Here is a 230686-nt window from a genome sequence, read left to right as displayed (position 1 = left end):
ACGACGTCCGCGCAGCCGACCGGCACCGTCAGCACGACGACCGACGCCGCCGCGCTGGCCGCGATCGACACGTCCGGCTACCTGCTGCCGCAAGTGAAGGTGCCGGGCCGCCGCGGCCGCAAGCCGAGCGAATTCGTGCCGGAGAACGACGAGATCGCGGCGCTGAACGCCGTCGAGCGCGCCGAGCTGAAGGCTGCGTCGAAACTGCGTGAGCGCAAGGCCAAGGGCAGCGCCAACCTGTTCGGCGCCGCGGAAGGCTTTTCGGCCGAGGAGCTGGAAAAGCGCCGCCAGCAGCTGAAGAACCTGATCAACATGGGCAAGGAGCGCGGCTACCTGACCCACGCGGAGATCAACGACCAGCTGCCGGAAAACATCATCGATCCGGAAGCGATCGAAGGCATCATCGCGACGTTCAACGACATGGGCATCGCGGTCTACGAGCGCGCGCCGGAAGCGGAAATGATGCTGCTGTCGGACGCCGTCGTCACGCCGACCTCCGAAGACGAAGTGGAAGCGGCCGCCGCGACCGCGTTGTCGACCGTCGACTCCGACTTCGGCCGCACGACCGATCCGGTCCGCATGTACATGCGCGAGATGGGCGCCGTGTCGCTGCTGACGCGCGAAGGCGAGATCGCCATCGCCAAGCGCATCGAGGATGGCCTGAAGGACATGGTGCAGGCGATCTCCGCGTGCCCGGTGACGATTTCCGAGATCATCGCGCTGTCGCACAAGATCGCCAAGGACGAGCTGAAGATCGATGACGTCGTGGACGGCCTGATCGACCACAACGAAGGCGCCCCCGCCACCGCGCCGGTGACCAGCGCGAGCGACGAGGACGAGGACGAGGAAGACGACGACGTCGAGGAAGAGGAAGACGAGGGCGGTGCCGGCGGCAGCGCCGCGGCGGGCTACTCGGCCGAACAGCTGGCCGCGCTGAAGAAGGGCGCGCTGGACAAGTTCTCCCTCATCGAGAAGCAGTTCGACAAGATGGGTCACGCGTTCAAGACGCAGGGCTACGGCTCGCCGGCCTACACGGCCGCGCAGGAAGTGATCTCGTCGGAACTGCTGGGCATCCGCTTCACGGCGAAAGTCGTGGAAAAGCTGTGCGACACGCTGCGCCACCAGATGGACGAGGTGCGCTCGATCGAACGCGCCGTGCTGGACATCTGCGTGAACCGCTGCGGCATGCCGCGCGCCCACTTCATCAAGGTCTTCCCGGGCAACGAGACGGACCTGGAATGGGTGCAGCGCGAAGTCGATTGCGCGTATCCGTACAGCGCCGTGTTGAAACGCAACGCCCCGGCGATCCTGGAACTGCAGCAGCGCATGATCGACCTGCAGGCGCGCGTGGCGCTGCCGCTGGCGGACCTGCGCACCATCAACCGCCAGATGGCGGCCGGCGAAAAGCGCGCCCGCACCGCGAAGCGCGAAATGACCGTGGCCAACCTGCGTCTCGTGATCTCGATCGCGAAGAAGTACATCAACCGCGGCCTGCAGTTCCTCGACCTGATCCAGGAAGGCAACATCGGCCTGCTGAAGGCGGTCGACAAGTTCGAGTACCGCCGCGGCTATAAATTCTCGACGTATGCGACGTGGTGGATCCGCCAGGCGATCACGCGTTCGATCGCCGACATGGCCCGCACGATCCGCGTGCCGGTGCACATGATCGAGACGATCAACAAGATGAACCGCATCTCGCGCCAGATCATGCAGGAAACGGGCACCGAGCCGGACATGGCGACCTTGGCGACGAAGATGGAAATGCCGGAATCGAAGGTCCGCGAGATCATGAAGATCGCGAAGGAACCGATCTCGATGGAAACCCCGATGGGCGAGGACGGCGATTCGCAGCTGGGTGACTTCATCGAGGACAACGCGACCCTGGCCCCGCTGGACGCCGCGATGCACGCGTCGATGCGCAACGTGATCAAGGAAGTGCTGGACTCGCTGACCCCGCGCGAAGCGAAGGTACTGCGCATGCGCTACGGCGTCGAGATGTCGAACGACCACACGCTGGAAGAAGTGGGCAAGCAGTTCGACGTGACCCGCGAGCGTATCCGCCAGATCGAAGCGAAGGCGATGAGCAAGCTGCGCCAGCCGTCGCGCTCGGACAAGCTCAAGACGTTCCTGCAGAACCAGTAAGCGTTACGCGAGTCCCGAACAGCCGCGCCGCCCGTCCGGGCCGCGCGGCTTTTTTATTGCGCGGGCAGAAGTCCTGTGAGGAAAGCCTGCACCGGGCGGGACGCCTTCGCGGCCTCGGAGCAGACCAGGCCGAATTCGCGGTGTACTGGCGGCGTCAGCTGCATGACGCGCAGCCCGCGCCGGTCTTCAGGCAACGTCGATTCGGGCACGAGGGCGACGCCCATGCCTTCGCGCACCAGCATGCAGGCGCTGGCCCAGTCGCGCACGGTCACGCGGATGTCCGGCAGGCGCAGGCCCGCCCGTTCCACGAGACGCTGGCCGTGCACGGCGCAGCCGCCCGTGGCGAGGATGAACGGCTGCGCGGCCATTTCGCCGAGCGTGACGCCGGCCGCGCTGGCGCGGCGGCCCAGGGGATGACTGGAAGGCAGCACCGCCACCCACGCGTCGCGTCCCAGCAGCGCTGCCGCGCGTCCCGGGGCGGGATTCAGCACCACCCCCAATTCCACCGTGCCGGCGGCCAGCCACGCTTCCACCTCCTCGTCCGTGCCTTCGAGCGCCACCAGTGCAATGCCGGGATGGCGGCGCTGGAAATCCCGCAGCAGGCCAGGCAACAGCGTCGAGATCACCGATGGGAAACTGGCCAGGCGGATACGGCCCCCATTGAGGCCCCGGCTGTCATCGGCCAGCGCGCGAATCGCGTCGAGACGTTCCACCATCGCACGGGCCTGCTCCACGACCTGCTCGCCCAGCGCCGTGATGCCGATGTGCCGCCGCTCGCGCGTGAACACCTTGAATCCCAGCGACGTTTCCAGTTGCGCGATGGCCTGGCTGGCACCGGACTGCGTAATGCCCACGCGCTCGGCGCCGCGCGACATGTTGCCGGCATCGGCGACGGCGACCAGCAGGCGCCAATGCAAGAGGTTCATCATGGGAATCAGTAGCTCAGCTAATACGTGGAAAATCAGACATTAATTTTACGGGCTAATGGGCCACGAGGATACTGCTCGACCGTGTCCAACGTTCCGAGGAGTTTCATGAAGCTGTACTACGCCCCCCATACCTGTTCACTGTCTCCCCATATCGTGTTGCGCGAACTCGGCCTGCCGTTCGATCTCGTCAAGGTCGACAACCGGACCAGGCTCACCGCGGACGGCCGCGATTTCCGTACCATCAATCCGAAGGGCTATGTGGCCGCGCTCGAACTGGACGACGGCCAGGTGCTGACCGAAGGTCCGGCCATCGTCCAGTACCTGGCCGACCTCGACCCGGAAAGCGGACTGGCGCCGCGCGCCGGCACCTGGGAGCGGGTGCGGCTCCAGGAGTGGCTGAACTTCGTCGCCACGGAGATCCATGCCGGTTCGGCCCCGTTGTTCAACACGGCACTTCCCGAAGAGGCCCTGGCCTGCTTCCGCGCCAGGCTGTCCAGCCGATTCGATTTCTTGCAAGACGTCCTGGGCCGCCAGGACTATCTGGCGGGCGCGTCTTTCAGCGTCGCCGACGCCTACCTCTTCACCGTGCTGGGCTGGTGCAGGTTCTTTTCCATCGATCTCGGCCACTGGCCCGCCTTGCAGGCCTATGTGCGGCGGATCGGCGCGCGGCCCGCCGTGCTGGCGTCGTTACACGCCGAAACCGCGACGTGATCAGCCTGGCGCCGTGCCGCTGGTCGAGGCGAGGAGCTTGGCAAGGAGGGTTGAAAGCTGCGCCTGCTCCTTCTCCGTCAACCCGCTGACGACGGCCTGCTGGTTGGCGACATGCGCGACGACGGCCTCGTCGATGAGGGCGAGTCCCGTGGCGGAGAGCGCCACCAGGGTGCCCCGGCCATCCCTTGGGTTGGGCTGGCGTTGCACGAGCCCGGCCTTTTCCAGCCGGTCGATGCGATTCGTCATGCTTCCAGAGGAGATCATGGCGGCTTCGTAGAGGTCGGTCGGCGTCAGCGCATAGGGCGTGCCGCTGCGCCGCAGCGTTGCCAGCACGTCGAATTCGCCCGGCTGCAGGCCGAAGCGCGCGAATAGCGGATTGAGGTGGTCGCGCATGATCACCACGCCCGCTTCGCCAAGTCGCCCCAACAGGATCATGGGCCCGACGTCGAGGTCCGGGCGTTCGCGCGCCCATTGAGTCGCTGCTTTTTGTGCTCTATCCATGTTTGCAAGTATCTTGATGTAGAGATAAAATATCTTCACATCAAATTATATGGAATGCCCGTCGCGCAGCCAAGCGTCGAACGGTTCCAGGAACTCGACATGTCAAAATCACTCGGCGCATATGCCTTTCCAGCAGCGGTCGTGCTCGTTGGAATCAACCTCCGTCCCACGATGGCGACGATCGGGCCCCTGCTCGACGTGATCCAGCGCGAGACGGGGCTGAGCGATACCGGGGCCAGCCTGCTGACCACGCTGCCGGTCGCATTGATGGGCGTGTGCATGCTGGGCGCCTCCCGCCTGCAAGCCGCACTCGGCGCGCGCCGGGGCATCGCGTCCGGCGTGCTGCTCATCGTACTGACCTGCCTGGGACGCTGGGCGTGGAGCGGCCCCACCGCATTGCTCGCGACGGCGATCGCAGGCGGCATCGGCATCGCGATGGTCCAGGCGTTGATGCCGATGGCGATCCGGCACCGCGCGGGAGGGCACACGGCAACGGTGATGGGTATCTATTCGACGGCGATCATGGGCGGGGCGATGATCTCCAGCGCGGCCAGTCCATGGCTGGCGCAAGGCATGACCTGGACCGCGGCCCTGGGCGTGTGGGTGTTCCCCGCCCTGGTGGGACTGGCGGCCTGGTGCCTGGCCACGTCGCAACCCGATGCGCTGCCGGTGCACGCGGCACGGCGCCCGGTCCATCGCAAGAGGCGCGGCTGGCTCCTGCTGGGTTTTTTCGGCCTGGGCACCGGCGCCTATACCCTGGTATTGGCGTGGCTGCCGCCGTTTTACACGCAGCTCGGCTGGTCGCCGGAAGCGGCGGGGGCGTTGCTCGGCGCCCTGACATGCGCGGAAGTGGCGGCGGGGATCGCCGTGTCCGCCGTGGTTGGCCGGACGCCCGACCGGCGTGTGGTGCTGCTCCTGGCGATCGGCGCGCTCCTCGCGGGGATGCTCGGCTTTTCCCTCGCCCCGGCCGCTCTCGCATGGCCGGCGGCCCTGCTGGCCGGGCTCGGTATCGGTGCGCTGTTCCCCCTGTCGCTCATCGTCGCGATGGACCACGGCGATAACCCGGCGGATGCCGGTGCGATCGTGGGTTTCGTCCAGGGCGGCGGCTACCTGCTGGCGGCGATCCTGCCGCTCGCCGCCGGACTGCTGCGCGAGCACCTCTCGAATCTCGCACCGGCATGGTGGTTGATGGCCGCGCTCTGCCTCGTACTGGCGCTCATCGCCATGTCGTTACGCCCCGGCCATCGCATTTCCTTGCAGGGCTGATACACGGCGTTCGGCATGCCGGTCCGACAAGCTTTGTGGTGCCGCCCCGACATAAGTTATCAAACGAAAAATGGTTCTATCGAGAAATTCACAATCTGTCTGGTATTGACGAGCCAGCTTGCGGATACTTGGCACATCGACTGTTCCACATATCCACATGGCTCGCTTTTCTTTCCTTTTGTTGGCCGCCGCCTGCGGCCTGCCGCTGGCCGCATCGGCCGGCGCTGACGACACGATTTCCACCGACCGTCCCGACTTCGTCGAATCCAGCCAGGTTGTCGGCAAAGGCCGCCTGCAGCTGGAAACGAGCCTGCAGTGGGAGCGCGACCGCGCCGGCGGCGTGACCGCGCGCACGCTGACCACGCCGACCCTGCTGCGCATCGGCCTGGGTGAGACGACGGAGCTGCGCTTCGAGACGGACGGCCGCACCGTCGCACACGCGGGCGGCGCGACGACGGCCGGCTACGCCGACACGTCCGTCGGCATCAAATGGCATACGGCCGACCAGGACGGCGCCGCGCCGTCGCTGGGCTGGCTGCTGCATGCGGACCTGCCCGGCGGCAGCAAGGCCCTGCGGGGTTCCGGCGTGCGCCCGTCGCTGCGTGTCGCCGCCGAGTGGGAGCTGGCCAATGGCGTCGGGATCGGCATCATGCCCGGCGTCGGCACCGACAACGACGAGCGCGGCGCCCGCCGCGGCTACGGCATCCTGGCCGCCACGGTCGGCCGCGACATCACGGAACGCGTGCACGGCTTCGTCGAACTGGCCGCGCCGCGCATCGCGCGCGCCAACCGCGGCGGCACGCAGGCCGTCTTCGACACCGGCGTGACATGGCTGCTCACGAACGACATTCAACTGGACGCCGCGCTGAGCCGCGGCCTGAACCGCCGCACGGCGGACCTGGGCATCGGCCTGGGCCTGTCGGTGCGCCGATAACGGAAGGAATTCCCATGCTGAACCGCTTCACCATCCGCCAGCGCATGCTGGCCTGGAACGTCACCGCCATCGCCTTCGTCGTCATGGTCGGCGGCATCGGCGAACTGGCCGTCGGCCAGCTCGACGGCGCCATGGACGCCATCACCGGCAACGGCAGCGCCATCCGCCACCAGATGCAGGCCGACCAGGCGCACGACGCCCTCCGGGCCGACGTGCTGGCCGCGCTGCTGGCGGGCGATGCCGACACGGCCGCGCGCGACGCCGCCCGGCGCGAAGCCGCCGAACACAAGGCGCTGTTCCGCGAGATGATGGCGAACCTCGACAGGCAGGTGAAGGATCCCGCGATCCGTGCGGCCATCGACAAGGTCAAGCCGGACGTCGACGCTTACCTGCGCGGCGTCGACGCTATCCTGAAGGTGTCCGATCCGGCCGCCGCGCGCGCCGCGTATCCGGCGTTCATGGACCGCTTCCACGTACTCGAAAAAAGCATGGAGGCGCTGTCCGGACATATCGAAGCCGCGTCGGACGACACCCGCGCCGCCGGCGACGCGACGGTGCGGCGCGCGCGCGTGCAAGTGGTCGTGATGGCGCTACTGGCCGCGCTGACGACGTTCGTGGCGGGCGTGCTGCTCGTACGCTCGATCAGCCGTCCGCTCGACGCCGCGATCGACCTCGCCGACCGCATCGCGGCCGGCCGCCTCGACACCGACCTCGCGTGCGGCGAAGGCGACCGCAGCGAGACGGGGCGCCTGAACCGCGCGCTGGGCGCGATGCAGGCCAGCCTGCGCCGCATCGTCGGCGACGTACGCGGCGGCACCGAGGCCATCGCGACCAGCACGGCGCAGATCGCGGGCGGCAATGCCGACCTGTCGCGCCGCACGGAAGCGCAGGCCGGGGCGCTGGAACAGACGGTGACGTCGATCGAACAGCTGACGGCGACCGTGCGCCAGAACGCCGAGCACGCTCGCCAGGCGGACAGCCTCGCGCAATCGGCATCCGGCATCGCCCAGCGCGGCGGCGCCGTCGTGGGCCAGGTGGTCGACACGATGGGTGCGATCGACACGTCCGCGCGCCGCATCGTCGACATCATCGGCGTCATCGAAGGGATCGCGTTCCAGACCAACATCCTCGCGCTGAATGCGGCGGTGGAAGCGGCCCGCGCGGGCGAGCAGGGACGGGGATTCGCCGTCGTCGCGGGCGAGGTGCGCACCCTGGCCCAGCGCGCCAATGCGGCGGCGCACGAGATCAAGGGCCTCATCGACGATTCCGTGGCCCGGGTCGATGCCGGCACGCGCCTCGTCGCGGAAGCGGGTGCCACGATGCGCGACGTCGTCGACAGCGTGGGCCGCGTGACCGCGATCATGGGCGAGATCAGCATCGCCAGCGGCGAGCAGGAGCAAGGCATCGGCCAGGTCAACCGCGCCATCGGCGCGATCGACGACGCCACGCAGCAGAACGCGGCGCTGGTGGAAGAAGCGACGGCCGCGGCGAGCGCGATGCAGGAACAGGCGGAGCAGCTGCAGCGGCTCGTGGCCAGTTTCGTGCTCGCCGCGCCGCCCGCCGCCGCGCCGCGCGCCCCGCAGCCGCCGGTCGGGGCCGCGCGCCTGGCGCTGCAATGATTACGATGTAGACAGGTTGGGCCACGCCGGCCCGGCCTTGGCATACTGTCGGTATGCAAACTTCGATCCGCTCCGCTTCCCTGGCCTGCCTGCTGGCAGGCGTCCTGTCCGTCCCGGCCGCCCGTGCGGACGACGACACCATCAACCCCGACCGTCCCAACGTCGCCAACTCGAGCCAGGTGGTGGGCAGCCACCGCGTCCAGCTCGAGACGGGCGTCCAATGGGACCGCCAGCGCGACCCGGAGGCGCACGTGCGCACGCTCACGACGCCGACCCTGCTGCGCATCGGCGTGGCCGACGCGCTCGAACTGCGCGTGGAGACGGACGGGCGCACGATCGAGCACGCGAGCGACCCCGCGTCGGGCGCGCACACGGTCAGTGCCGGCTGGGCCGACCTGTCCGCCGGCGTGAAATGGCATGTCGCCGACCAGGACGGCATGCGGCCATCCGTCGGGATGATCGCCGAGGTGGCGCTGCCCACGGGCAGTGCGGCGCTGCGCGGCAGCGGGTTCCGGCCGTCCATCGAGCTACCGGTGGAGTGGGATCTCGGGCACGACTGGTCGCTGGGCGTGATGCCGGGCGTGGTGCGCGACAGCGATGTTACGTACGGCGTGTTCGCGGCGTCGGTCGGGAAGGCGTTCAGCGAGCGGCTGCACGGCTTCGCGGAAGTGGCCGCGCCGCAGATCGGGCACGGGACGCAGGCGATCGTCGACACGGGCGTGTCGTGGCTCGTGAACAGGGATTGCCAGATCGACGCGATGGTGGTGCATGGGGTGAATCGCCAGACGCCGGGGCTGAGCCTGGCGTTTGGGATCTCCATACGGCGCTGATCCCCACGCGCCGGCCCGCGCGTTCAAGACACGGACACGACCAGCTTGCCGGAGGCGGTGCCGTCGGCGATGGCGCGATGCGCGTCGGCCACGTTGGCGAGCGTGTATTCGGTCGGGGCGATGCGAACCTGGACTTTGCCCGCTTCCACCAGCCGGGTCGCTTCACGCATGATGGCACCGTGCGCGGCACGGCGCTTGCCGGTGATAAGGGGCAGCAGCGTGAAGACGCCCGAGTACGTGGCGGCCCGGAAGGACAGCGGCGCCAGCGCATGGGTGCCCCAGCCGAGGGCGCTGACGACGTGGCCCCCGTACAGGCGGGCCGCGCGGAACGAGGCGTCGAGGGTAGGGCCGCCGACCGTGTCGTAGACGATGTCGAAGCCTTCGCCGTCCGTGTACTGCGCGACGTAATCGTCCACGGGGCTCGCGCGGTAGTCGATCGCGGTCGCGCCGTACCCTTCGATGGTCTCGCGCTGGCTTGCCGAGCCGGTCGCGTAGACCTCGGCGCCGAATGCCCGGGCGATCTGGACGGCGATGTGGCCGACACCTCCCGCGCCGCCGTGGACCAGCACTTTCATGCCGGCGCCGATGTTGGCGCGGTCGACGAGGCCTTCCCAGGCGGTGATGAACACCAGCGGCAGCGCGGCGGCTTCGCGCATCGAGATGTTCCGGGGTTTGTGTGCCAGCAGGTTTGCATCGACCGCAGCGTATTGCGCCAGGGAGCCTTGCACGCCTGCGATGCCGCCCGTCATGCCGTAGACCTCGTCGCCCGGACGGAAGCCTTCAACGCCGGAACCGACGGCTTCCACGACGCCGGCCATGTCGATGCCGAGGACCGCCGGCAGGGCGGTGCGCGCGTGGTCCGCCTTGCCGGCCACGATCTTGGTGTCGAGCGGATTCACGCCGCTCGCCGCGACACGGACCAGGACCTGGCCGGGACCGGCGACCGGACGGGCGACGTCGCGCAGCACGAGGGGTTCGTTGTACGCGGTCAGGACAACGGCTTGCATGGTGGTCGGGTTGCTCATGATATTTCCTTTCGGGCGGTTGTGGTTGGCACCACCTTCGATCGCAGCGCCAGTGAACCTAGTGTAGGAAAAAAGCGCAGCCGGAAAAATGGCACGGCCGCCAATGCAGAATTTCGGATTCGTGGATAATCGGATTGCCACTGTTACAATACCCGCCTGTCACTCATGCCGGGACGAGGAAGCATGGACCGTCTGGATGCATTGAAAGTCTTCTGTTGCGTCGTGGAAGCTGGAGCGTTCAGCCGTGCGGCCGACCGGCTGGGGATTTCCACGTCTTCGGTGACGAACCAGGTGGCGTCGCTCGAGAGCCATTTTCGGGTGAAGCTGCTGAACCGCACGACGCGCCGCATGTCCCTCACCGACGAGGGTCGCCAGTGCTACGACAACGCGGTTCGGCTGCTGGGCGACATGGATGAACTCGAAGGTGCGCTGCGGCAGTCGAATGCGATGCCCAGCGGCGTCCTGCGGGTCGACATGCCGGGCATCATCTGCGACCTGATTGTCGCGCCGGTGCTGCCGCTGTTCTTCCGCGAGTATCCGGATATCACGGTCCGGATGACGGCCAACGACCGGTTCGTCGACATGGTCGAGGAGGGAATCGACGTCCTCGTGCGGATCGGGAACCTTCCCGATACCCACCTCGTCGCGCAAACCCTGGCGACAACCCGTTATGTCTGCTGTGCCGCACCGGATTATCTGGCGCAACGCGGCACGCCGCAGTCGCCCGACGATCTCACGACATTCGACTGCCTGAACTTCGTTTATCCGAAATCGCGCCGCATCCGCCCGTGGTTCTTCGAACGGGATGGGCAGCCCGCGCCGCTCGCGCTGCGCGGTGTCTTCGGCACGGATCACGTCGAAACGCTGGTTGCGGCCGCGGTGGCCGGCGGCGGCATCATCCAGGTCTTGTCGTTGTCCGTGCAGGACAAGATAGCAAGAGGTGTTCTCGTTCCCGTCCTGGCGGATTACGCCGCCGCCGGGCCGGACGTCTCGGTGCTGTTCCAGCAACAGCACCTGCGTGCGGCGAAGGTCAAGGCGTTCGTCGACTTCCTGCGCGAGACGTTCAGGCGGCGGGAGCCCGACGGTTCGGGGTGAACCGCCAGGCGATGGGCGGGCGGATCGTCAGCCCGTGTTGCGCAACCCCGCCGCAACGCCATTGATCGACAGGTGAATCCCGCGATGCACCCGCTCATCGACCTTCTCCTCGGCCGACAGCGCCCGATGCCTTTGGATCAGCTCGACCTGCAGGTGATTGAGCGGATCGAGATATGCAAACCGGTTCTGGATCGACCGCGCCAGCAGCGGGTTGTTCACGAGGCGTTCCTCCGTGCCCGTGACGAGCGTGAGGCAGTGCAGCGTCTCCGCATACTCGGCCGCGATGCGCTTGAAGATGCGCTCGCGCAGATCGGCATCCGGCACCAGTTCCGCGTAGCGCGACGCGATGGCGAGGTCGGTCTTGGCCAGCACCATGTCCATGTTCGACAGCAGCGTCGCGAAGAACGGCCAGTGCTGCGCCATCTCGCGCAGCAGCGCCAGGCGCTGGTCGCGGTCGCCTTCCGCGAGCCAGCCGGAGACGGCCGCGCCGAAGCCGAACCAGCCCGGCAGCAGCAGGCGGCACTGGCCCCACGAGAAGCCCCAGGGGATCGCGCGCAGGTCTTCGATGCGACGCGTCGACTTGCGTGACGCGGGGCGCGAGCCGAGGTTCAGTTCCGCGATCTCCGCGATCGGCGTCGCGGCGAAGAAATAGTCCGTGAAGCCCGGCGTCTCGTACACGAGGTCGCGGTAGGCCTTGTACGCGCGCTGCGACAGCTCGGCCATCACGGGCTCGAAGCGGGACAGGCGCTCGATCTGTTCGCGGTCCGCGTCGTGCGGCATCAGGCCCGCTTCCAGCGTCGCGGCGACCAGCAGTTCGAGGTTGCGGCGGCCGATTTCCGGATTGCTGAACTTCGACGAGATGATCTCGCCCTGTTCCGTCAGGCGGATCTGGCCGTTGACGGTGCCCGGCGGCTGCGCGAGGATGGCCTCGTAGCTCGGACCGCCGCCGCGGCCCACCGTGCCGCCGCGGCCGTGGAACAGGCGCAGCTTGACGTTCGCGTCCGCGAACACCTTCACCAGCTTTAGCTCCGCCTGGTACAGCTCCCAGTTCGATGTCAGGAAGCCGCCGTCCTTGTTCGAGTCCGAATAGCCCAGCATGACTTCCTGCAGGCGGCCCTGGTGCTCGATCACGTCGGCCACGATCGGCAGCGCCATCCACGTGCCCATGATCTCGGCCGCGCGCTGCAGGTCGGGGATGGTTTCGAACAGCGGGATCACCATCGCGTCGCTCTTCTTCTCGCTGGGGCGGAACAGCCCCGTTTCCTTTTGCAGCAGCAGGACTTCGAGCAGGTCGGACACTTCTTCCGTGTGCGAGATGATGTAGTTGCGGATCGCGCGCGTGCCGTAGCGCTTGCGGATCTCGCGCGCCATGCGCAGGATCTGCAGTTCGGAATTCGTGATGTCCGAATAGCTTTCGTACGGCGTGTACAGCAGGCGTGGCTGCGCCAGTTCGTCCAGCAGCAGTCTGACTTTCGCGTCCTCGGACAGCGCGGCGTAATCGCCTTCCACGCCCGCGCGCGCGAACAGCTCGGCCAGCACTTTCTCGTGTACGTCGGAGCTCTGGCGCATGTCGAGCGAGGCGAGGTGGAAGCCGAAGATGCGCGCCGCGCGTACGAGGCCGTTCAGGCGCGGCACCGCGAGGATGGCGCCGTGGTTCTCGTTCAGCGAATCGGCGAGCACCTGCAGCTCCGCGCGGAACTCCGATGCATCGCGGTACGCATCCGCATGGCCCACTTCCTTGCGCAGGATGTTGGTGGCGCCCAGTTCGCGCGCCGTCGACGCGAGGCGGGCGTAGACGCCGATCAGCGCGCGGCGGTAAGGCTCGTCGCTGCGGTGCGGGGAGTGGTCCGGCGACGCATCGGCCAGCGCCAGCAGCGCGGGGCTCGCGGACACGAGCAGCGTGGACGGCGACAGTTCCGCGCCCAGCGCGTGCACTTCGTCGAGATAGAAATCGAAGATGGTCGTCGAGTGGCGCACGAGCGCGCGCTGCATCGTGGCGGCGTTGACGTTCGGGTTGCCGTCGCGGTCGCCGCCGATCCAGCTGCCCATCTGCATGTACGCTGCGTCGTCCAGGCCATCGGCCGCGGATCCGTACTGCGCCGCGATCTCTTCCTCGACGTCGTCGTACACGGCCGGCAGCTCGCGCAGGAATGTCGTCCGGTAGTAGGACAGGGCGTTCTCGATCTCGTCCGCCACCGTCAGTTTTTCGTAGCGCAGCATGCGGGTCTGCCACAAGGTCGCGATGCGGGCCTGCAGCAGTTGCAGGTTGCGCGCGCGTTCCTTCGGCGTCAGCGGCAGGTCGCGCTCGGCCAGCAGGCGGGCGATGTCGTGCTCGGCGTCGAGCGTCGACTTGCGCTGGACTTCGGTCGGGTGCGCCGTCAGCACGGGGGCGATCAGCGCTTCGCGCAGGAAGCCTTCGACGGTGTCCTGCGCGACGCCCGCATCCTTCAGGCGGGTGAGGGCGTAGGCGACGCTGGACGGCTGCGGCTTCGAGCCGGCCAGCAGGTGGGCGCGGCGGCGGCGGATGTGGTGCTGGTCTTCCGCGATGTTGGCCAGGTGCGAGAAGTACGAGAAGGCGCGCACGACGGAGTTCGTCTCTTCGCGCGACAGTTTCGCCAGCAGCGTCTTGAGTTCGGTGCCGGCCTGCTCGTCGTCTTCGCGGCGGAAGCGCACGGCGGTCTGGCGGATCGTTTCGACGACGTCGAACACGGCTTCGCCTTCCTGGTCGCGCAGCACGTCGCCGAGGAGGCGGCCGAGCAGGCGGATGTCTTCTTTCAGCGGCGCGTCCTTGTCGACGTTGCCGGGCGGTTGGGGGGAGAGTGCAGCGGGATTGTCCATATCGACCATGGTTGAATTGTTGAAACTGCAGAGACAACGAATCGGTATTACCAAAGGTCCTGCGGGGCGCGCTGGCGGTTTGCCATGGCCTGCGGGTAGGCCCATGCTAGAATTTGTGATCTCAGGTATGGGCTTAACCGGCGCTGCCCGATCCGGGCGCAACGACAGTGAAAGAAACCGTTTTGAACTCCAACGACACGACGCAGCATGTTCCCGCGCAACTGATTATCGCATCGCGCGAAAGCCGGCTGGCCATGTGGCAGGCCACGCATGTGCGCGACCGGCTCGCAGCATTATATCCGCAGTGCCAAATCGACATTCTCGGCATGACCACGCGCGGCGACCAGATTCTCGACAAGACGCTGTCCAAGGTCGGCGGCAAGGGTTTGTTCGTGAAGGAGCTCGAAGTGGCGATGGCCGACGGCCGCGCCCACCTGGCCGTGCACTCCCTCAAGGACGTGCCGATGGAATTGCCGGAAGGCTTTGAACTGGCCGCCATCCTCGAACGCGAAGACCCGCGCGACGCCTTCGTCTCCAACGATTTCGACAGCCTGGCCGCGTTGCCGGCGGGCAGCATCGTCGGCACGAGCAGCCTGCGCCGCCAGGCCCTGATCGCCGCGCGCTATCCGCAGCTCGTGATCAAGCCGCTGCGCGGCAACCTCGACACCCGCCTGGGCAAGCTCGACCGTGGCGACTACGCCGCGATCATCCTCGCCGCCGCCGGCCTCAAGCGCCTGGGCCTCACGCGCCGCATCCGTGCCTACCTCGAGCCGGAAGAGAGCCTGCCGGCCGCAGGGCAGGGCGCGATGGCGATCGAGATCCTGTCGGGCAATGCCGCCGGCTTCGACGTACGCGCACTGCTGGCGCCGCTGAACCACACGCACACGGCGCAGGCCGTGCAGGCCGAACGTAAAGTGTCGCAAGTGTTCGGCGGCAGCTGCCAGATCCCGCTGGCGGCGCATGCGACCGTCGACGGCGACACGCTGCACCTGCGCGCCATGGTCGCCACGCCGGACGGCCGCCGCAGCGCGTTCGCGGACGCCAGCGGCCCGGCCGCGTTGCCGGAAGCGGTGGGCGAGCAGGTGGCGCAGAAGCTGGCCGCGCAGGATGCCGCCGGGATCCTGGCCGAATGCAAGGCGACCGCCGCGGGCGATGCCTGACGCGGTCGTCATCACCCGTCCGCGCCAGCAGGCCGAGCCGCTGGCCCGCGCGGTGGCGGCGCTCGGCCGCACACCGCTGATTTTGCCATTGCTGGACATTTCCCCGTTGCTAGATGCCGCCCCGCTGCGCGCCGCGCTCGCCCGGCTGCGCGAGTATGCGCTGGTCGCGTTCGTGTCGCCGAATGCCGTCGACGCCGCGTTTGCCCATCTCGACGCGTGGCCGGCCGAGGTGGCGCTCGCCGTCGTGGGCGAGGGCAGCCGGGCCGCGCTGGCCCGCCACGGCATCGCCGGCGATGGTTACCGCGTCCATGTCCCGCTCGACCCGGCCCGCAGCGATTCCGAACACCTGCTGCAGGCACTCGACCTGGCCGCGCTGGCGGGCCGCAAGGTGCTCGTCGTGCGCGGCGAGACGGGCCGCGAAGTGTTGCCGGACGCCTTGCGCGCGGCCGGCATCGAGGTCGAGACCGTTGCCGCCTACCGCCGTGCCGTCCCGAACCTGACGCCGGACCTGGCCGCGTCGCTGCGCGCCTTGCTGGCAGGCCCGAACGACTGGATAATCACGAGCTCGGAAGCCCTGCGCGGGCTGGCCGGCCTCGTCGAGCAGCTTGACGGCGGAGCAAGTGTGGCAAATCTGCAACGGCAGCACTTGATCGTTCCGCATGCCCGCATCGCGGAAACGGCCTCTGCACTGGGTTTCACCACTGTGACGCTCACGGGGTCGGGCGACGAGCGGCTGCTTGCCGCGTTACAATCACGAGCATGAACGAATTGCCCAACAATCCAGAAAAACCAAACATGGGCGGTCCGGTCGTTCCGCCGGAAAGCTATGTGACGCCGGCGCCGGCGGGCCCCGGCGAGCCGCGTGTTCCCGAGGGTACCAGGGTCGGCGGGCTGCTGCAGAAGCCGCAGAACGTCGCCATCCTCGCGCTGGCCATCCTGCTTGCCCTCCAGACGTATTCCACGCACAGCCGTTTCAACAAGCTGCGCGAGGATGTCGCGCGCACGCTGCAAAAGGACAATGCCTCGAACGCCGAGACGGCGCAGGCCGTGCGCGAGATCCAGGAGGCGGCCAAGGAATTGCAGGTGAAGGTCGGCGTGCTGGAAAACCGTCAGACCGAAGCGCAGAGCCAGCAGGCCGCGCTCGAGCAGATGTACCAGGACATTTCGAAGAACCGCGACGAATGGGCGCTGTCCGAGATCGAGCAGGTGCTGTCCACCGCGAGCCAGCAGTTGCAGCTGGCCGGCAACGTGCAGGGCGCGCTGATCGCGCTGCAGAACGCCGACCGGTCCCTGTCGCGCTCCGACAAGCCGCAATTCATCACGATCCGCCGCGCCATCGCGCGCGACATCGAAAAGCTGAAGGCGCTGCCGTCCGTCGACCAGCCCGGCATCGCGCTGCGCCTCGACAACGTCATTTCGCAGATCGACAACCTGCCGCTGCTGTCCGACGAAAAGCCGGCCGAGCCGATCGCGCCGTCGCGCGTGAACGCGTCTGCGGTGGCCGGCAAGGCCGCGGCACCGGCCGACCGGACGCTGGCCCAGCGCATGACCGAAACGTGGCGCAACTGGAGCCACGAGATGTGGGACGACATCCGCCAGCTGATCCGCGTGCGCACGGTCGACAACCCGGATGCGCTGATGCTGTCGCCGAGCGAATCGTATTTCGTGCGCGAGAACCTCAAGCTGCGTCTGCTGAACGCGCGCCTGGCGCTGCTGTCGCGCAACGAAGGCACGTTCCGCGACGACATCAATTCCGCACAGCAGCAGCTCGTGAAGTATTTCGACACGAAGGCACGCTCGACGCAGGCCGCGCAGGCCCTGCTGCGCCAGGTGCAGGCCAACAACGTCACCATCGACGTGCCCGACTTGTCGGAGAGCCTGAACGCCGTGCGCAATTACAAATCGAAGCCGTGAAGCGCGGGGCCTGAACGATGCGTTTATTACTCTGGTTAGTCGCCTTGATGGCTGCGGCGATCGGCATTGCCGTGACCGCGCGTTTCAATCCCGGCAACGTCGTCTTTTTCTATCCGCCGCACCGGATCGACCTGTCGCTGAACCTGTTCGTCGTGCTGGCGTTCCTGTTGTTCCTCGTGCTGTACGGCCTCGTCCGCGCCGTGCGGGCCACGCTGGGCATGCCCGAGCGCGTGGCCCAGTACCGCTACCGCAAGCGTGAACGCGAAGCGAACCGCGGCCTGCGCGAAGCGTTGAAAGCCCTGTTCGAAGGCCGCTTCGGCCATGCCGAGAAGGCCGCCATGCGCGCCGCCGACCTGCCCGAGAACGCCGGCCTTGCCGCGCTGATCGGCGCCCGGGCCGCGCACCGCATGCGCGAACCGGCGCGCCGCGACGCCTGGCTCGCAGGCATCGTGCACGACCAGTCCCTCAAGACGGCGCGCCTGATGACGGTCACGGAACTGCTCGTCGACGACCACAAGCCGGAAGGCGCGCTGGAAGCCGTCGCGGAACTGAACGCCAGCGGCCAGCGCCATATCCACGCGCTGCAATGGGCCATGAAGGCCAACCAGCAGGCGCGCAACTGGCCCGAGGTGCTGCGTCTGGTGCGCATCCTCGACAAGCGCAACGCCTTGCACCCCGCGCTGTCCGCGCGCCTGCGCGAGTTGGCGTACGACGCGCTGCTGTCCGAAGGCGGCCACGACGCCGAGTCGATCCGCCGCGTGTGGGCCGGCGTCCCGGCCGGCGACCGGGTGAAACCGACCATCGCGGCGCGTGCCGCGGCAGCGCTGAATGCGCGCGGTCTGCACGACGACGCCCGCGGCATCGTCGAGGATGCCCTGAAAGCCGGCTGGGACGAGCGCGTCGTGCGCGCCTACCGCGAGGCGGCCGGTCCGGAAGGGTCGGCCACGCTGCTGGCGCAGATCGAGAATTGCGAAACCTGGCTGCGTGCCCATCCGAACGATCCGGAACTGGAACTGACGTTGGGTTCCCTGTGCCTGCGCCAGAAACTGTGGGGCAAGGCCCAGCGCTACCTGGAGCAGGCGTTGTCCGACGCCACCGAGCCGCACATGGTGCGCGAAGCCCACCTGAAACTGGCACAGCTGCACGAGGCGCTGGGCCAGCGTGAAGAGGCGGACAGGCATTACCGGTCGTGCGCGCTGGCGACGGTGCTGTGACCGTCACGCGCGGCGTGCGTCCCGCTTGCCGCGCACGATGATCACGGCCATGTGGCCCGGCGTGCCGATGCTGTTCGCGACCGGGACGGCCGGCGTTGCCCGGGCATCCGGCAGGCGGTCGATGACGATCGATCCGGCGCCGGCGATGGCCAGCGCCGTGATGAAGATGGCTTCCATGTGTTTCTGGATGTTCATGTCGTTCCCCTCGGATTGGTGACGCGGGCGGCTGCCCGCCGACGGCTATCCAGCAGGAGGCGTGCCACCCTGCGATCGGGGGATTCCCGTGGCAAAAGAGGCCTGCCCGGTCGGGATCCCGCCAACACCGTGTTTCCGGGTGTGGGGGCCGGACCAACAGACTGCCTGTTGCGGCGGGCATTTCGGTGCTTACGCGACCTTGTGCGGCGCACAAGCCCGAGGCGATTCGTTATAATCGACCTTTTATTGTTTCTCCAGCAACCAAGGACTATCCATGAGCCTGAATAACGTCAACGCCGGCCGCGATGTGCCGAACGACTTCAACGTCGTCATCGAAATCCCGATGAACGCCGACCCGATCAAGTACGAAGTGGACAAGGAATCCGGCGCGATCTTCGTCGACCGCTTCATGGGTACCGCGATGCACTACCCGTGCAACTATGGTTACATCCCGAACACGATCGCCGACGACGGCGACCCGTGCGACGTGCTGGTCATCACCCCGTTCGCGCTGATCCCGGGCGTCGTCGTGCGTTGCCGCGCACTGGGCGTGCTGAAGATGACCGACGAAGCCGGCGGCGACTCGAAGATCCTGGCCGTGCCGGTCGAAAAAATCCTGCCGATCTACTCGCACCTGCAAAAGGTCGAAGACGTCCAGGAACTGACCCTGCGCCAGATCCAGCACTTCTTCGAGCACTACAAGGACCTGGAAAAGGGCAAGTGGGTCAAGGTCGAAGGCTGGGAAGGCCCGGACGCGGCCAAGGAAGAGATCCTCGCCGGCGTGAAGAACCACGAGTCGAAGGGCGCATAACTTCCGCACTTCGGTCGCAGGGGCCGCCACCTTCGGGTGAGCGGCCCTTTGTCGTTTACGTCACCACCGTCACCACCGTCACCACCCGATGTCGCGCAGCAGCGGGTAGGTCAGGTCGCGCGGCGGCGTCACCTCGTGCGTCAGGTCCGTGTTGATCGCCGGTTCCATCAACTGGTTTGGCTTGGCCTCCGTCGTGTAGTGCGACACGGTCGAGCCCGGCGAGTACGTGGTCGGCGTGTACATGAGGATGCGGCCCGCGCTGTCCGTGCCGGCCAGGCGCGTCGTGTCGAGTCCCAGACCGGCCACGACGCCCGACTGCGTGCGCGAGCGGCGCTCCAAAGCTGCCTTCAGCCTGATGCCGTCGGCCTGCGTGATGCGCACGGACGGGATCGTGATGCTGGCGTCGTTGCCGCTCATGCCGCCGACGTCGCCCGGCTGGTTGTCCGCCACGACCATGCCCAGCGCGCCCGCCGCCTGCACGTTGCGGGCCTTGGTGACGAAGTCGCACGTGCCGCGGTCCACGAGGGCGATGTTGCCGCGCACGGCGAGGCTGTTCACCGCATTCAGCGGATCGCAGGCGAGGCCCGTGCCGGTGGGCTGGTCGACGACGGGCATCAGCTGGCCGGCGACGGGCGGATTCGACAGCGGCGGGCCGAACGACGCATCGCCCACCGTGTAGTTGCCCCCGGCGGCACCCGCGGCGGCGCCGCTGACGGCCAGGTTCGAGACCGGATCCAGCACCTGCGGCACGGCGGCCGTCACGATCGGCCCGTTCCAGGACAGTCCGCGCCACGACACGGCCGACTCGGCGCGTTCGGCGTCCGTCATTTCCACCCACAGCTTGCCCGTGCGGTTGTTCAGCAGGTAGTAATCCCAGATCGACGGGATGCCCTGGATCTCGGCGCCCGTCTCGTCGTCGGTGAACGTCTGGAAGCCGAGACCGTGCGCGAATTCGTGCAGCAGCACCGTGACGAGGTCGATCTGGCTGCCGAACTGGTCGTCGAGGCCGAGGTAGAAGCCGGAGCCGGGCAGGCAGTCGGGGAACAGGCCGAGGCGCGCGTTGAAGCGGGCGATGATGTGCGGCTCGCCCGGCGTCGCGACGTCCTGGCCCGCCAGCTTGCTGGCCAGGGCGCTCGGGTACCACGTCGACGTGCGCGGCGCGCCCGGGAAGTCGGACCAGACCTCGTTGGCGCCGGCCGCGCCGAGGACGGCACTCGTGGCCGTGCACGACAGCGGCACGAACGACGCGCCGATGCGGATCGGCACGCTGCTCGTGAGCGTCGCGCCCCAGATGTCGGCCGCGCGCCGGAACGCGTTCAGGCGCTGCTCGCCGAGCGTCGTGCCGGTGTTGCCGCCGACGGGCGCGACCGGGGTGGGGTCGTTGAAGCCGACGCCGGGCGCGTTCAGGTTGACGATCACGATGGTGGCCGCGGCCCGGGCCGGGGCGGCCGCGCCGACGGTGAACGCACAGGCGGCGGCGACGCCGGCGAGGGCGCCCAGGACCCGTTGCAGGCGCGACGATTCAACGGCTTTCATGCTTCGACTCCCCGTGGTTGTGGTCCGGGTTGTGGTCCGGTGTCTGGCCCTGCACGCATTCGCCGGTCAGCTTGCCGTCGGGACCGCGCGTGACGACTTCGTAGACCATGCTTTTCTCGCCGAGGCGCACGCCGCGCGAGCCGTCGCGGCGGCTCATCGTGCCCTGCGTGCGGGGTGCGGCGAGGCCGGCGGTGGCCGGCGCTTTGGCGCGCAGTTCCTTCAGCTCGTCGGCCGTCGGCGCGCGCAACTGGCCGGTCTGCGGATCGCGCACGACGACCATGCCTTCCTGGCCCGCGGCCCTGGCGTGCATCGAAAAGGCGGCCAGCACGCACAGGGCGGCCAGCGTGCCGATGGTGAGCAGTTTTTCCTTGGACATGGCTTCCTCCGGTTTAAAGGCGTGACTGGCGGCGCAGCAGGGTGATCATGCCCAGGCCCAGCGCCAGCATCATCCAGTGCGCGGGCTCGGGCACCGCCGTCACTACCGAGACCGTATCGAGGCCGACATAGTTCAGGGTATCGGCCGGTCCCAGGTAGCGGAATGCGAAGCGGCCGTTGCCGCTGTTCGTGATGGTCGCCGTGAACTGCTGCCAGTCCGTCGGGTAGCCGGCCGTGCCGCCGATCGTCGTCAGCAGCGTCGTGAAGTCGGCCATGTCGGTACCGGTGCCCGCCGCGTAGCGCACTTCGAGCAGGTCGTTGAAGCCGGGCAGGGCATCGTGCCGCGTGTAAAAGCTCAGCACCGTGGTGCCGGACAGGTCGAGCACCGGCGTGATCAGCCAGTTGTCGACGCTGCCGCTGCCGTTCGCGGCGCTGAGGAAGTTGGCGGCCGCGTAGGCATCGGGCGCACCCGACTGGGCCGGGAATAGCGCCGGATTGCCCTGGAACCAGGCGTCGCCGGCGGGCACGCTGTGGTTGACCTGGGCCCATCCGGAGAGGCCCGCCACATCGTCGAATCCTTCGCTGAGCACTTCGACCCCGGCAGCCCGCGCGGTCGTCGCGCCCAATGCGGCCAGCGACAGCGCGGCTGTCGCGAACAAGGTTCTTACGGGTTTCATGGACGCCCTTTCATGAACTATGAATGGGCCCATCTTATGAGTCGGATGATAACGACCCTTGATTTTCAGCTAACGAACAGGCTGGACAAAACGGGGGTATCGATGGGCGGGCCGCGATGGGCCGCGCGACGGGACCGGAGGGCAAGCTGCCCTCCGGCGGATGACATCAGCGTGCGAAGCGGCGCATCCGCAGCTTGCCGACGATGCCGATCGGGAAGAAGTAGATGGAGAGGATGAACAGCACACCGAGCCACAGCATCCAGCGGTCCGGATGCAGCGCGGCGGCCAGCAGCGGGACGCCGGACAGCATCTCGGAGGCCTGGCCCATCAGGGTCTTGAGATAGTTCTGCGCGAGGATGAACAGCGTGGCGCCCACGACCGCGCCATACATCGTGCCCATGCCGCCGATGACGACGATGAGCAGGATGTCCGTCATCACTTCGAAGCCGAGGCTCGTCTTGGGCCCCACGTAGCGCAGCCACAAGGCCATCAGCGCACCGGCCAGCGCGGCCACGACGGCGCCCAGCACGTTGGCCCAGATGCGGTAGACGACGGTGCGGTAGCCGAGCGCCTCGGCGCGGAACTCGTTCTCGCGGATCGCCTGCAGCACGCGGCCGAACGGCGAGTTCACGATCCGCAGCAGGAACAGGAACAGCACGAGGCAGCCCGCGAACACGACGTAATAGGTGATCAGCTTGCCGTCGACGCTGCGCCCGAACACCTCGTTCTCCATCAGCGTGAAGCCCGGCGACAGGACTTCCGGCACGCTGAACGTGCGGCCGTCCTCGCCGCCGGTGAAGTCGGACAGCTGCGACGCGAGCACGGAGAACGACGACGCGACGGCCAGGGTGATCATCGCGTAGAAGATGGCGCGCACGCGCAGGGCGAACAGGCCGATGACGAAGGCCAGGACGACGGTCAGCGCCAGCGCCGCGACAATGCCCGTGACGATGGCGCTCCACGTCGGCTCGTCCACGCGGGCCAGCGCAATGCCGACGCCGTACGCGCCGATGCCGTAGAACATCGTGTGGGCGAACGAGACGATGCCGGTATAGCCGAGCAGCAGGTCGTACGACGCGACGAGCACGATGTAGACGCAGATCGTGGCCGCCGTGTTCAGCGGGCGCGCGCCGGAAAAGAGGAACGGCGCGAACAGCAGGCCGAGCAGGATGACGACGAGGAGGGCGGTCAACGCGCGGCTGCGCGGCAGGTCGCCGGAGAGAAGCTGGGTCAGCATGTCAATGACGTCCTTTCGAGTACAGGCCGGCCGGGCGCCACAGGAGGACGGCGATCATCAGCGCGATGTTCGAGACGAGCGCCACCTTCGGCGCGAGAAAGCCGGCGTAGTTGGCGACGAGCGCGATCAGCAGGGAGCCGATGAAGCAGCCGCCGACGGACCCCAGGCCGCCGATGATGATGACGATGAACGTCAGCACCATGATCTCGCTGCCCATGTGCGCCACGAGCGTTTCCTTGTACAGGCCCCACATGACGCCGCCGAGGCCCGCCAGCGCGGAGCCGGCCGCGAACACGCCGACGAACAGGCGGCGAATGCGGTAGCCCAGCGCCTCGACCATCTCGCCATTCTCGACGCCGGCACGGATCAAGAGGCCGATCTTGGTGCGGTTCAGGGTGACGAACATCGCGGCGAACACGACGAGGCCGACGACGACCGCCAGCAGCCGGTATTTCTCGATGGCGGCCTCGCCCAGGAACACGGCGCCGCGCAACGCGGCCGGCAGCGGCAGGGCGATCTGTTCGGAGCCCCAGATCACGTTGATGAGTTGTTCGGACACGATCATGCCGCCCATCGTGATCAGGATCTGCTTCAAATGCTGGCCGTAGACGGGCATGATGACAATCCGTTCGAACGCCCAGCCGAGCAGCGCCGTCACGACCATCGCGAGCAGCACGGCGAGGCCCAGCACGCCGAGGTTGGCGAGCAGGGAATCCATCTCGAGCCAGCCGCGCATCGGCAGCAGCACGAACGTCGCGGTGAACGCGCCGACGGAGACGAAGGCGCCATGGCCGAAGTTCAGCACGCTCATCAGGCCGAACACCAGCGTGAGGCCGCTGGCCATGATGAAGATCATCATGCCCATCGCGAGCCCGGCCACCGTCAGGGTGATCCAGGTCGGCAGGCTCATGAAGGGCAGCGCCGCCAGCACGACGGCCGGCACGAGCAGCAGCGGGGCGATGTCGCGCCGCGCCGCCGGCAACGGCGCATCCGCCTGGGCAATTGGGAGGGTTGCACTCATCGTTGTCTCATTCATTGATGGGAGTCGAGCGACAGGCCCAGCAGGCGCTGCTGCAGGGCGTCGTCGTGCGCCAGGTCGTGCATCAGGCCCGCGTGGACGACGCGGCCGTCGTCCATCACGCTCACGCTGTCGCCCAGGGTGCGCACGAAGTTGAAATTCTGTTCGACGAGCAGGATGGTCGTGCTCGTGTCCTTGAGGTCGCGGAACGCCGCCATCAGGCTTTGCACGATGGCGGGGGCGAGGCCCTTGGTCGGCTCGTCCACGAGCAGCAGCTTCTTCGGCTCGACGATCGCGCGGGCGATGGCCACCATCTGCTTCTGGCCGCCCGACAGATTGCCCGCCGGGTAGTTCCAGAACTTTTTCAGCGCGGGGAAGAAGCCGCAGATCCAGTCCACGCGCGCCGCGTCCAGCGGGCCGTTGCGCGCGGCGAGATATAAATTTTCGCGCACCGTCAGTTCGGAAAACACGGCCATGCTTTCCGGGACGTAGGCGATGCCGGCGCGGGCGATGTCCGGTGTGGACAGCTTCGTGATGTCGCGGCCGTCGAACGTGATCGTCCCGCGGCTGGCCTTCCACAGGCCCATGATGGTGCGCAGGGTGGTCGTCTTGCCGGCGCCGTTGCGGCCGAGCAGCACGGCCAGGCCGCCGCGCGGGACGACGAGGTCGACGCCCTGCAGGATGTGGTACTGGCCGATGTGGGTGTGGACGCCGGACAGCGTGAGGATGGGTTCGGTCATGGGCAGTGTCGTTCTCAGCGTGTCATGCGGGTTCGGGGGTGCCAAGATAGGCCTCCTGCACGATTTTCGATTGCATCACCTCGGCCGGCTGGCCGTCCGCCACGAGCGTGCCGTTGTGCAGCACGACGATGCGGTCGGCAAGTTGTCGCACGACGTCCATCTTGTGCTCGACGAGCAGGACGGTCCGGTTGCGCTCGGCCTTGACCTGGTGGATCAGGTCGAGCACGACCGGCACCTCGTCCACGCTCATGCCGGCCGTGGGTTCGTCGAACATCAGGATGGATGGTTCCAGCGCGAGCAGGATCGCCACCTCCAGCTTGCGCTGGTCGCCGTGCGACAGCGTGCCGACGAGAGAGGCGCGCTTGCCGCTCATCGACACGCGTTCGAGGTAGTGTTCGGTGCGCTGGATGACTTCCTTGTGGCCGAACCACAGCGACAGCATGCTCATGCCGATGCCGGCGCGGCTTTGCACGGCCAGCCGCACGTTCTCCAGCACCGTCAAATGCGGGAACAGGTTCGTCAGCTGGAACGCGCGGCCCACGCCCAGGCGCGTGCGGCGCGCGGGGCCGAGCCGCGTGACGTCCTGGCCGCCCACGAACACGCTGCCGGACGTCGCCGGCAGCTGGCCCGACACGAGGTTGAAGTACGTCGTCTTGCCGGCGCCGTTCGGGCCCACGATCACGGTCAGCGTGCCTGGGTAGAACTCGGCCGTCACCGCGTTGACGGCCACGTGGCCGCCGAAGCGGATGGTCAAATCGCGCGTGGCGAGCGAAGGCGCGGTCATGTCAGCGTTTGTTCCGCACGGGCAGCGGCAGCTCGCTGGCCGGGATTTCGCGTACCAGTTCCAGCAGGTCCCATTCGTTCTTCTGGTCCTTCTTGATGCGGAAGTGGTACATCGGCTGCAGCGCCTGGTGGTCTTCCTTGCGGAACGTCATCAATCCCTTCGGCGTCTCGAACGACATGCCTTCCATCGCCGCCGCCATCTGGTCGCCGTTCCCGGACGGGACTTTCTGCAGCGCCGCGACGACGGCCGCCGCCGCCGCCATGCCGCCCGCCGTGAACATGTCGGGCGGAGCCTTGTAGCGCTTCGTGTGCTCGGCCACGAGCCAGTCGTTCATCTTGTTCTTCGGGAAGCCGTAGTAGTAATTGATGGTGCCTTCCGTGCCGGCGTAGGCCTTCCACGTCTTCATCACGGGCAGGATGTTGCCGCCCGGGGCCAGCGAGATGCCGTAGCGTTCCGGCTTCATGTCCGCGATCTTGTTCATCGGGTTCGGACCGGCCCAGACGATCGCCAGCACGCGCGGCTGCGGCTTGTCCTTCAGCGCGTCGAACAGGCGCTGCGTGGGCGCGGTAAAGTCCGTCGCGGCGGCCGGCGCGTATTCCTCGTGCACGACGTTCGCCTTGCTGCCCGTGGCGGCCAGCGCTTCCTTGCCGGCCTTGATGGCGTCGCGGCCGAACGCGTAATCCTGCGCGAGGAACGCGACGCTGCCGTTCTTCAGCGTCGACGCGGCGGCCAGCGCGTCCTGCATCGAATTGCGCGCGGTGCGGAAGATGTACTTGTTCCACTTGGCGCCCGTGATCTCGTCGGCCACGGCCGGTTCGACGATCAGCACCTTCCTGTACTCCTTCGCGACGGGCAGCATCGCGAGCGCGGCGCCGGACGACGTGGTGCCGACGGCGATGTCGGCCTTGTCGTCGCCATAGGCTTCCGCCAGCAGGGTGCGCGAGAGGTCGGGCTTGCCCTGGTCGTCCTTGACGATGACCTTCAGCTTGCGGCCGTTGATTTCCATCTTGCCGCCCGTGAGGTATTCGAGGCCCAGCATGAAACCGGTCTCCGTTTCCTTGGCATAGGATTCCAGCTGGCCCGTCTTGCCGGCGATGAGGGCGACTTTCAGGTCGGGGGCGGCCAGCGCGGCGCCGGTCGCCGTCAGGGCGAAGGCGGCGAACAGGGCCAGGGGAAGGGGTTTAATGTGTTTCATGTCGTCTCCTTGATTGTTAGGGCACGTTCGCCAGGAACTTGAGGATCGCGTCCAGCGCGACCGGTTCCGTCAGCATCGGCGCATGGCCCACGTTCGGGACTTCGACGCAGGTCATGTCTGGCGCCGCGCGCCGCATCCACGCGGCCTGGCGTTCTTCGAGCAGGTCCGACAGCGTGCCGCGCACGAGCAATACGGGACGTTCCTGCGTGAGCTTGCGGAACGCCATCCGCAGCGGCAGCGACGTCGGCCTGAGTTTACCGGTTTGCAGCGCGATCGCAATATTCGGGTCGTAGCGTGGGGCCAGCCGGCCGGCGGCGTCCGGGGCGAAGGCGCGGCGCGCCCATTTGTCCCAGTCGGCATCGACGTTGTCCGGGAAGGCGCACGCGTTGATGTCGCGGACGTAGCCGGCGGCGGCGGCCCACGAATCCACGGCGGCCGTCCGGCCCGTGTAGCCTGCGATGCGCGCGAGGCCTTTTTCCGAGATCACGGGGCCGATGTCGTTGATCACCGCGGCGGCGATCAGGTCGATGTGCTTCGCGGCCAGGGTCATCGTGATCAGGCCGCCCATCGACGTGCCGACGAACACGGCGCGCGGGATGTGCAGGTCCGCCATGAACCGGGCGACGTCCCCGGCGTACACGCCCGGCGTGTAGTTGTCGGGATTCGGATCGCGCTGCGACTCGCCGCGGCCGCGCACGTCGAGCGCCAGCACGCGCCGGCCCTGGCGGGCCACGATCGGCGCGAACTCGTCGAAGTCGGATGCGTTGCGCGTCAGTCCGTGGATGCAGATCACGGGCAGGCGCCCCGTCGCGCCGGCGTCCGCGGGGTAGTCCCGCGCATGCAGCGCGAGGCCGTCGTTGCTCGTATAGCGGATGGAGGTGTAGTTGGCCACGCTGGCGATATCCTGTCGTTCGATGTTCGGTAGTGCGGCGGATGCCGGTGTGGGGCGCGGGGCCGGGCGAACCGGCCACGCGGTGGGGCGGGTCAGAAGCGGTACTCGATCGTCCCCTGCACGGTGCGCGGCGCACCGTAGAAGGCCGTCAGCGTGCCTTCGTTGCCCAACGTCGGGAACAGATAGCCCGCCGTCTTGTAGTGCACGTCCGACAGGTTCTTGCCGTGCAGGCCGGCGCGGATCTTGCCATCGGCGCGCGTCCAGACGATGCTGGCGTCGTACAGCTTGTACGCGTCCTGGTCGATGACGGACGGTGTCTCGAACTGGTACGTCTGGCCGCGGTACGACGCGCTGCCGATCAGCGACAGGCGGCCGTCGTAGCCCGCCAGCGGCATCGGCACGTCGTAGGTGGCGCGCAGGTTCGCCGAGTTGCGCGGCGTGTTCTGGAAGTGGCGCTGGTCGGCCACGTTCACGCCCGCCACGATGTACTCGTTGTACTTGGCGTCGATGTAGCTGTACATGCCGGACAGCGAGAATTCCTTCGTCAGGTGGGCCACGGCCTCGAATTCGAAGCCCTTGATCTTGGCCTTGCCCGCATTGGTCGTGAGGCCCGCGAAGCTGTCGTCCTTGCCGTCGCCGTTCGTGTCGATGGCCACCGAGCCCGGGATCTGCACGTCCTTGTAGTCGCTGTAGAACACGGCCGTGTTGGTCGTGATGCGGCCGCCGTTGAACGAGGATTTCAGGCCCAGTTCATAGGTGCCGATCGTCTCGGGCTTGTAGCCGGCCCGGGCCTGCGCCAGCGAGATCTTCGTGCCGACCACGTTCGTGCGCGGATCGAAGCCGCCGCCCTTGAAGCCCTTCGAATACGACGCGTACACGTTCTGCGACGGCGTCGCCTTCCAGCCCAGGGCGATGCGCGGCGTGAACTTCTTGTCCTCGCGCGACAGGTCGCGCAGGTCGGTGTCGGTGCGGAACAGCAGTGCGCCCGGGTTGCCCATTTCCGGCGTGCCTTTCAGGCCCAGGTAGATCTGGCGGTAGATGTCGGCGTCGCGCTTGTCCACCGTGTAGCGGCCGCCCAGCGACAACTGCAGCGCGTCGGTCAGGTTGTAGCTGCCGTCGGCGTATGCGGCCCAGGCCTTCGTGTCGATGCTGCCGCTCGTGAAGGTGCTGGTCGGGACGGCGCCCGCGAGGATCGTGTCGAACTTGTTGTAGGCGTTCGCGTCGATGTAGTAGACGCCGGCCGTGCCCTGGATCTTCGGACCGGTATAGGTCAGGTTGAATTCCTGGCTGAACTGGCGGTTCGTGTACAGCGCCGGCACTTCCATGTCGATGACGGGCAGCGAATCGAAGTCGATCGGCGCCCACGATTTGTCCTGGCGCTGCGCGGTGATCGACTTGAACGTCAGCTCGGGCGACACGTTCCACTCGACGGTGGCGGCGACGCCGTGCTGGCGCACCGACTGCTTGTGGCCGAGGGCCGTCAGCATCTCCGCATTCGAGTCGTACACGTTCGACAGGATCGGCGCGCCGCTCGTGCGGCCGGCAATGAGGCGGTGGCCGTTCTTCGGATGCGAGTCGTCCTGCGTGATGTCGCCGGCGAGGCGGATGAACAGGTCGGGCGTCGGCGTCCATTCGGCCGACAGGCGCGCGGCCTTCAGGTCCTTGTCGTAGTTCGGCGAGCCGTCGAACAGGTTCGTGCCGTAGCCGCCGTGCTTGAATCGTGCGACCGTGCCGCCCACGCGCAGCTGCTCGTTGACGGGCGTGCTGGCCGTGATGACCGCGTCGCGTTCCTGGTAGTTGCCCAGGGTGCCGCGCAGGCGCACGTCCGTCCGCGGGGCCAGCTTGCGGGTGACGTACTTGACGGCGCCGCCGATGGTGTTGCGGCCGTACAGCGTGCCCTGCGGGCCGCGCAGCACCTCGATGCGCTCGACGTCGTAGATGTCGGCCACGGCGCCCTGCGGACGGGCGAGATACACGTCGTCCAGGTAGATGCCGACGCCGGATTCGAAGCCGGCCAGCGGGTCGGCCTGGCCCACGCCCCGGATGAACGCGGTGAGGGTCGAGTTGGTGGCGCGCGACGCCTTCAGGGTGGTGTTCGGCAGCGCCGTCGCCAGGGCGACGACGTCCGGGACGGCCTGCTTGGAGAGCTGGTCGGCGCTGAACGCAGTGACGGACACCGGGACATCCTGCAGCGTTTCCTCGCGCCGGCGTGCGGTGACGACGACTTTCTCGATCGTGCCTTCCGGTGCAGTGACGACACTGCCGGCGGCACCGCTGGCGGCACCCGACTCCTGGGCGTGCGCGGCGCCGGCGGCACCGCCGGACAGGACGAGCAGGGCGGCAGCCGAGCGCTGGATCAGCTGCTGTTTTTTCTTGCTAAGACGCATTGAGGTCTCCTGATTTTGTTGTGGTGTCATGCGTTCAGTCTTCGCATGCATCACAGTGTGCCTCGGATGAATTTGGCTGAAAAGACAACGCCGCGCCCACAGGGTGTGCATTTATGCACAACGCCGTGGGACGTCCCGCGAGGGGCGGCGCCAGAGGGCGCGGCGTGTCGCGACGTCCGGAAAGCGGGTTTGCTGTGCATACGCAAGTGCTGTTCCGAAAACGTTGCAGCGGCAATGTGCACTGGTGCACAATATGTCACCTTGATATCAAACAACGGTTCCCGAAAAAGCCGCAGCGAATGGCGATCCCATGCGTGACGGATCGAGGAACGGGGAGACAGACATGCACAGCCTGCCGGAATGGACGGACTTGCGGTTTTTCCTGGAGCTGGCGCGCGCCGGCACCCTGTCCGGGGCGTCGCGCCGCCTGGACGTGGAGCACACGACGGTGGCGCGCCGCATCGACCGCCTCGAGCAGCAGCTGGGCACGACCCTGTTCGACCGCTCGCGCGAGGGCTACGAGCTGACGGAGATGGGCCAGGCCCTGCTGCCGCACGCCGAGGCGATGGAGGGCGCGGCGCTCGCGGCCACCGAGCAGCTGGGCGGCGCGGAGGTGGCGGCGGCCGGCGTCGTGCGGCTGGGCGTGCCGGAGGTGTTCGGCACGCGGGTCGTCGCGCCGTTGCTCGTGAAGCTGTTCGAAGATCACCCCGACCTGTCGATCGACCTGCTGGCGCTGCCGCGCTTCGCCAACCTCGCCAACCGCGAGGCCGACCTCGGCGTCATGCTCGACCCGCCGTCGACGGGGCGCTACATGGTCACGCGGCTCGCCTCCTTCCGATTTTATTTGTACGCGGCGCCGACCTACCTGGCGAAGCACCCGCCGATCCGCACGCACGCGGACCTGGAACGCCACGATTTCGTCGACTATGTGCAGGACCGCCTCGCGAGCCGCGAGCTGTCGTACCTGAACGAGCTCGGATTCACGCCGCGCCGCCGGCTGTGCTGCTCGGGCATGACGGCCCAGATCGAGGCCGCGTCGCTGGGCATGGGCCTCATGATGGCGCCGCCGTACGCCGTGCCGGACGACGGCCGCCTCGTGCCCGTGCTGCCGGGCTTTTATGCCGAGCGCTCGTTCTGGCTCGCGGCGCCGACGGACCTGTACCGGCTGCGCCGCGTGAAAGTCGTGTGGGACCTGCTGCGCGACCTGGCCGACAACAATCCGAAGCTGTGGTGGCATAACGGCGACATGGGGAAGGCGGCATGATCCGTGACTACGTCGAGGCCGACCGCGCCGCCGTCAACGCCGTCGCGCTGGCCGCGTTCGCGCAGTATGCGGGCGATTACGAGGACTGGCCCACGTTCAGCGCGGGCATAGCCCGGATGGCCGACCTGGCCGCGGACGGCGACCTGCTCGTGGCGGAGCGCGGCGGCGTTGTCGCGGGGGCCGTCGTGCACGTGGGGCCGGGACGGCCGCGCAGCGCGATCTATCCGGACGACTGGTCGGTGATCCGCATGCTGGTCGTCGATCCGGCGGCGCGCGGCGGCGGCATCGGCCGCGCGCTCGTCGCGGCCACGCTCGAACGGGCGCGGCGTGCGGGGGCGCCGGCCGTCGGGCTGCACACGAGTCCCATCATGGCGACGGCGCTGCGGCTGTACGAATCCATCGGCTTCGTGCGCGAGCACGACCTGCCGCCGATCCGCGGCGTGCCGTACGCGCGTTATATGCTGCCCGCGGCCGATATCGATGCGGCGCTGGTGAAGCTGGGCATGGCGTCAGGAACGCCAGTCGCAGCATAAAAACGTCGTTCCCGCGAAGGCGGGAACCCAAGGTTCGCCTGCTTCGCGATAGCGCGTGCAGATCGGGTCCCCGCCTGCGCGGGGACGGCGGTTCATGTGTCGCGGGCCTGGTTCCCCGGGTGCAGCAGCACCGGAATCGACTTCGACGTCGGCGTGCCCGCGCCCACGGCCACGCTGTCCAGCGGGACGAGCGGATTCGTCTCCGGATAATAGGCGCCGACGCAGCCGCGCGGGATGTCGTATTCGACGAGCAGGAAGCCGTCCGCGCGGCGTTCGATGCCGTCGTCCCACACGCTCGTGATGTCGACCTTGTCGCCCGCCTTCAGGCCGAGCATCGCAAGATCGTCGCGATGGATGAACACGACGCGGCGCATGCCGAACACGCCGCGGTAGCGGTCGTCCAGGCCGTAGATGGTCGTGTTGTACTGGTCGTGCGAGCGGGTCGTCATCATGGTCAGCAGGCGCTCGCCGTGGATGGCGCGGGCGCGGTGGATCGCCGTGTCGCGGTCGATCGCGTTGACGACGAACTGCGCCCGCGCGCTCGGCGTCGCCCACGTGCGCTCGCGCGACGCCACGCGCAGGTGGAAGCCGCCCGGCCTGGCCACGCGGGCGTTGTAGTCGTAGAAGTCGTCGAACACCTTCTCGATGTCGTCGCGGATCAGCGCATAGTTCGCGGCGCGCGCCAGCCAGTCCACCTTGCCGCTTCCCAGCGTGGCGTGGGCCATGCGCGCGACGATGGCGATTTCGGACAGCAGGTTGGTCGACGCGGGGCGGTTGATGCCGTACGAGATGTGCACCATGCTCATCGAGTCTTCCACCGTCACGCCCTGCGCGACGCCGTCCTGCAGGTCGATCTCCGTGCGGCCCAGCGTGGGCAGGATCAGCGCGTCGCGGCCGTGCACGAGGTGGCTGCGGTTCAGCTTCGTCGACACCTGCACCGTCAGCGCGCACTGGCGCAGGCCGGCCCACGTGAGCGGGGTGTCGGGCGTGGCGGCCGCGAAGTTGCCGCCCAGGCCGACGAACACGTTCACGCGGCCGTCCACCATGCCGCGGATCGTGGCCACGACGTCGAGCCCGTGGTGGCGCGGCGGCGCGAAGTCGAACACCTGGCCCAGGCGGTCGAGGAAGGCGGGCGTGGGGCGTTCCTCGATGCCGACCGTGCGGTCGCCCTGCACGTTCGAGTGGCCGCGCACGGGACACAGGCCGGCGCCGCGGCGGCCGATCTGCCCGCGCATCATCATCAGGTTCGACAGCATCTGCACGGCCGCCACCGATTGCCTATGCTGGGTCAGGCCCATGCCCATGCCCCAGCATGCGATCACGCGTTCGGCGCTCGCGTACAGGCGCGCCAGGCGTTCGATCTCGGCGCGCGGCACGCCCGATTCCTCCAGCAGCATGCCCCAGTCCTCGGCGCGCAGGTCGGCCGCGAACGCGGCGAAGCCGGTCGTGTGGGCGTCGATGAATGCCGTGTCGAGCACGCGCGGATTGCCCGCGGCCTGGGCCTCGTCGTCCAGTTCCAGCACGCGCCTGGCCACGGCCTTGATGAGGGCCAGGTCGCCGGACACACGCGGGCGCACGAACATGGAACTGATCGGCGTGCTGGCATTGGTGAGCATCTCGGCCGGGCTTTGCGGATCCTGGAAGCGCTCCAGGCCGCGTTCCTTCAGCGGGTTGATCGACACGATGGCGGCGCCCCGTTTCGCGCATTCGCGCAGGAGGCCCATCATGCGCGGGTGGTTCGTGGCCGGGTTCTGGCCGAAGATCAGGATGGCGTCGGCCTCGTCGAAATCGTCCAGCGTGACGGTGCCCTTGCCGATGCCGACCGTGCCGGGCAGGCCGCGGCTCGTCGCCTCGTGGCACATGTTGGAACAGTCGGGGAAGTTGTTGGTGCCGACCATGCGCGCGAACAGCTGGTACAGGAACGCGGCTTCGTTGCTGGCGCGGCCGGACGTGTAGAACGCCGCGCGGTCGGGGTCGTCCAGCGCGTTCAGGTGGCGCGCGATGAGGGCGAACGCATCGTCCCACGCGATGGGGACGTACTTGTCGGTGGCGCGGTCGTACGCCATCGGGTCGGTCAGGCGGCCGTGCCGTTCCAGTTCGTAGTCGCTTTGCGCCATCAGTTCCGTCACCGTGTGCCGTGCGAAGAACTCGGGCGGCACGCGCTTGCTCGTCGCTTCCGCCGCCACGGCCTTGACGCCGTTCTCGCAGAATTCGAACGTGGACGTATGGACGCGGTCGGGCCACGCGCAGCCGGGGCAGTCGAAGCCGTCCGGCTGGTTCTGCGCGAGCAGCGTCCCGATGCTGTTCCTGCCCACGCGTTCGCGGACCAGGTTCAGCGCCACGTATTTCAGCGCGCCCCAGCCGCCGGCGGGGTTGGAGTACGGGGCGATGCGCCCTCCGGTGTCGTTCTCGGCCATGCTTGCCTCTCTTTTTGCGATGGCAACAGTGTCATGGATGAGCCTCCCACTGTGCAGATACAGTTGCGCAGATGACGATGGAGTACAGTTGGCCCGGCGGTGCTGCAACTGTACCGCTGCGCTATACTCGTCCGCATGAAGCTCTACGAGTCCCTCGCCGCCGAAGTCGAAGGCCAGGTCGCGCGCGGCGTGCTGCTGGAAGGGGAGCGGCTGCCCTCCGTGCGCCAGGCCAGCCAGCGCCGCAAGCTGAGCATCAGCACGGTGCTGCGCGCGTACTCGCTGCTGGAGAGCAGGGGCGTCATCGAGAGCCGGCCGCAATCCGGCTTCTTCGTGCGCGCCCGGCAGCGCGTCACGCCTCGTTCCGCCGAGCCGGCGCCCGCCCTGACGTTGTCGTCGGAAGTGGACGTGAGCCGGCTCGTGCTGTCCACGTTGCGCACGATCCGCACGCAGGGCGCCGCGCCGCTCGGTTCGCCGTACCCGGATCCCGCCGCCTTCCCGGCGGCGCGCATCAGCCGGTACGCCAACGCGATCGCGCGCAGCCGCCCCGTCAGCGTGCTGGACGACCTGCCGCCGGGGAATCCGCAACTGATCCGCCAGATCGCGCGCCGCTACATGGAGCACGGGGTCGCCGTCGATCCGGCCGAGATCATCGTCACCGTCGGCGCCACCGAAGCGATCAACCTGTGCCTGCAGGCCGTCGCCGGGCCGGGCGATACCGTCGCCGTCGAGTCGCCGACGTTCTACGCGATGCTGCACGCGATCGAGCGCATGGGCATGCGCGCGCTCGAGGTGCCGACGGACCGGCACACCGGTATCGATGTCGACGCGCTGCGCACGATCCTGGCCAGCCAGCGCGTGGCCGCGGTGATGGTGATGCCGAACTTCCAGAATCCCCTCGGCTTCCTCATGCCGGACGGGCGCAAGCGCGAACTCGTGGCGCTGCTCGCGGAGCACGGCATCCCCGCGATCGAGAACTGCGTCTACGACGAGCTGTATTACGGCGACAGCCACCCGTGCCCCCTCAAGACATGGGACACGCGCGGCCTCGTGCTGCACTGCGCGTCGTTCTCGAAGAGCCTGACGTCGAACTACCGCATCGGCTGGGCGCTGGCGGGACGCTACGCGGCCCAGGTGGAAAAGCTGAAATTCCTGAACACGCTCAGCACGCCGTCGCTGCCGCAGCTGGCGATCGCGGACTACCTGCAGCACGACGGCTTCGACCGCCACCTGCGCCAGGTGCGCAAGGGGTATGCGCAGCGCGCGCGGATGATGGCGGCCGCCGTGCTGCGCTTCTTCCCGGCCGGCACCCGCGTCTCGGAACCGCAGGGCGGCTACGTGCTGTGGGTGGAACTGGCGGGCGGCGTCGATGCGATGCGGCTGTACGCCCGCGCCCTCGAGCACGGGATCACGGTCGGCCCCGGCCACATGTTTTCGGCGCGCGGCAGCTGGACGCACTGCATCCGCCTCAACTACAGCTACCCGTGGACCCAGGCGACCGAGGCAGCGTTGAAGACGCTGGGCCGGCTGGTCGCGGAACTGGCGTGAGCGGGTATAATCCGCTCCGTTTGGTGCCCGCGCGTGCGTTCCGCATGCGCAGTTAAACGGGAAACACATGGCGGACGATTCCGTGTCCGCCAGGGTGTGCTGCCCCCGCAACGGTAAGCAAGCGCCGTCTTTCGACGGCAGGCCGGTCCTCGAACCACTGTGCGCAGCCGCGCATGGGAAGGTGGGCCGGTCCGCCTTGCCAGCCCGGATACCGGCCAGACAGGTGGCGGACCTTTACGAAGGACCGCCGTTCCAGTCGCGCCCACGGGGAAGTGGGCGGATTGCCTGCCATCGTGATTGCCATGCCTGAACCGACCTTTGACGGCGCCGTGCGCGCCGTCGAAACCATGCTGTATTCCGTTTCCACCGTCCTGTACCTGCCCGTCCTCGTGGCCATCGCCGCGCTGCTGCTGTACATGCTGGCCTGCCTCGGCGCCTTCCTCGGCGAATGGCGCGAGCGCCGGCGCGGCGCGCGCCTGCTCGTCGACGGCGCCCGCGCCGCGATCGACACCTGCGTGCGCGACTCCGCCGCGCCGCTCGACGCCCACCTCGAACGCATCGTGCAAAGCGCCGAGGGCGCCGGCCTGCGCCGCCTCGATGCCGTGCGCTTCGTCGTGCGGGTCGGTCCCGCGCTGGGCCTGATGGGCACCCTGATCCCGATGGGCATCGCGCTCGCGGGCCTCGCCCACGGCGACCTGCCGCACATGGCGCAGAACATGATGACGGCGTTCACCGCGACGGTCGTCGGCCTCGCGTGCAGCGTGCTGGCCTACGTGCTGGCGCTCGTGCGCGAACACTGGCTGCGCGCCGACATGCTGGACGTCGCCTTCGCGGCCGAGCAGGCGCTGGCCAACGTTCCGGCTTTGCGCGCGATTCGCGCGTGAGGCCGGCATGCGCTACCTGAAACAACGCCGCGGCGCGTACGCCGCGCATGGCGAGGATCCGCTCGCCGGTGTCGCCAACCTGTTCGACGCCAGCATCGTGTTCATCGTCGCGATGATGCTCGCGCTGTTCTCGGCCTGGAACATGCTCGATCTGCTCGACCCGTCGTCCGAAGTCACGATCGCCAAGAAGGGCGCGGACGGCAAGGTCGAGGTCATGACGAAGAAGGGCGCCGAAATCAAGGTCACGCGCGTGTCCGACAAGCCGCTGTCCGGCGCCGGCAAGCGCCTCGGTACCGCGTACCAGCTGCCGGACGGGAAGGTCGTGTATGTGCCCGAATAAGTTCATCCGACTCGTATTCCTGCTGGCCGCGCTGGCGTTGGGCCCGGCCGCCCATGCCGCGCCGCGCACGCTCGCGCTGCTGCTGGGCGACGTGGAATCGCGCCCCGCCGTGCTGGCCGTGCGCGCGCTGAAAAGCGATCTCGCCGCTGCCGACGTCGCCGTGCGCATCATCCCGTCCAGCGGCATGACCCCGGCCGACCACGCGGCGCTGGCCGGCGCCGACGCCGCCGTCGTCAACGTCAAGGGCAGCCAGCTGCTGCAGCTCGTGCAGCCCGACCTCGAGACGCTGCGGCGCCGCGCGCGGCCCGTGTACGCCGTCGGCGCACAGCCGGACGATGCGCAGCGCGACCTCGGCATCCGCGTGGACGCGGCCATCCTCGCCTTCCACCGCGAGGGCGGCATCGAGAACATGGAAGGCTTGCTGCGGCGCGTGCTGGTGACGGGCTTCGGCGCCCGCGTCGACGTGCCGCCGCTGCGCACGATGCCGGAGGCCGGCCTGTACGACGTCGACGCGCGCCGCGGTGCCGCGTCGTTCGACGACTACGTCGCGCACTACGCGCACCACCGGCCGGGCGCGCCGTGGATCGGCGTGATGTTCTACCGTGCGAGCCTTGTGGCCGGCCAGACCCTGCCGCTGGCGGCGATCGTGCATGCGCTGGAAGGCGCCGGCTATAACGTGCTGCCCGCGTACGGCTACCCGTACGACGTGCCGTTGAAACTGTTCCTTGACGCGGACGGCAACAGCCGCATCGACCTGCTCGTGGCGCTCGGCATGAAGGTCGGCGGCACGGCGGTGACGGGCGCGCTGCTGGACCGGATCGGCGTCCCGGCCATCAACGCCATCACGTTGAGCCAGCACGGCGCGGCGCAGTGGGAAGACTCGAAGGTCGGGCTGGACCTGATGGAGCGCACGTGGCAGATGGCCGGCGCGGAGGTCGCGGGCCTCGTGCAGCCCACCGTCGTCGCGAGCCGCGAAAAAGTCGTCGATGCCGCGACCGGACTCGCGTACGTGGAAGAGCAGCCGATTCCCGAGCGGGTGGCGCGCCTGCGCGCCCGCGTGGACGCCTGGCTCGCGCTGCGCCGCACGCCCAACGCGGACAAGCACGTGGCCATCGTCTACTTCAATTATCCGCACGGCTCGGAGACCATCGGCGCCGCGTACCTGAACGTGCTGCCGGACAGCCTGTGGCAGATCACCGAGCGCCTGCGCGCCGTCGGCTACGCGGCCGATCGGCGGTATCCAGCCACGCCGGCCGCGCTGCAGCGCGAGGTCCAGCAGTGGGGCAATTATCCCGGCAAGACGGGGGCAGATTACCTCGCTGGCCTCGCGCGGCTGGCCGCCAGCGGCGAAGCACTGCTCGTGCCGCTGGCGGATTACCGGCGCTGGTACGACGCGCTGCCCGCCAAGCTGCGCGCGGCCGTCGAGGGCGCGTGGGGCCCGCCGGAGAAATCGCCCGTGCTGTGGAAGGATGCGCGCGGCGTGCCGCATTTCGTGTTCCCGGCGCGCCGCTACGGCAATTTGCTGCTGGCGCCGCAGCCGGGCCGCGCATGGGAACAGAACCTGGCCAAGCTGCACAACGACGTCACGCTGCCGCCGGGCCACGAATACATCGCGTTCTACCTGTGGCTGCAGAATGGCTTCCACGCGAACGCCGTCGTCCACATGGGCACGCACGGCACGCAGGAATGGCTGACCGGGAAGGAGGCGGGCCTGTCCGCCAGCGATCCGACCGAAGCGCTGATCGGCGCCATGCCGAACATCTATCCGTACGTGATGGACGACGTGGGCGAGGGCATCCAGGCCAAGCGGCGCGGCATGGCGACGATCGTCGACCATATGACGCCGCCGTTCGATGCGGCCGGGCTGAATCCCGACCTGCGCGAGCTGGGCGCGCTGCTGAACGACTATCGCGTCGCGGAGCAGAAGAGTCCCATGCTCGTGAAGGCGCACCTGACGGCGCTGAACGCGCTGGCGAAAAAGGCGGGCGTGCTGAAGGACATGGGCAAGACGGCGCTGTCCACCGAGGCCGACATGGAAGCGCTGGAGGAATACCTCGACGACACGGGCAGCAAACTGACGCCGTTCGGCCTGCACACGTTCGGCGTGGCGCCCGCGCCTGACCTGCGCGCCGCCACGGCGCGCGCCGTGGTGAGTCTCGAACCGCATCTCGACGACGCCGGCAAGGCGGCCCGCGCCGCGCAGCTGGAGCGGGACATCGACGCGAGCGCCGCGGCGGAACTGGCGCGCCTGGTCGATGCGCTGGACGGGAAGTTCATCCCGACGGGTCCCAGCGCGGACCTCGTGCGCAACCCGGGCGCGCTGCCCACGGGCCGCAATTTCTTCGGCCTCGACCCGGCGCGCATCCCGGGCCGAGCCGTCTACGAGCAGGGCCGGCAGCTGGCCACCAAGCTCGTCGAGGATTATCGGCGCCGCCACGGCGACTACCCGGACAAGCTGACGATGAACCTGTGGGGCGTGGAGACGCAGCGCCACGAAGGCGTGATGGAAGCGCAGGCGATGGCGCTGATGGGCGTGCGTCCGACGTGGGACGAGCGCGGGCGCGTGACCGGCGTCGAGGCGATCCCGCGCCGCGAACTGGGGCGGCCGCGCGTGGATGTGACGATGGTGTCGTCGGGCCTGTTTCGCGACCTGTTCGGCAACGTGCTGAAACTGCTCGACCAGGCCGCGCAAACGGCGCGCGCGCAGAAGGATGACGAGGACCCGGGCGGCAACGTGCTGGCCGCGCACGCGCGGGCGATGGCGGCGAAGCTGCGGCAGGACGGCGTGCCCGCGGACGAGGCGGAGCGTCTTTCCGGCGTGCGCATCTTCGGCCTGCCGTCCGGCGCGTACGGCACCAACATCGAAAAGCTGCTGCCGCTGTCGAACGTGTGGCAGGACGAACGCCAGGTCGCGGACGTGTTCATCAACCGCATGAGCCACCCGTTCGGCAACGGCTACTGGGGCGACGACGACGGCGATGCGGGACGGCGCCGCGACGTGTTCCGGCTCGCGCTGTCCGGCAGCCGCATCGCGCTGCACAGCCGGTCGAGCAACCTGTTCGCCACGCTCGACAACGACGACTTCTTCCAGTACCTGGGCGGCACGGCGCTGGCGATCCGCAGCGTCGACGGCAGGACGCCCGAGGTGCTCGTGAGCGATCTGTCGAACCCGCGCCGCGCGGGCCACAAGACCCTGAACCAGTACATGGGCCAGGAGATGCAGAGCCGCTACCTGAACCCGCGCTGGGCCGACAAGATGCTGGCCGAGGGCTATTCCGGCGCGCGCTTCATCAACCGCGTCGTCGACTACCTGTGGGCGTGGCAGGTGACGGTGCCGGAAGCCGTCGACGGCGGCACGTGGCAGCGCATGTACGACACGTATGTGGCCGACCGCCACGGCCTCGCCGTGCGCGAGCGCATCGCGCGGGCGGGCAATTTGCGCGCGTGGCAGGCCGTCACGGACCGCATGCTGTCCGCGATCGAGAAGGGCTACTGGAAGCCGGACGACGCGACGCGGCGCCGGCTGCTGGCCGAGAATGCGCGCGCGGTCGCGGAAAGCGGCGCGGCGTGCGGCGCGGATTCGTGCAGCCGCGCGACGTTGACGCTGCAGCCGCTGCTGGCGGGACGGGCGCCGGGCGGGAGCGGGGCGGCGCGTGGTGCGCCCGCCGCACCGGCCGCGGCGGCGCCAGCTTCACCGGCCACGGCGCCGCAACCGGCGGCGGCGGGCAAGGTATCCGGCTTCGAAATGGAAAGCGTCAAGAGCATGACGCCCGTGCAGAAGACGGTCGGCGCGCTGGTCGTGCTGGCGCTGGCGGTGATCGTGATCGGCGGCGGCTACGCGTGGCGCCGCCGCCGTGGCGTGATCACCTTCGGAACGGGTTCCGGTCGTTGAGTTCATCGATGTAATCGTCGATGCCGCCGGCCTCCCGTTCCAGGAAGCGCGCGACGGCGTCAAGGAACGATGGATGTGCGAGCCAGTGCGCGGACCACGTCCGCGTCGGCAGGAACCCGCGCGCCATCTTGTGCTCGCCCTGCGCGCCGCCTTCGAACACCTGGATGCCCTGTTCGATGCAGAATTCCAGCGGCTGGTAATAGGCCGTCTCGAAGTGCAGGCAGGGCACGTGTTCCAGCGCCCCCCAGTAGCGGCCGTACAGGGTGGTCTTGTCGTGCACGACGAGCGACGCCGCGATCGGGTGGCCGTCCCGCGCCGCGATCACGAGCAGCAGGTTGTCCGGCATCGTCTTGCCGATGCGGCGGAAGAAGTCCAGGTTCAAATAGGGCTTCGAGAAGTGTTCCGAATAGGTGTTGCGGTAGCAGCGCGCGAAGAAACGCCATTCCTCGTCCGTGATGTCCGGACCGCGCACGCGGCGCAACGTCACGCCGGCCTCGCGCACTTTTCTCCGCTCGGCGCGGATGTTCTTGCGCTTCTTCTGCTCGAGCGTCGCGAGGAACTCGTCGAACGTGGCGTAGCCCGCATTCATCCAGTGGAACTGCACGCCGCTGCGCAACAGGAAGCCGGCATCGGCGAGCTGCTTCGCCTGCTCGTCCGGCGGGAACAGCACGTGCGTGGACGACACGTCCGTCGCCTTTTGCGTTTTCACGAGCACGTCGACGAGCGCCGCCCGCGCGTCCGCGTCGCGCGCGAGCAGGCGCGGGCCGCTGACGGGCGTGAACGGGATCGCGGACAGCAGCTTCGGGTAATAGTCGAGCCCATGCTCCTGGTAGGCGTTGGCCCAGGCCCAGTCGAACACGTATTCGCCGTACGAATGGCCTTTCACGTACAGGGGCAGGGCGGCGGCCAGGCGCGCATCCTTGTCATACAGGGCAATGTATTGCGGCTGCCAGCCCGTCTCCGGCGTGGCGCTGCCGGATTCGTGCAGGGCGTGCAGGAAGGCAAAGGACAGGAAGGGGTTCGGGGCCTGCTGCCGGGCCACGAGGGCATCCCAGTCCGCCTGCCCGATCTCGGACAGAGAAGAAACGATATGCGTGCGATAATTCAAGATGACTTCCGTGAGCTGTTGAGACCTATGGATAAGCGATTCTTCAACCTGTACTCCCATGATTTCGCGCGCGTCGCCGTCGCCAGCCCGCGCTGCAAGGTGGCGGACCCCGCATTCAATGCGCAGGAAACGATCCGCCTTGCGCGTGAAGCCGCCGAGCATGGCGCCGTGCTGGCCGCCTTCCCCGAACTGGGGCTGTCGGCCTACACATGCGACGATCTGTTCCACCAGCGCGCGCTGCTCGACGCCGTGCTGGACGCGCTGGCCGAGGTGGTCGCGGCCTCAAGCACGCTCCCGCTGGCCGTCGTCGTCGGCGCGCCGCTGCGCGTCAACCACGTGCTGTTCAACTGTGCCGTGGTCGTCGCCGGTGGCCGCATCCTGGGTGTGGTCCCGAAAAGCTACCTGCCCAATTATGGCGAATTTTATGAAAGTCGGCAGTTCAGTCCCGCCGACAACGCGGCCGTCGACCGGATCACCTTGCTGGGCCAGGACGTGCCGTTCGGTCCCGAACAGATCTTCGAGCTCGAGAACCAGCCGCTGTTCCGCTTCCACGTCGAGATCTGCGAAGACGTGTGGGTGCCGGTCCCGCCGTCCTCGTACGCCGCGCTGGCCGGCGCGACGGTGCTGGTGAACCTGTCGGCGTCGAACGTCGTCGTCGGGAAGAGCGGCTACCGGCACCAGCTGGTGTCGCAGCAGTCCGCGCGCTGCCTCGCGGCGTACCTGTACACGTCGGCGGGCCGCGGCGAATCGACGACGGACATGGCGTGGGACGGCCAGTCGCTGATCTACGAAAAGGGCGACAAGCTGGCCGAGTCCGAGCGCTTCCTGGCCGACTCGCACATCATCTTCGGCGACGTCGACCTGGAACGCCTGTCGGTCGACCGCATGCACACGACGACGTTCGCGCAATCCGTGCGCCGCCATGCGCATGAGGTCGAAAAATTCCGCGTGCAGACCTTCGCCGTGCCGCTGCCGCTCGGGAAAGACCTGCCGCTGGCGCGCCTCGTCGAGCGCTTCCCGTACGTACCGGCCGACGGCCGCCGCCGCGACGAGCGCTGCACGGAGGTCTACAACATCCAGGTGCAGGCGCTCGTGCAGCGGCTGCAGTCGTCCGGGCACCAGAAGGTCGTCATCGGCATCTCCGGCGGCCTGGACTCCACGCACGCGCTGCTCGTCTGCGCCAAGGCGCTGGACAAGCTGGGGCTCCCCCGCACGAACATCCTCGCGTACACGATGCCGGGCTTCGCGACGAGCGAGCGCACGCTGCGCCAGGCGCGCGAACTGATGCGCGTCGTCGGCTGCACGGCGCACGAGATCGACATCCGCCCGAGCTGCATCCAGATGCTGAAGGACCTCGGCCATCCGTATGCGGAAGGCGCCGAGCAGTACGACGTCACGTTCGAGAACGTGCAGGCGGGCGAGCGCACCAGCCACCTGTTCCGCCTCGCGAACCACCACCACGCGATCGTGATCGGCACGGGCGATTTGTCCGAACTGGCGCTGGGCTGGTGCACGTATGGCGTGGGCGACCACATGTCGCACTACAACGTCAACGCGAGCGTGCCGAAGACGCTCATTTCCCACCTCGTGCGCTGGGTCGCGGACACGAGGCAGATCGGCGACACGGGCTCCGACGTCCTGATCAACGTGCTGGAGACGGAAATCTCGCCGGAGCTGGTCCCGGGCAAGGTGGGGGAGGCGAACAAGCCGGCGCAGGTGACGGAAGATTTCATCGGGCCGTACGAGCTGCAGGACTTCAACCTGTACTACACTTTGCGCTACGGCTTCGGGCCGGCGAAAGTGGCGTTCCTGTCGTGGAGCGCGTGGCGCGACCGGACGATGGGCCCGTGGCCGGAGGGCGGCAGCCCGGCGCGCAACCAGTACGACCTCGCGGCGATCAAGAAAAACCTCGGCATCTTCCTGTGGCGCTTCTTCAAGACGAGCCAGTTCAAGCGCTCGTGCGTGCCGAACGGGCCGAAGGTCGGCAACGGCGGCTCGCTGTCCCCGCGCGGCGACTGGCGCGCGCCGAGCGACTCGGAAGCGACCGTGTGGATGGACCAGCTGGCGAGGATTCCGGACTGACGGGCGCCATGCGATAATCCCGGGAAATTCTTAGGAGATGAAGATGAAACAGATTACCTGCGTGATCAAGCCGTTCAAACTGGACGAAGTGCGCGAAGCGCTGGCCGAAGTGAACGTCACCGGCCTTACCGTCACGGAAGTGAAGGGCTTCGGCCGCCAGAAGGGCCACACGGAACTGTACCGCGGCGCCGAATACGTGGTCGATTTCCTGCCCAAGGTGAAGATCGAAGTGGTGGTCGACGATGCGCTGACCGAGCAGGTCGTGGATGCGATCATCAAGGCGGCGCGGACCGGCAAGATCGGCGACGGCAAGATCTTCGTGCAGGAAGTGGAGCAGGTGATTCGTATCCGTACGGGCGAGACGGGACCGGACGCCGTATAACGTCGTCCCCGCGAAGGCGGGGACCCATACTGAGGCTCCGGTAATTGGCACAGTGACGCCGCGTTGACCTGATTCTGAGAGTCAGCATGGATTCCCGCCTTCGCGGGAATGACGGTGTTCATGTGTTACGTGGCCTTACCGCCCCACCCGCACATCGAACCTCCACGCCACCAGCCGGAACACGACGATGAACATCGCGCTGGACCACAGCGCGAAATCGTGCGGAAAGCCGTTCATCCCCAGCAGCAGGAACATCCAGTTGCCGAGGAATGCGCAGATCGCGTAGGGCTTGCCGTCCCTGAACACCATCGGCACTTCGTTGCAGACGATGTCGCGCATCACGCCGCCGAAGATCCCCGTGATCACGCCCATCATCGAGGCGATGAACAGTGGCATGTGCGCGTCCAGCGCGGACGACACGCCCGCCACCGAAAACAGCCCCAGGCCGACCGCGTCGGCGATGACGATCAGCCGTTCCGACACGATCTGGCGCAGCGTGCGGATCAGCGGCGTCGCGACGAGGGCCAGCACGAAGATCAGGATCGCGTACTCCTGGTGGATCACCCAGAACAGCGGCCGTTTATCGAGCAGGATGTCGCGCAGGGTGCCGCCGCCGAATGCGGCGATGAAGGCCACCGTGAACACCCCCACCACGTCCATGCGCTTTCTCCGCGCCTCGATGAATCCCGAGAATGCGCCCACCAGGATCGCAACGATTTCAATGACGGTGATGAGGTGCATGCGGGGGGCGATCGTCTCCATGTTGCTAGACTAGCATGCCGGCCCCGGCGGTGTCAGTGTGCGTTCGGTGCCAGCGGCAGGCGGACGGCGAAGATCACCTTGCCGTTCTCGTGGCGATAGTCGATCTCGCCCTCGTGCTCGCGCACGATCTGCTGGGCGATGTACAGGCCGAGCCCCATGCCCGTGCGGTTGCGCGGATTGTTCAGCGAGCTGCGCTTGAACGGGTTGAACAGCGCGGCCTCGGTCTCCGCCGGGATCGGCGCGCCCGCGTTCGCGATTTCCAGCACAGCGAGACCGTCCCGCGGCACGAGGCGGATCGTGATCGGCTGGTTCGGCTCGCCGTGGTGGCGGGCATTGGACAGCAGGTTCGACACCACCTGGCCGAGCCGGCCGCCATCCGCCAGCACGAACGCCGGCCCGACGGTGTGCAAATCGTAGACGATGGTCGGATAGGCGAGGCGCGCTTCCTCGACCATGTCCTCGAGGAGGGCCGCCAGGTCGACGGGCTGCAGGTCGATGCCGAGCGAGAGGCCGCGGTCGATGCGGCTCATGTCCAGCACCTGGCCGATCATGCGCTGCATGCGGTTGCTGGACGACTGGATGCGCTTGCCCAGGGTGCCCTTGTTGCCGGCGCCGTCCGTGCGCTCGAGGACCATGCCCGCCATGTTGATCGAGTTGAGCGGGTCGCGCAGGTCGTGGCCCAGCATGGCGAGCAGTTGCGCGCGCGTGGATTCGGTCTGGGCGCGGCGCGCGTTCGACACGCGCGCCAGTTCGCCCAGCATCATGCGCGCATGCGTGAGGATGCCGTCTTCCCACGGGTGGGCGAGGCCGCGCACCGTCTCGTGCCACGCCTCGAACGAACCGCGCGGCGTCAGGCGCTCGCCCAGCGGGCCGGCCTGGGTCTTGTCCGGCTTGCCGCCCCAGGCCACTTCCTCGATCTGTTCCGTGCGCAGCAGCACGCACCAGCCGCCGCTGGGCGGGTCGAACGGCAGGCCCAGCATGCCGACCCATTTGCCGAGCCGGGCCTGGATCGCGTCCGGCCACTCCTTCACGGATGTCCGGGTGACGACGTCGTGCGGCTCGGCCGGCAGCGACGCGACGATGGCGTCGCCCAGCGCCTGGTCGACGCCGCGGCACACGACGCGCCCGTACTGGCTCACGACGAGCGCCTGCGCATGCGTGGATTCCAGCAGGCCGTCGCCATGCTCGACGAGCGCTTCGAGCGGGTCGTCTTCCAGCAGCAGCGATTCGACGAGGCTCGTGCGCACCTTGGCCGCGTGCTCGACCAGTTCCGCGTCGTCGCGCGCCTCGATGCCCTGCACGGTCGAGGCGATCACCTGCGCGAGCACGTCGGCCGCCATCCGCACGGAGTAGGGCACGCGCTTCGGCGCCATGTGGTGGCACGCGATCAGGCCCCACAGGCGGCCATGAATGACGATCGAGACGCTCATCGACGCGCCCACGCCCATGTTCTGCAGGTACTCCACGTGGACCGGCGACACGCTGCGCAGCACCGCGAAGCTCAGGTCGAGCGGCGCGCTGCCTTCCGCGCCGAGCAGCGGCACGGCGTGGTAGCCGACGTCGGCGATCATGCGCAGGGTGTTCAGCACGTACAGACGGCGCGCCTGCGGCGGGATGTCGCCGGCCGGGTAGCGCTGGCCGAGATAGGGCACGAGGTCGTCGCGGCGTGCCTCGGCCACCACATCGCCCGAATCGTCGCTGCGGAAGCGGTAGGCCATCACGCGGTCGAAGCCCGTGAATTCGCGGATCTGGCGCACGGTGGCCTCCAGCAGGCCGTCGATGCTGCGCTGGCGGCGCAGGCGGTCGATCGACGAGTGCGCCTTGATCGCGAACTGGGCCACTTCCTCCATGCTGGCCTCGCGCGTCTCGAATTCGACGAGCACGCGGTGCATGTGCCCGTGCACGACGCAGTCGTATTCGCGTCCGCCGATGGACAGGGCCGCCACCGTGGCCGGCGCGTCGCCGTCCTCCATCGTGGCCAGGCATTCCTGGATGAGTTCAGTCACCGCCTCCGGCAGCCCGAGCTTGCCGAAGGGTTGTCCCAGCGCGGGCTCGTTGTCCATGACGGTGGCGATGTTGGTGCTCCAGCCTTCGACGAGCCCGGCGTCCGACAGGAAGAGCAGGGCGCCATGCGGCTGGATGAAGCCGGGGATATGGATCGGTTCGTCCGCACAGTTCTGCAGGTCGACCCGCTGGGGCGCTGCCATCGGCACCGGGCTACTGGACTTCACTCGCTCATCCTTATGCTGGCAGCACCACCTCGGCACTACGTCGTAGGCATCTTACCCGTTTCGTCAATTCGGTGCGTATTTTTGACAATAAAACATGCCAATATGGCCATGTTTTAACGGATTTATTCTACGACTTGAAAGTGGGAAAGCGTGCTCAATCGAGCAGTGCGGGGCGCAGGAGGACGATCAATGCGCCATTGCCCCCGTCGGCCCGGTTCGCGACGCAGAACGCGACCACGTCGCCCGTCTGCACGAGCCAGCTGTGGACCATCCCGCGCAGGACCGGTTCGCCGCCGGCCGAACCATAGCCCACGCCGTGGATGATGCGCACGCAGCGGATGCCGCGCCTGGTGGATTTGCGGAGATAGGCGTCGACGTGGCGGCGCGCCAGGTCGCGTGTGAGGCCGTGCAGGTCCAGCTCGTCCTCGACGGGCCAGTGGCGCTTGCGCAGCTTTTTCACCACGTCCGGGCCGACGCCCGGCGCCGACCAGCTGAGGGACGGATCTTCGTCGAGCAGGCCGTCCACGTCGAACTGGTCGGACAGCATCGACTCGCGCAGCACGGCGGCCGTTTCTTCTTCCAGGGTGCGGGGACGCGTGGGCAGGGGCTGGCCGCGCGTTTCGAATTCGTGCATCGGGCGCCACACGTAGCGGTCCGACTCGGGCATCTTGACGACGTCCGTGACGGCCGTGCGGAATTCGACGGCGTGCTCGCGCGCGATGCGCTCGCGCTTTTCCCGCTCGGCCTTTTCGATGGCGCGCAGCCTTTCGTCTTCCTTGAGCTTGTCGCGCAGGGATTTCAGTTCAGCGAAGTCCTTCATCGCCATAAAACCTCATCTAGATTCGCCGGGTTGCCCCCGGCAACCCGGCGTTACTCCAGGGCTTCAAGGTAACGCTGGGCATCCAGCGCGGCCATGCAGCCCGAACCCGACGACGTGATCGCCTGGCGGTACACGTGGTCCTGCACGTCGCCGGCCGCGAACACGCCCGGGACGTTGGTCGCGGTGGCCATGCCTTCGCTGCCGCCGCGGGTCTTGATATAGCCGTTGTGCATGTCGATCTGGCCTTCGAAGATGCCCGTGTTCGGCTTGTGGCCGATCGCCACGAACAGGCCGTGCACCTTGAGCTCCTTGGTCGAACCGCCGTCCGTCGATTTCAGCTGCAGGCCGGTCACACCGCTCTGGTCGCCCTTGACCTCGTCCAGCGTCTGGTTCAGTTCCAGCACGATCTTGCCTTCTGCGACCTTGGCCATGAGGCGGTCGACCAGGATCGGCTCGGCGCGGAACTTGTCGCGGCGGTGGATCAGCGTGACCTTCGTCGCGATGTTCGACAGGTACAGCGCTTCCTCGACCGCGGTGTTGCCGCCGCCGATCACCGCCACTTCCTGGTTGCGGTAGAAGAAGCCGTCGCACGTGGCGCAGGCGGACACGCCCTTGCCCATGAATTCCTGTTCGCTGGGCAGGCCGAGGTATTGCGCGGAGGCGCCGGTCGCGATGATCAGCGCGTCGCACGTGAACTCGTGCGAGTCGCCCACCAGGCGGATCGGCTTCTCGTTCAGGTAGGTCGTGTGGATATGGTCGAACACGATCTCGGTATTGAAGCGCTCGGCGTGCTGCAGCAGGCGCTGCATCAGTTCCGGACCTTGCACGCCCAGCGGGTCGCCCGGCCAGTTCTCGACGTCGGTCGTCGTCATCAGTTGACCACCCTGCTCGACACCGGTCACCAGCATCGGACTGAGATTGGCGCGCGCGGCGTACACGGCAGCGCTGTAACCGGCTGGGCCGGAACCGAGGATCAGGACTTTGGCATGTTTGCGAGTGGTCATGTGTGAACTTCTTCTATTGGATGATGCCCGGAAAGTGGGGCCGGGCAGTGCGGGAATCAAGAGGCGTCGAACCCGGGATTATAGTCGATGATGCAAACAAGCATGAATCGTGGGGCCAACGCGGCGCTATATCGCTTAGAATGTTCATCTTCGGGGAATTGTTACCCGGCAGTACCGTTTCACACCGCAATGAGCAAGAATAGTCCATCGACAAGCACGACCTATACTCACAAGCCGCGACCGCCCCGCCAGCCGCTGCCGAACCGGCTCGTGCGGCTGTTGTCGGAGGCGCGCTGGCTGGCCACGGCCGTCGCGTTGTTGTATTTCGTCCTCATTTTGCTCAGCTATAACAAGGCCGATCCGGGCTGGTCGCACGAGAACGCGGTCGCCCACGTCGCCAACCTGGGCGGCCGCGCCGGCGCCTGGATGGCCGACTTATTGTTATTCATCTTCGGCTTTTCCGCCTGGTGGCTGTGCGTCTGCTTTACGCGCGCCGTGTGGAAGGGCTATCGGCGGCTGCACACGCGGTTCATCGTCCAGGAAGCGGAGCAGGAGCCCGAGCACCAGGGCGAGACCCTGATCCGCTGGATCGGTTTCGTGCTGATGTTCGCCGGCAGCGTGGGATTGGAATACCTGCGCATGTGGTCGCTGAAAGTCGAGTTGCCGCGCGCGGCCGGCGGCGTGCTCGGCCAACTGATCGGCCATTCCGCCCACACCGCGTTCGGCTTCACGGGCGCGACCTTGCTCCTGCTGCTGCTGTTCGGCCTCGGTTTTTCCTGGTATTTCCAGGTGTCGTGGCTGGCCGTCGCCGAGCGCATCGGCGAATCCGTCGAGACGACGTGGGACTGGTTCCGCCTGCGCTACGAAGACCGCGAAGACCGCCGCTACGGCGAAGTGGCGGCGCACAAGCGCGACGAGGTCGTCGTGCACGAGCGCGCCAAGTACGTGGAAAAACATGCCGGTTCGCCGGTCCGCATCGAGACGCCGCGCGACGACGAGTTCGACGATCCACAGGACGCCGCGCCGCCGGCGCCGGGCTTCCTCGCGAAGATGAAGGCGAAGGTGAAGGCGCGCGGCGACGCGAAGCTGGCACGCGCCCGCGCCGAGCCGCAGATCGACGATGCGGAGGCGCCGCCGGCGGCAGGCGCGTTCGAACCGTCGTTCGACGAGCCGGATGACGCGCCCGTCGCGCCGCGCGCACCCGCGAAGCCGACCGCGCCGCTGCCGCCGGCATCCGCGCCGAATCCGTCGCCGATCAAGATCGAACCGGCGATGACGAGCGTGCCGCGTTCCGAGCGCGCCGAAAAGGAACGCCAGTCGCACCTGTTCGAGGTCCATGGCGACAGCACGCTGCCGCCGCTGGCGCTGCTGGACGAGGCGCCGCCCGTCCAGGAATCCGTCGCCGTCGACACGCTGGAATTCACGAGCCGCCTGATCGAGAAGAAGCTGTCCGACTTCGGCGTCGAGGCGAAGGTCGTGGCCGCGTATCCGGGCCCGGTCGTCACCCGCTACGAAATCGAGCCGGCGACGGGCGTGAAGGGCAGCCAGATCGTCAACCTGGCGCGCGACCTGGCGCGTTCGCTGTCGCTGACGTCGATCCGCGTCGTCGAGACGATCCCCGGCAAGAACTACATGGCGCTCGAGCTGCCGAATCCGAAGCGCCAGATCGTGCGCCTGACGGAAATCCTCGGCTCGAAAGTCTATGGCGACAGCGCATCCAGCCTGACGGTCGCGCTGGGCAAGGACATCGCCGGCAAGCCGGTCGTCGCCGACCTCGCGAAGATGCCGCACCTGCTGGTGGCGGGTACGACCGGTTCCGGTAAATCCGTCGGCATCAACGCGACGATCCTGTCGCTGCTCTATAAAGCCGATCCGGCCGACGTGCGCCTGATCCTGATCGACCCGAAGATGCTGGAGATGTCGGTGTACGAAGGTATTCCGCACCTGCTGGCGCCGGTCGTGACGGACATGCGCCAGGCCGGCCACGCGCTGAACTGGGCCGTGAACGAGATGGAGCGGCGCTATAAACTGATGTCGAAGCTGGGCGTGCGCAACCTGGCCGGCTACAACGGCAAGATCGCGGAAGCGGCCAAGCGCGAGGAACACATCCCGAATCCGTTCTCGCTGACGCCGGACGCACCGGAACCGCTGGATAAACTGCCGACGATCGTCATCATCATCGACGAGCTCGCCGACCTGATGATGGTGGTCGGCAAGAAGGTCGAGGAGCTGATTGCCCGTATCGCCCAGAAGGCGCGCGCGGCCGGCATCCACTTGATTCTCGCGACGCAGCGCCCGTCCGTGGACGTCATCACGGGCCTGATCAAGGCGAACATCCCGACGCGTATCGCGTTCCAGGTGTCGTCCAAGATCGACTCGCGCACCATCCTCGACCAGATGGGCGCGGAGACGCTGCTGGGCATGGGCGACATGCTGTACATGCCGCCGGGCACGGGCCTGCCGATCCGCGTGCACGGCGCCTTTGTCTCGGACGACGAAGTGCATCGAGTTGTAAAACATCTCCAGTCCACGGGCGAACCGAATTACATTGAGGGCATCCTCGAAGGCGGCGTGGCTGAGGATGGCGGCGGCGCCGACGGCGTGCCGGCCGGCGAAGGCGGCGGCGAGTCCGACGCGATGTACGACCAGGCCGTGGCCGTGGTGCTGAAGAACCGCCGCGCGTCGATCTCGCTGGTGCAGCGCCACCTGCGCATCGGCTACAACCGCGCCGCGCGCCTGCTCGAGCAGATGGAGCAAAGCGGCATCGTGTCGCCGATGCAATCGAACGGCAACCGGGACATCCTGGTGCCGGCAACGAACGCGGAATGAGAATGCTGAAAACTACACTGATTGCTACGACCTTTTTGATCGCGGGCGCGGCCCACGCCGCTGCCCTGGACCAGTTCAAATCCTTCGTCGCCGGCACCAGGTCCGCCCGCGGCGAATTCACGCAGACGCAGGTCCTGAAGACCAAGACCGGCAAGGTCTCGAGCGGCACCTTCGTGTTCGCGCGCCCCGGCAAATTCATCTGGACGTACCAGAAGCCGTACGAGCAACTGCTGCAGGCCGACGGCGAGACGCTGTACCTGTACGACAAGGACCTGAACCAGGTCACGACGCGCAAGCTGGGCGGCGCGCTGGGCAGTTCGCCGGCCGCGATCCTGTTCGGCAGCAACGACCTGGAAAAGAATTTTACGCTGGCCGAAGCGGGCACGCACGACGGCCTGGAATGGCTGAACGCGACGCCGAAGTCGAAGGACACGACGTTCGAACAGATCGGCATCGGCCTCAAGGACGGCTTCCCGCAGGCGATGGAGTTGAAGGACAATTTCGGCCAGACGGTGATGCTGAAATTCACGAACGTCCAGCGCAACCCGGCGCTCGGCGCGCAGGCGTTCAAGTTCGACGTGCCGAAAGGCGCGGAGGTCGTTAATCAATAGACCCCTTGCAGTAAGCCGCTTGCGCTTTCGACGCGCCGGCCATACATAGGCAATATGAACAAGAATAACGCAGCCCATGGATGACCTTTTCAAGACCGAACCCGCCGCCCCGCTGGCGGAAAGCCTGCGCCCGAAGACGATTGCCGAGGTGATCGGCCAGAGCCATTTGCTGGGCGAGGGCAAGCCATTGAATCTCGTGTTCAAGTCGGGGCGTCCGCATTCGATGATCCTGTGGGGCCCGCCGGGCGTCGGCAAGACCACGCTGGCGCGCCTCACGGCGAACGCGTTCGACTGCGAATTCATCGCGCTGTCCGCGGTGCTGTCGGGCGTGAAGGACATCCGCGCCGCCATCGAACAGGCCGAGCACTACCTGGCGTCCGGCCACCACACGATCCTGTTCATCGACGAGATCCACCGCTTCAACAAGTCGCAGCAGGACGCGCTGCTGCCGTTCGTCGAATCCGGCCTCGTCACGCTGATCGGCGCGACGACGGAAAACCCGTCGTTCGAAGTCAACTCGGCACTGCTGTCGCGCTCGCAGGTGTACGTGCTGAAGGCGCTGAATGACGACGAGATGCGCCAGTTGCTGGAACGTGCGCGCCAACAGGGCGGCCTGGCGCACCTGCAGTTCGACGATGTCGCCGTCCAGACGCTGATCGGCTACGCGGACGGCGACGCCCGCCGCTTCCTGAACCTGCTGGAGCAGACGAAGACGTCGGCCGACACGGCGCAGACGGCGCACATCACGCGCGAATTCGTCGAGAACGCGCTCACCTTGAACGCGCGCCGCTTCGACAAGGGCGGCGACAATTTCTACGACCAGATCTCGGCCCTGCACAAATCCGTGCGCGGTTCGCATCCGGACGCCGCGCTGTACTGGCTGTGCCGCATGCTGGACGGCGGCGCCGATCCGAAATACCTGGGGCGGCGCATCGTCCGGATGGCGTGGGAAGACATCGGCATCGCCGACCCGCGCGCGATCCAGCTCGCCAACGATGCGGTCGAGACGTTCGAGCGCCTCGGGTCGCCGGAGGGCGAGCTCGCGCTGGGCCAGGCCGTCATCTACCTCGCCATCGCCGCCAAGAGCAATGCCGGCTACAACGCGTTCAATGCGGCGATGGCGTTCGTGCGGAAAGATAAATCGCGCGAGGTCCCGGTCCATTTGCGCAATGCGCCGACCAAGCTCATGAAGGAACTTGGCTACGGCCACGACTACCGCTACGCCCACGACGAACCGCATGCGTATGCGGCCGGCGAGACGTATTTGCCGGATGGTATGCCGGAGCCGGGCTGGTACCAGCCGGTGCCGCGCGGGATCGAGGCGAAGATCGCGGAAAAGCTGGCCTGGCTGCGCAGCCTGGACGACGACGCCCGCGCCGGCTGATTACAACCCGCGCCGCGGCTGGCCGCCCGTGCCGCCATCGTCGCGCGCGCCGCGCCGGCGCAGCACCGTCAACTGGCCGTCCGGCTCCAGCCAGGCGCGCCGGACCTGGGCGATGTCCTCGACTTCGTGCTCGTGCAGCATCGCCCGCAAGTCCTCATCGCTGATCAGCTCGCGGCGCAGGGCGGCATCCTGTTTCACCCCGTCCTTGATGATGCAGATCGGCGGCGCCAGGGCGAAACGGCGGAACCGGGGAAAGCGGAAACTCAGCCAGTTCAGGCCATAGCTCCAGCCGATGATGGTGCCGATCAGCAGGAAACCGTCGACGATGGAGGGGCGACATCCATGGTCATCCTCCTCGGCCTTGGAGTGCCGGATCGGCCAAAAGATCGGCGCGCGGATGAGGACATGCGCCGCCTACGACTTGGTACAATTGCGGTTTCGATATCCCACCCTGCAGATTCCCGACAATGATAGACATCCAACTCCTCCGCAAAGACATCGACAACGTCGCCGCGCGCCTCGCGAGCCGCAAGTACCAGCTCGACGTCGCCGGATTCAACGCCCTCGAAGCCGAGCGCAAGGCGATCCAGACGCGTACCGAGGAATTGCAGGGCAAGCGCAACTCGCTGTCCAAGCAGATCGGCATGCTGAAAGGCAAGGGCGAGGACACGAGCGCCGTGATGGCGGAAGTGGCCGGCATCGGCGACGAGCTGAAGGCCAACGAGACGCTGCTTTCCCAGGTGCAGGACAAGCTGGCCCAGTTCATGGCCGCGATCCCGAACCTGCCGCACCCGTCCACGCCGGTGGGCCAGGACGAGTCGGGCAACGTGGAAGTGCGCAAGGTGGGCGCGCCGCGCGCTTTCGATTTCGAAGTGAAGGACCACGTCGACGTCGGCAGCCCGCTGGGCCTCGATTTCGACACCGCGACCAAGCTGACGGGCTCGCGTTTCGCCGTGATGAAAGGCGGCATCGCCCGCCTGCACCGCGCGCTGGCGCAATACATGCTGGACACGCACACGGGCCAGCACGGCTACACCGAGTGCTACACCCCGTACATGGTCAACGCGGATTCGCTGCGCGGCACGGGCCAGCTGCCGAAGTTCGAGGAAGACCTGTTCGCCGTGAAAAAGGGCGGCGCGGAAGGCGAGGGCGAGAATTTCTACCTGATCCCGACGTCGGAAGTGTCGCTGACCAACATGGTGCGCGACGAGATCGTCGCGCTTGACACCCTGCCGATCAAGATCACGGCCCACACCCCGTGCTTCCGCTCGGAAGCGGGCAGCTACGGCCGCGACACCCGCGGCATGATCCGCCAGCACCAGTTCGACAAGGTCGAGCTCGTGCAAATCGCGCATCCGGAACAGTCGTACGACGCGCTGGAAGAGATGGTGGGCCAGGCCGAGACGATCCTGAAGAACCTGGGCCTGCCGTACCGCGTGATGCAGCTCTGCACGGGCGACATGGGCTTTTCCGCCGCGAAAACCTATGACCTGGAAGTGTGGCTGCCGGCGCAGAACACGTACCGCGAGATCTCGTCGCTGTCGAACTGCGAAGATTTCCAGGCCCGCAATATGCAGGCACGCTTCCGCAACGCCAAGGGCAAGCCGGAGCTGCTGCACACGCTGAACGGTTCGGGCCTGGCCGTGGGCCGTACGCTCGTCGCCGTGCTGGAGAATTACCAGCAGGCGGACGGCAGCGTCGTCGTGCCGGACGTGCTGCGTCCGTACATGGGCGGGCTGGAGCGGCTGGTTCCGGCGGCGTAATCAAATAGCCCTTCCGTTTTCGCGGGAGGCCGTCTATAATGCGGCCTCACGCGCACAAGCGACCGGTTACCAGGAGAGGTGGCAGAGTGGTCGAATGTACCTGACTCGAAATCAGGCGTACGGGTGACCGTACCGTGGGTTCGAATCCCACCCTCTCCGCCAGAACAAACAAGGCCCCACCGGGGCCTTTTTTGTTTTGGCGGAGAGAGCAGGGCGCCTGCGCGCCCTGCGCGGTGGGATTCGAAGGGCTGGGCTTGCGAGCCGGATTGAGCTGCGCTCAATCCTCTTCGAATCGCCCATCTGCCGTCCGCAACGCGGACGGCCCCGCGCGCCGAGGGCGCGCGCTGCAAAGCCTGCAAAGCCCGCGCCGCTAACACAGCCTCCAAAAATCCTTCAACAATCTGCATATTGCTAGCAATTTTCCGCCAATAGCTATCCGTAAGGAATAAGACTTTTCTACCCTGCAGGTTTATCAGAAATACCTGGAGGAGATCCATGAAAGCCTTGTCCACGCTGTCTGCCGCATTGCTCGCGGCGTTGCTCGCCGGTTGCGGCGGTGGCGGCGGTTCCGCATCGCCGGCGACCGCACCGGTTGCCGTCACACCAGCACCCGCTCCTGCACCGGCGCCCGCACCCGCGCCCGCGCCCGCACCCGCACCCACGCCCACGCCCGCACCGTCCGCAGGCACATACCCAAGCTACAACACGAATCCCCTCCCGGCCGACATGTCGGGCATGTCGCACGACGCCCGGCAGATCGCGGCATCGGTCCGCATCGGTTTCAACATCGGCAACACGATGGAAGCCATCGGCGGCGAAACGGCCTGGGGCAATCCGCTGATCACGAATGAGCTCATCCAGACCGTCAAGAAAGCCGGCTTCAACGCGATCCGCCTGCCCGTGGCGTGGGACCAGTACGCGGACCAGAAGACGGGCCAGATCAGCGCCACCTGGCTCGCCCGCGTGAAACAGGTTGTTCAGTATTGTGTCGACAACGATATGTACGTTCTGGTCAACATCCACTGGGACGGCGGCTGGCTGGAAAAGAACATCACGCCCGAAAAGAAGGATGCCGTGAATGCCAAGCAGAAGGCATATTGGGAACAGATCGCGACCACGCTGCGCGATTTCGACGACCACGTGATGTTCGCCAGCGCCAACGAACCGGCGACGGGCAACGAGCAGAATACCGACGTGCCGACGCTGAAAGCGGCGGTGGCCGTCCTGCAGAGCTATCACCAGACCTTCGTCGACGCCGTGCGCTCCACCGGCGGCCGCAACGCCTACCGCGTGCTGGTCGTGCAGGCCCCAGAGACGAATATCGACCTGCTGGTGAAATACATGCCGACGCTGCCGGCCGACAAGGTGGCTGGCCGGATGATGGCCGAGATCCACTTCTATGCGCCATTCAATTTCGCGCTGATGAACAAGGATGAATCCTGGGGCAAACAGGCTTATTACTGGGGCGCGGGCAACCACTCGACGACGGATACCGACCGCAATCCGACGTGGGGCGAGGAAGACTACGTCGATGCGCAATTCGCCAGCCTGAAGACGGCATTCGTCGACAAGGGCATTCCGGTCCTGCTCGGCGAATTCGCCGCCCAGCGTCGCACGAACCTGACGGGCGACTCGCTGGCGCTGCATCTCAAGTCGCGCAACTACTACCACACCTACGTCGTCAAGACGGCCCGCGCCAACGGCGTGCTGCCGTTCTTCTGGGACGTTGGCGCACCGGACGACCAGTCGGGCAGCATCTTCGACCGCCGCACGTACCAGGTGCGCGGCCAGGCGACACTGGATGCGTTGATGGCGGGCCTCGCACCCTGATTGCGCTAGACTGGCGGTCATGAAAACCGCCATCTTCAGCACCCGCCCGTACGACAAGTCGATGCTGTCGGACGCCAACCGGGAAGCCGGCCACGACCTGCGCTTCCTGGAAGACCGCCTGACGCCGACGACGGTCGCGCTCGCCGCTGGCTGCGCGGCCGTCTGCGTCTTCGTCAACGACGCGGTCGACGCAGAGGTTCTCGCGCTGCTCGCCCGGCAGGGCACGCGCCTGGTGGCGACGCGCTCCACCGGCTACAACCACATCGACGTCCCCGCGGCGGAACGGCTCGGCATCGCCGTCGTGCGCGTGACCGACTATTCGCCGCATTCGGTGGCGGAATTCGCGGTGGGCCTGCTGCTGGCCGTGAACCGCAAGATCGCCCGCGCGAGCGCCCGCACGCGCGACGGCAACTTCGACCTGCACGGCCTGATGGGCTTCGATTTGCACGGCAAGACCGTGGGGGTGATCGGTACGGGCAAGATCGGCACGATCTTCGCCCGCATCATGAGCGGCTTCGGCTGCACGGTGGTCGGCCATGACCGCTACCCGTCGCCCGCGTTCGAGGCGCTGGGCGGGCGCTACGCCACCATCGACGAGCTGCTGGACTGCAGCGACGTCGTCTCGCTGCATTGCCCGCTGACGGAAGAGACGCGCCACATCGTGAACGCGGCATCGCTGGCGCGGGCGAAGCGGGGCGGCATCCTCGTGAACACGAGCCGCGGCGGGCTGGTCGACACGGAGGCCGCGATTGCCGCGCTGAAGACGGGGCAGCTGGGCGGTCTCGCGATCGACGTGTACGAGCAGGAAGCGAGCCTGTTCTTCCAGGATCTGTCGTCGACGATCATCACCGACGACGTGATCCAGCGGCTGGTGTCGTTTCCGAACGTGATCGTCACCGGGCACCAGGCGTTTTTCACGGTGGAGGCGATCGGGCAGATCATGCGGACGACCATCGAGAGTTTGACGGCGTTCGAGCAGGGGAGGGAGCTGGTCAACCTCGTTCGTGAGTAAGGAGCGGAACTGCGCGCTTTGCAGCGCGCGCCCCCGGCGCGCGGGGCCGTCCGCGTTGCGGGCGGCAGATGGGCGATTCGGAGTGGGCTGGGCTTGCAAGCCCAGCCCTTCGAATCCCACCGCGCAAGACGCGCAGGCGCCTTGCTCTCTCCGCCAAAACAAAAAAGGCCCCGATGGGGCCTTGTTTGTTCTGGCGGAGAGGGTGGGATTCGAACCCACGGTACGGTCACCCGTACGCCTGATTTCGAGTCAGGTACATTCGACCACTCTGCCACCTCTCCTGGTAACTTTTATCATGCGGTCGTTTCGCGTGAGGCCGAATTATAGACGGTGGGTAAGAGAATCGCAAGCGTCGCCTGTGTGTCTTGCAAATCCACCCCCCACAGGGAGGGACTACCCCCCGATAACCCGATCGGAGTATTGTCCGCTCACCCCATCCGCGTAACACTTCCCCTATCGAAATTTAACCTTTCACCGATTGGAGAAGTCAATGCCCGCCATCCGCCTCGTCGTCACCGGCTACGGAGCCGTCTCCGCATTAGGAGAAAGCGTCCCGGACATCTGGAACGCGATCATGAATTACCGCGTCGGTTACCAACTGACCGAATTCCCCGACCCCAAGATCCACGCCCGCTACTTCAGCTTCATGGAAGACAGGCGCCAGCGCTACGCCGGCTTCCCGAAAGCCGTGCTGAAAATGCTGCCGACGTTCGCGAAGAACGCCCTGGTCGCCTCGCGCGAAGCGCTGCAGATGGCCTTCGGCAGCGCCGACGATGTGCAGCAGTTCGTGAAGTCCCCGTTCGACGTCGGCGCCATCATCGGCACGGGCTGGGGCGGCATGGACTCGGTCAACGACAACAACAACGATTACCGCGAGAGCGGCCTGTCGTCGTCGTTCGCCACCCTGATGTCCATGCACAGCATCGCCACGGCCGCCGTCGCGCTGAACTGGAACCTGCGCGGCTACCAGAACACGCCGGTCGCCGCCTGCGCGACGGGCACCATCGCCATCGGCGACGCGTATCAAGTCATCAAGTCCGGCCGCGCGAAGGTGATGCTCGCCGGCGGCAGCGAATCGCTGAAGGAGACGTTCAACGTCTGGTCGATCGACGTCATCCAGGCGCTGAGCAAGGAACAGCACGACGTGCGCCGCGCCTGCTGCCCGTTCAGTGCGCGCCGCAGCGGCTTCGTGCTGGCCGAAGGCGCGGCCGTGCTGTGCCTGGAAGAGCGCGAGCATGCGCTGGCGCGCGGCGCCACGATCCTCGGCGAGATCACGGGCTACGGCAATTACTCGGACGCGTACGACATGACGGCGCCCGCCGACGACCTGCGTGCGCGCCACATGGCGGTCGTGCAGGCCGTCGGCCAGGCACCGCAGCGCATTGGCTACATCAACCTGCACGGCACGTCCACGCCGATCAACGACGTCAACGAGACGAACACGATCAAGTCGGCGTTCGGCGACGGCGCGGCCGGCATCCCGATGTCGAGCACCAAGTCGTACACGGGCCACCTGATCGGCGCGGCCGGTGCGCTGGAGACGATCTTCTGCCTGAAGACGCTGGAGACGGGCATCATCCCCGCCACGATCCACATGGACGAAGCGGATCCCGCGTGCGACCTCGATTACACGCCGAACGAACACCGGCAGGTGGAACGGATCGACGCGGCCCTCAACGTCAGCTTCGGCTTCGGCGGTGCCAACAGCGCCCTCGTCGTCGAACGCGCGTAAGGAGAGGGCAATGCAGACCGCACAACGCCTGGCCGCCGCGCCGGCGCCGCTGACGCTGTCGTTCGACATGCCCGCGGTGGAGCAGTGGGCGCAGTTTTCCAGCGACCGCAATCCGATCCACTTCGACCGCGCGCACGCCAGGGCGGCCGGCCTCGATGCGCTGATCGTCCACGGCATGCTCGCGATGATGCCGATGAAGGAAGCCGCGGCGCAGGCCGTCGCGCCGGACGGCTGGATGAAGTTCCGCACGCTGCTGCGCAACCCCATCGCGCACGACCGCGACGTCGTTTTCACGACCAGGCCGGCGGCGGGCGGCATCGCGTTCCGGCTCCACGGGATGGACGGAAAAGCCGCGGCCGGCAAGCTCGAACACTTCCGCGGCACGTATGGCCGCGCGGGCGACCCGTCGGGCCAGCTGCAGGGCGATACGCCGCGCGGCAAGCCGCTGGAACGCGCCCATCTCGACCGCTTCTTCGCCACGTACCCGCACGTGCGCGAGCGCTGGATCGCGCTTGACGCCGTCGTGTTTTCCGAATTCATGCGCTCGCGGCTGCACGTCCTCGAACGCCTGGCGCACGCCCACATGCTGCGCCTGTCCGGCGGCACGCCGGCGTCGCGGGTCGTCGTGCAATCGAGCCACACGGTCACGTTCGACGCGGCGTTCTTCGAGGCGCCGCACGATGCGGACCAGTGGAAACAACTGACTCATGCCTTGCTCACGCCCGAATTGCTCGCCAGCGGCAATCAGGTCGGCGGCGTCGTCGCGCTGCCGGTCCTGTGTGCGGGCCGTCTCGTCATGCTGGTGGAAGTCGGCCTGGTCGCCAGGTTCGACACCGATATCCCTAACTAATCAACGGAGGTAACAAATGAATGTAGCCGAATTCCTGCAGGATGCGATCGTGGAACTGAAGGACGTCGACGAGTCGGCGCTCGTCCCGGCGCTGACGTTCGAGGAACTGGAACTGGACAGCCTGGATTACGTGGAAATCCAGCTGCGCATCAAGAAAAAATTCAAGGTCGAGATCACGCCGGACCTGTTCGCAGCGGGCCAGTTGAAGAACCTGGGCGACCTGTACGCCTACATCGAGGCGAACCAGCCGCAGGCGGCGGTGGCGTGATGACCGGCCAACCGCCCATCATCCCGCTCAGCCCGCGCGGCCGGCTCGGCGTGGAGACCCTGATCGAAAAGTCGCATGCGGCGCCCATGGACCTGAACCAGGTCGTGCCGTGGCGGATGGGTGTCGATCGCCAGGGCGTGCCCAAGAGGATGGAGCACTGCTGGATCTACGGCACGCCGTGGTTCGATGCGCTGACGGACGCGCAGCGCCACGAGGTGCTGTGGCTGGAAAACGCGCGCGACGTGTCGATGTTCATCCTGCTCGAACAGACGCTGCCGCCCCTGTACATGGGCTACCTGAATGCCCACGCGGATGCGCTGGCGCCGGACGTGCGCGAATACCTGATGATCTTCTCGAAAGAGGAAATCATGCACACGCTGATGTTCCGGCGCTATATGAAGGTGGCGCGGCTGCCCCTGTTCGGCGCACCGGACGGCCTGCACGAGATGCTGACCGTGCAGCTCCCGAAGATGCATCCGGTGGCCGGCATCATCGCGACCTTGCTGCTCGAATGGGTGGCCGAGCTGTCGGCGATGTTCGTGTCGCAGGACGACGTCGTCGAGCCGCTGACGCGCGAGATGTTCTACCAGCACCACCTGGAGGAGGCGCGCCACATCGCGTTCGGCCGTTGGGTCGGCGAGTCGTTCTTCGAGCATGCGCCGGACGAACAGGCGACGCAGATGCGCCAGATGATGCGCGGCCTGATGGCGCGGCTCGTCCCGCAGTTCACGTACAACCCGGAGATCGCGCGCCACACGTCGTTCGCGTTTCCGATCGCCTGCGGCGACCAGGCCGCGATCGACGCCGTGCGCTACTCGGAACGGAGCCTGGCGCTCAACGACAAGCGCTTCGCGCCGCTGTACGCCTGGCTGCGCAAGGTGGGAGTCTCGTGATGGACGCCGGCAGCCGTTGGGACGCGATCTGCGTCGGCGCCGGCATCACCAGCCTCGCGTTCGGCGCGCAGGTGGTGAAGCGGCATCCCGGCGCGCGCCTCCTCGTCATCGACAAGCACGGCGTGCCGGGCGGGTATGCGACCGTGTTCCGGCGCCCGAAGGCGGGCGCCGCCTTCGACTGCAGCCTGCACAAGCTGAGCGGCATGGGGGAGGGCGGCAATTTGCGCCGGATCTTCGCCGACCTCGGGCTCGACGGGGAACTGGGCCTGAAGGTGCCGGCCGATTATTTCGAGGCCTGCCTGCCCGGCGGGTCCATCCGCTTCGGCAACGGCGTCGACGCCTTCCGCCAGGCGTTGCAGGACCGCTTCCCGCACGAGCGCGCGGGGCTGGACCGCTTCTTCGACGAGGTGGCCATCCACGGCCACAACGGCTACCACCAGTTCCAGATGATGGACGGAACCTTCGAGCCGGACTTCGCGCAGCTGCGCTACGCCCACAGGCATTTGAAGCACGTGACGGTGGCGCAGGCGCTGGCCGAACGCATCAACGATCCGTGGCTGCGTGAGATCCTCGCCGCCACCGGCATCTACGTGGGCGGCTTCGCGGAAGACCTGGGCTATCTGTACTTCCTGCACGTGGTGTACGCGACGCTCACGCAGGGCAATGCCTATGTCGAGGGCGCGTCGCAGCGATTGTCGGACGTGCTCGCGGGCCGCATCGTCGCGGCCGGCGGCCAGGTGCTGCTGGGGACCGCGGTCCGCAAGATCATCAGCGACGACGCCGGCAAGGTGCGCGGCGTGACAACGGCGAAAGGCGATTTCTACGCGGACCGCGTGTACCTGAACGCGGCGCCGCACTACGCGCTGCGCACCCTGTTCGACGAGCAGCCGGCGTTGGCCCCCGTACGGCGCAAGCTGGACAACCTGAAGCCGTCGCGCTCGACGACGACCGTGTACCTGACGACGGACGCGGCGCCGGCGGACCTGGGCCTGTCCAGCACGGAGACGATGGTGTTCGCGTGCGGCGCCGACGCGAGCCGCGCCGCGCGAACGGCCTGCGACGGCGACGCCGCGTGCGAGCGGGCCTACTGGCGCGACAGCGTCATGGAGGTCACGAACTACCACGCGCTCGATCCGGACGGCGGGCGCATCGTCTGCCTCAACGTGCTGGATGCGATGGCGCACTGGCCGGAGCGCCGCTCGCCCGCGTACAAGCTGAAGAAGGCGCGCGCGCTGAACGTGCTGCTCGAGCGGTTGTATGCCGCGAAACCGGGCTTGCGCGGGCATGTCGTGTACACGGAAGTGTCGACGCCGCGCACGTACGAGCGTTTTACCAACAACACGGACGGCGCCGGGTATGGCGCGATGGTGGGGACGGACTTGTCCGGCCACGTATTCCACCACGCGTTCCCGATCGCGGGCGTCCATTTTCTCAGCGCCTGGGTCGCCGGCCCCAGTTACGAGGCGGCGTTCGGGTATGCCGAGATGAAGGCGAAACAATGGGCAGCTTAGTCGCTCGTGTATCGGGAGGCGTCCTGATGCGCACGTTGTTCAAGCCCGTCTTCGGCTGGCGCGGCGACGGCCTCGCGGGCCTCGAACCGTTCGTCCACACGAGCACGGACGGCAGCTGGCTGGCCGGCGCGGTGTATGTCAGCCGGCGCGTCCCGGCACGGGGCGTCGTCCTGCTGTGCCACCCGTTCCTCAAGTACGGCATGCACTGGTTCTTCAACCATGGCTACCACGCGTGGCTGGCCGACGCGGGCTACCACGTCGTCGGTTTCGACTTCAAGGGCTTCGGCCGCAGTACGGTGGACGGCGTGTCGTTCGCGGAAGACGTCGTCGCGCTGGGCGAATGGACGCACGACGCCTGGCCGGGCCTCCCCGTGCACGTGCTGGGCGCGTCGTTCGGCGCCTTCCACGCGCTGCACGCCATCGCGACGGGCCGCACGGCGTTCGCGTCGGTGCTGTGCGACAGCGTGCCGGCCACGGTCGCGCGCTTCTTCGGCGGCGGCGTGACGGGTGCCGTACTGCGCGGCATGAGCACGAGCCGCTGGGCCGATGCGACGGGCACGCGTCCCATCTTCCGCTCGCTGCCGCTGCCGCACGACTTGCCGCGCCTGTTCCTGTTCGGCGGGGACGATCCGTTCATCACGCAAGCCGAGGTGGCCCATCTGCGCGACCTCTGCGGCGCGAGCAGCGTGCGCGTGTATCCGGACTGCGGCCACCTGGACGCGCGCAAGGCATTCCCTGGCGCCTACCGCGGCGCCATCCTCGATTTTCTCGATCATTCAACTTCAGGCAAGGACTATCATTCATGGATCCGAACGCAGTAAAGAAGCAGTGGGTACTGGTCACGGGCGGCACGCGCGGCATCGGCCGCGGTCTCGTCGCCGCCTTCTGCGCGGCCGGCTACGACGTCGTGTTCACCTACCAGCGCTCGCACGAGGCGGCCGCGGAACTCGTGCGCGAGATGGCGGACGCCGGCGCGCACGCGGCGGGTCACTGCTGCGACAGCGCGGACCAGGAAGCCGTCAACGCGCTGGCGCGCGGGCTGCTCGTGGAGCGGGGCGCGCCGCATGCCGTCGTCAACAACGTCGGCATCACGCGCGACGCGGTCCTGATGCGCATGAGTCGCGCACAGTGGACGGACGTCGTCAACGCCAACCTGAACGCCTCGTTCTACGTCACCCGCGCCTTCGCGCATGCGATGGTGGAAGAGGGCGACGGCGTGATCCTGCAGATGTCGTCCGTGTCCGGCTTCAAGGGCAACGTCGGGCAGACGAATTACTCGGCCACCAAGGCCGCGATGATCGGCATGACCCGCTCGCTCGCGCTGGAACTGGGCCGCTTCAACGTGCGCGTGAACGCCATCGCGCCCGGCTTCATCACGACCGAGATGACGGCGGAGATCCCCGAAGCGAAGCTGAAGTCCCTCGGCGCCGGCATCCCGCTGCGCCGTTTCGGCACGGTGCGCGAAGTGGCGTCGCTCGCGACCTACCTGGCCTCGACCGATGCCGCCTATATCACGGGCCAGACGTTCGTCATCGACGGCGGCCTCACCGCGTGAACGGGAGGCAGCGTGACGTATGTCGTGACCGAACCCTGCATCGGCTGCAAGCACACGGACTGCATCCAGGTGTGCCCGGTGGACTGTTTCCATGAAGGCGCCAACTTCCTCGCCATCGACCCGGAACGCTGCGTCGATTGCGGGTTGTGCGAAGTGGAGTGTCCCGTCGGGGCCATCGTGGCGGAAAGCGAGCTGGCGCCGGACCAGCTCCACTGGCTGGCGCTGAACGACGATCTGGCGCGGCGCTGGCCACCCATCACGCAGCGCAAGCCGGCACTGCCCGACGCCGCCGACTGGGCCGCGCGCACGGACAAGCTGGCGGCGCTCATGCGCTGATGCCGATTTCCCCCCACGGATGTGGCATGCGCGCCGGATCGCGCTGGCGCATCCTTGCGCCCATGAACTCACCCATCGAACATCGCATCCTCGCCCTGTTCTCCGCCTGCCAGGGCATCGCCTCGCGCAGGGGCTTCATGGACGACGTGTATCCGCTGCTGCAACGGATATTGCCGCACGAGCGCTTCGTGTGCGGCATCGCAACGGTCGCCCCGGTGGCCGTGCTGGACGTCGTCGATGCCGGCTTTCCCAGTGAGTTCGTCGACGGCATCGTCGACGGGCGCGGCCGCATCGCGAGTCCCGTGATCCGCCGCTGGCTGATGGATGACGCGCCCGTCTATTTCGACGAGGCCGCGCGCGCCGCATTCGTCGGGCCGGAAGATGCCGCGTGGCTCGCGTCGTTCCGCCGGCACGACATGCGCAACATGATGGCCCACGGCGTCAAGGACCTGCACGGCGGCGCGACCAGTTACTTTTGCTTCGCGGGCGTGGCGGACGGCGGGGAAGAAAAGATGCGGCTGCTCCAGCTCATCGTGCCGCACCTGCACGCCGCGCTGCGCACGCACTACCGGCTCAAGGTCCGCGCGCAGGAGGTCGAGCTGTCGTCGCGCGAGCGCGAAGTCCTGCAACTGGTCTGCGTCGGCAAGACCAACGAGGCGATCGGCACCATCCTCGGCATCAGCCCGTGGACGGTCAAGGTCCATGTGCGCAACTTCATGGCCAAGCTGAACGTCTCGACGCGCGGCCACGCGGCCGCGATGGCGATGAAAAACGGCCTGGTGACGATCTAGCAGGCTGCCCGTCGTTCCCGCGGAGGCGGGAACCTAATTTTGCATGCGCTACGACAATGCGTGCGACTTGGGTCCCCGCCAAGGGGGACGCCTAGTCCGGGGACGACGAGTATTCATGATAGTTCACGCAGTCGGCCCCGCACGATGCCGGCCAGCGTCTGCGCTGCGAACACCGCGATGACAAGCGTGGCGATGCCGAGGATGAGCAATGCAATGCCATCCATCACCGGGCTGTCTGCCACCGCCGCGTAACGCAGCGCGGTCACGGCCGCCGCGGCGAGCGGGAAGCTGGCGGCCCACCACGCGACGCGGAACGGCGAGCAGGCCGGCAGGTGCACGAGGCGCGCCAGCAGCACCGGCAGCAGGAACAGCATGATCATGACGAGACCTTGCGCGAACGCGTCGACGTGGCCGAACGTGGTCGTGTAGGCCGAGTAGCCCACCGCGAACGGCGCCAGCAGGATCAGCAGCGACGGCTGCAGCGCGGGCGGCAGCGGGTCTTCCGTGATGAGGCGCGATAGCAGCATCGCCAGCAGCGGCAGCGCGAAGAACAGGCCGACGGCGAGGCCGAACACCATCACGCCATGCAGGCCGTCCCAGCGCAGCACGGGCGCGGCCAGCGGGATGTCGAGCATGCCCACGACCGGCACGATCCACGCCGGCGCCACCTGGGCCGGGGTATGGCGCACGGACAGCCAGCGGGTGACGATGGCCCACGCGAACACGGTCATCCCGACGGCGCCCAGCACCCAAGCGAGGCGGGCCAAGCCCAGGCTGACGTCGGCCAGCAGGAACGGCAGCAGCAGGAGGCTGATGAGGGGCGTGCCGAACAGATTGCCCCCGACCGGATGGGAGAACTCGGCGCGCACCGTGGACCAGCCGGCGGCGGCCTTGATGCCGTAGGCGATGGCCAGCACGGCGAAGGTGACGATGGCGAGGGCGCCAATGGCCTGGCCGACGACGGCCGGCGCGCCGTACGCCTGGTGCGCGACGCGCCAGGCGACGGCCAGGCCGGTGAGACCCATCACGGCGCCGAACAGGCCGACGGGCAGGTACGAGAGGGTGGTCGATGCCGCGGGGGCGGCGACGGCGGGACGTGCGGCTTCCATGATCGTCTCCTTGTAAGGGCGCTGCATGGAAGCCATTCTGGGGGCGCGGCGCGCGGGCGGCCATGCCCGGATGCGGCAGCGTTTTGCCCGATCGTCTCGACCGTGCAGGACCTTACCCGCGGCGGATGGCGTGCAGCCACACGGCCGCGATGCGCTCCACCTGTTCGTAGCCTTCGCAGCCGAGCTGGCCGCCGAAGACGTCGGGATCGAGTTCCTCGTACGACCAACCGTCCGTGTCGGCATCGAGGCGTTCGCGGATGGCGGCGAGGAACGGGTCGGCACCGTCGACGATGGCCACGCCCGTGTACAGCAGCAGGCTGCCGCCGGGATGCAGCCGGTCCAGCGCCGCGTTCACGATGCGGATCGACAGTTCGGCGCCGTGCGTGCCGCCGCCGTGGCGGTACGTCAGCTCGTCCGGGTCGAGGATGTACGGCGGGTTCGACATGATGAGATCGAAGCCGCCTTCGATCCCGTCGAGCAGGTCGCTGCGGCAGGGCACGACGTTATGCGCCCCGTTCAGGCCCGCGTTGACCTCCGCGAGCGCCAGCGCGGCCGGGTTGATGTCGGCCGCGTAGACGGTGGCGTCGGGACAGCGCAGCGCCAGTTCGATCGCGCCCGGACCGGCGCCGGCCCCGATGTCGACGGCGCGCCGCACCGCACGGCGCAAGCCCCCGGGCGCACCGAGGACGCGCTTGAGGGCGCTCGTGTAGCGGTACGTGTCGGGACCGAAGAACACGGCGTCCTCGTCGGAGGTGGGCCAGGCCGAATGAAAGTACAGGTGGTCGCCGATGGTCGAGGCGCGCACGCCGGCACGCCAGCCGTCCGCGCCCTCCGGGACCGCCAGGCCGGCCGCGCGCAGCTGGCCGGCCATGGGCTCGGGCAGCACGTCCGCGCGGTATGGCCGGCTCCAGCCGAACACGCCGCGCAGGTCGTGCGCCCAAGCATTTTCCGGACGATTGTTGACCCGGCGGTGCGTGGCGGGGGTGACGGTCACGAAACGGTAGCCCGTGGCCTGTAGACTGCGGCCGAGCGCGGCCAGCGCGTCGTGGTGGGCGAAGGTGGGGGCGGTCGGGGTCATGCGCGCAAGCATGCGCGTCGCCCGCGCGCGCGTCCGTACGGGAGCGCACGGAGACGTGGACAGGCTGTCATCCACCCCGGGTCTGCCATATGGCATGATGCGGCTTATGTGAAAGTTCGAACAGATGCGGCCGCGCGCCGTATGCACAATGGACGGGCTGATGCAGGACGCGTGGCCCTACAGACGAGGATGACCATGAAGACGACGCCGGACGTAACCCTTCGCGAGCGACTGGAGCGTGAAGTCCAACGGGAACGCCACGAACGCGTGCTGCACGACGAAGAACGCGCCGGCCTGGCGGTGGACGACGAGTTCCGCCTCAAGGATGCGCGCGAAAACATGGGGTCGGTGAAGATCAGGCGTGCCAGGGAACGCTGACGGTCCTCCGGCTCGACAACAGGCAAGGAGAACATCATGCGTTGGGAAGGCGACAGGCAAAGCGACAACATCGAGGACCGCCGCGGCGGTGGGGGCGGCGGCGGATTCGGCATCGGCGGCGGGACCGTCGGCATCGGCACGATCGTCGTGGCGCTGATCGGTTCGTGGTTCTTCGGCGTGTCGCCGTCCACGATCCTGAGCCTGCTGTCGGGCGGCTCGCCGGCCCAGGTCCAGCAGGCGCCGGCGCATCCGCCCGCGAACGACCGCGAGACGCAGTTCGTGCGCACCGTGCTCGGCTACACCGAAGACACGTGGACGCAGATCTTCCGCGCCAACGGCGCAACGTATTCGCCGCCGCATCTCGTGCTGTACTCGGGCCGCACGCCGACCGGCGGCTGCGGCACGGGCCAGTCCGCCGTCGGGCCGTTCTATTGCCCGGCCGACCGCAAGGTCTACATCGACCTGACGTTCTTCCGCATGATGCAGCAGCGCTTCAAGGTGGGCGGCGAATTCACGCAGGCGTACGTGATCGCGCACGAGGTCGGCCACCACGTGCAGAACCTGCTGGGCATCTCGGGCAAGGTCGACAGCGCGCGCCAGCACCTGTCGGAACGGGAAGCCAACGCCGCGTCCGTGCGGCTGGAACTGCAGGCCGACTGCTTCGCGGGCGTGTGGGCCTACCACACCAACCAGGCCAAGCAGATCATCGAACAGGGCGACATCGAGTCCGCGCTGAACGCGGCGAGCGCCATCGGCGACGACGCGCTGCAGCGCCAGTCGCGCGGCGAGGTCGTGCCGGATTCGTTCACGCACGGCACGTCGGCGCAGCGCGTGCGCTGGTTCAAGCGCGGCCTGGAGACGGGCTCCGTCGAGCAGTGCAATACGTTCGAGGCGCGCCAGCTTTAAACGTTCACCACTTGCGTCCGAATCGTCGTTCCCGGCATTGCCGGAAACGACTTCCCGCGCAGGCGGGAATCCAAGTTCTCATGCGTCGCCGAGCTGCGTGCAAACTGGATCCCCGCCTTCGCGGGGACGACGGTTGTGCGGCTATTTCCTTTTAAAAACAAAGCCCTACGGCTCTTCAAAAAAAGCGTTCCGAAACCCGTGTTCGTTTCCGTGCGCCTATCGCCTTTCTTAGCGTTTTGACATACCTTGTTGTCAAGCGCTCGTCCGTTACGGCGGGCCGTCATCCATGAGGAGGAATTATGCTGGCAATGAATTACCGGGGACCGTATCGCGTCCGCGCCGATTACAAGCCCGATCCCGTCATCGAACACCCGGGCGACGCCATCGTGCGCGTGCTGCGCTCCTGCATCTGCGGGTCCGACCTGCACCTTTACCACGGCATGGTGCCCGACACGCGCGTGGGCCATACGTTCGGCCATGAATTCGTCGGCGAAGTCGTGGACGTGGGCCGCGACGTGCAGACGCTGAAGGCCGGCGACCGGGTCCTGGTGCCGTTCAACCTGTTCTGCGGGTCTTGTTTCTTCTGCCAGCGCGAACTCTTCGGCAATTGCCACAACACGAATCCGGAAGCGACGGCCGTCGGCGGCATCTACGGTTATTCGCACACGGCGGGCGGCTACGACGGCGGCCAGGCCGAGTACGTGCGCGTGCCGATGGCCGACGTGGGCCCGTATCCGATCCCCGACGACCTGCACCTGGACGACGCCGTGCTGCTGACCGACGCCCTCCCGACGGGCTACCAGGCCGCCGAGATGGGCGACATCCAGGAAGGCGACACGGTGGTCGTCTTCGGCGCCGGCCCGGTCGGCATCTTCGCCGCGAAAGCCGCATGGCTGATGGGCGCGGGCAGGGTGATCGTCGTGGACGAGGTCGAGTACCGCCTGGAATTCGTCAAGCGCTTTGCCCAATGCGAGGTCGTGAACTTCCGCGAAGTGAACGACATGGCGGAACACATCAAGAAGATGACCGACTGGATGGGCGCGGACGTCACCATCGATTGCGTGGGCGGCGATGCGGCCGGTTCCATCGCGCAGACGTTGACGGGCCGCCTGATGAAGATGCAGGCCGGCGCCTCGACCGTGCTGCACTGGGCCATCAACAGCGTGCGCAAGGGCGGCAACGTGTCGATCGTGGGCGTGTATGGCCCGACGTTCAACGCGGTCCCTATCGGCAACGTGGTGAACAAGGGCCTGACGATCCGCGCCAACCAGGCCAGCGTGAAACGCCACCTGCCGCGCCTGATCGAACACATCCGCGAAGGCCGCCTGAATCCGAAGGAAATCATCACGCACCGGGTGCCGCTGGAAGAGGTGGCGGACGCGTACCACATCTTCTCGAGCAAGCTCGACAACTGCATCAAGCCCGTCCTGATCCCGCCGTCCGCGCGCGAGGTCCAGGCCGTGAAGGCCACCGCTTTGCATTGAGGAGACGTCATGGAACACAATCATCACCACGATCATCCGCACCACGACGACGCGGGCCACGTGCATGCGCATCCGCTGCAGGGCGACATGGCCGACGGCCCGCGTCGCCCGAGCCGCGAGGAGTTGTCGCACATCGAAGGCTGGGGCGCCGACCTCGACCGCAAGAACCGCCCGGCCGTGCCGATGGAGCGCATGCCCGCGCGCTTCATCCACCCGCACGAGGGCAAGCTGCCGCAGCAGCCGGAAGACGTCGAGGTCCTCGTGTCGACCGAACGGCCCGGCATTACGCCGATCTTCGGCACCGCGCAGCCGCCGAAAGGCCTGTCCGGCATGATGCGCCGCCTCGCGTTCAAATGGTCGGAAAACGACCTGCGCCATTGGCTCCTGCTGCTCGCGGCGGACCGCGTGAACGTCGTCGAGGGCATCGGCGAGGACCTCGCCCACGGCAAGGTGCCGAACGTGCTGGGCGAAATGGGCATCAAGGCCGAGTGGGAGCACAACCGGGCCGGCCTCGTGAAGAAGGCGGTGCTGGCCGGTGCCGTCGTCGGCACGGCCGTGTACCTGATGCGCCGGCGCGAGCGCTGAGCGTCCCGTGAGGTGCGCCTGGGCGCACCATCATCCGCACCTTTTCATCCGCCTCACGGCAGCCGCAAGGCGCCGTGGGGCTCTTTGCGCTTGAGCAAATTCCTTTAAGCGAGCTCGGCCACACTGCATCGGTGTGCCCGCTCAATGAAAGGAAATCTCATGAACAAGCGCAAGATGTTGCTGGCGTCGTTCGGCGCCCTGTCACTGGCGGTCGTCGTGCCCGCGGGCGCGGCCGGCCCCGGCACGATGAGCCCGGCGGTTGCCGCGTCCCCGCAGCTGGACGCGGCATTGCTGGCCCAGCTGGACGCGCGCCGCGCCGCGCGCGGGCAGGATGCGCGCCACGGTTATGCGATCGTCGCGCGGCATCCCGGCACGCAGGGCACGCAGGTCGCGCGCGTGGCCCACACGTACAAGAACGTGCGCATCTTCGGCTTCGAATCCGTGCTTGTCCTGGATGCCAACGGCAAGATCCTGTCCGAATCGGATTCCGAGCAGCGCGCCAACTTCGTGAAGGCCGACACCGCCGGGCCGGGTTCGGATTTCAGCGTCGTGCCGGCGATCTCGTCGAAGGCCGCGATCGATGCGGCGCTGGCTTCGCTGGGCGCCTCGGCGCGCCACGAGACGCCGCCCAGCGCGGAGCTGATCATCTGGCCCGCGATGCGCACGGAACGCGTGCCGGACGCGCGCGACAAGCAGGAACAGGAGCTCAACGCGCTCGACGTGCAGGAAGTCGTCGATCACTACGAACTCGCCTACCTCGTGCACACGCGCATGGTCGCCGGCGACAAGCCCGTGTACCACGACACCATCGTGAGCGCGCGCGACGGCGCCATCCTCGCCCAGTGGAACATGCTGCAGACGGTGGTCGGCGTGGGCCACAGCCAGTACAACGGCGATGTGCCCGTCAACACGACGCTCGCCGAGGGCAAGTACAGGATGATCGACGACACCCGCGGCACGGGCGGCACGTTCGGCGCGATGGCGATCACCAACGCGAACCATGGCACGAGCGCGGGCAGCGTCTACGTCAATGATACGAACACATGGGGCGACGGCAAGCAGTACGTGAACGGCGGCTCGACGACGAACGCGAACGGCCAGACGGCCGCCGTGAACGCGATGTGGGGCCTGATGAACACGTACGACACGATGAAGAACGTGTTCAACTGGTTGTCGCTGGACGGGCACAATACGGCCACGTACATCGCGGCACACGTCAACACCGCGTACGACAACGCGTATTACAGCGACACGTGCCGCTGCATGTTCATCGGCGACGGCTCCAGCTTCAACAGCCTGGGCTCGATCGACGTGATCGGCCACGAGATGGGCCATGGCGTGACGGCCGCCACGTCGAACCTGACGTATGCGGGAGAATCGGGCGGACTGAACGAATCGTCGTCGGACATCAACGGCGAGGCCGTCGAAGCGTATGCGCGCGGGGGCGGCAAGGGCGACACCGTCCCGCTCACGGGCAACGACTGGGTGCTGGGCAAGGAGATCAGCAAGTCGGGCACGCCGCTGCGCTGGATGTACCGCCCCAGCAAGGACGGCAGCAGCCCGGACGCCTGGAGCAGCTCGATCAAGCGCCTTGACGTGCACTACAGCAGCGGCCCGAACAACCGCATGTTCTACTTCCTCGCGCAAGGCTCCAGCGCGGACAAGGCCGGCGATTATTACAGCAAATACCTCGTCAAGACGCCGGCCGCGATGACGGGCATCGGGCTCGACAAGGCCTACCGGATCTGGTTCAAGGCGAACACGACCAAGTTCACGTCGAGCACCAATTACGCGGATGCGCGCGCCAAGATGATCGAGGCTGCAGGCGAGCTGTACGGCAAGAGCAGCCGCGAGCTGATTGCCGTGCAGCGGGCGTATGCCGCGATCAACGTGGGCGCGGACGTGGATGAGCCGCCGGGGCAGTAAAGACGCACCTCGTCAGGCGGCTTCCAGGACAATGGCCGCGGCCTGGAAGTCGCCGACGAGGTTGGGCTGGATCCCTTGTCCCATCCAGTATGCGCCGCTCGCCTGTTTCGGTGTGCGCGGCGCCACGCCCCCTGCAATGGTGCGCAGCGCATACGTCTTCCGTGGATCGAGTCCGCGCAACTGGATATGGGGTGCCGGATTGCGCATGCCGCCGGAATGCAGGAAGGCGAAGAGGACGGCCTGATTGCCGTCCTGTGCGACCGACAGCGTCGCCGACCGTGCCGAGCCGCCCTGCGGCGAGATCAAGCGGTACAAATTGCCTTGTTGGACGGTCACCCGAATACGCTTGTACTCGGCGATAAGGCGCTTCGCTTGCGTGAAGTCGTTCGCGCTCCAGTGGTTCAGGTTCGCGCCGATCCCGAGCGCGCCCTGCATGGACGACAGGAACCGGTATTCCAGCGAGGTGGCGCGCTTGTTGACCCAGTTGGGCGAGTCGGTGACCCAGGCCATCATGATCGCCGGCGCATAGGCCTGGCTGAAGCCATCCTGTATCAACAGCCTGTCGTACGGATCGGTGTTATCCGACACCCAGACCTCGTCGGTCAGGGCCATGATGCCGAGATCGACACGGCCGCCGCCGCTGGCGCACGATTCGATCTCGACCTTCGGGTGGCGCCGGCGCAGTTCGCCGAGCAGCTTGTAGAGATTGTCCACGTACGTCACGTACAGGCGTTGCTGGTCCGCGGGCGGCACCTGCGGCCAGCCCGGTTCGGACCAGGCGCGGTTATGGTCCCACTTCAGAAACGCGATGTTGTTCGCGCCGAGCAGCCTGTCCAATACCGTTAGAAGGTGGTCGTACACGTCCTTGCGCGCCAGGTTGAGCACCAGCTGGTCGCGGGCTTCGGAGCGCGTGCGTCCCGGAAAGTGGATGACCCAATCGGGGTGGGCCCGGTACAAATCGCTGTCCGGATTGACCATCTCCGGTTCGACCCACAGCCCGAATTCCATGTCCAGGTCGTTGACGCGTTTGATCAGTGGCGTCAGCCCGCTCGGGAATTTCTTGGTGTTGACGACCCAGTCGCCCAGCCCCGCTTTCGAACTGTTGCGCGCGCCGAACCAGCCGTCGTCGACGACGAAGCGTTCGATGCCGAGGCCGGCGGCCTTCTCCGCGAGCGCCATCTGGCCCGCTTCGTCGACGGCGAACTCGGTCGCCTCCCACGAATTGTAGAGAACGGGCCGCGGACGGAGCGCCGGCGCGCCCGGCAGGATGCGCGTGCGCTGGTAGCGATGGAACAGGCGCGACGCGCCGCCGAACCCTTCGCCGGAATACCCGGCATGGAACACGGGCGAGGAGAGGCGTTCGCCGGGCTTGAGCCGATAGGCGAAATCGAAGGGGTTGTAGCCGGCCGTCATGCGGACGCCGCCAAGCGCATCCATGTCGACACCGATGCGCCACGCGCCGCTCCAGCCCAGTGCGCCGAACCACACGGGACCGGACTCCTCTTCGGTCATGGCCCGGCTCAGCGCGATCCACGGGTTGGCCTGGTGCGACGTCACGCCCTTGCGGCTCTCGATCACCGTCGCGCCGGGACCGACCGGGCGGGTTTGCAGCGCGAACTCGCCGGCCCAGCGTCCGGTCAGGTACGACAGCCGGTAATCGTCGGCGTACGGCAGGTTGATGCTGGCCGCGGCCATCTGGTCGACCTGGATCCAGCCGTTCGTCCGGTTCTCGACCACGGCACTGCGCGTCAGGATCCCGGTTGCGGCTTCCATCGCATAGGCGAGCGTGACGTGGACGGCGCGACTGACGTCCTTGAGCCTGACCAGGATGCGGTCGCCGTCGAGCTGGTGGCCCACGTAGCGCAGGTCCAGGTCGCGCACGCCGTCGGGAAAGGTGACCTTCAGGGCCGGCTCCACCGTCAGGCCCGCGCCGAAGCCGGGATACTCGAACGGCGTGACGGTGATCGACGTTTCGTTGCTGGAGTTCTCGGCGACCGGTGCCGGCGCCGGCAGCGGATCGTCCGGGGACAGTGCGCTGCCCCAGTACATGGTCTGCAGGCGGCCATCCGGGTTGACGCCGAACGCGTAGGTGACGGCGCCGCCGTCGAGCCGGAAGACGCGCGCCGCGTCGTCGATGGTGGGACGCGCCCGGGCGGCATTGCCCATGGTCAGTCCGGCAAGTCCGCCCAGCATGCCCATGCATACGGTGCGACGGCGTCGATCGATGTTCTTCATAGTCCCCTCAGGCAGCGATTTTGTTCATATTATCGCAATGGCTGAGGAGTAGCCGAGCAGAAACTTCAGGGCTGCAGCAACGGATACGGATTCACCGGCGTCCCTTTCCACCACTGCTTCTCGGGCGTCAGTTCGAACACGGCGAAGTGCAAGTGCGGCGCGTTCGGATCGGCATTCCCGGTCGCGCCCACATAGCCGATCAGGTCGCCGCGCTTGACCTGCGCGCCTTCCTGCAGGCCGTCCGCATAGCGGTCCAGGTGCGCATAGTAATAGGCATATTTTTCGGCCGGATCGAACTGGTACACGGTCAGCCCGCCCGGCTTGCTCGTGAACAGCTTCACGATCTTGCCGTCCGCCACCGCGACCACCTTCGTGCCTTTCGGCGCCATGATGTCCAGCGCTTCATGGTGGCGTTCGGTGCCGCGCGGCTGGTCGTAGGTGTCGGCAAGCTTGGAGAACGGCATGCCGTCGACGGGTACGAGCAGCTTGCCCGGCGGGACGGACGGCGCGGGCGCCGTGCCCGCTGCCGCGACGGGCGTGTCCGAGGCGGCGGGACGCAGCGGCAGGTCGAGTTCCGTGAGGTCGGGCATGACCTGCGGCGCCGGCGGCAGCTTGCCGTCGATGCCGCTCGATGGCGGCGGTGGCGCGGGCAGGGCGCCCGTGTTCGCGGCCACGGCCGGTGGGGTGGCGGGGGCGTGGGGCATCTGGCGCAGCCAGACGAACAGGCCGCCGGCGCCCACCAGCACGCCGAGCAGGAAGGTCATCAACCATCTCATCGTCGTCTCCTTTGCTTCGTTTTAGTCTTGCAGTACGACCTCCGTGCCCGCCTGGACGAGTCCCGCCACCTCCGATGCGCTCCAGTTCGTCAAGCGGATGCAGCCGTGCGATTCGCTCTTGCCCACCGAGGCCGGCACCGGCGTGCCGTGGATGCCGTAATGCGGCTTGGTCAGGTCGATCCACACGACGCCGACCGGGTTGTTGGGGCCCGCCGCGACGGTCGTTTTCTTGTCGCCCGGCTTGGCGTCCCAGAACAGTTTCGGGTTGTAGTGGTATGTGGGGTTGCGGTGCACGCCCTCGATCTTCCAGTCGCCGATCGGCAGAGGATCGTGTTCGCTGCCGCTCGACACGGGATACTGGGCCAGCACGGTCCCCGCCGCGTCCTGCAGCTGCAGGATGCGGCCTTCCTTCGACACGACGACGCGCGCGGCCGGCGCCAGCGCCGGGGTGCCGACGACGTTCGGCACGACGATCTGCTCGCCGGCGCGGCCCAGGTCCTTGCCGGGGTTGAGCTTTTCCAGCAGCGCCGGGCTCGCGTGGAATTTCTCGCCGAGACCTTCCGCCGGCGTGGCGTAGCCGAGCGTGGGCAGCTTGGCCTTTTCCATCATGTCGTCCGGCACGCGCTGGAACGGGCCCGCGACGTCGGTGTCGGCCAGCGTGTAGGTCAGCAGGGTCGGCGTCGGGTCGGTGTTCAGCGCGTTCCACGTGGCGTCGTCGAGCTTGCCGGTCGGATCGAGACCGCGCGCCTTCTGGAAACCGGCCAGCGCCTGGCGCATGTTGGAGCCGTAGGCGCCGTCGATTTCGCCGGGCGAGAAGTGGGCGCGGTCGAGCAGCACCTGCGCGCGCAGCAGGCGCTCGAACTCGGTCGCCCGTGCGGTGGCCGGGGCGGGCTGCGCGGCTGGCATAGCGGCGGCCGGCTGCGCCTGCGGTTGCGCGGCGCCCGCCGGACCGGCGAGGCCGGCCAGCAGGGCGATCAAAAGGGGGATGCGGGTCGTTTTCAACATGGTGTCCTGCCTGAAATTGCGTTGGCTTCAGGTTAGTGCCGCGCAAGACGGGGCTCTGTGCGGGAACGAACCCAGGCCCGTCAGGCCGGAGGTACAATCCGCCGCATGACCATGTTGACCATCACCCTGCAGCCGTCCGGCTGGTCCTTCGACACCGACACGGAGACGACGGTGCTGCACGCCGCCGAACAGGCCGGCATCGACCTGCCCAGTTCCTGCCGCAACGGCACGTGCCGCACGTGCATCTGCCGCCTGGCAGGTGGCACGGTGCGCTATCTCGTGGAATGGCCGGGGCTGTCCCTCGACGAAAAACGCGAGGGCTATATCCTGCCGTGCGTTGCCGTCGCGCAGGAAGATCTCGTGGTCGACCAGCGGCTGGCGAAGAAGATCGTGTTTCCCGAGTAAGAGCCCGTGGCATAGCCGCTGACTTGCTTCGGTGGCAACAACCTCACGACCGCACTTGTGGCGTGCGTTATAGGCAGGATCATACCCACGGAAGCGCATCGAAAACCTGAGAGCGGCGAAAGCCGCGAACAGGTACGCTTTCGGTTGAGTCCTGACGTTCAGCAACCGGCGTCATCCTGGCAAGAATGATCATTGCTCCCGCCATGTTTTCCTGGTGGCGCTTCACGCGCCGTAGAATGCTGATTTCGTCTGCAAGTATGGAGTCTTATCATGGAAACAATCGACCAGCGTTACCTCGTCCAGCAAAACAAGCGCACTGACGACGGTAAGGCGGCGCCCGTTTTTGCCAGAGTCATGCGTAGCAAGGAAGGCAAGTTCGAGGGCGTGTCATTTATTAAGAATAAAGAGAAAGCAACTGTCATGACATCCGCTGAAGCTCAGGAAGTGGTCACGTGGGCCGCAAAGAAAAAAGAAAATGCCCAACAGTATGAAACTAAAGTTATTTGTGTGGGCCAGTAGCCGCATGTAGCTCGGCCAGAAACGGACGTTGCAGTCACATCGGTGCAGGTGCCGCATTGTCCCGCTCCTTTCGCGAGTAAAATGCGGCCTCAGTCTACTCGAACCAAAGGCAAGCAATGAAAAAGACAGACCTGGCAAAAAGCGACGCGAAGAAACTGATGAATCAAATGAGTGCGAAAGGCGCAACATACGGTGTAGGAGCGTCGGCAGCGATGCCCGACCGTCGCGAACAACGCGAACGTGAGCGCGCGCTGGGTCTGGTGCCGTTTGCCGTCAAGCTCAACAGCGACCTAGTCAAGCAGTTGCAGACTTTGAGCAAAGAGCGCGGCGTCGAATTGAATGAACTCGTTACACAGTTGTTGCAAAAAGGCTTGTCCGCATAAATGAGATAGCAAATCAGTAGCACGCTCCACAATACCTCAGTTAATCAAGTGCAGAACGGCCGTACGTTGAGTTGCGTCGACCGATTGAATGCGCAGCCAAAACATCCGTCGAACAAGCCATCGACCAGATCGTAAATTCTGGGCATCTCGCCAGCGTCCGAGGCGGGCAACCAGGTCCGTTGTGTCCTATGTCCCCATAAGTGTCGTTGCACAAGCATGGCGCCAGACCCCGAAATTGTTCTCGAAGTATTGAAACGGTTGAAGTTGAGCGCGCCCTAGGCAGTTGTCGTCGGCCTGCGTGGAGCAAGAGCGCAGAAGTCCGAGCGTTAAGATGACGGCCATCTCGCCCGCCCGCTCACTCATCTCTTAAAGCGACTTGGAGAAGCTTCGTCAGGCGCTCCAAGCCCCGTCAACGCGCGTCCAGGCCCAGCGCCGACTCGATCGCCCGCAGCACGCGCGGCCACGATCCCGATGTCGCCGCCACCTCGTCGTAATGGCTGGCGCCCGGCAGAATCACGACCTCCGCGCTGTCGCCGGCCGCCCGCGCACGGGCGGCGAAATCGTGCGCGACCCGCGGGGGCGAGATCGTGTCCAGCTCGCCGGTGACGAGGATCGTGTGGCTGCCGTTCGGCATCAGGTCGCCTGCGTTCGTGTCGGAAAACACGTCCGGCCGGTCCGTGCTCGGCGTGCCGGCCAGTTCGACGGTCTCGCGGCCGCAACTCGTCTTCAGCAGCGCGGCCTCGCGCCGCAGGTCGGCCAGGCCGCCCAGGCTGATGACCTGGCGCACGGGCACGATGTCCTTGCGGTACAGCGGGCTCGACGCGGGGATGCGGGGCCGCGCCGCCAGCCATTGCACGAGCTGGCCCCCGGCGGAGTGCCCGACGGCCACGAGGCGGCCGAGGTCGAGCGGATGTTCCCTGGCGGTGCGCGCGAGCAGGTCGAGGGCGGCATTCATGTCCTGGTAGGTGCCCGGGTAGCCGCCGCCGGCCTCGTCGACGCGGCGGTATTCCACGTTCCAGACGGCGATGCCGCGCGCCGCCAGCGCCCCCGCCATGTTGCGCAGCTGCGTGATGCCGCCGAATTCCTTCGTCCAGCAGCCGCCGTGCACGAGCACGGCCACGGGGAACGGCCCCGTGCCGGACGGCAGGAACAGTTCGGCGTACTGCGACGGCGCGGCGCCGTAGCGCAGGGTGGCGGCGGGCGCGGGGCCGGACAGGGCCAGGTAGTCGTCCAGCGTCATCGGGGCGGCGTGCACGGTAGAGGTCATGGCGAGAGTGAGCGCGAGGGCGGCGAGGCGTGTCATGGGCTCGACTATAGCAAAGCGGATGCGGCCCGCACGATTGAAAACCCGCCGCGATCTTCCATGCTAGGCTGCACACAACGTCAACCGCAACCATAGGGAGATCATCATGACCCAATCGAAATCCACAGGTAGCCAGAACAAGCAGTCCGGTAACCAGTCCGAGGAAGACGTCCAGAAACAGAAGGCGGGCGTCAAGGAGAAAAGCAGCCACGACCACATGTCGACCGTGAAGGCCGGCAAGGACAAGGGGGCGGGCGGCGGCGCCAAGCAGAAAGAAGGCCGTTGAGCCTGTACGCCGGAGAAAATCGATGAGTTTGCCGGAATACGCACATTCCACGCCGGACCCCACGACGCCCGACCCGGAGCTGCCGCCGCCCCAGCCGAGTCCGGATCCGGACGACGTGCCGGCGCCGGCGCGCGCACCGGTGAAGGAGCCGGACGCGCCGGAACCGCCCATCAAGGCGGAATGAGTAGGTGAAGGGAAGAGGATGGGGCGGACCGTCGCGTCGCCCCATCCTTTGTCACGAGAGGTTCAGGCCCGAGGTTCAGGTCTTGTTCGACGTCGATTGCTGGCTGCCGGCCTGGCCGGCGTCCCGTTTATCTCCCTCGTCGCTGCCGCGCTTGGGAATGTCGCGGATCATCTCGTCCGTTTCATGCTGGCCGGGCGAGCGCTCCCCGCTGCCGATGTCCGCTTCGTGCATGTTCGGCGGGGCGTCGGCGCCCGGATCCGGTTTCGGAATGTCGGTTCTCATGGTGTGCTCCATTGCGTTGTCGTGTTGGCGCAATACTAACAGTCCACGTCCGGCCCCGGCGCGCAATAGGATCGCCGCTTGTGTACGGTGGCGCACATATATCTTGCAGGAACTTTTTAATAATAGGCGCGAAGGCCAACGATTTTCGGAGGAGAAAAGCATGAGCACCACCTTGTACAACAAGATTCCGCTGGGCCGCGGCCCGCTGCTGGGGTCGCACAAGATGCACGCGGCCGTGGCGCTGGGTGTGCTGGCGGGTGCGGGCCTCGTCTGGGCCGCCGTGCGGGCGTTGCGCTGACGGCCAGACAGGTTGCCGGGACGGCCCGTCGCCGTTACCATGGCGGGCTTGTTCTCTTGGAAAGTGGTAATGAAGAATCTGAAACTGACGGGCGACGAATACGATGCGCTCGAATTCATCCGGCGCGGCGCGAAGAACGACCGCGTCAATGCCTGTGTCGGGCGCAACGCGAAGCGCCTGTCGGGCCTGAAGCTGATCCAGTATGCGAAGAACGGGAACCTGGCGTTGACGCCGCAGGGGACGGAACTGCTGTTCCTGCGCCGCTGCGTGCAGGCGCTGCGCGCGCTCGAGTCGGACCCGGCGGCGAATGTGGATGACGACGTCGTCCAGTTCCTCAGCCGCAAGTCGCACATTGCGGCGCGGGCGGAGGGCGGGTTCGAATTGACGGCACGAGGACGCGAATCCCTGGCCGACATCGCATCACAGCAAAATTAATTCGTCCGGCGGCGGTTCGGGTACACCAGTGCCCGCACCGCGATCTCCGCCGGCACGCCCATCGCCGCGAGGAATTCCGCGGCGCGCTGCAGCCCCAGCGTGGGAACGGACGCGACGGCCTGGTTGACGAGGTCGCGCGTGCGCATGTCGGTGCGCGGCCTGCGTTCCGCCAGGGTGGCCGCGGCGGTGTCGATATTCAGTTCAGTCATCATCATCAATGCTCGGTGAGTGTATTGCCAAAGAATCACGGAGTATTGTATGAGAACGATATTGATTAAGCCACAGGAAATTGCACGAAATATCGCACTTGTAATCCAAACTTAAAGCGGATTCGAGATTTCTTCAGGCGGCGGCCGTCTGCGGCTCGTCTTCCGGGGCCGTCAGGCCGCGCCGCTGGCGCAGCAATTGCTCGAATTCATGGGCCGGGAGCGGCTTCGAGAAGTAATATCCCTGCATTTCGTCGCAGCCCTGGTGGCGCAGGTAATCGAGTTGTTCGGCCGTTTCGACACCCTCGGCGATCACGGACAGGCGCAGGTTGTGCGCCAGCGCGATGATCGAGGCGACGATGGCGGCATCGTTGGCGTCGTGCGTGATGTCGTTGACGAACGAGCGGTCGATCTTCAGCACGTCGATCGGGAAGCGCGACAGGTACGAGAAGCTGGAGTAGCCCGTGCCGAAATCGTCGATCGACAGGTTCACGCCCAGCGATTTCATGCGGTGCAGCAATTCCACCGCCGGCGTGACGTCGCTCATGAACAGGCTTTCCGTCAGTTCCAGTTCGAGGCAGGACGGATCCAGGCCCGTGTCGCCCAACACGGCCTCGATGCCCGGCAGCAGGTCGGCCGCGCCGAACTGGCGCGCCGACAGGTTCACGGCCACGCGCAGCTTGCCCAGGCCCGCATCGTGCCAGGCCTTGTTCTGGGCGCACGCGGTGCGCATCACCCAGGCGCCGATCGGCACGATCAGGCCCGTGTCCTCGGCGATGCCGATGAAGCGCGACGGCGGCACCATGCCCAGTTCCGGATGCTTCCAGCGGATCAGCGCTTCCATGCCGACGATGCGGCCCGTCTGCAGGTCGACCTGCGGCTGGTAGTGCAGCACGAATTCGTTGCGTTCGAGGGCATTGCGCAGCGCGCTCTCGATGCGCACGCGCTCCAGCGATTCCTCGTTCATGGCCGGCGTGTAGAACTGGAAGTTGTTGCGGCCCAGTTTCTTGGCGCGGTACATGGCGATGTCCGCGTGCTCGATCAGGTTCTCGGACGGCGTGCCGTCGCTCGGGAACGCGGCCACGCCGATGCTGCAGGTGACGAAGAACTCCTTGGTGCCCAGCATGACGGGCTGCGCGACGGAATCCATGACGCGCTGTACGATGTCCGGCGTGAGCGGCTGGTCGTGGTGCTCGGACAGGATCACGACGAATTCGTCGCCGGACAGGCGCGCGACGGTATCCGTGTCGCGCAGCGACGAGCGCAGGCGCGCCGCGACCGTCATCAGCAGGACGTCGCCGGCCTTGTGGCCCATGCTGTCGTTGACGTACTTGAATCGGTCAAGGTCGATCAGCATCACCCACACCTGGTGGCCGCTGCGGGTGGCGTACGCGACGGCCTGGCCCAGGCGGTCCTGCAGCAGCGAGCGGTTGGGCAGGCCCGTCAGCACGTCGTGCTGGGCCACGTGGTGCACGCGCTGCTCGGTGACCTTGCGCGCCGTGATGTCGCTGCCGGTGCCGCGGTAGCCGGTGAAGCGGCCCGTCTCGTCGAACGTCGGCTGGCCGTTGATGCAGAACCAGCGCTCCTCGCCGTTGTCGTCGACGACGCGGTATTCGAGGTTGCGGAAGGGTTCGTGCGCTTCCAGGGTGGCGACGTGGTCGCGGCCCAGCTCGGTGTCCGTCAGCGCCGGCACGTAGTCCCAGCGGCGGCGGCCGAGCACGCGCTCGGTGGTGATGCCGGATTTTTCCGTGAAGTCGCCAGTGACGTGGGTAAATCGGAATTCCTCGTCCTGTTCCCAATACCAGTCGGACGACATGGCGACGAGCTGGCGGAAGCGCTGCTCGCTTTCCTGCAGCGCTTTTTCTGTGCGCTTGCGCGCGAGGACGTCGTCGATCAGGCGCTGGTTCGTCAGCTTCAGGTCGGCGGTGCGCTCGCGCACCAGTTCCTGCACCTTGCGCGCGCGCTCGCCGGCCGCCTGCACGAAGGCGCACAGGAGCAGGGTCGACAGTACGCCGCCGGTCAGCAGCAGGGTCGAGCCGAGATGGTCGGCCAGCCACGGGCTGGGCGCGGCGATGGCTTCCACGGTCCACGACTGGCCGCCCACCGTGAAGGTGTTCAAGGCGCGGCCCGTGTAGCCGCCCGACATCAGCGGGACGGGCGCTTCGGACGACGTCACGGCGCGGCTCGCATAGGCGAGGTGGGCCGGATCGGCGCGGCCGCCGGCATAGAATTTCAACTGGATGCTGTGGTCGTCCAGCAGGCCGGCCCTGGCCAGCGTGGCATTGGCAAGGGTCGGCACGGAGACCACGGCGGCGGTGTCGCCCAGCAGGCGGCCGCCGCGGGCGTACACGGGCATCAGCACTTCGAAACTGGGGGCGCCGGGTGCCTGGGCGATCTGCAGCAGGCTGGTGAGGGCGGCGCGGCCGCTCGCCTGCGCGCGCCCGAGGGCGTCCATGACCTGATGGTTCTGGCTGACGTCCAGGCCGAGGGCCGCCTCGTTGCCCTGCATGGGTTCGAGATAGTCGACGACGTGGTAGCGTTCGCGCGCCGGCGCCGCCACCCGCGCGGGGCCGCGCATCTCGCGCACCACGAGGTCGGGCTGGAACTGGCGCAGGTCCGCTTCGAACGCGGCGCGGTCGGCGGCGTCCACGACGCGGTGGAAATTGAAGGCGCGGATGTATGGATTACGCTGCAGCAGCGGCGTCGTGAAATCGTGGAATTGCGCGCGCGTGACCGGCTGCACGGTCGTGAACAGCTGGTTGGTCACGTTCAGGACTTCGACTGCATCGTCCATGCCCTGGCGCAGGGCGGCCACGCGCACACCGGTCCCCTGTTCGAAGGCCAGCGCCTTGTTGTCGTATTCGAGACGGCTGACGGCAACCGTCAGCACCGCGGTTGCGGCCAGGCCACCGGCCAGCGTGAGGCCTGCTGCGAGCGTGAGCGAAAACGGCAGTCGACGACGCGACATCCAGGGTTCCCTATGCATGAAAGATGAGAGCTTGCCCTAAGGCATGAAGAGGCATCAGTTTGTCACAGAAACTCTAGTTTCCGCAAACAAATTGTCACAAGCGGGACCGCGTAGCGCGAAGGTGTGGTAGGGCCAAAACAGATCGCGATGCGATCCAGGCAAGGATGAATCGAATGGCTAGCCGATTCAATAATCCGAGGCCGAGCCCGCGCCGGCGCCGCAGCACCGTCATGCGGCGCAGGGCGGCATCCGCGGGGGCGTGCAACGCATACACGATGCGGTTATTGCCCGCGACCTTGTCGAACCAGCAGGTGTGGCCGGCGAACACGGTATCCAGCGCGTCCATCACGTCCGGGTAGCGCGGATCGTACGTGAAGACATTGGCCACGAGCACGCCGCCGGGCCGCAGCGCGCGCCGGCAGTCCGTATAAAAGGGCGTGTCGGCCAGCCTGGGCGGCAGCCCGCGCGCGTCGAAGCCATCGACCAGAAGTACATCGGCCGAGCCGGGATGCGCGGCCAGCCACTCGGCCGCGTCGGCATGGACGACCGCGAAGCGCGCGCTGTCGGGCGGCACGTGGAAGGCGTCGCGCAGGGCGATCACGTCGGCGCGGAGTTCGATGACGGTGATGTGCGCGTCGGGAAAATGGCGGTGGCAGAACTTGGCCAGCGAGCCGCCGCCGAGCCCGACCATCACGATGCGGATGGGAGCCGGCGCGAACAGGACAAAACCCATCATGGCGCGCAAATAGGCCAGCACGAGGGCGTCGGGCCGGGCCAGCAGCATCTCGCTCTGGATGTCGCCGGGGACGAATTCGAGCGTCCGGCGGCCCCGGTGCGTACGTACGAGCGGCGGGGTGGGGCTGTTGTGAGGCATGCCGCCAAGTATAGGTGAACTTGTTGCGGTCGATAGGTTTCTGATAAGCTGGCCGTTGCAGCCCACGCGGAGACCTCATGTTCCTGGACCACCCCACCATTACCGCCACCAACAGCCAGACCGAACCGGACCGCATCGAGCGCCTGGATCGCGTCTATGGATATGCGATGGCGCTGGCGGACGTGGACGGCAACCCGGGTTTCGTCGAAAAGCTGACCCAGATCCACGACCATAAAGGGACCCTGATCGTGTTCTGGCACGAACCGCCCACCGAGGCCGAACGGGAGTACTGGACGCGTGCCTGGTCCAGCCGCGTCGGCGACGGCACGACCGCGGTCGTGCACGAATGCTGAGGTGACGATGGATGCCACCACGATGGTCCTGGCACTGGCACTCGGCAACCTGGCCCTGTGCGCCACCCTGTTTTTCTTCGAACAATCCGGCCATGCCGGCCGTCCGGCCGTACCGACGTGGGGCTGGTCGCGCCTGTACCAGGGCGCCGGCTGGCTGCTGCTGGCCATCGGCGCGGCGGGCGTCGTGCCGGAAGGCCTCGCGCTGCCCATCGCCTACGTCCTCGTGTTCGCCGGCGTGGCCTGGGAATCCGGCGCGGCATGGGAACGCGCCGGCCGGCTGCGCTGGCGCCGCGCCACGCTCCCCGCGCTGGGACTGGCCGTCGCCGCCTTCCTGCTGTGCTGGCTGATCGACCCGATCGGCCTGCGCGCCGTGGCCGCGTCGCTGGTCCTCGGCGGCTTTTATTTGTCGCTCGCGGCGGCGCTGGCGCGCGGCTGGGCGGCCGCATCGATGCTGCAGCGCTTCCTCGCGCTGGCGACGACCGTGCTGGCCGTCGTCGTCGGCGCGCGCGGCGCGCTCGTGCTGCTGGCGCCCGCGGGCTGGGGCTGGATGACGAGCGACATCCTGCGCCAGCTGCACTCGGGCGCCCTGTATCTGCTGGCCCTCGTCGGCGGCTTCGGCTGGCTGCTGCTGGGCCGCGAGCGCGAACAGGCCGAGCTGGCGCGCCTGGAAATCAACGACCCGCTCACCGACGTGCCGAACCGGCGCGGCTTCTTCCAGGCCCTGGCCCCATGGATGGCGCTGGCGCGCCGGCCCGGCCAGCCGACCGCCCTCGTCGTGTTCGACCTCGACCAGTTTAAACGCATCAACGACGGCTACGGCCACCCGGCCGGCGACGTCGTGCTCGCGCACCTGATCAATACGTGCAAGCGCCAGTTGCGCGACAGCGACCTGCTGGGCCGCCTGGTGGGCGTGGAATTCGCGATCCTGCTGCCGCGCACGAACCTGGACGATGCGGCGATGGTCGCCGAGCGCATGCGCGCCGCGATCGAAGCGGAGCGCGTCAAGACGGAGCGCGCGATGATTTCATTGACGGCCAGCTTCGGCGTCACGACGATCCGCCCCGACGACAGCACCGTCACCTTGCTGGCCCGCGCCGACGAGGCGTTGCGGGTGGCCAAGAAGGCGGGGCGCAACCGGGTCGAAGTGGCGGCAGCCGTACTGGCGCCGGTGGAAGAAGAATGAACGCCCCCGCGCCGGGGCGCGTACGAACACCCGTGTCCGCCATGGCGCCTTGGGCGCGCATGGCTTATGATGATGTGATCAACGATGCTCCTGTCATCGATCCGTCATCCAGCCCCGCTATCGTGGCGCCGTTTTCGACTTCGGAGTCTGCATGAGCACCACACCTCCCATTCACGCCGCACTCGTCCTTGGCTCGGACAGTTTCCGCCTGCTCGTCGGCGTCGTCGAGGACGGCGCGCTGCGTCCCCTCGACAGTTTCCATGCGCCGCTGCGCCTGGCCGCCGCGCTGGACGCGCAGGGCTGCCTGAGCCCCGAGGCGATGGACAGCGCCTTCGACTGCCTGCGCACGATCCGCGCGCGCCTGTCCGACCATGCGCTGGCCGCCGTGCGCGTGGTCGCCACGTCGACCCTGCGCATGGCCCGCAACAGCCACCTGTTCCTGCCGGCCGCGCAGCAGCTGCTCGGCCATCCGGTGCACGTGCTGACCGGCGAGCAGGAGGCCGTCCTGACCTATCTCGGCGTGGCCGACGGCGCGACGCACGAGCCGGACACGCGCACGCTGGTGCTGGGCATCGGCGGCGGCTCGACCCAGCTCGCGCTGGGCACCGGACGCCACGTGCAGAAGGTGGCGTCGCTGGGCCTGGGCACATCGCGCCTGGCGCTCACGTTCTTCAGCGGCGGACGCATCGACGCGGTGTCGTTCGCGGCCGCGATCGCATCCACGCGCGCCAAGCTGGGCGACGAGACGCCCGCGTTCGGCCCCGGCCGCCGCGATCGGGCGTGCGGCGCCTCCGGCACCATCCACACCCTGGCGCGGCTGCTGGCCGACAACGACCTGGCCGGTCCCATCACGCGCACCCGGCTCGAGTCGCTCGCGTCACGCGCGCTCGACCAGGGCGGCGGCGGGGCAGCGCTGGCCGGCCTCGGTCACCTGCGCCTGCGCGACGTGACGGCCGCGCTGGCCATCCTGCTGGGCCTCATGGAAGAGCTGGAGATCGAGGAGCTGGAGGTGCCGAAGACCGGGCTGCGCGCCGGCGTGCTGGCCGAGTTGCGCCACGGCCGCGCCGCGCTGGCGGCTTGACGGTCCACGTAGGTTTTGTCGGCAAGGTCTGGCATACTGTTGTCTGTTTTTAATCATTATTGCCGCTGCCGCCCTACCTACGCCATGCTGCGCTTCCTTCGCCACGGATCGATCGCCTGCTGTTTGCTCGCCGGCGCGCCGTCGTTCGCGGCGGGCACCGTGTCGCTGTGCTTCGAGCGCCAGGAAGTGCTGCCGTGGCGCACCCTGGACGGCGGCGGCCTGAATTTCGAGCTGCTGGCCGAAGTGGCGCGGCGCCTCGGGCTCACGCTCGATTACCAGAGCATGCCCTGGAAGCGCTGTCTCGCGCAGGTCAAGGCGAACCAGGTCAACGGCGCCTTCGCCGTCAGCTTCAGCCGCGAGCGCCTGGCGCTCGGCGCGTATCCCGGCGTGAAAGGCGGCGATGGCGAGGCCGATCCGGCCCGGCGCATGCACGTCGACCGCTACGTCCTGGTGCGGCGCAAGGGCGGCAAGGTCGACTGGGACGGCAAGCGTTTCGCCAACGTGGACGGCCGCATCGGCTTCCAGCTCGGCTACTCCATCGGCGACTTCCTGCGTGCCCGGAACGTGACCGTGGACGAGGGCAGCCAGCAGGCCGACGAACTGGTGCAGAAGATGCTGGCCGGCCGCCTCGTGGCGGCGGCCCTCGGCGGCGGCGACGCGATGCGGCTGATGCGGTCGGCGTACGCCTCGCAGATCGAAATGCTGCCCGTGCCGCTGATCGAAAAGCCGTACTACCTGCTGCTGTCGCACGCCTTCGTCGCGCAGCAGCCGGACCTCGCGGAACGCATCTGGAAGACGATCGAGGACGTGCGCACGAGCCCCGCCTACCGCCGCCGCGAGCGCGAGCTGACCGGCCATCCGGGAGGCGGTCATTAATCCGCTGGCGTCCACCGGCGCGCGCCGCCCGGGGGGACTCGTACGGGGCCTCGTCGACAGCTGGCGCCAGAACATCGTGTTCCGGCTCGGCGCCGGCATCGTGCTGGCGGTGGCGCTGTCGACGACGGTGTACACGACCTGGGTGATGCATTCGCTGCACCGCGAAGCGAGCGCGCGGCTGGGGGAACGGGTCGAACGCCAGGCCAACGTGGTGTCGCACGCGCTGGCGCGGCCGCTGTTCGACATCAACAGCGCGGCCGTGTCCTCGGTCGTCGATGCGCTGGGCGGCACGCCGGAAGTGATCATGTTGCGCGTGCTGGCGCCGAACGGCATGGTGCTCGCGTCGCTCGGCTCCGGCGCGGACGAGGAGGGCGCCGAACGGGTGCAGCAGAAGGTCGTCTACCACGACGGCAACCGCGAATACCTGGTCGGCTCGATCGACCTGGCGATCTCGCGCCGCCAGATCGACGCCGACCTGCGTCGCCAGATCATCCAGACCGTGCTGGGCAACCTGATCCTCACCCTGGCCATCACCCTGTGCGTGCTGCTGATCGGCCGCCGCATGACGCAGCCGTTCGCCGACATCCAGGAAGCGCTGGAAAAGCTGGCGCGCGGCGAGACCGACATCCACTTGTCCGGCATCGGCCGGCGCGACCAGATCGGCCGCCTGTCCTCGGCCGTGCGCAGCTTCCGCGACACGTTGAACCGGCTGCGCCGCGCCGAGCAGGTGACGAACGGCCTGCTGCGCGAAAAGAGCGTGATCGAACAGCAGCTGCGCGACCTGAACGAAGACCTCGAACAGAAGATCGCCGCGCGCACGCGCGAGCTGCTGGACTCGATGCGCATGGCGCAGGGCAGCCAGGCCAAGCTGCAGGCCATCGTCGACACCGCGCTGGATGCCGTCGTGCGCATGGACCGCCAGGGCCGCATCGTCGGCTGGAACGCGCAGGCGGAAAAGATGTTCGGCTGGAAGGGCGAAGAGGTGCTGGGCCGCGACCTCTCGGATTGCATCGTGCCGGAGCGCCACCGCGCCGCGCACCGCAACGGCCTCGCGCGCTACGAGCGCAGCGGCGTGGGCGGGGTGCTGGACAGCCGCATCGAGACGTACGCCCTGCGCCGCGACGGCGTGGAGTTTCCGATCGAGCTGGCCATCACGCGCGTCCAGCTGGCCACGAGCGACGACTACGAATTCTGCTCGTTCATCCGCGACATCTCCGAGCGGCGCGAGCGCGAGCAGTCGCTCGTCGCGGCCAACGTGCGCGCGGAGGCGGCCAACGTCGCCAAGTCGGAATTCCTGGCCAACATGAGCCACGAGATCCGCACGCCGATGAGCGCGATCATCGGCATGGCCTATCTGGCCTTGCGCACGGAGCTCTCGCCCAAGCAGCAGGACTACGTCGGCAAGATCCACCGCGCCGCGCTGTCGCTGCTGGGGATCATCAACGACATCCTCGACTTTTCCAAGATCGAGGCGGGCAAGCTGGACGTCGAGCACATCCCGTTCTGCCTGGACGACGTGCTCGCGAACGTGGCCAGCGTGACGAGCCAGAAGGCGGCCGACAAGCACCTGGAATACCTGTTCCACGTGCCGCACGCGATCCCGCGCATGCTCGTGGGCGACCCGCTGCGCCTGGGCCAGGTCCTCATCAACCTCGTCAACAACGCGGTGAAATTCACGCCGGCGGGCGAGCTGGAACTGTCGTGCATGCGGCTCGACGATCCGGCCGCGGACCGCTTCCGCGACGGCTATGCCACCTTGCGGTTCGCCGTGCGCGACACGGGCATCGGCATGAGCGAACAGCAGCAGGCGAAACTGTTCCGCGCATTCAGCCAGGCCAACGGCAGCACGACGCGCGAGTACGGCGGGACGGGCCTGGGCCTGTCGATCTCGCAGCAGCTGGTCGGCCTGATGGGCGGGCGCATCGTCGTCGCGAGCAGCCCGGGCAAGGGCTCGACGTTCCACTTCGACCTCGACTTCCCGCTGTCCGGCGAGCCGGAACGCGTGGCGGTCGCGCCGCCGGAACTGGACGGCGCGCGCCTGCTGCTCGTCGACGATTCCGACGTCGCGCGCGAGATCATGAGCGAAGCGCTGCAGACGTTGCCGCTGCGCGTGGATCTCGCCGCCAGCGGCGCCGAGGCGGAAAGCGCGCTGCTCGCGGCCGATGCGGCGGGCGACCCTTACCGCGTCGTGCTGACGGACTGGCAGATGCCGGGCATGAACGGCATCGAACTGGCGCGCCGCATCGCCGGCAACCCGGCGCTGCGCCATCCGCCGTCCACCGTGCTGGTGACCGCGTTCGGCCGCGAGGAAGTGCAGAAAGAAGCGGAAGCGGCGGGCATTCGCGGTTTCCTGTGCAAGCCGATCGGCCAGTCGGCCCTCGTCGACACGCTCGTCGCCCTGTTCGCGCCGCCGCGCGCGCCAAACGCGCACAGCAGGAGGAATGGGAAATTCGGGGCGCCGGGCGATCACGCGGCGCGCGTGCTGCTGGTCGAGGACAACCAGGTCAACCAGGAGATCGCGCTGGAACTGCTGCAGGCGCAGAACATCGCGGTGGACGTCGCCGCCACCGGCAACGAGGCGCTCGACATGCTGTACGACGGCGGCCCGCAGGCCTACGACCTCGTGCTGATGGACCTCGAGATGCCGCAGCTGGACGGCCACGCGGCCACCGTCGAACTGCGCAAGGATGCGCGCTTCGACAAGCTGCCGATCGTCGCCATGACGGCGCACGCGCTGGCCGAGATCCGCGAGCGCTGCCTGCGCGAGGGCATGCAGGACTACATCACCAAGCCCGTCGAGCCGGAGAAGCTGTACACCACGCTGGCGCGCTGGATCGGCCAGGCCGTGCCGCCGCCGCTGTCGGCCGGCGGCGCCGTCGTGGCGGACGGTCCCACGCTGCCCGGCCTGTCGACCGTGTCCGGCATCGACTCCGCGTACGGCCTGCGCCACGTGGCCGGCAACGTCGCGCTGTACGTGCAGCTGCTGGACCGCTTCCGCGCCACCCAGCGCGACGCGGGCGCCCAGATCCGCGCGGACTACCAGGCGCGCCGCCTGCGCCAGGCGGCCGCGCGGGCGCACACCTTGCGCGGCGTGGCCGGCAACATCGGCGCGCGCGAGCTGCAGACCCTGGCGCAGTCGGTGGAAGAGGGCCTCGGACTGGCGGCGCCCGACCGCGGCCGCCTCGCGGCCGGCGTGCGCGCGCTGGAAGCGGCCGTCGACGCGACCATGGAGTCGCTCGACCGCTATTTTGCCCGCGCCGCCATCGCACCGCCGCCGCCGGCGCCGCCGTCGGTCGCCACGGATGCGGACGATGCCGCGCTCGACGCCGTGGCCCAGCTCGACCAGCTGCTGGCCGAGTACTCGGGCGATGCCATTGACTACTTCGAGACGGTGCGCGCGCGCCTGGCCGGCGTGCTCGACGCCGAGCACATGGCGCGGCTGGAGCAGCACCTGTCCCGTTACGAATTCGAAGAGGCGCGCCAGCAGTTGCCCGCCGCAACCCGCCCCGATACCGCGGAAACCTGATGAACATTGTCACCACCGAAAAGACGAGCACGAGCAACAAGGACAAGCCGACGATCCTGATCGTCGACGACACGCCCGACAACATCATGCTGTTGTCGCGCCTGCTCAAGGACCGCTACAACACGAAGGTCGCCAACAACGGCAGCCTGGCGCTGCAGATCGCGCAGTCGACGCCCGGCCTGGACCTGATCCTGCTCGACGTGATGATGCCCGGCCTGGACGGCTACGAGACGTGCCGCCAGCTGAAAGCGAACCCCGTCACGGCCGACATCCCCGTGATCTTCCTGACCGCGAAGAACCAGGTCGAGGACGAGGCGATGGGCCTGTCGCTGGGCGCCGTCGACTACATCGCCAAGCCGATCAGCCCCCCGATCCTGTTCGCCCGCGTGGCCACGCAACTGACGCTGGCGGGCGCGCGCCGCCAGCTGCAGGCGCACAACGAGAACCTGGAAAAGCTCGTGCAGGACCGCACGGCGCAGCTGGCGCTAATGCAGGAAGCGATCATCATGGCCATGGGCACCCTGGCCGAGACGCGCGACAACGCGGCCGTGAGCCTCGGCGACCATCACATCCGCCGCACGCAGCACTACGTGCGCGCGCTGGCGCGGCACCTGCAGCACCATCCGCGCTTCGCGGCCGACCTCACCGACGAGAACATCGAGCTCCTGTACCGCTCCGTGCCGCTGCACGACATCGGCAAGGTCGGCATCCCCGACCGCATCCTGCTGAAACCCGGTATCCTCGACCGCGAGGAGTTCGAGGTCATGAAGCTGCACGCCGTGTACGGGCGCGACACCATCATGCTCGTCGAGAAGCACATCGGCGGGACCAACGGCTTCCTGATGTTCGCACGCGAGATCGCCCACTCGCACCAGGAGAAGTGGGACGGTTCCGGCTATCCGGACCGCCTGGCGGGCGAACAGATCCCGCTGTCGGCGCGCCTGATGGCCGTGGCCGACGTGTACGACGCGCTGATCTCGCGCCGCGTGTACAAACCCGCGTTCACGCACCAGCAGGCGCTGGACGTGATGCGCAAGGGGCGCGGCACGCATTTCGATCCGGACGTGCTGGATGCGTTCTTCGAAATCGAAGGGCAGTTCGCGGCGATCGCGGAGGAGTTCCGCGACGCGGAGCCGGACGTCTGATCTTCCGGAAAACGGCTAAATGATATATATTGTTTGGCTTGTTTGAAGATGGAGGTCCCATGGCGAGGACAACGGCGGCGAAAACGCCCGTAAAGACAGCTGCGAAGCCCGCGGCGAAGAAGGCGGTGGCGACGAAAGCCGCGCCGGCGAAGAAGGTGGCGGCGGTGAAGAAGGCGGCTGTTGCGCCGGCCAGGACGGTGCGCGCGAAGGCCGCGCCCACGCCGGCTACGGGGGCGCGCGAGGCGGCGCGCGCGATCGCGGCGCCTGTCAAATCCGCGCGTGCCAAGGCCGCGCCTGCACCGGCCGTGCGGCCGCACCTCGTGCGCGACAGCTTCACCATGCCGGAGCAGGAATACGCCGTGCTCGCCACTGTCAAGCGGGCCTGCCTGAAGGCCGGCTTCGAAGTCAAGAAGAGCGAGCTGCTGCGCATGGGCGTGGCGCTGCTCGGCCAGCTGGACACGGCGTCGCTGCGCGCCGTGCTGGACAGCCTGCCCCAGCTCAAGACCGGCCGCCCGCCCGGCGAGTGAACCGCATTCAGTGATGGGTCGGCGGCGGCTCCGTGCGCGCTTCCGCCGTCAGCTCCTTCAGCTCGCGGATCGGGATATTCGACTTCTCGTGCATCCGCAGCAGGATCGTGGCGCCGACGTTCAGCTTGCGGTGCCGGATCTTGCTGATGATGGGCGGCTGTACCTCCAGGACGCGGCACAGTTCTGCGTCGTTCTTCAGCTGCATTCGTTGAATTAATGTGTCGAGCAATTTGTTCGGAACAAAACTCGACGGCTCCATGGCCCGGGCGCGCTGCATCGCCTCGAGCAACTCTTGTTTTTTCTGCCGTACGCTCATGAACTCCTCCGCATTGGGGTTATGTTCAAGACAGATCGACTGTTTTGGAGAGTTGCGGGCTCCGTCCGCCTCATGCCCTGCCCGAACGGAATCCAGCCCGACCGATTTATTGATGACTTATGCCTGGTGGGTTTGTTGGAATGCTACTACGGAGTTGACAATTATGACGCACTGTTCATGACTAAAACGCCATAAGATGCGTCTTTCTTGCAGGAACTTACGCTAATTTCAGTCCGGCGCGGGTCAAGACGAAGGTCCGGTCGGCCAGGGCGGCCGCCGCGTGGGAGTGGGTGACCATGATGGCGCCGGCGCCGCTGGCCTTGATCTCGGTGCGCAGCAGGTGCAGGATGCCGTCGGCCGTGTCGGGGTCGAGGTTGCCGGTGGGCTCGTCTGCCAGCAGCAGGGCTGGGCGGTGCACGAGCGCGCGCGCGATGGCCACCCGCTGCAGCTCGCCGCCGGACAACTGGCGCGGGAAATCGGCGCCGCGTCCCCCGAGGCCGACCGCGTCGAGCATCTGCGTGGCGCGGGCGGCGTCGGGGCGGCCATTGAGCAGCAGCGGCAGCGCGACGTTCTGCAGCAGCGTCAGGTGCGGCAGCACGTGGAACGCCTGGAAGATAAACCCCATGCGCGTACGGCGCAGCCGGGTGGCGGCATCGTCGTCGAGCGCCGACAGCGGCGTCCCATCGACGCGAACCTCGCCGCTATCGGGCGCGTCGAGTCCGGCAATCAGGTTCAGCAAGGTGGACTTGCCGACGCCCGACTCCCCCATGATCGCGACGAACTCGCCAGGTTCGAACCGGTGCGACAACGCCGCGAGCACGGCGCGGCCGCCATAGGATTTGCTGAGATTGACGAGTTCGAGCATGGAACGCCGATTGACAAAACCACTACTCTAGCACGCCCCCCAATTCGGGGTCAGAGCACATTATTCGCAAGATTCGGGGTCAGAGCACATTTTTGGCCAATTGATCTTTGGATAATGACCTGTCTGCCCTGGTCTGAAACGGCTTGGTCGGGACGGCCGACGGCGCCGAAACGCGGCATTTTGCGCCAGATCAAATCGTGCTCTGACCCCAAATTTGCCGAAAAATGTGCTCTGACCCCGAATTCTTGGAGGGTAAGGGCGTGCGTGCGGAATCGCGGAATCGCGTATCATGGCCGGAACGGCAACATTCCAGCCGGCCGCACGGTGCGGCCGCACCACCGAGGACACCCGATGCTGAACACCACATCGCCCGCAGTGCCCGTAGTAAACAACGATGGATTGCACATACCCGCCGAGCTGGCAGAGAGCCTGAGCGCGCGCCAGGCCTGGATCTCGCCCAAGTTCCTGTACGACCCCCTGGGGTCGAAGCTGTTCGAGGCGATCTGCGAATTGCCGGAGTACTACCCCACGCGGACGGAAGCCGGCATCTTCGACCTGCACGGGCCCGAGATCGCGCGTACGGTCGGCACCGGTGCCACGTTGATCGACCTGGGCGCCGGCAATTGCGCCAAGGCGGCGAACCTGTTCCCGCTGCTGCAGCCGCGCCAGTACGTTCCCGTCGACATCTCGGCCGAATTCCTGCTCGATGCCGTCGAGCGCCTGCGCCAGCGCTTCCGCCACATCGAGATGCGCCCGCTCGGCATGGATTTCTCGGGCAGCCTCGAACTGCCCGACAGCGTGCGCGAGGAGCGCCGCCTGTTCTTTTATCCCGGCTCGTCGATCGGCAATTTCACGCCCGACGAGGCGCGCGATTTCCTGCAGCGCGTGCATGCGCAGTGCGGGCGCGACGGTGGACTCCTCATAGGCATAGACCTCGCCAAGGAGCACGCCGTGCTGGACGCCGCCTACGACGACGCGCTGGGCGTGACGGCCGCGTTCAACCTCAACGTGCTGCGCCACGTGAACCGCCTGCTGGGCGCCGACTTCGACATCCGCCAGTGGCGCCACCGCGGCTTCTACAACCCGGCCCAGGGCCGCGTCGAGATGCACCTGGAAGCGCAGACCGTGCAGCAGGTGACGTGGCGCGGCGGCAGCCGCCGGTTCGCGGCGGGCGAGTGGATCCACACGGAGAACAGCTACAAATACCGCCAGAGCGACGCCGTCGGCCTGCTGGCCCAGGCGGGCTTCGCGGCCGCGCGCGTGTGGACGGATCCGAAACAGTGGTTCGCCGTGATCTACGCGCGCGCACTGTCGCATTGAAGGAGTCGCGATGGGAGCCTCCGAACACCGCCTGTCCACCGCGTTCGCACACGTGCGGCAGCGCACGCTGCACCTGGCCGAACCGCTGACGGCCGAGGACTGTTGTGCCCAGTCGATGCCCGACGCGAGCCCGATCAAATGGCACCTGGCGCATACCACGTGGTTCTTCGAGACCTTCATCCTCGAGCCGCGCGAACCCGGCTTTCGGCCCCATGACGCGGCGTTCCGCGTGCTGTTCAACTCCTACTACAACGGCGTCGGCGCGAAGCATCCGCGCGCCCAGCGGGGCCTCCTGACGCGGCCGACGCTGGCCGAGGTGCAGGCCTACCGGGCCGCCGTCGACGCCCGCCTGCTGCGCCTGCTGGCTTCCAGGCCGGACGACGCCGAACTCGCGGCCCTGGTCGAGCTGGGCCTGCAGCACGAGCAGCAGCACCAGGAACTGATCCTCACGGACGTCAAGCACCTGCTGTCGCGCAATCCGCTTTATCCGGCCTATATCGATTCGCCGCTGCCCGCATCGGGCCCGGTGGAACCGCTGGCCTGGATCGAGTTCGACGGCGGCCTCGCCGAGATCGGCCACGCCGGTGACGGCTTCGCCTTCGACAACGAAAGCCCGCGCCACCGCCAGTACCTGCAACCGTTCGCGCTCGCGTCGCGCCTCGTGACGAACGGCGAGTACCTCGAGTTCGTCGAGGCGGGCGGGTACCGCGATCCGTCGCTGTGGCTGTCCGACGGCTGGGACCTCGTCGCGAACGGCACGCTGGACGCGCCGCTGTACTGGGTCGACGACGGCGACCGCCGGCGCGAGTTCACCTTGCACGGCCTGCAGGCGCTGGACCTGGCGCGGCCCGTCGCGCACGTGTCGCTGTACGAAGCCGACGCGTACGCGCGCTGGCGCGGCGCGCGCCTGCCGACCGAAGCGGAATGGGAGTTCGCGGCGCGCGACGCCGCGCTGACCTGCGGCGACCTGCATCCGCGCGCGGCGGGCAGCAGCGGCCTCGCGCAGATGTTCGGCGAGTGCTGGCAATGGACCGCGAGCAGCTACGCGCCTTACCCCGGCTTCGCCCCGGCCGCGGGTGCGATCGGCGAGTACAACGGCAAGTTCATGGTCAACCAGTACGTGCTGCGCGGCTCGTCGTGCGCGACGCCGCACGGGCATGCGCGCGCCAGCTACCGCAACTTTTTCCCGGCCGGCGCACGCTGGCAGTTCAGCGGGATCAGGCTGGCGCGATGAAGCCGGCGCGCGGCCTGCGCCTGCGTGTGCTGAACCGGCGCGCCAATGCGTGGATCGTCGCGCACCCGCTCGACTTCACCCTGCAGTGCGTGCGCGCCTTCCGCGCCAACCAGGGCCTGCTGCTGGCCGGCGCCGTCGCCTATTACGCGCTGCTGTCGATCGTGCCGTTCCTGATGCTGGTCGTCGTCGTGCTGTCGCACTTCATCGACCAGGTCAACCTGCTGCTCACCCTGCGCCGCTACCTGGAGCTGCTCGTGCCGGGGCAGTCCGGCTCGATCGTGGCGGAGGTGGCGCACTTCCTGGACACGCGCGACCTGATCACGTGGGTGCTCGGCTTCACGATGCTGTTCTTCAGCTCCCTCGCGTTCACCGTGCTGGAAAACGCGATGAGCGTGATCTTCGTGCATCGCGTGGCCGTACGCCGCCGCCATTTCCTCGTGTCGGCCGTGCTCCCGTACTGCTACATCCTCGCGCTGGGCTTCGGCGTGATGATCGTGACGCTCGTCGCCGGCACGCTGCAGGTGATCGGTTCGGAGAGCGTCGAACTGTTCGGCCGCACGTGGTCGCTGCACGGCGTGTCCGGCGCGCTGCTGTACCTGCTGGGACTCGTGGGCGAGATCCTCGTGCTGACGTCGATCTACCTCGTGATGCCGGTGGGGCGGCTGTCGCTGTCGCATGCGCTCATCGGCGGCGTGACGGCCGCGCTGCTGTGGGAAGTCGCGCGCCATGTGCTCGTGTGGTACTTCACGACGCTGTCCAAGGTGAACCTCGTGTACGGCTCGATGAGCACCGCGATCGTCGTCATGTTCAGCCTCGAGATCGCGGCCAGCCTGCTGCTGTTCGGCGCCCAGGTCATCGCGGAATACGAGCGCGTGGGGCAGAAGGGGCAAGGAGAAGATCCGCAGCCGATGCGGACGGCGCCCTGATGGCCAATATCGTCTTTTGCTGGGAACTCGGCGCGGCGCTCGGCCACGCCGGCCGCCTGAAAGCGCTCGCACGACCGCTCATCGCGCGCGGGCACGCCGTGTCGTTCGTGCTGCGCGACCTCGTGCACACGCGCCGCCTGCTGGCCGACATGCGCCTCCCCGTCTACCAGGCGCCCCTGTGGCTGCACCGCGTGGAAGGGCTGCCGCCCGGCGAGGCGAGTCTCGCCGACATCCTGCTCGCCTGCGGCTGGCTCGATGCGGACGCGATGACGGGGCTCGTCGACGGCTGGCGCCATTTATTCAGCGCGCTCCAGGCCGACGTCGTCGTGGGCGATTACGCACCGGGCGCACTGCTGGCCGCGCGCAGCCTCGGCATCGCGAGCAGCGCCGTCGGCGCGGGCTTCCAGATTCCGCCCGCCGGACCGCTGCCGCCGCTGCGCGACTGGGAAGCGGTCCCGCGGGCGCGCATGGCGGCGACCGAGGCACGCGTGCTGGCGACCGCCAATGCCGTGCTGGCCCGCCATGGCGCGCCGGCGTACGCGCGCGCGGCCGACCTGTTGCGGGGCGATGCGCCGCTGCTGTGTACGTGGCCGGAACTCGATCCGTGGGGCCGCGCGGAGACGGATGCGCGCTGGTTCGGCCCCACGATCGGCGGCACCGGCGCGGGCGTGCCCGCTTGGCCGGAAGGCGCTGGTCCGCGCGTGTTCGCCTACCTGCGCGGGCCGCACCCCGAGCATGGGGCGATGCTGGAAGCGCTGGCGCGCGCCGGCTGCCGCACGCTGTGCTACCTGCCCGAGGTGGCGGCGGGCGCCGCGCCGCCGTACGCGCATCCGCTGATCGCGTGGGCCGCGGGGCCGGTGGCATTGGACCAGGCCTTGCGCGAGTCGGCTTTCGCGGTCTGCCATGCGGGCGAATCGACCGTGTCGCAGGCGCTGCTGGCCGGCGTGCCGTTGCTGCTGCTGCCGCGCACGGCCGAGTCGTTCCTGACGGCGCGCCGCGTGCGCCGGCTGGGGGCGGGTATCAACGTGAACGAGATGGCGCGCCCGCTCGACTGGGATGCCGTCGTGGGCCGGATGCTGGCGGGGAGCGACTTCCGCGTGGCGGCGCAAGCCTTTGCGCGGCGCCACGCGGCGTTCGATGCGGACCGTCAGGCGGAGACGGTCGCCGGGGTGCTGGAAGGACTGGTCAGGCGGCCTGCTGCGGCGCCTGTTCCGCGCTGAGCGCCAGCTGGCGGTTCACGGCCGACAGCACGGCCTTGAACGACGCGGTCACGATATTGCTGTCGATGGCGGCACCGAACAGCGTGGGGCCGTTCGCGAGGCGCAGCTCGACGTAGCAGGCGGCGCGCGCATCGGCGCCCGAGCCGATCGAGTGCTCGTGGTAGTCCATCAGACGGATGTCCAGGCCGAGCGCGTTGACGAAGGCGTCGATCGGGCCGTTGCCGGTGCCCTGGTGCGGTTCCGTCACGCGGTTGTGCTGGACGGTCGTGTCGATCTGCACGCGCTCCTCGCCCTCGCTGTTCTCGACCAGGCGGTGCGAGACGTAGCGGTAGGCCGCGTTTTCCTGGTTGAAGTACTCACGGTCGAACAGGGCGTGGATGTCGGCGGCGGCCACTTCGCCGCCGGTGGCGTCGGCATGCTTCTGCACGACGCGCGAGAATTCGATCTGCAGGCGGCGCGGCAGTTCGAGGCCGTATTCCTGCTCGAGCAGGTAGGCCATGCCGCCCTTGCCGGACTGGCTGTTCACGCGGATCACGGCGTCGTAGCTGCGGCCCAGGTCGGCCGGGTCGATCGGCAGGTACGGCACCTCCCAGATCGCGTCCGCCTGCTGCTTCGCGAAGCCCTTCTTGATCGCGTCCTGGTGCGAGCCGGAGAACGCGGTGAACACGAGGTCGCCGACGTACGGATGGCGCGGGTGCACGGGGATCTGGTTGCATTCCTCGACCAGCTGGCGGACGGCATCGATGTCCGAGAAGTCCAGGCCCGGGTGCACGCCTTGCGTGTACAGGTTCAGCGCGAGGGTGACCAGGTCGACGTTGCCGGTGCGCTCGCCGTTGCCGAACAAACAGCCCTCGACGCGGTCGGCGCCGGCCATCACGGCCAGCTCGGCGGCGGCGACGGCGGTGCCGCGGTCGTTGTGCGGGTGCACGCTGATCACGAGGTTCTCGCGCTGGTTCAGGTTACGGCACATCCATTCGATCTGGTCGGCGTAGACGTTCGGCGTCGCCGCTTCCACGGTCGACGGCAGGTTGACGATCACCTTGTTGTCCGCGCTCGGCTGCCACACGTCGACGACGGCGTCGACGATGCGCTTGGAGAAATCCAGTTCCGTCGTCGAGAACGACTCCGGCGAGTATTCGAGGCCCCATTTCGTGTCCGGATGCTGGGCGACCAGTTCCTTGATCAGCTTCGTGCCGTTGACGGCGATCTGCACGATCTCGTCCTGGTTCATGCCGAACACGACGCGGCGGAACACCGGCGCGACCGAGTTGTAGACGTGGACGATGGCCTGCCTGGCGCCCACGCACGATTCGACGGTGCGGCGGATCAGTTCTTCACGAGCCTGCGTCAGCACGATGATGGTGACGTCGTCCGGAATGCGCTTTTCCTCGACGAGCATGCGCACGAAGTCGAAGTCCGTCTGCGACGCGGACGGGAAGCCCACCTCGATTTCCTTCACGCCGATCTGCACGAGCTTTTCGAAGAAGCGCAGTTTCTTCTCCGGGCTCATCGGCTCGATGAGTGCCTGGTTGCCGTCGCGCAGGTCGGTGCTCATCCAGACCGGCGGCTTGTCGATGATGCGGTTCGGCCACTGGCGGTCGGCCAACGGGACGGCGGGGAAGGGGCGGTATTTGGCGGAAGGGTTGGTCAACATGGCGGTGCTCCTGATTATCAAATGCTGGTGAAGGTGTCGTTTCGATCGTGGTGGCGGGAGGCTGCCGGACGGGCCACGGACGCTAGGCCCGGCAACCGATCGGTAGTTTTAGCGAGCGAAACACCACACGTGCGCCGGCAGACAGCAGGATAGCTCCGGCGGAAATAACAGACAGCGTGGATGTGGTAGTGGCAAACATCGGTACAACTTTCCTTGGGCTACGAATCCGGCAAGCTTGGCCGGGCGGGACAGCGGCGATTTACGCGCGTAGTAGCAGGGCTGCCGGCGTTAGCGCGCGGGCAAGCGATAGGGAAGTCGACAGAGGCAGAGGGGAGAACATTTCTCCACTCTAAGTGAATTTTGTTTGGCGTGTCAAGCGTTTCGTGTGTTGTCGTTTGGTCACCACGGTTTTTGCGAACAATCAACTTCTCTGGATGAGCCGAGTGTCACAGTACGCGCTTCATGTCGCCAGGAGGACACCATGCCCGTACTGAAAGGTCTCGACACGACGATGGAACTGACGCGCCACGCCCAGGCGCTGCAGGAACAGGGTTACGCGTTCGCGCTGCGCTACTACAGCCACAACGCGGCCAAGAATTTGTCGCTGGGCGAGGCGCGGGCGCTGTCGCAGGCGGGACTTGCGCTCGGCGTCGTGTGGGAAACGAGCGGCACCGGCGCCGGCTTTTTTACGCGCGCGCAGGGCCTGGCGGACGGCGCGGCGGCCTTCCGGATGGCCCGTGACGTGATTGGGCAACCGTTCGGCTCCGCGATCTATTTCGCCGTCGACTACGATCCGACGCAGGCCGATCTCGACGGCGCCGTCAGCAATTATTTTACCGGCGTGCGCGCGGCGCTGTACGTGGCGGCGGAAGGCAAACCGTCGTACCGCGTGGGCGTGTACGGCTCGGGCCTGTGCTGCGGCACGCTCGTCGAGCGGGGCCAGGCGGCCCTGTCCTGGCTGTCGCAGTCGACCGCCTTCGCGGGCTCGCGCCTGTACGCGGAACAGAAGCGCTACGACATCATCCAGCTGCTGCCCGCGCGCATTCCGGGCGCGGACGGGGTCGTGCTCGACATCGATCCGGACGCGACGCATCCGGACCGCGACGGCGGCCTGTTCATGGTTTGACCGGGCGTTCAGCCGACGACGACTTTCGGCGCGCCGGCCGCCATCGACCCGATGACGGCCGCGTCGCCGAAGCCTTCGCGGCGGAACAGCGCCAGCACCTCGTCGACGCTGCCCGGATCGCAGGCGACGAGCAGGCCGCCCGACGTCTGCGGGTCCGTCAGCAGCACGCGCTGCGTGTCCGTGATCGCGGCGCCCAGTTCGACGTCATGGCCGTACGCATCCCAGTTGCGGCCCGAAGCACCCGTGAAATAGCCGGCGTGGGCCAGCGCCTCGACACCCGGCAGCAGCGGGATGTTCGCCATGTCCAGCTGCGCGGTGAGTTTCGCGCCGCGCGCCAGTTCGAGCAGGTGGCCCAGCAGGCCGAAGCCGGTGACGTCCGTCAGCGCGTGCACGCCCGCCAGTTCCGACAGCGCCTTGCCCGGCTTGTTCAGCTTCGTCGTGTTCGCGACCATCGCGGCATAGCCGTCCGCATCCAGTTGATCCTTCTTCAGCGCGGCCGACAGCACGCCCACGCCCAGCGGCTTGCCGAGGACGAGCACGTCGCCCGCGCGCGCATCCGCGTTGCGCTTCACCTTCGACGGGTGCACGAGACCCATCACGACGAGGCCGTAGATGGGTTCCACGGAGTCGATCGTGTGACCGCCCGCGATGGGGATGCCGGCTTCAGCGCAGATCGATTCGCCGCCCTGGATGATCTTGCCGATCGTCTCCAGCGGCAGCTTGTTGATCGGCATGCCGACGAGGGCCAGCGCCATGATCGGCGTGCCGCCCATCGCATACACGTCCGAGATCGCGTTGGTGGCGGCGATGCGGCCGAAGTCGAACGGGTCGTCGACGATGGGCATGAAGAAGTCGGTCGTGGCGATCAGCGCCTGCTCGTCGTTCAGCTTGTAGACGGCCGCGTCGTCGGCCGTCTCGATGCCGACCATGAGCTCTTTCGGCACGGGGAAGCCGCTCGACTTTTTCAGGATCTCGGACAGCACGCCCGGCGCGATCTTGCAGCCGCAGCCGCCGCCGTGGGAGAACGAGGTCAGTTTGATGGGTTGGTCGGCGGATGGGTTCATACGGTGCCTTCGTGTGCTTGCGTTGATTGAAGAAGAAGATTATCCACCAAGTCGAGCAGGCGTGCTCGCTCGACGGCGGGCGCGAACAGCGCCGCGCGCGCCGCGCACTGGCGGCGCAGGCGCTCGGCGAAACGCGCATCGGTCGCGCTGCGTTCGACCAGGCGGGCCAGCGCCTGCGCATCGCCCGGTGCGAACAGGCCCGCGTAATCGTCGCCCAGCATGCCGACGTTGCCGGAGATGTTCGATGCCAGCACCGGCACGCCGCTCGTCACCGCTTCGATGATGACGTTCGCACCGCCCTCCATGCGCGATGCGATGACCATCGCGTGGCAGCGGCGCAGCCGGCGCCGCGTCGCCATGTGGGGCAGAGCGCCGAGCCAGCGGTAGGTGGACGTCGCGTCCTGCGTTTCCCGCGCGCGGCGGCCGAGGTCCGCGTCGAGCGCGGCGCCGATGTGCACGAGGCGTACGCCCGGCGTGCCGACGAGGCGGGCCGCATCCATGAACGTCTGCGGATCCTTCTCGATGCGCAGGTGGCCGATCATCGCGACGTCGCGCGGCATGCGCGGCCGGGCGGGACGCAGGCGCGGCGCCGACTGGTAGATCACGTGCGTCTGCGCACGGACGGCTTCCGGCAGCTCGTCCAGCCCGCGCGGCTGCAGCACGACGAGCGCATGCGCGCGGACGAGCGAGCCTTGCGCGCCGGCGTCGTCGTGGATGTCGCGGTAGAGGTCAGTGCCCGTCAGGACCAGCAGCGCAGGCCGGTCCGGATGTGCATCGCTGAACGCGGCCAGCGCGGCGGCGGAGCGGCGCGCATGCAGCGCGATCAACAGGTCCGGTACGCCATCTCCCGGTTGCCAGCCGGGGCCGATCGTGACGCGGTAGTCGCGCGCGAGGTGGCGCCGCCAGCGGCTTGCGGTCTGCCAGTTGCCATTGTTTTCGCGGGCGGATGCGGGGCTGACGATGTGGATGTGCGCTCGGGGCATCGGTAGGAATCGGAGTCGGAATTGGTCGTACAATGATGCATGACCGTCAATCAAGCATCGTTCCGCCACGCGGGACCCAGGGAACTGGCCGTCGCATTGCAGGATGCGCGGCATTATACGCTCGCGCTGTTCGAGGCCCTCGCGGCCGCCGGCTACGACGACGCGGCCCGCGTGCCGCGCCTGCCCATCGTGAATCCGCCGTTGTGGGAACTGGGCCATACGGCCTGGTTCGCCGAATGGTTCGTGCTGCGCGGCGCACTGGACAGCCGGCCGGGCGCCGCCAGCGGCCACTCGCTGCTGGCGCGCGGCGACGACTGGTTCGATTCCGGCACCGTCCCGCACGCCGCGCGCTGGACGCTCGACCTGCCGCCGCCGGGTGCGGTGAAAACCTATTGCCACGAGGTGCTCGACCGCATCCTCGACCGTCTCGCGCACGAGGCCGACGACGACCTCGCGCTGTATCCGTATCGTCTGGCACTGGCGCATGAGGACATGCACGGCGAAGCCTTCCTGTACTCCCTGCAGACGCTGCAGTCGCGCGGCGCGCCGGCGCCGGCGCCGGCGCCGGCGGGGGCGCTGGCGCCACGCGCGCAGTCGACGGCCGCGGGCAGCGCGGGCGACATCGCGTTCCCCGGCGGGTCGTTCATGCGCGGCGGCGACCAGTCGAGGGGCTTCGTGTTCGACAACGAGCGAAACGCCGCGCTCGTCAAGGTCGCCCCGTTCGCCATCGACGCGGGACTCGTCAGCACGGCCGCCTACCTCGACTTCGTGCACGACGGCGGCTACGAGCGTTCGCAGTACTGGACGGAGGCCGGCCGCGCGTGGCTGATGACGCAGGAGCGCTCGGCGCCGCGCTACTGGGCGCGCGAGGGCGAGGATTGGTACACGGTGCGTTTCGGCCGGCCGGTCGCGCTCGACCTTGCGGAACCCGTGCGCCACGTGAACCTGTACGAGGCGCAGGCCTGGTGCGCGTGGGCGGGCCGCCGGCTGCCGACGGAAGACGAGTGGGAATACGCGGCGGGGTCGAACCAGCCGGGCTTTGCGTGGGGGCAGCTGTGGGAATGGACGGCATCCGCCTTCCTGCCGTTCGCGGGCTTCGAGGCGGACCGCTACCGCGATTATTCGGCGCCGTGGTTCGGCACGCGCCAGACCTTGCGCGGCGCGTCGTTCGCGACGCCGGCGCGCTTGCGCTCGCCGCATTTCCGCAATTTCTTCACGCCGGAGCGGGACGACATCTTCGCCGGATTCCGCAGCTGCGCCTTCTGAAGCAAAATAAGCAAAACCCCCGGCACCTTGCGATGCCGGGGGTTTCTTTATGCCTGCTGAAGCTTAGCGGTCGCCGAACGTACGACGAGCCGAGTCGGCCGAGCGCGGATGCGCGCCGAAGGCCGGGCGTTCGCGGCGCGGGGCGCTTTCGCTACGGAAGCCGCCTTCGCGACGCTGGCCCTGGTAGCCGCCTTCGCTACGTGGTGCGCTTTCAGTGCGGTAGCCACCTTCGCGGCGCTGGCCCTGATAGCCGCCTTCGGTGCGCGGTGCGCCTTCGCGGCGCTGGCCTTCATAGCCGCCTTCGCGACGCGGTGCGTCACCACGATAGCCTTCACCGGCCGGCTTGTGGAAGCTGCGCTGGCCCGGTTTGCCGTTGCGGCCATCGCCCGGCTTCCAGCCCGGACGCGCGCCCGAACGGGGTGCTGCCGAACGCTTCGGCTCGAAGCCTTCCACCACGTCGACCGGAATGGTCTGCTTGGTGAAGCGCTCGATGCGGCGCACGTTCATGCTTTCCGCGTGGTTCACGAGCGAGACTGCCGTACCGTTGCGGCCGGCGCGGCCCGTGCGGCCGATGCGGTGCACATAGTCTTCCGGGAACTTCGGCAGGTCGTAGTTGACCACGTGGGTGATCGACGGCACGTCGATGCCGCGCGCGGCGACGTCGGTTGCCACGAGCACGCGCACCTGGCCGCGACGCATGCTGTCCAGCGTGCGGTTGCGGGCGCCCTGGTGCATGTCGCCATGCAGTGCGGCGGCCGCGAAGCCGGCGATGTTCAGGCGGTCGGCGATCATGTCGGCGTCACGCTTGGTCGCCGTGAATACGACGGCCTGGTCCATGGTTTCATCGCGCAGCAGGTGGTCGAGCAGGCGGTTCTTGTGCGACAGGTCGTCGACGAAGTGCACCTTCTGCGTGATGTTCTCGTGGCGGTTGGCCGCGCTCATGATCTGGATCACCTGCGGGTTCTTGGTGATGCGGCGCGCCATGTTGCCGACGACGCCATCCAGCGTGGCCGAAAACAGCATGGTCTGGCGCGTTTCCGGCGTCGCGGCGACGATCTTCTCGATGTCGTCGATGAAGCCCATGTCCAGCATGCGGTCCGCTTCGTCCAGCACGAGGATCTCGAGCTGCGAGAAGTCGATCTTGCCCGACTCCATGTGGTCGATCAGGCGGCCCGGGGTCGCGACGAGGATTTCCGGATTCTTGGCCAGCAGTTGCATCTGCTTCGGATACGGCATGCCGCCCAGGATCGACACGGCGCGGATGCGGCGCATGTGTGCAGTGTACTGTTCGGTCGCGGTGGTCACCTGCAGGGCCAGTTCGCGGGTCGGGGTCAGGACCAGCATTTTCGGCTGGGCTGCCTTGAAACGGACGCGCTCGCCACGAGCACGTGCTGCCTGCGCTTCCTGCGCAGGGGTACGGCCGGCCGCGGCCGGTTCGGCGTCGGCGAATTTGTGCAGGGAGGGCAGCATGAATGCCGCCGTCTTGCCGGAACCGGTTTGCGACGAGACCAGCAGGTCGCGGCCCGCGATCGCTGCCGGCACCGCCTGCTCCTGCACCGGGGTCGGCTTTTCATAGCCGGCCTGGAAGACTGCCTTGACGATGGACGCGTGTAAGCCTAGTGCTTCAAAACTCATTGTTTAACTTTACTTTCGGTATGGATCAGTGAGCGTCCACGCTATTCGGAGCGGAACGCGAAATAGCAACGCGAGCCAACGATACGAAATGACTCTGAAACGAAAGAAATTTCGGCACAAAAGCTTTGCGCCGGGACGGTGCCAGTTTCGGCACACAGGGCGGGAGGGCTTTATGGAGAGGCACCCTTCGTGGGTGCCTGGGCTTGCGTAGCTGCTAGTGGTACTGCTGTCGGCGAACTGCCATGTTTATTGCAGCGCACAACCAACACTATACCGTACTTTTGAATAGCGTGCACGGCACGCGTCCAGATGTGCACGTATTGACGGGTCGTGGGCCCGTCGCGTGGTCGAAACGATACGAAATCAGCGGCGCTTGCGGCCGTTGGCGTTGACGGCCGGCTTCGAGCCGCGCGACACGCGGCTCTTGATCTCGGCCACGGCATGCGCGGCGCTGGCCTTGAAGCGCTGGGCGCCGGACAACTTGCGGCCGTTGCGGCGCGACTCGCCGCGGTCGGCTTCCAGCACCATCGACGCGTTCTCGACGATGCTTTCGGCGATGTCGTTGCCCGCGGTAGCACTGGTCTTCGGCACGAGGATGGTCGAGCCGGCCTTCAGGCGCATCTGCGGCGGGATATTGTTGGCCTGGCGGATCACTTCCGGGGTCGTGCCCAGTTTCGCGGCCAGCGAGGCGATGCTTTCGCGGGCCGAGGTGATCTTGTGCGTGGTCCAGGTGGACAGCGCGCGGCCCCATTGCGCGAGGTTCAGGTTGAACTTCTCGGCGTTTTCCTTCGGCAGCAGGATCTTGGTCGATTCGCCCGTGATCACGGGCTTCTTGAATTGCGGGTTCAGGGCCTTGAATTCGTCGACGGACATCTCCGCCAGCTGGGCGGCCACGGCCAGGTCGATGTCGGACGTCTTGTCGACGGCGACGAAATACGGCGTGTTGTCGATCGTCGGCAGCGCGACGCCGTACTGGGCCGGATTGGCGATGATGTTCTTGACGGCCTGCAGCTTCGGCACGTAGTTGCGGGTTTCCGCCGGCATCAGCTCGGCCAGGCTCTCGAAGTCGGTCGGCTTGCCCAGCGCGCGGTTTTTCTGGATCGCCTTCTGCACATTGCCTTCGCCCCAGTTATAGGCGGCGAGGGCCAGCTGCCAGTCGCCGAACATCGTGTACAGGCGCTGCAGGTAGGTGAGGGCGGCGTCGGTCGAGGCGAGTACGCCGCGGCGCTCGTCCTTGAACATGTTCTGCTGCAGGTTGAAGTCGCGTCCCGTGCCCGGCACGAACTGCCAGATGCCGGCCGCGTCGGCGTTCGACAGGGCCTGCGGGTTGAAGGCGGATTCGATCACGGGCAGCAGGGCCAGTTCCGTCGGCATGCCGCGCTTTTCCAGCTCCTGCACGACGTGGTACAGGTACAGCGACGCGCGGCCCGAGGTGCGCGTCAGGTAGTCCGGACGGCTCGCGTACCACTGCACGTGCTTGGCGACGAGGGCGTTGTCGATGTCGGGAATGGCGTAGCCGCTGCGGATGCGGGCCCACAGGTCGGGGTCCTTGTAGTCGTCGGACTTGGACGGGGTCGAAGATTGCGGCAGGATCGCCTTGGCCATGGCGGCCGCGCTGCTGCTGCTCTGGGCGATCGGGCTCGGGGCGCTGTCGGCGGCGTGGCTGATCGCGGAGACGGACAGGAGCGCGATGGCCAGGGCGTAAGTGGAGCGAGTCGTTTCGTTCATAGCTTTCCAGTGTTGCGTCCAGGAACGGCAGGACTGACGAGTGAAGTCGGAGTGTACGGACCAGTTACCGAGTCAGTCAAGAAATATGTCGGCGCAGTTACAAAAAATCTTGTCTATTCTTTTTGCTAACAAGGACACCCGTCAAGACGATATATGCGGGGGTATGGTTCCAGCAAGCTAGTCTTTGACTGACGAAAATCAAGTGATTTGGTGGGTACCCCTGGGTGTATATGAAATTTCGACGGAGAAAATCGGTGCTTTCACGAGCCCGGCATTGTCAAATTTGTACCTGGACTTCATGGACTGCCGGGTAATACCAGCCTGTCTTTCAAGTTAGTCCGGCTTGTCGGATGTTCCATGAGAGGACGCAAAAAGCGTACAATTGCCGTCTCTGCACCAAGCAGTTTTGTATTTTTAGAAAGCATCAAATGAGCACTGCCAACGAGAACGTGGACGATGACGCCATCATCGCCGCCACCCGGCGCTGGGTCGACCGCGCCGTGATCGGCCTGAACCTTTGTCCGTTCGCGAAGGCGGTGCAAGTGAAGGACCAGGTGCGCTACGTCGTCTCCCACGCGCGCACGCCGGAATCCCTGCTGGACACGCTGATGGACGAGCTGCAGCTGCTGGCCGACACGGACCCGGAGCAGGTCGACACGACCCTGCTGATCCACCCGTACGTGCTGCAGGATTTCCTGGACTTCAATGAATTCCTCGACGTGGCCGACGCCGCCGTCGAAGACATGAGCCTGGACGGCGAGCTGCAGATCGCCAGCTTTCACCCTGACTACCAGTTCGCGGACACGGACCCGAACGATATCGAGAACTTCACGAACCGTTCGCCTTACCCGGTGCTGCAGCTCTTGCGCGAAGACAGCATCGACCGTGCCGTGGAAGCGATCCCCGATGCGGCCGAGATCTTCGAGAAGAATATCGAGACCATGGAACAGCTCGGCCACGAAGGCTGGGACAAGCTCGATGTCGGCCCCGCCCGTTGACGCGCAGCAGGGAACGCCCCTGCCGGTGAGGCCGGACACGCCCTGTGTCGCAGTCTGCTCGACCACCTTCGACGACATCTGCCGCGGCTGCGGCCGGACCGTCGTCGAGGTGGCCCACTGGGTCTCGATGACGGCCGAGCAGAAGGAAGTGGTGTGGCAGCGCATCCTGGCGCAGGGCTACCCGCGCCGCAATACCTGATCAGAACGTCCCGACGAAATCCCGCTTGCCGATCTCCAGCCCGTTATGGCGCAGGATGTCGTACGCCGTCGCGGCGTGGAAATAGAAGTTCGGCAGCGCGTAGTGCAATAAATAAACCTGGCCCTTGAACTGGCGCTGGTTGGCGCCCGTGCCGATCGTCACGTCGCGGTCGCCGCCGGCATCCACCGCCTCGCGCGCCACCGTGTCCAGGAAGGCCAGCGTCTTTTCCAGGCGTGCCTGCAGGCCCGCGAAATCCGTCTCCACATCGTCGTACCGCGGCACGTCGGCGCCCGCGAGGCGCGCGGCGGCGCCCTTGGCGAAATCCGTCGCCAGCTGGACCTGGCGCACGAGCGGGAACATGTCCGGGAACAGGCGCGCTTGCAGCAGCGCGTTCGGATCCAGCTTCTTCGCGTCCGCGTGCGCCTCGGCCTTCGTCAGGATGGCGGACAGGCTGCCCAGGATCTGGCGGAACACGGGGACCGAAGCCGTGTACAGGGAAAGTGTCATGGATGCCTCCTCAATATATAAAGACCCCGATGATAGCAAGCCTGCATCATCGCCGCTTGGCGCCCGCAAATAACACTTTTGGCATGTAAAACTTCAACTATTCGTATCCTCCTAGGAGTCGATTTAAAAAATTCTACAGGGAACAGCGCACTCGAAAAGATACTTTGGGACATTGCCGGATTGAAAAGAGACGTCCAGCCAGGACGCAACATGGAGACCGTCGCCAATGAAGTGCCCAAAAACACATCGCATTGCTTTGTTATTTGATGCCAACCAGGCGTTCGCCCGGGAGGTCATCGGCGGTATCGCCGGTTACCTGTCGAGCCGGCGGACATCGTGGGAATTGTTCATCGAAGATGATTTTCGTTTGCGCCTGTCGAGTCTTGCGCGCTGGCAAGGTGACGGCATCATCGCCCACTTCGACGACCCGGCCGTGGCCGCGGCGCTGGCCGACAGCCCCGTGCCCGTCGTCGCCGTCGGCGGCTCATATGCGAACGAGGCCGATTATCCGGCCAACGTGCCGTATGTCGCGACCGACAACTTCAAGCTCGTCAACCTCGCCTATACCCACCTGATCGACGTTGGATTGCGCCGGTTCGCCCTGTTTTCCCTGCCCGACGGGACGAAGCACCCATGGGCGCTCGAGCGCGAAAAGGCGTTCCGGTTCCTGATGCAGCGCGACAAATTCGACGTCGAGATCCTGCGCGGAGAGGGCGCCCGCAGCTGGGAGGAGGACGTCGCGCAACAGGTACGGTGGCTGCAGAGCCTGCCAAAACCCATCGGGATCATCGCCGCCACCGATGCGCGCGCGCGCCAGTTGCTGCAGGCTTGTCAGTTTGCTAATATCGCGGTGCCGGAACAGGTCGCCATCATCGGCATCGACAACGATCCGCTGGCACGCATGCTGTCGTGTATCCCGCTCAGCTCCGTGATTCAGGGCTCGAACGAGATCGGCCGCACCGCGGCCCGGATGCTGCATCAGCTGCTCGAAGGGACGTATCTGGAATGCTCGCGCATCCTGGTGCCGCCCGCCGGCATCAACGTGCTCGCGTCGAGCAGCCACCAGCCCGTCAAGAACCCCCGCGTCATGCGTGCCCGGCATTTTATCCGCCAGTATGCCTGCCAGGGCATCAAGGGTGACCAGGTCGCCGATTACGTCGGCGTCTCGCGCTCCACCCTCGAGACGTATTTCCAGCAGGAACTGGCCTGCAGCGTGCACGACGAGATCCTGCGCTTCAAGCTCGATGCCGCGACCGCGCTGCTGGCGGAAGGGGATTGCAGCGTGGCCGAGGTGGCGCAGCGTTGCGGCTTTACATCGATGCAATACCTGTTCGCCGTGTTCAAGCGCGAGCTCGGTTGTTCGCCGCGGGAATACCAGCAGCGCGTGGCGCTGGCGCAGGCTATACCGCAGGAAGTCGCGCTGCAGGCCTGACGCCCGCGCCACCCGGCGCGCATCTCGACAAATCCATGGGCGACCTGTCATTATGTTGATGGGGCCGCAAGACGGCCGCCAGGCCTATATTCGTCGAGGTGGCAGCAGGTAATGCAGAGTTTCTACAACAAGGCGCTCGCCGGGCTGCTGGGGCTCGTCGTGGCGAGCGTTCTCATCGGCTATGCCTGCGTCCGCAGCACCTATGTCCGGCTGCCGCTGCTGCCCGCCGCGGACAGCAGCCTGCCGTGGCACGCCGAGATCATGGCCGATTCGGCCGTGGGCGGGCGTTCGACGGCCAGGCTGATCGACGACGCCGCCACGCTGAGCTTCGAGTTCACGTCCGTCAAGGCGGCGGCGTATCCGTTCGTCCACGCGGAAGTGGCGTTCCGCGACCGCGCCGGCAAGTTCACGCACGTCGACCTGTCCCGCTACAGCGCGGTGGAGTTCGACGTCAACTGCGCGCCGGCCAACACGCTGGCATTCGGCCTCGTGCTGTTCGACGACCAGGTATCGGTTCCCGGCCGGTTCGATACCTATCGCACCCCCTACACCTATTTTTTCTGCAACAAGAACGGCGAACACGTCGAGCTCGACCTGGCGCGTCTGCGCACCGACCAGTGGTGGTTCGACAGGTACGGGCTGAACCTCGCGCGCCAGGAACACACGCTGACACGGATCGCCAAGCTCTCGTTCGGCAGCACGTTCCAGAGCCCCTACGGCGTGCTCTCGACCGTCCAGGTCAGGAACCTGACCCTGACGGGGCGCGACATGCGCTACCTGGCCCTGTTCGCGGCGTTCATGGTCGTCGCGTGGCCGGCCTATGGCCTGTGGTTCTTCCGCCGGCATACCCGGGCATTGCTGGCGGAAGTGAAGGACAAGATGCGGCGCGACATTCCCCTGGTCGCCTATCAGCAGTTGTCGCAGGATCTGCATCGCGACAAGGAGCAGAGCGCCATCCTGCGCTTCATGGCGACGGAATACGTCAACCCGGAACTGGATGTCGAGACCACGGTGAACAAGCTCGGCATCGGCCGCAACAAGATCAACGAGATCCTCAAGGCGGAGCTGGGCTTCACGTTTTCCACGTACCTGAACAAGCTCAGGCTGACCGAGGCGGCGCGCCTGCTGGGCGCGAAGGAAGACACGAGCGTGGCGGAAATCGCCTATGCCGTGGGCTACCGGAACGTCTCCTACTTCAACAAACTCTTCAAGGAAGAATACGGCTGCACGCCGAAGACCTTCCGCAAGCTGCGCGACAGCGCACCGGAATCCGCCGGACCGTAACGCGCCCGCGCCCACGGATTTTCGCCAACAATTTGAGGGATTTCGTTCTGGCGACGCCGGATGGCGGTTCGTAGAATGCATGGGTGGCTCGCGCATCGTTCTCCGATCGATGCGCAGCATCATCTCCTCCCGCGTTCAAGTGGGTTAAGGGACGGCTCCGGCCGTCCCTTTTTTTGGGCCCGTGTCGAAGCGCGCCTTGTTTTCGTTGGTTGTTTGAGGGATTTCGAAATTGCTGCGGGCCGGTGCGGCAAACAGAATGAGGGATCGCCGCACGAATTCGACGGCGACGACATCCAGGACAACACGGAGACTTGACAAGGTGAACAATACCAGGAAAACAGCGATCGCCATCGGCGTCGCGCAGCTCGCCCTGATGGCAAGCGGCGCCGCGCTGGCGCAGACCGAACCGGCCACGGTGGTCGTGCACGGCCAGCGCGCGGCGCTCGAGTCGGCGCAGAACATCAAGAAGAACGCGGACGAAATCGTCGACTCGATCGTCGCCGACGACATCGGCAAGCTGCCGGACAAATCGGTGACGGAAGTGCTGCAGCGGGTCGTCGGCGTGAGCATCGACCGCACGATGAACCGGGTCGACCCGCAGCAGGGCGTGGGCGACAGCGTCAACCACTACGCGGCCGAAGGCACGGGCGTGTCGATCCGCGGCCTGGGCGCGGGCCAGGTCCGCTCCGAATTCAACGGCCGCGACGCGTTCTCCGCCAACGGCGGCCGCGCGCTGAGCTTCGAGGACGTGCCGCCCGAGCTGATGGCCGGCGTGGACGTGTACAAGAACCCGTCCGCCGAGCAGATCGAAGGCGGCATCGGCGGCCTGGTCAACCTGCGCACCGCGCTGCCGTTCGATGCCAAGGGCCGCAAGGTGGCGCTGTCGACCGAGGTCTCGCGCTCGTCGCTGCGCCAGAAGACCGCGCCGCCGTCCGTGTCGGGCCTGTACTCCGACCGCTGGGACACGCAGTTCGGCCAGGTCGGCGTGCTGATCGACCTCGCGCACTCGAAGATCGCGAACCAGAGCGACAGCCTGTCGATCGCCCCATACAGCTCGCGCGACGACCTCGTGCCCGGCAAGCGCGTCTGGGTCACCCCGTCCGCAAGCTGGGGACAGAACACCTTCGACCGCACCCGCGACGGCCTGTATGGCGCGCTGCAGTGGAAGAAGGGCGACTTCAGCTCGTACGTGACGTTCCTGCGTTCGCGCTACAAGCAGCACTCGGACGAGCATTCCTACTTCGGCGGCACCAACCCGGCCACCTTGTCGCTGGATCCGGGCGCCACGTACGACGCCAACGGCGCCCTGCTGACCGGCACGCTGCACGACACCACCAACAGCGGTCCGGGCTTCGGCACGGGCCTGGGCTTCGGCACCGATGCGCGCGCGAGCGGCCGCACGTCCGACACGCGCGACGTGTCGTGGTCGGGCACCTGGCGCGCCAGCGACGCGTGGACCTTCAAGGCCGACCTGCAGCACGTGCAGGCCACGACGGACGGCTACGACAACACGGTCGGCCTGGGCGGTTGGGTGCCCGGCCAGACGGTCGACCTGCGCGGCGGCATGCCGTCGATCTCGTTCGACCAGGCGTCGCGGGCATACCTGGCCGATCCGTCGCACTACTACTGGGGGTTCACGCAGGTGCATCATGACGTGGCGAAGGCGCAGATGAACACGGCGCGCCTGGACGCGAAGTACACGTTCGACCATCCGATCCTCAACGACCTGCGCTTCGGCGTGCGCGTGACCGACCGCTCGGCGGTGACGCAGTCCACCCACGATTCCGAGTGGGTCCAGATTTCGCAGGGATGGGCGGTCGGCAACCAGTCGTGGCAGCCGCTGGCGCAGTTCGCCGGCCTGGGCGACCCGCGCTTCGCCCAGGGCTTCGGCCTGCACCAGTTCAAGAACTTCTTCGGCGGTTCCGCGGCGTCGCCGGCACCGGTGATCGTGCCCGACGCGTCGCTGGCCAATTCGGTCGACGCCGTCAACAAGCTGCACGACTACTACACGACCCTGTGCAACGAAGCCAACGCGACCGGCCGCAACAACGACTGCAGCTACAAACCGCCCAAGTTCGGCGATGCGATCGGCCTGAACGACCAGCACGAACGCACGCAGGCGGCCTACGCCCAGCTGCGCTTCGCGTTCGACAAGCTCGCGTATCCCATCGACGGCAACGTCGGCGTGCGCGTCGTGCGCACGAATCCGAAGTCGATCGGCTACACGCTGTTCACGCCGCCCAACAAGCCGCTGCTGCCGGGAGTGCCGGACATTCCCGCGCAGTCGGAGAAGCAGACGTTCGAGAGCACCTACACGCGCGTGCTGCCGAGCCTGAACCTGAAACTGAAGGTCAGCGACGAGCTGCAGTTCCGCCTCGGGCTGTCGAAGGGCATGTCGCGTCCGGACTTCTACCTGCTGCAGGCCTACACGACGCTGGGCATGGACATCAAGACGCACACGCCGCCCGGCGACGACCAGAAGCCGGTGGTCGATTCGATCGCCTACAACGGCCAGCTGCGCGGCAATACGTCGCTCCGTCCGGTCATGGCCACCAACCTCGACCTGACGGCCGAGTACTACTTCGGCCGCGCCAGCTCGGCGACGTTCGGCGTCTTCAACAAGCGGCTGAAAGACGTCATCATCGCGCAGACGACGGTCTATCCGCTGCAGGACGTCACCGGAACGACGCACGACTTCATGGTCACCGGGCCCGTGAACGGCATGGACGCCCGCGTCAGCGGCATCGAGGCGGGCTTCCAGACCTACTTCGACAAGCTGCCGGGCCTGTTCTCCGGCCTTGGCGTGTCGAGCAACTTCACATACATCGACAGCAGCACGACGTACCACAACCCGGTCAACGGCACCTGGTGCACGCCGAAGGACACGCTGATGGCCAACATGGTCCGCAATCTGCAAGGCTGCGACACGGACGGCCGGGTGTTCGGCGACATGCCATTGGTGGGCCTGTCGAAGAACTCGTATAACGTGGCGCTGTTGTACGACAAGGACGCGGTGTCGCTGCGCCTCGCGTACAGCTGGCGCTCGAAGTACCTGCAGTCGACCAACTCGTGGGGCACGGCCGGCAACGATGGCATCGACCGCAACCCGGACAGCCCGAACTACGGCCAGGGCTACTCGGTCAACTACGGCTTGCCGACCTGGGGCGGCGCGTACGGCCAGCTCGACCTGGGCTTCCAGTACAAGTTCACGGAGCACCTGCGCCTGGGCGGCCAGGTAGGCAACCTGACGAACCAGGTCTACCGGCAGTACATGCAGCAGCAGGTCGGCATGAAACTGCACAACGCCTTCTACACGGGCCGCACCTTCAGCGCCCAGATGAACTACACGTTCTAGGCACGCCGCCGCAAAACAGGCCTCGCGCGACCCTCGCCGGTCGCGCGAGGCCGTTGCTTTCAATTGACCGGATCCTCGTATGAAAAAACGCTCTTATCACCTGCTGGCCGCGCTCGTCCTGGTGTCCACCCAGGCGCTGGCCGCCGCGCCGATGCCGCGCTTGGTCCAGCAGGACGGCCGCTACGCGCTGCTCGTCGACGGCAAGCCGTTCACGATGCTCGGCGTGCAGGCCCACAATTCCAGCAACTATCCGAATGCGCTGCCCAAGGTGTGGGCCGCCGTCAAGGATGCCCACGCCAACACGCTCGAGATCCCCGTGGCCTGGGAACAGATCGAGCCCGTCGAGGGCAGGTTCGATTTCGGCTACGTCGACACGCTCGTGGCCGAAGCCCGCCGCAACGGCGTGCGCCTCGTGCTGCTGTGGTTCGGCACCTGGAAGAACACGGGCCCCGCGTACACGCCCGAATGGGTCAAGTTCGACGACAAGCGTTTCCCCCGCATGCTCGGCCGCGACGGCAAGGCCAGCTACTGCCTGTCGCCGCTGGGCGAGCAGACCCTGGCGGCCGACAGAAAGGCGTTCGTCGCGCTGATGCGCCACCTGAAGCAGATCGACGAAGCGCAGCGCACCGTGATCATGGTGCAGGTCGAAAACGAGGTCGGCACCTACGGCACCGTGCGCGATTTCGGACCGCGCGGCGAGGCGGCGTTCCGCCAGCCGGTGCCGGCGGCCGTCCTCGCGCGCAAGAAGCCGCCCGTGCCCGGCGCCGCGAGCGGCACCTGGTCGGAGGTCTACGGTCCGTATGCCGACGAATATTTCCACGCCTGGGCGATCGCCAACTTCATCGAGGACATCGCGCAGGCCGGACGCGCCGTGTACGACCTGCCGATGTTCGTCAACAATGCGCTGCGCGACCCGCTCGAGCCGCTGGCGCCGTGGAAGGGCAACTTCGCCAGCGGCGGCCCGACGTACGACGTGATCGACATCTACAAGGCCGTCGCCCCGCACATCGACATCGCCGGCCCCGACCTGTACGCGCCGCAATCGGACAGCGTGGCGGCGACGCTGGACAAATTCCAGCGCCCTGACAACGCGCTGTTCGTGCCGGAGATGGGTAACGCGGCCGCGTATGCGCGCTACGTCTACCGGATCCTCGGCCGCGGCGCGATCGGCGTGGCGCCGTTCGGCATCGACTACGCGGACTACAGCAATTATCCGCTGGGCTCGAAGCGTACGGACCAGACCATGGTCGAGCCGTTCGGGACCATCTACGCCGCGTTCGCGCCGCTGGCGCAGCAGTGGGGACGGTGGGTGCTGGAAGGACGCACGGCCGGCATCGCGGAAGGCGACGACCGCAAGCCGCAGTCGCTGGTACTGAAGGACTGGGGCGTCACGGCCTCGTTCCGCGAATGGCAGTTCGGCACGATGGGCAAGGACGCGAAGGAGGAAGACTACCCGCCCGGCACGGCGGCCCCGAACGGCGGCGCGGCCTTCGCCCGGATCGGCGACGACGAGTTCATCGTGATCGGACAGCACGTCCGCCTGCATTTCTGGCCGGCCGGGGCGAACGAAGGCAAGGGCTCCATGTTCGCGCGCGTCGAGGAGGGACGGTTAGACGCGCAGGGGCGCTGGATCATGGAACGCAACTGGAACGGCGACCAGGTCGACCATGGCGTCAACCTGCCGGCGCGGCCCACGATCCTGAAGATCCGGCTGCGCGCCTATTGAGAACGGAGATTCCGGCATGAACACACTTCGGCTGTGCGCGCTCGCGGTCTGCGCGGCCGCGTCCAGCTTCGCCACCGCGCAGGTCGGCGTCACGATCGACGCGGCCAAGCCGGGCCCCGTCATCAGCCGCTACGTGTACGGCCAGTTCGCCGAACACCTCGGCACCGGCATCTACGGCGGCCTGTGGGTCGGTCCCGACTCGAAGATCCCCAACACGCGCGGCTGGCGCAACGACGTCGTGGCCGCGCTGAAGGCGCTGCGCGTGCCGCTCGTGCGCTGGCCGGGCGGCTGCTTCGCCGACCAGTACCACTGGCGCGACGGCATCGGCCCACGCGCGCGGCGGCCCGTGCGCATCAACACGAACTGGGGCGGCGTCGACGAGAACAATGCCGTCGGCACCCACGAGTTCTTCGACCTCGTCGAGCAGCTCGGCGCGGAGGCCTACGTCAACGGCAACCTCGGCACCGGCACCGTGCAGGAGATGGCCGAATGGGTCGAGTACCTGACGGCGGATGGCACGTCGAGCCTGGCCCGCCAGCGCGCCCGCAACGGCCACCCGGCGCCGTACAAGGTCGCGTTCTTCGGCATCGGCAACGAGGCGTGGGGTTGCGGCGGCAATATGCGGCCGGAGCAGTACGCCGACGCTTACCGCCGCTACGCGACCTTCCTGCATCCCGGCGGCGACACGCAATTCATCGCGGCCGGCGGCCACGACGAGGATACGGGTTGGACCGATTACCTGAGCCAGCACATCGGCGGCTGGGGCGTGCGCGCGCACGGGATCTCGTTCCACTATTACACTTCGCCCGGCGCCGACAGGAACGGCAAGTATGGCGCGACCGGTTTCGACGAAGGCCGCTGGATCCACACGCTGGGCGAGACGCGGCGCATGGAAGGGTTCATCGCGGCCAATGTCGCGAAACTGGATGCGCACGACCCGCAGAAGAAGCTGATGTTCGCCGTCGACGAATGGGGCACGTGGTACGACGCGGAGGAGGGCAGCCGGCCGGGCTTCCTGCAGCAGCAGAACTCACTGCGCGACGCGCTCGTCGCGGCCCTGAACTTCAACATCTTCCACGCGCATGCGGACCGCGTGCGCATGACGAGCATCGCGCAGATGGTGAACGTGCTGCAGGCGATGGTCCGCACGGACGGCGCGCGGATGGTGCTGACGCCGACCTACCACGTCTTCAGGATGTATGTGCCGTTCCAGGATGCGGTCTCGGTGCCGGTGACCCTGGCACACAACCCGCTGTACACGTTCGGCGCCGACGCGATCCCGGCCGTCAGCGCGTCGGCGGCGCGCGGCAAGGACGGCAAGCTGGTTCTCGCGCTCGTCAACACGAACCCGCGCGCGACGGCCGACGTCACGGTCGACGTGAGCGGCACCGCCGCGCGCGGGGCGGTCGGTTCCGTGCTGACGGCGGCCGCGATGGACGCGCACAACACGTTCGCCGCGCCCGATGCCGTCAGGCCCGCGCCGTTCCAGGCCGCGGCACGGGATGGAAAACTGGTGCTGCCCTTGCCGGCGAAGTCCGTCGTGGTCGTCGCCGTGCAGGAGTAACACGCGTCAGAACGACGGCAGGCTGCGGCGGCCCTTGACGCCGAACTTCAGCGCGACGCCCGCGGTCCGCGGGCCAGGCTGGCCGCCGCCGATCCATACGGTGGCCTGGCCCGGCTCGACCCTGCGCTTGCCGGCCGCATCGACCGTGCTGAGGGCCTTGCCGTCCAGGTCGAACGTCAGCCGGCGCTTCTCGCCCGGCTGCAGCGTGACGCGGGCGAAGCGGACGAGCGTGCGGTTGGGCGCCGCAGGACCGGAACGGGCGACATAGACCTGCACGACTTCGTCCCCGGCGCGCGGTCCGTCGTTCTTCACGTCGACGGCGACCTTGACGGCGCAGCCGGCGCACACGGTCCTTGGCGCGGGGGCGGCGAGCTTGTACGAGAACTGCGTGTAGCTCAGGCCATGGCCGAACGGGTACAGCGGCTCGCCCTTGAAGTACTTGTAGGTACGGCCCTGCATGCCGTAGTCCTTGAACGGGGGCAGGTCCGACGCCGACTTGTAGAACGTTACCGGCAGGCGTCCGGCGGGGCTGTAGTCGCCGGCGATCAGTTCCGCCACGGCCTGGCCGCCTTCGCCGCCGGGGTACCACGCCTGGATGATGGCCGGCACGTGACCTGCGGCCCAGTTCAGGGACATGGCGCTGCCGCTCATGTTGAGGAGCACCAGCGGTTTGCCGAGGCTGCCCAGGCGTTCCAGCAGCGCTTCCTGCGGCGCGGGCAGGTCGAGGCTCGTGCGGTCGCCGCCGGCGAAACCCGGTGCATTGACCGACATTTCCTCGCCTTCCAGCTGCCACGTGAGGCCGCCCGCGAACACGACGAGATCCGCCGCGCGCGCCGCTTCCAGGGCGGCCGTGTCGTCGAAACTGGGCCGTGTCCACTGCAGCATCTGTTCGCCGTCCCAGCCGAGCTGCCGGGCCTCGATCTCGATCCGGTACACCTTGCCGGCAGCGAGTTCGACCGGCGTGTTCGTCGTCGGCCAGGCGATGTTCCAGAGGTCCGTGACGAGGCGTCCGTCGATACGGATGCGATAGCCCTGGCCGCCTTTCAGCCGCAGGTGGTGCGGGCCGGTCTCCGCGGCGCGCAGGTAGCCGCTCCAGCGCGTGGACGTCTTGCGGTCGGACCGGTCCGGCCAGCCCCACCTGAATGCCGCCTGCGCGCCCGTGTCGACGGCGGCTGGCGCGCCCGCCAGGTCGAGGTTGTCGAAGCGTTCCGTCCGCACACCGGGGTGCGCGCAGTCCGCGTCCAGGCACAGCGCATCGGCCGGCACGTCCTGCAGCGGCGGCGCGACCCAGCCCGTGCCTTCCACGAACGTGACCTGCGCCTGAGGGAAGCGGGCGCGCAGGCCGGCCAGCACCGTGATCGGCTTCGACGGGGTGCCGCTGTAGTTGCCGACCAGCGCATCCACGCTGTCGGCGTTCGGGCCGATCACGGCGATGCGGCGCGGCGCCGTCTTCAACGGCAGCAGGCCGTCGTTCTTCAGCAGCACGAGCGACTGGCGCGCCGCCTCGAGATTCAGACGGCGGTCGGCCGGGGTGTCGTAATCCTTCGCCGTGATGCCGGCCCAAGGGCGCGGCGCATCCAGCAGGCCAAGGCGGATGCGCGCTTCCAGCAGGCGCAGGACGGCGCGGTCGACGTCGGCCTCGGCCAGCAGGCCTTGGCGGACCGCGCGCACGGTCGTGGCGGGCGTCGCCGTCGGGCTGTCGCCGAACTCGCACATCACGTCGGTGCCCGTCTTGATGGCCGCCGCCACCGCGCGTTCCGGCGTGTCGACGTAGCGGTGCGCGCCTTCCGAGTGGATGTCGGCGATGGCGCCGCAGTCGGACACGACATGGCCCTGGAATTTCCACGCATCGCGCAGCAGATCCTTGAGCAGGGGGCCGCTGGCGCAGGCGGGCAGGCCGTTCACCGCGTTGTACGCGCACATGAGGGACAGCACATGCGCTTCCGTCACGGCCGCATGGAACGCGGGCAGGTATGTTTCCGTCAGGTCGCGCGGGGAAGGATGCACGTCCTCGCGGTGGCGGTCGGCTTCGGGGCCGCTGTGCACGGCGAAGTGCTTGACGGTGGCCGAGACCTTCGGCGCGCCCGGATCGGGGCCCTGCAGGCCGCGGATGTAGGCCACGCCCAGGCGCGACGTCAGGTACGGGTCTTCGCCATACGTCTCCTGGCCGCGTCCCCAGCGCGGATCGCGGAAGATGTTCACGTTCGGCGACCACACCGTGAGGCCGCGGTACAGGTCGGAGCCGCCGTCGGGGTGCACGGTCTCCAGGTACTTGGCGCGGAATTCGGTGCCGACGGTGTCCGCGACGCGCTCGACGAGCGCAGGGCTCCACGTCGCGGCGAGGCCGATCGCCTGCGGGAACACGGTGGCGTTGCCGGCCCGTGCGACGCCATGCAGGCCTTCGCTCCACCAGTTGTAGGCGGGGATGCCGAGTCGCGCGATGGCGGGTGACGTGGATTGCAGCTGGCTGGCCTTTTCGTCCAGCGTCATGCGGGCCAGCAGGGCGTGCGCCCGGGCGGCGGGATCGGCCTGTGCCGGCAGGGACAGCGTCAGGGCGACGGCCGCCGCGAGGGCGGTCCTGGAGAGAGGTCGAGGTGTCATGGGCGTGTCGTGATGGGTTGGCGCGCGGATGCTAACACCGGTGGGGCCGTGTGCCCGCGTCGTCCGGGGCGGCTGGTAAAAATTTTGCCGGCGCTGCGGAATTTCATGTCGGGCCGCGTGCACGCTCCGGGATTTCGTGGATCGCCTGAGGATTTTCGACATTGCCGCCGTATGGACAGCCTCGCAGAATGGTTCGAACCCGGCGGGCACGCCTGCTGCCGGACCGTCATCACCATCATTCTGGAGACACAACATGCACAAGATGCGACTCATCGCCCTGGCTGGCGTCGTGGCGGGCCTCGCTGCCGGCTGCGGCGGCGGCGACGCCGATCACGGCAACGGCCAGACCGTCCTGGCGGGCACCATCGGTTCGGCCAGCCCCACCATCAAGCCCGCCCGTTTCGGGAGCGTGAAGTTCGGCGGCGGCGGTTACGTGCCGGGCCTGATCTTCCATCCGACCAGCCCGGACGTGCTGTACGCGCGCACCGACGTGGGCGGCGCCTACCGCTGGGATGCGGCCGCCGCGTCCTGGATCGCGATCACCGACATGTTCGGCCCCGACGAGGGCTTCTACCACGGCAGCGAAACGCTGGCGCTCGACCCGACCGACGACCAGCGCGTCTACATGAGCGCCGGCATGTACAACTGGGCCAGCAGCACCGCGCGCCTGTACATGTCCACCGACCGCGGCACCCACTGGACGCACGTCGACCTGCCGTTCCCGGCGGGCGGCAACAACCAGGGCCGCGCGATCGGCGAACGCCTGATGGTCGACCCGAACGACCCGGCCATCCTGTTCTACGGCACGCGCACGGCCGGCCTGTGGAAGAGCACGGACCGCGGCCAGACGTGGAAACAGGTGACGTCGCTATCGACGCTGACGATGACCCAGGCACAGATCGATACGACTTACTGGAGCAGCCCGGTCGGCGTGGAGCAGGTGATCTTCGATACCGATACCAAAGGCGCCGGCACCGCCACGCAGACGATCTACACGGCAGTGGCGCCGGACTACGCGGGCATGGCGGGCCTGACCGCCGGCCTGTACAAGACGACCAACGGCGGCGCGTCCTGGACCAGCATCCCCGTCCCGGCCGACGTGCAGGGCTACATCGTCCCGCACATGGTGCGCGCGAAGGATGGCATGATGTACGTGGCGTTCACGAAGGGCGAAGGCCCGGGCGCCGGCGGTCCGTGCCGCCTGTACAAGTTCGACGGCACCAACTGGACCCTTCTGAAAGGCTACGACGACACCCAGTGGTCCAGCTTCGGCATGGGCGGCCTGTCGGTGTCCGGCACCGGCGCCCATACCCGCATCGCGCTGGGCGTGACCAACACGTGGGGGAACTGGGTCGGCATGCCGGCCGTGCAGCTGTCCGACGACGGCGGCGCGACGTGGCGCGAGATCGCCAACCTGATGCCGCGCAACCCGGCCGATGGCGGGTACTCCGGCTGGGTGGACGACGTCGAGATCGACCCGAACGATCCGGACCGCGTCCTGCACGTGACTGGCGGCGGCGTGTGGGAGACCCGCGACGCGTCGGCCGCGCAGCCGACGTGGAATTTCATCGTCGGCGGCGTCGAGGAAGTCGCGACGAAGGCCCTGATGGCCCCGGCGCCGGGCGCCAACTACGCGCTGATGCGCGCCGGCCTGGACATCGGCGTCACCGTGCAGACGGAACTCCTCAAGTCGCCCACGCGCACCTCGGGCGAATGGTTCAGCAGCGCGTTCGGCATCGACGCCGCATGGTCCAACCCGAACTATATCGCCGCCATCGGCGCCGGGGCCTCGAAAACGCCGACCATCGTCGGCGCCTACTCCACCAACGGCGGGGTGGGCTGGAACCGGTTCGCGACCAACCATCCGGACGCGATGGCGAACCAGTCGGAAGCGGCCAGCATCGCCGTCACGAAGACCGGCAACGCGGTCTGGGCGCCGGCCGAATCGGTACCGGCATGGACGGCCGACAGCGGCAACACGTGGACGTACACGAACCTGCCCGCGCTGGCCCGCATGAGCGTGGCGCGCGGCTATCACGTCGCGGCCGACCGCAAGAACCCGAACAAGGTCTATGCATACGATTCGGGCGGCGCGTGGTGGGCGCAATGGGGCGGCGCGACGCACTTCTACACGTCGACGGACGGCGGGCGCACGTTCACCGAGAGCGCCACGTTCCAGGGCAGCGGCGCCGCGCTGAACCAGTTCCAGCAGACCTCGGTCGCCGTCAACCCGAACGCGGAAGGCGACATCTGGCTGGTGGACGGGTTCAACGTCCTGCACTCGACCGACTCGGGCGCGCACTGGACGAAACTGAACGTGACCCAGTCGGTTCCGAATCCCAACAACGACTATGAGCCGACGATCTATGGCGCCACGTCGATCGCCCTCGGCAAGGCCCCGGCCGGCGCGAAGTACCCGGCTTCGATCTACATCGTGGGGGTGATCAACGGCCAGTGGGGCTTGTATCGCTCGGATGACGGCGCCGCCAACTGGACCCGCATCAACGACGACCAGCACCAGTACGCCGGCATCGGCAACCTGGCGGCCGACCAGAACGTGCCTGGACGCGTGTTCTTCGCCGGCGCCGCCCGCGGCGTGCTGTACACCTACTGATTCAACGGAGACATTCGAATGAAACCGAAAGCAATCCTGGCCGCGCTGACGCTGGGCGTCGCGGCCGCCAATGCCGGCGCGACCGTCCTGACGTTCGACGGCCTGACCGGGTCGATGTACGGCGACGGCTTCCCGCTGGCCGCCAACATGCACTACGACGGCACGAACGTCGTGTACGAAGAGTCGGGCTACCGCCTGACGCTGAACGCGCCCGAGGCGGACGCCGGCGCGGCCCACGTCGGCGACGGCACGTTCGACCCGCAGACGTACAACTGGCATGACGGCTTCGAGAACGGCGCCGACACCTTCGTCACGCTGACCCGCATCGGCGGCGGCCTGTTCGACCTGCGCAGCTTCGACTACTATACGACCGGCAGCACGCTGTCGACCGACGGCAACCTGCAGGCCTTCCTGGAGGGCGGCGGCACCTGGAGCACGGCGCTGAACGGCATCACGGCGCTGCGCTTCACGTCGGGCGCGGTCAATGCGCTCGCCAACGTCGACGTGGAAGCCGCGGGGACCGTGCCGCTGCCGGGCACGGTGCCGCTGCTGCTGGGCGGCGTGGCGGCATTCGGCCTGGCGCGGCGGCGCCGGGCCTGATCGGGGGCGCGGTCAATCGGCGTCGGCGGGAATGACGGACAGTTCGGCCGCGCTGGCCGAACCGGAACGCCACACGTCGTCCAGCACCGTGAAACGGAAGAAGCGCGCGGCCACCGGCGCGAAACGCGCCGTCTGCAGGTCGGGGTTGTTGTGCACGTTCGCGAACGTGCCCCGTTCGACGGCGGCTTGCCAGTGCGCCCCGTCCGCGCTCGTCTCGAAGCGGTAGTTCACGGCCGTCCCCGCCACCTGCCCATCCTGCCGGGGCAGGTAGGCGAGGCCCGCGATGCGGTGGGATCGGCCCATGTCGACCTGGATGGACCGGCCGCCGCCCCACGGCGTCTGCCAGAACGTGGCGGGATCGCCGTCGACGGCGAGTGCGGCCGCGTGGCCGGCATCCTCGCCATCCGCCGCCACGACGGTGAAGCCGCGCGGCGACAATCCCGTGAAGTCGCGCACGCCGACGACGCCGAGCCGCCCGCCGGGCAGCAGGCGCGCCGCCTTCACGATGCCGCTGCCGGGCATGGCCAGCGGCGCGCGGTACACGGGCGACGCGGCCGTCGGGGCCGAGCCGTCGACCGTGTAGACGATCGTGCCGCCGGCCGGATGGTCGAGCCGCACGGCGCCGGCGGCGTCGCGGTCGGCGATCGTGGGCGGCAACAGGTCCTCCGATTGCTTGTACAGCCCGATCTCCGCCAGCGTCGGTTCGAGGCGCGCGCCCGTGATGCGCACGCGCACGCGGTCCGTCGTCACCGGGGCGCGCAGCCGGATCAGGCGGCGGTGGCCGACCGTCGTGGTCACGTCGGCCGGGTGGCGCGCGGGCGCGGTCCAGGCCGCGCCGTCCCACGTCTCGATCTCGAACGACTCGATGCGTTGGCCGCGCCGGTCCACCGCTTCCTGCAGCGACACGACGTCGAAGCGCGTGCGCCGGGGCAGGGTCAGCGTGAGCGTGCCGTTGCTGCGTCCGGGCGCGGCCTCCCACCAGGTGTCCAGGCTGCCGTCCAGGATGGCCGGCGCGGCGTGCCGCGGGGCCGCGTGGTCGGCCGTCACGCGCGCGCCGCGCGCCAGGTTGACGGCGAACGTGGCGCGCACGATGGCGCCCAGCTGGCCCAGCGTCGCGACCTGGTCGTCGGGCACGAGGCCGCTCTTGTCCGGCGACAGGTTCAGGATCAGGTTGGCGTTGCGGCCGATCGACGAATAAAAGATGTCGACCAGCTGCGTGACGGGACGGGGACGCTTGTCGTGCGCCCAGAACCACTGGCCGTTCGCCAGCAGGGTCGCGTTGGTCTCGGCCGGGTACCACCACAGGTGCGATCCGGGTTTGAGCTGCGCCCGGCTGCCGAGGTCCGCGGCCTGCATGTCGGGCCACTGGAACGCGCCGGGCGCCGTGGGCAGTGGAATCACGCTCCATTCGGTCGTGCGGCCGTAGCCGCTTTCCGTGCCGACCCAGCGCACGTCCGGCCCCTTGCCCATGATGACGGCGTCCGGCTGCAGCTTGCGGATCAGGTCGTACCAGGCCGCGTAGTCGTAGGTTTCGGCCACGCTCGGGTCGGGATTGGCGCCGTCGAACCACACTTCGTGGACCGGTCCGTATTCCGTCAGCAGTTCGTACAGCTGGTTGAGGAAGTAGCGGTTGTAGTCGTCGACCTCGTACGTGAACGTGGGCCGGCCCGGCGGCGGGGTGCGCCCCTGCGCGGGGTCGCTCAGGAAGCGGGCCGGGTCGGTCGGGATCGTCGAGCGGCGTTTCGCGCTGCCGTTGCCGTAATAGCCGGCCGGGTTCGCGGGGTTGGTCTTCAGCTGGTACAGGTCGGCCGGCGACAGGTAGATGCCGAGCTTGACGCCGGCGCCGCGGGCCGCCTCGGCCACCTCGCGCACGAGATCGCCCTTGCCGCCGCGCCAGGGACTCGCGGCCGACGAGTGGCCCGTATAGCGCGACGGCCACATGGCGAAGCCGTCGTGGTGCTTGGCCACCAGCACGAGCATCTTGCCGTCGAGCTGCTTCACCGCGCGCAGCCACTGGTGCGCGTCCAGTTGCGTGGGATTGAACAGGGCAGGGTCTTCCTTGCCGTTGCCCCATTCCACTTCGTTGAAGGTATTGACGCCGAAGTGCAGGAAGAACGTGCGCTCCAGCCGCATCCAGGCGGACTGGTTGGGGCGGGGCAGGGTTGTCGCGGCCTTGGCGACGATCGCGGCGGGGGTGTCGTCCGCGGCGATCACGTGTTCCGTCGCGTAGGGAATGGGGGCGCCGTGCGCTGCCGCGCAGGCGAACGCGAGGGCCAGGCCGAGGCAGCCTTGGGGGTATCGAGGTGGGAGCATGATTTGTCGGTGTGATAAGTCGCGTATCGATTCTGTAATCGGCCGTATTACGCCCGCAATCGCGAAATTCCACAACCGGCATGGGAAATCACGTAAGTCTGCATCGCCAACGTGGCAACCAGGTAACGGTTTCCGCTACCACCATGCGCGCGCCCTCAAAAAGATGTGACGTACGGCAACTGTTGCGTGCATAATCAAAAAATAGCATTAACTTATTGATTTACCACATAAAGTTGTCGTATCAGCTACAGGCTGACCGGCACCGCATCCGTCCGCCATGGCCTTCATATCCCGTGCCGCCCTGTCCGCGTTACCGTCGCGCCTCGCGCGGCTGTACGGCCGCTCGCTGTACGCCGCGCTGCTCGTGCTGGTGGCCGGCGGCCTGGCGATACCGGCCGTCGTGGGCGGCTACCTCATGATCGGCGTGCAGGAACAGCAGGCCGCGCGCCGCGAGCTGGACGAGACCCTGCAGCGCAATGCCGACATCCTCGCCCTCGGCATGCAGGAGTCGCTGTGGAACATGAACATCGACGCGGCCCGCTCGCTCGTCGATTCGCTGATGCGCGACCCCGCCGTCGTGCGCGTGCACGTGGGCGCGCAGGCGGAGGGCGATTTCATCGACCGCCGCGCGGCCGCCGCGCCCGCCGGCCACGTGCTGCGCGCCGAGCGCGAGGTCGTCGTGCACGGCCAGCCGATCGGCCACGTGACGGTCGAGATGGACGACAGCCTGAGCCAGCAATCGCTGCGCGCCAAGCAGGTGCGCTACGCGCTGGTGCTGGCCGTGCAACTGGGCGTGTCGCTGCTGCTGATCCTGATGCTGCTGCGGCGCCGCCTGCTGGCGCCGCTGGGCACCCTGATGAGCTTTTCCGACCACCTGTCGCGCGGCCAGTTCGATGCGCCGCTCGCGCTGTCCACCAACGACGAACTGGGCCGGCTCGGCGGCCAGCTGGAACACATGCGGATCGCGATCGGCGACCTGTTCCAGGACATCGCGCGGCGCGAGGAACGCTTCCGTACCATCGTCACGCAGGTGCCGGGCGCCGTGTTCCGCGCCCGGCCGGGTGGCCTGATCGACTTCGTCAGCGACGCCATCGAAGACATCTCCGGCTATCCCGCGGCTCGATTCATCGGCGCGCACACGGACCGCTGGGCCGACGTCATCTGCCCGGAAGACCGCAAGATGCAGCGGCACTTCGTCAAGGAGGCCGTGCTGGCCGTGCGGCCTTACGAGATCGAATACCGCATCACGGACGCCGCCGGCATCGAGCGCTGGGTGCTGGAAAGCGGCCAGCCGGTCGGCTTCGACGGCAACGCCGCGTTCTGGATCGACGGGATCATCTCCGACATCAGCGAGCGCAAATACAACGAGATGCGCATCGAGGCGCTGCTGGCCGAGCAGGGCGCGGTGCTGGACAACGTCATGTTCGGCATCATGTACATGCGCGAGCGCCGCGTCGTGTCGACCAACCGCCGCTTCGACGAATTGTTCGGCTACGGCGAGGGCGAGCTGCTGGGCGATCCGATCGGCGTGCTGTTCCCGACCGTCGAGGATTACGTGCAGGGCATCGAGGCGGCGGAACCGGTGCTGGCGCGCGGCGGCGATTTCGGCGACGAGCGCCAGTTCCGCCGCCGCGACGGCAGCCTGGTGTGGTGCACGGTGAGCGGCCGCGCGCTCGACCCGGAACGCCAGGACGACGGCAGCATCTGGGTGTTCGCCGACATCACGGAGCGGCGCCAGGCCGAGGAAAAGCTGCGCCTGTCGGCCACCGTGCTGGAACACATCGCCGACGGCGTGATGGTGATCGACCTGCACGGCAAGATCGTCGCGACGAACCCCGCCTTCACGCAGATCACCGGGTACACGGAGAGCGAAGCGGTCGGCACGCATTCGAGCCTCACGCGCCTGGCGAGCCACGACGCCGGGTTCTCCGAGGCGCTGTGGGCCGACCTGGCGGAGACGGGATTCTGGCGCGGCGAACTTCGGAACCGCCGCAAGAACGGCGAGACTTACCTCGAGTGGCTGACCGTGTCCGCGGTGCGCGACGATGCCGACGCCGTCACGCACTACGTCTGCGTATTTTCCGACATCACGAAGGTCAAGGAATCGCAGGACAAGCTGGACCACCTGGCGCACCACGACCCGCTCACGGGCCTGCCGAACCGCCTGCTGTTCCACGACCGCCTGCAGCACGCGATGGTGCGCGCGGCCCGCAACAACCGCGAGCTCGCGGTGATGTTCATCGACCTCGACCGCTTCAAGACCGTCAACGACACGCTCGGCCACCACATCGGCGACGAGCTGCTGAAGCAGGTCGCTGGCCAGCTTGCCGAGTGTCTGCGCGACGGCGACACGCTGGCGCGCCTGGGCGGCGACGAATTCATCGTGTTGCTGGAAGACGTCGACGGCGCGCGCGGCGCGCGCCTGGTGGCGGAAAAGCTGATGCAGTTGTTCGAGCGGCCCGTGCTCGTGTCGGACTACGAATTGTTCGTCACGGGCAGCGTCGGCATCAGCCTGTTCCCGCAGGATGCCGCCGACATGAACATGTTGATCCGGAATGCCGACGTGGCCATGTACCAGGCCAAGGCGCGCGGCCGCAACGGCTACCAGCTGTATGCGCCGTCGATGGACGGCGACGGGGCCGAGAGACTGCGCATGGAAGGCCTGCTGCGGCGCGCGATCGAGCGGGGCGAGATCCGCCTGCATTACCAGCCGCAGGTCGAGATCGAGACGGGTCGCCTGATCGGCGTCGAGGCCCTCGTGCGCTGGCACAGCGCGGAACTCGGTCACGTGCCGCCGGCGCGCTTCATCCCGCTCGCCGAGGACATCGGCTTCATCGGCCAACTGGGCGCCTGGGTGCTGGAACAGGCGTGCCGCCAGGTGGTATGCTGGGAGACGGCCGGGCTGGACGTGCCGAAGGTGGCGGTGAACCTGTCGGGCCGCCAGTTCGACCGCGGCAGCGTCGCGCCGCTCGTCGCGCGCGTGCTGGCCGACGCGGGCCTCGCGCCGCAGCGGCTGCAGCTGGAGGTGACGGAGTCCGTGATCATGAATACGGGCGACGCGCTCCAGTACATCAACGACCTGCACGCGCTGGGCGTGGAGCTGGCGATCGACGATTTCGGCACGGGCTATTCGTCGCTCGCGTACCTGAAGCAGCTGCCGGTGCAGACCTTGAAAATCGACCGCAGCTTCATCAAGGACATCCCCGCCGACAAGGACGACGAGGCGATCGCGGTCGCCATCGTCCAGCTGGGCAAGAGCATGGATCTCGCGGTGATCGCGGAAGGCGTGGAGACCGGCGAGCAGGCGGCCTTCCTGCTGCGCCACGGCTGCCGGCGCGCGCAGGGCTATCTGTACGGCCGGCCGGTGGAGCCGGCTGAATTGTTGGAGACATGGAGGCAGGACGATGCGGGACACGGGCGGACCAGGTTCGGATAAGGAGGACGGCGGTCCGGTACGCACCGTGCGCGGGGGCCGGCGCCGGTTCCTGCTGGGCGGCCTGGCCGCGGGCGCGGCGCTCGTCGTCGGCTGGGGCGTGGCGCCGCCGCGCCAGCGCTTGCGTGCGACCGGGCCGGCTGCCGTGCACGATGCCGGCACCGTTGCCCTGAACGGCTGGGTCGCGATTTCTCCCGACGGCACCATCGACGTCGTCGTCCCGCGCAGCGAGATGGGGCAGGGCGTGCACACGGCGCTGCCCATGCTGCTGGCCGAGGAACTGGACGCGCCGCTGGCAGCCGTGCGCATCGTGCAGGCGCCCATCGACAAGATCTTCGCCAACCTCACCGTCCTGCGCGACACCCTGCCGTTCCATCCGGACGATGCCGGCAACTTCCAGCTGGGCGCACGCTGGGTCGCGGGCAAGGTGGCGCGCGAGCTGGGCATCATGTTCACGGGCGGCTCGACGAGCGTGAAGGATGCGTGGCCGACGATGCGTACGGCCGGCGCCGTCGCGCGCGCGATGCTGCTGCGCGCGGCCGCCGAACAGTGGAAGACGACACCGGAGACGCTGTCGACGCGCGACGGCATGGTGCTCCATCCGGACGGACGGCGCGCGCCATATGGCCTGCTGGCGCAGCGCGCCGCCGCGCTGGGCGGCGACATCGATGCGGACGACGTCCGCCTCAAGACGCCCGTGGACTTCCGCCTGATCGGCAAGCCCGTGCCGCGGCGCGACGCGCCATCGAAGGTCAACGGCCGCGCGGCGTTCGGCATCGACGTGCGGCCGGAAGGCCTGCTGTACGCGGCGCTGCGCATGGCGCCCGTGCTGGGTGCGCGTGTCGCGGGGTTCGATGCGGGCAAGGTGGCGGCGCTGCCGGGCGTGGCGCTCGTCGTCGACGTATCGTCCGCGCTCGCGCCGTTGTCCGGCGCGGGCGCCGGCGTCGCCGTGGTGGCGAAGGGATGGTGGCAGGCCAGGCAGGCCGCGCTGGCGCTGCCCGTGCAGTGGACCGCGAGCCCGCATGCCGCGTTGTCGAGCGAGTCCGTGTTCGCCGGTTTTGCGAAGGCGCTCGATGAAGAATCGGGCCATGCGTATTTCGAGGCCGGCAGCCAGGAGGCGCCCGAACTCGCGGGCACGCGCACCGTGCAGGCCGAATACCGCGCGCCCTTCCTCGCGCACGCGACGATGGAACCGCAGAACTGCACGGCGCAGGTCCTGAACGGCAAAGTAACGCTGTGGTCGCCCACGCAGGTCCCGAGCATCGCGGTGGACGTGGCGGCGAAGGTCGCGGGCGTCGGACGCGAGGACGTGACCATCGAGGTGACGATGCTGGGCGGCGGCTTCGGCCGGCGCCTGGAGACGGACATGGTGGCGCAGGCCGTCGCCGTGGCCATGCAGACGCGCGGACGCCCGGTGCAGTTGCTCTGGACGCGCGAGGACGATACGGGCCACGACGTCTACCGCCCGGCCGCGCTGGCGCGCTACACGGCGCACGTCGGCGCGGACGGGCGCGTGCTCGCGTGGGACAGCAGGCTGGCGAGCGGCGCCATCGGCCACCAGTACTTCCCGCGCAACCTCGGCCTGCCCGGCGTCGGTCCGGACAAGACGACGGCCGAGGGCGAGTACGACCTGCAGTACGCGATCGCGAACCGCCGCAGCCGCCACGTGACCGTCGACAGCGTCGTGCCGATCGGGTACTGGCGTTCGGTCGGCCACTCGCACAACGCGTTCTTCAAGGAGAGCTTCGCGGACGAGTTGGCGCATGCGGCGGGGCAGGACCCGGTCGCGTGGCGGCGCGCGCTGCTGAAAGACCATCCGCGCCACCTGGCCGTGCTGGACGCCGCGCTCGCGCGCGCGGGCACGCCGGCGGACGGCCGCGCGCACGGTGTCGCCGTGCACCAGTCGTTCGGCACCGTTGTCGCGCAGGTCGCGGAAGTGTCGGTGGAAGACAAGGAAATCCGTGTGCACAAGGTCGTGTGCGCCGTCGATTGCGGCCTCGTCGTCAATCCGACCATCGTCGCGCAGCAGGTCGAATCGGGCGTCGTGTTCGGCCTGTCGGCCGCGCTGGCGGGGGAAATCACGTTCAGGGATGGCCAGCCGCAGCAGACGAATTTCGGCGATTATCCCGTGCTGCGGATGGCGCAGGCGCCCGAGGTGGAGACCATCATCGTACCGAGTGCGGAACCGCCGGAAGGCATGGGCGAACCCGCGGTGCCGCCCGTTGCGCCGGCCGTGGCGAACGCGGTGTTCAAGCTGACGGGGCAGCGGTTGCGCAGCCTGCCGCTGCGCTTGAGTTGATCACTCGTCGGCGTTGGCGATGAGGGTGCGCAGGTTGCACTCGCGCTGCCACGCCTGCCGTTCCGGCGTGGAGGCCGCCTGGCGCGTGAGTTCGGCGCTGCTCAGCTCCGCCTGCGCCTGGATCAGGCGGTCCGCGACTTTCGGATCCGGCAGCATGGTGCCGAAGAACGCGACGTCATCGCCGCGCTGTACGAGCAGCGTGGGGAAGTTTTCGACGTCGAGGTCGCCGACGATGTCGGCCTGGTCTTCCACGTCGATCCAGACGAAGGTCTTGTCGGGATGGCGCGCGGCCAGGCCGTCGAACGCGGCGCGGTAGGACGAGCAGGTGCCGCACCAGGCGGCGCACAGGCAGGCGACGATCCAGCCGTCGCCGTGGAGGGCGGCGGCGACCTGGTCGCGGGTATCGGGCTCGAGGGTCAGACTGGACATGGGCGCGATTCTACAACGGTTCCGCGCTTTTGGCTGACCGGGCCGCCGGGTTACAATACGCCATGCCTATCATCCTCGCCATCGAAACCTCGTCCGAGCTGGCGTCCTGCGCGTTATTGAACAGCGCGGACGGCGCGGACACCCCCGTATTGACCCGCGTACTGACCCGCGAATCGTCCGGCGTACGCACGCATTCGCAGTCCGTCCTGCCCATGGTGCAGGAACTGCTGCGCGACGCCGGCGTCGCCCTGGCCGACTGCGACGCGATCGCATTCGGCGCCGGTCCGGGTTCGTTCACGGGTGTGCGCACGGCGTGTGGCGTGGCGCAGGGTCTCGCGTTCGGCGCGCGCAAGCCCGTGCTGCCGCTGGTGACGCTGGAAGCGATGGCCGAGGCGTGCCGCGCGCGCACGGGCGCGACCGATGTGCTCGCCGTGCTGGATGCGCGCATGGGCGAAGTCTATTGGGCGCAGTACCGCTGGACCGGCGCATGGCGGGCCGTGCGCGAGCCTGCGCTGAGCGCGCCGGGCGCCGTCGCGCCGGAGATGGTCGACGGCCTGGCCGCGTGCGGCAATGGCTTCGCGGCGTATCCGGAAGCCTTCGCGGACGCGCCTTTTGCGGCCGGTGCGCACGACGACATCCTGCCGCATGCGCGCGAATTCGCGGTGCTGGGCGTCGCCGCACTGGCGGCGGGCCGCGCGGTGCCGGCCGACGAGGCGCAACCGCTCTACCTGCGCAACAAGGTCGCGTACACGAGCGCCGAACGCCAGGCCATCAACGCGGCCAAGGCGGATGCGCGATGACGGAGGTCGCGCACCTGGAACTGCGCCCGATGGTCGTGGGCGACGTCGACGAGGTGCATGCCCTCGAATGCAGCGTATTTCCGCATCCGTGGAGCCGCGCGAATTTCATGGACTCGCTCGCGAGCGGCTACGACGCCTGGGTGCTGCGCGCGCCGACGGGCGCGCTGGCTGGGTATTTCCTGTTGATGTATGCGCTGGACGAAGCCCATCTGCTCGACGTGGCCGTTGCGGCGCCGCTGCACGGGCGCGGCGTCGGGCGCTATCTGCTGGACCGCATCGCGGCCAGGTCGCGGGCAGAGCGCATGGCGTCGATCCTGCTCGAGGTGCGGCCGTCGAACACGCGCGCACTCGAGGTGTACCGGCGCTACGGCTATGAAGAGATCGGCCGCCGCAAGGGCTATTATCCCGCGCACGAAGGGCGGCGCGAGGATGCGATCGTGATGAGGTATGTGTTATGAACGGTGTCAGCGAACGCGACGCCATCTTCCTGAACGAGATGGGCCTCGGGCCGCTGTGGCAGTTGCGCACGGCGCCGGCATCTGCTGCCGCTGCCGTCGCGGCCGACGTGGCCATCGTCCCGGGACCGACGCCGCTGCAGCCGGGGGCGCAGTCGGCGTCCGCACTGGCGCCGGTCGCCGAGCCGGCCGCGCCGCCGCCGGTGCCGGCCGTGCTCCCGCCACGGCCTGCGCCGGCGGGGCCGCGTCCGCCCGGCCCGACGCCGCTGCAACCCGTCGCGCAATCCGTGTCCGCGCTGGCGCCGCCGGCCGACCACGATTCCGCCTGGGACGACGCCGCCTTGCCGAGCGACGCGACGCCGGAAGAAATCGCGGCCATGGACTGGGACCAGCTCACCATCGCCATCGCCGCGTGCCGCCGCTGCAGCGCGTGCCGCGAAGGGCGCGCGCCGGTGCCGGGCACGGGCGCGAAGCAGGCGCGCTGGGTCGTCGCGGCCGGCGCCACGACGGCTGCCGATGACAAGGCGCGCGTCCCGCTCGCGGGCGATTCCGGCAAGCTGCTGGACAATATGCTGGCCGCCGTCGGCATGGGCCGCGAGCGCGACGTCTACGTGACGAACCTGATCAAGTGCCGCCCGACGACGCCGAGCGGCGGCGAGCGCGCGCCCACGCCGCAGGAGGCGGCCGCGTGCCGTCCCTACCTCGAACGGGAAGTCGCGCTGACCGGAGCGGAGACCGTGCTCACGCTGGGCCAGATCGCCGCCAACACCTTGCTGGGCCGCCCGCTGCCGGAACCGCTGGCCGGCGCACGGGGCAGCGCTCACGCGCTGGAGACGGGCGGACGCACGGTGAACCTGGTGGCTACCTTGCATCCGGGCGAACTGCTGCGGCGCGGCGCCGACAAGGCCCTCGCGTGGGCCGACTTGTGCAGGGCAAGGAACGCCCGTGCGCGCTCAGGCTGACACGTACCAGGCGCTGTTCGAACGCCGCTGGCGCCATCTGCGGCGTGCGCGGGTGCGGGCGCTGGCCTGGTTGCTGGACGCCCCCGACCTCCTCGACATCCACGACCCGCACTGGGAAGGCCGCATCGCGACGCTCGGTCCGATGACGGAAGCCACGGCGCGCTGGCTGGCCGAACTCGATGCCGATCCCGCACCGCTGGACGCGGCACTCGGTTCGAAAATGTATACGCGCCTCGGCCTGTACGCGGAAAAGCTGATGGCCTTTTATTTCGCGCACCAGGGCCGCCTCGTCGCACACGGCCTGCAGGTACGGGCCAGCCGCAACGACACCGTCGGCGAGTTCGATTTTCTGCTGGATGCGGAGGGTGGGGGGAATGCGGGCGGCGTCGAGCACATCGAGTTCGCCACCAAATTCTACCTGCTGCAGGGCGATGCCACGACGGGCTTCGACACGTTCGTCGGTCCGAACCTGGCCGACAGCCTCGGCCGCAAGATGCGCAAGGTGTTCGAGCGCCAGCTCGAACTGGGCAGCCACCCGGCCGCGCAGGACGTGCTGCCGCGGCCCGTCGTCGCGGCACGCGCGCTCGTCAAGGGCTGGCTGTTTTATCCGCGCGGGACGTACCAGGCCATGCAGGGCATCACGGCGGGCCATTGCCGCGGCTTCTGGTGCCCGTTGGCCGAACTCGATGCCTTGCCCGGCGACCGCTTCCTGATCCTGCCGCGCCTGCAATGGCTGCCGCCGTTCCGCGCGCAATCGGCTGTGTGGATGCTGGACAAGGCCCAGCTGGCCGCGGAACTGGAAGACCACTTCATGGCCTCGAGCGCGCCCGTACTCGTGGCGCTCGTGCGCGAAGAGCCGGACAACATCGTGGAATTCGAACGCGGCTTCATCGTCCCGGACGACTGGCGCGACCGCGCCAACGCCCGCCTGCATTCCTGACCGGGGTCAGCCCCCGTTTTTTGGCAATTTCCGCCAAGCCCTTACCAAGATTCGGGGTCAGAGCACGTTTTCGCAAAAATTCGGGGTCAGAGCACATTTCAGCGCACTGTCTTTTCGGCATTGTTTGACGCTGCGAGCGGGCGTGCAGGCCCTCGCGCGGTCACGGATTGCGCATCGCTGCCCGTACCGATCAATTCCTCGAAAAAGTGCTCTGACCCCGAATTTCGAGAAAAATGTGCTCTGACCCCGAATTTTCCATCTCACTCTGACCCCGAATTTTCGAATCAGTGCTTGTGCTCGCCGATCAGCGCGAGCGAGTCGTGCTCGCGCTGGTTCGCCGCGTGGCGGCGGCCGATCAGCCACATGATGCCGGCCAGCGACAGGCCGAACAGGACGATAATGATGTCCAGGTCCAGGCTCAGCGTGATCATGATGGCGTACAGCGCCAGCATGGTGAGGATGGAGAGGTTCTCGTTGAAGTTCTGCACGGCGATCGAGTGGCCGGCGCTCATCAGCACGTGGCCGCGGTGCTGCAGCAGGGCGTTCATCGGCACGACGAAGTAGCCGGACAGGAGGCCGATGAGCAGCAGCAGCACGACGGCGATCGGCAGCGAATACACGATCGTCATCGAGGTCACGACGAGGCCCATGATGATGCCGAGCGGGATCACGGTCAGCGATTTCTTCAGCGGGATCATCTTCGCCGCCATCGCCGCGCCGATCGCGGACCCGATGGCGACGACGCCGATCAGCCCCGTCGCCTTGTCGAGGGACATGTGCAGCGAGCGCTTGGCCCATTCCAGCACGATCAATTGCAGGGTCGCGCCGGCGCCCCAGAACAGCGTCGTCACGGCCAGCGAGATCTGGCCCAGCTTGTCTTTCCACAGCGTGGCGGAGCAGTCGGCGAAATCGGCGATCAGCTTGGCCGGATTGCGTTCCTGGTGCTCGTAGCGGGCGCCGGTGTCCGGGATGCGCAGGTTGAAGCCGGCCGCCAGCGCGTACACGCCGATCAGCACGGCGAGCTGGGCCTTGGTTGAGGAGTTGATGCCGGTGTCGATATAGGGCACGTCCAGCGTCATCAGCCAGGCGCTGCCGTGGGCACTGACGAGGGCGCCGCCCATGGCCGCGCCGAGGATGATGGACATGACGGTCAGGCCCTCGATCCAGCCGTTGGCCGCGACGAGTCGTTCAGCCGGCAGCAGCTCGGTCAGGATGCCGTATTTGGCGGGGGAATAGACGGCGGCGCCGAAGCCGACGACGGTGCAGGCGATGAGAGGGTGCGCGCCGAAGAAGATCAGGCAGCAGCCGAAAACCTTGATTAAATTGGCGGTGAACATCACCCGTCCCTTGGGCATCGAATCGGCAAACGCGCCGACGAATGGCGCCAGGAGGACGTAGAACAAGACGAACGACAGCTTCAGCAGCGGAGTGAGCGAAGCCGGGGCTTTCATCGCCGTTAGCAGACCGATCGAGACAAATATCAGCGCGTTGTCGGCCAGCGACGAGAAGAACTGCGCCGCCATGATGGTATAAAAACCACGGTTCATTCGAAAGGTTCAAAAAACTGGATGGGTTGCTTTATACCATGAAAGACCGCTTAGCCCAAGGAATCGACAATACGGCATTTCACTGCCGGGAGTAAAATAAACCTTTCGTTCTCAGCCGTCGCCCCCATCTGCAAGCCATGCCACGTCCCCTGCACGCCACCATCCACCTCGACTCCATGCAGCACAATCTGGCCCGTGCGCGCGCCTGTGCGCCGCAGGCGAACGTCTGGGCGGTGGTGAAGGCGAATGCGTATGGACACGGCCTGGAACGAGGCATGCGCGGCTTCGCGCAGGCCGACGGCCTGGCCCTGATCGAAACGGAAAACGCGCTGCGCCTGCGCGAGCTGGGCTGGGTGAAGCCAATCCTGTTATTAGAGGGAATCTTCGACACGTCGGACATCCCCTTGCTGGCTGAACATAATGTCAACAGCACGGTCCATTGCATCGAGCAGGTCAAGATGCTGGAGTACACCCAGCTCTACCGTCCCATCGACGTGCACCTGAAAATGAACACGGGCATGAACCGCCTCGGCTTCCGCCCGGACGAGTTCGCCGCGGCGTACCAGCGGCTGCGCGCCATCCCGGGCATCCGCAACATCACCTTGATGACGCATTTCGCGAACGCGGACGAGCTGGAACATCCGCGCCTGTCGATCGGCGAGCAGGTACGCCGCTTCCGCCTGGGCGCGGACGGTCTGGCGGGTGAGCGCAGCCTGTCCAATTCGGGCGGCGTGCTGCACACGGCGGAACTCGTCCAGGAATTGCAGAGCGACTGGGTCCGTCCCGGCATCATGCTGTATGGCGGCACCCCGGGCGGCCGCTCGGCGAAGGATTACGGCCTGTTGCCCACGATGACGCTGAAATCGGAAATCATCGGCATCCAGCACATCGAGCCGGGCGACAGCGTGGGCTACGGCAGCCGCTTCCAGGCGGACCGGACCATGACGGTGGGCGTCGTCGCCTGCGGCTATGCGGACGGCTACCCGCGCCACGCCGAGCACGGCACGCCCGTGCTGGTGGACGGCATCCGCACGACGCTCGTCGGCCGGGTGTCGATGGACATGATGGCCGTCGACCTGTCACCCATTGCGAACGCGCGCGTGGGCAGCAAGGTCACCCTGTGGGGCGACGGTCTCCCGATCGACGAGGTGGCGCAGGCCGCCGGCACGATCGGCTATGAATTGATGTGCGCCGTGGCGCCGCGCGTGCGCGTGGCCGAGGCGCCGCTCGGGTGCGATCCCGTCTTGTAAATAAAAGGAATCATGGCTAAACCCCGTACCAGTTTCGTCTGCAGCGATTGCGGCAGCGTCGCCAGCCGCTGGACCGGCCAGTGCGCCGATTGCAAGGCCTGGAACACGATGACCGAGCAGGTCGAGACCGCCGGCCTGAACCGCATGTCGCAGACGCCGCATATGCATAAAAGCCTGGCGCAGACGGCCCCCGTGCTGTCGTTGGCCGACATCGAGGCGATCGACGTGCCCCGCTTCGGCACCGGCATCGACGAATTCGACCGCGTGCTGGGCGGCGGCCTCGTCGCGGGCGGCGTCGTGCTGATCGGCGGCGACCCCGGCATCGGCAAGTCGACCTTGCTGCTGCAGGCGCTGGCGAACCTGGCCGCGGCGCGCAGCACGCTGTACGTGTCCGGCGAGGAATCCGGCGCCCAGATCGCCCTGCGCGCGCGCCGCCTGCAGGTCGAGGCGAAAGACCTGAAGCTGCAGGCCGAGATCCAGCTGGAAAAAATCCTCGGCACCATTGCCGACCTCAAGCCGGACGTCGCCGTCATCGACTCCATCCAGACCTTGTACTCGGATGCGCTGACGTCGGCCCCCGGTTCCGTCTCGCAGGTGCGCGAATGCGCGGCGCAGCTCACGCGGGTGGCCAAGCAGACGGGCGTGACGATCATCCTCGTCGGCCACGTGACGAAGGAGGGCGCGCTCGCGGGGCCGCGCGTGCTGGAGCACATCGTCGACACCGTGCTGTATTTCGAAGGCGATACGCAGTCCAGCTTCCGTCTCGTGCGTGCCATCAAGAACCGTTTCGGCGCCGTCAACGAGCTGGGCGTGTTCGCGATGACGGAAAAGGGACTGAAAGGCGTGTCGAACCCGTCCGCACTATTCCTGTCGCAACACGACAACCAGGTGCCCGGTTCCTGCGTGATGGTGACGCAGGAGGGTACCCGGCCGCTGCTGGTCGAAGTGCAGGCGCTCGTCGACGCGAGTCATTTGCCGAACGCGCGCCGGCTGTCCGTCGGCCTCGAGCAGAACCGCCTCGCGATGCTGCTCGCGGTGCTGCACCGCCATGCCGGCATCGCCGCGTTCGACCAGGACGTATTCATCAATGCGGTGGGCGGCGTCAAGATCACGGAGCCGGCGGCCGACCTGGCCGTCCTGCTGGCGATCAATTCGTCGATGCGCAACAAGCCGCTGCCGCGCGGCCTCGTCGTGTTCGGCGAGGTGGGTCTGGCCGGCGAGATCCGCCCCGCCCCGCGCGGGCAGGAGCGTTTGCGCGAGGCGGCGAAGCTGGGCTTTTCCGTCGCCGTGATCCCGAAAGCCAATGTGCCGAAGCAAAAGATCGAGGGAATGACCATCGTGGCCGTCGAGCGGATCGATGAAGCATTCAGCAAGCTGCGCGAGCTCGACTGATCGCCGTAACTTAAATAGCGGTAACACGCAAGGTTATCGTTTGCACCTATAATGCCACCTCGTTTTTAAAAGGCTCACAGGTTAATCGTGGCAATAGATCAGAGGCAATCCGCACGCAAGATCCTGAAGGTGCGGGCCGTCCTGGCGATGGAGGGCCAGGCCCCCGTCCAGGGACGTACATCCGACATCGGCGCCAATGGCGTCAGCATTACCGTGCCGCATCCGCTGCAGGCGGGGCAGACGGGCCAGGTCGGCTTCGACCTGCTCGTCGACGGCACGCCGTTCCCCCTGCATGCGCGCGTGAAGGTGATGTATTGTATTTTCAGTAACGGTGAATTCAAGGCCGGGTTGCAGTTCATGAACCTGGACCTGGCGGCGATGAGCCAGGTGTCACGCTTCCTGCGCTGATTCATAGGCCGGTTGACAAGAAAAGCGGGGGGGGCCTTGGGCCCCGCCGCTTTTTCTTTGATGAGACCTCTGCGGCCCCCAATGCTATTCGTGATAGCGGTCGTGCAACTTTTGTGAACACCCGATGCCTTCGGAAATCACCCCATACAGCACGAGGACAACCATCCCGGTCAGCATCCCTGTAATGAATAACATACCGTTCGAACGCCGTTGAGCGCTCCCCCCTCATCTGTCATTCGAGATTGTAGGACTACTCCTCCATACTGCATAAACACTTTCAAATTAGCATAAGAAAAAGTATTTACAAGACACTTTTCTCGACGGTGGGAGAGGGTGGAGCCGCACATTGTGACAAGGCACGCAGGGCTGTGTGACATGTTTTTTCGGGCCGTCACATGATGCATCCCGCATGTCATATGGCCAGGTTGGCCATGTCATAAAGCCGTCATATTTGCTCACTACACTGCGCAGCATCAACCGTGTCACACCTAACCAAAGGACCTTGATATGCGCATGAAGCAACTGCTGGCAACCATCATCATCGGCACCACCGCCGCGTTCGCGAGCACCGCGACCCTGGCCGCCGACATCACCGGTGCTGGTTCCACCTTCGCCTACCCGATCTACGCGAAATGGGCGGAGATGTACAAGAAGACCAGCGGCAATGGCCTGAACTACCAATCGATCGGCTCGGGCGCCGGCATCAAGCAGATCAAGGCCAAGACCGTCGACTTCGGCGCATCGGACATGCCGCTGCCGGTCGAAGAGCTGAACGAAGCGGGCCTGATGCAGTTCCCGACCATCATGGGTGGCGTCGTCGCCATCGTCAACCTGGACGGCGTGGCGCCGGGCCAGCTGAAACTGACCGGTCCGGTCATCGCCGACATCTACCTGGGCAAGATCACCAAGTGGAACGACCAGGCGATCGCCGCCCTGAACCCGGGCGTGAAGCTGCCGGCCGAAGACATCACCGTCGTGCACCGCGCAGACGGTTCGGGCACCTCGTTCCTGTTCACGAATTTCCTGTCGCAGACCAATCCGGATTTCAAGGCGAAGATCGGTGCAGGCACCGCCGTGAAATGGGCTGTCGGCGTGGGCGGCAAGGGCAATGACGGCGTCGCCGCCAACGTCCAGCGCATCAAGGGCTCGATCGGCTACGTCGAGTGGGCATATGCCAAGAAGAACAAGCTGGCCCACACCCAGCTGAAGAACCGCGACGGCAACTTCCTGCAGCCGGACGACGACAACTTCAAGGCCGCCGCCGCCAACGCGGACTGGATCAAGGCACCGGGCTTCGGCGTCGTCCTGACCGACCAGCCGGGCAAGAACGCATGGCCGATCACCGGCGTGACGTACGCCATCGTTCACAAGTCGCAGGCCGACGGCGCCAAGGGCAAGGAAGTCCTGAAGTTCTTCGACTACGCCTTCAAGAGCGGCACCGCCGCCGCCAACGAGCTGGACTACGTGCCGATGCCGGAGTCCGTCACCAAGCTGGTGGAAGCCGCCTGGAAGAACAACCTGAAAGACGGTTCGGGCAAGGCGATCTGGTAATCGGGCAAACCCAAGGTGAGCAAACCCTGCGTGGGTAGCGTCGCTCCCACCTCCCGGCGCGAGGTCGGGCAGGTGGGAGTAACGCGTTTTTGCTTCTAGGTAATAAATTGGACAAACACATGAACGCACACCCCGCGCTCGCCGCCGACGAGGCCGGCCAGGCCGCGTTGCAGGAAGAAGCCCGCAACGTCGCACTGCGCAATACCATGCGCGTGCAGCGCATCCAGGACTTCATCTTCCACAAGGTGACCCTGTTGTTCGCCGCCAGCGTCCTGATCGTCCTCGTGGGCATCATCATTTCCCTGGCGATCGGCGCGGCGCCTGCGTTCCGCGAATTCGGCGCATCCTTCCTCATCACCAACGAGTGGGATCCCGTCAACGACAAATTCGGCGCGCTGATCGCCATCACGGGCACGCTGGTCACGTCGATCATCGCGCTGCTCGTCGCTTTTCCCATCAGCTTCGGCATCGCGCTGTTCCTCACCGAGATCTGCCCGGCCTGGCTGCGCCGCCCGATGGGCATGGCCGTCGAACTGCTGGCCGGCGTGCCGTCGATCATCTACGGCATGTGGGGCCTGTTCGTGTTCGCGCCGCTGTTCGGCGACACCATCCAGCCGTTCCTGAAAAAGACGCTGGGCGTGCTGCCGTTCATCGGCCCGTTCTTCCAGGGCCCGACGATGGGCCTGGGCCTCCTGACCGCCGGGATCATTCTTGCCGTGATGATCATCCCGTTCATCGCCTCCGTCATGCGCGACGTGTTCGAGATCGTGCCGGCCGTGCTGAAGGAATCCGCTTACGGCCTCGGCTGCACCAAATGGGAAGTCGTGCGCAAGATCGTGCTGCCGTACACCCGCGCCGGCGTCGTCGGCGGCGTGATGCTGGGCCTGGGCCGCGCGCTGGGCGAGACGATGGCCGTCACGTTCGTCATCGGCAACGCCAACGACATCAAGCTGTCGCTGTTCGCGCCGGGTAATTCGATTTCCTCGACGCTGGCCAATGAATTCGCCGAAGCCAGCTCGCAATTGCACGTGTCCTCGCTGTTCGCGCTGGGCCTGATCCTGTTCGCCATCACGTTCATCGTGCTGTCGGCCGCCAAATTGATGCTCGTCGGGATGTCCCGCAAGGAAGGGGTGAAGTAATGGATGCCGCAGTTAATTCTCCTGTCAATTCGGTGTATCGCCGCCGCCTCCTGTCGCACCGCATCGGCATCGCGCTGTCCGTGATGGCGATGGCTATCGGCCTCGGCTTCCTGCTGTGGATCCTGGAGACCCTGCTGGTCAATGGCTTCGGCGCACTGTCGCACACGCTGTTCACGATGGACACGCCGGCGCCGGGCAGCCCGGGCGGTGTGCGCAACGCGATCGTCGGCAGCCTCATGATGGTGGGCCTGTCCACGGCGATCTCGACGCCGGTCGGCATCCTGGCCGGCATCTATCTCGCCGAGTACGGCCAGAACAACAAGTTCGCCGCCGTCACGCGCTTCGTCACGGACATCATGCTGTCGGCACCATCGATCGTGGTCGGCCTGTTCGTGTACGCCCTGTGCGTGGCGCGCTTCGGGCATTTCTCCGGCTATGCGGGCACGATCGCACTGTCGCTGATCGCGATCCCGGTCGTCGTCCGCACGACCGACAACATGCTGCACCTGGTGCCGAACAGCCTGCTGGAAGCGGCGTTCGCGCTGGGCGCGCCGCGCTGGAAAGTGGCGATGATGGTGCGCCTGCGCGCCGTGAAGGCGGGCGTCGTGACCGGCGTGCTGCTGGCCGTGGCCCGTATCGCCGGCGAGACGGCGCCGCTGCTGTTCACCGCGCTGAACAACCAGTTCTTCAGCCTCGACATGAAACAGCCGATGGCCAACCTGCCGGTGGCGATCTACCTTTTCGCGATGAGCTCGTACGAAGACTGGCGCAGCCTCGCCTGGGGTGCGGCGCTGCTGGTGACGTTCAGCGTGCTGCTCCTGAATATCCTGTCGCGGACCCTGTTCCGCCAAAAGAACCCGCAATAAATCGACGAAGACCCTAGATCCCATGATGACCCAGACCCTGTCCACCCCGACGCCGCCGGCGACCAACGCCAAGCCGAAGACCAAGACGATCGAGATCTCCGGCCTGGACTTTTATTACGGTAAGACGAAGAGCCTGAAGAACGTCAGCCTGGACGTCCACGACAAGCAGGTCACGGCATTCATCGGCCCGTCGGGCTGCGGCAAGTCGACCTTGCTGCGCACGCTGAACCGCATGTACGACCTGTACCCGGGCCAGCGTGCCGAGGGCGCCATCCGGTACCGCGGCCGGAATATCCTGGAGCCCGGCGTCGACGTGAACATGCTGCGCGCGAAGATCGGCATGGTGTTCCAGAAGCCGACGCCGTTCCCGATGTCCATCTACGACAACATCGCGTTCGGCGTGCGCCTGTACGAAGACCTGTCCAAGGGCGAGATGGACGAGCGCGTGGAATGGGCGCTGAAGAAGGCCGCGCTGTGGACCGAAGTGAAGGACAAGCTGAACAAGAGCGGCCTGTCGCTGTCCGGCGGCCAGCAGCAGCGCCTGTGCATCGCGCGCGGCGTCGCGGTGAAGCCGGACGTGCTGCTGCTGGACGAGCCGACCTCCGCGCTGGACCCGATCTCGACGTCGAAGATCGAGGAACTGATCAGCGAACTGAAGGGCGACTACACGATCGCCATCGTCACGCACAACATGCAGCAGGCCGCGCGCTGCTCGGACTACACGGCGTACATGTACCTGGGCGAACTGGTGGAATTCGGCGAGACCGACCAGCTGTTCCTGAACCCTGTGCGTAAAGAGACCCAGGATTACATTACCGGCCGTTTCGGTTGATGCGGTAAGATTACATTATTGAACAGGATGAACACATGGTAGGCGAGCACTCTTCCAAGCAGTACGACCAGGAACTGGAAGCGATCCGGTCGAAAGTGCTGCTCATGGGCGGCATGGTGGAAACGCAGTTCGACGAGGCGGTGAATGCGTTCCGCGTCGGCAACACCGAGCAGGCCGACAAGGTCGTGGCGGACGACCACGCCGTCAACCAGCTCGAAGTGCAGCTGGACGACGCCTGCAGCCACCTGATCGTGCGCCGCCAGCCGGCCGCCAACGACCTGCGTACGATCATGGCGACGATCAAGGTGATCACGGACCTCGAGCGCATCGGCGACGAGGCCGCCAAGATCGCCCGCACGGCCAAGAGCCTGCACGAGCGCGGCATGGTCAGCTTCAACCACTACGAGACGGTGCGCACGATCTCGCGCGCCACGGCCGACATGCTGCACGACGCGCTGGATGCGTTCGCGCGCCTGGACGGCAAGGCGGCCGTACAGATCATCGCCCAGGACGACGTCATCGACCACGAGTTCCGCACCATCATGCGCAGTACGATCACGTTCATGATGGAAGACCCGCGCACGATCTCGTCGGCGCTGGACGTATTGTGGGTCGCGAAGGCGATCGAGCGCATCGGCGACCACGCGAAGAACATCGCCGAGTACGTGATCTACGTGGTCGAGGGCAGGGATATTCGTCATAGCAAACCGCAAGCCGTCGCGGCCGGCGGAGAAGGGTGATCGATGGCGGCCAACACGAGCGTCCTGATTGTCGAAGATGAGCCGGCGATCGTCGAACTGGTGAGCTATTCGCTGCGCGAGACGGGCTGGGATATCCGCACGGCCGCGAACGTGGCGTCGGCCTGGGATTCGATCGTGCACGGCAGGCCCGACCTGCTGCTGCTGGACTGGATGCTGCCCGACCAGAGCGGCCTGCGCCTGCTGTCGCGCCTGCGCGGCGACCGCGATTTCCAGGACATCCCCGTCATCATGCTGACGGCGAAGAGCATGGAAGAGGACAAGATCGCGGGGCTCAATACCGGCGCCGACGACTACGTGACGAAGCCGTTCTCGCCGCGCGAACTGGTGGCCCGCTCGAAAGCGCTGCTGCGCCGCAAGAGCCCGCACCTGGCAGAGGCGCCGCTGTCGGCCGGTCCGGTCATGCTCGATCCGGCCAGCTGCACGGTCACCCTGGACGGCCGCCAGCTCGATATGGGGAACGCCGAATACCGCCTGCTGAAATTCCTGATGGCGCACCGCGAGCGCGTGTTTTCGCGCAGCCAGCTGCTCGACAAGGTGTGGGGCGACGCCGCGGCCGTCGAGGAACGCACGGTGGACGTCCACGTCCTCCGCCTGCGCAAGGCGTTGAAGGAAGCGGAAAAGCTGATCAAGACCGTGCGCAGCGTGGGCTACATGCTGAGCGAGAAAGAAAAATAGAAAGGTCGTCCGCTTGAATCCTCGCGTCATGTTCTGGGTCCCGGCGCTGCTGCGCCTGGCCCTGATGCTCGCGGTCGCCGGCATCGCGTGGTGGCTGCTGGGTCCTGTCTCCGGGCTGGCGCTCGCGCTGCTCATCACGCTCGGCCTGCTGATTTCCCAACTGGCCTATTTGCACAAGCTGGGCGAGTGGCTCGACGACCCGCAGAGCACGAAGCTGCCGGACGGGTGGGGCGCGTGGACGGACGTCTTCGCCCGGTTGTACCGCCTCCGCCGCGACGACGAACGCAACCGCGACGAGCTGACGGAATGGCTCGCGCGCTTCCGCCAGGCCATGCATCTGCTGCCGGAAGGCGTGGCGATCATGGACGACGTCCTGTTCCTCGAATGGTGCAACCCGGCGGCCGAGCACCACCTGGGCCTCACGCTGGAACAGGACAAGGGCCGGCGCGTGACCAACCTGATCCGCCATCCGGAATTCATCGACTACCTGATCCTTGGCCGCTACGAACAGCCGCTCACCCTGTCGATCCGCGGCCGCAAGCTGATCGTGCAGATCATCCCGTTCGAGAACCGCCGGCAAATCCTCGTGACCCACGACGCCACCGAGACGGAACGCATCGAAGCGATGCGCCGCGACTTCATCGCCAACGCATCGCACGAGCTGCGCACGCCGCTGACGGTGATCGTCGGCTTCCTCGAGATCGCGCTCGCCGACCCTGGCCTGGACGAGAAGACGCGCACCGCGCACCTGATGCTGATGACGGAACAGGCGCAGCGCATGCAGCGGCTGATCGAGGACATGCTCACCTTGTCGCGCCTCGAATCGGACGAGTATCCCCTGAAGCGCGAGCGCGTGGATGTGCGCGCCCTCGTCGCGCAGGTGGCGAACGACGCGCGCGCGCTGTCGAACGGCCGCCACGAGATCGACTTCGCCGTCGACGGTCCGGACGTGATGGGCAGCAGCGAAGAGCTGCGCAGCGCGTTCGGCAACCTGGCCAGCAACGCCGTGCGCTATACGCCGGCGGGCGGCCGGATCGAACTGCGCTGGCTGCGCGGCCCGAACGACCTGCGTTTCGAAGTGATCGACAACGGCATCGGCATCGACGAGCAGCACATCTCGCGCCTGACGGAGCGTTTCTACCGCGTCGACAAGAGCCGCTCGCGCGAGACGCAGGGCACGGGCCTCGGTCTCGCCATCGTCAAGCACGTGCTGCTGCGCCACGGCGGCAAGCTCGCGATCCGGTCCACGCCGGGCAAGGGCAGCGTGTTTACGGCCACGCTGCCGAATACGTCGCTGCCGGGTTAGCTGGCAGATCATCATCTTACGGGGCGCTTAAACGGGGCCGGCAAACGGGCGGGATCGGGTTACAATCTCGGGATGACCTTTTCCCGACGTTCCCTTCTCGCCACGCTCGGTGCCGCGGCACTGCTCGCGGGCTGCGGCTCCACGCCCACCCAGCCGGCCGCGCCGGTGGCCGCCACGCCGAGCCCCGTCCCGCTGCGTCACGTGAAAATCGCGCTCGCCCTCGGCGGCGGCGCCGCGCGCGGCTTCGCCCACATCGGCGTGATCAAGGCCCTGGAAGCCCAGGGCATCGTGCCCGACATCGTCGTCGGCACGAGTGCCGGTTCCGTCGTCGGCGCGCTGTACGCGTCCGGCTACAACGGATTCCAGCTGCAGAAGATCGCCCTCGACATGGACGAGACGACGATCTCCGACTGGGCCATCCCGTTCTTCAGCAAGGCCCCCGGCGTGCTGAAAGGGGAGGCGCTGCAGACCTATGTGAACAAGGCCGTGCACAACCAGCCGATCGAAAAGCTCAAGATTCCATTCGGCGCCGTCGCCACGGACCTGAAGACGGGCAAGCCGATCCTGTTCCGCCGTGGTAACACCGGCATGGCCGTGCGCGCGTCGTCGTCGGTGCCCGGCGTGTTCCAGCCGGTCGTGATCAGCGGCCGCAGCTACGTCGACGGCGGCCTCGTCGCCCCCGTGCCCGTTCGCTTCGCGAAGGAAATGGGCGCCGAATTCATCATCGCGGTTAATATCTCCAGTGCGACCGAGGCGCAGGCCACCGCGAGTTCCGTGGACGTGCTGATGCAGACCTTCACCATCATGGGCCAGCGCCTGAACCAGTACGAGCTGAAGGATGCCGACGTCGTCATCACGCCCGCGCTGGGCACGATGGGCAGCGCCGACTTCACCGGCCGCAACCTGGCCGTGCTGGCCGGCGAGCAGGCCGCGGCCGGCGTCATGGCCGACCTCAAGGCCAGGCTGAAGGCCAAACAGGGCACGCCGGCCCCGCTGTCGGCCGCGCGCTGATCGCAGACCTTTTTTGTAACGCCACACGAAAGAAAGACTCAAGATGCAAACCAAGCCCGTCCTTACCCTCGAAGACATCAAGAAGATCGCCGCCGGCGCCGAAGCCGAAGCGGTCGCTAACGGCTGGAAAGTCGTCATCGCCATCTGCGACGACGGCGGCCACCCGCTGTGGCTGCAGCGCCTGGACGGCGCCGCCCCGGTATCGGCCCACATCGCCCCGGCCAAGGCCAGGACGGCCGCGCTGGGCCGTCGTGAGTCGAAGATCTACGAGGACATGATCAACAACGGCCGCGTGTCGTTCGCCCGCGCGCCGGAACTGGACGGCATGCTGGAAGGCGGCGTGCCCATCGTCGTCAACGGCGACGTCGTCGGCGCCGTGGGCGTGTCGGGCGTGAAATCGGCGGAAGACGCGCAGATCGCCAAGGCCGGTATCGCCGCGCTGGGCCTGTAATTTACGTTTACGTCAAGTCGGCGGGCGTGGTGCGACAGATCGTCGCGCCCGCCCGCCGATTTTTTTTCTGCAGGGTATTTAGAGGAAAAACGTAGGGCGGGCGATTGCCGGCCGATATAAATCGCGCTATAATTCAGAGGTTTAGCCATCACTTATCTGCCGTAGCGACTACCCCACACATACCTCTATCTAGCGACCTGTAACACTGGGCGAGATGCATGCCCACACCCTGTTCAGGCCGGTCTGACGTGGCGCAGCCTACGGCGACTTTATCGGGAGTTGCCCTTGCCGCCATTTTTTTCTGGCCCAGCCGTTCCAGCCATCCTCGCTCTGGCAGACGGAACCATTTTCAAAGGATATTCGATCGGCGCCGCCGGTCACACCATCGGTGAAGTGGTATTCAATACCGCCATCACCGGGTACCAGGAAATCCTGACCGACCCCAGCTATTCGCGTCAGATCGTCACGCTGACGTACCCCCATATCGGCAACTACGGCATCAACGCCGAAGACGTCGAAGCCTCGAAAGTCCACGCCGCCGGCCTGATCATCCGTGACCTGCCGCTGCTGGCCTCGAATTTCCGCTCCACCCAATCGCTGTCGGACTACCTGAAGCAGGAAAACGTCGTCGCCATCGCCGGCATCGACACCCGCAAGCTGACCCGCATCCTGCGCGAGAAGGGCGCCCAGAACGGCGCGATCCTGACCGGCACGCAGGGCAATGAGCCGTCGGAAGCGCAGGCGCTGGAACTGGCGCGCTCGTTCCCGGGCCTGAACGGCATGGACCTGGCGAAGGTCGTCTCCGTCAAGGAACCGTACACGTTCGACCAGACCGAATGGAAGCTGGGCGAGGGCTACGGCAAGCAGGAGAACCCGCAGTTCCACGTCGTCGCCTTCGACTACGGCGTCAAGCGCAACATCCTGCGCATGCTGGCCGAGCGCGGCTGCAAGATCACCGTGCTGCCGGCGCAAGCCACCGCGGAAGAAGCGCTGGCTCTGAATCCGGACGGCATCTTCCTCGCCAATGGTCCGGGCGACCCGGCCGCGTGCGACTACGCGATCGCCGCGACGAAGAAAGTGATCGACTCGGGCATCCCGACGTTCGGCATCTGCCTCGGCCACCAGATCATGGCGCTGGCCTCGGGCGCGAAGACCGTCAAGATGAAGTTCGGCCACCACGGCGCCAACCACCCGGTGCAGGACCTGGATTCGAAGCAGGTCATGATCACGTCGCAGAACCACGGCTTCGCAGTCGATGCCGCGACGCTGCCGGCCAACTGCCGCGTGACCCACGTGTCGCTGTTCGACGGCTCGCTGCAGGGCTTCGAGCGCACCGACAAGCCGGCGTTCTGCTTCCAGGGCCACCCGGAAGCGTCGCCCGGCCCGACGGACGTCGCCTACCTGTTCGACCGTTTCATCAGCAAGATGCAAGCCCACGCCAGCAAGTGAGAAGAAATAAATGCCAAAACGTACTGACATCAAAAGCATCCTGATCATCGGCGCGGGCCCGATCGTCATCGGCCAGGCGGTCGAATTCGACTACTCCGGCGCCCAGGCCTGCAAGGCGCTGCGCGAAGAAGGCTACAAGGTCATCCTGGTCAACTCGAACCCGGCGACCATCATGACGGACCCGGAAACGGCCGACGTCACCTACATCGAGCCGATCACGTGGAAGGCCGTCGAGCGCATCATCGACAAGGAGCGTCCGGACGCGATCCTGCCGACGATGGGCGGCCAGACCGCGCTGAACTGCGCGCTGGACCTGCACCGCCACGGCGTCCTCGACAAGTACAAGGTCGAACTGATCGGCGCGACGCCGGAAGCCATCGACAAGGCCGAGGACCGCTTCAAGTTCAAGGAAGCGATGACCAAGATCGGCCTGGGTTCGGCCCGTTCCGGCATCGCCCACTCGATGGACGAAGCGCGCACCGTGCAGCGCGAACTGGGCTTCCCGACCATCATCCGTCCGTCGTTCACGATGGGCGGCTCGGGCGGCGGCATCGCTTACAACGAAGAAGAATTCGAAGCGATCTGCAAGCGCGGCCTGGAAGCGTCGCCGACCTCCGAACTGCTGATCGAAGAATCGCTGCTCGGCTGGAAAGAGTACGAGATGGAAGTCGTGCGCGACAAGAAGGACAACTGCATCATCATTTGCTCGATCGAGAACCTCGATCCGATGGGCGTGCACACGGGCGACTCGATCACGGTCGCGCCGGCGCAGACGCTGACGGACAAGGAATACCAGATCATGCGCAACGCGTCGATCAACGTGCTGCGCGAAATCGGCGTCGACACGGGCGGCTCGAACGTGCAGTTCTCGATCAACCCGAAGGACGGCCGCATGATCGTCATCGAGATGAACCCGCGCGTGTCGCGTTCGTCCGCTTTGGCATCGAAGGCCACCGGCTTCCCCATTGCCAAAGTTGCAGCGAAATTGGCGGTAGGGTTCACGCTGGATGAGCTGCGCAACGAGATCACCGGCGGCGCGACCCCGGCCTCGTTCGAGCCGTCGATCGACTACGTCGTGACGAAGATCCCGCGCTTCACGTTCGAGAAATTCCCGACCGCCGACAAGCACCTGACGACGCAGATGAAGTCCGTCGGCGAAGTGATGGCGATCGGCCGCACGTTCCAGGAATCGTTCCAGAAAGCGCTGCGCGGCCTGGAAGTCGGCGTCGACGGCCTGAACGAAAAGACCCGCGACCGCGAAAAGATCGAGGAAGAACTGGGCGAGCCGGGTCCGGAGCGCATCTGGTACGTGGGCGACGCGTTCGCGCAGGGTTTCACGCTGGAAGAGGTGCACAACCTCACCAAGATCGATCCGTGGTTCCTCATCCAGATCAAGGAAATCGTCGACATCGAACTGTGGCTGGATCACCAGAAGCTGGACAGCCTCGACAAGCCGACGCTGTATAAACTGAAGCAGAAGGGCTTCTCCGACCGCCGCCTCGCGTTCCTGATGCAGACGACGCCGGAAGCCGTGCGCGCCAAGCGCCACGAGTTCGGCATCCGTCCGGTCTACAAGCGCGTCGACACCTGCGCCGCCGAATTCGCGACCAATACCGCGTACATGTACTCGACGTACGACGAGGAATGCGAGTCGAATCCGACCGACAAGAAGAAGATCATGGTGCTGGGCGGTGGCCCGAACCGCATCGGCCAGGGCATCGAGTTCGACTACTGCTGCGTGCACGCGGCCCTCGCGATGCGCGAAGACGGCTACGAGACCATCATGGTCAACTGCAACCCGGAGACCGTGTCGACCGACTACGACACGTCCGACCGCCTCTACTTCGAATCGCTGACCCTGGAAGACGTGCTCGAAATCGTCGACCTGGAAAAGCCGGAAGGCGTGATCGTCCAGTACGGCGGCCAGACCCCGCTGAAGCTCGCGCTGGACCTGGAAAAGAACGGCGTCCCGATCATCGGCACGTCGCCGGACATGATCGACGCGGCCGAAGACCGCGAGCGCTTCCAGAAGCTGCTGCAGGACCTGGGCCTGCGCCAGCCGCCGAACCGCACCGCGCGCACGGAAGCCGAAGCGCTGGCGCTGGCGTCCGAGATCGGCTACCCGCTCGTCGTGCGTCCGTCGTACGTGCTGGGCGGCCGCGCGATGGAGATCGTCCACGAGCAGCGCGACCTCGAACGCTACATGCGCGAGGCCGTGAAGGTGTCGAACGATTCGCCGGTGCTGCTGGACCGCTTCCTGAACGACGCGATCGAAGTCGACGTCGACTGCATCTCGGACGGCGAGACGACCTTCATCGGCGGCGTGATGGAACACATCGAGCAGGCCGGCGTGCACTCGGGCGACTCCGCGTGCTCGCTGCCGCCGTACTCGCTGGCCCAGGCCACCATCGATGAACTGAAGCGCCAGACCTCGCTGATGGCGAAGGCGCTGAACGTCGTCGGCCTGATGAACGTGCAGTTCGCGATCCAGCAGTCGGAAGTCGACGGCCAGACCGTGGACACCGTGTATGTGCTGGAAGTGAACCCGCGCGCCTCGCGTACCGTGCCGTTCGTGTCGAAGGCGACGGGCCTGCAGCTGGCGAAGATCGCCGCACGCTGCATGGTCGGCCAGACGCTCGCACAGCAGGGCGTCACGAAAGAGATCGTGCCGCCGTTCTATAGCGTCAAGGAAGCCGTGTTCCCGTTCGTGAAGTTCCCGGGCGTCGACACGATCCTCGGCCCGGAGATGAAGTCGACGGGCGAAGTGATGGGCGTGGGCATGACGTTCGGCGAAGCGTTCGTCAAGTCGCAGCTGGCGGCCGGCATCATCCTGCCGGAGACCGGCCGCGTGTTCCTGTCCGTGAAGGGCTCGGACAAGCCGCGCACCGTGAAAGTGGCGCGCGACCTCGTCGAACTGGGCTTCTCGCTCGTCGCGACGAAGGGCACCGCGGCCGTCATCGCCGCCGCCGGCATCCCGGTCACTCCGGTCAACAAGGTGATCGAAGGCCGTCCGCACATCGTCGACATGATCAAGAACCACGAGATCGCGATGGTGGTGAACACGGTCGAAGAGAAGCGCAGCGCCATCGCCGACTCGCGTACGATCCGTACGTCGGCACTGCAGGCGCGCGTGGTCACCTACACGACCATCGCCGGCGCCGAGGCGGCCGTGCAGGGCATGCGTCACCTGGACGAACTGCGGGTGTACGATTTACAAGGCCTGCATAAAACCTTAAACTAAGCGGCGATGCGGTAACATAGCACCACCGCTTAGCAGTACCTAAGACCACAGAGTTCGCGCGGCTTGCGCCGTGCGGCTCTGTGGTTTTCACTTGGTACGTCCGCAAACACTGAGAACAGAATACGATGAACACTCCATTGACCAAATTCGGCGCCGAGAAGTTGAAGGAAGAGCTGCACCAGCTCAAGACCAAGGAACGCCGCAACGTGATCGATGCGATCGCCGAGGCGCGCTCGCACGGCGACCTGTCGGAAAACGCCGAATACGACGCCGCCAAGGAGCGCCAGGCCTTCGTCGAAGGCCGAATCGCCGAGCTGGAGCAGAAGCTGTCCACCGCGCAGATCATCGACCCGTCCACGCTGGATGCGGAAGGCCGCGTCGTGTTCGCTTCGACCGTCGACCTCGAGGACCTCGACAACGGCCAGAAGGTCACCTACCAGATCGTCGGCATCGACGAAGCCGACCTCAAGGAGAACAAGGTCTCCGTCACCTCGCCGATCGCGCGCGCGCTGATCGGCAAATACGCCGGCGACGTGGTCGAAGTGCAGGCGCCGTCCGGCCCGCGCGAATACGAAATCCTGGAAGTCCGCTACGTTTAATTCCGCCACGATGCTCGCCAACGCGCGCCTGCTGCTGGCCGCCCTGTGGGCCGGCAGTATCTGGGCCGTCAGCTACCTGGCCGCGCCGAGCGCGTTCGCCGTGCTCGACAGCACGCAGGCGGGCAACGTCGTCGGCGTCATGCTGACGCGCTCGGCCTGGCTGGCGATCGCGTTGGCCGTGCTGCTGGCGCTGCTGACGTCGCGTGCGGCGGATGTGGACGCGCGGCGCAAGCGCTGGCTGTATGCGCTGATCGCCGGCATGCTGGCATGCAGCCTCGTCGTCTACCTGGGCCTGCAGCCGATGATGGCGGCGATCCGCGCAGCGGCCGGGCCGGCCGGTGTGCGGGCGTCGCCGCAGTGGGGCACGTTCGCGGCGCTGCACGGGGTCTCGCAGGTGTTGTACCTGGCCGAGAGCATCCTTGGCGCGCTTCTTGTCGTGAAGGCCCGCTGAGGCATAAAAAAACCGGGGTAGCGGCCCCGGTTAATTTTTGGTGAACACGGCTTATTTCAGGGCCGTCTTCTTGGTGCTGGCCTGACGTGGCTTGGCCCGTTTGATGTTGCCGCCTTGCGTGACGCGCTCGTTGCCTTTTAGCAGGACCTTGGTCACGGTCGGCTTCTTGGTGCCGCTCGGGCTCGGCTTGACGATGGTGACTTCGCGCAGGCCCTTGCCGGACTTGGCCGAACGTTCCTTGACGTCGTCCTTCTTCGGGCGGTACAGCACGAGCAGCTTGCCGATGTGCTGGACCGGCGCGGCGTCGAGTTCCGCGCAGATGCGTTCGTAGATCGCGATGCGCTCTTCGCGGTCGTCGCCGAACACGCGTACCTTGATGAGGCCGTGTGCGTCGAGGCTGGACGAGATTTCCTTCATGACGGCCTCGGTCAGGCCGTCAGCGCCGATCATGACGACAGGATTGAGTCCGTGGGCTTCCGCACGCAGCGCTGCACGCTCGACCGGTGTAAGTTTGATCATGATGTTATTTTGAGATACCTATTAAAAGCAGTATTTTACGCGAATGGCCAAGAACAAATTCAATAAAAACTGGATTCACGATCACATCAACGATCCCTATGTCAAATTGGCACAGAAAGAGGGCTACCGGGCCCGTGCGGCCTACAAGCTGAAGGAAATCGACGAAAGCGAAAAGCTCATCAAGGCGGGCCAGGTGATCGTCGACCTCGGCTGCACGCCGGGCAGCTGGGGTCAGTACACGCGGCGCAAGCTGGCCGGCGGCGAGGAGGGCGGCATCAAGGGCACGATGATCGGCCTCGACATCCTGCCGATGGAGCCGATCGCCGACATGCATTTCATCCAGGGCGATTTCCGCGAGCAGGAGGTGCTCGACGAGCTGGCGGGCGTCCTCGAAGGTCGCATGGCCGACCTCGTGCTGTCCGACATGGCGCCGAATCTCTCCGGTATTCCGTCCGCAGATGCAGCGCGCATGGAGGATTTGATCGATCTCGCTATTGAGTTCTCTCAAATGCACCTCAAACCTTCAGGGGCATTGTTGGTGAAATGCTTCAAGGACATGGGATTTACCCAGATCCTGGAGAAGTTCCGCACCGAATTCAAGGTCGTCAAACAGATCAAACCGAAGGCCAGCCGCGACAAATCCTCGGAAATTTTCCTGCTGGGGCGTGGGCTGAAAAATCCGGCCGCCTGAAATTGCGAAATTCGACGGAAACGCCCTTGATTTCCTGCGGTACAACCGCACATCAGCAAAGGACAGCCACGTCTATGTACATGATGGCTGCGCAACGGAAATAAAAACCGGCTATAGTGGAGCATAGGCACTATGGCGGTCGTGCGTGGCACGGGCTGCTTATTGCGGTAAAATCTGCCTTTGAAAAAATGGGAAAAGATGCGTTCGCATCAGAGGAGTCTTCGTGAATAATATGTTTTCCAAATCCGCCATCTGGGTGGTCGTCGCGCTGCTGTTGTTCATGCTGTTCAAGCAGTTCGACAACCACAGCGTCGCGGGCGGCAGCAAGACCATTGCTTATTCCGAGCTGCTCGATGACGTCAAGGCGAAACGCATCAAGGACGTCGTGATCGAAGGTTCGAGCATCACCGCGACCCGCACCGACGACACCAAGGTCCGCACCACCGCGACCATGCTCGACCGCGGCCTGATCGGCGACCTGCGCGACAACAACGTGCGCTTCGACGTCAAGCCGCCCGAGGAACCGTCGTTCCTCCAGCAAGTCTTCATTTCCTGGTTCCCGATGCTGCTCCTGATCGGTGTCTGGGTGTTCTTCATGCGCCAGATGCAGGGCGGCGGCAAGGGCGGGGCGTTCTCGTTCGGCAAGTCGAAGGCGCGCATGATGGACGAGACGAACAACACCGTCACGTTCGCCGACGTCGCCGGCTGCGACGAAGCGAAGGAAGAAGTGGGCGAGATCGTCGACTTCCTGAAGGATCCGACCAAGTTCCAGAAACTGGGCGGCCGCATCCCGCGCGGCGTGCTGATGGTTGGCCCCCCGGGTACCGGCAAGACGCTGCTGGCCCGCGCCATCGCAGGCGAAGCCAAGGTCCCGTTCTTCTCGATCTCCGGTTCGGACTTCGTCGAGATGTTCGTCGGCGTGGGTGCGTCGCGCGTGCGCGACATGTTCGAGAACGCGAAAAAACATTCGCCGTGCATCATCTTCATCGACGAGATCGACGCCGTCGGCCGCCATCGTGGCGCCGGCATGGGCGGCGGCAACGACGAACGCGAACAGACGCTGAACCAGCTGCTGGTCGAGATGGACGGTTTCGAGGCATCGTCGGGCGTGATCGTGATCGCCGCGACCAACCGTGCCGACGTGCTGGACAAGGCACTGCTGCGTCCGGGCCGTTTCGACCGCCAGGTGATGGTGGGCCTGCCGGACATCCGCGGCCGCGAACAGATCCTGAATGTGCACATGCGTAAAGTGCCGATCGGCACAGACGTGAAGGCCGACATCCTTGCGCGCGGCACCCCGGGCTTCTCCGGCGCCGACCTGGCCAACCTGGTCAACGAAGCCGCGTTGTTCGCCGCGCGCCGCAGCAAGCGTCTCGTCGAGATGAGCGACTTCGAAGACGCGAAGGACAAGATCTTCATGGGTCCGGAGCGCAAATCGATGGTCATGCGCGAGGAAGAGCGCCGCAACACCGCGTACCACGAGTCGGGCCACGCGGTGATCGCCAAGTTGCTGCCGAAGGCGGACCCGGTGCACAAGGTCACGATCATGCCGCGCGGCTATGCCCTCGGCCTGACCTGGCAGCTGCCGGAGCACGACAGCCTGTCCGGCTACAAGGACAAGATGCTGGAAGAGATCTCGATCCTGTTCGGCGGCCGTATCGCCGAGGAGATCTTCGTCGGCCAGATGTCGACCGGCGCCTCGAACGACTTCGCCCGCGCGACCAAGCTGGCCCGCTCGATGGTGACCCGCTTCGGCATGTCGGAAAGCATGGGCGTGATGGTCTACGAGGATGATCCGAACGAAGGCTTCTTCGGCGGCTCCGTGAAGACCATCTCCGAAGCGACGCAGCAAAAGGTCGATGCCGAGATCCGCAACATCCTCGACACGCAGTACACGCTGGCACGCCGCCTGCTGGAAGAAAACCGCGACAAGGTCGAAGTGATGACGAAGGCGCTGCTCGAATGGGAAACCATCGACGCCGACCAGATCAACGATATCATGGCCGGCCGCGAGCCGCGCCCGCCGAAGTCGGTCGTCCTGACCAAGCGCACGCCTCCGAGCGACAGCGGCGTCGCCCCGAACGCGACCGCCCCGGCCTGACCAGCGCGGTCTCTCCTCGAAAAGGCACCCCGAGCGGGTGCCTTTTTATTCTTCATTCCGTTGGTTTTCGTCATGCGTCAATATCTGCAGTGCGGCCGTTTCGGCTATAACCTCGCCCAGCGCCCGCTGGTCATGGGCATCCTCAACGTCACCCCCGATTCCTTTTCCGACGGCGGCCGCTACCAGGGCCTCGAATTCGCCGTGGAGCGGGCCGAGCAGATGATCAAGGACGGCGTCGACATCATCGACATCGGCGGCGAATCCACGCGTCCGGGTTCGCCCAGCGTCCCCGTCGACGAAGAGCTGCGCCGTATCATGCCGGCCATCTACGCGTTGCGCGAACTCGGCTATCCGCTGTCGATCGATACCTGCAAGCCTGAGGTGATGCGCGAGGCGATCATCGCGGGCGCGGACATGATCAACGACATCAACGGCTTCCGCGCGCCCGGCGCGATCGAGGCCGTGAAGGACAGCGACTGCGGGCTGTGCGTAATGCATATGCAGGGCACCCCGCAGGACATGCAGGCACAGCCCGAATACGTCGACGTCGTGGCCGACGTGATCGCCTTCCTGCGCGAGCGGATCGATGCGCTGCTGGCGGCGGGTGTGGCACGCGAACGTATCACGATTGATCCCGGATTTGGTTTTGGGAAGAGTGTCGAGCATAATTATGCTTTGCTCCGGAGCATAAACCGCATGGAAAGCGAACTGGGCCTGCCCGTATTGGCGGGCCTCTCGCGCAAATCGATGATTGGCGCCGTGACGGGCCGCAGCGTCGAGCAGCGGCTGGCCGGCAGCCTGGCCGGTGCGCTCGCTGCGGTAGCGCAGGGCGCCCGGATCGTACGGGTCCATGATGTGGCAGAGACGGTGGATGCGCTGAAAGTCTGGCAAGCGGCCACTACGAATAATCAATAGATGAAGAGAATTTAATTAATGGCACGCAAATATTTCGGTACCGATGGCGTACGCGGCCTGGTGGGCAAGTCGCCCATCACCCCTGACTTCGTGATGCGGCTGGGCTATGCCGCCGGCAAGGTGCTGGCCAAGGACAAGGCCGGCACCAGCGAACGTCCAACGGTCCTGATCGGCAAGGACACACGCATTTCCGGCTACATGCTGGAAGCGGCGTTGGAAGCCGGTTTCTCGGCAGCCGGCGTCGACGTGATGCTGGCCGGCCCGATGCCGACCCCGGCCATCGCGTACCTGACGCGCGCACTGCGCCTGCAGGCGGGCGTCGTGATTTCGGCCTCGCACAATCCTTTCCAGGACAACGGCATCAAGTTCTTCTCCGGCCATGGCACCAAGCTGCCTGATGCCGTCGAGCTCGAAATCGAGGAGATGATCGACCAGCCGATGGGCTGCGTATCGTCGGAAAAGCTGGGCCGCGCCACGCGCCTGCGCGACGCGCAGGGCCGTTACATCGAATTCTGCAAGAGCACGTTCCCGAACGAGCTCGACCTGCGTGGCCTGAAAATCGTCGTCGACTGCGCCCACGGCGCCGCCTACAACATTGCGCCGCACGTGTTCCATGAACTGGGCGCCGAAGTCATCGAGCTGGGCACCAAGCCGGACGGCTTCAACATCAACGACGGCGTCGGCGCGACGGCACCGAAGGCGATGGCGGCCGCGGTGGTCGAGCACGAGGCCGACCTCGGCATCGCGCTGGACGGCGACGCCGACCGCCTGATCATGTGCGACGCCAAAGGCCGCCTGTACAACGGCGACGAGCTGCTGTACGTGATGGTGCGCGCGCGCATGGCGACCGGTCCGGTGGCCGGTGCCGTCGGCACCCTGATGACCAATATGGCACTCGAAGTGGCGTTCAAGGACATGGGCATCGGTTTTGCGCGCGCGAAGGTCGGCGACCGCTACGTGCTGGAAATGATGCAGGACCGCGGTTGGCTGCTGGGCGGCGAAGGCTCGGGCCACCTGCTGGCGCTGGACAAGCACACGACCGGCGACGGCATCGTGTCGGCACTGCAGGTGTTGACCGCGCTCAAGCGTTCCGGCCAGGGCCTGGCCGAGTGCTGCAGCGACCTGACGCTGTATCCTCAGACCCTGATCAATGTGCGCGTGCAGCCGGGTACGGACTGGACGAAGAACGCGGCCGTCGTGGCGGAGAAGGAGAACGTCGAGCGCGAGCTGGGCGACAATGGCCGCGTGCTGATCCGCCCGTCCGGCACGGAACCGCTGGTGCGTGTCATGGTCGAGGCGAAGAACGCCGAACTGGCCGAGACAATGGCCAGACGCATCGCCGCGCGCTTCGAAGTCTGACCATCCGCCGCGGCAGGACCCTTCATTGACGCCTCCCGTCCGGCGGGGTATGATCGTTCCAATCGGAGTGTAGCGCAGCCCGGTAGCGCACCTGCTTTGGGAGCAGGGGGTCCAAGGTTCGAATCCTTGTACTCCGACCACCGTTTGCAAACGGGCTGTCCTCGACGGCCCGTTTTCATTTATGAAGCCGTACTGCCCATAGCTCAGTTGGATAGAGCATCAGCCTTCTAAGCTGAGGGTCGCTGGTTCGAACCCAGCTGGGCAGGCCATCCCCCATCCTTTCGTTGACTGCAGGCTAGCGAACGCCTTCGTGCAAACCCCCATGCTAGTCTTGACTCGACAATGGCAAGGAGGCGATATGGTGCTGGTCCGGGTGGTGTGGATGATGGTGATGTTCCTGTCCGGTTGCGTGATGGCAAGCGCGCAAACGAAGGCGCCCGAATCCGCCACGCTCGCACTCAGGCTGCCACCGGCGGGCGCGCCCGCTGCAGCGAACGGCACCGTCCAGTTCATCGGCACCGCGACGGTGCTGATCCGCTACCAGGGCTTCACGATCCTGACGGATCCCAATTTCCTGCACAAGGGCGACCATGTGCACCTCGGCTACGGCATCACGTCCGAACGCCTCACGAATCCCGCCCTGAATCTCGAACAGTTGCCGCCGATTGATCTCGTCGTGCTCTCGCACTTGCACGAGGATCACTTCGACAGGCTCGTGCAGGAAAAACTCGACAAGAACATTCCCATCATCACGACCAAGTCGGCGGCGAACAAGCTCAAGGACATGGGCTTCCAGCGCACGTTCGGGCTGGCGACGTGGGACCGGATCGACATCGAAAAAGGCGAGGCCCGACTGCGCATCACGGCGGCTCCGGGTCGCCACGGCAAGGCGGGCATGCAGGCGCTGCTGCCCTCCGTGATGGGATCGGTCCTCGACTTCGGCCCGAACACGGCGGCCCCGGCCTATCGCATGTATGTCAGCGGCGATACGTTGATCTACGACGACCTGAAGGCGATCCCCCAGCGGTTTCCCGGTGTCGACCTCGCCCTGCTGCACCTGGGCGGCACGCGCATCCTGGGTGTCTTCAGGGTCACGATGGACGGCAAGGACGGCGTGACCCTGATGCAGATCGTCCAGCCGAAAAAAACGATTCCGATCCATTACGACGACTACGACGTGTTCAAGTCGCCGCTGTCGGACTTTGCACGGGAGGTGAAGACGGCCGGACTCGACCAGCAGGTCGTCTACCTGGCGCACGGCGATACCTACACGTTCGGGCCCGCCGAGCATTGACCTTGCGGGTCACTCGCGCTCTTCGGTACGTGGCGCGAGCGTCGCGTCTTCGTCGAATGGCCAGCCGCTCGGCGGCGGCACATGGCGCTGGAATTCGTGCGGCATCACGATCGGCACCTGCAGGCAGACGCTTTGCGTCGGCAGCACTTCCATCCACGCGCGCACGAGCTCCTTGTAGGCGATGCCGACGGGGCGGATCTTGCGGTCGAGGTCGAACAGCCCCAACGCATTGACGTTGCCGTTGTTCTCGCGCAGGGCCGTGTCCCAGTCGACCTGGTCCGTCAGCGAATACCAGGTGAACCCGACCAGCGGCACACCGTTGTTGCGGACCCGCAGGACATTCGCCCACTCCTTGCGCAGCCAGTGCACGGCCTCGTCGCCGCGCGGCCCTTCGCACAAGTTCGTTTCCGTGTGCATCACGGGCAGCCGGTAGCGGTTGTAGTACTGGTGCGTGATGACGGCATAGCCGAAGATCTCGCCCGCCGCCCGCGTCAGCCCGTCCGCGGACACGTAGTGCTCGTTGGTCTGGTAATAATCGTTGCCCATGATGCAGTGGTGCTTCAGATTATTGTTCAGGAAGAAGTGATACTCCTCGCGCGTCATGCCGTTGTCCATCATGTATTCGTACATTTCGGAATCGACGCGGCGGCCGTAATTCAGGTCCAGCGACAGGAAGCGGCGGGAATTGTACAGCTCGGCGGGGCCGATGGCGGATGGGCTTTCGGCGTGAAAGTATTCGGTCGATTCGCTTTGCACGAACAGGGCGTCCGGACGCACTTGCAGGATCGCATGCATGGCCAGGATGTTCGCCTTGACGAGGTTCTTCGTCGCCGTGACGAAGCCGCGGTCCGTCGTCATCTGCTCGTTCCACCAGCCGTACAGGGCGGAGAAGAGGGCGCAGATCGACATCTCGTTGATCGGCGTGTACAACTGCAGCCATGGGTAGCGCCGCGCGAACGTGCCGGCATACTCGGCGAACAACTCGGGAAAATCCGGGTTCTGGAAGTTGCCGATCCAGTCGGGCACGCCGAAGTGGCACAGGTCGACGATCGACGCGATGTTGCGCTGGCGCAGGTCATTGAGCGCCAGGTCGGCGAATTCCCAGTCGTAGCGCTTGGGCCCGAGCCACGTCTTGTGCAAGGGCGGCCCGTAGCGCAGGACTTTCAACCCGAGTTCCTGCACGAGGTCGAAGTCCGTGCGCCAGTATTTGTAGTGGCCGCACTTTTCCATCTCGTCCATGCGCACGCGACCGTTGTCGATCGTCGGAATGCTGTTTTCGATACCCGTTGCGAAAATAAATCCTGGCGACATGCGAACCTCTGGCTGCTGATCGGTCCAATTCATTGTAGCCGGGATTGCAAACAGCGTTCCGAACCGTGCGCGCCCCCATTTGTGCGCGCCCCCTTTACTGTCGCGTGTAAGCTGTGCTATCAATCCAGCAACATTTCATTTCTTCACGCCCGACGCGACACGACCAGCATGCCCAATGCCACCGCGGCACGACCTGTCATAGCCAACGATGCGTCCGAGCGACGGCTGGCAATGGGCGTGCTGGTTTCCCTGCTGCTGCATGCCCTCGTACTGTCCCTGCAGTTCGGCATTCCCGGATTACGGCCGGGACCCGGCGGACCGATGTCGATCCGGCTGACGGCGCCTGCCGTGCCTGTGCCGGACTCGGCGCCTGTGCCACCGCCGCCGGTATCTGCGTTACCGCCCGCCCCAGTCGCACTTTCGCCCGCGGCAGTGGCGCCGCTGCCTTTGCCGCCGAAGCAGCCGGCCACACCGCGCCACGGTTTCACGGTCGTCGATCCCGTCGTGCCGGTACCGGTGCCCAAGGCACCGGCACCCACGCCCGCGCCGCCGCCGCGGCGCGTCGTCAAACGCCGCCGCAAACCGCCTGCCACGCGCCTGGCCGATGGCTTGCACACGCGGGTGATCGCTCAGGAAACCCATCAGGACAACACGTTCGACGTGCCGCTGCCGGCTGTCGAGCCCGATCCCGCACCGGACCCGATGGCCCGCGCCGAGCCGCCGGCCGAGGCCGATGCACCCGCCGAGGACGATGCGATGGCGCAAGAAACCGCACGGGCCGAGCGCGCTCGCCTGGCTGAGGAACGCGAGCAGGAGCGGGCGCTGCGGCGCGAAGCGGACGAAGCCCGCCTGCGCGCCGACGCCGAGGACAGGCTGCGGGCCGAGGCCGAGCAGCAGCGCCAGCGTCTCGCCGAGCAATCCGCGCAATACGAGACGGCGCTGGCCGGGCAGCGCGCGGCCGAGGAAGCGCAGGCGAGGGCACGCCAGGAAGAGGAAGACCGGCGCCTGGCGGAGCAGCGACGTCTTCAGCAGGCCGGGCAGGAGCGGGCACAACAGCTGGCCGAACAGCAGCGTATCCAGCAAGCCGGGCAGGAGCGGGCGCAGCAGCTGGCCGAGCAGCAGCGTATCCAGCAAGCCGGGCAGGAGCGGGCGCAACAGCTGGCCGCACAGCAGCGTATTCAGCAAGCCGAGCAGGAACGGGCGCAGCAGCTGGCCGAACAGCAGCGTATCCAGCAAGCCGAGCAGGAGCGGGCACAGCAGCTGGCCGAGCAGCAGCGTGTCCAGCAAGCCGAGCAGGAACGGGCGCAGCAGCTGGCCGAACAGCAGCGTATCGAGCAGGCCGAGCACGCACGCGTGCAGCAGTTGGCCGAGCAACGCCGCGCGGAGGAGGCCGTCCGGCAACAGCTGGCGGATCAGGAAAGGGCCCGCCGGCTCGCAGAAGAAAGGTCGCGCCAGGAACATGCCCAGGCCGAACAGGCGGTACGCCGTCAGGCGGAAGAGAACGCCCGGTTGGCCCAGGAGCAGGCCCGCCAGGCACGCGAGCGTGCCGTTTCCGACGCCGCAGCACCGGGGCCCGCTCGCGCAGGCGCGGACGGCGGCAGCGGCGATGGCGCTGGACGCGGCAACGGCACGCTCCCGCGCGGCGCGCTGGGCAGCGACCTGGCCTCGCGTGCGCGCGAGATGATACGCGGTATCGACATCCTGAAACCCGTGCCGCGGGCCGTGCAGCCCGCCGAGGACGCGGCACGTGCCGTCCGGCGCGCCCTGGCCGGGGCGGCGCGCCACGACATTCCGCTGCGCATGTACATGGACAGCGTGCGCCAGAAAATCGAGCGTAACGCCGTTCTGAGCGACGCCCAACTGTCGGCCGACGTGGTGCGCACCGACCCCATCGTCAGCGTGGCGATCCGGAGCGACGGCAGTGTCGAGGACGTGACCATCCTGCGCTCCAGCGGCCGTGCCGACATCGACGACTTCGTGCGCCGCATCGTGCGCCTGAACGCGCGTTATTCGGCGTTTCCGCCGAACGTCGCGGCGAACTACGACGTCATCGAACTGCGGCGCGTGTGGCGTTTCGCAGGTGCCCTGCGGTTGATGGAAGAGATGCGCTGACCCCCGCGGTCGGCGCGGCCATGCGGCCACGATCAAATCTTGCCCTCATTCGAACACTGAAGCATGCGACATGTTTCGGCGTTCATATGGCGCGTCCGGCAATCCCACCGTCCGGCCCTTGAGCGACCGTCCCCCCTGCGTCACGGCATAACAAACAACAAGTAATTATCCTCCTAGGAAATTTTTCGTAGGGGAAATTTCTTTGTATTGTTTGTTACTCCTAAAAAATTTTTCCGTAAATTCATTGAACTTAGGAAGTTTCCACGCCTCAAAGCTACTCCTTTCACTTGTTGAGGCAGTTAAATGCAAAACGCAGTCAAGCTTGTTCCGAACGTTCGTATCAACCTGTTGTCATGCTTTGGTGCTGTCGCGTTGCTGGCAGTCGGTGGGAGCGCAATTGCGGCCACTAACATCTACGTGTCGCCCACGGGCTCCGATTCCAACCCGGGCACGCAAGCAGCGCCAGTGAAGACGATCACGCGTGCAGACGCACTGGCAAGCGCTGGATCGACGGTCCACGTTGCCGCTGGAACATATTATGTGTCGGCACCTTCCTTGAGCAGTGCAGGCATCGTGACCCGGAAGAGCGGCACCTCGAGCGCGCGTATCCGCTTCGTGTCGGACGTGAAGTGGGGCGCAAAGATCGTCGTGTCGGGCACCGGTATCACGTGGGACTCGCGCGGCAACTATGTCGATATCGACGGCTTCCAGATCACCGGCTCGGGCCGTCATGGTCTCCTGGCTTCGGGGGCGTACCTGACGTTCAAGAACAACTACATCCACGATCTGACAGTCAGCGGCGGCTGCAATGGCAGCGGCGGCGCAGCGATCGACACGTATGGTCCGGTCGGTAACGTCCTCATCGACCGCAACGTGGTGCGTAACATCGGTTATCGCTATATCGGCGCATGCAACACGATCCAGGGCATCTATATCGCCAATGCAAACAACGTCGTCACGAACAATATTGTCTCGGGCGTTGCAATGGCTGGTATCCAGCAATGGCACGGCGCCACCGCGTCGACGATCGTGAACAACACCTCGTTCCACAACAAGATCGGTATTCTGCTGGGCCAGGGCGACGCCGGCACTACCACCGGCTCTGCCAACAACTACGTCGCCAACAATATCGTCTACGACAACGTTGCTTACGGCGTGATCGAAATGGGCAAGATGGGCGGTAACAACCGTTACGCCAACAACCTGGTCGCACGCAGCGGCACCAGCTGGAAAGTGAAAGGCGCCGTGTCCGGGTCGATTTCGTCGGATCCGCTGTTCAGGAATTACCTGGCGAACGGCACCGGCGACTATCGCGTGTACAGCAGCTCGCCCGCGATCGACCGCGGCACCTCGACCAAGGCACCGACGATCGATTTCGCCGGCGTGGCCCGTCCGCGCGGCGCGGCAGTCGACGTCGGCGCGTACGAGTACTGATCGCACCGCTCACGCTGATCCGCTCATCTCGAACTAGCGAGAACGATACCCGCGTCGATGTCCGATGCGGGTATTTTTATTTCCGCGCCGCATACGCGCACACTCGCAGGCAAACTATTGCCGCTGGCGTTAATGCTGACCTGAGCCTGCCGTTTGACGTGCGCCAAAACCATTCTGGGTAGCGGGCTTACGCTGACTCGGATCGCCAGGGGTTGGCAGCACATTCCGACAGGCAAATCATGAGAGCTTCCTCTACGCAATGTATGGCGGCCGCCTTGCTGGCGCTCGCCTTGGGGGGATGCGCCCCCGTCATCCAGTTCCGCTCGCAGGACAAAGGGGGGGCCAACGAACCCGCGCCGCCGACAGAAATGATCACGGAACAACTGATCACCGTGGAGCGCCAGCAGCACCAGGACGTGGCCAACCAGGGCCTGGACGAGCTGCTCGTGCCGAATCCGGCGCCCTATGCGATCGGCAGCGGCGACGTGCTGTCCATCGTGGTCTGGGATCACCCTGAACTGGCCGGGACCGCCGTGAACGCGTCCCCCGGCGCGCCCGATCCCAGCGGAGCGAACGCGGCGCCGCCGGGTTTCGTGGTCGACCATCTCGGGCGCATCCAGTTTCCGCTGATCGGCCTCGTGCCCGTCGAAGGCCTGACCGAGGAAGAGGCCCGCGCGGTCCTGACGAAGAAACTCTCCAGGTATCTTGCGGGCCCGAACGTCACGTTGCGGGTCCAGTCCTACCGCAGCAAGCGCGTGTACATCGACGGCGAGGTCAAGGCACCCGGCCTGCAAGCCATCAACGACATCCCGATGACGCTTGTCGAGGCGCTCAACCGTGCCGGCGGCCTGCTGCCCACCGCCGACCAGAGCAGGATCGTCCTCGAGCGCAGCCAGCAGCGCTACCGCGTCAACCTGCGCGACCTCGTGCAGAAGGGCATCAATCCTGGGCTCGTCATGCTCAAGCCGGGCGACGTGGTCCGCGTGCAATCCCGGGACGAAAGCAAGATCTTCGTTTCCGGCGAGGTCATCACGCCCAAGGCGCTGACGATGCACGATGGGCGCCTCACCCTGAACGAGGCGCTCGGCGAGAGCGGCGGCATCAGTCCGCTGAGCGGCGATGCGCGCCAGGTCTACGTGGTGCGCAAGACGTCCGGCCGGACCCGCGTGTTCCGGCTCGATGCCCGCGAGGCCAGTTCGCTGGCGCTGGCCGAAGCCTTCGAACTGCAGCCCAAGGACATCGTCTACGTGGCAGCGACGCCCCTGGCTAACTGGAACCGGAACCTGAGCCTCCTGATCCCGGGGGCATTGACGTCGGCCGTCAGCGCCACCACGCGGCCCTGAAACCCGCGCACACGAACGCACGCTTGATCACGCACACGGAACCCTGCAGGAGCATGACCATGAGCACCCTCGGCGAGTCGCATTCCCTGACACCTGTGGTCCATACGCCGCCTATCGTCAGCGTCCCCTTCGATCCGCGCGCAACCGCGGGTGGGGCAGACGACCCGCCTTTCGACCTCAAGAGCCACCTGCACACACTCTATGACAGCCGCTGGCTGATCGGCGGAATCACCGCCCTCATCACCCTGGCAGCCGTACTGTACGCGCTGCTTGCGATGCCGGTGTTCGAAGCGGACCTGCTGATCCACGTCGAGGAGGAAAGCCCGAACGCCACGAAGAACATCCTGAGCGAAGCGTCGTCGTTGTTCGAGACCAAGAAGGCAGCCATCGCCGAGATGGAGTTGCTGCGCTCGCGCATGGTCGTATCGCGCGCGATCGACAACCTGCAGCTGTACATCGACACGCAGCCGAAGTATTTCCCGGTCGCCGGATTCTGGTTCGCCAACCAGAACAGCGGCGCGCTGTCCGAACCGGGACTGTTCGGCTACGGCGGCTATGTCTGGGGTGGCGAAAAGGCCGAAGTTTCGGTGTTCGAGGTGCCTGAGACCTGGCTGGGCCGCGAGTTCGCACTGACGTCATTGGGGAGCGGGCGCTTCCGTTTTTCCGGCGGCGGGCAGCGCACCGTTTTCGACGGCATCGTCGGCCAGCGCTACCGCGTGCCGACGCCGGAAGGGACCATTGAGCTGAAGGTCGATCGGATTCAGGCGAAGGCCGGCGCGCGTTTCCGCCTGCGCCGCATCTCGAGGGTGGCCATGATCCAGGCGATCCAGAGCGCCCTCGTGATCTCGGAGCAGGGCAAGCAGTCCGGCGTGATCGAGGTCAAGCTGCAGGGTGAGAATGCCCAGCGCACCTACGCGGTCCTGCGCGAGATCGGCCGCGAGTACATGCGCCAGAATCTGGCGCGCAAGACCGAGGAAGCGGAAAAGTCGCTGGCCTTCCTGAACCAGCAACTGCCGATCCTCAAGCGCCAGCTCGAGCAGGCTGAAGACCGCTACAACCAGTTCCGCAACACCCACGGCACCGTGGACCTGCAGGAAGAGGCCAAGGAAATGCTCGCGCAGGCGGCAGCGACGCGCACCCGCAGCCTCGACCTGATCCAGAAAAAAACCGAATTGCTGGGACGCTTCACGGAAGACCATCCGATCATCGCGACCATCAATCGCCAGCGCAAGGAAGCCCAGGCGGAAATCGATGCAGTCAACGCGCGCATCAAGGCCTTGCCGGCACTGGAGCAGGAAGAAGCTCGGCTGACCCGGGAGATCAAGGTCAGCACGGACCTGTACACGGCACTGTCGAACACGGCCCAGCAGTTGCGGCTGATTTCGGTGGGCCGGGTAAGCAACGTGCGCATGGTCGATGAGCCGGTGCCGCCCGAAAAGCCGCTCAAGCCGAACCGGCCCCTGATCGTCGCGCTCGCGGTGGTCACTGGGCTCTTGCTCGGCACAATGATCGCGTTTGCACGCAATGCGATGAAGGGCGGCATCGACGATCCGCAGAAGATCGAGCGCTTGCTGCATGCCCGCGTGGTCTACGCCACGATCCCGCACAGCAGCAACCAGGACAAGCTGATGCACAAGGCGCGGGGCGGCATGGAGCCCTTGCCTCTGCTGGCCCGTGTCATTCCCGGGGACGCCGCCGTGGAAAGCCTGCGGAGCTTCCGGGCTGCCCTGCAGTTCGCGATGCCCCACTTCAGGAACAACATCGTCATGTTCGCCGGGCCGACCCACGGCCTCGGCAGGTCCTTCGTGCTGGCGAACTTCGCAGCCGTGATGGCGGCCAGCGGCAAGCGGGTGTTGCTGATCGATGCGGACTTCCGCAGCGGCCACCTGCACCGTTACTTCGGCGTCAGCCGCGACCAGGGATTGTCCAAGGCCATCAATGGATCGATGCGGATCGAAGACGTCGTGCACCACGAGATCTTCGAGAATCTCGACTTCATCCCGACGGGCCCGTTGCCGCCGAACCGCTCGGACTTTTTGCTGCACGCGAATTTCAGCACGCTACTCGAAGCCGCCGGCGCCAACTACGACCTGGTGCTGATCGACACGCCGCCGATCCTGCTGGCATCCGACGCCCTCATCATCGGCAATCTCGCCGGTGCCATATTCCTCCTCGCGCGCGCGCGCGTCACGACCGACGCCGAGATCACGGAATCGATCAAGCGTCTGAACCATGCAGGCCTTTCGCCGCGCGGGGTGCTGTTCAACGACATGGCCTTGCGAATTGGCTCCGGTCGTACGCGATACATCGACGATGCGGCGCAGCTGGGCTACTCGGCCTAGCGCTTCGCGGCGCGAACCTTCAGCTGGCAGGACCAGAACCCCAACCCGCAGGCCAACGATGAAGACAATGATGCGAAGCCTGTTTGCAGCGTTCTCATTGGGGCGATCCCCGGGTTCGCACTTGAACCTGTCTGCCACCATTGGCGCGACCGTGGCCCGCCAGATCCTGTCAGGTTCCTTGTACTTTGCCGGGATGTGCATCACCGCGCGGCTGCTCGGGCCGGCGGGTAACGGGGTGCTGGCCACGGCAATGTTGCTGCCCCAGGCGCTGTACGCATTTCTCAACCTCGGCATGGGCGCGAGCCACGTGTACCACCTGAGCTCCGGTTCCGGCAATCCACGGCAGATGCGCGCCGCGAACTGGATTCTTGCAGCCCTGCTATGGGTGGTCGTCGCGCTGATATTGGCCGCCGGCAGCGAGCAACGCATCGCCCGTTTCCTTCCAGGCATACACAAAGGCCTGGCCTTGTATGCCAGTCTCCTGTTCCCGCTGCTGCTGCTGGCAGGATGGTCGTCGTCGATGATCCGGGGCCAGCGTGACTATCGCACCTACAACAGAACACTGTTGATCCACCCGTTCATTTTTTTCGCCATGGTTGTCTTATTGGGCCTGACCGGCAGCGTCAGCGTGGCGGCCGTGGTGACGTGCCACCTCATCGGCCAACTGTCGCTCTGGCTGATGAGCGAATCGCGGCTCGGGAAGATCGCGCCTGGCGCCACCGGCCAGTACCGATTGCGCGATGCGGTTGCGTTCGGGCTGCGCGCTCACGTCAGCAATGTCATCACCTTTCTTAACTACAGGCTCGCGTTGTATCTCGTCAGCTTCATGTTGGGCGCCACCGCGACTGGATTCTACGCACTGGCCGTACAGCTGGCGGAGATGCTGTGGCTGTTCTCGGGCGCCGCGTCGTCGATCGTGTACCCGGAGTCGGCCGCCAACAGCAGGTCGCCGGAGGCGCTGGAAGCCATGGTGGCGAAAGTGGCGAGACTGGTGGTGCAGGTGACGTTGACTGGCGCGCTGGCCGCTGCCGCCATCTCGTCGTTCGCAATCCCGCTCGCGTTCGGCAAGGATTTCCGGGGCAGTGTCGCACCGTTCATCATTCTGCTGCCGGGGATCGTCACCTGGAGCTATATGAGCATCATATCGAATGCCCTTGCCGGGATGGGATTTCAAAGAGTGAATATCCAAGGCGCTATCTTGTGCCTGGTGATCAATGCCATCTGCGGCGTCCTCGCCATTCCAGTCATGGGAACGAGCGGTGCGGCACTCGCGTCGACGGTCGCGTTTTCGATCACTGCCCTGTATACCGTGGTCATGTACAGGAAGATCATGGCCGCGAAGCGGGCAGAGGCGAGTGGCGCGCGCACCGATGTCGAGACCTTTGTCGAGGGAGACGAGTGAATGAAACAGGAACGCATACTGGTGGTGACCACCTCTTACCCTTACGGCCGGAACGAAGCCTTCATCAAGGCCGAACTGGAATATCTTGCCCAGTGTTTCGCGCATGTCGAACTCGTGCCGGGTTTCTACCCGCGAGACGCCACGCCGCGCCCGACCTCGCTACCGGTCAACCTCGATTACGCGAATGCGCGCTGGGGCGTGCAGCGACGCTTCATCGTGGTCGGTTCATTCCTGGGAGGGCTGTGGCGCTACGCGTGGCTCGACGATGCGCGGCGTGTCATGCGCGGCGCGCACCGCTGGGAGAACGTGAAGGAATTGGCGCGCGCCCTGTACCGCGCCCGCCTGTTCGAGCGCTTTCTGGTCGAGCAGGTTCGGTACGCGAACAAGAAAATCGACATCGTTTATTTTTACTGGATGTTCCCGGAAATCGCGGGAGCGATCCGTTTCCGGAATGTGTACCAGCCCTCGCTCAAGGTGGTGTCGCGAGCCCATCGCGGCGACTTGTACGAGGACAAGCGCAGCGGTGGCTATGCAGGTTTGCGGCAGGGGGTACTGGCCGGGATCGACGCTGTCTTCAGCATTTCCGAGCACGGCCGGGCCTACGTGGCGCGCGCGCATCCGGCGGCGGCTCGCAAGTGCTTCACTGCGCGCCTCGGCGTGGATGACCCCGGGTTCAAGAACGCGCAGCCGCATGAGGAAGCGCTCTTCGTCGTCTCGTGTTCCTTCGTCGTCGAGGAGAAGCGCCTGCATCTCATCGTCGATGCGATTGCGCACCTGCTGGAGGCAGCACCATCGCTCAGTGTCCGGTGGACCCATATCGGGGACGGCGGGCTGTTCGAGGAGTTACAGGCATACGCCCAGTCGAAGCTGGGAGGAAGGCGAGCCGAGGTCGTGTTTACGGGCTACCTTGCGCAGGAAGACGTGATGAAGCTGTACCGGGAGCAAACCTTTGATGTGTTCATCAACGTCAGTTCGAGCGAAGGGATCCCTGTCAGTCTCATGGAGGCGAGTTCGGTCGGCATTCCGATGGTGGCAACCGACGTCGGCGGCAACAGCGAAATCGTCAATGAAAGGAATGGCATCCTGATCCCGGCAGATCCGGACGTCGCGACCATCGCCAGTGCGCTTGCGCGCTTCCGCGACAGGGCGTCGGCTGTGGCATACCGGACGCGTGCGCGCGCCGATTGGCAGGAAAAATATAGCGCCGCCCACAATTACCCGCAGTTCGGCCAATCCCTGGTCGACATCGCATCCCGTCCCTGAATGCGCGCGCCGCGCCGTCCGCGGGCTTCAATCGGCGCGAAAGGTCGGGGCGACGGGCGTGCGTGCAGGGCGCTGCAGCAGCATGCGCTTGAGCAGCCGCCGAATCTGGTAAGTGTGCGATTCGAACAGCCGGTATGACAAATAGGCACCCACAAGCAATGTGGCGAGCATGGCCAGATAGAGCGCGAAGTGCAGCGGCTCGTGCGGCGACAGCTCGCGTAGCCCCCAGCGCTTCAATGTCCAATGCTGCAGCAGGCCGATCAGCGGCACGTGCAGGACATAGAGGCTGAAGGAGAATTCCGCGAAAAAGCTGCCGATCCTGGTCAGGCGGGACCGCAGCCTGGACGTTGCGGCGGCCTTGAATTGCAGGCTCGACAAAAGCACCAGGAACACCAGGCTGCACCCGAGGTCCGGCAGCAGGTTGGCAAGGGTGAACGCGTTCATGTCGCCGGTCAGCCGATAATACGCCCACAGCGCGGCGACCAGTATCAGCCAGCCCGTACGCTGCCCGGTGCTGCACTCGATCCTGATCCGCGAGAACGCCACGCCCAGCAACCAGATCACGAAGTAGCCGACGATCGCGGCAGGCAACAGGGCTGCCAGCACGAGAAGCGTGGCACCGCACGCTACGCGCAGGGCGCGGCCGCGCGCGCGCAACAGCACGACCAAGAGCGGAAACAGGATGTAATACCAGGTCTCGTTGGCGAGGCTCCAGAGTGGGAAGTTGCCGCCGAACGCAGGCACGGCGATGGTCTGCAGGCCGACCAGGTTGGCGCCGAACACCACGGCGGAGTAATCGTTGGCAAGATGAAAATCGACGTCTTGCGCATCCACGATCCCGGTGGCGAAGCCGAACAGCAGTGTCAGCACGAAGGTCGGCATCAGCACCGTCCACAGACGCGTTACACGGTCGATCGCATAGCTGGCTATCGCATCGGGCTGCCGGATCTTGTCGAGCAGGCTGCCCCCCACCAGCCAGCCACTGATGACGAAAAACACCAGTACCGCGTGGTGCGCAAACCCGGTAGCGAATGTGAATCCTTTGAACCAGATCGATGGATCCACGACCGTACGCATGCCCGGGTACACGTCCGCGCGCAGGTGCGCGGCGGCAACCTCGATAGCCGCCAGCCCGCGCAATAGCGAAATCACGACCGAATGCCAGCAGTCGTCGCCGGCCTGACTGTGTGCCTGGAATGTGATTCTCGGCATTTTATTGATTGCCATGATTCATTTCCTTTTGGGAGCTATGCGACTGGTTCTCTATCGGACGATATCGATGCCGGCAATTGGCGTTATTGATGCTGCATAAAGCTAAATCACATCAAAACACGAGAAAATACTCGGGCCCCAACTTTTTAAGTTCGCTCAATGGAATAGGAGAAAAATTCGATAAATAGTCGGATTAGTTACGATTGATGCTAATCAGTTTGTGCGGTCTTAAAAATATGATAATCGCACCTGTTGTTCGATCGTCTTGCTGGATTACCAGGTGTCGAAACGATGCGCATTCTCTACGTCAATCATTATGCGGGTTCGCCGCACTATGGCATGGAATACCGCCCGTATTACCTGGCACGAGAATGGGTGCGCATGGGGCATGATGTGCAGATTATTGCAGCTTCACAATCTCACATCCGAAGCCGGCAGCCTCGACTCGCGGGCCAGGACGGCCTGAACGAGACCATCGACGGTATTCGATACACATGGCTTGAGACGCCCGCGTATTCCGGTAACGGTATTGGACGGGTGCGCAATATGGCATCCTTCGTCAGCCGTTTGTATTTCGAGAGCAAGCGAATTGCCGCATCGTTCAAGCCGGATGTGGTCATTGCGTCGAGCACCTATCCAATGGACATTTGGCCCGCGCGCCGGATAGCAAAATTGGCCAGTGCGAAACTCATCTTCGAAATACATGACTTATGGCCGCTGACGCCAATGGAACTGGGGCGGATGTCGAAAAGGCATCCCTTCATCATGCTGGTGCAAGCAGCAGAGGACTATGCCTATCGTCATGCGGATACGGTCGTGTCCATGCTTCCGAAAGTGCATGACTACGTGGAATCCCGCGGGGTACCGCGTGACAGATTGCACATCGTCCCGAATGGCGTCGATCCGCGGGAGTGGACGACGGGAGGCGCCGAACTCCAGGCAAGCGTCGAGGTGGTACTTTCCGCTATCAGGGATGCAGGAAACTTCGTGGTTGGCTACGCAGGCACTCATGGCGTATCGAACTCGCTGCACACCTTGCTTGATGCCGCAGCACTTATGCGCGACGACAAAGTGGTTTTTGTGCTGGTCGGAGGCGGTCCGGAAAAAGCGGGCTTGCAGCGCCGGGCGCAGACAGAGCAGTTGCAAAACGTTCGTTTCATCGATCCGATTGCCAAGGAGCAGATTCCAGCACTGCTTCGACGTTTCGACATTGCGTATATCGGCTGGCAACGCCAATCTCTCTACCGCTTCGGTATCGCGCCTAACAAACTGATGGATTACATGATGGCTGCCCGCCCGGTATTGCACGCCGTCGACGCGGGTAACGATCCGGTCGGCGACGCGGGATGCGGTTTGACGGTCGCACCCGAAAATCCGGCAGTCGCGGCGCAAGGCATCCGGAATCTGCTGGCTTTGAGTCCCGGCGAGCGTCAAGCCATGGGGCTGTGCGGCAAGCGGTTTGTCATGGAGAACCATATTTATCCAATCCTGAGCGAACGTTTTCTGGCTGCCTGCAGTGCCTGAAAGGCAGGCCATGCGTATTGCCGATCGATGAGGCGCGGAATGTCAAAAGCCGACATTTTATTTAAAAGAGCATTTGATATCGTTGCATCGCTTGCGGGGGTGCTGTTGCTCGCGCCAGTCATCGTCTTATGTTGGCTTGTGGCGACAATTGATACTCGGAGTAATGGCTTTTTTATACAAAAGCGCATCGGACGCCATGGTCGCGTCATCCGTGTTTGTAAAATCAAGACGATGTATCCGAGCGACACCCAGCGCAGTCCCATCGCGTCCAGAAATCTCGCGTCGATTTCGCAATCCGGCCGGCTTCTCAGGAAATACAAACTCGATGAGTTGCCTCAGCTGTTTAATGTTCTGGCTGGAAGCATGAGCTTTGTCGGCCCCAGGCCGGATGTGCCTGGGTATGCAGACCGTCTGCAGGGTGAGGACCGCATCATTCTCTCATTGCGGCCAGGGATTACCGGCCCGGCATCCATCAAATACAAGGATGAGGAGATCATATTGGCGGCGGTCGATGATCCGGAGACGTATAACGACCGGATCATCTGGCCCGACAAGGTAAGAATAAACCGGGAGTATTTCAATAATTATTCCCTGCTGCGCGATCTTCGCTATATTTTTCACACCATTTTCGGATAAGGTCATGAGTACTTCATGCGCTACCTGGCCAAGCTTCTCAATCGAGGAAGCAACCGCTGTCAGGAATGTCATCCTGTCGAATAAGGTCAATTATTGGACGGGCACGGAATGCCGGGAGTTCGAAAAGGAATTTGCGGCATGGGTCGGGACTCGGTACGCCGTTGCGCTGTCGAACGGTACGCTCGCGCTGGACGTGGCTCTCAAGGCACTCCGCATATCGCCGGGCGACGAAGTGATCGTGACGCCAAGAACCTTCCTGGCTTCCGCGAGTTGCATTGTCAATGCGGGCGCGGTTCCCGTGTTCGCGGATGTCGACCGGGACAGCCAGAATATTACGGCCGAGACCATCCGGGCCGTGCTGACACCACGTACCAGGGCCATCATCTGCGTACACCTGGCGGGCTGGCCATGTGACATGGACCCTATCATGGAGCTTGCCCAGGAACGCGGCATCTACGTGATCGAGGATTGCGCCCAGGCCCACGGCGCGCGCTACAAGGGGCGGATGGTGGGGGGCATCGGACACATCGGCGCCTGGTCGTTCTGCCAGGACAAGATCATGACCACGGGCGGGGAGGGCGGCATGGTGACCACCAATTCCCGCGAATGGTGGACCACCATGTGGTCATACAAGGATCATGGCAAGTCGTGGGAGGCCATGTACGAACGTCAGCATCCCCCTGGCTACCGTTGGGTGCACGAGTCCTTTGGTACCAATTGGCGGATGTTGGAAATCCAGGCCGTTATCGGGCGTATCCAGCTCCAGCACATGCCCATGTGGACGTCCCAGCGGCGGGCGAATGCATCGAGGATCGCTGCTACATGCCGGGAATTCGCCGTATTGCGGGTGCCCGTCATGCCAGCTGACGTGCAGCACGCCTTCTACAAGTTTTACGTGTTCGTGGAGCCCGAGAAATTGGCAGGCGGCTGGACGCGTGACCGGATCATCGAGGAAATCTCTGCAAGAGGTGTCCCGTGCGTGCAAGGCACGTGTTCCGAACTCTATCTGGAGAAGGCTTTCGATAACACAGGCTACCGCCCGACGAACCGGTTGCCGGTCGCGAAGGCGTTGGGCGAGACAAGCCTGATGTTCGTCGTACACCCGTCGCTGAGCGAGCAGGATATGCAGAAGACCTGTCGGGTCATTCGGGAAGTCATGACCATGGCGGAAGGCGCTGCAGAGCCAGCGAGTCCATGATGGCGTGGATGCATGTCATCGATATCGGCCATACGGCGGTGATGGTGCCAACGGCGGGTGCGATCGCTGTCTGGCTCATCTGCGGCCGGGCGTGGAAGCTGGCGTCATGCTGGTGCCTGATCTTTGCCGCCGGCCTGGGGCTGGTGGCCCTGTCCAAGCTTGCCTTCCTCGGGTGGGGGCTGTATGTGCCTTCGCTTGGTTTCAAGGCGCTCAGCGGTCACGCGTGGCGGACAGCGGCAGTACTGCCCGTTCTGTTGTTCGTCCTGCTGCAAGGCGCCCCTGACCGCTGGCGCGAACGCGGATTCGCGGCCGGTGTGGCGCTCAGCATTGGTCTCGGCGCACTGCTCATCCTGTTCAGGTTCCATACGGCTTCGGAGGTTCTGGCGAGCCTGGTGCTCGGCGTCGCTGCCGGCCGTGTGTTTGTACGTCTGTCGGCGACAATGCCGGCGCCCGGTGCAAATCGCCAGACCGTGGCGATGAGTTTGCTTACTTTCTTTTTTATCTGCAGTGTAAAGCCGTCCACGATCAACCACCGGCTGGTCGACGTCGCGCTCTATTTCTCCGGGCGTGACCAGCCTTATCGATGGACCAGCGGTGTAGACGCGTGTGCCGCTCGGCAGCCGCGAGCACTGCAAGGTGCGTCGAAAGTGGGCTTGCACAGTCCCGGTTAATGTCCGGCAGCCCCAATGCTGTATGCCCCGAGCTCTGCTCGCGTTTCGTGGGAAGAAGCGGTGGCGTATTTGCGGATGGCCGGCGAGCTTTTCCGCAAACGATAATCGCCGGTGCCGTCAGCCTGATAATTCACGAATTCGGGATCAGCTGAGATGGTGCCGCTGATGTGGCCGGCCGCACGCACACTGGTTCCGCTCAAGTACACCAGGTTATCGATGTAGCGGTTGTTGGCGCCGACCTTGCCGACTTCGATAATGCCGTAGGTGATGTTGTCGTAGACGATGTTGTTTGCGACGTAATTGTTTTCTGAACCGTTCGGCAAGGTGCCGGCGTCGCCACCGCCGATGAGTATGCCGATTTTGCAGCCGAAGACCGTGTTGTGCACAATGGTTGAATCCGTGGCGCCATGCCACTGTTGAATACCTGCCAGCGCAACGCCGGACACGATGTTGTCGACGACCGTATTCTTCGGGTTGGCGATGTAGATTCCCTGCACCGTGTTGCACTTGCCAATCATCGAATGGCCGATATTCCTGACCACGTTCCCTTTGATCAGTACGTTGCCATCACCGCCGTTGGTATCGATCGCGGCGCCGCCATTACCGGTGCACCCGCCGCTGACCGTCAGCTCGTGAATGAAGTTATTCGCGATCGTGAGATTCGTGCCGTCTGCCAGAATGCCGTGCCGCCCGGTGCCGCTGATGTCGAAACCTTCGATATCGACATGGCTTCCTTTTGAATGCCAGGCGATGCCGGTTCCCGACACGATGATTTTTGCGCCCCATTTGACGTCTGATATGAATTTGAGCCGAGCGGAGGAGGTGCCGCTGCGCAGCGTGCTGATGCCGGCGCTGTCCGCGCGTGGCGCGGAGACCCTGTACTCGCCGGGCGCCACATGGATCGTGTAGCCCGGAGCAGCGGCGGCATCGGCACGTCCGATCGTCAGGAAGGGCGCGTCTTTCGTTCCAGGGTTCGAGTCGGCGCCATGGGGGGCCACGTACAGCTGTCTGGTGTCGGCACAGGAAGCGAGCAGGGCAGCGAAGCTGATGAGTGAAACCACGCGCGCAGCCACTTGAAGCTGCAGGACGCCGCCGGCCCGGGCTCCGTGACGGTTCGGCACATGGCTTGGCTTTTCGTGGGGTGTCGACTTTCTCATGCGTACCTCCGTGGTGTCCGCCGACGGCGCGCTGGCACAGCGTCGGTGGTTCAGGCAAGCTCGTCCGATAGACGTTTCACGATCCGGGTCGCCGCGTCCCCCACGCCATAAGGCGCAATGTCTTTGCCGGTAAGTCCAAGTCCAAGGCTGGCTTGCAGGGAATGCAGCACGGAAGCGGCATCGACTGGTGGCGTCAGCCGGTTCCATCCGGCATCCACCAACTCCGTCCACTCGGTCTCATCCCGTAAGGTCACGCAGGGAACACCATAGAAGAAGGCTTCCTTTTGGACGCCACCGGAATCGGTAGCAATGATCGCAGCGTATTTCTCCAGCTGCACCATTGGCAGATAGCCCAGTGGATCCAGCACGACCACTGCGTTTTGCAAGGCCTTCAATTTGCCCTGTTTCGCGAGAGTGCTGCGCGTACGGGGGTGCAGGGGCAGTACGACGTCGATATCGCTGGCGAAACGCGAAAGGGCTTCGACTATCGTTGTCAGCCTGGCGGGATCGTCGGTGTTCTCTGCCCGGTGTATGGTGGCCAGGCAATACTCGCCTGCCCGGACACCGTGCTCATCCCGCAGCCGCCCCAGTACACCCCCGTCGGGCGTGACCCGTGCGCCATGCCGAAGCGCGACATCGAGCATGACGTCGCCGACTTGATGAATACGATCGGCACTGGCGCCTTCGCTCAGTAAATGCACGCCCGCCTCATGGTTCGGCGTGAAGAGCCAGCGCGAGACCCGGTCCGTAAGGATGCGGTTGACCTCCTCCGGAGATCTCATGTTGAATGAACGCAAACCTGCTTCGACATGCGCGACCGGGATATGTAGCTTGACCGCCGCCAATGATGCTGCAAGTGTGGAATTGGTATCGCCATATACCAGGACGGCATCAGGCTTCTCTAGCAACAATATATTCTCAATGTCGATCAACATGCGTCCAGTCATGTCGCCATGGGTGCCGCCATGGATCCCGCACTGATAAGCGGGCGGCTTCATGCCCAGCTCGGCGAAAAATACATCCGACATGTTGGCGTCGAAGTGCTGGCCGGTGTGCACGACGGTCTCGCAAAGCTGGCCGGATTCGGCAAGGACGGCCGAGACCGCACTCGCCTTGATGAATTGGGGGCGAGCGCCGAGCACTGTGACGATTTTCTTTGTATTCATGAGCTTTCTTTGCTTACCGGTTGAATGCGGGGTGCCGCTTACCACGTCACAGCTTCATAAAAGCGGAAAAGATTGTCCTTGGTGTTTTCCTTCCAGTTCGTTTCGAATTGCCGTGGGTGGGTTACGAGGCAGAGGCTGCGGTGTGCGGAGACGACGTTCAGGGGCGAGGTCGGCCAGTAATATTGTGGAGGCGGACGGTCCACGATATACATGTCGATATGGTCGAGCAGGCTGCGGTCGTAGGCCTCGCACTCGATGCCACATTCTTCGCGCAGTTGCTGGTCCGCGAGGATTTCCGTATTGTTCACCTTCAGGCGGCGGTTCGCGAAGTCACCATGGCCGGCAACGGTGCGGAGTTTTTTTCCAAGCTGCTGTTCGAACCACTGGAAGTTCTTGCGGAAGACATTCCTGATTTCCGGGAGTCGATCCCGCACGAGGGCAGGATCCTTGATCTTGTTCTTCTTGGCGAAAGAGGCCACTTCTTCGTAGTGGTAGCTGGCCTCGCTGCCGTAATCTTCGATTTCACGCATCAGGCCAAAGTCAAGCGTGGACAGTCTGAAGTAATAGCTCGCCTTGACGCCATACTTCTTTTCCACCTCAAATAATTTCCTGGTCGTGCGCAGGTCCGTATCGATGTCATGCCGATGCACGATGAATGTCGACGCCGCTGAAACGCCGGCCCGCGTACGGTCGAGGAAATCGCGGATCGAGGTCTGGAGGTAGCCGGCATCCCTGGCGGCACAAATCAGCTTTTCGTGCGTACGCAGGCGCGACGGCATCCCGTAATCGCTATAGATACGCCTTAGTAATGGAGTCATTGGAGTGAATATTTTGCGCGATAGGGTTCGAAACCGAGCATCGTCTTGAAGGTCCTGAGCCCGGGACTGGCACCGAAGAACGTGTCATACATGAGGTAGCCGTAGACGTGGCTTTCGATCATCCGGCAGATAATTTCCGTTACCATCAGGTGCATTGCGCCGTCGTTGTTGCGCAGGCCGAGCAGGCGGTCGAAGGCGACAAAATTGCCGAAAAAACCAATGTCACTGTAGGCTGTCAATTTCCCGGCGGAGTTCAACACACCGAAATATTTGTAGTTCTTCTCTGGGCTGAAGTGCGTCTGTTTTTGCCGGTATGCGTCGGCCATCGGCCGGCCCTGGCGTTGATCGAGCGAGGTGTTGATTTCATGGATGTCCTCGACGAACGCGTTCCTGTCGATCTCGACGACCGAGTAACCACGTGACCTGGCTTTCCTGGCGTAGGATCCCGCCGAGTTACGCCCTTTCATATTCGCCATATACTCGTCGGGGTCCGCAAAGCGCTTCAGGTCGACGAGTGCCGCACCTAACGATTTATTCTGGAAGATCTTGTACCTCGGGTGAGGCTTGGTGAAATGGGCGTGCATGCGCCGTACGCTATCCGGGTTCAGATCCAGGCGGAATTCGAGGCGTGCGACCGGAAGCTTGCTGATGTCGAGGGCCAGGTTAAACAGCTGCGACAGCTTGCTTGTCATGGGATATCGCTCCGTAGAAGTCGGTCAGCCTGTTTGCCTCGACAGTCCAGTTGTACTTTTCCAGCACGGCCCGGCGGCCGTTTTCGCCCATCGCCCTCGCGGCCTGCGGATGGGTCACGACGTAATCTATCGCGGCTGCGATCGCTTCGGGATCGAGTGGGTCGACGCAGATCCCGCATCGATTGCCTTCGATGATGTCGCGCCAGAGCGGGAAATTCGAGGCGATTACGGGAATACCGGACGACATGTACTCGAACATCTTGGTCGGGTGGGAATCCAGGTGGTTCGGCAGCGGATGGAACGTCACGATGCCTGCGATCGAACGTTTCAACACCTCACGCACGCCGTGGCGGTCGAGGAACCCATGGGCATTCACGCGACGCCATCCAGGGTTCGCCTTCACTTCCGCCTCGACGGAGGGTTCGGAAAATGTCCCCACCAGGTTCACCCGCGCCGCCGAGGCCAGCAATTCGCCCGCCTGGACCAGCTCGCGGATGCCGCGAATACTGCCGATACCGCCGACATAGCAGACCTCGGCCTCCTTGTTTTCCCAGGGGCCGTCACCGTCGAGTTCCCCCTCCATGGGGAAATTGTTCACGTCGACAGTAAGAGGATGAATCTTGAGAAAATTTTCTCTAATAAAAGGAGTTGCCGTGATGATCCCGTCGAAGCGCGAGCAGGCGTGACGCTCCACGGCCAGATAGGCAGAGGACAGCAGTCTGCGCGACAGCGGTCCCAGGTAGGGCTTGCCCAGCAGTTGGCGTGCAACATCTTCATGCGAATCGAAGATCACTTTCTTGCCGTGCCGCTTGAGCCGCAATCCCACGGGGAACAGCTCGGGATCGTGCAGGTGATAGATATCGGCATCGAGCGCAATTGCCTTGTCGCCGACGCGGCGGGTGGTCCGCAGGATGCGCTTGACGCGGCCACCCGGGAGGCCGACGTCGGCGATCGCTACCCCATCCCGCTGGTCGTCGCCCAGACCGTCGGCAACGACCAGCGTCACGTCATACCCGTGTGCGACCAGGGTCCGACACTGCTTGATGAAGATGCGCGTGTCGTTGCGAGGATGGGCCGACGTGAGATGAACGACCTTGCACATGGTGAGGCATCCTTTGCTGAACGGCCTTACTCCGGCAATGCCACGGGTTCCACGCTGCTGCGCCGGCTGATGTCGGCCGCGTCCAGCAATACCGTTGCAACGTGTTGCGCACTCGCCGTCGACAGGTATGGGCCCATTGGCAGGCTCATCACTTTTCCGGCCATCTCGACGGCAACGGGGCAAGCATCCGCCGCACCCGGCGATGCATAGGCAGGCTGGAGGTGGATGGGGACGGGATAATGGATGGCGGTCGGAATTCCGGCCCGATGCAGCGCCGCCTGCAGCGCATCGCGCTGTTCCACGACCACCGTGTACTGGGCGTAGACGCTGGTCCGGTCGTCCCGCCGGCCGACCGGACGAACCCCCATGTCCTTGCCGAGCAACAGCGCATCGTAGGCGGAGGCGGCGCGCTGGCGCTGCTGCAGTTCCCAATCGAACAGGTCCAGCTTGGCCAGCACGATCGCGCACTGCAGGGTATCCATGCGGCCGCCGACGCCGATGCGGGTGTGCACGTAGCGCTTCGACTGGCCGTGCACGCGGATCTCACGCATGGCCTTGGCCAGCTCGTCGTCACTGGTGAACAGGGCGCCCCCGTCGCCATAGCAGCCGAGCGGTTTGCTGGGAAAGAAGCTGGTGCAGCCGATGCCGGAAAGGTTGCAACTCTGCCTGCCGCGGTAGGTGGCGCCGAAGCTCTGGGCGGCATCCTCGATGACGGCAAGGCCGTGGCGCTCGGCAATCCCGTTGATCTCGTCCATGTCGGCCGGCTGCCCGTACAGCGACACGGGGATGATTGCCCGGGTGCGCGCCGTGATCTTCTCTTCGATCAGCGCGGGGGCGAGATTGCAGGTGACCGGATCGATGTCCACGAACACCGGGGTCGCGCCGAGCAGCACGATGGCCTCGGCGGTGGCAATGAACGTGAACGGGGTCGTGATCACTTCGTCGCCGCGGCCCACGCCGAGCGCCATCAGCGCAATCAGCAGCGCTTCGGTACCCGAGGCCACGGTGATGCAATGGCGGGCGCCCGCAAACTGGGCCAGGCGAGCCTCGAGTTCGCCTACTTCGGGGCCCATGATGTACTGGCCATGGTCGAGGACGGCCTGGATGCGGCCGTTGATCAGGTCGCGCGATGCCTGGTATTGGGACTTGAGGTCGATGAATTCCATGGTAGTCGGTCCGTTCGCGAGTCGGGGCGGTTCAGAGTCGGGAGGGGGCGGAAACGAGGCTGCAGACGCCGTCGACGAGGACGTACGATTCGCCGGTGTGCGGGCAGACCGCCTCGCCGTTGCCGGCCGTCGGCAGCGGCAGGCGTTCGCCGAAACGGCTGATCCAGCCGACCTGGCGCGCCGGCACCCCGGCCATCAAGGCGAAGTCGGGCACGTCGTGCTTGACCACGGCGCCGGCGCCGATGAAGGCGTAGGCGCCGATCGTCGCGCCGCAGACGATGGTGGCGTTGGCGCCGATGCTGGCGCCGCGCCTGACCAGCGTGCGCCGGTAATGATCCTTGCGGACGATGCCGGAACGCGGGTTGTAGACGTTCGTGAACACCATGCTGGGGCCGCAGAACACCTCGTCCTCGAGCGTCACGGCGTCGTAGACGGAGACGTTGTTCTGGATCTTGACGCGGTCGCCGATGACGACGTCATTGCCCACGAAGACGTTCTGGCCGAGCGAGCAGCCGGCACCGATGCGGGCGCCGCCGCAGACATGCGAGAAGTGCCAGACCCGGGTGCCGGGCCCGAGCACGGCGCCATCGTCGACGATCGCGCTCGGGTGGATGTCCCTGCTGTCGATGGGAGCGTTCATGATCAGTACTCCAGCGGCAAGGCCACGCGCTTGCCGTCGCGCGCCGATTTATAGGCGGCGATCAGTACTTCGAGCGACTTCAGGCCTTCGCGTCCGTCGGTCTCGGGCTCCGCTTCGCCGCGCAGCACCTTGATCACGTTGTCGTAATACAGCGGGTGGCCAAAGCCGTAGACCGAGGTGGTTTCATAGCTGGCGTCGCGTACCCTGTCGTCGTCGGGATCGGGCGTGGCGAATTCCCATTGCTGAATCTCGTTCACGGCCACCCCGCCGATGCGCACCGTGCCGTGCTCGCCCAGGATCGTGATCGACCCTTCGAGGTTACGCGGGTAGGTCAGCATGGTGACGTTCATCGAACCCAGGGCGCCGTTGCGCCAGCGCAGGCTGAGCACCCCGGTGTCCTCGACCTCGATGTCGCGCGCCAGGGTGGCGGTATAGGCTTGCAGGCTCTCGACCGGGCCGACGATCCAGTCGATCAGGTCGACATAGTGGCTGGCCTGGTTCATGAAGGCGCCGCCGTCGAATTCCCAGGTGCCGCGCCATTTGGCGCTGTGGTAGTACTCGGGCGGGCGGGTCCAGAACACGTTCAGGTTGACCATGTAGATGCGGCCGAAGCGCTTCTTGTCGACGGCCTGCTTGAGAAGCTGCAGGGTGGCGTTGCGGCGATTCTGCTTGACCACGAACAGGCGTACGCCGGCGGCGTCGGCCGCGGCCACCATGCGCTTGCCGTCCTCCCAGCGGGTCGCCATCGGCTTTTCCGTCATCACATGGCGGCCGCCGTTGGCGATCTGGATCGACTGCTCGGGGTGCAGGCCCGAGGGCGTGGTGACGACGACGATGTCGGCGTCGGCGCGACGCAGCATCTCCTGGAGGCTGGCGTAGCCTTCGGCGCCGGTCAGTCCGACCGCGCGGTCGAGCGCGCGCGGGTCGACGTCGCATATGCCGACCAGCTCGGCGCGGTCCTGGTGTTTGCGCAGGGCCTCGAAGTGATTGTTGGCGATGCGGCCGCAACCGACCAGCGCGAAGCGGATCTTGCGGTCCTGGATGGGGGCAGGATAGTGGCGCATCATGGCGGTCCTCAGGCTTTCACGACGTTGGGTAGCGCGGCGAGGTAGACGCCGCGCGTGTCGACGATGAGGCTGGCGTATTGCCGTACGAGGTCATAGTCGAAGGCGGAGTGTGCCGTGGCCAGCAGTACGACGTCATAGGACGCGATGCGCTGCGGGGTGAGTTCGACGCTTTTCAGGTCGAAGTGGTGTTCGCGCATGCGTGGAAAGACGGGCACGTGTGGATCGGCATAGTCGACGACGGCGCCCTTGTCGCGCAGGATTTCCATCAGTTCGACCGAAGGCGATTCACGCATGTCCTCGACGTCTTTTTTGTAGGCGATGCCCAGCACCAGCACGCGGCTTCCCATCACGGCTTTTCCGCGCTGGTTGAGCGCATCCGTGAGCTTGTTGACGACCCAGTGGGGCATGTCGCTGTTGATTTCCCCGGCGAGCTCGATGAAGCGGGTGTGCAGGCCGTATTCGCGCGCTTTCCACGTCAAGTAAAACGGGTCGATCGGGATACAGTGCCCACCGAGACCGGGACCAGGGTAATAGGGGGTGAAGCCGAACGGTTTCGTTGCGGCTGCGCGGATGACCTCGTGGATGTCGATCTTCATGCGGTCGGCGATGATCTTCATCTCGTTGACGAGACCGATGTTGACGGCCCGGTGGATGTTCTCGAGCAGCTTGGTCAGCTCCGCCGCGCGGGTCGAACTGACCGGGACGACACGGTCGATGGCCGCGCCATACAGGGCGATTCCCGCTTCGAGGCAGGCCGGCGTCACGCCGCCGCAGACCTTGGGTATCGTACGGGTGTGGAAGTCGGGATTGCCCGGGTCTTCGCGTTCGGGAGAAAAGACGAGAAAGATGTCGCGTCCGATGACGAAGCTGCGCGATTCGAGGCGCGGCTTGAGTTCCTCTTCGGTGGTACCCGGGTACGTGGTGCTTTCCAGCGACAGCACCTGTCCTGGCCGCATGAACGGCAGCAGGGCTTCGGTCGTCTCCAGTACGAAAGACAGGTCGGGTTCGCGATACGGATTGAGCGGCGTCGGCACGCAGATGATCAAGGCATCCGGTTCTCCCGCGCGGGTGAAATCGGTGGTCGCTTCGAAGCCCTGGCTGCGCGCACGTGCGATGTCGGCAGCGGGGACGTGGTTGATGTAGCTTTCGCCCCGGTTGAGGCGTTCGACCTTGCTCCCATCGATGTCGATCCCGAGTACGCGGAAGCCGGCTTCGGCATAGCGTAGCGTCAGTGGCAGGCCCACGTAGCCCAGGCCGATAATGCCAATGAGGGCAGTGCGCTCACTCAGACGGGCAGTGAGTTGTTCGAGATAAGCCGGTTTGCTTTCGTCACGCATGTGAGTCCTCGCCGAACTGGTTGGGTAAAAGGGTCGTTCCGGTTGCCGCGCCTAGATTCGGAACGGCACGAATTTCTTGATCAGGGCCAGCCGTTCCTGCGGCGCAGCGATGGGTGCCGGCGCGGCCACGGCCGGTGCCGGGGCGGGGGCCGGTGCGGCCCCTTCGGCATGCCGGCCGGGGTTGTACTCCGTCACGATGGCCTTGACCATGCCTTCGATCAGCCCGCGTTCATGCGTGTCGCAGGCCATCATGAGGCAGTTGATGAAGGTGTCCAGCACGCTCGGCCGCAAGGCGTTCTCTTTCATGCGCATGATGCGCGGATGTTCGCTTGGGAAGACGACGCCGTCGGTCAGCAATTCCTCGTGCAGCTTCTCGCCAGGGAAGAGGCCGACATAGTTGATCTCGACATCCCCGCCCGAATTCTGCGGCGTCTTCTCGGTCAGGCCGGACAATGCGATCAGCGTCCGTGCGAGGTCCAGGATACGTACGGGCTCGCCCATGTCGAGCACGAACACGTCGCCGCCCTTTGCCATCGCCCCTGCCTGGATCACCAGTTGGGCCGCCTCGGGAATCAGCATGAAGTAGCGCGATACGTCGGGGTGCGTGATGGTGACCGGGCCGCCCCGTGCGATCTGGCGCTGGAACAGCGGAATCACCGAGCCCGACGACCCCAGCACATTCCCGAAGCGAACCATGCAGAACGTCGTGTCCGTGCCGGGCCGCGCGGCCGCTGCCTGAAAGATGAGTTCGGCGATGCGCTTGCTGGCGCCCATGATGTTGGTCGGACGCACCGCCTTGTCGCTCGAAATCAGCACGCAGGTTTCGACGCCGTGTCTTGCGGCCTGTGTGGCGATCACCTGGGCGCCCATCACGTTGTTGCGCAGGCCTTCGACGATATTCGTTTCCACAAGAGGAACGTGCTTGTACGCGGCGGCGTGGTAGATGGTGTCGACGCGGTTGTCGCGCAGGATGCGTTCGATCAGGTCCGCATTACAGACCGAGCCGAGATGGGCGTCCACGGGGACGTCGGGGAAGCGATTGGCCATCTCCTGGCGGACCGTGTACAAGGCAAATTCGGAGTGGTCGAGCAGATGCAGCCGGCTTGGCCTCAAGGTGGCGATCTGGCGGCAGAGTTCGCTGCCAATGGAGCCGCCTGCGCCCGTGACCATGACGTTTTTTGCGCGTACGCAGAGCGCAAACAGGTCGAGGCGCGGCGGCACGGGCGCGCGGCCGAGAAGGTCTTCGAACTTCAGGTCGCGGATGCTCTCGCGCGGCGTGACCTTGTCGTCGGCGAGGTCGACGAGACGGCTCAGGATCTTGGTCGTGATACCGGCCTGGGCCAGCCGCTGCATGATGTCGCGCAGGCGGCCGGGCGCCACGGCCGGGATGGCGATCACGATCGAGCGGATACCCATTGCATTGACCGTTTCCACCAGACGATCGGTGGGAAAAACGCGGAGGCCGCCGATGGTGCGTTCACTGAGGGCGCGTTTGTCATCGAAAAAGCAGACAGGGCGATATTCGTCGCTGTTGCGCATCGTCTGCGCTAGCTGCGCCCCGGATTCCCCGGCGCCATAAATTGCCACCACTTCCGACGTGCCGCGCTGGTTCCCGTTCAGGTTACGCAGCAGATTGCGTACACCGATGCGCGATGCAACGACATACGAAAAAGCGATAAACCAATAAATGGCCAAGGCACTGCGTGGAAAATTTGCTTCGTTCACAGAAAACGTGATGGTGTATGCACAGAGAACGGCAATCGCCAATGCCACGCCTGTCGCGCTCAATAAACGCTGGTCGATGAAACGAATCACGGCGCGATAAAGATCCGAAATGGAAAACGCCGCTATCGTGACGATTGCTACGAGAACATAAGAACCCGGCCCGAAATGGGAGGCGAGTCTCAAATCGCCGCCGCGCAGGAGCATCGCGCCCAGGAAACAAAACGGCAGTGCGATCAGATCGGCCGTGATCATCAGCGCGATTTTCGACGTGCGATGCAGGGACACCATCCGGGAGCAAATTCGACGAACGAATACTTGGTTGAGCTTGGCCATGATTCTGAAGCATTGCGTGAGTTAATGAATGCAAACTTCCAAAGTTTGAAACAAGCACTGGTATCCCGGAAAGGCGAAGTCAGACTTATATTTATTCGCGGATAAATTGTCGTTTGTTATTCTGATGAGCAGGTCTATTTATTATCTCGATACACATCGATAAAGATTTGACCATGCTCAACCGGGAATAGGGAATTCTTTTCGGAATCCATAAGCGATAACATTGGGAAATTAATTCAAAGAATATTTCCCATTATTTTCTAATTGGAATTCGCGCCGATTCAAAACGTAATGCGGGGGGGACTGCCAGGCGGAAGGCGGCAATGAAGGGGGAGTGAAAGAGGGCGTCCATCACGGGTGATGGACGCGGTGGAGGCGGGATTCAGGCGCCGGCCGGACGGCCCGGGCGCGGCTGCGGTGCCATCGGCGGCACCACCATGTCGTCGTTCAGGCGCAGGAACTTGAAGCCGGCGAGCACCTGGCCGTTCTTGCCCACCTGGCGGTTGCGTTCCTCGCGCGCGGCGGCGCGGGCGATGTAGGACTCGAAGGTTTCCTCGCGCACCTGCGGCTCGGAGGAATGGAGGAAGTGGCGCTCGCCGTCCGGACCGAGCACGACGAGCCCTACGTGCGAAGCCCAGTACTGGCCGTCGCGCGTCGAGATCACGTTGACGAGATCGCCTTCGCGCAGCTGGCCCGCGATGGTCGCCACGCGGTCCTTCGGCACGTAGGCCTGGCGGCTTGTCTCGACGGGGATGCTGGCGTCCGTGTGGTGCCGCGTCTTGAGGAAGCGGGCGCGGTCGATCGTCATCGTGTACGCCGGGCCATCCGGGCCGGCCAGGTCGGCGCTGATGTCCGTTACGAGCCAGCGGTTCGCCACGTTCCAGTCCATCTCCGTGTAGTGGTTGCGCGTGGCCACGCCGATGACGCCGTCGCGGTAGCGGATGCGCTGCAGCATCCAGAAGAATTCTTCCCACGACTGCGACAGGGCCATCGCGTAGGTGTGCTCCGCGAACACGACGCAGTCGCTGTGATCCAGGCTGAACATCGGCAGGTCGTCATGGACCTGGTAGGGGAACTCGCCCAGCAGGTTCAGGCGATACGGCTGGCCGAGGTTCTTGCGGCCGATGGCGGCGATGCGCTTGCGCAGGTCGGGCTCGGCCTCGTGCACCCAGGCGATGTAACGGCCCGCTTCGACGGGGTGCATGCGGTACAGGGGCTTGGCCAGGATCGCGTCGAGCGGTTCGGTGGCCGCGGTTTGCGCAACCGCGACCGCATCGGCGGCGGGCGGCACGGCGGGCGGCGTCGCGCAGCCGGCAACGAGTATGGAAAGCAGGAGCGCGGGCAGCGCGCGGACAGGACGCATGGCGGGTCTCGATGGATAAAACGCTACGCTAACCCGGCCGGCCGGTGCCGTCAAAAAATAAATTGCAGTCCGAGCATTCCTTTTAGTTATAGATTCTTCAACAGTAATCATTATCCAACGACTTTGTCATCGTCAATACTGAGCGCGAGACCGGGAAACACCGGCCCCGACGATGACTACAGAGGAGAGAGAAATGTTGAAGCAGAAGCCGCTCGCGGCCGCTGTCGCATTGGCATGGCTGGGCGTGGCGGGTACGCCCGCGCTGGCCCAGAACGACGCCGGCAGCACGCAGATGCAAACGGTCGAAGTGACGGGCATCCGTGCGTCGATGGCGAAGTCGCTGGCCGTCAAGCGCGATGCCACCGCCAACGTCGAAGTGATCACCGCCGAGGACGTGGGCAAGATGCCGGACAAAAACCTGGCCGATTCGCTGCAGCGCCTGCCCGGCGTGGCGGTGCGCACCGACTACGACGAAGCGGAAAAGGTGGCGATGCGCGGCACCAATCCGGACATGTCGCTGATCGTGTTCAACGGCCACGCGGTGAGCAGCGGCGACTGGTACATCGCCGACCAGGCATCGAGCAGCCGCTCCACGAGCCTGTCCCTGATGCCGTCGTCGGTGCTGAACCAGGCCATCGTGTACAAGACGTCGCAGGCGAACATCGTCGACGGCGGCCTCGCTGGCACCATCAACGTCACGACGCGCAAACCCCTGGCGCAGAAGGAGCGCCTGTCGGGCGTGGCCAGCGTCGGCGCCAGCTACGCGACCCTGCCGGGCAAGACGGCGCCCGACCTGAACGCGTCCGTGAACTGGAAGAACGAGGCGGGCACGTTCGGCTTCATCCTGCAGGGCTTCGCGGAAAAGCGCTACATCCGCCGCGACTCCGCGTCGCGCCTCGCGTACGGCACGAGCAGCGGGTGGGACGTCATCAACACGAGCACGATGAAGGGCATCACGGACGCGTCGCTGGCGGGCAGCGGCTACAAGGCCGCCGACCTGAACGGGGTGCGCCTGCCCGGTTCGATGAGCACGGAATTCGTCGAGGGCGTGCGCGACCGCAAGGGCGGCATGTTCTCGCTGGAGTTCAAGCCGAACCAGGACGTCGACGTCACCGTGACGGGTTTTACGTCCACCCTGAAAGCGCCGAACTACGGCCGCCTGAAGGCCGGCGCGATGTACAGCATGCTGCTCGGTAAAGCGTCGCTGGCCGACGGCGCCACCGGCGCGACCGCGCCGAACACGGCGGGCGCCCAGGGCCAGCAGGTGTTCGCGTCGATCCGCAATCCCGTCATCGTCACCGAGACGACGATGTACGGCGACCAGCTGCGCGTGCTGAAAAGCGCCGACATCATGTTCCCCGACGGGACGCCGCCCCAATACATCGGCAACTCGGAAGGCTTTTATCGGCAGGGCGCGCGGGCCACCAGTTCATTCCTCGACCTGGACGGCAAGTGGCGCGTGAACCAGGATCTCACGCTGAAGACGCTGCTGTCGACGACGCGCGGCGTCGGCAAGACGGACTATGACCAGGGCCTGACCTATGCGAGCTTCGGCACGGGCGTGTCGTACGCGCTGGCCGGCGTCGACAACGCGCCGTACGTGAAGTACTACGGCACCGGCGCCAGGCCCGACCAGCTGGTGGTGCGCACGATCTCCGGCCTGAAGACGACGGACCGCGAGACGAGCGGCCAGGTCGACGGCGAATGGCGCGTCGACAAGGGCTGGGTCCAGTCGGTCGAAGGCGGCGTGCGCTACGCCGACCACCACCGCGACAGCGCGCGCCGCTACCCGGCCTATCACAACCGCGACATCACGATCGGCGCGCCGACCGGCACGATTCCGTGGCCGTCCGACTTCGGCGCCGGTCTCGACGGCCCGGCCGGCTGGGACAACACGGGCTACACGTTCGACCCCGCCGTGCTGATGGCCTACTTCCAGGGCGCGACGAAGGCGACGAGCGACCAGTACGAGCGCCGCATCGCGTCCGAACTGCACATGCGCGAACGCCAGAGCGCGGCCTATGTGATGGCCAACCTGGAAGGCGAGCGCTGGTCCGGCAACGTGGGCCTGCGCTTCGTGCAGACGCGTATCAACGCCGACATCCCGACGCCGATTCCGGCCGGCGTCTGCCTGCGTGCCGCACCCGGCCAGCCGGCGATTCCATGCGCGGCCTATCCGGATGCGATCACGACGTCGGGAGAGGTGCAGCCGGTCTACGACAACGAGCCCTTCAAGAACAACACGGGCAACACCTACTACTTCATCAAGACGGACCGCCGCTTCAACAACTGGCTGCCCAGCATGAACCTGCGCTACGAGCTGACGAAGGACCAGATCCTGCGTTTCGGCGCGAGCCGCACGGTGGGCCGCCAGAACTACAACCTGCTCGGCGCCGGCTTCGGCTCCCCGACGTGCGATGCGCAGGGTTGCCGCGTGACGGGGCCGAACCCGGACATCAAGCCGCTCACGTCGGACAATCTCGACGCGTCGTGGGCCTGGTATTTCTCGCGCCGCTCGATGGTGGGCGTGGACCTGTTCTACTCGCGCATCCAGGGTTATGCGAAGACCGGCACCACGGGCGGCGCCACGATCGACCTGTGGGATTCGGCGGCGCAGGCGATGAAGACGTACACGGTCCAGACGTCGGAGCAGCAGGGGGCGCACATCGCCGGCCTCGAACTGTCGTACGAACAACCGTTCGGCACGACGGGCTTCGGCTTCACCAGCAACATCAGCCGCGCGCACACGAAGGTCGACGACGGCCGGCCGATGGTCGGCGCGTCCGAATGGGCCGCGAACCTGGGCGGCTATTTCGAGAACGACAAGGTGTCGCTGCGCCTCGTCGCGAACTACCGCAGCGAATACGTGAACAGCTCCACGGCGCCCGCGCCGACGGCCAACAGCCAGGGCCTGTACAGCGTCAACGGCGTATTGATGCCGACGGCGCCGACGATGGCCGCGCCGGTGACGACGCTGGCCTTCAACGCCAGCATCAACCTCACGTCGCAGTTGCTGCTCACGTTCGATGCGACGAACCTGACCAATGCGAAGCGCGCCTACTATCGTTACAGCGAGGAGGAGCAGCAGAAGCTGGACGTCAGCGGCCGCCAGTTCTACGTGAACCTGAAATACCGTTTCTGACGTTGTCGCCGACAGGCGCAAGGGGGCTGCGGCCCCCGTTTTTATTGCATTTCTTGTTGCCGCGTAGGTCTCTTTGAAGATGGCCTGTAGGACTGGAACTCATGGGGACGCACAGTGTGCGGCATCTAACGGTTGCGACCCAGTTGGACTCGGTACGATGGAGGCGTCGAGTGAGGCACCAAGCGATCTTCCGCAGGTGGCCAACCACCTCGACAGGTCAGCCGGTCGCCTCGAGGACCGGCACCAATTTCGAAGCCGGCGATGAACGCGCCGGCTTCAACGGAAGCGGAGGTTGCCATGACCACGACGACGACGAACCATCCCCCCAAGCATCTCGTGCGCGAGTACCTCGAGCGGCGTTCGAAAGATCCGAAACCGCCGCCGACGCCGGAAGAAATCCGGCGCCAGCTGGGGTGGGGCATGCTGATGCCGTCGGACGACCGGATCGGCACCTCCCGCTCCTGAACCAGTTTCACCGTCACCGAACAGGAGAAGCATCATGACCGCCAAGATCGGCAGCAAACACGTGGCCCAGCACCGCGGCAAGAAAGAGCGCGAGGAGATCCACAAGATGAACGTCGCGCGCGAAGTCCTCAAATTGGCCGCTGCGCGCGCCAAGTACCGCAACCAGCAGAAGGGGCAGCGTCCGCAAGCCGCGGCCTGATTCATCCGCTTTCCGAAGGGCCCGCCATGGCGACATGGCGGGCCCTTTGCCGTTCGCCGGCCCCGTCGCCATTCACCGGGACGGCGCCGCCATTGGCCGAAAAGCACTTCCACCCGCGCGCCGACCTCCGTTATCGTGTCGACATTCGATCACAACGGAGGAAACATGAATAGCGAAGCTTCCTACCACCTGCGGCGCCAGGTGTTGTGGGGCCTGGTCCTGGTGGGGCTGGGCGTGGCCTTCCTGCTGGACCAGATGGATGTGTTCGACGTCCGCTCGCTGTGGCATTATGCGCCGCTGCTGCTGGTCGTCGTGGGCATCAACCAGACCATCGGCTACCCGAGCGCCCGCGAATTCTCCAACGGCCTGTGGACCGTGTTCATCGGCCTGTGGCTGTTCGCCGTGCTCGAGGGCCTGTGGGGCCTCACGTTCGGCAACAGCTGGCCCCTGTTCATCATCATCAGCGGCATCACGATGGCGATCCGGCCGATCGCCGAGCGCCGCTTCGGCCCGAAGGGCGGGGACGGCCATGGAAAATAACACGAACCGCGCGTCGAGCCAGGTCGTGCTGGGCCTGATCGTCGTGGGCATGGGCGTCCTGTTCCTGCTCGATAACCTCGACATCCTGAATTTCCGCCACGCGATCGGGTTCTGGCCGCTCGCCTTCATCGTGGCCGGTTGTGCCGCCCTGTTCGGCAACGGGACGCGCAGCGGCCGCAGCGGCAATTACATGGGCGGCGTGCTGATCGCGATCGGCCTCCTGATGATCGTCAGCCGCATGGGCTACTTCTACATCAGCTGGGGCACGCTGTGGCCGCTCGTGATGATCGCGCTCGGGGGGCTCGTGCTGTACCGCTCGCTGGGCCCGGGGCGGGTAGCGCGCGAAGGCGTTGGCGCGGGTACGAGTCCGGACAACGTCGTCGACATCGTCGCCGTTCTGGGCGGTTTCGAGCGCCGCGTGAGCACGCAGGACTTCCGCGGCGGCGAGATCACGGCCGTGATGGGTGGCTGCGCGCTCGACCTGCGCGACGCGTCCATCGTCAAGGAAGCCGTGATCAACATCTTCACGGTCTGGGGCGGCATCAACATCAAGGTTCCGCCCGACTGGACCGTCGTCCTGAACGGCACGCCCGTGATGGGCGGCTTCGCGGAAAAGACGGCCCGGCCGCCCGACGCCAGCAAGCGTCTCGTCATCACCGGCTACGCCATCATGGGCGGCGTGGAAGTGCGTAACTAAAGGCGCGGCCTATGCACGGCATTTTCGCGAGCTGGCGCGCGACGGCGCTCTACCTGATGGCCTGGCTGATGCTGGGCCTGCTGCTGGCGGCCATGCTCGCCGTCAGCGGCGCGGGCTGGGGAGCGAGCGTGCTGTTCGCCGTGCCGCTGGCGCTCTGGTTCGCGTACGCGGCAGGCTTTTCCGCCTACTACGTGTGCCGCGCGTACCCGCTGGGACGGCGCCGTCCGCTCGCCATCGCCGCCGGCGTCGGCATGACGGCGGCCTGCGTGTCCGGGCTGTGGTGCGGCATGGGCGCAGTGTGGAACAGCCTCTTGTCCGCGCTGGCGCCGGACGGCTACGTGCCCGTCGCGAGCGGCCCCGTGCTGGCGTCGATGTTCGGCCTCGGCCTGATCCTGTATGGCCTGGCGGCCGCCGTGAATTACCTGCTGATCGAGACCGAACGCGTGCGCCAGCTCGAGACGCAGCGCCTGGAGATGAAGCTGATGGCCCAGGATGCGGAGCTGCGCATGCTGCGCGCCCAGGTCGATCCGCACTTCCTGTTCAACAGCCTGAATTCGATCAGCGCGCTGACGTCGCTCGACCCCGCGGCCGCACGTGCCATGACCGTGCAACTGGCCGAGTTCTTCCGGCACACGCTGGGCCTGCGCGCCGACCGCAAGGTGACGCTCGGCCAGGAACTCCAGCTCGTGCGGCATTTCGTCGCCATCGAGCAGGTGCGCTACGGCGACCGGCTGCGCTTCGATGCCGCCATCGATCCCGCCGCCGGTGAGTGCCTGCTGGCGCCGATGCTGCTGCAACCGCTCGTGGAGAACGCGATCAAGCACGGCATCGGCCAGATGATCGAGACAGGCCTCGTGCGCATCGAGGCGACGCGCGCCGGCTCGATCCTGCGCATCCGCGTGGAGAACGATGTCGATCCCGACAGCGTCGACGGGGCGGCCTCGGCACGCGGCACGGGCCTGGGCCTCGTCAACGTGCGCCAGCGCCTCGCGGCGGACCATGGACATGAGGCGAGCGCGCACTGGATGCGGCGCGACGGCCGCTTCATCGTGGAGCTCGCACTGCCGGCGGTGACGGCCGACGAACCCCAACCCGAACCCGAAAGGATCTGACGCATGCGCGTGATCATCGTCGACGACGAACCCCTGGCGCGCGCCGTGCTGCGCGAGCATCTCGGCCTCCACCCCGACGTGGAGATCGTCGGCGAATGCGCCAACGGCTTCGAGGCCGTGAAGGCCATCGCGGAGCTGGCGCCCGATCTCGTGTTCCTCGACATCCAGATGCCCAAGCTGGACGGCTTCGAAGTCGTCGAGCTGGCCGGCGCGAAGACGCACTACGTGTTCGTCACCGCGTACGACCAGTTCGCGTTGCGGGCCTTCGACGTCCACGCGCTCGACTACCTGCTGAAACCGTTCACGCGCGAACGCTTGGCGCAGGCGCTGGCGCATGCGCGCGCACGCCTCGCCGCGCCCGCCGCCCCGATGCAGGGCGAGGAGGCCATGCGCGCGCTCGTGAGCGATGCGCAGGCGCGCCGCCAGCCGATCGAGCGCGTGCTGATCCGCGACGGCGCGCGCGTGCAAGTCATTCCCGTCGCGCGCATCGACTACATCGAGGCCCAGGACGATTACGTGGCCATCTGTTCGGAAGGCCGGCAGTGGCTGAAGAACCAGCGCATGGCCGAACTGGAAAGCCAGCTCGATCCGCAGGCCTTCCTGCGCGTGCACCGGTCGTACATCGTCAACCTGGGCACCATCGCGCGCATCGAGCCGACCGGGAAGGATGGTCACTGCGCCGTGCTGAAGTCGGGGGCGCGCATTCCCATCAGCCGCAGCGGCTACCAGAAGGTGCGCGACCTGATGCGCTAGCGGCCGATTCAGGGCGGCCATGGCGTCGTTGCAGCTCCTCGCCGCGCCTGGCCCTGTCCACCCTGAATGAGCCGCTAGAAGGCGGCCTTGTCGACGTGCCACCAGGCGGGCAGCAGCGCCTGCACGTCGGGCCGCGCGAAGCGGTCGTCGATCAGCCACACGACGCCGCGGTCCTGCTCCGTGCGGATCACGCGGCCCGCCGCCTGAACGACCTTCTGCATGCCGGGATAGAGATAGGTATAGTCGTAGCCCGCGCCGAACATCGCTTGCATGCGCTGGCGCAGCTGTTCGTTGACGGGGTTCACCTGCGGCAGGCCCAGGGTTGCGACGAAGGCGCCGATGAGGCGCTCGCCGGGCAGGTCGACGCCTTCGCCGAACGAGCCGCCCAGCACCGCGAAGCCCATGCCGCGGCCGCCCGCGACGAAGCGCGCGAGGAAGTCCGCGCGTTCCGGCTCGCTCATGCGGCGCGCCTGTCGCCACACGGGGATGTCCGGATGGTCGCGCTCGAAGCGGTCCGCCACCTGCTGCAGATAGTCGAAACTGGAAAAGAACGCGAGATAGTTGCCGGGTTTTTCGTGGTACTGGTCCGCCATCAGGGTCGCGATCGGCGCGAGCGAACCGGCCCGGGCTTGGTAGCGCGTCGAGATGCCGTGCGCGACGTGCACGTCCAGCTGGCTCGCGGTGAACGGGGAGTCGACGTCGATCCACGCGGTGTCTGCCGGCATGCCGAGCAGGTCGGCGAAATAATGCCAGGGGCTCAGGGTCGCAGAGAACAGCGTCGTCGAATGGGCGTACGCGAAGCGCGCGCCGAGGAAGGGGGCGGGGACGACGTTGCGGATGCATAGGGTCGTGTTCCGCTCGTCCTCGCGCGTGACGTCGAACAGCGAATGCTCGCCGAACGATTCCGCGAGTCGGCCGAACTGCAGTGCGCCGAAATAAAAATCCTGCAGTTCCGGGTCGAGCGGTACGGGGAATGCCGCCATGTGCTCCGTGATGGCGCTGGCCGCGCCCTGCAGCGCGTTCAGGAATTTGTCCGGCAGGCCGTCCAGCACCTGGTAGGGCAGGGGCGCTGACTTGCTCACGTCCGTCCACGCGCGCTTGACCTTGTCGAGCGGCTTGTGCAGCGCCGGCGGTGCGACGGCCCGCGCCGCGCGCAGGCCCGCGCGTTGCAGCGTCGTCGTGTACATCGAACGTGCCCGGGATACCAGGTTGTGCGCCTCGTCCGCGAGCACGCTGACCTTCCAGCCGCGTTCCAGCGCCAGCGCGTACAGCATCGCGCCGCCGTCGAACCAGTAGTTGTAGTCGCCCACGACGACGTCGCTCCAGCGGACCATCTCGCTGCCCAGGTAGTACGGGCAGACGTCGTGCGCGAGACCGATCTCGCGCAGCGCGGCGCGGTCGAGCATGTCCGCGTGCGCCGCCGCGTCGCGCGCGGCCGGCAGGCGGTCGTAGAAGCCCTGGGCAAGCGGGCACGAATCGCCATGGCAGGCTTTGTCCGGATGCTCGCAGGCCTTGTCGCGCGCGCTCAGTTCGAGCACGCGCAACGGCAGCGTGCCCCCGGACTTCAACGTGGCAGCGGCGTCCAGCGCGAGCTGGCGTCCCGGCGTCTTCGCGGCCAGGAAGAACACTTTGTCGAGCGCTTGGCCGGGTGCCGCCTTCAGCACCGGGAACAGCGTGCCGACGGTCTTGCCGATACCGGTCGGGGCCTGCGCGAGCAGGCTGCGCTTGCCGGCATTGGCGCGGAAGATGGCTTCCGCGAGCTGGCGCTGGCCGGGACGGAAGTCAGCGTGCGGAAAACGCAGCGCCGTCAACGCGGCGTCGCGCGCGCCGCGGTGCGCGAGTTCCCGCTCGGCCCAGGCGACGAAGCGGCGGCACTGGTCTTCGAACAGCGCGGCGAGGTCGGCGCGGGTGCGGGTCTCGCGCAGCACGGTTTCCTGCTGGGTGCCGATGTCGAAGTAGACGAGCGCCAGGTTGACGTCGTCCATTCCGAGCTCCTCGCACATCAGGTGCCCGTAGACGCGCAACTGGGCCCAGGCCAGGCGCAGGTGATTGTCGGGGATGCGCGCGAACTGGCCGCGGTAGGTCTTGACCTCTTCGATCAGGTTGCGGTCGGGGTCGTAGCCGTCGGCCCGCCCGCGCACGTGCAGCGGGCCCCAGTCGCCCGCCAGCGTCACTTCGCTGCGGTAGTTGTCGTCGCGGCGGGATGCCACGACGGCATGGCCCGCGATGCCTTCCTGCGCCGTGGGCGACGGCGTGAAGCGCAGGTCGAGGTCGCCCTGCTTGGCCGTGAATTCGCACAGGGCACGCACGGACACGACGTAGCGTGCGTCGTTCATGCAGCGGCCTGCTCCCATTGCAGGTAGCACACCGTGATCGGCATGCCGTGCTCGGCGCAGTAATCGATCCAGCGCAGCTGGTTGTCCTGCAGGCGGTCGCCCGGGCCCTTCACCTCGATCATGTTGTAGCGCTGTTCGCCCGGCCAGAACTGGATCAGGTCGGGGAAGCCCGTGCGGTTTTCCTTCACGTCCTGCAGGATGCGGCGGAACCACAGTGTCAGGTGCGCCGCCGGGATGCAGTCCAGCGCCAGTTCGATGATGCCGCGATCGAGCCAGTCCCACGCGACGAACGGCGATTGCAGGCCCGACTTCTCGTCGTACGTCGCGAGGATGGCGGCGCGGTGGCGGCCGTCGTCCAGCAGTGCGAGGCAGGCCTCGAAGGCGTCCTTGCGGCGCTGGTAGAAGTCGGCCGCGAAAAGGTCGGCCGGGCCGCGGTGGAACGGGTGGAAGAACGCGCCCGGGACGGCCGCGAAGATCGCGCGCCAGCACAACAGGCCGAACAGCGTGTTGGCGAGCGTGTTCTCGACGTAGAAGACGGGCGCGTCGGCGCGCGCCAGATGCTCCAGCACGACGCCTTCGACGCGCCATTCGCCGCCTGGCAGCGGCAGGTTCAGGTCGAGCCGGGCGGCCGGCGTCGCGCGGCGCGGCGGGCCTTTCGGATGGCCCAGCTTGCGCGCCAGGCGCGGGCCCAGACGCAGCAGGTGCTGGCGCTCCGCCTCGCTTTCCGGGGCCTGTTGCGCCGTCTCGAACAACGCATGGGCTTCGTCGAATTTCTCGTGCTTTTCCAGCACACGGATCGCACGGCCGCGCGCACCCGGATAGCGGCAATCCGCGTACACGGCATACGCATTGTCCCAGTCCCGCTCTTTTTCGAGCAGCTGGCCGAGCTGGAACAGCAGACGTTCGCGCCGGCTGTCGAGCCAGTCGTTGCCGAACGCATGGCGGGGCAGGTCGGCCAGTACGTCCAGCGCCGCCTCGCCCGCGTAATAACGTTCCTTGCACGCGTGCAGCTGCAGGTAGTGGTCGATGTCGTGACGGGCCCGGAAGCCGCGCGACGCCGGCGAGAATTCGACGCGCTCGTAGCGGAACAGGCCGAGGTCGGACAGCACGAACTCCGTCCAGTCCTGCGAGAGGTTGCCGAAGAAGATGAGGCGCAGGCGGTCGCACAGCGGTTGCACGAGCAGGCGCAATGCGAGGTCGTCGCAACTCCGGTGCCAATGCGAGAACGGGCGGCCCGCCTCGTGCGCGGGATCGCCGCGCAGCGCTTCGAGCTGGTCGGCCTTGCGCGCGCTCTTCTGCGCGCCGGTCAGGCCGAACGCCCCGGCCAGTTCCGGTTTGGAGAGCAGGTCGAACAGCTCGTCGAGCGTCAGGACGGGGTCCGACTCGATCCAGCCGCTGGGCAGCAGGGCCTCTGCCGCGGCGCGCGGGCAGCCGATCTCCGCGTAGTTGAGTTTGCTGGCCCGGAACAGGGTGCCCTTGCGCATGACCATCCGCACGAACAGGGCGCGGGCCGGTTGCGGCAATTGCGGGAAGGCGGCGATGAACGCGTGTTCCTCGTCGATGAGCAGGTCGGCGTAGCGCTCGGCGATCCAGTCCAGCACGCGCTGGAAGTTATCCAGATAATAAAACTCGTTTTCCAGGACTCTGATCATCGTCATACCGCGCCAACTGTACTTTTGTACAGTATAACGGTGCCGGCGACGATGGCCCAGCAGTTTTGCTGTCGTTACAGTCCGCGGCGTGGTTTTCCGGGCAGGCTGCCCTATTGTCGGGGTGGCATGCGCGGGCCACACGGCTTGTCGGTGCACGCCGCCGTTCCCGCGCCATCGGCCGCCTCGTTACGGGTGCCGGTGTGCTGGAGGATGGCCGAGATCAGGGCGACGTCCGTATCGACCCCGGCCGTCGACGGCGTCGTCCTGGAGGCGCCGGCGGGCCGCTTCTGGCGCGGCGGTGCCGGGTCAGCATGGGCCAGCGCCCGGGATGCGGTCGTCCGGGACTCCGGTTGTGTCCGTGCATAAGGACCGGCCGGCGTGGCGGGACGCGTGACCGGATGGCGCGACGTGGCAGACGGAAGGTGCGCCGTCGTACCGGCCGGGGCATGCCTGGCCACGTCGGACGCTGCAATGGCGGCAGGCTGGGGCAGATCGATGATGACGGCGCCGCGCGCTGGGACGGCTGCCGCGGGTGTCGCGTACGTCTTGGGCGCCGCCATGGACACCGGACTTTCCGCGGTCAGCGTGGCGCGCGTGCCTGGCACGTCGACGGGCGTGTTGTCGCGCGCCGGCGTCGCGCCGCGGACGAGCCACGCGATGACGACGAGCAGGGAGCACGCAAGCACACCGGCGACGCCGTACCAGACGACGACCGGCAGGGCGCGGAGCCGGCGCCCGGGTGCCTGGCCGTCGAGCATGGCAAGGATATTGATTTCGCTGGTTGCCCGGCGCGACGACGACATCAGGTTGGGACGTCTGGAGCCAGGTTGATTTTCATCTGTAGGGCGCACCGCGTTACTCCTAAGATTGGAAAACTAGTTCCAATTAGAAACAAACCGGAGAATCCGATGCTGATCTTCCTCGCATTCTTGTACTTTTTCCTGGCTTGCAGCGTCATTTGGCTCGCCCTGTTCCCGGGCGGACGGGCGTCGGTGCTGCAGGTGCTCGGCATGCTGCAACGCCGCCTCCAATGGCGCGTCGGGGGCTGGCAGCGCAGCGGTAATGCCACGCTGCGGGCGTCCTGGTCGGGCGCGCGCGGCGTGTGGTTCGACGGCCGCAGGATGCTGCGGCGGCACTGGGCGTGGTTCGCCGTCGGCGTGCCGCTCGTGCTGATCCCGACGCTGCTCGCGTTGCTGATGCGCCGGCCGGACATGCTGCCCGACTACGAGCCTGCCGACACCGTCGTCGATGCCCAGGTGGCCGCGCTGCTCAAGGGCGAGCAGTTGGTGCCGCCGGCCGCGTTGCCCCCGCTCGCGTTCGGCACGCGCGAAGTGGAACTGGTGCGTCCGATGCTGGTGGACGCCAGCCGCAACTGGGGGCTGCTGCGGCCCGAGTTCGGCCAGCGCCTGCTGTTGGTGTTCAAGATCATGAAGGAGAAATACGGTTACGAGATGGCACTGCTGGAGGGGTACCGCAGCCCGGCCCGTCAGGACATGCTGGCCGGCATGGGTTCGCAGGTGACGAACGCACGGGCATTCCAGAGCTGGCACCAGTACGGGCTGGCGGCCGATTGTGCGTTCTGGCGGGACGGCAAACTCGTGATCTCGGAAAAAGACCCCTGGGCCATGCGTGGTTACCAGCTCTACGGCGAGGTTGCCGAATCGCTGGGCCTGACCTGGGGTGGGCGCTGGACGATGATGGACTTCGGTCATGCGGAGTTGCGGATGCGCGGGGTGATGCGGCACTGATGGCGGACGGTTCCCGAAGCGTTGTCTCACCTCAAATTTTCGACAAGGAAATAGTGCCAGTATTGCCGATGGTATTCACCAACCTTCCGAACAAACATGATGGCCCGACTCTGGCAGTTCCTCACCGACAGACGTGTTTTGGCCGTGATCGGCATCGGCGTGCTTGCAGTACTCGTGCTGCTGGGCGCGGATTCCCTCGACACGGCCCTCATCTGGGCCGCACTGCTGGGCCTGCTCCTCCTGTGTGCGGGAGGGATCGCCTGGCTCATCCGGGCCTGGCTGCGCAAGCGCGCGGCCAGCCGGCTGGGCGAAGCGATCCTGACCGGCGCGGAGACCGACGGCAAGGCCCAGACGACGCGCAACGACGCGGCCGTGCTGCGCAAGGGCATGCTGGAAGCCATCAACACGATCAAGACGTCCAAGCTGGGCCTGACGCGCGGCGCCGCGGCGCTGTACGAGCTGCCGTGGTACATGATCATCGGGAACCCGGCGGCCGGCAAGAGCAGCGCGATCAAGCATTCCGGTCTGACGTTTCCGATCCCCGGCAGCAAGGCGGTGCAGGGCGTCGGGGGCACGCGCAACTGCGACTGGTTCTTCACGACGGATGGCATCCTGCTCGACACGGCCGGGCGCTATTCCGTATTCGACGCGGACCGCGCCGAGTGGTTCAGCTTCCTCGACCTGCTGCGCAAATACCGGTCCCGCGCGCCGATCAACGGCATCCTGATCGCCGTCAGCGTTGCCGAGCTGGCCGGCGGGAGTCCCGAGACGTCGATCGAACTGGCGAAGAGCCTGCGCACGCGCGTGCAGGAACTGACGGAAAGGCTGGGCGTCCACGCGCCTGTGTACGTGATCTTCACGAAGGCCGACCTGATTGCCGGCTTTGCCGACTTTTTCCACGGCAGCGAACTGACCGAGCGCGAGCGCGTCTGGGGCGCGACCCTGCGCTACAACCGGCGCAGCACGCCCCAGGACGTGCTGGCATTCTTCGACCAGCATTTCGATGAATTGCACGACGGCCTCAAGGAGATGAGCGTGGCCAGCATGGCGGGCAACCGCAGCACCGCGCTGCGCCCTGGCGTGTTCACGTTCCCGCTCGAATTTGCCGCGCTCAAGCCCCAGCTGCGGGCCTTCCTCGCCACCCTGTTCGAGGAAAACACGTGGCAGTTCAAACCCGTGTTCCGCGGCTTTTATTTCACCAGTGCCCTGCAGGAGGGCAGCGTGGAAAACCAGTCGGCACGGCGCGTCGCGGGACGGTTCGACCTGCAGCTGCGCCCGTTGGGCGAGAAAGCCGGCGACGACGCCGCGCCCGGCTCCGACCAGTCCGGCTTCTTCCTGCTGCAGCTGTTCCGCAAGGTGATCTTCGCCGACCGCGACCTGGTCAAGCGCTATACGAGTCCGGCCGCCACACGCATGAAGATCGGCGCGTTCTTCGCCGCCACCCTGCTGCTCGGCTGTGCGCTGGGCGGCTGGAGCTGGTCATACATGGGGAACCGGCAGCTGGTCGCGAACGTCAGGGCCGACCTGGACAAGGTCATGAAGCTGCAGGCCGGCCGGACCGATCTGCAGTCGCGGCTGGAAGGGCTCGACATCTTGCAGGACCGCATCGAGCAGCTCGACAAGTATCGCCAGGACCGTCCGTGGGCGCTGGCGTTCGGCCTGTACCAGGGCGAGGCGCTGGAGCGCAAGCTGCGCGACGAGTATTTCGCCGGCGTGCGCGAAGTCATGGTACAGCCGGTGGCGGGGGCGCTGGAGAACCTGCTGACGGAGATGAACGCGAACGCGTCGCAGCTCGACCCGAACGTGCGGGCGACGCCGGCCGCCAAACCCGGCCAGCCCTACCAGGATGTCTCGGCCACGAACGTCGGCGACGCCTATAACGCGCTCAAGACTTACTTGATGCTGGCGGACAAGAGCCATGCCGAACCCGGCCACCTGAACGACCAGCTGACGCGCTTCTGGCGCGGCTGGCTCGAAGCGAACCGGGGCACGATGCCGCGCGAGCAGATGATCCGCAGCGCCGAGCGCCAGCTGACCTTCGTGCTGGCGCATATCGACGACCAGGCGTGGCCCCAGATCACGCCCAAGCTCAGCCTGCTGGACACCGCCCGCGAAAACCTGCGCCGCGTCGTGCGCGGCACGCCCGCGCGCGAGCGCGTGTATGCGGACATCCGCACCCGCGCGTCGACGCGGTTCCCGGGCGTGACGGTGGCGCGGATCGTCGGTGAACAGGACCAGGCGCTGGTCGTCGGCAGTTACGCCGTCGGCGGCGCGTACACCCGCGATGCCTGGGAGAAATTCGTGCAGGGCGCGATCCGCGAGGCGTCGACCCGCGAACTGCAGAGCAGCGACTGGGTATTGAAAAGCGTCGCCAAGGACGATCTCACGCTGGAGGGTAGCCCGGAGCAGATCCAGAAAGCCCTCGTCGAGATGTACAAGAGCGACTATGCGCGCGAATGGAGCAAGTTCGTGCAGGGCGTGACGATCGCCGACCTCAATGGTTTCGACGCCAGCGTGCAGGCGATGAACCGCCTCGGCGATCCGCTGACGTCGCCGCTGGCGAAAGTGCTCAAGACTGTCCACGAACAGACATCCTGGGACGATCCCACGCAGGCCCGGGTCGACACCGTCAAGCTCAAGCGGGGGCTTGCAGGCTGGTTCCGCGAGGTTGTGCTGCGGCAGGCGCCGAGCGAGGCGCGCCAGGTGGCCGATGCAATGGGCCCGCTGCCGGTGGGGGGCGTGCAGGCGGCCGGCCCGGTCGGCCGCGAATTCGCCGGCGTCGCGCGCCTGGTCGGCGTCAAGGAAAAAGATGCGTCGCTGATGACCGGCTACCTCGATGCGTTGTCGAAGCTGCGCAGTCGCCTGAACCAGCTGAAGAACCAGGGCGATCCCGGCCCCGGCGCCAAGCAGCTGATGCAGCAGACGCTGGAGGGCAATGGTTCCGAACTGGCCGAAGCGCTGAAGTACGTCGACGAGCAGATGCTGACGGGGATGACGGACACGCAGAAGCAGATGCTGCGCCCGCTGCTCGTGCGGCCGCTCGTGCAGACGTTCGCGATGATCGTGCTGCCCTCGGAATCGGAGATCAACAAGACGTGGCAGGCCCAGGTCGTCGAGCCGTTCCAGAAGATGCTGGCGGCCAAGTATCCGTTCGCGCCGTCGGCCCAGATCCAGGCCACGCCGGCCGAGATCGGCCAGGTGTTCGGCCCGGACGGCGTCGTCGCCAAATTCGTGGGCACGACGATGGGGCCGCTGGTTGTGCGCCGTGGCGACGTGCTCAGCAGCCGCACCTGGGCCGACATCGGCATCACGCTGGCGCCGCAGGCGGTCAGTGGTTTCCCCGGCTGGGTGGCACCGTTGTCGGCCAATGGCGTGGCGGCCGGCGGCGGCCCGCAGACCGTGTTCCAGCTGCTGCCGCTGACCGCACCCGGCGTCACCGAATACACGATCGAGATCGACGGCCAGCAACTGCGCTACCGGAACACGCCGGCAGCCTGGGTCAACATGGTACATCCCGGTCCGCAGGGCAGCAGCGGTGCGAAGATCAGCGCCGTGACGTTCGACGGCCGCACGGTCGAACTGTTCAACGAGGCGGGCGAGTTCGGGCTGCAGAAGATGATCGAGGCGGCGGCCAAGAAGCGCCTCGATGCGGGTACGCACGAACTGCGCTGGAACGCAGGCAACGTCTCGGTGGCCGTCAACCTGAAGCGCGTCAGCAGCACGGACACGTCCGGCGGGAACGCCCAGGCCAGCCAGGGCTTCCGCGGCCTGCGCCTGCCGGACGCCATCGTCGGCCGCGCAGGTGCGATCGGCGCCAGCGGCACCGGCCCGGCGCTTGCAGGAGCGGCGCAGTGAACCGCGCCCCGAACCGAGCCGCCCAGCGCGCGCCCGCCGTGAGCCGCATCGGCTATTTCGGCAAGATCCCGGCGCACAGCGACTTCGTCAAGCTGGCCGACGACCAGCCCGTGATCGGCATGCTGGACGACTGGATCGCGCAGGTCATGACGCGGCTGCCGTCCGATGCGCGCTGGAAGCTGAATTACGATGCGATGGCCCCGGCCAGCTTCGCCTTCGTGGGGCCGGACCGGCGCCATGCCGTCGCCGGCCACCTCATCGCCAGCCACGACCGGTCGGGGCGGCGCTTCCCGTTCCTGATGATGCGGACCGTCGACCTGCCCGACCCCGCCCGCTTCGTCGCGCGCTGCCCACTCGCGTTCGCGCCGTTGTGGGATTACCTCGAGGGCATGGCGCCGCAAATACTGGGCAGCACCGACCCGAGCGCCTACCTGCAGGCGATCGCGGACGCGCCCGTGGCGTTCGGCGAACACGACGCCGCGCTGGACAGCTACCTGGCCCTGTCCACCGTCGGCGAACTGACGGCGCAGCTGGAACTGGAGGTCAACCGGATGATCCTCGGCCTCGGCCTGCTGCTGCAGCCCGTGATGCACAGCCGTCCCGCCAGCCTGCACAAGAGCCTCGTGCTGCCGCTGCCGCGTGGAGGTCTCCAACGCCATGCGGCCGCCGCCTTCTGGCTGGAACTGGTGCTGCCGTTCATCCGGCGCAGCGGCTTCGACCTCGTGCTGTTCGTCACCCGCGTGCGTGAGCATCCCGCGCTCGTCGTCGGCTTCGGCGGGGCGGCGGCCGGTACGTTGCACGCCCTGATCGATCCGATCGTCGCCGCCGACCAGCAGGTGCATCTCGCGGACAATGCCTGGATCGACGAGCAGCTCGGCCTCGACGTCGACGTGCGTGCGCTGGCCAGCTACCTCGAGCAGCCGGCGTTGCCCCTGCGGCTCGCGCACGAATTGTTCCTGAAAACCTTTATCGGAGCCGCGCCGTGATGCCGAAGACATTGATCCTTTACGCGGCCATTGTGGCCGTCACAAGCGTGCCCGCCAGCGCGCAGACCCAGGCCCAGATCCAAGCCCCGGCCCCGGCCCAGGCCCAGGCCACCGCACCCATCGTCGTGTCCGGCACGGTCGCCGGCGACGCCAGCAAGGCCGCCCTGCTGGCCCGCCTGCGCGCGGTGTACGGCGCGGACCGGATCGTGGACCAGCTCGCGGTCGGCCGCGTTTCGATGCCGGCGAACTGGAACGACCATGTCGGCAAGCTGATCGGCCCGAACCTGAAGCTGATCAGCCGCGGCCAGCTGCAGGTCGACGGCACGAGCGTGAGCCTGCGCGGCGACGTCGCCAGCGAAGCCCAGCGCACGCAGATCGCGAGCGACATCGCGCTCGCCCTCGATCCGGGCTACACGGTCAACAACGGCCTGCGGGTGGCGGCCTCGGAGCAGGGCATGCTGGATGCGGCGCTCGCCAACCGCATCATCGAATTCGAATCGGGCCAGGCCACGCTGACGGATTCCGGCAAGGCCATCCTCGACCAGATGAGCGTGGCGCTGCTGCGCCTGAAGGACAAACGGGTCGAAGTCATCGGTCATACGGATAACGCCGGCTCGCGTGCGGGCAATTTATCGCTCAGCCAAGCGCGCGCGGAGGCCGTGAAGGCGTACGTCGTCGGACGCGGCGTCAAGCCCGACATGGTCGCCGTCTCCGGCGAAGGCCCGGATCGCCCCGTGGCCGACAACCGCACGCCCGAGGGCAGGGCGCGCAACCGCCGCATTGAATTCAAGGTCGTCCAATAAGCCCTGCACGCGTTTTTGTTATGTATTTGCAAGATTAATATTCTTGCATAGCGCGTATGAACAGCGCCATGCAAACGTGGGGCGGCCATGGCGACATCCGGCCCTTCCTGGCGCTAGCGGAGGGCCTGCAGGCGGTGGGCAACGACGTCCACCTCGTGATCACTTGCGTCGACGGTGGTGCCCATGAAGGCATGGTGTCGGCGAGCGGCGCGAAGATCAGCGTCGTCGCGTCGCCCGTGCTCGCGCCGGAACAGCAGCAGACGGTCGGCAGGACGGCTTACGAGATCCGCAAGCCCCACTTTGCATTCCCCGATGCAGATGGCGACTATCCTGCGGCCGTGCCTGGACCCGGTCGAAGACGCCATGGTCGAGGCCGCGCGCCGCCTGTGCGCCGAGTCCGACGTGCCGACCGGCCATGACTTCATGTACCCGTTGCCGACGTTCGGGCACCAGGACGTCACGGTAGTGTGATCGTCACATTGGCCGACCGCGGCGGCAGCTTGACGAGGTCGTTGTAGCTGACGAGCGCCCGATCCGTCTCGCGCCCCAGCGCACTGCGATAGCCCAGGTAGGCGCCCAGGCCGGCCAGCGCGAACACGCCGCACAAGACCCACAGCGACGTGTCGCTGCCGAGCCTGTGGGCGATCTGGTCCGGCCGTTCCGCATGCGGGGCGAACGTGCGGCTCTTGTTGCGCATGCGGGCGATCTCGTCGCCCAGGCGCGCCGTCAGGTAGTTCAGCTTGTCGCGGCCGTCCAGCGCGAAGCGGCCCTGGAAGCCGAGCAGCAGGCACAGGTGATAAACCTCGAGTGCCTGCAGGTGCGCGCTGCCCTTGGCGCGCAAGTCTTCCAGGCGCTGGAAGAAATGTTCACCGGCGAGCTGGTCGCCGAACAGGCGCAGCTGCAGCGGACGGGTTTCCCACGCTTCGCGGATGGCGTACTCGGAACCGAGGATGATCTCGTCGACGGCGGCGCAGAACGCATATTTGGCTGCCGTCACATCGTCGGCCGGGATGCCGAGCGACTTGGCGCTGCGGTCGACTTCGCCGAGGAAGCCCGTCATGCGGTCGGCGAACGCGGCCTGCTCCTGCGGGCCGCAACCGCTTTTCAGAAGGAATAGGGCGTAGAAACCCTCGTACATCAGGTCGACGAGGGAGGCGGGGGCGGTGCCGGCGGCGCCGCGCGGGGAGGGCGCGGCGCGCCGTTCGACGGGATGGTTCATGCTGCGATCGCAATCAGTTCGAGTTTAAGGTCACGGATGCCGTTCGGGACATAGATCGAGATGGCCTGCGCCTTGAGCATGCTGTCGTACAGCACGCCGCGGTTGTCGAGCACGAAATACACCATGTCCGGGCGTACGGGGAGCGCGCTGGGCACCTGGGCCGCATGCGCCAGCTTCACGCCGGGCATGGCGGTCAGCACCAGCTTGTCGACGTCTTCGGGGGCGCCGATCTTGAAGCGCAGAGGGACGATGTCGACGAGCTGCAGCGCCGGCAGGTCGGCGGCCACGCCCAGGTACAAGGTCGTCTGGACATTGATCTTGCCGGAGTCGAGCGCGCCCAGGTGATACGAGGGGCGGTCGTTCGACAGCGCGATCGCGAAGTAGCGCGACGAGATCACGGTGTCGAGCAGTTCGCGCAGGATGCCGTCGAGGCGGGCGAAGGCCGGTCCGGGATCCTGGTGGGCATAGGCCGGCAGGTCTTCCAGCCGGGCCGTGCGCGAAAACGTCATCAGCCCGCCGGCCAGCGACAGCAGCTCCTGGAACAGGCGCTCCGGATGCAGTTCCCGGTGGGCGAGGTAATGCGTCAGCGCCGCGTAGCCGGTGCTGACCGTGTGCAGCAGCCAGAACGACGCGACGTCGCCGCCGCGCAGTTCGACGACGTGGCGGCCCGGTTCGCGGTAATGGCCGTACAGCGCATTCACCTTGGCCAGCAGTTTTTCCATCAGGCGCACCAGACGCGCGTGCAGGCCTTGCGCGCCCGCGATCGACAGGCTGGGCGGCGTGAACGCCTGGTCGATCTCGAAGCCGCCTGTCGCCACGCGCTGCAGGCGCACGAGCGGAAAGCTGTCGTAGGCGTCGAGCGCATCGAGTTCGGACACGAGCCGCACCGTGCAGGTCAGGTAGGCCACGGGGGCCGGCGCGGCCTGGCTGAACAGGTCCTGGGTGTCGTGCTCGCGCTGGCCGAAGCGCGCATCCGGCCGCGCCGCGCCCCGCTCGGCGCAATTGTCTCCATGCGTTTTCAGTACGGGCAGAGCGGCGTGGAAGGTGATTGCCTGGACGTCGGGCGGCAGCTCGTCGAGGCGAACCTGGGGCGGCAACGGATCCTGGTCCGGAGCGCGCACGAGGTCGCCATCGGGGAAGATCAGCGCCAGCTCGGTCACGCGCAGCGTGTCCGCCTTGAGGGCATCGGCATCGATGGCCAGCCGGCGCACGCCCCAGCAATAGGGATGCAGGGCGCTGGCCGTCTCGTTCAGGCGCGCTTCGTGGTAGCGGTCCTGTTGCTGGAAGTGCTGGGGACGCAGGAACAGCCCTTCGCCCCATAAAACTTTCGCCGGAATGTTCATGAGCCTCCCTTCGCAAATCTCTAGCTTGCTGGAAACGTTGCGGCGCTTATTGACAGTGGACAAGAGACAAAGCCTTGGCGGCATTGCCGGCCGACAGGGCACAGGCGTGCAGGCCGATGGTCGCGCCGGCGCCTTCGGCATCTGCGGCCGGGATGACGGCGCGCCAGGCATTGCCTGACGGCGAGTGGAACAGGGCGACGACGCCGAGCCAGGGCGTGTCGCGCGCGAGGCTGTCGTTGATGTCGAGGCGCTGGCCCGGCACCAGCGTGACTTCCCTGGCCTCGACGAGGTCGGCGCCGAGGGCCTCGCGCTCCGCCTGCGACGACAGGAACGCGGCGTAGGGGGCCTGGTCGAACGCGCCGCGCTGGCGCATCTTGTAGATCTTGACGAGCAGCGCCAGCGACTGGCCGCGCGCGTCGACGTTCAGGCGCGGCGCCGCATGCAGGTGCACGACGACGTTGCGCGGCGGCTGCTGGGATTCCGGTACGGGCGCCGGCTTGCGCAGCCCGAGCGTGCCGCCGGCACAAGCGCCGAGCAGACCGGCGGCGCACAACACGATCCACGTTCGTTTCATCGTTGCTCCTTGCATCTGATAAAGAGAACACGACGATTTAACGGGATCGCCCGCCATGCACCCTGAGCAGGCGCAATACCCGCTCAACAGCCTCTTCGACGCGGCGCAATGAGGCGGCAAACCTGCGTTGATGGCACGCAATTCTCCCCAGAAACCGTTCACCAATAATGGCGTCTGATTTCAACCCGGGAGAGCCAGATGACCTTCGAACGCCTGATGCCGCTTGCGGCGGTGCCCATCACATGTGTCATGTTGTTGTCGGCCTGCGCCAGTACCGCGCCGGCGGCAAGCCATGCGGCCAAGGCGGCGCCGACGATGGCGAGCGCGATGGCCGAAGTGGATGCCGCCGTGCTCGCGGGCCAGAACGACAAGGCCTACGCGATCCTGAAGAATGCCGGCACCGCCTTCCCGACCGACAAGACGCCATGGGTGCGCATGGCCCAGATGCACTTCGACAGCACCAACTACGGCGAGGCGATCGTCGACGCGCTGGAAGCGCTCGAGCGCGACCCGGACGATACGCTGGCGAACAGCATCGTCGCCGTCAGCGGTCTGCGCGTGACGAGCAAGGCGCTGTCCGACCTGAGCCAGAAAAACAACCTCACCGGCAACGTCCGCACGGAGGCGCAGGACCTGGCCAAGCTGCTGCGCACGAGCCTCAACGAAGACGTGCTGGTGCCGAACAACCGTCCCGCCGCGCCGCGCGTGAAGGAGGCGATCAGGAAGGCCGTCGGCGCCGCGTCCACTGCTCGTACCACCGCATCGAGCGATCCGTTCGGCGCGCTCAAATAATCCGTCCACAGCCCACTGGAGTCGACATGGCAAAGAATGAAAGCGTGCAGAAACGCCTGCAGAAGGTGCGCGCGCCGCGCGTGCAGATGACGTACGACGTCGAGATCGGCGATTCGATCGAAAACAAGGAATTGCCGTTCGTGGTCGGCGTGTTGGGCGACTTCGGCTCGGACCCCGATGCGGCCAAGAAGCGCCTGAAGGACCGCAATTTCGTCAACGTGGACGCCGACAATTTCGACGAAGTGCTGGGCGGCGTGGCCCCCGCGACGAGCTTCCGCGTGGAGAACCATCTGTCGCCGGAAGGCGGCGAATTCGCCGTGCAGCTGCAGTTCAAGCAAATGGATGACTTCCGCCCGGAAGCCGTCGTGCAGCAAGTGGCGCCGTTGAAGGGCCTGCTGGAAGCGCGCGGCAAGCTGGCCGACCTGCGCAACAAGCTGGCCGGCAACGACAAACTGGAAGACCTGCTCAGCGACGTGCTGTCGAATACGGAAAAACTCGGCAGTCTCCGCAAAGGCGGCAAGGAGGAAGCATGAGCGCGATCCTCGATACGGCGAACGCGGCGCAGGCAGCGGCTCCTGAACTGGACATGTCCCTGCTCGACCAGATCGTCGAACAGAGCCGGGTGGCGAAATCGAGCAGCGAACATGAACGGGCGCGCGACATCATCTCCGAGCTCGTGAGCCAGGTAATGGAGGGCACGATGGTCGTGTCGACGAATCTGTCGGCCACGATCGATGCGCGCCTGGCGGAGCTGGACCGGATGATCTCGGCCCAGTTGTCCGCGATCATGCACGCGCCTGAATTCCAGAAGCTGGAACGCAGCTGGACCGGCCTGCACTACCTCGTCAAGAACACGGCGACGAGCAACGGGCTGCAGGTGCGCATGCTCAATGCGAGCAAGCGCGAACTGGTGAAGGACTTCCAGTCGGCGCTCGAATTCGACCAGAGCACGCTGTTCAAGAAAGTCTATGAAGAAGAATTCGGCAGCTTCGGCGGCGCGCCGTACGGCACCCTGATCGGCGATTTCGAGATCACGCGCCAGCCCGAGGACATCTATTTTCTCGAGCAGATGTCGCACGTGGCCGCGGCCAGCCATGCGCCGTTCATCACGTCCGCCGGGCCGGAACTGTTCGGCATCGAGAGCTTCGGCGACCTGGGCAAGCCGCGCGACCTGGCCAAGGTGTTCGACACCGTCGAATACGCGAAATGGAAGGCGTTCCGCGAATCGGAAGACGCGCGCTACGTCGGCCTCACCTTGCCGCGCTTCCTGGGCCGCTTGCCGTACAACCCGGCCGACGGCACCGCCACGGAAGGCTTCAATTTCGTCGAGGACGTGGACGGCACCGACCACCAGAAATACCTGTGGTGCAACGCCGCGTACGCCTTCGCGACCAAGCTGACCAAGGCGTTCGAGGACTATGGCTGGTGCGCCGCAATCCGCGGCGTCGAGGGCGGCGGTCTCGTGGAAAATCTCCCCACCCACACGTTCAAGACGGACGAAGGCGAGATCGCGCTGAAATGCCCGACCGAGCTGGCGATCACGGACCGGCGCGAGAAGGAATTGTCGGACCTGGGCTTCATCTCGCTCGTGCACTGCAAGAACACGTCGTACGCGGCGTTCTTCGGCGCGCAGTCGGCGCAGAAGGCGCGCAAGTACGCGAACGAGGCGGCCAACGCGAACGCGCTGCTGTCGTCGCAGCTGCAATACATCTTCGCCGTGTCGCGCATCGCCCACTACATGAAGGCGATGATGCGCGACAAGATCGGCAGCTTCGCCGCCGCATCGAACGTCGAGGATTACCTGAACCGCTGGCTGACGCAATACGTCCTCCTGGACGACAACGCGAGCCAGGAACAGAAGGCGCAATTTCCGCTGCGCGAGGCGAGCGTGCAGGTGGCCGAGGTGCCCGGGCGGCCGGGCGTGTACCGGGCCGTGTCGTTCCTGCGCCCCCATTTCCAGCTCGACGAATTGTCCGTTTCGCTCCGATTGGTCGCGGAGTTGCCGCAATCGACCAAGAACTGATTCTTTCAACAACTTGAACTGGAGTAGAACATGGCAATTGACGTATACCTGCAAATCGACGGCATCAAGGGCGAATCGGCCGACGACAAGCACAAGGATTGGATCGAGTGCAAAGCGGTCAACTGGGGCGTGACCCAGCCGAAGTCGGCGACGGCGTCGACGGGCGGCGGCCATACGGCCGAGCGCTGCGAGCACGAGGAGATCGAGATCGCCAAGCTGGCCGACCTGTCCTCGCCGCTGCTGCTGCAGACCTGCTCGTCGGGCAAGACGATCCCGAAGGCGAAATTCGAATTCATGCGCGCCGACGGGCAGGGTGAACGCGTCAAGTACTTCGAGATCGAGATCGAGAACGTGCTGATCGGCTCCGTCAAACCGACGGTCGCGGAAGGCGATTTCCTGCACGAGAAGGTCGGCCTGAAATTCTCGAAGATCAAATGGAAGTACACCCAGCAGAAGATCGGCGGCGGCGCCGGCGGCAACACGTCGGGCGGCTGGGATCTCGCCACCAACCGGGTCGTCTGAATACGCATTCCTGACTTACCCCGCGTCTTCCGCGGCCCCCCGGGCCGCGGTTTTTTTACTGCGTATTTGTACGGGAGCCGCGATGACCGCCTATGTTCCCGGCCTGCTCGACCGCCTGATGGGCGAGCGGGCCCACCCCGGCCGACCAGCGGGCGAGCAGCTCAAGGACAGCATCGCGCGCGACCTGGAAGCGCTGCTGAATGCCCGCGCCGGCCTGCCGCCCGGAGCATTCGACGCCTGGCCGCTGGCGCGCGCGTCGGTCCTGAACTATGGCCTGACCGACTTCGCCGCGTTCTGCCTGTCGAGCAGCGAGGACCGGGCCGCGATCTGCGCCTGCCTGAAGGACGCCATCGAGTGCCACGAACCGCGCCTGAAAAACGTCAGCGCGACCCTGGCTTCGGAGCAGGGCGGCGTCAACCGCCTCAGTTTCGTGATCAATGCGACCCTGCACGCCGGTCCCGGCGCGGCTGTCGTTCCTGTCAATTTCAACGCCGTGCTGCAGCCATCCTCGCTGAACTACGCGATTTGCAGGGCTGCCGCGTCAACTCCACAAAGGACCTCGACATGGATATCAACCTGAAGACCCTGATCGCCAAGCTGAACGACGTCACGCGCTCGGCCGCCACGCGCGCTGCCGGTATCTGCGTGGGGCTCGGCCAGTACGAAGTCGACATCGAGCACCTGTTCCTCGCGCTGCTGGAGCAGCCCGGGAGCGACCTCGTGGTGGTGGCGCGCGCGGCCGACGTCAGCCTGACCGGCCTCGAATCCGATTTGCGCAAGGAAGTGGAGCGCCTGCCGTCGGGCAGCGCGCGCACGCCCGTGTTCTCGCGTCACCTGCCCGTGCTGTTCGAGCATGCGTGGCTGATCGCATCGCTCGGGGCATCGGGTCATCCGCAGCACATTCGCAGCGGCCACCTGCTGCTCGCGCTGCTGACGGAGCCGGGCCTCGCGCAACTGGCCCAGCGCGCGTCGCGCCACTTCGCCGGCTTCCCGCTCGACCGCCTGAAACTCGATTTCGACAAGCTGACGCACGGCTCCGACGAAGCGCCGGCCGTGCTGGCCGCCGCCCCGGCGCCGTCCGCGGACCCGGTCACCGAACTGCAGGCGAGCGCGCCCGGCAAGACGCCCGCGCTCGACCAGTACACGGCCTGCCTCACGGCGCGCGCGCGCGAGGGCAAGCTCGATCCCGTGATCGGGCGCGATGCCGAGATCCGGCAAGTGATCGACATCCTGATGCGGCGGCGCCAGAACAATCCGATCCTGACGGGCGAGGCGGGCGTGGGCAAGACGGCCGTCGTCGAAGGCCTCGCGTTGCGCATCGCGCAGGGCGACGTGCCCGATGTCCTGCGCGGCGTCGAGATCCACACGCTGGACCTGGGCCTGCTGCAGGCCGGCGCGAGCGTCAAGGGCGAGTTCGAGAACCGCCTGAAGAACGTGATCGACGAGGTGAAGAAAAGCCTGCATCCGATCATCCTGTTCATCGACGAGGCGCACACGATGATCGGCGCGGGCGGCACTGCCGGCCAGAACGACGCGGCCAACCTGTTGAAGCCCGCGCTGGCGCGGGGCGAGTTGCGTACCGTGGCCGCCACGACGTGGAGCGAGTACAAGAAATACTTCGAGAAGGATGCCGCGCTGGCGCGCCGGTTCCAGGTCGTGAAGGTCGAGGAGCCGAACGAGGAGACGGCGAGCGCGATGCTGCGCGCGATGGCGCCGCTGATGGAGGCGCATTTCGGCGTGCGCATCTACGACGAGGCGATCGTGGAAGCCGTCCGGCTGTCGCACCGCTACATCAGCGGGCGCCAGCTGCCGGACAAGGCCGTCAGCGTGCTCGATACGGCCTGCGCCAAAGTCGCGCTGGGCCAGAAGGCGACGCCCGCCGTGCTGGAGGATTGCGCGCGCAGGGTGGAGCGCCTGGACGCGCGCATCCAGGCGCTCGTGCGCGAGGAGAGCGCGGGCGCGGACCACGGCGCCGCGCTGGCCGCGCTGCACGCGGAGCGTGCGCAGGCGCTGGACGAACAGGACCGCCTGCGCGCGCGCTGGGATGCCGAGCAGGCGTTGTGCGCCGAGGTCCACGCGATGCGCGCGCGGCTGGAAGCGGGGCAGGGCGACAGCCCCGGGCTGCGCGCGAAGGTCGCGGAGCTGCATGCGCTGCAGGGCGAGACGCCGCTCGTGCCCGTGCAGGTCGACGGCCAGACGGTGGCCGCCATCGTCGCCGCGTGGACCGGGATCCCGCTCGGGCGCATGGTGAAGGACGAGATCCGCACCGTGATGAATCTGCAGGGCTTGTTGGACGAACGGATCCTCGGCCAGGGCCACGCGAGCGGCATCGTCGCCCAGCGCGTGCGCACGGCGCGCGCGCACCTGGAGGACCCGAACAAGCCGAAAGGCGTGTTCCTGTTCGTCGGCACGTCCGGCGTGGGCAAGACGGAGACGGCGCTCGCGCTCGCGGACCTGCTGTACGGCGGCGAACGGAAACTCGTCACCATCAACATGAGCGAATACCAGGAAGCGCACAGCGTCTCCGGCCTGAAAGGCTCGCCGCCGGGTTATGTCGGTTATGGCGAGGGCGGCGTGCTGACGGAAGCGGTGCGGCGCAATCCGTACAGCGTCGTGCTGCTCGATGAAGTCGAAAAAGCGCATGCCGACGTGCTGGAGCTGTTCTTCCAGGTCTTCGACAAGGGCGTGCTGGACGACGCGGAGGGCCGCCAGATCGACTTCCGCAACACGATCATCATCCTGACGTCGAACGCGGCGTCGAGCCAGATCATGCAGGCCTGCCTGAACAAGGCGCCGAACGAGCGGCCCACGCCGGACCAGCTGGCGGAACTGATCCGGCCCGCCCTCATGAAGCATTTCAAGCCCGCGTTCCTGGGCCGCCTGACGGTGGTGCCGTTCTATCCGATCGACGACGCCGTCCTCGCCAACATCATCCGCTTGAAGCTGGACCGCATCGAGCAGCGCGTGGCCGTCAACCACAACGCCCGCTTCGAATACGACGATGCGCTCGTGGCGGCCGTGCTGGCGCGCTGCACGGAGGTCGATTCGGGCGCGCGCAACGTCGACACGATCCTGAACGGCACGTTGCTGCCCGAGATCGCGGATGCCGTGCTGGCGCGCATGGCCGAAGGCGGCGCGATCGGCAAGGTGAAGGTCGGCGCCACGAAGGCCGGCAAGATCAAGTACGCCGTCGAACCGGCGTGAGGAGGGCACCATGCTGAACCTGGAACGGCTGCTCGCGCCCGTCAGCGCGGACAAGCCCTGCGGCGACGACCTCGCGTTTTCCAGCGAGATCGACGCCATCGTGCGTGCGCGCCAGGCCGACGATCCGTCGCTGGAGCAGGGCGCCTGGGTCACGGACCTGAAGGAGGCGGACTGGAAGTTCGTGGGCCGGGAGTGCGTCCGGCTGATCGAACAGCGCAGCAAGGACTTGCAGCTGGCCGTGTGGCTGGCCGAGGCCAGCGTGCAGACGGCTGGCGTGCGCGCGCTGGCCGACAGCCTGCTGTTGATCGCCATGCTGTGCGAGCGTTACTGGGACGGTCTGCATCCGCTGCCGGACGAGGACGGGGTCGAGCGCCGCATCGGCAACCTGTCCTGGCTGGCGGCGCGCATCGCGCCGTGGCTGCGCGCCGTGCCGCTCACCGACGGCGCGGACGGCCACGCCCAGCGCGACTTCGACGCCGCGCGCATGCAGGGCGGAGATTCGCTGGCGAAGCTCGAAAGCGCGCGCCAGCGCACGTCGCAGACGTTCTATGCGAACCTGATGCGCGAATGCGAGCACTGCGCGGGCGCGCTCGACCGGCTGGAAAAGAGTGTCGACGCGGTCGTCGGTGCGGACGGTCCGAGTTTCAGCGCCGCGCGCGCGGGACTGGAAGGTCTCGTCCTGTTCATCAAGCCCGCATTGAAGGAGGCGGTGCCGGTCCCCGGCGCGGCCGATGTCGTCGTCGCGGCGCCGGCGCCGACGGCGGCCGGGCCGCTGCAATCGCGCGCCCAGGCGCTGGCCCAGCTGCGCGCCGTGGCGGATTATTTCCGCCGCACGGAGCCGCACAGCCCCGTCGCCTACCTGGCCGACAAGGCCGCGCACTGGGGCGAGCAACCGCTGCACGTGTGGCTGCGGTCGGTGGTGAAGGACGACGCGGCGTTCGCCCAGATCGAAGAGATGCTGGGCGTCGGGCCGCGGCCGTCCTGATTCAGTGCGACGTGGGCGCTTGCGACTGGGCGGCTTTCAACCGCTCGGTCGCGCGCGCGACCTCCTCCTCGACGCGGCGCATGGCATCGCGTGTCGACTGCGTCACCTGCTCGTAGCCCTTGAACGCATTCTCGATCGCGGCCTTGATGATTTCCACCGCGTTTTCCTGGCCCGGCTTGACGTTTTGCGTGACGTCGTAGATCAGCGCGGACAGCGTGTTCTTCGCTTCGGCCAGGTGGGTGTCGGCGGCCTGCTCGAATTCGCTCTTGATATCGCCGATGATCTGCTTGAGCTGTTCGCCATAGGCCGTCGCTTCCGTCACGCCCGGCTGCACGCGCGCCTGCAGGGCATCGATGGCCGTCTTCGGGTCCGGTGCCTGGCTGAACTGGCGGCTGGCCTCCAGCGTGTTTTCCATCGATTGCTTGGCGGTCGCCAGGTTCAGCGCCACCACCTGCTCGACGCCCTGCACGGCCTTGGTGGCCAGGGCATTGAAAGTCTGCATCTGAAGATCGAACAGGGTCTTGGTGGCGTTTGCGAATTGCTCGGGGTTGTTGAACATCGATTTCTCCTCGGTTAGGGGACTACGGCGACCTTCTTGTTGCAAGCTCCTCTGGTGGATTATTTAGCAGGCAATGGTTTTTCGCAACGGGCGTCACGATACGGCCCGTCGGCGCGCGCCCAGCCTTCGCCGAGCGGCGTCTGCGAACAGACGATCGTGCCGGTGCTCTTGCTGCGCCAGTGATACCACGGCGCCGGGGCCGCGTTCAGGACGACCGGGCCGGCCAGGGCGATGGCGAACAGGATGAGGACAGTCTTCTTCATGGTTAGCCGAGCTTAACCTCTTGGCGCGGCAAGTCAAGCGGCCCCTTGAGCTTCCCATCGTGGGAAGGTGTATGCTGGCACCATGAACGACACCTATTTCAACATCGGCGAGGCGGCCAAGGCGTCCGGCGTGACGGCGAAGATGGTGCGTCATTACGAAGCGATCGGCCTGTTGCCGCCGGCGCGGCGCACGGAGGCGGGCTACCGGCTGTACGGCGACGACGACGTGCGCATGCTGCAATTCATCCATCGCGGCCGCGCGCTGGGTTTTTCGCTCGACCAGATCGCGGACCTGCTGGCGCTGTGGCGCGACAAGCACCGGGCCAGCGCCGACGTGCGCCGCCTGGCGCTCGAACACATCGCCTCGCTGGACCGCAAGATCGCGGAACTGGAAGCGATGAAGCGGACCCTTGCGACGCTGGCCAGCTCATGCCATGGCGACGCCCGCTCCGACTGCCCCATCCTCGACGATCTGGCGGCCCACTGAACAAGCCGGCTGGACCGGAGCCCGGCATTGCGGTCTAATGGCCGACATGCCGTTCCGCCTGCCGCTCTCCGCCTGCCTGATCGCACTCGCCGTCCTCCTGCTGGTGGGCGCCGCCGTCGTGTGGGCGATCGGTTCGAAGCTGATCGCGGTCGAGCCGCGGCCCGTGGCGCTGGCCGGCCCCGCCTTCGAGGACGTGGTGCTGCGCGCGGCACCGGACCAGCGCGTCGTCGGTTCGTGGCTGCCGGGGCGGGGCCGCGGCGCCGTCCTGCTGCTGCACGGGATCCACGGCGACCGCCGCGACATGGCCGAGCGCGCCCGTTTTCTCAACGGCCAGGGCTATGCGGTCCTGCTGATCGACCTGCCGGGCCAGGGCGCCAGCACGGCCTCCTTCGTCACGTTCGGCCTGCGCGAGGCGGACGGCGTGCGGGCCGCGCTCGAGGAGTTGCGGCGGAGGGCGCCGGGGCAGCGCATCGGCGTGATCGGCGTGTCGCTGGGCGCGGCGTCGCTCGTGCTGTGCCGCGATTGCCCTCCCGTCGATGCCGTTGTGCTGGAATCGATGTATCCGACGATCGAGGAAGCCGTCGCCAACCGCCTGCGCATGCGGCTGGGGCCCGTGGGCGGGCCGCTGTCCGCGCTGCTGCTGTGGCAGCTGCCGCTGCGCCTCGGCATCCAGCCGGATGCGCTGCACCCGATCAAATATGTGGGACAGGTCAAGGCTCCGGTGCTGATCGCGTCCGGCAGCGCTGACCTGCATACGACCCTGGCCGAAACGCAGCGGCTGTACGAGGCCGCCGCGCAGCCGAAAGCGGTGTGGGTGGTGGAGGGCGCCGCGCACGTGAACCTGCATGCGTACGCGCGCGAGGAATACGAGCGGCGCATCGGCGCTTTCCTGGCGGCGCATCTGGATCCGGTATCGGTCGCGGACGAACGCTGAAACGCAAAACGCCGCAATCCTTTTGCAAAGATTGCGGCGTTTTGCGCCAGTATCCTGGTGGTCTCGAAGACCGGGTAGCTTTTGGTGCCCACGGAGGGACTCGAACCCCCACACCTCGCGGCACATGGACCTGAACCATGCGCGTCTACCAATTCCGCCACGTGGGCATGCAAAACATCAAAACGTACAACAAACTGCGGTAGCTTCTGGTGCCCACGGAGGGACTCGAACCCCCACACCTCGCGGCACATGGACCTGAACCATGCGCGTCTACCAATTCCGCCACGTGGGCATGCAAAACATCAAAACGTACAACAAACTACGGTAGCTTCTGGTGCCCACGGAGGGACTCGAACCCCCACACCTCGCGGCACATGGACCTGAACCATGCGCGTCTACCAATTCCGCCACGTGGGCATACAAAACCACTTCAATGCTCGCCAGCTGGTGCCCACGGAGGGACTCGAACCCCCACACCTCGCGGCACATGGACCTGAACCATGCGCGTCTACCAATTCCGCCACGTGGGCATTGGACCGCTTTGCTTGCATTGCTCGACGTTGCCGTCGAATTCCGCTACGATATCAGGCTTTGCCGTTTTGCGCTAGACCAACTTTCGTTCGATCCCGGCGCGCATCGCCTGCGCAGCGCCTTCGTTTTCGGCTGGGCCGTTTCCGAAGAGACCGAAAGTATAGCGGATGGATGGCAAATGTCAAAGTCCCTCCGAGCGGGACCATCCCTGCACGCTTCACGGACGACGTTAGGCGAATCCGCCGGTCCTCCGTTACACTACGCGTGCCTACGTGTCAATGTAACGATATCCGCGCCGTCAGATGGACGGCGCCACCACCAAGAAGATAAAGAATACAAATTTGAAGCACCCAACACATACCATTCCAAGCCGCGAGGAAATCCTCGGCGTGTTCCGTGAGGCCAAGAGCCCGCTCGACAGCGGCGCCCTGGCCCGAGCCCTGCAAGTCAACCCGGAAGCGGAAGGCGTGCTCACGCGCCGCTTGAATGCGATGGAGCGCGACGGCCAGTTGCGCGCCAATCCCGCGGGCGAATATGCGCTCACGGACCACTCGAGTTTCATTTCCGGCCGCATCAGCGCGCACCGCGACGGCTTCGGTTTCGTCATCCCGGACGAGGGCGGCGAAGACCTGTTCCTGCCCGATAAGGAAATGCAGAAGGTCCTGCACGGCGACCGCGTGCTGGCCCGCGTCGTCGGTACCGACCGCCGCGGCCGCGCCGAAGGCACCATCGTCGAAGTCACGGAACGCGCCAACACCCACGTCATCGGCCGCCTGCTGAACGAGAACGGCGTCTGGGTCGTCGCGCCGGAAGACAAGCGCATCGGCCAGGACATCCTCGTGTCCGGCTCGCCGGGCAAGGCGAAGTCCGGCCAGGTCGTCAGCGTCGAACTCCTCGAGCAGCCGTCGCGCTTCCGCCAGCCCACCGGCAAGATCGTCGAAGTACTCGGCGAACTGGACGACCCGGGCATGGAGATCGAGATCGCCGTGCGCAAGTTCGGCGTGCCGCACATCTTCTCGCCGGCCGCCATCAAGCAGGCCAATAAACTGCCGAACGAGGTGCGCGACGCCGACCTCGCGGACCGCGTCGATCTGCGCGACGTGCCGCTCGTCACGATCGACGGCGCGGATGCACGCGACTTCGACGATGCCGTCTACTGCGAACCCGTCAAGATCGGCCGCACGAAGGGCTATCGCCTGCTCGTCGCCATCGCCGACGTGAGCCACTACGTGAAGCCGAACGATGCGCTCGACGGCGATGCGATCGAACGCTCGACGTCCGTGTACTTCCCGCGCCGCGTGATCCCGATGCTGCCGGAAAAGCTGTCGAACGGCCTGTGCTCGCTGAACCCGGCCGTCGATCGCCTCACGCTCGTGTGCGACATGGTCGTCACGATGGACGGCGAAGTGAAGGCGTACCAGTTCTACCCGGCCGTGATGCACTCGGCGGCGCGCCTGACCTATGACGAGGTCGCCGCCATCCTGGGCAACACGAACGGACCCGAAGCGGGCCGCCGCCCCGGCATCGTGCCGCACCTGCTGAACCTGAACGAAGTGTTCCGCGCGCTGCTGCAGGCGCGCCAGGAGCGGGGCGCCATCGACTTCGAGACGACGGAAACGTATATCGTCTGCAATGCGATGGGCAAGATCGAAAAAATCCTGCCGCGCACCCGCAACGACGCGCACCGCCTGATCGAGGAATGCATGCTGGCCGCCAACGTGTGCGCCGCGGACTTCCTGATCCGCCATGACCAGCCGAGCACGTTCCGCATCCACGCGGTGCCGACCGAGGAAAAGCTGAACCAGCTGCGCACCTTCCTGAAGCAGGTGGGCCTGAACCTGGGCGGCGGCACGACGCCGCAGGCGCGCGATTACGCCGAACTGATGACGCGCATCAAGGAGCGTCCGGACGCCACGCTGCTGCAGACGATGCTGCTGCGTTCGATGCAGCAGGCCGTCTACAGCCCGGACAACGTCGGCCACTTCGGCCTTGCGTACGAAGCCTATGCGCACTTCACGAGCCCGATCCGCCGCTACCCCGACCTGCTGACGCACCGCGCCATCAAGGCCGTGCTGAAGGGCAAGAAGTACGAGCCGACCGGTATCGACCTGTCCAAGCTGAACACGACTGTGTCGAAAGCGGTGCGCAAGCAGGCGACGAAGGACAAGGCCGAAGGCAAGCAAAAGGATCCGAAGGACCTGACGATCTGGGATGCCCTGGGCGTGCACTGCTCGGCCAACGAACGCCGCGCCGACGAAGCGTCGCGCGACGTCGAGAACTGGCTCAAGTGCTACTACATGAAGGATAAACTCGGCGAGGAATTCACCGGCGTGATCTCGGGCGTGACGCCGTTCGGCATCTTCGTCCAGCTCGACCAGTTGTTCGTCGAAGGCCTCGTGCACGTCACGGGCCTCGGCACGGATTATTTCCAGTACGACGAAGCCCGCCACGAACTGCGCGGCGAACGCACGGGCCAGGTGTACCAGCTGACGGGCCGCGTCACGGTGCAGGTGGCGCGCGTCGACCTGGAATCCCGCAAGATCGACCTCGTGCTGGCGCAGCCGAAAGACGTGGAGCCGGCGCCGCTGGAACGTGCTCGTGCCGCCGCGCTGGACTCCATGGAGCCGAAGCCACCGCGTCGCAGGAAAGCAAAAGCGGCGAAAAACGGTGCCGTGCCGGTCTCGCAGCAGGAAGCCCGCGCAACGCCGGCCGAACCGGCCGCCTCCACGTTCGGCGCCACCGACGAAGGCGAAGAGGATGTCGTGTTCGTGCCGCCCACGCGCGGCCGCCGCGGCCCCCGCAACGCCTCATCCGCAGCAAAACCGACCGCGACGAAAAAGACCGCGGCGAATAAAAGCGCTCCCACAAAGAGCGCCTCCAAAACCAGGAAGAAGAAGTAACGCATGAAAAATAAAATGATTTTTGGCTTCCACGCCGTCACCTCGCGCCTCCGCCACGAGGCCGCCAGTGTGGAAGAGATCTTCGTCGATGCCGGCCGCCAGGACCGCCGCATGCAGGACCTCATCGCCAATGCGAAGTCGGCCGGCGTGCGCGTGATGCCCGTCGACGCCGAGCGCCTCGACAAGATCGTCGGCACCCGCCGCCACCAGGGCGTGATCGCGTTCGCGAGCCAGCTGTCGCTGGCGCGCAACCTGGACGAGTTGCTGGATGCCGTGGAAGGGCCGCCGCTGCTGCTGATCCTCGACGGCATCACCGACCCGCACAACCTGGGCGCCTGCCTGCGCGTGGCGGACGGCGTCGGCGCGCATGCCGTCATCGCCCCGAAGGACCGCTCCGTCGGCCTGAACGCGACGGCGGCCAAGGTCGCCAGCGGTGCCGCCGAGACCGTGCCTTACATCACCGTGACGAATCTGGCGCGCACGATGCGCGACCTGAAGGAACGGGGCATCTGGCTGATCGGCACGTCCGACGATGCCGACAAGGGCTTGTACGAAGGCGATTTCACGGGCCCGACGGCGCTCGTGATGGGCTCGGAAGGCGAGGGCATGCGCCGCCTGACCCGCGAGACCTGCGACCTCCTCGTTTCCATTCCCATGTTCGGCTCGGTCGAGAGCCTGAACGTCTCCGTGGCCTCGGGCGTCTGCCTGTACGAGGCCCGTCGCCAGCGCCTGGCGCGCGAGCCGCAGTAATCCCACCGTCGTCCCCGCGCAGGCGGGGACCCATACTGAGCGGCCGAAGTCCTGACATTCAGGGCCTGTCTTATTATCAGAAATTACGATTTCTGATACTCGGCATGGGTTCCCGCTTTCGCGGGAACGACGGCTCTCCAAAATTGATTCCTTCATAAGCAAGTACGGCGCGGATACGCTACCATGCTGCTTCACTTGCACGAATCACGACTATGTTTTCCAACCTGCGCGAAGATATCCAGAGCATCATCGAACGCGACCCTGCGGCCCGTAACGCATGGGAAGTGCTCACCTGCTACCCGGGCCTGCATGCCGTCGTCATGCACCACTGGGCGCATGCTTGTTGGCGCGCCAACTTCCGCTGGCTGGGCAGGTTCATCTCGTATTTCGCACGCATTCTGACAGGCATCGAAATCCACCCGGGAGCCACGATCGGCCGCCGCGTGTTCATCGACCACGGCTTCGGCGTCGTGATCGGCGAGACGGCCGTCGTCGGCGACGATTGCACGATCTACCAGGGCGTCACCCTGGGCGGCACGACGCTCGTCGCGGGCACGAAGCGCCATCCGACCCTGGAGCGCGGCGTGATCGTGGGCGCCGGCGCGCAGGTGCTCGGCGCGTTCACGGTCGGCGAATACGCGAAGGTGGGCTCGAACGCCGTCGTCGTCAAGCCGGTTCCGGCCGGCGCGACGGCCGTCGGCAACCCGGCCCACATCGTGCGCAAGGAAGATCAGACGCGCAGCGCCCAGATGTTCGCCGCGTACGGCGTCACGCCGAACGGCGACGATCCGCTGTCGAAGGCGCTCCGTAACCTGATCAACCACGTGGCCCAGCAGGACGAGCAGATCGAGCGCATGTGCGCGACGATGAAGGCGGCCGGCATCCGCTGCCATACCCCGGACGAGAGTGATAAACTCGACCAGGCACAACTGAACCGGCTCGTAGATTAAAGGACCACCACCGATGCAAGACGACATCCCGGGCAGCTTCGACCCGGCATCCGACCTCGACCCCAACGAAATCCGCGTACTGGGCGTCCTTGCCGAAAAAGAGGCGCTGACGCCCGACAATTACCCCATGTCGCTGAATGCGGTGATGAACGGCTGCAACCAGCTGTCCAGCCGCGATCCCGTGATGCAGCTGTCGGAAGACGTCGTCCACGACACCCTGCAGCGCCTCATGCAGCGCAAACTCGTGAACGGCATCGCCCAGGCCGGCGCCCGCGTCATCAAGTACGAGCACCGCATGCGCATCAAGTGGACGCTCGAGCAGGACAAGGTCGCCGTGCTGACCGTGCTGATGCTGCGCGGCCTGCAGACGGCGGGCGAGATCCGCAACCGCACGGGCCGCCTGCACGATTTCAAATCGGTGGCCGAGGTGGAAAGCGCGCTGCAATTCCTCATCGACAAGTACCCGCCGCTCGTCGTCCGGCTCGAACGGGCGCCCGGGACGAAGGAATCCCGCTACGGGCAATTGCTCGGCGGGGCTATCGACGTCGCGCGCGTGGATGCGGGCGGTGGTGCAGCCGCGGGCCGCGCCGGCGGCTCGACGGGCGCCCGCGTGGCGCAGCTGGAGCAGGAAGTGGCCGCGCTGCGCAGCGAAGTCGACGAACTCAAGGCGCAGTTCGCGGCGTTTCGTCAGCAGTTCGAGTAAGGTCCGCGGACACGCCTTC

The 230686-nt window shown here is 66.3% G+C and carries 198 protein-coding genes, 8 tRNA genes, 1 pseudogene and 1 riboswitch (2 of these 208 only partly in view); of the genes and pseudogenes, 135 read left to right on the top strand and 72 right to left on the bottom strand.

The features are described from left to right. Positions 1-2142 carry the 3' portion of an RNA polymerase sigma factor RpoD gene (gene rpoD, locus ACEN9H_RS20660; protein WP_413671910.1) on the top strand. Its footprint begins 582 nt before the window's first position, so the window shows 2142 of its 2724 coding nt (coding positions 583-2724); the start codon falls outside the window, past its left edge; the stop codon is at positions 2140-2142. Between the two features lie 53 nt (positions 2143-2195). Here the strand turns inward: rpoD and ACEN9H_RS20655 are convergent, their stop codons facing one another. Continuing rightward, positions 2196-3071, bottom strand: a complete 876-nt coding sequence (locus tag ACEN9H_RS20655) for a LysR family transcriptional regulator (protein WP_413671909.1) — start codon at positions 3069-3071, stop codon at positions 2196-2198. Positions 3072-3176: 105 nt separating this feature from the next. Here ACEN9H_RS20655 and gstA point away from each other — a divergent pair, with 105 nt between their 5' ends. Next, the gene (gene gstA, locus ACEN9H_RS20650) at positions 3177-3782 is read left to right on the top strand and encodes a glutathione transferase GstA (protein WP_413675613.1); all 606 of its coding nucleotides are present in this window, start codon (positions 3177-3179) and stop codon (positions 3780-3782) included. On the opposite strand, the gene ACEN9H_RS20645 is transcribed toward gstA, so the two are convergent. Next, on the bottom strand, positions 3783-4283 hold the full coding sequence (locus ACEN9H_RS20645) for a MarR family winged helix-turn-helix transcriptional regulator (RefSeq protein WP_413675612.1): 501 nt from the start codon (positions 4281-4283) through the stop codon (positions 3783-3785). A 99-nt stretch (positions 4284-4382) separates the two neighbouring features. Here ACEN9H_RS20645 and ACEN9H_RS20640 point away from each other — a divergent pair, with 99 nt between their 5' ends. The 4 genes from ACEN9H_RS20640 (at position 4383) to ACEN9H_RS20625 (ending at position 8932) form a co-directional block, all read left to right on the top strand. Further along, the gene (locus ACEN9H_RS20640; RefSeq protein ID WP_413671908.1) at positions 4383-5549 is read left to right on the top strand and encodes an MFS transporter; all 1167 of its coding nucleotides are present in this window, start codon (positions 4383-4385) and stop codon (positions 5547-5549) included. A 157-nt stretch (positions 5550-5706) separates the two neighbouring features. Further along, complete coding sequence (locus ACEN9H_RS20635; RefSeq protein ID WP_413671907.1) at positions 5707-6483, top strand: transporter; 777 nt, start codon at positions 5707-5709, stop codon at positions 6481-6483. A 14-nt stretch (positions 6484-6497) separates the two neighbouring features. Next, positions 6498-8102 (top strand): methyl-accepting chemotaxis protein, encoded by a 1605-nt coding sequence (locus ACEN9H_RS20630; RefSeq protein WP_413671906.1) that lies wholly within the window; start codon positions 6498-6500, stop codon positions 8100-8102. A gap of 53 nt (positions 8103-8155) precedes the next feature. Continuing rightward, positions 8156-8932 (top strand): transporter, encoded by a 777-nt coding sequence (locus ACEN9H_RS20625; RefSeq protein ID WP_413671905.1) that lies wholly within the window; start codon positions 8156-8158, stop codon positions 8930-8932. 23 nt (positions 8933-8955) lie between these two features. Here ACEN9H_RS20625 and ACEN9H_RS20620 read toward each other — a convergent pair whose 3' ends face one another. Further along, complete coding sequence (locus ACEN9H_RS20620) at positions 8956-9957, bottom strand: zinc-dependent alcohol dehydrogenase family protein (RefSeq protein ID WP_413671904.1); 1002 nt, start codon at positions 9955-9957, stop codon at positions 8956-8958. Positions 9958-10140: 183 nt separating this feature from the next. Between ACEN9H_RS20620 and ACEN9H_RS20615 the strand changes: the two genes are divergently transcribed. Continuing rightward, the gene (locus ACEN9H_RS20615; RefSeq protein WP_413671903.1) at positions 10141-11052 is read left to right on the top strand and encodes a LysR substrate-binding domain-containing protein; all 912 of its coding nucleotides are present in this window, start codon (positions 10141-10143) and stop codon (positions 11050-11052) included. Between the two features lie 27 nt (positions 11053-11079). Here ACEN9H_RS20615 and ppc read toward each other — a convergent pair whose 3' ends face one another. Beyond that, the gene (ppc, locus tag ACEN9H_RS20610) at positions 11080-13995 is read right to left on the bottom strand and encodes a phosphoenolpyruvate carboxylase (protein WP_413671902.1); all 2916 of its coding nucleotides are present in this window, start codon (positions 13993-13995) and stop codon (positions 11080-11082) included. 77 nt (positions 13996-14072) lie between these two features. Between ppc and hemC the strand changes: the two genes are divergently transcribed. The 4 genes from hemC to ACEN9H_RS20590 are packed head-to-tail and all read left to right on the top strand — an operon-like array spanning position 14073 to position 18178. Beyond that, on the top strand, positions 14073-15050 hold the full coding sequence (gene hemC, locus ACEN9H_RS20605) for a hydroxymethylbilane synthase (RefSeq protein ID WP_307167974.1): 978 nt from the start codon (positions 14073-14075) through the stop codon (positions 15048-15050). After that, on the top strand, positions 15043-15813 hold the full coding sequence (locus tag ACEN9H_RS20600) for a uroporphyrinogen-III synthase (protein ID WP_413671901.1): 771 nt from the start codon (positions 15043-15045) through the stop codon (positions 15811-15813). Before hemC ends, ACEN9H_RS20600 begins: the two co-directional genes overlap by 8 nt. Continuing rightward, entirely contained in the window at positions 15810-16964 is a 1155-nt protein-coding gene (locus ACEN9H_RS20595; protein WP_413671900.1) for a uroporphyrinogen-III C-methyltransferase, read from the top strand. The genes ACEN9H_RS20600 and ACEN9H_RS20595 overlap by 4 nt, the downstream gene beginning before the upstream one ends. A 17-nt stretch (positions 16965-16981) precedes the next feature. Beyond that, the gene (locus ACEN9H_RS20590) at positions 16982-18178 is read left to right on the top strand and encodes a heme biosynthesis protein HemY (protein ID WP_413671899.1); all 1197 of its coding nucleotides are present in this window, start codon (positions 16982-16984) and stop codon (positions 18176-18178) included. 3 nt (positions 18179-18181) lie between these two features. Here ACEN9H_RS20590 and ACEN9H_RS20585 read toward each other — a convergent pair whose 3' ends face one another. After that, on the bottom strand, positions 18182-18373 hold the full coding sequence (locus ACEN9H_RS20585; protein WP_371766248.1) for a hypothetical protein: 192 nt from the start codon (positions 18371-18373) through the stop codon (positions 18182-18184). A 274-nt stretch (positions 18374-18647) separates the two neighbouring features. Between ACEN9H_RS20585 and ppa the strand changes: the two genes are divergently transcribed. After that, on the top strand, positions 18648-19184 hold the full coding sequence (gene ppa, locus ACEN9H_RS20580) for an inorganic diphosphatase (RefSeq protein WP_056127683.1): 537 nt from the start codon (positions 18648-18650) through the stop codon (positions 19182-19184). 78 nt (positions 19185-19262) lie between these two features. Here ppa and ACEN9H_RS20575 read toward each other — a convergent pair whose 3' ends face one another. From ACEN9H_RS20575 to ACEN9H_RS20530, 10 genes are all read right to left on the bottom strand, one after another. Further along, complete coding sequence (locus tag ACEN9H_RS20575) at positions 19263-20720, bottom strand: PA domain-containing protein (protein WP_413671898.1); 1458 nt, start codon at positions 20718-20720, stop codon at positions 19263-19265. Beyond that, positions 20707-21096 (bottom strand): post-PEP-CTERM-1 domain-containing protein, encoded by a 390-nt coding sequence (locus ACEN9H_RS20570; protein WP_413671897.1) that lies wholly within the window; start codon positions 21094-21096, stop codon positions 20707-20709. Before ACEN9H_RS20570 ends, ACEN9H_RS20575 begins: the two co-directional genes overlap by 14 nt. 13 nt (positions 21097-21109) lie before the next feature. After that, complete coding sequence (locus tag ACEN9H_RS20565; RefSeq protein ID WP_413671896.1) at positions 21110-21772, bottom strand: choice-of-anchor J domain-containing protein; 663 nt, start codon at positions 21770-21772, stop codon at positions 21110-21112. 166 nt (positions 21773-21938) lie between these two features. Continuing rightward, the gene (locus ACEN9H_RS20560; protein ID WP_413671895.1) at positions 21939-23009 is read right to left on the bottom strand and encodes a branched-chain amino acid ABC transporter permease; all 1071 of its coding nucleotides are present in this window, start codon (positions 23007-23009) and stop codon (positions 21939-21941) included. A 1-nt stretch (position 23010) separates the two neighbouring features. After that, the gene (locus ACEN9H_RS20555; RefSeq protein ID WP_413671894.1) at positions 23011-24030 is read right to left on the bottom strand and encodes a branched-chain amino acid ABC transporter permease; all 1020 of its coding nucleotides are present in this window, start codon (positions 24028-24030) and stop codon (positions 23011-23013) included. Positions 24031-24041: 11 nt separating this feature from the next. After that, entirely contained in the window at positions 24042-24767 is a 726-nt protein-coding gene (locus ACEN9H_RS20550; protein WP_056127698.1) for an ABC transporter ATP-binding protein, read from the bottom strand. 22 nt (positions 24768-24789) lie between these two features. Beyond that, on the bottom strand, positions 24790-25551 hold the full coding sequence (locus ACEN9H_RS20545) for an ABC transporter ATP-binding protein (protein ID WP_413671893.1): 762 nt from the start codon (positions 25549-25551) through the stop codon (positions 24790-24792). 1 nt (position 25552) lies between these two features. After that, on the bottom strand, positions 25553-26746 hold the full coding sequence (locus ACEN9H_RS20540) for a substrate-binding domain-containing protein (RefSeq protein WP_413671892.1): 1194 nt from the start codon (positions 26744-26746) through the stop codon (positions 25553-25555). Positions 26747-26762: 16 nt separating this feature from the next. Further along, positions 26763-27638 (bottom strand): alpha/beta fold hydrolase, encoded by an 876-nt coding sequence (locus ACEN9H_RS20535; RefSeq protein WP_413671891.1) that lies wholly within the window; start codon positions 27636-27638, stop codon positions 26763-26765. A gap of 92 nt (positions 27639-27730) precedes the next feature. Continuing rightward, a complete protein-coding gene (locus ACEN9H_RS20530) occupies positions 27731-30025 on the bottom strand; it encodes a TonB-dependent receptor (RefSeq protein WP_413671890.1) in 2295 nt (764 codons plus the stop codon). A 343-nt stretch (positions 30026-30368) separates the two neighbouring features. On the opposite strand from ACEN9H_RS20530, the gene ACEN9H_RS20525 reads away from it, so the two are divergent. Both ACEN9H_RS20525 and ACEN9H_RS20520 read left to right on the top strand, forming a co-directional pair. Next, entirely contained in the window at positions 30369-31289 is a 921-nt protein-coding gene (locus ACEN9H_RS20525; protein WP_056127713.1) for a LysR family transcriptional regulator, read from the top strand. After that, on the top strand, positions 31286-31822 hold the full coding sequence (locus ACEN9H_RS20520; protein ID WP_413671889.1) for a GNAT family N-acetyltransferase: 537 nt from the start codon (positions 31286-31288) through the stop codon (positions 31820-31822). Before ACEN9H_RS20525 ends, ACEN9H_RS20520 begins: the two co-directional genes overlap by 4 nt. A gap of 92 nt (positions 31823-31914) precedes the next feature. Here ACEN9H_RS20520 and ACEN9H_RS20515 read toward each other — a convergent pair whose 3' ends face one another. After that, positions 31915-34239 carry an FdhF/YdeP family oxidoreductase gene (locus ACEN9H_RS20515; protein WP_413671888.1) on the bottom strand — a complete coding sequence of 775 codons (2325 nt, stop codon included), beginning with the start codon at positions 34237-34239 and terminating at the stop codon, positions 31915-31917. Positions 34240-34374: 135 nt separating this feature from the next. Here ACEN9H_RS20515 and ACEN9H_RS20510 point away from each other — a divergent pair, with 135 nt between their 5' ends. From ACEN9H_RS20510 to ACEN9H_RS20495, 4 genes are all read left to right on the top strand, one after another. Next, positions 34375-35784 (top strand): PLP-dependent aminotransferase family protein, encoded by a 1410-nt coding sequence (locus tag ACEN9H_RS20510; protein WP_413671887.1) that lies wholly within the window; start codon positions 34375-34377, stop codon positions 35782-35784. A 4-nt stretch (positions 35785-35788) separates the two neighbouring features. Next, positions 35789-36019: riboswitch (cobalamin riboswitch) on the top strand. A gap of 67 nt (positions 36020-36086) precedes the next feature. Then, complete coding sequence (locus tag ACEN9H_RS20505; RefSeq protein WP_413671886.1) at positions 36087-36668, top strand: MotA/TolQ/ExbB proton channel family protein; 582 nt, start codon at positions 36087-36089, stop codon at positions 36666-36668. Between the two features lie 7 nt (positions 36669-36675). Further along, positions 36676-37008: a DUF2149 domain-containing protein gene (locus ACEN9H_RS20500; protein WP_371766262.1), complete on the top strand. Its 333-nt coding sequence runs from the start codon at positions 36676-36678 to the stop codon at positions 37006-37008. Continuing rightward, a complete protein-coding gene (locus ACEN9H_RS20495) occupies positions 36995-40900 on the top strand; it encodes a cobaltochelatase subunit CobN (RefSeq protein WP_413671885.1) in 3906 nt (1301 codons plus the stop codon). The genes ACEN9H_RS20500 and ACEN9H_RS20495 overlap by 14 nt, the downstream gene beginning before the upstream one ends. Here ACEN9H_RS20495 and ACEN9H_RS20490 read toward each other — a convergent pair. Continuing rightward, positions 40872-42008, bottom strand: coding sequence for a GNAT family N-acetyltransferase (locus ACEN9H_RS20490; protein ID WP_413671884.1), 1137 nt, complete (start codon positions 42006-42008; stop codon positions 40872-40874). The genes ACEN9H_RS20495 and ACEN9H_RS20490 overlap by 29 nt on opposite strands. 27 nt (positions 42009-42035) lie before the next feature. On the opposite strand from ACEN9H_RS20490, the gene ACEN9H_RS20485 reads away from it, so the two are divergent. Together ACEN9H_RS20485 and ACEN9H_RS20480 are read left to right on the top strand one after the other, a co-directional pair. After that, positions 42036-44090 carry an NAD(+) synthase gene (locus ACEN9H_RS20485; protein ID WP_413671883.1) on the top strand — a complete coding sequence of 685 codons (2055 nt, stop codon included), beginning with the start codon at positions 42036-42038 and terminating at the stop codon, positions 44088-44090. 43 nt (positions 44091-44133) lie between these two features. Next, the gene (locus ACEN9H_RS20480; RefSeq protein WP_036236923.1) at positions 44134-44472 is read left to right on the top strand and encodes a P-II family nitrogen regulator; all 339 of its coding nucleotides are present in this window, start codon (positions 44134-44136) and stop codon (positions 44470-44472) included. A gap of 135 nt (positions 44473-44607) precedes the next feature. On the opposite strand, the gene ACEN9H_RS20475 is transcribed toward ACEN9H_RS20480, so the two are convergent. The 4 genes from ACEN9H_RS20475 to trxB form a co-directional block, all read right to left on the bottom strand. After that, a complete protein-coding gene (locus tag ACEN9H_RS20475; RefSeq protein ID WP_056127730.1) occupies positions 44608-45213 on the bottom strand; it encodes a trimeric intracellular cation channel family protein in 606 nt (201 codons plus the stop codon). A 53-nt stretch (positions 45214-45266) separates the two neighbouring features. Next, the gene (locus tag ACEN9H_RS20470) at positions 45267-47465 is read right to left on the bottom strand and encodes an ATP-binding protein (protein WP_413671882.1); all 2199 of its coding nucleotides are present in this window, start codon (positions 47463-47465) and stop codon (positions 45267-45269) included. Between the two features lie 154 nt (positions 47466-47619). Continuing rightward, the gene (locus tag ACEN9H_RS20465) at positions 47620-48285 is read right to left on the bottom strand and encodes a Smr/MutS family protein (protein ID WP_413340744.1); all 666 of its coding nucleotides are present in this window, start codon (positions 48283-48285) and stop codon (positions 47620-47622) included. A gap of 50 nt (positions 48286-48335) precedes the next feature. Further along, positions 48336-49289 carry a thioredoxin-disulfide reductase gene (gene trxB, locus ACEN9H_RS20460; RefSeq protein ID WP_413345516.1) on the bottom strand — a complete coding sequence of 318 codons (954 nt, stop codon included), beginning with the start codon at positions 49287-49289 and terminating at the stop codon, positions 48336-48338. 189 nt (positions 49290-49478) lie between these two features. Here trxB and ACEN9H_RS20455 point away from each other — a divergent pair, with 189 nt between their 5' ends. From ACEN9H_RS20455 to ACEN9H_RS20445, 3 genes are all read left to right on the top strand, one after another. Continuing rightward, a complete protein-coding gene (locus tag ACEN9H_RS20455; protein WP_413671881.1) occupies positions 49479-52118 on the top strand; it encodes a DNA translocase FtsK in 2640 nt (879 codons plus the stop codon). Between the two features lie 2 nt (positions 52119-52120). After that, positions 52121-52729 (top strand): outer membrane lipoprotein chaperone LolA, encoded by a 609-nt coding sequence (gene lolA / locus ACEN9H_RS20450; protein WP_413671880.1) that lies wholly within the window; start codon positions 52121-52123, stop codon positions 52727-52729. Positions 52730-52805: 76 nt separating this feature from the next. Further along, complete coding sequence (locus ACEN9H_RS20445; RefSeq protein ID WP_056127748.1) at positions 52806-54113, top strand: replication-associated recombination protein A; 1308 nt, start codon at positions 52806-52808, stop codon at positions 54111-54113. Here the strand turns inward: ACEN9H_RS20445 and ACEN9H_RS20440 are convergent, their stop codons facing one another. After that, positions 54114-54380 (bottom strand): YetF domain-containing protein, encoded by a 267-nt coding sequence (locus ACEN9H_RS20440; protein ID WP_413675611.1) that lies wholly within the window; start codon positions 54378-54380, stop codon positions 54114-54116. Positions 54381-54580: 200 nt separating this feature from the next. On the opposite strand from ACEN9H_RS20440, the gene serS reads away from it, so the two are divergent. The 4 genes from serS to ACEN9H_RS20420 all read left to right on the top strand — a co-directional run bounded on the left by serS (position 54581) and on the right by ACEN9H_RS20420 (position 58718). After that, on the top strand, positions 54581-55876 hold the full coding sequence (gene serS / locus ACEN9H_RS20435) for a serine--tRNA ligase (RefSeq protein WP_413671879.1): 1296 nt from the start codon (positions 54581-54583) through the stop codon (positions 55874-55876). Positions 55877-55948: 72 nt separating this feature from the next. Next, positions 55949-56038: transfer RNA gene (locus tag ACEN9H_RS20430), tRNA-Ser, on the top strand. Between the two features lie 333 nt (positions 56039-56371). Continuing rightward, on the top strand, positions 56372-57706 hold the full coding sequence (locus ACEN9H_RS20425; RefSeq protein WP_413671878.1) for a glycoside hydrolase family 5 protein: 1335 nt from the start codon (positions 56372-56374) through the stop codon (positions 57704-57706). Positions 57707-57725: 19 nt separating this feature from the next. Next, positions 57726-58718 carry a 2-hydroxyacid dehydrogenase gene (locus ACEN9H_RS20420; RefSeq protein ID WP_413671877.1) on the top strand — a complete coding sequence of 331 codons (993 nt, stop codon included), beginning with the start codon at positions 57726-57728 and terminating at the stop codon, positions 58716-58718. A 191-nt stretch (positions 58719-58909) separates the two neighbouring features. On the opposite strand, the gene ACEN9H_RS20415 is transcribed toward ACEN9H_RS20420, so the two are convergent. Continuing rightward, positions 58910-58999 (bottom strand) — tRNA-Ser (locus ACEN9H_RS20415). 209 nt (positions 59000-59208) lie between these two features. Between ACEN9H_RS20415 and ACEN9H_RS20410 the strand changes: the two genes are divergently transcribed. The 9 genes from ACEN9H_RS20410 to ACEN9H_RS20370 all read left to right on the top strand — a co-directional run bounded on the left by ACEN9H_RS20410 (position 59209) and on the right by ACEN9H_RS20370 (position 66654). Further along, entirely contained in the window at positions 59209-60450 is a 1242-nt protein-coding gene (locus ACEN9H_RS20410; protein ID WP_413671876.1) for a beta-ketoacyl-[acyl-carrier-protein] synthase family protein, read from the top strand. Between the two features lie 10 nt (positions 60451-60460). Then, the gene (locus ACEN9H_RS20405) at positions 60461-61300 is read left to right on the top strand and encodes a MaoC/PaaZ C-terminal domain-containing protein (RefSeq protein ID WP_413671875.1); all 840 of its coding nucleotides are present in this window, start codon (positions 60461-60463) and stop codon (positions 61298-61300) included. Positions 61301-61316: 16 nt separating this feature from the next. After that, positions 61317-61568, top strand: coding sequence for an acyl carrier protein (locus ACEN9H_RS20400; protein WP_056127766.1), 252 nt, complete (start codon positions 61317-61319; stop codon positions 61566-61568). Continuing rightward, positions 61568-62461 carry a diiron oxygenase gene (locus tag ACEN9H_RS20395; protein ID WP_413671874.1) on the top strand — a complete coding sequence of 298 codons (894 nt, stop codon included), beginning with the start codon at positions 61568-61570 and terminating at the stop codon, positions 62459-62461. Before ACEN9H_RS20400 ends, ACEN9H_RS20395 begins: the two co-directional genes overlap by 1 nt. Further along, entirely contained in the window at positions 62461-63972 is a 1512-nt protein-coding gene (locus tag ACEN9H_RS20390; RefSeq protein ID WP_413671873.1) for a phytoene desaturase family protein, read from the top strand. Before ACEN9H_RS20395 ends, ACEN9H_RS20390 begins: the two co-directional genes overlap by 1 nt. A gap of 26 nt (positions 63973-63998) precedes the next feature. Continuing rightward, positions 63999-64793, top strand: coding sequence for an alpha/beta hydrolase (locus ACEN9H_RS20385; RefSeq protein ID WP_413671872.1), 795 nt, complete (start codon positions 63999-64001; stop codon positions 64791-64793). Next, positions 64775-65527, top strand: coding sequence for a 3-oxoacyl-ACP reductase FabG (gene fabG / locus ACEN9H_RS20380; RefSeq protein ID WP_413671871.1), 753 nt, complete (start codon positions 64775-64777; stop codon positions 65525-65527). Before ACEN9H_RS20385 ends, fabG begins: the two co-directional genes overlap by 19 nt. A gap of 12 nt (positions 65528-65539) precedes the next feature. Further along, positions 65540-65863, top strand: coding sequence for a ferredoxin FdxA (gene fdxA / locus ACEN9H_RS20375; RefSeq protein ID WP_413671870.1), 324 nt, complete (start codon positions 65540-65542; stop codon positions 65861-65863). 62 nt (positions 65864-65925) lie between these two features. Next, the gene (locus tag ACEN9H_RS20370) at positions 65926-66654 is read left to right on the top strand and encodes a helix-turn-helix transcriptional regulator (RefSeq protein WP_413671869.1); all 729 of its coding nucleotides are present in this window, start codon (positions 65926-65928) and stop codon (positions 66652-66654) included. 113 nt (positions 66655-66767) lie between these two features. Here ACEN9H_RS20370 and ACEN9H_RS20365 read toward each other — a convergent pair whose 3' ends face one another. Together ACEN9H_RS20365 and ACEN9H_RS20360 are read right to left on the bottom strand one after the other, a co-directional pair. Then, positions 66768-67763: an SLAC1 anion channel family protein gene (locus tag ACEN9H_RS20365; protein WP_413671868.1), complete on the bottom strand. Its 996-nt coding sequence runs from the start codon at positions 67761-67763 to the stop codon at positions 66768-66770. Positions 67764-67875: 112 nt separating this feature from the next. Beyond that, on the bottom strand, positions 67876-68841 hold the full coding sequence (locus ACEN9H_RS20360; RefSeq protein ID WP_413671867.1) for a methyltransferase: 966 nt from the start codon (positions 68839-68841) through the stop codon (positions 67876-67878). A gap of 195 nt (positions 68842-69036) precedes the next feature. Here ACEN9H_RS20360 and ACEN9H_RS20355 point away from each other — a divergent pair, with 195 nt between their 5' ends. The 5 genes from ACEN9H_RS20355 to ACEN9H_RS20335 all read left to right on the top strand — a co-directional run bounded on the left by ACEN9H_RS20355 (position 69037) and on the right by ACEN9H_RS20335 (position 74120). Then, the gene (locus ACEN9H_RS20355) at positions 69037-69219 is read left to right on the top strand and encodes a hypothetical protein (protein ID WP_056128436.1); all 183 of its coding nucleotides are present in this window, start codon (positions 69037-69039) and stop codon (positions 69217-69219) included. 36 nt (positions 69220-69255) lie between these two features. Next, positions 69256-70125: a neutral zinc metallopeptidase gene (locus ACEN9H_RS20350; RefSeq protein ID WP_413671866.1), complete on the top strand. Its 870-nt coding sequence runs from the start codon at positions 69256-69258 to the stop codon at positions 70123-70125. A gap of 299 nt (positions 70126-70424) precedes the next feature. Then, positions 70425-71609 carry a zinc-dependent alcohol dehydrogenase gene (locus ACEN9H_RS20345; RefSeq protein WP_036234285.1) on the top strand — a complete coding sequence of 395 codons (1185 nt, stop codon included), beginning with the start codon at positions 70425-70427 and terminating at the stop codon, positions 71607-71609. Between the two features lie 9 nt (positions 71610-71618). Continuing rightward, entirely contained in the window at positions 71619-72194 is a 576-nt protein-coding gene (locus ACEN9H_RS20340; RefSeq protein ID WP_156404038.1) for a hypothetical protein, read from the top strand. 159 nt (positions 72195-72353) lie between these two features. After that, positions 72354-74120, top strand: a complete 1767-nt coding sequence (locus ACEN9H_RS20335) for a M4 family metallopeptidase (RefSeq protein WP_413671865.1) — start codon at positions 72354-72356, stop codon at positions 74118-74120. Positions 74121-74132: 12 nt separating this feature from the next. On the opposite strand, the gene ACEN9H_RS20330 is transcribed toward ACEN9H_RS20335, so the two are convergent. The 3 genes from ACEN9H_RS20330 to ACEN9H_RS20320 form a co-directional block, all read right to left on the bottom strand. Then, on the bottom strand, positions 74133-76355 hold the full coding sequence (locus ACEN9H_RS20330; RefSeq protein WP_413671864.1) for an alpha-galactosidase: 2223 nt from the start codon (positions 76353-76355) through the stop codon (positions 74133-74135). 65 nt (positions 76356-76420) lie between these two features. Further along, entirely contained in the window at positions 76421-77131 is a 711-nt protein-coding gene (locus ACEN9H_RS20325) for a M23 family metallopeptidase (RefSeq protein WP_413671863.1), read from the bottom strand. 21 nt (positions 77132-77152) lie between these two features. Further along, positions 77153-78136 (bottom strand): L,D-transpeptidase family protein, encoded by a 984-nt coding sequence (locus tag ACEN9H_RS20320; protein WP_413671862.1) that lies wholly within the window; start codon positions 78134-78136, stop codon positions 77153-77155. 105 nt (positions 78137-78241) lie between these two features. Between ACEN9H_RS20320 and ACEN9H_RS20315 the strand changes: the two genes are divergently transcribed. The 3 genes from ACEN9H_RS20315 to ACEN9H_RS20305 all read left to right on the top strand — a co-directional run bounded on the left by ACEN9H_RS20315 (position 78242) and on the right by ACEN9H_RS20305 (position 79443). Continuing rightward, the gene (locus ACEN9H_RS20315; protein WP_413671861.1) at positions 78242-78541 is read left to right on the top strand and encodes a 2Fe-2S iron-sulfur cluster-binding protein; all 300 of its coding nucleotides are present in this window, start codon (positions 78242-78244) and stop codon (positions 78539-78541) included. A 270-nt stretch (positions 78542-78811) separates the two neighbouring features. Then, positions 78812-79060: a hypothetical protein gene (locus tag ACEN9H_RS20310; RefSeq protein ID WP_056127809.1), complete on the top strand. Its 249-nt coding sequence runs from the start codon at positions 78812-78814 to the stop codon at positions 79058-79060. A gap of 116 nt (positions 79061-79176) precedes the next feature. Further along, on the top strand, positions 79177-79443 hold the full coding sequence (locus tag ACEN9H_RS20305; RefSeq protein WP_056127812.1) for a hypothetical protein: 267 nt from the start codon (positions 79177-79179) through the stop codon (positions 79441-79443). 409 nt (positions 79444-79852) lie between these two features. On the opposite strand, the gene ACEN9H_RS20300 is transcribed toward ACEN9H_RS20305, so the two are convergent. Then, complete coding sequence (locus ACEN9H_RS20300; RefSeq protein WP_413671860.1) at positions 79853-80746, bottom strand: alpha/beta hydrolase; 894 nt, start codon at positions 80744-80746, stop codon at positions 79853-79855. 106 nt (positions 80747-80852) lie between these two features. On the opposite strand from ACEN9H_RS20300, the gene ACEN9H_RS20295 reads away from it, so the two are divergent. Both ACEN9H_RS20295 and ACEN9H_RS20290 read left to right on the top strand, forming a co-directional pair. Continuing rightward, a complete protein-coding gene (locus ACEN9H_RS20295; RefSeq protein ID WP_413342671.1) occupies positions 80853-81032 on the top strand; it encodes a hypothetical protein in 180 nt (59 codons plus the stop codon). 22 nt (positions 81033-81054) lie between these two features. Then, a complete protein-coding gene (locus ACEN9H_RS20290; RefSeq protein ID WP_200949089.1) occupies positions 81055-81216 on the top strand; it encodes a hypothetical protein in 162 nt (53 codons plus the stop codon). Between the two features lie 75 nt (positions 81217-81291). Here the strand turns inward: ACEN9H_RS20290 and ACEN9H_RS20285 are convergent, their stop codons facing one another. Next, positions 81292-81498, bottom strand: coding sequence for a hypothetical protein (locus ACEN9H_RS20285; protein ID WP_413671859.1), 207 nt, complete (start codon positions 81496-81498; stop codon positions 81292-81294). Positions 81499-81658: 160 nt separating this feature from the next. Here ACEN9H_RS20285 and ACEN9H_RS20280 point away from each other — a divergent pair, with 160 nt between their 5' ends. Both ACEN9H_RS20280 and ACEN9H_RS20275 read left to right on the top strand, forming a co-directional pair. After that, positions 81659-81796, top strand: coding sequence for a hypothetical protein (locus ACEN9H_RS20280; protein WP_181158819.1), 138 nt, complete (start codon positions 81659-81661; stop codon positions 81794-81796). Positions 81797-81865: 69 nt separating this feature from the next. Continuing rightward, a complete protein-coding gene (locus tag ACEN9H_RS20275) occupies positions 81866-82231 on the top strand; it encodes a hypothetical protein (protein WP_413671858.1) in 366 nt (121 codons plus the stop codon). Here ACEN9H_RS20275 and ACEN9H_RS20270 read toward each other — a convergent pair. The 3 genes from ACEN9H_RS20270 to ACEN9H_RS20260 form a co-directional block, all read right to left on the bottom strand. After that, the gene (locus ACEN9H_RS20270; protein WP_056127824.1) at positions 82228-82446 is read right to left on the bottom strand and encodes a hypothetical protein; all 219 of its coding nucleotides are present in this window, start codon (positions 82444-82446) and stop codon (positions 82228-82230) included. The two genes, ACEN9H_RS20275 and ACEN9H_RS20270, sit on opposite strands and share 4 nt — an antisense overlap. A gap of 127 nt (positions 82447-82573) precedes the next feature. Beyond that, positions 82574-85405, bottom strand: coding sequence for an EAL domain-containing protein (locus ACEN9H_RS20265; RefSeq protein ID WP_413671857.1), 2832 nt, complete (start codon positions 85403-85405; stop codon positions 82574-82576). A 94-nt stretch (positions 85406-85499) separates the two neighbouring features. After that, on the bottom strand, positions 85500-86279 hold the full coding sequence (locus ACEN9H_RS20260) for a fused MFS/spermidine synthase (protein WP_413671856.1): 780 nt from the start codon (positions 86277-86279) through the stop codon (positions 85500-85502). A gap of 77 nt (positions 86280-86356) precedes the next feature. Between ACEN9H_RS20260 and ACEN9H_RS20255 the strand changes: the two genes are divergently transcribed. The 7 genes from ACEN9H_RS20255 to ACEN9H_RS20225 all read left to right on the top strand — a co-directional run bounded on the left by ACEN9H_RS20255 (position 86357) and on the right by ACEN9H_RS20225 (position 94970). Next, positions 86357-86632, top strand: a complete 276-nt coding sequence (locus ACEN9H_RS20255) for a hypothetical protein (protein WP_371762526.1) — start codon at positions 86357-86359, stop codon at positions 86630-86632. Positions 86633-86639: 7 nt separating this feature from the next. Then, the gene (locus ACEN9H_RS20250) at positions 86640-87815 is read left to right on the top strand and encodes a GGDEF domain-containing protein (RefSeq protein WP_413671855.1); all 1176 of its coding nucleotides are present in this window, start codon (positions 86640-86642) and stop codon (positions 87813-87815) included. 151 nt (positions 87816-87966) lie between these two features. Then, positions 87967-88896 (top strand): hypothetical protein, encoded by a 930-nt coding sequence (locus ACEN9H_RS20245; protein ID WP_413671854.1) that lies wholly within the window; start codon positions 87967-87969, stop codon positions 88894-88896. Between the two features lie 84 nt (positions 88897-88980). Continuing rightward, positions 88981-89772 carry a substrate-binding periplasmic protein gene (locus ACEN9H_RS20240; RefSeq protein WP_413671853.1) on the top strand — a complete coding sequence of 264 codons (792 nt, stop codon included), beginning with the start codon at positions 88981-88983 and terminating at the stop codon, positions 89770-89772. 76 nt (positions 89773-89848) lie between these two features. Continuing rightward, positions 89849-93298, top strand: coding sequence for a response regulator (locus ACEN9H_RS20235; RefSeq protein ID WP_413671852.1), 3450 nt, complete (start codon positions 89849-89851; stop codon positions 93296-93298). Next, positions 93298-94443, top strand: coding sequence for a two-component system response regulator (locus ACEN9H_RS20230; protein WP_413671851.1), 1146 nt, complete (start codon positions 93298-93300; stop codon positions 94441-94443). Before ACEN9H_RS20235 ends, ACEN9H_RS20230 begins: the two co-directional genes overlap by 1 nt. A 59-nt stretch (positions 94444-94502) precedes the next feature. Beyond that, entirely contained in the window at positions 94503-94970 is a 468-nt protein-coding gene (locus tag ACEN9H_RS20225) for a hypothetical protein (RefSeq protein ID WP_413671850.1), read from the top strand. Between the two features lie 7 nt (positions 94971-94977). Here ACEN9H_RS20225 and ACEN9H_RS20220 read toward each other — a convergent pair whose 3' ends face one another. After that, positions 94978-95286, bottom strand: coding sequence for a hypothetical protein (locus tag ACEN9H_RS20220; protein ID WP_056127852.1), 309 nt, complete (start codon positions 95284-95286; stop codon positions 94978-94980). Between the two features lie 217 nt (positions 95287-95503). Beyond that, positions 95504-96151, bottom strand: a complete 648-nt coding sequence (locus tag ACEN9H_RS20215) for an ABC transporter ATP-binding protein (RefSeq protein WP_413671849.1) — start codon at positions 96149-96151, stop codon at positions 95504-95506. 351 nt (positions 96152-96502) lie between these two features. Between ACEN9H_RS20215 and egtD the strand changes: the two genes are divergently transcribed. The 4 genes from egtD to ACEN9H_RS20195 are packed head-to-tail and all read left to right on the top strand — an operon-like array spanning position 96503 to position 100851. Then, positions 96503-97471, top strand: a complete 969-nt coding sequence (gene egtD, locus ACEN9H_RS20210) for an L-histidine N(alpha)-methyltransferase (RefSeq protein ID WP_413671848.1) — start codon at positions 96503-96505, stop codon at positions 97469-97471. Positions 97472-97481: 10 nt separating this feature from the next. Continuing rightward, a complete protein-coding gene (gene egtB / locus ACEN9H_RS20205) occupies positions 97482-98705 on the top strand; it encodes an ergothioneine biosynthesis protein EgtB (protein ID WP_160408603.1) in 1224 nt (407 codons plus the stop codon). Then, positions 98702-99631, top strand: coding sequence for a YihY/virulence factor BrkB family protein (locus ACEN9H_RS20200; RefSeq protein ID WP_056127860.1), 930 nt, complete (start codon positions 98702-98704; stop codon positions 99629-99631). The genes egtB and ACEN9H_RS20200 overlap by 4 nt, the downstream gene beginning before the upstream one ends. Continuing rightward, positions 99631-100851 (top strand): glycosyltransferase, encoded by a 1221-nt coding sequence (locus ACEN9H_RS20195; protein ID WP_413671847.1) that lies wholly within the window; start codon positions 99631-99633, stop codon positions 100849-100851. Before ACEN9H_RS20200 ends, ACEN9H_RS20195 begins: the two co-directional genes overlap by 1 nt. On the opposite strand, the gene leuA is transcribed toward ACEN9H_RS20195, so the two are convergent. Then, positions 100817-102505: a 2-isopropylmalate synthase gene (gene leuA, locus ACEN9H_RS20190; RefSeq protein WP_160408606.1), complete on the bottom strand. Its 1689-nt coding sequence runs from the start codon at positions 102503-102505 to the stop codon at positions 100817-100819. The two genes, ACEN9H_RS20195 and leuA, sit on opposite strands and share 35 nt — an antisense overlap. A 481-nt stretch (positions 102506-102986) precedes the next feature. Here leuA and ACEN9H_RS20185 point away from each other — a divergent pair, with 481 nt between their 5' ends. Then, on the top strand, positions 102987-103631 hold the full coding sequence (locus ACEN9H_RS20185) for a DUF1906 domain-containing protein (RefSeq protein ID WP_413671846.1): 645 nt from the start codon (positions 102987-102989) through the stop codon (positions 103629-103631). An 8-nt stretch (positions 103632-103639) separates the two neighbouring features. On the opposite strand, the gene selD is transcribed toward ACEN9H_RS20185, so the two are convergent. Then, positions 103640-104695: a selenide, water dikinase SelD gene (gene selD / locus ACEN9H_RS20180; RefSeq protein WP_413671845.1), complete on the bottom strand. Its 1056-nt coding sequence runs from the start codon at positions 104693-104695 to the stop codon at positions 103640-103642. Further along, entirely contained in the window at positions 104692-105678 is a 987-nt protein-coding gene (gene senB / locus ACEN9H_RS20175) for a selenoneine biosynthesis selenosugar synthase SenB (protein WP_413671844.1), read from the bottom strand. Before senB ends, selD begins: the two co-directional genes overlap by 4 nt. 39 nt (positions 105679-105717) lie before the next feature. Between senB and senA the strand changes: the two genes are divergently transcribed. Next, entirely contained in the window at positions 105718-106944 is a 1227-nt protein-coding gene (gene senA, locus ACEN9H_RS20170; protein WP_413671843.1) for a selenoneine synthase SenA, read from the top strand. A gap of 63 nt (positions 106945-107007) precedes the next feature. Here the strand turns inward: senA and ACEN9H_RS20165 are convergent, their stop codons facing one another. Both ACEN9H_RS20165 and ACEN9H_RS20160 read right to left on the bottom strand, forming a co-directional pair. Further along, complete coding sequence (locus ACEN9H_RS20165; RefSeq protein WP_413671842.1) at positions 107008-108579, bottom strand: DEAD/DEAH box helicase; 1572 nt, start codon at positions 108577-108579, stop codon at positions 107008-107010. Positions 108580-108942: 363 nt separating this feature from the next. Next, positions 108943-110307 carry a transglycosylase SLT domain-containing protein gene (locus tag ACEN9H_RS20160; protein ID WP_413671841.1) on the bottom strand — a complete coding sequence of 455 codons (1365 nt, stop codon included), beginning with the start codon at positions 110305-110307 and terminating at the stop codon, positions 108943-108945. Positions 110308-110735: 428 nt separating this feature from the next. Here ACEN9H_RS20160 and ACEN9H_RS20155 point away from each other — a divergent pair, with 428 nt between their 5' ends. Then, positions 110736-111305, top strand: coding sequence for a DUF1415 domain-containing protein (locus ACEN9H_RS20155; protein WP_413671840.1), 570 nt, complete (start codon positions 110736-110738; stop codon positions 111303-111305). Next, the gene (locus ACEN9H_RS20150; RefSeq protein ID WP_371762546.1) at positions 111286-111504 is read left to right on the top strand and encodes a DUF1289 domain-containing protein; all 219 of its coding nucleotides are present in this window, start codon (positions 111286-111288) and stop codon (positions 111502-111504) included. The genes ACEN9H_RS20155 and ACEN9H_RS20150 overlap by 20 nt, the downstream gene beginning before the upstream one ends. Here ACEN9H_RS20150 and ACEN9H_RS20145 read toward each other — a convergent pair whose 3' ends face one another. Then, a complete protein-coding gene (locus tag ACEN9H_RS20145) occupies positions 111505-112011 on the bottom strand; it encodes a DUF1993 family protein (protein WP_056127887.1) in 507 nt (168 codons plus the stop codon). A 226-nt stretch (positions 112012-112237) separates the two neighbouring features. On the opposite strand from ACEN9H_RS20145, the gene ACEN9H_RS20140 reads away from it, so the two are divergent. The 5 genes from ACEN9H_RS20140 to ACEN9H_RS20120 all read left to right on the top strand — a co-directional run bounded on the left by ACEN9H_RS20140 (position 112238) and on the right by ACEN9H_RS20120 (position 121372). Then, positions 112238-113443 carry a XylR family transcriptional regulator gene (locus ACEN9H_RS20140; RefSeq protein ID WP_056127890.1) on the top strand — a complete coding sequence of 402 codons (1206 nt, stop codon included), beginning with the start codon at positions 112238-112240 and terminating at the stop codon, positions 113441-113443. A gap of 111 nt (positions 113444-113554) precedes the next feature. Further along, a complete protein-coding gene (locus tag ACEN9H_RS20135) occupies positions 113555-114727 on the top strand; it encodes a helix-turn-helix domain-containing protein (protein WP_056127893.1) in 1173 nt (390 codons plus the stop codon). A 319-nt stretch (positions 114728-115046) separates the two neighbouring features. Then, a complete protein-coding gene (locus ACEN9H_RS20130; RefSeq protein ID WP_413671839.1) occupies positions 115047-118082 on the top strand; it encodes a TonB-dependent receptor in 3036 nt (1011 codons plus the stop codon). 79 nt (positions 118083-118161) lie between these two features. Continuing rightward, positions 118162-119808 (top strand): DUF5597 domain-containing protein, encoded by a 1647-nt coding sequence (locus tag ACEN9H_RS20125; RefSeq protein ID WP_413671838.1) that lies wholly within the window; start codon positions 118162-118164, stop codon positions 119806-119808. A 16-nt stretch (positions 119809-119824) separates the two neighbouring features. Then, positions 119825-121372: an alpha-N-arabinofuranosidase gene (locus ACEN9H_RS20120; RefSeq protein WP_413671837.1), complete on the top strand. Its 1548-nt coding sequence runs from the start codon at positions 119825-119827 to the stop codon at positions 121370-121372. Between the two features lie 6 nt (positions 121373-121378). On the opposite strand, the gene ACEN9H_RS20115 is transcribed toward ACEN9H_RS20120, so the two are convergent. Beyond that, positions 121379-123973: a glycoside hydrolase family 3 C-terminal domain-containing protein gene (locus ACEN9H_RS20115; RefSeq protein WP_413671836.1), complete on the bottom strand. Its 2595-nt coding sequence runs from the start codon at positions 123971-123973 to the stop codon at positions 121379-121381. Positions 123974-124226: 253 nt separating this feature from the next. On the opposite strand from ACEN9H_RS20115, the gene ACEN9H_RS20110 reads away from it, so the two are divergent. Further along, on the top strand, positions 124227-126587 hold the full coding sequence (locus ACEN9H_RS20110; protein ID WP_413671835.1) for a WD40/YVTN/BNR-like repeat-containing protein: 2361 nt from the start codon (positions 124227-124229) through the stop codon (positions 126585-126587). A gap of 18 nt (positions 126588-126605) precedes the next feature. Beyond that, positions 126606-127187, top strand: coding sequence for a VPLPA-CTERM sorting domain-containing protein (locus ACEN9H_RS20105; protein ID WP_413671834.1), 582 nt, complete (start codon positions 126606-126608; stop codon positions 127185-127187). A 12-nt stretch (positions 127188-127199) separates the two neighbouring features. Here the strand turns inward: ACEN9H_RS20105 and ACEN9H_RS20100 are convergent, their stop codons facing one another. Continuing rightward, a complete protein-coding gene (locus tag ACEN9H_RS20100) occupies positions 127200-129500 on the bottom strand; it encodes an alpha-L-fucosidase (protein ID WP_413671833.1) in 2301 nt (766 codons plus the stop codon). A 277-nt stretch (positions 129501-129777) separates the two neighbouring features. Between ACEN9H_RS20100 and ACEN9H_RS20095 the strand changes: the two genes are divergently transcribed. Together ACEN9H_RS20095 and ACEN9H_RS20090 are read left to right on the top strand one after the other, a co-directional pair. Then, on the top strand, positions 129778-132936 hold the full coding sequence (locus ACEN9H_RS20095; RefSeq protein ID WP_413671832.1) for an EAL domain-containing protein: 3159 nt from the start codon (positions 129778-129780) through the stop codon (positions 132934-132936). Beyond that, a complete protein-coding gene (locus tag ACEN9H_RS20090) occupies positions 132905-135232 on the top strand; it encodes a molybdopterin cofactor-binding domain-containing protein (protein WP_413671831.1) in 2328 nt (775 codons plus the stop codon). Before ACEN9H_RS20095 ends, ACEN9H_RS20090 begins: the two co-directional genes overlap by 32 nt. On the opposite strand, the gene ACEN9H_RS20085 is transcribed toward ACEN9H_RS20090, so the two are convergent. Further along, on the bottom strand, positions 135233-135661 hold the full coding sequence (locus tag ACEN9H_RS20085; protein WP_056127923.1) for a thioredoxin family protein: 429 nt from the start codon (positions 135659-135661) through the stop codon (positions 135233-135235). A gap of 62 nt (positions 135662-135723) precedes the next feature. On the opposite strand from ACEN9H_RS20085, the gene tsaB reads away from it, so the two are divergent. From tsaB to ACEN9H_RS20065, 4 genes are read left to right on the top strand one after another with little or no spacing between them, the layout of a single operon-like run. After that, on the top strand, positions 135724-136461 hold the full coding sequence (gene tsaB, locus ACEN9H_RS20080) for a tRNA (adenosine(37)-N6)-threonylcarbamoyltransferase complex dimerization subunit type 1 TsaB (RefSeq protein ID WP_413671830.1): 738 nt from the start codon (positions 135724-135726) through the stop codon (positions 136459-136461). Next, positions 136458-136919: a ribosomal protein S18-alanine N-acetyltransferase gene (gene rimI, locus ACEN9H_RS20075; protein ID WP_056127931.1), complete on the top strand. Its 462-nt coding sequence runs from the start codon at positions 136458-136460 to the stop codon at positions 136917-136919. Before tsaB ends, rimI begins: the two co-directional genes overlap by 4 nt. Continuing rightward, positions 136916-137878: a uracil-DNA glycosylase gene (locus ACEN9H_RS20070; RefSeq protein ID WP_413671829.1), complete on the top strand. Its 963-nt coding sequence runs from the start codon at positions 136916-136918 to the stop codon at positions 137876-137878. The genes rimI and ACEN9H_RS20070 overlap by 4 nt, the downstream gene beginning before the upstream one ends. After that, positions 137862-138818: a DUF1853 family protein gene (locus tag ACEN9H_RS20065; protein WP_413671828.1), complete on the top strand. Its 957-nt coding sequence runs from the start codon at positions 137862-137864 to the stop codon at positions 138816-138818. The genes ACEN9H_RS20070 and ACEN9H_RS20065 overlap by 17 nt, the downstream gene beginning before the upstream one ends. A 284-nt stretch (positions 138819-139102) precedes the next feature. On the opposite strand, the gene lplT is transcribed toward ACEN9H_RS20065, so the two are convergent. Beyond that, complete coding sequence (gene lplT / locus ACEN9H_RS20060; RefSeq protein ID WP_056127936.1) at positions 139103-140365, bottom strand: lysophospholipid transporter LplT; 1263 nt, start codon at positions 140363-140365, stop codon at positions 139103-139105. A gap of 137 nt (positions 140366-140502) precedes the next feature. Here lplT and alr point away from each other — a divergent pair, with 137 nt between their 5' ends. From alr to ACEN9H_RS19980, 16 genes are all read left to right on the top strand, one after another. After that, a complete protein-coding gene (gene alr, locus ACEN9H_RS20055) occupies positions 140503-141615 on the top strand; it encodes an alanine racemase (protein WP_413671827.1) in 1113 nt (370 codons plus the stop codon). Positions 141616-141627: 12 nt separating this feature from the next. Continuing rightward, a complete protein-coding gene (gene radA / locus ACEN9H_RS20050; RefSeq protein WP_413671826.1) occupies positions 141628-143007 on the top strand; it encodes a DNA repair protein RadA in 1380 nt (459 codons plus the stop codon). An 87-nt stretch (positions 143008-143094) separates the two neighbouring features. After that, positions 143095-143415: a PilZ domain-containing protein gene (locus tag ACEN9H_RS20045; protein WP_413671825.1), complete on the top strand. Its 321-nt coding sequence runs from the start codon at positions 143095-143097 to the stop codon at positions 143413-143415. A 507-nt stretch (positions 143416-143922) separates the two neighbouring features. Beyond that, positions 143923-144966 (top strand): phosphate ABC transporter substrate-binding protein PstS, encoded by a 1044-nt coding sequence (pstS, locus tag ACEN9H_RS20040; RefSeq protein ID WP_413671824.1) that lies wholly within the window; start codon positions 143923-143925, stop codon positions 144964-144966. A 206-nt stretch (positions 144967-145172) separates the two neighbouring features. Then, positions 145173-146105, top strand: a complete 933-nt coding sequence (gene pstC, locus ACEN9H_RS20035) for a phosphate ABC transporter permease subunit PstC (RefSeq protein WP_371770033.1) — start codon at positions 145173-145175, stop codon at positions 146103-146105. Next, a complete protein-coding gene (gene pstA / locus ACEN9H_RS20030; RefSeq protein ID WP_413671823.1) occupies positions 146105-146971 on the top strand; it encodes a phosphate ABC transporter permease PstA in 867 nt (288 codons plus the stop codon). Before pstC ends, pstA begins: the two co-directional genes overlap by 1 nt. A gap of 22 nt (positions 146972-146993) precedes the next feature. Further along, on the top strand, positions 146994-147803 hold the full coding sequence (pstB, locus tag ACEN9H_RS20025) for a phosphate ABC transporter ATP-binding protein PstB (RefSeq protein ID WP_082577728.1): 810 nt from the start codon (positions 146994-146996) through the stop codon (positions 147801-147803). 35 nt (positions 147804-147838) lie between these two features. Then, positions 147839-148543, top strand: a complete 705-nt coding sequence (gene phoU, locus ACEN9H_RS20020; protein WP_056127954.1) for a phosphate signaling complex protein PhoU — start codon at positions 147839-147841, stop codon at positions 148541-148543. 3 nt (positions 148544-148546) lie between these two features. After that, positions 148547-149239: a response regulator gene (locus ACEN9H_RS20015; protein ID WP_056127958.1), complete on the top strand. Its 693-nt coding sequence runs from the start codon at positions 148547-148549 to the stop codon at positions 149237-149239. A 13-nt stretch (positions 149240-149252) separates the two neighbouring features. Continuing rightward, on the top strand, positions 149253-150545 hold the full coding sequence (phoR, locus tag ACEN9H_RS20010; protein WP_413671822.1) for a phosphate regulon sensor histidine kinase PhoR: 1293 nt from the start codon (positions 149253-149255) through the stop codon (positions 150543-150545). Positions 150546-150617: 72 nt separating this feature from the next. Beyond that, the gene (locus tag ACEN9H_RS20005; RefSeq protein ID WP_413671821.1) at positions 150618-151556 is read left to right on the top strand and encodes a patatin-like phospholipase family protein; all 939 of its coding nucleotides are present in this window, start codon (positions 150618-150620) and stop codon (positions 151554-151556) included. A 43-nt stretch (positions 151557-151599) separates the two neighbouring features. Next, on the top strand, positions 151600-152007 hold the full coding sequence (locus ACEN9H_RS20000) for a heme-binding protein (protein ID WP_413671820.1): 408 nt from the start codon (positions 151600-151602) through the stop codon (positions 152005-152007). Positions 152008-152292: 285 nt separating this feature from the next. Continuing rightward, on the top strand, positions 152293-153456 hold the full coding sequence (gene carA / locus ACEN9H_RS19995) for a glutamine-hydrolyzing carbamoyl-phosphate synthase small subunit (RefSeq protein ID WP_056127974.1): 1164 nt from the start codon (positions 152293-152295) through the stop codon (positions 153454-153456). Between the two features lie 10 nt (positions 153457-153466). Beyond that, positions 153467-156697, top strand: coding sequence for a carbamoyl-phosphate synthase large subunit (carB, locus tag ACEN9H_RS19990; protein WP_413671819.1), 3231 nt, complete (start codon positions 153467-153469; stop codon positions 156695-156697). 125 nt (positions 156698-156822) lie between these two features. Beyond that, a complete protein-coding gene (greA, locus tag ACEN9H_RS19985) occupies positions 156823-157296 on the top strand; it encodes a transcription elongation factor GreA (protein ID WP_056127980.1) in 474 nt (157 codons plus the stop codon). Between the two features lie 10 nt (positions 157297-157306). Then, positions 157307-157747 (top strand): DUF4149 domain-containing protein, encoded by a 441-nt coding sequence (locus tag ACEN9H_RS19980; protein WP_413671818.1) that lies wholly within the window; start codon positions 157307-157309, stop codon positions 157745-157747. Between the two features lie 51 nt (positions 157748-157798). On the opposite strand, the gene yhbY is transcribed toward ACEN9H_RS19980, so the two are convergent. Further along, on the bottom strand, positions 157799-158266 hold the full coding sequence (gene yhbY, locus ACEN9H_RS19975; protein ID WP_056127985.1) for a ribosome assembly RNA-binding protein YhbY: 468 nt from the start codon (positions 158264-158266) through the stop codon (positions 157799-157801). Between the two features lie 43 nt (positions 158267-158309). Here yhbY and ACEN9H_RS19970 point away from each other — a divergent pair, with 43 nt between their 5' ends. From ACEN9H_RS19970 to ACEN9H_RS19940, 7 genes are all read left to right on the top strand, one after another. Next, positions 158310-158957, top strand: coding sequence for an RlmE family RNA methyltransferase (locus ACEN9H_RS19970; protein ID WP_413671817.1), 648 nt, complete (start codon positions 158310-158312; stop codon positions 158955-158957). 223 nt (positions 158958-159180) lie between these two features. Beyond that, positions 159181-161058 carry an ATP-dependent zinc metalloprotease FtsH gene (gene ftsH, locus ACEN9H_RS19965; RefSeq protein WP_036234132.1) on the top strand — a complete coding sequence of 626 codons (1878 nt, stop codon included), beginning with the start codon at positions 159181-159183 and terminating at the stop codon, positions 161056-161058. A 72-nt stretch (positions 161059-161130) separates the two neighbouring features. Further along, positions 161131-161973, top strand: coding sequence for a dihydropteroate synthase (gene folP / locus ACEN9H_RS19960; RefSeq protein ID WP_160409044.1), 843 nt, complete (start codon positions 161131-161133; stop codon positions 161971-161973). 18 nt (positions 161974-161991) lie between these two features. Next, entirely contained in the window at positions 161992-163332 is a 1341-nt protein-coding gene (gene glmM, locus ACEN9H_RS19955; protein ID WP_413671816.1) for a phosphoglucosamine mutase, read from the top strand. Positions 163333-163395: 63 nt separating this feature from the next. After that, positions 163396-163472, top strand: a tRNA-Pro gene (locus ACEN9H_RS19950). Positions 163473-163524: 52 nt separating this feature from the next. Then, a tRNA-Arg gene (locus ACEN9H_RS19945) sits at positions 163525-163601 on the top strand. A gap of 89 nt (positions 163602-163690) precedes the next feature. Then, entirely contained in the window at positions 163691-164626 is a 936-nt protein-coding gene (locus ACEN9H_RS19940) for an MBL fold metallo-hydrolase (RefSeq protein WP_413671815.1), read from the top strand. Positions 164627-164635: 9 nt separating this feature from the next. Here ACEN9H_RS19940 and ACEN9H_RS19935 read toward each other — a convergent pair whose 3' ends face one another. Beyond that, a complete protein-coding gene (locus ACEN9H_RS19935; RefSeq protein ID WP_082577730.1) occupies positions 164636-165937 on the bottom strand; it encodes a family 1 glycosylhydrolase in 1302 nt (433 codons plus the stop codon). A gap of 168 nt (positions 165938-166105) precedes the next feature. On the opposite strand from ACEN9H_RS19935, the gene ACEN9H_RS19930 reads away from it, so the two are divergent. The 7 genes and pseudogenes from ACEN9H_RS19930 (at position 166106) to ACEN9H_RS19900 (ending at position 175833) form a co-directional block, all read left to right on the top strand. Next, entirely contained in the window at positions 166106-168049 is a 1944-nt protein-coding gene (locus ACEN9H_RS19930; RefSeq protein WP_413671814.1) for a TonB C-terminal domain-containing protein, read from the top strand. A 303-nt stretch (positions 168050-168352) separates the two neighbouring features. Further along, positions 168353-168595 (top strand): annotated as a pseudogene (locus tag ACEN9H_RS19925) (DUF1565 domain-containing protein); the annotation flags it as partial. 27 nt (positions 168596-168622) lie between these two features. Beyond that, positions 168623-169483, top strand: a complete 861-nt coding sequence (locus tag ACEN9H_RS19920; protein WP_413675610.1) for a choice-of-anchor Q domain-containing protein — start codon at positions 168623-168625, stop codon at positions 169481-169483. A 239-nt stretch (positions 169484-169722) separates the two neighbouring features. Further along, positions 169723-170826: a polysaccharide biosynthesis/export family protein gene (locus tag ACEN9H_RS19915; protein WP_413671813.1), complete on the top strand. Its 1104-nt coding sequence runs from the start codon at positions 169723-169725 to the stop codon at positions 170824-170826. A 59-nt stretch (positions 170827-170885) separates the two neighbouring features. After that, positions 170886-173168 (top strand): polysaccharide biosynthesis tyrosine autokinase, encoded by a 2283-nt coding sequence (locus ACEN9H_RS19910; protein ID WP_413671812.1) that lies wholly within the window; start codon positions 170886-170888, stop codon positions 173166-173168. Between the two features lie 58 nt (positions 173169-173226). Continuing rightward, complete coding sequence (locus ACEN9H_RS19905; protein ID WP_413671811.1) at positions 173227-174570, top strand: lipopolysaccharide biosynthesis protein; 1344 nt, start codon at positions 173227-173229, stop codon at positions 174568-174570. After that, on the top strand, positions 174571-175833 hold the full coding sequence (locus tag ACEN9H_RS19900; protein ID WP_413671810.1) for a glycosyltransferase: 1263 nt from the start codon (positions 174571-174573) through the stop codon (positions 175831-175833). A 27-nt stretch (positions 175834-175860) separates the two neighbouring features. Here the strand turns inward: ACEN9H_RS19900 and ACEN9H_RS19895 are convergent, their stop codons facing one another. Then, positions 175861-177060 (bottom strand): acyltransferase family protein, encoded by a 1200-nt coding sequence (locus ACEN9H_RS19895; protein WP_413671809.1) that lies wholly within the window; start codon positions 177058-177060, stop codon positions 175861-175863. A 276-nt stretch (positions 177061-177336) separates the two neighbouring features. On the opposite strand from ACEN9H_RS19895, the gene ACEN9H_RS19890 reads away from it, so the two are divergent. The 4 genes from ACEN9H_RS19890 to ACEN9H_RS19875 are packed head-to-tail and all read left to right on the top strand — an operon-like array spanning position 177337 to position 181074. Further along, entirely contained in the window at positions 177337-178569 is a 1233-nt protein-coding gene (locus tag ACEN9H_RS19890) for a glycosyltransferase family 4 protein (protein ID WP_413671808.1), read from the top strand. 39 nt (positions 178570-178608) lie between these two features. Then, positions 178609-179205, top strand: coding sequence for a sugar transferase (locus tag ACEN9H_RS19885; RefSeq protein WP_413671807.1), 597 nt, complete (start codon positions 178609-178611; stop codon positions 179203-179205). Between the two features lie 4 nt (positions 179206-179209). Next, positions 179210-180403: a DegT/DnrJ/EryC1/StrS family aminotransferase gene (locus ACEN9H_RS19880; RefSeq protein ID WP_413671806.1), complete on the top strand. Its 1194-nt coding sequence runs from the start codon at positions 179210-179212 to the stop codon at positions 180401-180403. 8 nt (positions 180404-180411) lie between these two features. Continuing rightward, on the top strand, positions 180412-181074 hold the full coding sequence (locus ACEN9H_RS19875; protein ID WP_413671805.1) for a membrane-associated phospholipid phosphatase: 663 nt from the start codon (positions 180412-180414) through the stop codon (positions 181072-181074). Here ACEN9H_RS19875 and ACEN9H_RS19870 read toward each other — a convergent pair. The 11 genes from ACEN9H_RS19870 to ACEN9H_RS19820 all read right to left on the bottom strand — a co-directional run bounded on the left by ACEN9H_RS19870 (position 181071) and on the right by ACEN9H_RS19820 (position 193640). Continuing rightward, positions 181071-182231, bottom strand: a complete 1161-nt coding sequence (locus ACEN9H_RS19870; protein WP_413671804.1) for a right-handed parallel beta-helix repeat-containing protein — start codon at positions 182229-182231, stop codon at positions 181071-181073. The genes ACEN9H_RS19875 and ACEN9H_RS19870 overlap by 4 nt on opposite strands. A gap of 50 nt (positions 182232-182281) precedes the next feature. Next, entirely contained in the window at positions 182282-183397 is a 1116-nt protein-coding gene (gene wecB, locus ACEN9H_RS19865; RefSeq protein ID WP_413671803.1) for a non-hydrolyzing UDP-N-acetylglucosamine 2-epimerase, read from the bottom strand. Between the two features lie 38 nt (positions 183398-183435). Continuing rightward, entirely contained in the window at positions 183436-184176 is a 741-nt protein-coding gene (locus tag ACEN9H_RS19860; RefSeq protein ID WP_413671802.1) for a hypothetical protein, read from the bottom strand. Between the two features lie 35 nt (positions 184177-184211). Beyond that, positions 184212-184907, bottom strand: coding sequence for a hypothetical protein (locus ACEN9H_RS19855; protein ID WP_413671801.1), 696 nt, complete (start codon positions 184905-184907; stop codon positions 184212-184214). Further along, positions 184879-186009 (bottom strand): glycosyltransferase family 4 protein, encoded by a 1131-nt coding sequence (locus ACEN9H_RS19850; RefSeq protein ID WP_413671800.1) that lies wholly within the window; start codon positions 186007-186009, stop codon positions 184879-184881. Before ACEN9H_RS19850 ends, ACEN9H_RS19855 begins: the two co-directional genes overlap by 29 nt. Positions 186010-186035: 26 nt before the next feature. Further along, positions 186036-187175: a DegT/DnrJ/EryC1/StrS family aminotransferase gene (locus ACEN9H_RS19845; RefSeq protein ID WP_413671799.1), complete on the bottom strand. Its 1140-nt coding sequence runs from the start codon at positions 187173-187175 to the stop codon at positions 186036-186038. Positions 187176-187206: 31 nt separating this feature from the next. After that, entirely contained in the window at positions 187207-187815 is a 609-nt protein-coding gene (locus ACEN9H_RS19840; RefSeq protein ID WP_413671798.1) for an acyltransferase, read from the bottom strand. A gap of 2 nt (positions 187816-187817) precedes the next feature. Beyond that, positions 187818-188879, bottom strand: coding sequence for a Gfo/Idh/MocA family protein (locus tag ACEN9H_RS19835; RefSeq protein WP_160409046.1), 1062 nt, complete (start codon positions 188877-188879; stop codon positions 187818-187820). 11 nt (positions 188880-188890) lie between these two features. After that, complete coding sequence (locus ACEN9H_RS19830) at positions 188891-190219, bottom strand: nucleotide sugar dehydrogenase (protein ID WP_413671797.1); 1329 nt, start codon at positions 190217-190219, stop codon at positions 188891-188893. A gap of 51 nt (positions 190220-190270) precedes the next feature. Next, complete coding sequence (locus tag ACEN9H_RS19825) at positions 190271-192277, bottom strand: polysaccharide biosynthesis protein (protein ID WP_413671796.1); 2007 nt, start codon at positions 192275-192277, stop codon at positions 190271-190273. A gap of 382 nt (positions 192278-192659) precedes the next feature. Further along, positions 192660-193640 (bottom strand): N-acetylmuramoyl-L-alanine amidase-like domain-containing protein, encoded by a 981-nt coding sequence (locus tag ACEN9H_RS19820; protein WP_413671795.1) that lies wholly within the window; start codon positions 193638-193640, stop codon positions 192660-192662. 193 nt (positions 193641-193833) lie between these two features. Between ACEN9H_RS19820 and ACEN9H_RS19815 the strand changes: the two genes are divergently transcribed. The 7 genes from ACEN9H_RS19815 (at position 193834) to ACEN9H_RS19785 (ending at position 200548) form a co-directional block, all read left to right on the top strand. Then, a complete protein-coding gene (locus tag ACEN9H_RS19815) occupies positions 193834-196782 on the top strand; it encodes a TonB-dependent receptor (protein ID WP_413671794.1) in 2949 nt (982 codons plus the stop codon). Positions 196783-197079: 297 nt separating this feature from the next. Then, a complete protein-coding gene (locus tag ACEN9H_RS19810; RefSeq protein WP_200949099.1) occupies positions 197080-197247 on the top strand; it encodes a hypothetical protein in 168 nt (55 codons plus the stop codon). A gap of 34 nt (positions 197248-197281) precedes the next feature. After that, entirely contained in the window at positions 197282-197446 is a 165-nt protein-coding gene (locus tag ACEN9H_RS19805; protein WP_413671793.1) for a hypothetical protein, read from the top strand. Positions 197447-197611: 165 nt separating this feature from the next. After that, positions 197612-197986: a LiaF transmembrane domain-containing protein gene (locus ACEN9H_RS19800; protein WP_371762600.1), complete on the top strand. Its 375-nt coding sequence runs from the start codon at positions 197612-197614 to the stop codon at positions 197984-197986. Beyond that, positions 197976-198683, top strand: a complete 708-nt coding sequence (locus ACEN9H_RS19795; protein ID WP_413671792.1) for a LiaI-LiaF-like domain-containing protein — start codon at positions 197976-197978, stop codon at positions 198681-198683. Before ACEN9H_RS19800 ends, ACEN9H_RS19795 begins: the two co-directional genes overlap by 11 nt. Before the next feature lie 11 nt (positions 198684-198694). Further along, complete coding sequence (locus ACEN9H_RS19790; protein ID WP_413671791.1) at positions 198695-199795, top strand: sensor histidine kinase; 1101 nt, start codon at positions 198695-198697, stop codon at positions 199793-199795. Between the two features lie 3 nt (positions 199796-199798). Beyond that, positions 199799-200548 carry a LytR/AlgR family response regulator transcription factor gene (locus ACEN9H_RS19785; RefSeq protein WP_413671790.1) on the top strand — a complete coding sequence of 250 codons (750 nt, stop codon included), beginning with the start codon at positions 199799-199801 and terminating at the stop codon, positions 200546-200548. Positions 200549-200622: 74 nt separating this feature from the next. Here ACEN9H_RS19785 and ACEN9H_RS19780 read toward each other — a convergent pair whose 3' ends face one another. From ACEN9H_RS19780 to ACEN9H_RS19770, 3 genes are all read right to left on the bottom strand, one after another. Continuing rightward, positions 200623-202884 carry an ATP-dependent DNA helicase gene (locus ACEN9H_RS19780; protein ID WP_413671789.1) on the bottom strand — a complete coding sequence of 754 codons (2262 nt, stop codon included), beginning with the start codon at positions 202882-202884 and terminating at the stop codon, positions 200623-200625. Then, complete coding sequence (locus ACEN9H_RS19775; protein ID WP_413675609.1) at positions 202881-204536, bottom strand: VRR-NUC domain-containing protein; 1656 nt, start codon at positions 204534-204536, stop codon at positions 202881-202883. The genes ACEN9H_RS19780 and ACEN9H_RS19775 overlap by 4 nt, the downstream gene beginning before the upstream one ends. A gap of 110 nt (positions 204537-204646) precedes the next feature. Then, positions 204647-205387 (bottom strand): hypothetical protein, encoded by a 741-nt coding sequence (locus ACEN9H_RS19770; protein WP_413671788.1) that lies wholly within the window; start codon positions 205385-205387, stop codon positions 204647-204649. Positions 205388-205444: 57 nt separating this feature from the next. On the opposite strand from ACEN9H_RS19770, the gene ACEN9H_RS19765 reads away from it, so the two are divergent. The 5 genes from ACEN9H_RS19765 to ACEN9H_RS19745 all read left to right on the top strand — a co-directional run bounded on the left by ACEN9H_RS19765 (position 205445) and on the right by ACEN9H_RS19745 (position 212399). Continuing rightward, the gene (locus tag ACEN9H_RS19765) at positions 205445-206284 is read left to right on the top strand and encodes a M15 family metallopeptidase (protein ID WP_413671787.1); all 840 of its coding nucleotides are present in this window, start codon (positions 205445-205447) and stop codon (positions 206282-206284) included. Between the two features lie 99 nt (positions 206285-206383). Continuing rightward, entirely contained in the window at positions 206384-210139 is a 3756-nt protein-coding gene (gene tssM / locus ACEN9H_RS19760; RefSeq protein WP_413675608.1) for a type VI secretion system membrane subunit TssM, read from the top strand. After that, positions 210136-211125 (top strand): type VI secretion system-associated protein TagF, encoded by a 990-nt coding sequence (tagF, locus tag ACEN9H_RS19755; protein ID WP_413671786.1) that lies wholly within the window; start codon positions 210136-210138, stop codon positions 211123-211125. The genes tssM and tagF overlap by 4 nt, the downstream gene beginning before the upstream one ends. Further along, on the top strand, positions 211125-211928 hold the full coding sequence (locus tag ACEN9H_RS19750; protein WP_413671785.1) for an OmpA family protein: 804 nt from the start codon (positions 211125-211127) through the stop codon (positions 211926-211928). The genes tagF and ACEN9H_RS19750 overlap by 1 nt, the downstream gene beginning before the upstream one ends. A 312-nt stretch (positions 211929-212240) precedes the next feature. Continuing rightward, positions 212241-212399: a hypothetical protein gene (locus ACEN9H_RS19745; protein ID WP_413671784.1), complete on the top strand. Its 159-nt coding sequence runs from the start codon at positions 212241-212243 to the stop codon at positions 212397-212399. On the opposite strand, the gene icmH is transcribed toward ACEN9H_RS19745, so the two are convergent. From icmH to tssJ, 3 genes are read right to left on the bottom strand one after another with little or no spacing between them, the layout of a single operon-like run. Further along, complete coding sequence (icmH, locus tag ACEN9H_RS19740) at positions 212386-213147, bottom strand: type IVB secretion system protein IcmH/DotU (RefSeq protein WP_413671783.1); 762 nt, start codon at positions 213145-213147, stop codon at positions 212386-212388. The genes ACEN9H_RS19745 and icmH overlap by 14 nt on opposite strands. After that, a complete protein-coding gene (tssK, locus tag ACEN9H_RS19735; RefSeq protein ID WP_413671782.1) occupies positions 213144-214490 on the bottom strand; it encodes a type VI secretion system baseplate subunit TssK in 1347 nt (448 codons plus the stop codon). Before tssK ends, icmH begins: the two co-directional genes overlap by 4 nt. A gap of 46 nt (positions 214491-214536) precedes the next feature. Then, complete coding sequence (gene tssJ, locus ACEN9H_RS19730) at positions 214537-215064, bottom strand: type VI secretion system lipoprotein TssJ (RefSeq protein ID WP_413671781.1); 528 nt, start codon at positions 215062-215064, stop codon at positions 214537-214539. Between the two features lie 198 nt (positions 215065-215262). On the opposite strand from tssJ, the gene ACEN9H_RS19725 reads away from it, so the two are divergent. The 7 genes from ACEN9H_RS19725 (at position 215263) to tssA (ending at position 222590) form a co-directional block, all read left to right on the top strand. Continuing rightward, the gene (locus ACEN9H_RS19725; RefSeq protein ID WP_413671780.1) at positions 215263-215856 is read left to right on the top strand and encodes a tetratricopeptide repeat protein; all 594 of its coding nucleotides are present in this window, start codon (positions 215263-215265) and stop codon (positions 215854-215856) included. A gap of 26 nt (positions 215857-215882) precedes the next feature. Continuing rightward, a complete protein-coding gene (gene tssB, locus ACEN9H_RS19720) occupies positions 215883-216389 on the top strand; it encodes a type VI secretion system contractile sheath small subunit (RefSeq protein ID WP_371762613.1) in 507 nt (168 codons plus the stop codon). Further along, a complete protein-coding gene (gene tssC / locus ACEN9H_RS19715; protein WP_056128114.1) occupies positions 216386-217879 on the top strand; it encodes a type VI secretion system contractile sheath large subunit in 1494 nt (497 codons plus the stop codon). Before tssB ends, tssC begins: the two co-directional genes overlap by 4 nt. 30 nt (positions 217880-217909) lie before the next feature. Beyond that, the gene (locus ACEN9H_RS19710; protein ID WP_371762614.1) at positions 217910-218401 is read left to right on the top strand and encodes an Hcp family type VI secretion system effector; all 492 of its coding nucleotides are present in this window, start codon (positions 217910-217912) and stop codon (positions 218399-218401) included. A gap of 82 nt (positions 218402-218483) precedes the next feature. Further along, positions 218484-218981 carry a type VI secretion system baseplate subunit TssE gene (gene tssE, locus ACEN9H_RS19705; protein ID WP_413671779.1) on the top strand — a complete coding sequence of 166 codons (498 nt, stop codon included), beginning with the start codon at positions 218484-218486 and terminating at the stop codon, positions 218979-218981. Beyond that, complete coding sequence (tssH, locus tag ACEN9H_RS19700) at positions 218966-221605, top strand: type VI secretion system ATPase TssH (protein ID WP_413671778.1); 2640 nt, start codon at positions 218966-218968, stop codon at positions 221603-221605. Before tssE ends, tssH begins: the two co-directional genes overlap by 16 nt. A 10-nt stretch (positions 221606-221615) precedes the next feature. After that, positions 221616-222590, top strand: a complete 975-nt coding sequence (tssA, locus tag ACEN9H_RS19695; protein WP_413671777.1) for a type VI secretion system protein TssA — start codon at positions 221616-221618, stop codon at positions 222588-222590. A gap of 1 nt (position 222591) precedes the next feature. Here the strand turns inward: tssA and phaP are convergent, their stop codons facing one another. Then, positions 222592-223149 (bottom strand): TIGR01841 family phasin, encoded by a 558-nt coding sequence (gene phaP, locus ACEN9H_RS19690; RefSeq protein WP_056128124.1) that lies wholly within the window; start codon positions 223147-223149, stop codon positions 222592-222594. A 59-nt stretch (positions 223150-223208) separates the two neighbouring features. After that, complete coding sequence (locus ACEN9H_RS19685; protein ID WP_371762304.1) at positions 223209-223412, bottom strand: hypothetical protein; 204 nt, start codon at positions 223410-223412, stop codon at positions 223209-223211. Between the two features lie 82 nt (positions 223413-223494). Between ACEN9H_RS19685 and cueR the strand changes: the two genes are divergently transcribed. Then, positions 223495-223899: a Cu(I)-responsive transcriptional regulator gene (gene cueR / locus ACEN9H_RS19680; RefSeq protein WP_056128131.1), complete on the top strand. Its 405-nt coding sequence runs from the start codon at positions 223495-223497 to the stop codon at positions 223897-223899. A gap of 37 nt (positions 223900-223936) precedes the next feature. Next, the gene (locus ACEN9H_RS19675; protein ID WP_413671776.1) at positions 223937-224833 is read left to right on the top strand and encodes an alpha/beta hydrolase; all 897 of its coding nucleotides are present in this window, start codon (positions 223937-223939) and stop codon (positions 224831-224833) included. Positions 224834-224915: 82 nt separating this feature from the next. Here ACEN9H_RS19675 and ACEN9H_RS19670 read toward each other — a convergent pair. The 4 genes from ACEN9H_RS19670 to ACEN9H_RS19655 form a co-directional block, all read right to left on the bottom strand. Then, positions 224916-225000, bottom strand: a tRNA-Leu gene (locus tag ACEN9H_RS19670). Between the two features lie 40 nt (positions 225001-225040). After that, positions 225041-225125 (bottom strand) — tRNA-Leu (locus ACEN9H_RS19665). A gap of 40 nt (positions 225126-225165) precedes the next feature. After that, positions 225166-225250 (bottom strand) — tRNA-Leu (locus ACEN9H_RS19660). 28 nt (positions 225251-225278) lie between these two features. Continuing rightward, positions 225279-225363 (bottom strand) — tRNA-Leu (locus tag ACEN9H_RS19655). 303 nt (positions 225364-225666) lie between these two features. Between ACEN9H_RS19655 and rnr the strand changes: the two genes are divergently transcribed. The 4 genes from rnr (at position 225667) to ACEN9H_RS19635 (ending at position 230667) form a co-directional block, all read left to right on the top strand. Continuing rightward, a complete protein-coding gene (gene rnr / locus ACEN9H_RS19650; RefSeq protein ID WP_413671775.1) occupies positions 225667-228264 on the top strand; it encodes a ribonuclease R in 2598 nt (865 codons plus the stop codon). Between the two features lie 3 nt (positions 228265-228267). Beyond that, entirely contained in the window at positions 228268-229014 is a 747-nt protein-coding gene (gene rlmB / locus ACEN9H_RS19645; protein WP_413671774.1) for a 23S rRNA (guanosine(2251)-2'-O)-methyltransferase RlmB, read from the top strand. Positions 229015-229226: 212 nt separating this feature from the next. Then, positions 229227-229964, top strand: coding sequence for a serine O-acetyltransferase (gene cysE, locus ACEN9H_RS19640; RefSeq protein WP_056128138.1), 738 nt, complete (start codon positions 229227-229229; stop codon positions 229962-229964). A 13-nt stretch (positions 229965-229977) separates the two neighbouring features. After that, complete coding sequence (locus ACEN9H_RS19635; protein ID WP_413671773.1) at positions 229978-230667, top strand: YceH family protein; 690 nt, start codon at positions 229978-229980, stop codon at positions 230665-230667. Here ACEN9H_RS19635 and ACEN9H_RS19630 read toward each other — a convergent pair. Next, a protein-coding gene (locus tag ACEN9H_RS19630; protein WP_413671772.1) for a hypothetical protein crosses the window boundary here: on the bottom strand, positions 230627-230686 show its 3' portion. 708 nt of this gene lie beyond the right edge of the window; 60 of the gene's 768 nt are visible here — the last part of the coding sequence; the start codon falls outside the window, past its right edge; its stop codon occupies positions 230627-230629. The two genes, ACEN9H_RS19635 and ACEN9H_RS19630, sit on opposite strands and share 41 nt — an antisense overlap.

Source organism: Massilia cellulosiltytica, assembly GCF_047325105.1.
Lineage (GTDB): Bacteria > Pseudomonadota > Gammaproteobacteria > Burkholderiales > Burkholderiaceae_D > Telluria > Telluria orientalis.
Note: the sequence above shows the minus strand (reverse complement) of the source record. Positions and strands in the feature narration are given on the sequence as shown.

Bases quoted from the DNA above. Each gene is read 5' to 3' on its own strand.
- ACEN9H_RS19980 (WP_413671818.1), top strand. From the start codon at position 157,307: ATGCTCGCCAACGCGCGCCTGCTGCTGGCCGCCCTGTGGGCCGGCAGT.
- tssM (WP_413675608.1), top strand. From the start codon at position 206,384: ATGGCCCGACTCTGGCAGTTCCTCACCGACAGACGTGTTTTGGCCGTG.
- pstA (WP_413671823.1), top strand. From the start codon at position 146,105: ATGGATGCCGCAGTTAATTCTCCTGTCAATTCGGTGTATCGCCGCCGC.
- ACEN9H_RS20485 (WP_413671883.1), top strand. From the start codon at position 42,036: ATGGATAAGCGATTCTTCAACCTGTACTCCCATGATTTCGCGCGCGTC.
- ACEN9H_RS20600 (WP_413671901.1), top strand. From the start codon at position 15,043: ATGCCTGACGCGGTCGTCATCACCCGTCCGCGCCAGCAGGCCGAGCCG.
- ACEN9H_RS20410 (WP_413671876.1), top strand. From the start codon at position 59,209: ATGCCCGCCATCCGCCTCGTCGTCACCGGCTACGGAGCCGTCTCCGCA.
- ACEN9H_RS20140 (WP_056127890.1), top strand. From the start codon at position 112,238: ATGAAGTGCCCAAAAACACATCGCATTGCTTTGTTATTTGATGCCAAC.
- lolA (WP_413671880.1), top strand. From the start codon at position 52,121: ATGCTGAAAACTACACTGATTGCTACGACCTTTTTGATCGCGGGCGCG.
- rnr (WP_413671775.1), top strand. From the start codon at position 225,667: ATGGACGGCGCCACCACCAAGAAGATAAAGAATACAAATTTGAAGCAC.
- ACEN9H_RS20520 (WP_413671889.1), top strand. From the start codon at position 31,286: ATGATCCGTGACTACGTCGAGGCCGACCGCGCCGCCGTCAACGCCGTC.
- ACEN9H_RS19915 (WP_413671813.1), top strand. From the start codon at position 169,723: ATGAGAGCTTCCTCTACGCAATGTATGGCGGCCGCCTTGCTGGCGCTC.
- ACEN9H_RS19675 (WP_413671776.1), top strand. From the start codon at position 223,937: ATGGCCGACATGCCGTTCCGCCTGCCGCTCTCCGCCTGCCTGATCGCA.
- ACEN9H_RS20105 (WP_413671834.1), top strand. From the start codon at position 126,606: ATGAAACCGAAAGCAATCCTGGCCGCGCTGACGCTGGGCGTCGCGGCC.
- lplT (WP_056127936.1), bottom strand. From the start codon at position 140,365: ATGAACCGTGGTTTTTATACCATCATGGCGGCGCAGTTCTTCTCGTCG.
- ACEN9H_RS19875 (WP_413671805.1), top strand. From the start codon at position 180,412: ATGCATGTCATCGATATCGGCCATACGGCGGTGATGGTGCCAACGGCG.
- ppc (WP_413671902.1), bottom strand. From the start codon at position 13,995: ATGGGCCTACCCGCAGGCCATGGCAAACCGCCAGCGCGCCCCGCAGGA.
- ACEN9H_RS20320 (WP_413671862.1), bottom strand. From the start codon at position 78,136: ATGTTGAAAACGACCCGCATCCCCCTTTTGATCGCCCTGCTGGCCGGC.
- ACEN9H_RS19910 (WP_413671812.1), top strand. From the start codon at position 170,886: ATGAGCACCCTCGGCGAGTCGCATTCCCTGACACCTGTGGTCCATACG.
- ACEN9H_RS20285 (WP_413671859.1), bottom strand. From the start codon at position 81,498: ATGAGAACCGACATTCCGAAACCGGATCCGGGCGCCGACGCCCCGCCG.
- fabG (WP_413671871.1), top strand. From the start codon at position 64,775: ATGGATCCGAACGCAGTAAAGAAGCAGTGGGTACTGGTCACGGGCGGC.
- ACEN9H_RS20275 (WP_413671858.1), top strand. From the start codon at position 81,866: ATGAAGAATCTGAAACTGACGGGCGACGAATACGATGCGCTCGAATTC.
- ACEN9H_RS20330 (WP_413671864.1), bottom strand. From the start codon at position 76,355: ATGAAGAACATCGATCGACGCCGTCGCACCGTATGCATGGGCATGCTG.
- ACEN9H_RS19775 (WP_413675609.1), bottom strand. From the start codon at position 204,536: ATGATCAGAGTCCTGGAAAACGAGTTTTATTATCTGGATAACTTCCAG.
- pstC (WP_371770033.1), top strand. From the start codon at position 145,173: ATGCGCGTGCAGCGCATCCAGGACTTCATCTTCCACAAGGTGACCCTG.
- ACEN9H_RS20405 (WP_413671875.1), top strand. From the start codon at position 60,461: ATGCAGACCGCACAACGCCTGGCCGCCGCGCCGGCGCCGCTGACGCTG.
- ACEN9H_RS19895 (WP_413671809.1), bottom strand. From the start codon at position 177,060: ATGGCAATCAATAAAATGCCGAGAATCACATTCCAGGCACACAGTCAG.
- ACEN9H_RS19880 (WP_413671806.1), top strand. From the start codon at position 179,210: ATGAGTACTTCATGCGCTACCTGGCCAAGCTTCTCAATCGAGGAAGCA.
- ACEN9H_RS20345 (WP_036234285.1), top strand. From the start codon at position 70,425: ATGCTGGCAATGAATTACCGGGGACCGTATCGCGTCCGCGCCGATTAC.
- ACEN9H_RS20560 (WP_413671895.1), bottom strand. From the start codon at position 23,009: ATGCTGACCCAGCTTCTCTCCGGCGACCTGCCGCGCAGCCGCGCGTTG.
- ACEN9H_RS20525 (WP_056127713.1), top strand. From the start codon at position 30,369: ATGCACAGCCTGCCGGAATGGACGGACTTGCGGTTTTTCCTGGAGCTG.
- ACEN9H_RS20630 (WP_413671906.1), top strand. From the start codon at position 6,498: ATGCTGAACCGCTTCACCATCCGCCAGCGCATGCTGGCCTGGAACGTC.
- ACEN9H_RS20115 (WP_413671836.1), bottom strand. From the start codon at position 123,973: ATGACACCTCGACCTCTCTCCAGGACCGCCCTCGCGGCGGCCGTCGCC.
- ACEN9H_RS19835 (WP_160409046.1), bottom strand. From the start codon at position 188,879: ATGCGCCACTATCCTGCCCCCATCCAGGACCGCAAGATCCGCTTCGCG.
- ACEN9H_RS20305 (WP_056127812.1), top strand. From the start codon at position 79,177: ATGAAAAAGACAGACCTGGCAAAAAGCGACGCGAAGAAACTGATGAAT.
- ACEN9H_RS20120 (WP_413671837.1), top strand. From the start codon at position 119,825: ATGAACACACTTCGGCTGTGCGCGCTCGCGGTCTGCGCGGCCGCGTCC.
- ACEN9H_RS19855 (WP_413671801.1), bottom strand. From the start codon at position 184,907: ATGACAAGCAAGCTGTCGCAGCTGTTTAACCTGGCCCTCGACATCAGC.
- ACEN9H_RS19745 (WP_413671784.1), top strand. From the start codon at position 212,241: ATGCAGATGGCGACTATCCTGCGGCCGTGCCTGGACCCGGTCGAAGAC.
- ACEN9H_RS20155 (WP_413671840.1), top strand. From the start codon at position 110,736: ATGAGCACTGCCAACGAGAACGTGGACGATGACGCCATCATCGCCGCC.
- icmH (WP_413671783.1), bottom strand. From the start codon at position 213,147: ATGAACCATCCCGTCGAACGGCGCGCCGCGCCCTCCCCGCGCGGCGCC.
- ACEN9H_RS20540 (WP_413671892.1), bottom strand. From the start codon at position 26,746: ATGAAACACATTAAACCCCTTCCCCTGGCCCTGTTCGCCGCCTTCGCC.
- ACEN9H_RS19940 (WP_413671815.1), top strand. From the start codon at position 163,691: ATGGTGCTGGTCCGGGTGGTGTGGATGATGGTGATGTTCCTGTCCGGT.
- ACEN9H_RS20215 (WP_413671849.1), bottom strand. From the start codon at position 96,151: ATGCTCGAACTCGTCAATCTCAGCAAATCCTATGGCGGCCGCGCCGTG.
- ACEN9H_RS20200 (WP_056127860.1), top strand. From the start codon at position 98,702: ATGAAGCCGGCGCGCGGCCTGCGCCTGCGTGTGCTGAACCGGCGCGCC.
- senA (WP_413671843.1), top strand. From the start codon at position 105,718: ATGACCGTCAATCAAGCATCGTTCCGCCACGCGGGACCCAGGGAACTG.
- ACEN9H_RS19830 (WP_413671797.1), bottom strand. From the start codon at position 190,219: ATGCGTGACGAAAGCAAACCGGCTTATCTCGAACAACTCACTGCCCGT.
- ACEN9H_RS19845 (WP_413671799.1), bottom strand. From the start codon at position 187,175: ATGGAATTCATCGACCTCAAGTCCCAATACCAGGCATCGCGCGACCTG.
- ACEN9H_RS20445 (WP_056127748.1), top strand. From the start codon at position 52,806: ATGGATGACCTTTTCAAGACCGAACCCGCCGCCCCGCTGGCGGAAAGC.
- ACEN9H_RS20230 (WP_413671851.1), top strand. From the start codon at position 93,298: ATGAACATTGTCACCACCGAAAAGACGAGCACGAGCAACAAGGACAAG.
- ACEN9H_RS20390 (WP_413671873.1), top strand. From the start codon at position 62,461: ATGGACGCCGGCAGCCGTTGGGACGCGATCTGCGTCGGCGCCGGCATC.
- ACEN9H_RS20135 (WP_056127893.1), top strand. From the start codon at position 113,555: ATGCAGAGTTTCTACAACAAGGCGCTCGCCGGGCTGCTGGGGCTCGTC.
- ACEN9H_RS20505 (WP_413671886.1), top strand. From the start codon at position 36,087: ATGCCTGAACCGACCTTTGACGGCGCCGTGCGCGCCGTCGAAACCATG.
- ACEN9H_RS20555 (WP_413671894.1), bottom strand. From the start codon at position 24,030: ATGAGTGCAACCCTCCCAATTGCCCAGGCGGATGCGCCGTTGCCGGCG.
- trxB (WP_413345516.1), bottom strand. From the start codon at position 49,289: ATGACCACTCGCAAACATGCCAAAGTCCTGATCCTCGGTTCCGGCCCA.
- ACEN9H_RS20400 (WP_056127766.1), top strand. From the start codon at position 61,317: ATGAATGTAGCCGAATTCCTGCAGGATGCGATCGTGGAACTGAAGGAC.
- ACEN9H_RS20095 (WP_413671832.1), top strand. From the start codon at position 129,778: ATGGCCTTCATATCCCGTGCCGCCCTGTCCGCGTTACCGTCGCGCCTC.
- ACEN9H_RS20625 (WP_413671905.1), top strand. From the start codon at position 8,156: ATGCAAACTTCGATCCGCTCCGCTTCCCTGGCCTGCCTGCTGGCAGGC.
- ACEN9H_RS20530 (WP_413671890.1), bottom strand. From the start codon at position 30,025: ATGCGTCTTAGCAAGAAAAAACAGCAGCTGATCCAGCGCTCGGCTGCC.
- tssH (WP_413671778.1), top strand. From the start codon at position 218,966: ATGGATATCAACCTGAAGACCCTGATCGCCAAGCTGAACGACGTCACG.
- ACEN9H_RS20325 (WP_413671863.1), bottom strand. From the start codon at position 77,131: ATGAGATGGTTGATGACCTTCCTGCTCGGCGTGCTGGTGGGCGCCGGC.
- tssJ (WP_413671781.1), bottom strand. From the start codon at position 215,064: ATGAAACGAACGTGGATCGTGTTGTGCGCCGCCGGTCTGCTCGGCGCT.
- ACEN9H_RS20355 (WP_056128436.1), top strand. From the start codon at position 69,037: ATGAAGACGACGCCGGACGTAACCCTTCGCGAGCGACTGGAGCGTGAA.
- ACEN9H_RS20365 (WP_413671868.1), bottom strand. From the start codon at position 67,763: ATGGAAGCCGCACGTCCCGCCGTCGCCGCCCCCGCGGCATCGACCACC.
- ACEN9H_RS19805 (WP_413671793.1), top strand. From the start codon at position 197,282: ATGACCGCCAAGATCGGCAGCAAACACGTGGCCCAGCACCGCGGCAAG.
- ACEN9H_RS20645 (WP_413675612.1), bottom strand. From the start codon at position 4,283: ATGGATAGAGCACAAAAAGCAGCGACTCAATGGGCGCGCGAACGCCCG.
- ACEN9H_RS20185 (WP_413671846.1), top strand. From the start codon at position 102,987: ATGCCCGTACTGAAAGGTCTCGACACGACGATGGAACTGACGCGCCAC.
- ACEN9H_RS20575 (WP_413671898.1), bottom strand. From the start codon at position 20,720: ATGAAAGCCGTTGAATCGTCGCGCCTGCAACGGGTCCTGGGCGCCCTC.
- ACEN9H_RS20225 (WP_413671850.1), top strand. From the start codon at position 94,503: ATGGCGAGGACAACGGCGGCGAAAACGCCCGTAAAGACAGCTGCGAAG.
- ACEN9H_RS19885 (WP_413671807.1), top strand. From the start codon at position 178,609: ATGTCAAAAGCCGACATTTTATTTAAAAGAGCATTTGATATCGTTGCA.
- alr (WP_413671827.1), top strand. From the start codon at position 140,503: ATGCCACGTCCCCTGCACGCCACCATCCACCTCGACTCCATGCAGCAC.
- serS (WP_413671879.1), top strand. From the start codon at position 54,581: ATGATAGACATCCAACTCCTCCGCAAAGACATCGACAACGTCGCCGCG.
- ACEN9H_RS20370 (WP_413671869.1), top strand. From the start codon at position 65,926: ATGAACTCACCCATCGAACATCGCATCCTCGCCCTGTTCTCCGCCTGC.
- ACEN9H_RS20500 (WP_371766262.1), top strand. From the start codon at position 36,676: ATGCGCTACCTGAAACAACGCCGCGGCGCGTACGCCGCGCATGGCGAG.
- glmM (WP_413671816.1), top strand. From the start codon at position 161,992: ATGGCACGCAAATATTTCGGTACCGATGGCGTACGCGGCCTGGTGGGC.
- ACEN9H_RS19785 (WP_413671790.1), top strand. From the start codon at position 199,799: ATGCGCGTGATCATCGTCGACGACGAACCCCTGGCGCGCGCCGTGCTG.
- ACEN9H_RS20280 (WP_181158819.1), top strand. From the start codon at position 81,659: ATGAGCACCACCTTGTACAACAAGATTCCGCTGGGCCGCGGCCCGCTG.
- ACEN9H_RS19725 (WP_413671780.1), top strand. From the start codon at position 215,263: ATGACCTTCGAACGCCTGATGCCGCTTGCGGCGGTGCCCATCACATGT.
- ACEN9H_RS20395 (WP_413671874.1), top strand. From the start codon at position 61,568: ATGACCGGCCAACCGCCCATCATCCCGCTCAGCCCGCGCGGCCGGCTC.
- ACEN9H_RS19970 (WP_413671817.1), top strand. From the start codon at position 158,310: ATGGCCAAGAACAAATTCAATAAAAACTGGATTCACGATCACATCAAC.
- ACEN9H_RS20655 (WP_413671909.1), bottom strand. From the start codon at position 3,071: ATGATGAACCTCTTGCATTGGCGCCTGCTGGTCGCCGTCGCCGATGCC.
- carB (WP_413671819.1), top strand. From the start codon at position 153,467: ATGCCAAAACGTACTGACATCAAAAGCATCCTGATCATCGGCGCGGGC.
- ACEN9H_RS19765 (WP_413671787.1), top strand. From the start codon at position 205,445: ATGCTGATCTTCCTCGCATTCTTGTACTTTTTCCTGGCTTGCAGCGTC.
- ACEN9H_RS20595 (WP_413671900.1), top strand. From the start codon at position 15,810: ATGAACGAATTGCCCAACAATCCAGAAAAACCAAACATGGGCGGTCCG.
- ACEN9H_RS20125 (WP_413671838.1), top strand. From the start codon at position 118,162: ATGAAAAAACGCTCTTATCACCTGCTGGCCGCGCTCGTCCTGGTGTCC.
- tssE (WP_413671779.1), top strand. From the start codon at position 218,484: ATGACCGCCTATGTTCCCGGCCTGCTCGACCGCCTGATGGGCGAGCGG.
- ACEN9H_RS20640 (WP_413671908.1), top strand. From the start codon at position 4,383: ATGTCAAAATCACTCGGCGCATATGCCTTTCCAGCAGCGGTCGTGCTC.
- ACEN9H_RS20165 (WP_413671842.1), bottom strand. From the start codon at position 108,579: ATGAGTTTTGAAGCACTAGGCTTACACGCGTCCATCGTCAAGGCAGTC.
- ACEN9H_RS20420 (WP_413671877.1), top strand. From the start codon at position 57,726: ATGAAAACCGCCATCTTCAGCACCCGCCCGTACGACAAGTCGATGCTG.
- ACEN9H_RS20300 (WP_413671860.1), bottom strand. From the start codon at position 80,746: ATGACACGCCTCGCCGCCCTCGCGCTCACTCTCGCCATGACCTCTACC.
- cueR (WP_056128131.1), top strand. From the start codon at position 223,495: ATGAACGACACCTATTTCAACATCGGCGAGGCGGCCAAGGCGTCCGGC.
- ACEN9H_RS20145 (WP_056127887.1), bottom strand. From the start codon at position 112,011: ATGACACTTTCCCTGTACACGGCTTCGGTCCCCGTGTTCCGCCAGATC.
- ACEN9H_RS20270 (WP_056127824.1), bottom strand. From the start codon at position 82,446: ATGATGATGACTGAACTGAATATCGACACCGCCGCGGCCACCCTGGCG.
- ACEN9H_RS19750 (WP_413671785.1), top strand. From the start codon at position 211,125: ATGCCGAAGACATTGATCCTTTACGCGGCCATTGTGGCCGTCACAAGC.
- ACEN9H_RS19795 (WP_413671792.1), top strand. From the start codon at position 197,976: ATGGAAAATAACACGAACCGCGCGTCGAGCCAGGTCGTGCTGGGCCTG.
- wecB (WP_413671803.1), bottom strand. From the start codon at position 183,397: ATGAATACAAAGAAAATCGTCACAGTGCTCGGCGCTCGCCCCCAATTC.
- ACEN9H_RS20615 (WP_413671903.1), top strand. From the start codon at position 10,141: ATGGACCGTCTGGATGCATTGAAAGTCTTCTGTTGCGTCGTGGAAGCT.
- ACEN9H_RS20385 (WP_413671872.1), top strand. From the start codon at position 63,999: ATGCGCACGTTGTTCAAGCCCGTCTTCGGCTGGCGCGGCGACGGCCTC.
- ACEN9H_RS19850 (WP_413671800.1), bottom strand. From the start codon at position 186,009: ATGTGCAAGGTCGTTCATCTCACGTCGGCCCATCCTCGCAACGACACG.
- ACEN9H_RS20465 (WP_413340744.1), bottom strand. From the start codon at position 48,285: ATGAAGGACTTCGCTGAACTGAAATCCCTGCGCGACAAGCTCAAGGAA.
- ACEN9H_RS20475 (WP_056127730.1), bottom strand. From the start codon at position 45,213: ATGCACCTCATCACCGTCATTGAAATCGTTGCGATCCTGGTGGGCGCA.
- ACEN9H_RS20195 (WP_413671847.1), top strand. From the start codon at position 99,631: ATGGCCAATATCGTCTTTTGCTGGGAACTCGGCGCGGCGCTCGGCCAC.
- ACEN9H_RS20240 (WP_413671853.1), top strand. From the start codon at position 88,981: ATGCTGCGCTTCCTTCGCCACGGATCGATCGCCTGCTGTTTGCTCGCC.
- ACEN9H_RS20090 (WP_413671831.1), top strand. From the start codon at position 132,905: ATGCGGGACACGGGCGGACCAGGTTCGGATAAGGAGGACGGCGGTCCG.
- ACEN9H_RS19800 (WP_371762600.1), top strand. From the start codon at position 197,612: ATGAATAGCGAAGCTTCCTACCACCTGCGGCGCCAGGTGTTGTGGGGC.
- selD (WP_413671845.1), bottom strand. From the start codon at position 104,695: ATGAACCCATCCGCCGACCAACCCATCAAACTGACCTCGTTCTCCCAC.
- senB (WP_413671844.1), bottom strand. From the start codon at position 105,678: ATGCCCCGAGCGCACATCCACATCGTCAGCCCCGCATCCGCCCGCGAA.
- ACEN9H_RS20515 (WP_413671888.1), bottom strand. From the start codon at position 34,239: ATGGCCGAGAACGACACCGGAGGGCGCATCGCCCCGTACTCCAACCCC.
- ACEN9H_RS20310 (WP_056127809.1), top strand. From the start codon at position 78,812: ATGGAAACAATCGACCAGCGTTACCTCGTCCAGCAAAACAAGCGCACT.
- pstS (WP_413671824.1), top strand. From the start codon at position 143,923: ATGCGCATGAAGCAACTGCTGGCAACCATCATCATCGGCACCACCGCC.
- ACEN9H_RS19860 (WP_413671802.1), bottom strand. From the start codon at position 184,176: ATGCCGTCGCGCCTGCGTACGCACGAAAAGCTGATTTGTGCCGCCAGG.
- ACEN9H_RS20350 (WP_413671866.1), top strand. From the start codon at position 69,256: ATGCGTTGGGAAGGCGACAGGCAAAGCGACAACATCGAGGACCGCCGC.
- ACEN9H_RS20495 (WP_413671885.1), top strand. From the start codon at position 36,995: ATGTGCCCGAATAAGTTCATCCGACTCGTATTCCTGCTGGCCGCGCTG.
- ACEN9H_RS20255 (WP_371762526.1), top strand. From the start codon at position 86,357: ATGTTCCTGGACCACCCCACCATTACCGCCACCAACAGCCAGACCGAA.
- ACEN9H_RS20510 (WP_413671887.1), top strand. From the start codon at position 34,375: ATGAAGCTCTACGAGTCCCTCGCCGCCGAAGTCGAAGGCCAGGTCGCG.
- rimI (WP_056127931.1), top strand. From the start codon at position 136,458: ATGACGGAGGTCGCGCACCTGGAACTGCGCCCGATGGTCGTGGGCGAC.
- ACEN9H_RS20335 (WP_413671865.1), top strand. From the start codon at position 72,354: ATGAACAAGCGCAAGATGTTGCTGGCGTCGTTCGGCGCCCTGTCACTG.
- tssK (WP_413671782.1), bottom strand. From the start codon at position 214,490: ATGAACATTCCGGCGAAAGTTTTATGGGGCGAAGGGCTGTTCCTGCGT.
- ACEN9H_RS20070 (WP_413671829.1), top strand. From the start codon at position 136,916: ATGAACGGTGTCAGCGAACGCGACGCCATCTTCCTGAACGAGATGGGC.
- ACEN9H_RS20620 (WP_413671904.1), bottom strand. From the start codon at position 9,957: ATGAGCAACCCGACCACCATGCAAGCCGTTGTCCTGACCGCGTACAAC.
- ACEN9H_RS20160 (WP_413671841.1), bottom strand. From the start codon at position 110,307: ATGAACGAAACGACTCGCTCCACTTACGCCCTGGCCATCGCGCTCCTG.
- ACEN9H_RS20315 (WP_413671861.1), top strand. From the start codon at position 78,242: ATGACCATGTTGACCATCACCCTGCAGCCGTCCGGCTGGTCCTTCGAC.
- ACEN9H_RS19810 (WP_200949099.1), top strand. From the start codon at position 197,080: ATGACCACGACGACGACGAACCATCCCCCCAAGCATCTCGTGCGCGAG.
- folP (WP_160409044.1), top strand. From the start codon at position 161,131: ATGCGTCAATATCTGCAGTGCGGCCGTTTCGGCTATAACCTCGCCCAG.
- ppa (WP_056127683.1), top strand. From the start codon at position 18,648: ATGAGCCTGAATAACGTCAACGCCGGCCGCGATGTGCCGAACGACTTC.
- ACEN9H_RS19635 (WP_413671773.1), top strand. From the start codon at position 229,978: ATGCAAGACGACATCCCGGGCAGCTTCGACCCGGCATCCGACCTCGAC.
- ACEN9H_RS20360 (WP_413671867.1), bottom strand. From the start codon at position 68,841: ATGACCCCGACCGCCCCCACCTTCGCCCACCACGACGCGCTGGCCGCG.
- ACEN9H_RS20085 (WP_056127923.1), bottom strand. From the start codon at position 135,661: ATGTCCAGTCTGACCCTCGAGCCCGATACCCGCGACCAGGTCGCCGCC.
- ACEN9H_RS19870 (WP_413671804.1), bottom strand. From the start codon at position 182,231: ATGAGAAAGTCGACACCCCACGAAAAGCCAAGCCATGTGCCGAACCGT.
- ACEN9H_RS19890 (WP_413671808.1), top strand. From the start codon at position 177,337: ATGCGCATTCTCTACGTCAATCATTATGCGGGTTCGCCGCACTATGGC.
- ACEN9H_RS20590 (WP_413671899.1), top strand. From the start codon at position 16,982: ATGCGTTTATTACTCTGGTTAGTCGCCTTGATGGCTGCGGCGATCGGC.
- yhbY (WP_056127985.1), bottom strand. From the start codon at position 158,266: ATGATCAAACTTACACCGGTCGAGCGTGCAGCGCTGCGTGCGGAAGCC.
- ACEN9H_RS20005 (WP_413671821.1), top strand. From the start codon at position 150,618: ATGACCTTTTCCCGACGTTCCCTTCTCGCCACGCTCGGTGCCGCGGCA.
- ACEN9H_RS19790 (WP_413671791.1), top strand. From the start codon at position 198,695: ATGCACGGCATTTTCGCGAGCTGGCGCGCGACGGCGCTCTACCTGATG.
- ACEN9H_RS20635 (WP_413671907.1), top strand. From the start codon at position 5,707: ATGGCTCGCTTTTCTTTCCTTTTGTTGGCCGCCGCCTGCGGCCTGCCG.
- ACEN9H_RS20545 (WP_413671893.1), bottom strand. From the start codon at position 25,551: ATGACCGCGCCTTCGCTCGCCACGCGCGATTTGACCATCCGCTTCGGC.
- ACEN9H_RS20250 (WP_413671855.1), top strand. From the start codon at position 86,640: ATGGATGCCACCACGATGGTCCTGGCACTGGCACTCGGCAACCTGGCC.
- ACEN9H_RS20100 (WP_413671833.1), bottom strand. From the start codon at position 129,500: ATGCTCCCACCTCGATACCCCCAAGGCTGCCTCGGCCTGGCCCTCGCG.
- phoU (WP_056127954.1), top strand. From the start codon at position 147,839: ATGGTAGGCGAGCACTCTTCCAAGCAGTACGACCAGGAACTGGAAGCG.
- ACEN9H_RS19935 (WP_082577730.1), bottom strand. From the start codon at position 165,937: ATGTCGCCAGGATTTATTTTCGCAACGGGTATCGAAAACAGCATTCCG.
- ACEN9H_RS20000 (WP_413671820.1), top strand. From the start codon at position 151,600: ATGCAAACCAAGCCCGTCCTTACCCTCGAAGACATCAAGAAGATCGCC.
- tssB (WP_371762613.1), top strand. From the start codon at position 215,883: ATGGCAAAGAATGAAAGCGTGCAGAAACGCCTGCAGAAGGTGCGCGCG.
- ACEN9H_RS19840 (WP_413671798.1), bottom strand. From the start codon at position 187,815: ATGAACGCTCCCATCGACAGCAGGGACATCCACCCGAGCGCGATCGTC.
- ACEN9H_RS20455 (WP_413671881.1), top strand. From the start codon at position 49,479: ATGAGCAAGAATAGTCCATCGACAAGCACGACCTATACTCACAAGCCG.
- ACEN9H_RS19825 (WP_413671796.1), bottom strand. From the start codon at position 192,277: ATGGCCAAGCTCAACCAAGTATTCGTTCGTCGAATTTGCTCCCGGATG.
- ACEN9H_RS20265 (WP_413671857.1), bottom strand. From the start codon at position 85,405: ATGTCGCGTCGTCGACTGCCGTTTTCGCTCACGCTCGCAGCAGGCCTC.
- ACEN9H_RS20150 (WP_371762546.1), top strand. From the start codon at position 111,286: ATGTCGGCCCCGCCCGTTGACGCGCAGCAGGGAACGCCCCTGCCGGTG.
- ACEN9H_RS19815 (WP_413671794.1), top strand. From the start codon at position 193,834: ATGTTGAAGCAGAAGCCGCTCGCGGCCGCTGTCGCATTGGCATGGCTG.
- ACEN9H_RS20585 (WP_371766248.1), bottom strand. From the start codon at position 18,373: ATGAACATCCAGAAACACATGGAAGCCATCTTCATCACGGCGCTGGCC.
- ACEN9H_RS20220 (WP_056127852.1), bottom strand. From the start codon at position 95,286: ATGAGCGTACGGCAGAAAAAACAAGAGTTGCTCGAGGCGATGCAGCGC.
- ACEN9H_RS20425 (WP_413671878.1), top strand. From the start codon at position 56,372: ATGAAAGCCTTGTCCACGCTGTCTGCCGCATTGCTCGCGGCGTTGCTC.
- ACEN9H_RS20480 (WP_036236923.1), top strand. From the start codon at position 44,134: ATGAAACAGATTACCTGCGTGATCAAGCCGTTCAAACTGGACGAAGTG.
- pstB (WP_082577728.1), top strand. From the start codon at position 146,994: ATGATGACCCAGACCCTGTCCACCCCGACGCCGCCGGCGACCAACGCC.
- ACEN9H_RS19710 (WP_371762614.1), top strand. From the start codon at position 217,910: ATGGCAATTGACGTATACCTGCAAATCGACGGCATCAAGGGCGAATCG.
- greA (WP_056127980.1), top strand. From the start codon at position 156,823: ATGAACACTCCATTGACCAAATTCGGCGCCGAGAAGTTGAAGGAAGAG.
- egtD (WP_413671848.1), top strand. From the start codon at position 96,503: ATGCTGAACACCACATCGCCCGCAGTGCCCGTAGTAAACAACGATGGA.
- cysE (WP_056128138.1), top strand. From the start codon at position 229,227: ATGTTTTCCAACCTGCGCGAAGATATCCAGAGCATCATCGAACGCGAC.
- ACEN9H_RS20290 (WP_200949089.1), top strand. From the start codon at position 81,055: ATGAGTTTGCCGGAATACGCACATTCCACGCCGGACCCCACGACGCCC.
- tsaB (WP_413671830.1), top strand. From the start codon at position 135,724: ATGCCTATCATCCTCGCCATCGAAACCTCGTCCGAGCTGGCGTCCTGC.
- ACEN9H_RS20570 (WP_413671897.1), bottom strand. From the start codon at position 21,096: ATGTCCAAGGAAAAACTGCTCACCATCGGCACGCTGGCCGCCCTGTGC.
- ACEN9H_RS19820 (WP_413671795.1), bottom strand. From the start codon at position 193,640: ATGCGTCCTGTCCGCGCGCTGCCCGCGCTCCTGCTTTCCATACTCGTT.
- ACEN9H_RS19780 (WP_413671789.1), bottom strand. From the start codon at position 202,884: ATGAACGACGCACGCTACGTCGTGTCCGTGCGTGCCCTGTGCGAATTC.
- ACEN9H_RS20260 (WP_413671856.1), bottom strand. From the start codon at position 86,279: ATGCCTCACAACAGCCCCACCCCGCCGCTCGTACGTACGCACCGGGGC.
- ACEN9H_RS19900 (WP_413671810.1), top strand. From the start codon at position 174,571: ATGAAACAGGAACGCATACTGGTGGTGACCACCTCTTACCCTTACGGC.
- ACEN9H_RS19930 (WP_413671814.1), top strand. From the start codon at position 166,106: ATGCCCAATGCCACCGCGGCACGACCTGTCATAGCCAACGATGCGTCC.
- egtB (WP_160408603.1), top strand. From the start codon at position 97,482: ATGGGAGCCTCCGAACACCGCCTGTCCACCGCGTTCGCACACGTGCGG.
- ACEN9H_RS20565 (WP_413671896.1), bottom strand. From the start codon at position 21,772: ATGAAACCCGTAAGAACCTTGTTCGCGACAGCCGCGCTGTCGCTGGCC.
- ACEN9H_RS20550 (WP_056127698.1), bottom strand. From the start codon at position 24,767: ATGACCGAACCCATCCTCACGCTGTCCGGCGTCCACACCCACATCGGC.
- tssC (WP_056128114.1), top strand. From the start codon at position 216,386: ATGAGCGCGATCCTCGATACGGCGAACGCGGCGCAGGCAGCGGCTCCT.
- ACEN9H_RS20110 (WP_413671835.1), top strand. From the start codon at position 124,227: ATGCACAAGATGCGACTCATCGCCCTGGCTGGCGTCGTGGCGGGCCTC.
- phaP (WP_056128124.1), bottom strand. From the start codon at position 223,149: ATGTTCAACAACCCCGAGCAATTCGCAAACGCCACCAAGACCCTGTTC.
- ACEN9H_RS19685 (WP_371762304.1), bottom strand. From the start codon at position 223,412: ATGAAGAAGACTGTCCTCATCCTGTTCGCCATCGCCCTGGCCGGCCCG.
- leuA (WP_160408606.1), bottom strand. From the start codon at position 102,505: ATGTTGACCAACCCTTCCGCCAAATACCGCCCCTTCCCCGCCGTCCCG.
- ACEN9H_RS20295 (WP_413342671.1), top strand. From the start codon at position 80,853: ATGACCCAATCGAAATCCACAGGTAGCCAGAACAAGCAGTCCGGTAAC.
- rlmB (WP_413671774.1), top strand. From the start codon at position 228,268: ATGAAAAATAAAATGATTTTTGGCTTCCACGCCGTCACCTCGCGCCTC.
- gstA (WP_413675613.1), top strand. From the start codon at position 3,177: ATGAAGCTGTACTACGCCCCCCATACCTGTTCACTGTCTCCCCATATC.
- radA (WP_413671826.1), top strand. From the start codon at position 141,628: ATGGCTAAACCCCGTACCAGTTTCGTCTGCAGCGATTGCGGCAGCGTC.
- tssA (WP_413671777.1), top strand. From the start codon at position 221,616: ATGCTGAACCTGGAACGGCTGCTCGCGCCCGTCAGCGCGGACAAGCCC.
- ACEN9H_RS19905 (WP_413671811.1), top strand. From the start codon at position 173,227: ATGAAGACAATGATGCGAAGCCTGTTTGCAGCGTTCTCATTGGGGCGA.
- ACEN9H_RS20245 (WP_413671854.1), top strand. From the start codon at position 87,967: ATGAGCACCACACCTCCCATTCACGCCGCACTCGTCCTTGGCTCGGAC.
- ACEN9H_RS20340 (WP_156404038.1), top strand. From the start codon at position 71,619: ATGGAACACAATCATCACCACGATCATCCGCACCACGACGACGCGGGC.
- ACEN9H_RS20015 (WP_056127958.1), top strand. From the start codon at position 148,547: ATGGCGGCCAACACGAGCGTCCTGATTGTCGAAGATGAGCCGGCGATC.